Source organism: Pseudanabaena sp. UWO311 (genome assembly GCF_006937785.1).
In the GTDB taxonomy this organism is placed as follows: Bacteria; Cyanobacteriota; Cyanobacteriia; order Pseudanabaenales; family Pseudanabaenaceae; genus Pseudanabaena.
This window is the reverse complement of record NZ_SJEE01000005.1, coordinates 1-219,655: the sequence shown is the minus strand read 5'-3', so window position 1 is coordinate 219,655 and position 219,655 is coordinate 1. Positions and strand designations below refer to the sequence as shown.

The 219,655-nt window shown below is 42.2% G+C and carries 185 protein-coding genes, 3 tRNA genes, 1 pseudogene and 1 riboswitch; of the genes and pseudogenes, 99 read left to right on the top strand and 90 right to left on the bottom strand.

What is annotated here, in order from left to right:
- Positions 1-26 precede the first annotated feature (26 nt).
- From PseudUWO311_RS06810 to PseudUWO311_RS06790, 5 genes are all read right to left on the bottom strand, one after another.
- Entirely contained in the window at positions 27-3,344 is a 3,318-nt protein-coding gene (locus PseudUWO311_RS06810; RefSeq protein ID WP_142654439.1) for a response regulator, read from the bottom strand.
- Positions 3,345-3,347: 3 nt separating this feature from the next.
- Positions 3,348-3,770 (bottom strand): response regulator, encoded by a 423-nt coding sequence (locus PseudUWO311_RS06805; RefSeq protein WP_142654438.1) that lies wholly within the window; start codon positions 3,768-3,770, stop codon positions 3,348-3,350.
- On the bottom strand, positions 3,771-6,788 hold the full coding sequence (locus PseudUWO311_RS06800; protein ID WP_190303419.1) for a PAS domain-containing protein: 3,018 nt from the start codon (positions 6,786-6,788) through the stop codon (positions 3,771-3,773).
- A gap of 100 nt (positions 6,789-6,888) precedes the next feature.
- Entirely contained in the window at positions 6,889-10,011 is a 3,123-nt protein-coding gene (locus tag PseudUWO311_RS06795; RefSeq protein WP_142654436.1) for a response regulator, read from the bottom strand.
- 168 nt (positions 10,012-10,179) lie between these two features.
- Positions 10,180-10,253, bottom strand: a tRNA-Asp gene (locus PseudUWO311_RS06790).
- Positions 10,254-10,405: 152 nt separating this feature from the next.
- Here PseudUWO311_RS06790 and PseudUWO311_RS06785 point away from each other — a divergent pair.
- Together PseudUWO311_RS06785 and PseudUWO311_RS06780 are read left to right on the top strand one after the other, a co-directional pair.
- On the top strand, positions 10,406-10,687 hold the full coding sequence (locus PseudUWO311_RS06785) for a hypothetical protein (protein ID WP_142654435.1): 282 nt from the start codon (positions 10,406-10,408) through the stop codon (positions 10,685-10,687).
- 18 nt (positions 10,688-10,705) lie between these two features.
- Positions 10,706-11,344: a hypothetical protein gene (locus PseudUWO311_RS06780; protein WP_142654434.1), complete on the top strand. Its 639-nt coding sequence runs from the start codon at positions 10,706-10,708 to the stop codon at positions 11,342-11,344.
- A gap of 162 nt (positions 11,345-11,506) precedes the next feature.
- Here the strand turns inward: PseudUWO311_RS06780 and ccsB are convergent, their stop codons facing one another.
- Positions 11,507-12,562 carry a c-type cytochrome biogenesis protein CcsB gene (gene ccsB / locus PseudUWO311_RS06775; RefSeq protein ID WP_142654433.1) on the bottom strand — a complete coding sequence of 352 codons (1,056 nt, stop codon included), beginning with the start codon at positions 12,560-12,562 and terminating at the stop codon, positions 11,507-11,509.
- 217 nt (positions 12,563-12,779) lie between these two features.
- Between ccsB and PseudUWO311_RS06770 the strand changes: the two genes are divergently transcribed.
- The 4 genes from PseudUWO311_RS06770 to PseudUWO311_RS06755 all read left to right on the top strand — a co-directional run bounded on the left by PseudUWO311_RS06770 (position 12,780) and on the right by PseudUWO311_RS06755 (position 14,865).
- Positions 12,780-13,379, top strand: a complete 600-nt coding sequence (locus tag PseudUWO311_RS06770; protein WP_142654432.1) for a transglutaminase-like domain-containing protein — start codon at positions 12,780-12,782, stop codon at positions 13,377-13,379.
- On the top strand, positions 13,376-14,008 hold the full coding sequence (locus tag PseudUWO311_RS06765) for an alpha/beta hydrolase (protein ID WP_142654431.1): 633 nt from the start codon (positions 13,376-13,378) through the stop codon (positions 14,006-14,008). Before PseudUWO311_RS06770 ends, PseudUWO311_RS06765 begins: the two co-directional genes overlap by 4 nt.
- Positions 14,009-14,149: 141 nt before the next feature.
- The gene (gene psaM / locus PseudUWO311_RS06760; RefSeq protein ID WP_142654430.1) at positions 14,150-14,248 is read left to right on the top strand and encodes a photosystem I reaction center subunit XII; all 99 of its coding nucleotides are present in this window, start codon (positions 14,150-14,152) and stop codon (positions 14,246-14,248) included.
- Positions 14,249-14,283: 35 nt separating this feature from the next.
- Positions 14,284-14,865 (top strand): hypothetical protein, encoded by a 582-nt coding sequence (locus PseudUWO311_RS06755; protein ID WP_142654429.1) that lies wholly within the window; start codon positions 14,284-14,286, stop codon positions 14,863-14,865.
- A gap of 27 nt (positions 14,866-14,892) precedes the next feature.
- Here PseudUWO311_RS06755 and PseudUWO311_RS06750 read toward each other — a convergent pair whose 3' ends face one another.
- From PseudUWO311_RS06750 to PseudUWO311_RS06715, 8 genes are all read right to left on the bottom strand, one after another.
- Positions 14,893-15,657, bottom strand: a complete 765-nt coding sequence (locus PseudUWO311_RS06750; RefSeq protein ID WP_142654428.1) for a glycosyltransferase family 2 protein — start codon at positions 15,655-15,657, stop codon at positions 14,893-14,895.
- Between the two features lie 7 nt (positions 15,658-15,664).
- On the bottom strand, positions 15,665-16,228 hold the full coding sequence (locus tag PseudUWO311_RS06745) for a Uma2 family endonuclease (RefSeq protein ID WP_142654427.1): 564 nt from the start codon (positions 16,226-16,228) through the stop codon (positions 15,665-15,667).
- Between the two features lie 124 nt (positions 16,229-16,352).
- The gene (locus PseudUWO311_RS06740; RefSeq protein ID WP_142654426.1) at positions 16,353-17,252 is read right to left on the bottom strand and encodes a glycosyltransferase family 8 protein; all 900 of its coding nucleotides are present in this window, start codon (positions 17,250-17,252) and stop codon (positions 16,353-16,355) included.
- 22 nt (positions 17,253-17,274) lie between these two features.
- On the bottom strand, positions 17,275-18,468 hold the full coding sequence (locus PseudUWO311_RS06735; RefSeq protein ID WP_142654425.1) for a glycosyltransferase: 1,194 nt from the start codon (positions 18,466-18,468) through the stop codon (positions 17,275-17,277).
- Positions 18,465-18,968, bottom strand: a complete 504-nt coding sequence (locus tag PseudUWO311_RS06730) for a plastocyanin/azurin family copper-binding protein (RefSeq protein ID WP_142654424.1) — start codon at positions 18,966-18,968, stop codon at positions 18,465-18,467. The genes PseudUWO311_RS06735 and PseudUWO311_RS06730 overlap by 4 nt, the downstream gene beginning before the upstream one ends.
- 82 nt (positions 18,969-19,050) lie before the next feature.
- Positions 19,051-19,797 (bottom strand): 3-oxoacyl-[acyl-carrier-protein] reductase, encoded by a 747-nt coding sequence (fabG, locus tag PseudUWO311_RS06725; protein WP_142654423.1) that lies wholly within the window; start codon positions 19,795-19,797, stop codon positions 19,051-19,053.
- 127 nt (positions 19,798-19,924) lie between these two features.
- On the bottom strand, positions 19,925-21,487 hold the full coding sequence (locus tag PseudUWO311_RS06720) for a tetratricopeptide repeat protein (protein ID WP_142654422.1): 1,563 nt from the start codon (positions 21,485-21,487) through the stop codon (positions 19,925-19,927).
- 229 nt (positions 21,488-21,716) lie between these two features.
- The gene (locus PseudUWO311_RS06715) at positions 21,717-22,457 is read right to left on the bottom strand and encodes a C39 family peptidase (protein WP_190303418.1); all 741 of its coding nucleotides are present in this window, start codon (positions 22,455-22,457) and stop codon (positions 21,717-21,719) included.
- A 10-nt stretch (positions 22,458-22,467) separates the two neighbouring features.
- Between PseudUWO311_RS06715 and PseudUWO311_RS06710 the strand changes: the two genes are divergently transcribed.
- The 3 genes from PseudUWO311_RS06710 (at position 22,468) to PseudUWO311_RS06700 (ending at position 25,031) form a co-directional block, all read left to right on the top strand.
- The gene (locus PseudUWO311_RS06710) at positions 22,468-23,424 is read left to right on the top strand and encodes a branched-chain amino acid ABC transporter permease (RefSeq protein ID WP_142654420.1); all 957 of its coding nucleotides are present in this window, start codon (positions 22,468-22,470) and stop codon (positions 23,422-23,424) included.
- A gap of 298 nt (positions 23,425-23,722) precedes the next feature.
- Positions 23,723-23,944 carry a DUF4327 family protein gene (locus tag PseudUWO311_RS06705; RefSeq protein WP_142654419.1) on the top strand — a complete coding sequence of 74 codons (222 nt, stop codon included), beginning with the start codon at positions 23,723-23,725 and terminating at the stop codon, positions 23,942-23,944.
- A 148-nt stretch (positions 23,945-24,092) separates the two neighbouring features.
- Positions 24,093-25,031: a cyanophycinase gene (locus PseudUWO311_RS06700; RefSeq protein WP_190303417.1), complete on the top strand. Its 939-nt coding sequence runs from the start codon at positions 24,093-24,095 to the stop codon at positions 25,029-25,031.
- Positions 25,032-25,062: 31 nt separating this feature from the next.
- Here the strand turns inward: PseudUWO311_RS06700 and PseudUWO311_RS06695 are convergent, their stop codons facing one another.
- The 4 genes from PseudUWO311_RS06695 to PseudUWO311_RS06680 all read right to left on the bottom strand — a co-directional run bounded on the left by PseudUWO311_RS06695 (position 25,063) and on the right by PseudUWO311_RS06680 (position 28,907).
- Entirely contained in the window at positions 25,063-26,034 is a 972-nt protein-coding gene (locus PseudUWO311_RS06695; protein WP_223807472.1) for an SPFH domain-containing protein, read from the bottom strand.
- A gap of 190 nt (positions 26,035-26,224) precedes the next feature.
- Positions 26,225-27,586, bottom strand: coding sequence for a pentapeptide repeat-containing protein (locus PseudUWO311_RS06690; protein WP_142654418.1), 1,362 nt, complete (start codon positions 27,584-27,586; stop codon positions 26,225-26,227).
- Positions 27,587-27,619: 33 nt separating this feature from the next.
- Positions 27,620-28,372, bottom strand: coding sequence for a pentapeptide repeat-containing protein (locus PseudUWO311_RS06685; RefSeq protein ID WP_142654417.1), 753 nt, complete (start codon positions 28,370-28,372; stop codon positions 27,620-27,622).
- A 253-nt stretch (positions 28,373-28,625) separates the two neighbouring features.
- Positions 28,626-28,907, bottom strand: a complete 282-nt coding sequence (locus tag PseudUWO311_RS06680) for a hypothetical protein (protein WP_142654416.1) — start codon at positions 28,905-28,907, stop codon at positions 28,626-28,628.
- A gap of 78 nt (positions 28,908-28,985) precedes the next feature.
- On the opposite strand from PseudUWO311_RS06680, the gene PseudUWO311_RS06675 reads away from it, so the two are divergent.
- From PseudUWO311_RS06675 to PseudUWO311_RS06665, 3 genes are all read left to right on the top strand, one after another.
- Complete coding sequence (locus PseudUWO311_RS06675; protein WP_142654415.1) at positions 28,986-29,858, top strand: 6-carboxytetrahydropterin synthase; 873 nt, start codon at positions 28,986-28,988, stop codon at positions 29,856-29,858.
- Between the two features lie 66 nt (positions 29,859-29,924).
- Complete coding sequence (locus tag PseudUWO311_RS06670; RefSeq protein WP_142654414.1) at positions 29,925-30,215, top strand: hypothetical protein; 291 nt, start codon at positions 29,925-29,927, stop codon at positions 30,213-30,215.
- A 25-nt stretch (positions 30,216-30,240) separates the two neighbouring features.
- On the top strand, positions 30,241-31,437 hold the full coding sequence (locus tag PseudUWO311_RS06665; protein WP_142654413.1) for a WD40 repeat domain-containing protein: 1,197 nt from the start codon (positions 30,241-30,243) through the stop codon (positions 31,435-31,437).
- A gap of 37 nt (positions 31,438-31,474) precedes the next feature.
- On the opposite strand, the gene PseudUWO311_RS06660 is transcribed toward PseudUWO311_RS06665, so the two are convergent.
- Complete coding sequence (locus PseudUWO311_RS06660) at positions 31,475-32,485, bottom strand: tetratricopeptide repeat protein (protein ID WP_142654412.1); 1,011 nt, start codon at positions 32,483-32,485, stop codon at positions 31,475-31,477.
- A gap of 124 nt (positions 32,486-32,609) precedes the next feature.
- Between PseudUWO311_RS06660 and PseudUWO311_RS06655 the strand changes: the two genes are divergently transcribed.
- Both PseudUWO311_RS06655 and PseudUWO311_RS06650 read left to right on the top strand, forming a co-directional pair.
- Positions 32,610-33,209 carry an anthranilate synthase component II gene (locus PseudUWO311_RS06655; protein ID WP_142654411.1) on the top strand — a complete coding sequence of 200 codons (600 nt, stop codon included), beginning with the start codon at positions 32,610-32,612 and terminating at the stop codon, positions 33,207-33,209.
- Positions 33,210-33,272: 63 nt separating this feature from the next.
- Positions 33,273-34,055, top strand: coding sequence for an MBL fold metallo-hydrolase (locus PseudUWO311_RS06650; protein ID WP_142654410.1), 783 nt, complete (start codon positions 33,273-33,275; stop codon positions 34,053-34,055).
- Positions 34,056-34,089: 34 nt separating this feature from the next.
- Here the strand turns inward: PseudUWO311_RS06650 and PseudUWO311_RS24330 are convergent, their stop codons facing one another.
- From PseudUWO311_RS24330 to psaA, 5 genes and pseudogenes are all read right to left on the bottom strand, one after another.
- A complete protein-coding gene (locus tag PseudUWO311_RS24330; protein WP_142654409.1) occupies positions 34,090-35,190 on the bottom strand; it encodes a L,D-transpeptidase in 1,101 nt (366 codons plus the stop codon).
- A 149-nt stretch (positions 35,191-35,339) separates the two neighbouring features.
- Positions 35,340-35,768: a DUF5615 family PIN-like protein gene (locus PseudUWO311_RS06640; protein ID WP_142654408.1), complete on the bottom strand. Its 429-nt coding sequence runs from the start codon at positions 35,766-35,768 to the stop codon at positions 35,340-35,342.
- Positions 35,765-36,138, bottom strand: a pseudogene (locus tag PseudUWO311_RS24840) (DUF433 domain-containing protein). The gene PseudUWO311_RS06640 and the pseudogene PseudUWO311_RS24840 overlap by 4 nt, the downstream one beginning before the upstream one ends.
- 94 nt (positions 36,139-36,232) lie before the next feature.
- Positions 36,233-38,449, bottom strand: coding sequence for a photosystem I core protein PsaB (gene psaB / locus PseudUWO311_RS06630; RefSeq protein WP_142654407.1), 2,217 nt, complete (start codon positions 38,447-38,449; stop codon positions 36,233-36,235).
- A 25-nt stretch (positions 38,450-38,474) separates the two neighbouring features.
- The gene (psaA, locus tag PseudUWO311_RS06625; RefSeq protein WP_142654406.1) at positions 38,475-40,727 is read right to left on the bottom strand and encodes a photosystem I core protein PsaA; all 2,253 of its coding nucleotides are present in this window, start codon (positions 40,725-40,727) and stop codon (positions 38,475-38,477) included.
- A gap of 474 nt (positions 40,728-41,201) precedes the next feature.
- Between psaA and PseudUWO311_RS06620 the strand changes: the two genes are divergently transcribed.
- The 3 genes from PseudUWO311_RS06620 (at position 41,202) to PseudUWO311_RS06610 (ending at position 44,438) form a co-directional block, all read left to right on the top strand.
- A complete protein-coding gene (locus tag PseudUWO311_RS06620; protein WP_223807470.1) occupies positions 41,202-42,242 on the top strand; it encodes a transaldolase in 1,041 nt (346 codons plus the stop codon).
- A gap of 167 nt (positions 42,243-42,409) precedes the next feature.
- Positions 42,410-44,029 (top strand): AAA family ATPase, encoded by a 1,620-nt coding sequence (locus PseudUWO311_RS06615; protein WP_142654450.1) that lies wholly within the window; start codon positions 42,410-42,412, stop codon positions 44,027-44,029.
- Between the two features lie 34 nt (positions 44,030-44,063).
- Positions 44,064-44,438: a DUF1257 domain-containing protein gene (locus tag PseudUWO311_RS06610; RefSeq protein ID WP_142654405.1), complete on the top strand. Its 375-nt coding sequence runs from the start codon at positions 44,064-44,066 to the stop codon at positions 44,436-44,438.
- A gap of 39 nt (positions 44,439-44,477) precedes the next feature.
- Here PseudUWO311_RS06610 and PseudUWO311_RS06605 read toward each other — a convergent pair whose 3' ends face one another.
- Positions 44,478-44,660, bottom strand: a complete 183-nt coding sequence (locus tag PseudUWO311_RS06605; RefSeq protein ID WP_142654404.1) for a hypothetical protein — start codon at positions 44,658-44,660, stop codon at positions 44,478-44,480.
- A 303-nt stretch (positions 44,661-44,963) separates the two neighbouring features.
- On the opposite strand from PseudUWO311_RS06605, the gene PseudUWO311_RS06600 reads away from it, so the two are divergent.
- Positions 44,964-45,509, top strand: coding sequence for a CAP domain-containing protein (locus PseudUWO311_RS06600; protein WP_142654403.1), 546 nt, complete (start codon positions 44,964-44,966; stop codon positions 45,507-45,509).
- A 58-nt stretch (positions 45,510-45,567) separates the two neighbouring features.
- A complete protein-coding gene (locus PseudUWO311_RS06595; RefSeq protein ID WP_142654402.1) occupies positions 45,568-46,167 on the top strand; it encodes a pseudouridine synthase in 600 nt (199 codons plus the stop codon).
- On the opposite strand, the gene PseudUWO311_RS06590 is transcribed toward PseudUWO311_RS06595, so the two are convergent.
- The 3 genes from PseudUWO311_RS06590 to PseudUWO311_RS06580 all read right to left on the bottom strand — a co-directional run bounded on the left by PseudUWO311_RS06590 (position 46,126) and on the right by PseudUWO311_RS06580 (position 48,150).
- Positions 46,126-46,860, bottom strand: a complete 735-nt coding sequence (locus PseudUWO311_RS06590; RefSeq protein WP_142654401.1) for a lipoate--protein ligase family protein — start codon at positions 46,858-46,860, stop codon at positions 46,126-46,128. The two genes, PseudUWO311_RS06595 and PseudUWO311_RS06590, sit on opposite strands and share 42 nt — an antisense overlap.
- 58 nt (positions 46,861-46,918) lie before the next feature.
- Positions 46,919-47,383 (bottom strand): YbjN domain-containing protein, encoded by a 465-nt coding sequence (locus tag PseudUWO311_RS06585; protein ID WP_103667314.1) that lies wholly within the window; start codon positions 47,381-47,383, stop codon positions 46,919-46,921.
- Positions 47,384-47,541: 158 nt separating this feature from the next.
- A complete protein-coding gene (locus PseudUWO311_RS06580) occupies positions 47,542-48,150 on the bottom strand; it encodes a DUF2808 domain-containing protein (RefSeq protein WP_223807469.1) in 609 nt (202 codons plus the stop codon).
- Between the two features lie 251 nt (positions 48,151-48,401).
- Here PseudUWO311_RS06580 and guaA point away from each other — a divergent pair, with 251 nt between their 5' ends.
- From guaA to gshA, 3 genes are all read left to right on the top strand, one after another.
- Positions 48,402-49,952, top strand: coding sequence for a glutamine-hydrolyzing GMP synthase (gene guaA, locus PseudUWO311_RS06575; protein WP_142654449.1), 1,551 nt, complete (start codon positions 48,402-48,404; stop codon positions 49,950-49,952).
- Positions 49,953-50,203: 251 nt separating this feature from the next.
- Positions 50,204-51,373, top strand: a complete 1,170-nt coding sequence (locus PseudUWO311_RS06570) for a DUF3095 domain-containing protein (RefSeq protein ID WP_142654399.1) — start codon at positions 50,204-50,206, stop codon at positions 51,371-51,373.
- A gap of 155 nt (positions 51,374-51,528) precedes the next feature.
- Positions 51,529-52,674, top strand: coding sequence for a glutamate--cysteine ligase (gene gshA / locus PseudUWO311_RS06565; RefSeq protein ID WP_142654398.1), 1,146 nt, complete (start codon positions 51,529-51,531; stop codon positions 52,672-52,674).
- A gap of 291 nt (positions 52,675-52,965) precedes the next feature.
- Here the strand turns inward: gshA and PseudUWO311_RS06560 are convergent, their stop codons facing one another.
- From PseudUWO311_RS06560 to PseudUWO311_RS06540, 5 genes are all read right to left on the bottom strand, one after another.
- Positions 52,966-53,703 (bottom strand): methyltransferase domain-containing protein, encoded by a 738-nt coding sequence (locus PseudUWO311_RS06560; protein WP_142654397.1) that lies wholly within the window; start codon positions 53,701-53,703, stop codon positions 52,966-52,968.
- A gap of 80 nt (positions 53,704-53,783) precedes the next feature.
- Entirely contained in the window at positions 53,784-54,899 is a 1,116-nt protein-coding gene (locus tag PseudUWO311_RS06555; RefSeq protein WP_142654396.1) for a type III polyketide synthase, read from the bottom strand.
- Positions 54,900-55,425: 526 nt separating this feature from the next.
- Positions 55,426-57,132: an NAD+ synthase gene (locus PseudUWO311_RS06550; RefSeq protein ID WP_142654395.1), complete on the bottom strand. Its 1,707-nt coding sequence runs from the start codon at positions 57,130-57,132 to the stop codon at positions 55,426-55,428.
- 168 nt (positions 57,133-57,300) lie between these two features.
- Positions 57,301-57,921 carry a CPP1-like family protein gene (locus tag PseudUWO311_RS06545; protein ID WP_142654394.1) on the bottom strand — a complete coding sequence of 207 codons (621 nt, stop codon included), beginning with the start codon at positions 57,919-57,921 and terminating at the stop codon, positions 57,301-57,303.
- Positions 57,922-58,086: 165 nt separating this feature from the next.
- Positions 58,087-58,785, bottom strand: coding sequence for a Uma2 family endonuclease (locus PseudUWO311_RS06540; RefSeq protein WP_142654393.1), 699 nt, complete (start codon positions 58,783-58,785; stop codon positions 58,087-58,089).
- 264 nt (positions 58,786-59,049) lie between these two features.
- On the opposite strand from PseudUWO311_RS06540, the gene PseudUWO311_RS06535 reads away from it, so the two are divergent.
- A complete protein-coding gene (locus tag PseudUWO311_RS06535) occupies positions 59,050-60,042 on the top strand; it encodes a sodium-dependent bicarbonate transport family permease (RefSeq protein ID WP_142654392.1) in 993 nt (330 codons plus the stop codon).
- An 80-nt stretch (positions 60,043-60,122) separates the two neighbouring features.
- A complete protein-coding gene (locus PseudUWO311_RS06530; RefSeq protein ID WP_142654391.1) occupies positions 60,123-60,428 on the top strand; it encodes a P-II family nitrogen regulator in 306 nt (101 codons plus the stop codon).
- Between the two features lie 149 nt (positions 60,429-60,577).
- Here the strand turns inward: PseudUWO311_RS06530 and murJ are convergent, their stop codons facing one another.
- The 4 genes from murJ to PseudUWO311_RS06510 form a co-directional block, all read right to left on the bottom strand.
- On the bottom strand, positions 60,578-62,272 hold the full coding sequence (gene murJ, locus PseudUWO311_RS06525; protein WP_142654448.1) for a murein biosynthesis integral membrane protein MurJ: 1,695 nt from the start codon (positions 62,270-62,272) through the stop codon (positions 60,578-60,580).
- 314 nt (positions 62,273-62,586) lie between these two features.
- On the bottom strand, positions 62,587-62,886 hold the full coding sequence (locus tag PseudUWO311_RS06520) for a 2Fe-2S iron-sulfur cluster-binding protein (RefSeq protein WP_103668014.1): 300 nt from the start codon (positions 62,884-62,886) through the stop codon (positions 62,587-62,589).
- A 546-nt stretch (positions 62,887-63,432) separates the two neighbouring features.
- Positions 63,433-65,559, bottom strand: a complete 2,127-nt coding sequence (gene glyS, locus PseudUWO311_RS06515) for a glycine--tRNA ligase subunit beta (RefSeq protein ID WP_142654390.1) — start codon at positions 65,557-65,559, stop codon at positions 63,433-63,435.
- A gap of 332 nt (positions 65,560-65,891) precedes the next feature.
- Positions 65,892-67,250 (bottom strand): hypothetical protein, encoded by a 1,359-nt coding sequence (locus tag PseudUWO311_RS06510; protein WP_142654389.1) that lies wholly within the window; start codon positions 67,248-67,250, stop codon positions 65,892-65,894.
- Between the two features lie 624 nt (positions 67,251-67,874).
- Here PseudUWO311_RS06510 and PseudUWO311_RS06505 point away from each other — a divergent pair.
- The 4 genes from PseudUWO311_RS06505 to PseudUWO311_RS06490 all read left to right on the top strand — a co-directional run bounded on the left by PseudUWO311_RS06505 (position 67,875) and on the right by PseudUWO311_RS06490 (position 71,427).
- Positions 67,875-69,128 carry a M16 family metallopeptidase gene (locus tag PseudUWO311_RS06505; protein ID WP_142654388.1) on the top strand — a complete coding sequence of 418 codons (1,254 nt, stop codon included), beginning with the start codon at positions 67,875-67,877 and terminating at the stop codon, positions 69,126-69,128.
- Between the two features lie 108 nt (positions 69,129-69,236).
- Positions 69,237-69,695 (top strand): photosystem II protein PsbQ, encoded by a 459-nt coding sequence (gene psbQ, locus PseudUWO311_RS06500; RefSeq protein ID WP_142654387.1) that lies wholly within the window; start codon positions 69,237-69,239, stop codon positions 69,693-69,695.
- Between the two features lie 77 nt (positions 69,696-69,772).
- Positions 69,773-70,918, top strand: coding sequence for an IscS subfamily cysteine desulfurase (locus tag PseudUWO311_RS06495; protein WP_142654386.1), 1,146 nt, complete (start codon positions 69,773-69,775; stop codon positions 70,916-70,918).
- Positions 70,919-71,037: 119 nt separating this feature from the next.
- Positions 71,038-71,427, top strand: a complete 390-nt coding sequence (locus PseudUWO311_RS06490) for a nuclease A inhibitor family protein (RefSeq protein ID WP_142654385.1) — start codon at positions 71,038-71,040, stop codon at positions 71,425-71,427.
- 2 nt (positions 71,428-71,429) lie between these two features.
- Here the strand turns inward: PseudUWO311_RS06490 and PseudUWO311_RS06485 are convergent, their stop codons facing one another.
- From PseudUWO311_RS06485 to PseudUWO311_RS06475, 3 genes are all read right to left on the bottom strand, one after another.
- Positions 71,430-72,359, bottom strand: coding sequence for a DNA/RNA non-specific endonuclease (locus tag PseudUWO311_RS06485; protein WP_142654384.1), 930 nt, complete (start codon positions 72,357-72,359; stop codon positions 71,430-71,432).
- A 124-nt stretch (positions 72,360-72,483) separates the two neighbouring features.
- Complete coding sequence (locus PseudUWO311_RS06480; RefSeq protein WP_142654383.1) at positions 72,484-73,320, bottom strand: hypothetical protein; 837 nt, start codon at positions 73,318-73,320, stop codon at positions 72,484-72,486.
- A gap of 227 nt (positions 73,321-73,547) precedes the next feature.
- On the bottom strand, positions 73,548-74,510 hold the full coding sequence (locus PseudUWO311_RS06475; RefSeq protein WP_142654382.1) for a protochlorophyllide reductase: 963 nt from the start codon (positions 74,508-74,510) through the stop codon (positions 73,548-73,550).
- Between the two features lie 348 nt (positions 74,511-74,858).
- Here PseudUWO311_RS06475 and PseudUWO311_RS06470 point away from each other — a divergent pair, with 348 nt between their 5' ends.
- Together PseudUWO311_RS06470 and PseudUWO311_RS06465 are read left to right on the top strand one after the other, a co-directional pair.
- Positions 74,859-75,560: an ATP-dependent Clp protease proteolytic subunit gene (locus PseudUWO311_RS06470; RefSeq protein WP_103668004.1), complete on the top strand. Its 702-nt coding sequence runs from the start codon at positions 74,859-74,861 to the stop codon at positions 75,558-75,560.
- A gap of 92 nt (positions 75,561-75,652) precedes the next feature.
- The gene (locus PseudUWO311_RS06465) at positions 75,653-76,246 is read left to right on the top strand and encodes an ATP-dependent Clp protease proteolytic subunit (RefSeq protein WP_142654381.1); all 594 of its coding nucleotides are present in this window, start codon (positions 75,653-75,655) and stop codon (positions 76,244-76,246) included.
- A gap of 477 nt (positions 76,247-76,723) precedes the next feature.
- On the opposite strand, the gene PseudUWO311_RS06460 is transcribed toward PseudUWO311_RS06465, so the two are convergent.
- Positions 76,724-77,065, bottom strand: a complete 342-nt coding sequence (locus PseudUWO311_RS06460) for a hypothetical protein (protein ID WP_223807468.1) — start codon at positions 77,063-77,065, stop codon at positions 76,724-76,726.
- 114 nt (positions 77,066-77,179) lie between these two features.
- On the opposite strand from PseudUWO311_RS06460, the gene menC reads away from it, so the two are divergent.
- Positions 77,180-78,199, top strand: coding sequence for an o-succinylbenzoate synthase (menC, locus tag PseudUWO311_RS06455; RefSeq protein WP_190303416.1), 1,020 nt, complete (start codon positions 77,180-77,182; stop codon positions 78,197-78,199).
- A gap of 204 nt (positions 78,200-78,403) precedes the next feature.
- On the opposite strand, the gene PseudUWO311_RS06450 is transcribed toward menC, so the two are convergent.
- From PseudUWO311_RS06450 to PseudUWO311_RS06405, 10 genes are all read right to left on the bottom strand, one after another.
- The gene (locus tag PseudUWO311_RS06450; protein WP_142654378.1) at positions 78,404-78,775 is read right to left on the bottom strand and encodes a hypothetical protein; all 372 of its coding nucleotides are present in this window, start codon (positions 78,773-78,775) and stop codon (positions 78,404-78,406) included.
- Between the two features lie 87 nt (positions 78,776-78,862).
- Positions 78,863-79,156, bottom strand: coding sequence for a DUF3593 domain-containing protein (locus PseudUWO311_RS06445; protein ID WP_142654377.1), 294 nt, complete (start codon positions 79,154-79,156; stop codon positions 78,863-78,865).
- Positions 79,157-79,259: 103 nt separating this feature from the next.
- Entirely contained in the window at positions 79,260-79,568 is a 309-nt protein-coding gene (locus PseudUWO311_RS06440; protein ID WP_142654376.1) for a DUF2499 domain-containing protein, read from the bottom strand.
- Between the two features lie 42 nt (positions 79,569-79,610).
- The gene (locus PseudUWO311_RS06435; RefSeq protein WP_142654375.1) at positions 79,611-80,588 is read right to left on the bottom strand and encodes a carbohydrate kinase family protein; all 978 of its coding nucleotides are present in this window, start codon (positions 80,586-80,588) and stop codon (positions 79,611-79,613) included.
- 8 nt (positions 80,589-80,596) lie between these two features.
- Positions 80,597-83,188, bottom strand: coding sequence for a cyanophycin synthetase (gene cphA / locus PseudUWO311_RS06430; protein ID WP_142654374.1), 2,592 nt, complete (start codon positions 83,186-83,188; stop codon positions 80,597-80,599).
- A gap of 228 nt (positions 83,189-83,416) precedes the next feature.
- Positions 83,417-84,592 carry a GNAT family N-acetyltransferase gene (locus PseudUWO311_RS06425; RefSeq protein ID WP_142654373.1) on the bottom strand — a complete coding sequence of 392 codons (1,176 nt, stop codon included), beginning with the start codon at positions 84,590-84,592 and terminating at the stop codon, positions 83,417-83,419.
- Positions 84,593-84,769: 177 nt separating this feature from the next.
- Positions 84,770-85,606, bottom strand: a complete 837-nt coding sequence (locus tag PseudUWO311_RS06420; RefSeq protein ID WP_142654372.1) for a carbon-nitrogen hydrolase family protein — start codon at positions 85,604-85,606, stop codon at positions 84,770-84,772.
- Between the two features lie 137 nt (positions 85,607-85,743).
- Entirely contained in the window at positions 85,744-86,418 is a 675-nt protein-coding gene (phoU, locus tag PseudUWO311_RS06415) for a phosphate signaling complex protein PhoU (protein WP_142654371.1), read from the bottom strand.
- Between the two features lie 303 nt (positions 86,419-86,721).
- The gene (locus tag PseudUWO311_RS06410) at positions 86,722-87,195 is read right to left on the bottom strand and encodes a GNAT family N-acetyltransferase (protein WP_142654370.1); all 474 of its coding nucleotides are present in this window, start codon (positions 87,193-87,195) and stop codon (positions 86,722-86,724) included.
- A 121-nt stretch (positions 87,196-87,316) separates the two neighbouring features.
- A complete protein-coding gene (locus PseudUWO311_RS06405) occupies positions 87,317-88,180 on the bottom strand; it encodes an acyl-CoA desaturase (protein ID WP_142654369.1) in 864 nt (287 codons plus the stop codon).
- A 123-nt stretch (positions 88,181-88,303) separates the two neighbouring features.
- Here PseudUWO311_RS06405 and PseudUWO311_RS06400 point away from each other — a divergent pair, with 123 nt between their 5' ends.
- The gene (locus PseudUWO311_RS06400; RefSeq protein WP_223807467.1) at positions 88,304-89,542 is read left to right on the top strand and encodes a TetR family transcriptional regulator; all 1,239 of its coding nucleotides are present in this window, start codon (positions 88,304-88,306) and stop codon (positions 89,540-89,542) included.
- A 366-nt stretch (positions 89,543-89,908) separates the two neighbouring features.
- Entirely contained in the window at positions 89,909-92,074 is a 2,166-nt protein-coding gene (locus PseudUWO311_RS06395; protein WP_142654367.1) for an IMS domain-containing protein, read from the top strand.
- Between the two features lie 132 nt (positions 92,075-92,206).
- Here PseudUWO311_RS06395 and recA read toward each other — a convergent pair whose 3' ends face one another.
- Both recA and PseudUWO311_RS06385 read right to left on the bottom strand, forming a co-directional pair.
- Positions 92,207-93,346 carry a recombinase RecA gene (gene recA / locus PseudUWO311_RS06390; protein ID WP_142654366.1) on the bottom strand — a complete coding sequence of 380 codons (1,140 nt, stop codon included), beginning with the start codon at positions 93,344-93,346 and terminating at the stop codon, positions 92,207-92,209.
- A gap of 374 nt (positions 93,347-93,720) precedes the next feature.
- Positions 93,721-94,218, bottom strand: a complete 498-nt coding sequence (locus PseudUWO311_RS06385; protein WP_142654365.1) for a hypothetical protein — start codon at positions 94,216-94,218, stop codon at positions 93,721-93,723.
- Positions 94,219-94,711: 493 nt separating this feature from the next.
- Here PseudUWO311_RS06385 and PseudUWO311_RS06380 point away from each other — a divergent pair, with 493 nt between their 5' ends.
- From PseudUWO311_RS06380 to PseudUWO311_RS06355, 6 genes are all read left to right on the top strand, one after another.
- Positions 94,712-95,257 carry an NYN domain-containing protein gene (locus PseudUWO311_RS06380; protein ID WP_142654364.1) on the top strand — a complete coding sequence of 182 codons (546 nt, stop codon included), beginning with the start codon at positions 94,712-94,714 and terminating at the stop codon, positions 95,255-95,257.
- 24 nt (positions 95,258-95,281) lie between these two features.
- A complete protein-coding gene (locus PseudUWO311_RS06375) occupies positions 95,282-96,718 on the top strand; it encodes a mechanosensitive ion channel family protein (RefSeq protein ID WP_142654363.1) in 1,437 nt (478 codons plus the stop codon).
- Between the two features lie 550 nt (positions 96,719-97,268).
- Positions 97,269-99,047, top strand: a complete 1,779-nt coding sequence (locus tag PseudUWO311_RS06370) for a VWA domain-containing protein (RefSeq protein ID WP_142654362.1) — start codon at positions 97,269-97,271, stop codon at positions 99,045-99,047.
- A 16-nt stretch (positions 99,048-99,063) separates the two neighbouring features.
- On the top strand, positions 99,064-99,786 hold the full coding sequence (locus PseudUWO311_RS06365; RefSeq protein ID WP_142654361.1) for a hypothetical protein: 723 nt from the start codon (positions 99,064-99,066) through the stop codon (positions 99,784-99,786).
- Positions 99,787-99,848: 62 nt separating this feature from the next.
- The gene (locus PseudUWO311_RS06360) at positions 99,849-101,000 is read left to right on the top strand and encodes a substrate-binding domain-containing protein (protein WP_142654360.1); all 1,152 of its coding nucleotides are present in this window, start codon (positions 99,849-99,851) and stop codon (positions 100,998-101,000) included.
- Between the two features lie 475 nt (positions 101,001-101,475).
- Positions 101,476-101,685 (top strand): chlorophyll a/b-binding protein, encoded by a 210-nt coding sequence (locus PseudUWO311_RS06355; RefSeq protein ID WP_142654359.1) that lies wholly within the window; start codon positions 101,476-101,478, stop codon positions 101,683-101,685.
- Positions 101,686-101,947: 262 nt separating this feature from the next.
- Here PseudUWO311_RS06355 and PseudUWO311_RS06350 read toward each other — a convergent pair whose 3' ends face one another.
- Complete coding sequence (locus tag PseudUWO311_RS06350) at positions 101,948-102,400, bottom strand: MarR family winged helix-turn-helix transcriptional regulator (protein ID WP_103667177.1); 453 nt, start codon at positions 102,398-102,400, stop codon at positions 101,948-101,950.
- Between the two features lie 80 nt (positions 102,401-102,480).
- Between PseudUWO311_RS06350 and PseudUWO311_RS06345 the strand changes: the two genes are divergently transcribed.
- A complete protein-coding gene (locus PseudUWO311_RS06345) occupies positions 102,481-103,179 on the top strand; it encodes a glutathione S-transferase family protein (RefSeq protein WP_223807465.1) in 699 nt (232 codons plus the stop codon).
- A 73-nt stretch (positions 103,180-103,252) separates the two neighbouring features.
- Here PseudUWO311_RS06345 and PseudUWO311_RS06340 read toward each other — a convergent pair whose 3' ends face one another.
- On the bottom strand, positions 103,253-103,702 hold the full coding sequence (locus PseudUWO311_RS06340) for a hypothetical protein (RefSeq protein ID WP_142654358.1): 450 nt from the start codon (positions 103,700-103,702) through the stop codon (positions 103,253-103,255).
- A gap of 26 nt (positions 103,703-103,728) precedes the next feature.
- Positions 103,729-103,877: riboswitch (cobalamin riboswitch) on the bottom strand.
- Between the two features lie 472 nt (positions 103,878-104,349).
- Here PseudUWO311_RS06340 and PseudUWO311_RS06335 point away from each other — a divergent pair.
- The 5 genes from PseudUWO311_RS06335 (at position 104,350) to PseudUWO311_RS06315 (ending at position 112,529) form a co-directional block, all read left to right on the top strand.
- Positions 104,350-105,642 carry a P-loop NTPase fold protein gene (locus PseudUWO311_RS06335; RefSeq protein ID WP_142654357.1) on the top strand — a complete coding sequence of 431 codons (1,293 nt, stop codon included), beginning with the start codon at positions 104,350-104,352 and terminating at the stop codon, positions 105,640-105,642.
- A gap of 11 nt (positions 105,643-105,653) precedes the next feature.
- Positions 105,654-110,465, top strand: coding sequence for a WD40 repeat domain-containing protein (locus PseudUWO311_RS06330; protein WP_142654356.1), 4,812 nt, complete (start codon positions 105,654-105,656; stop codon positions 110,463-110,465).
- 403 nt (positions 110,466-110,868) lie between these two features.
- Complete coding sequence (locus PseudUWO311_RS06325; protein ID WP_142654355.1) at positions 110,869-111,096, top strand: type II toxin-antitoxin system HicB family antitoxin; 228 nt, start codon at positions 110,869-110,871, stop codon at positions 111,094-111,096.
- Positions 111,089-111,307, top strand: a complete 219-nt coding sequence (locus PseudUWO311_RS24835; RefSeq protein ID WP_142654354.1) for a type II toxin-antitoxin system HicA family toxin — start codon at positions 111,089-111,091, stop codon at positions 111,305-111,307. The genes PseudUWO311_RS06325 and PseudUWO311_RS24835 overlap by 8 nt, the downstream gene beginning before the upstream one ends.
- 112 nt (positions 111,308-111,419) lie before the next feature.
- Positions 111,420-112,529 carry an S-(hydroxymethyl)glutathione dehydrogenase/class III alcohol dehydrogenase gene (locus PseudUWO311_RS06315; RefSeq protein WP_142654353.1) on the top strand — a complete coding sequence of 370 codons (1,110 nt, stop codon included), beginning with the start codon at positions 111,420-111,422 and terminating at the stop codon, positions 112,527-112,529.
- Between the two features lie 42 nt (positions 112,530-112,571).
- Here the strand turns inward: PseudUWO311_RS06315 and PseudUWO311_RS06310 are convergent, their stop codons facing one another.
- The 4 genes from PseudUWO311_RS06310 to PseudUWO311_RS06295 all read right to left on the bottom strand — a co-directional run bounded on the left by PseudUWO311_RS06310 (position 112,572) and on the right by PseudUWO311_RS06295 (position 115,373).
- Positions 112,572-113,534 (bottom strand): glycosyltransferase family 2 protein, encoded by a 963-nt coding sequence (locus PseudUWO311_RS06310; RefSeq protein ID WP_142654352.1) that lies wholly within the window; start codon positions 113,532-113,534, stop codon positions 112,572-112,574.
- Complete coding sequence (locus tag PseudUWO311_RS06305) at positions 113,531-114,550, bottom strand: radical SAM protein (RefSeq protein WP_142654351.1); 1,020 nt, start codon at positions 114,548-114,550, stop codon at positions 113,531-113,533. Before PseudUWO311_RS06305 ends, PseudUWO311_RS06310 begins: the two co-directional genes overlap by 4 nt.
- A 203-nt stretch (positions 114,551-114,753) precedes the next feature.
- Positions 114,754-115,134 (bottom strand): DUF5615 family PIN-like protein, encoded by a 381-nt coding sequence (locus PseudUWO311_RS06300; protein WP_142654350.1) that lies wholly within the window; start codon positions 115,132-115,134, stop codon positions 114,754-114,756.
- Positions 115,131-115,373, bottom strand: a complete 243-nt coding sequence (locus tag PseudUWO311_RS06295) for a DUF433 domain-containing protein (RefSeq protein ID WP_142654349.1) — start codon at positions 115,371-115,373, stop codon at positions 115,131-115,133. The genes PseudUWO311_RS06300 and PseudUWO311_RS06295 overlap by 4 nt, the downstream gene beginning before the upstream one ends.
- A gap of 95 nt (positions 115,374-115,468) precedes the next feature.
- Between PseudUWO311_RS06295 and PseudUWO311_RS06290 the strand changes: the two genes are divergently transcribed.
- The 3 genes from PseudUWO311_RS06290 (at position 115,469) to ileS (ending at position 122,538) form a co-directional block, all read left to right on the top strand.
- Positions 115,469-117,862 (top strand): GUN4 domain-containing protein, encoded by a 2,394-nt coding sequence (locus PseudUWO311_RS06290; RefSeq protein WP_142654348.1) that lies wholly within the window; start codon positions 115,469-115,471, stop codon positions 117,860-117,862.
- 682 nt (positions 117,863-118,544) lie between these two features.
- Positions 118,545-119,024: a transposase gene (locus PseudUWO311_RS06285; protein ID WP_142654347.1), complete on the top strand. Its 480-nt coding sequence runs from the start codon at positions 118,545-118,547 to the stop codon at positions 119,022-119,024.
- A 622-nt stretch (positions 119,025-119,646) separates the two neighbouring features.
- A complete protein-coding gene (ileS, locus tag PseudUWO311_RS06280; protein ID WP_142654346.1) occupies positions 119,647-122,538 on the top strand; it encodes an isoleucine--tRNA ligase in 2,892 nt (963 codons plus the stop codon).
- On the opposite strand, the gene crcB (PseudUWO311_RS06275) is transcribed toward ileS, so the two are convergent.
- The 5 genes from crcB (PseudUWO311_RS06275) to PseudUWO311_RS06255 form a co-directional block, all read right to left on the bottom strand.
- Positions 122,535-122,942 (bottom strand): fluoride efflux transporter CrcB, encoded by a 408-nt coding sequence (gene crcB / locus PseudUWO311_RS06275; RefSeq protein ID WP_142654345.1) that lies wholly within the window; start codon positions 122,940-122,942, stop codon positions 122,535-122,537. The two genes, ileS and crcB (PseudUWO311_RS06275), sit on opposite strands and share 4 nt — an antisense overlap.
- Before the next feature lie 52 nt (positions 122,943-122,994).
- Complete coding sequence (gene crcB / locus PseudUWO311_RS06270) at positions 122,995-123,384, bottom strand: fluoride efflux transporter CrcB (RefSeq protein WP_142654344.1); 390 nt, start codon at positions 123,382-123,384, stop codon at positions 122,995-122,997.
- Positions 123,385-123,466: 82 nt separating this feature from the next.
- The gene (locus PseudUWO311_RS06265) at positions 123,467-125,599 is read right to left on the bottom strand and encodes an adenylate/guanylate cyclase domain-containing protein (protein WP_142654343.1); all 2,133 of its coding nucleotides are present in this window, start codon (positions 125,597-125,599) and stop codon (positions 123,467-123,469) included.
- 225 nt (positions 125,600-125,824) lie between these two features.
- Complete coding sequence (locus tag PseudUWO311_RS06260; protein ID WP_103667054.1) at positions 125,825-126,529, bottom strand: response regulator transcription factor; 705 nt, start codon at positions 126,527-126,529, stop codon at positions 125,825-125,827.
- A gap of 282 nt (positions 126,530-126,811) precedes the next feature.
- Complete coding sequence (locus tag PseudUWO311_RS06255; protein ID WP_223807464.1) at positions 126,812-127,267, bottom strand: ubiquinol-cytochrome c reductase iron-sulfur subunit; 456 nt, start codon at positions 127,265-127,267, stop codon at positions 126,812-126,814.
- A 255-nt stretch (positions 127,268-127,522) separates the two neighbouring features.
- Here PseudUWO311_RS06255 and PseudUWO311_RS06250 point away from each other — a divergent pair, with 255 nt between their 5' ends.
- The 3 genes from PseudUWO311_RS06250 (at position 127,523) to PseudUWO311_RS06240 (ending at position 130,959) form a co-directional block, all read left to right on the top strand.
- Positions 127,523-129,097: an ATP-binding protein gene (locus tag PseudUWO311_RS06250; RefSeq protein ID WP_142654342.1), complete on the top strand. Its 1,575-nt coding sequence runs from the start codon at positions 127,523-127,525 to the stop codon at positions 129,095-129,097.
- Between the two features lie 61 nt (positions 129,098-129,158).
- Complete coding sequence (locus tag PseudUWO311_RS06245) at positions 129,159-129,674, top strand: chemotaxis protein CheW (RefSeq protein ID WP_142654341.1); 516 nt, start codon at positions 129,159-129,161, stop codon at positions 129,672-129,674.
- 280 nt (positions 129,675-129,954) lie between these two features.
- Positions 129,955-130,959: a late competence development ComFB family protein gene (locus PseudUWO311_RS06240; protein ID WP_142654340.1), complete on the top strand. Its 1,005-nt coding sequence runs from the start codon at positions 129,955-129,957 to the stop codon at positions 130,957-130,959.
- 128 nt (positions 130,960-131,087) lie between these two features.
- Here PseudUWO311_RS06240 and PseudUWO311_RS06235 read toward each other — a convergent pair whose 3' ends face one another.
- Positions 131,088-131,459: a ferredoxin-thioredoxin reductase catalytic domain-containing protein gene (locus PseudUWO311_RS06235; RefSeq protein WP_094534602.1), complete on the bottom strand. Its 372-nt coding sequence runs from the start codon at positions 131,457-131,459 to the stop codon at positions 131,088-131,090.
- A gap of 217 nt (positions 131,460-131,676) precedes the next feature.
- Here PseudUWO311_RS06235 and PseudUWO311_RS06230 point away from each other — a divergent pair, with 217 nt between their 5' ends.
- The 3 genes from PseudUWO311_RS06230 (at position 131,677) to PseudUWO311_RS06220 (ending at position 134,256) form a co-directional block, all read left to right on the top strand.
- Positions 131,677-132,336, top strand: coding sequence for a hypothetical protein (locus tag PseudUWO311_RS06230; RefSeq protein ID WP_142654339.1), 660 nt, complete (start codon positions 131,677-131,679; stop codon positions 132,334-132,336).
- A gap of 171 nt (positions 132,337-132,507) precedes the next feature.
- Positions 132,508-133,506 carry a tryptophan--tRNA ligase gene (trpS, locus tag PseudUWO311_RS06225; RefSeq protein ID WP_142654338.1) on the top strand — a complete coding sequence of 333 codons (999 nt, stop codon included), beginning with the start codon at positions 132,508-132,510 and terminating at the stop codon, positions 133,504-133,506.
- 369 nt (positions 133,507-133,875) lie between these two features.
- Entirely contained in the window at positions 133,876-134,256 is a 381-nt protein-coding gene (locus PseudUWO311_RS06220; protein ID WP_142654337.1) for a VOC family protein, read from the top strand.
- A gap of 46 nt (positions 134,257-134,302) precedes the next feature.
- On the opposite strand, the gene trmB is transcribed toward PseudUWO311_RS06220, so the two are convergent.
- The gene (gene trmB / locus PseudUWO311_RS06215) at positions 134,303-135,013 is read right to left on the bottom strand and encodes a tRNA (guanosine(46)-N7)-methyltransferase TrmB (protein ID WP_142654336.1); all 711 of its coding nucleotides are present in this window, start codon (positions 135,011-135,013) and stop codon (positions 134,303-134,305) included.
- A gap of 205 nt (positions 135,014-135,218) precedes the next feature.
- Between trmB and PseudUWO311_RS06210 the strand changes: the two genes are divergently transcribed.
- Both PseudUWO311_RS06210 and PseudUWO311_RS06205 read left to right on the top strand, forming a co-directional pair.
- On the top strand, positions 135,219-136,202 hold the full coding sequence (locus PseudUWO311_RS06210; RefSeq protein WP_142654335.1) for a homoserine kinase: 984 nt from the start codon (positions 135,219-135,221) through the stop codon (positions 136,200-136,202).
- A 176-nt stretch (positions 136,203-136,378) separates the two neighbouring features.
- Positions 136,379-136,870: a pentapeptide repeat-containing protein gene (locus PseudUWO311_RS06205; RefSeq protein ID WP_142654334.1), complete on the top strand. Its 492-nt coding sequence runs from the start codon at positions 136,379-136,381 to the stop codon at positions 136,868-136,870.
- A gap of 31 nt (positions 136,871-136,901) precedes the next feature.
- On the opposite strand, the gene kaiC is transcribed toward PseudUWO311_RS06205, so the two are convergent.
- From kaiC to PseudUWO311_RS06190, 3 genes are all read right to left on the bottom strand, one after another.
- Positions 136,902-138,467: a circadian clock protein KaiC gene (kaiC, locus tag PseudUWO311_RS06200; RefSeq protein ID WP_142654333.1), complete on the bottom strand. Its 1,566-nt coding sequence runs from the start codon at positions 138,465-138,467 to the stop codon at positions 136,902-136,904.
- Positions 138,460-138,759: a circadian clock protein KaiB gene (kaiB, locus tag PseudUWO311_RS06195; protein WP_009626105.1), complete on the bottom strand. Its 300-nt coding sequence runs from the start codon at positions 138,757-138,759 to the stop codon at positions 138,460-138,462. Before kaiB ends, kaiC begins: the two co-directional genes overlap by 8 nt.
- 212 nt (positions 138,760-138,971) lie before the next feature.
- Positions 138,972-139,853: a circadian clock protein KaiA gene (locus PseudUWO311_RS06190; RefSeq protein ID WP_142654332.1), complete on the bottom strand. Its 882-nt coding sequence runs from the start codon at positions 139,851-139,853 to the stop codon at positions 138,972-138,974.
- A gap of 264 nt (positions 139,854-140,117) precedes the next feature.
- Here PseudUWO311_RS06190 and PseudUWO311_RS06185 point away from each other — a divergent pair, with 264 nt between their 5' ends.
- From PseudUWO311_RS06185 to pheA, 3 genes are all read left to right on the top strand, one after another.
- Positions 140,118-142,529: a hybrid sensor histidine kinase/response regulator gene (locus PseudUWO311_RS06185; protein WP_142654331.1), complete on the top strand. Its 2,412-nt coding sequence runs from the start codon at positions 140,118-140,120 to the stop codon at positions 142,527-142,529.
- A gap of 260 nt (positions 142,530-142,789) precedes the next feature.
- Positions 142,790-145,801, top strand: coding sequence for a transporter substrate-binding protein (locus PseudUWO311_RS06180; RefSeq protein ID WP_142654330.1), 3,012 nt, complete (start codon positions 142,790-142,792; stop codon positions 145,799-145,801).
- Positions 145,802-145,950: 149 nt separating this feature from the next.
- On the top strand, positions 145,951-146,787 hold the full coding sequence (gene pheA / locus PseudUWO311_RS06175) for a prephenate dehydratase (protein ID WP_142654329.1): 837 nt from the start codon (positions 145,951-145,953) through the stop codon (positions 146,785-146,787).
- A gap of 46 nt (positions 146,788-146,833) precedes the next feature.
- On the opposite strand, the gene PseudUWO311_RS06170 is transcribed toward pheA, so the two are convergent.
- A complete protein-coding gene (locus PseudUWO311_RS06170) occupies positions 146,834-147,595 on the bottom strand; it encodes a hypothetical protein (RefSeq protein ID WP_142654328.1) in 762 nt (253 codons plus the stop codon).
- Between the two features lie 565 nt (positions 147,596-148,160).
- A complete protein-coding gene (locus PseudUWO311_RS23935) occupies positions 148,161-149,933 on the bottom strand; it encodes a protein kinase domain-containing protein (protein ID WP_190303414.1) in 1,773 nt (590 codons plus the stop codon).
- Between the two features lie 305 nt (positions 149,934-150,238).
- Between PseudUWO311_RS23935 and PseudUWO311_RS06160 the strand changes: the two genes are divergently transcribed.
- Together PseudUWO311_RS06160 and smpB are read left to right on the top strand one after the other, a co-directional pair.
- Positions 150,239-150,589 carry a hypothetical protein gene (locus PseudUWO311_RS06160; protein WP_103667037.1) on the top strand — a complete coding sequence of 117 codons (351 nt, stop codon included), beginning with the start codon at positions 150,239-150,241 and terminating at the stop codon, positions 150,587-150,589.
- Positions 150,590-150,608: 19 nt separating this feature from the next.
- Positions 150,609-151,067, top strand: coding sequence for an SsrA-binding protein SmpB (smpB, locus tag PseudUWO311_RS06155; RefSeq protein WP_142654327.1), 459 nt, complete (start codon positions 150,609-150,611; stop codon positions 151,065-151,067).
- Between the two features lie 33 nt (positions 151,068-151,100).
- Here the strand turns inward: smpB and PseudUWO311_RS06150 are convergent, their stop codons facing one another.
- From PseudUWO311_RS06150 to PseudUWO311_RS06135, 4 genes are all read right to left on the bottom strand, one after another.
- On the bottom strand, positions 151,101-152,819 hold the full coding sequence (locus PseudUWO311_RS06150; protein WP_142654445.1) for an ABC transporter ATP-binding protein: 1,719 nt from the start codon (positions 152,817-152,819) through the stop codon (positions 151,101-151,103).
- A gap of 74 nt (positions 152,820-152,893) precedes the next feature.
- Positions 152,894-153,010 carry a photosystem II reaction center protein I gene (locus PseudUWO311_RS06145; protein ID WP_071590106.1) on the bottom strand — a complete coding sequence of 39 codons (117 nt, stop codon included), beginning with the start codon at positions 153,008-153,010 and terminating at the stop codon, positions 152,894-152,896.
- Between the two features lie 235 nt (positions 153,011-153,245).
- A complete protein-coding gene (locus PseudUWO311_RS06140) occupies positions 153,246-153,917 on the bottom strand; it encodes a GAF domain-containing protein (RefSeq protein WP_142654326.1) in 672 nt (223 codons plus the stop codon).
- 273 nt (positions 153,918-154,190) lie between these two features.
- On the bottom strand, positions 154,191-155,642 hold the full coding sequence (locus tag PseudUWO311_RS06135; RefSeq protein ID WP_142654325.1) for an ammonium transporter: 1,452 nt from the start codon (positions 155,640-155,642) through the stop codon (positions 154,191-154,193).
- Positions 155,643-156,354: 712 nt separating this feature from the next.
- Between PseudUWO311_RS06135 and PseudUWO311_RS06130 the strand changes: the two genes are divergently transcribed.
- Positions 156,355-157,131, top strand: coding sequence for an MBL fold metallo-hydrolase (locus PseudUWO311_RS06130; RefSeq protein ID WP_142654324.1), 777 nt, complete (start codon positions 156,355-156,357; stop codon positions 157,129-157,131).
- 75 nt (positions 157,132-157,206) lie between these two features.
- Here the strand turns inward: PseudUWO311_RS06130 and ftsH are convergent, their stop codons facing one another.
- A complete protein-coding gene (gene ftsH / locus PseudUWO311_RS06125; protein WP_142654323.1) occupies positions 157,207-159,096 on the bottom strand; it encodes an ATP-dependent zinc metalloprotease FtsH in 1,890 nt (629 codons plus the stop codon).
- Positions 159,097-159,409: 313 nt separating this feature from the next.
- Here ftsH and PseudUWO311_RS06120 point away from each other — a divergent pair, with 313 nt between their 5' ends.
- From PseudUWO311_RS06120 to psbM, 3 genes are all read left to right on the top strand, one after another.
- Positions 159,410-159,808, top strand: coding sequence for a hypothetical protein (locus PseudUWO311_RS06120; protein WP_142654322.1), 399 nt, complete (start codon positions 159,410-159,412; stop codon positions 159,806-159,808).
- Positions 159,809-159,982: 174 nt separating this feature from the next.
- The gene (locus PseudUWO311_RS06115) at positions 159,983-160,876 is read left to right on the top strand and encodes a S1 RNA-binding domain-containing protein (protein WP_142654321.1); all 894 of its coding nucleotides are present in this window, start codon (positions 159,983-159,985) and stop codon (positions 160,874-160,876) included.
- A 136-nt stretch (positions 160,877-161,012) separates the two neighbouring features.
- Positions 161,013-161,132 (top strand): photosystem II reaction center protein PsbM, encoded by a 120-nt coding sequence (psbM, locus tag PseudUWO311_RS06110; protein WP_009625880.1) that lies wholly within the window; start codon positions 161,013-161,015, stop codon positions 161,130-161,132.
- Between the two features lie 88 nt (positions 161,133-161,220).
- Here the strand turns inward: psbM and PseudUWO311_RS06105 are convergent, their stop codons facing one another.
- Together PseudUWO311_RS06105 and chlP are read right to left on the bottom strand one after the other, a co-directional pair.
- Positions 161,221-161,847, bottom strand: coding sequence for a hypothetical protein (locus tag PseudUWO311_RS06105; RefSeq protein WP_142654444.1), 627 nt, complete (start codon positions 161,845-161,847; stop codon positions 161,221-161,223).
- Positions 161,848-161,903: 56 nt separating this feature from the next.
- Positions 161,904-163,124, bottom strand: coding sequence for a geranylgeranyl reductase (gene chlP / locus PseudUWO311_RS06100; protein ID WP_142654320.1), 1,221 nt, complete (start codon positions 163,122-163,124; stop codon positions 161,904-161,906).
- A 452-nt stretch (positions 163,125-163,576) separates the two neighbouring features.
- On the opposite strand from chlP, the gene PseudUWO311_RS06095 reads away from it, so the two are divergent.
- Both PseudUWO311_RS06095 and acsF read left to right on the top strand, forming a co-directional pair.
- Positions 163,577-165,244 carry an alpha/beta hydrolase gene (locus PseudUWO311_RS06095; RefSeq protein ID WP_142654319.1) on the top strand — a complete coding sequence of 556 codons (1,668 nt, stop codon included), beginning with the start codon at positions 163,577-163,579 and terminating at the stop codon, positions 165,242-165,244.
- Between the two features lie 288 nt (positions 165,245-165,532).
- A complete protein-coding gene (gene acsF / locus PseudUWO311_RS06090) occupies positions 165,533-166,612 on the top strand; it encodes a magnesium-protoporphyrin IX monomethyl ester (oxidative) cyclase (RefSeq protein ID WP_142654318.1) in 1,080 nt (359 codons plus the stop codon).
- 115 nt (positions 166,613-166,727) lie between these two features.
- On the opposite strand, the gene PseudUWO311_RS06085 is transcribed toward acsF, so the two are convergent.
- A tRNA-Lys gene (locus PseudUWO311_RS06085) sits at positions 166,728-166,799 on the bottom strand.
- Between the two features lie 146 nt (positions 166,800-166,945).
- On the opposite strand from PseudUWO311_RS06085, the gene PseudUWO311_RS06080 reads away from it, so the two are divergent.
- Both PseudUWO311_RS06080 and rph read left to right on the top strand, forming a co-directional pair.
- Positions 166,946-168,406 carry a protein kinase domain-containing protein gene (locus PseudUWO311_RS06080; RefSeq protein ID WP_142654317.1) on the top strand — a complete coding sequence of 487 codons (1,461 nt, stop codon included), beginning with the start codon at positions 166,946-166,948 and terminating at the stop codon, positions 168,404-168,406.
- A gap of 235 nt (positions 168,407-168,641) precedes the next feature.
- A complete protein-coding gene (rph, locus tag PseudUWO311_RS06075; protein ID WP_142654316.1) occupies positions 168,642-169,358 on the top strand; it encodes a ribonuclease PH in 717 nt (238 codons plus the stop codon).
- A 27-nt stretch (positions 169,359-169,385) separates the two neighbouring features.
- Here rph and PseudUWO311_RS06070 read toward each other — a convergent pair whose 3' ends face one another.
- Positions 169,386-169,799: a c-type cytochrome gene (locus PseudUWO311_RS06070; protein ID WP_142654315.1), complete on the bottom strand. Its 414-nt coding sequence runs from the start codon at positions 169,797-169,799 to the stop codon at positions 169,386-169,388.
- A gap of 375 nt (positions 169,800-170,174) precedes the next feature.
- Between PseudUWO311_RS06070 and hemE the strand changes: the two genes are divergently transcribed.
- Positions 170,175-171,212 (top strand): uroporphyrinogen decarboxylase, encoded by a 1,038-nt coding sequence (gene hemE, locus PseudUWO311_RS06065; protein WP_142654314.1) that lies wholly within the window; start codon positions 170,175-170,177, stop codon positions 171,210-171,212.
- A gap of 64 nt (positions 171,213-171,276) precedes the next feature.
- Here hemE and PseudUWO311_RS06060 read toward each other — a convergent pair whose 3' ends face one another.
- The 3 genes from PseudUWO311_RS06060 to hslO all read right to left on the bottom strand — a co-directional run bounded on the left by PseudUWO311_RS06060 (position 171,277) and on the right by hslO (position 173,571).
- Positions 171,277-171,588: a hypothetical protein gene (locus PseudUWO311_RS06060; RefSeq protein ID WP_142654313.1), complete on the bottom strand. Its 312-nt coding sequence runs from the start codon at positions 171,586-171,588 to the stop codon at positions 171,277-171,279.
- A gap of 41 nt (positions 171,589-171,629) precedes the next feature.
- Positions 171,630-172,505 carry an S-methyl-5'-thioadenosine phosphorylase gene (locus tag PseudUWO311_RS06055; RefSeq protein ID WP_142654312.1) on the bottom strand — a complete coding sequence of 292 codons (876 nt, stop codon included), beginning with the start codon at positions 172,503-172,505 and terminating at the stop codon, positions 171,630-171,632.
- Between the two features lie 127 nt (positions 172,506-172,632).
- A complete protein-coding gene (hslO, locus tag PseudUWO311_RS06050; protein ID WP_142654311.1) occupies positions 172,633-173,571 on the bottom strand; it encodes an Hsp33 family molecular chaperone HslO in 939 nt (312 codons plus the stop codon).
- Positions 173,572-173,963: 392 nt separating this feature from the next.
- Between hslO and PseudUWO311_RS23930 the strand changes: the two genes are divergently transcribed.
- The 9 genes from PseudUWO311_RS23930 (at position 173,964) to PseudUWO311_RS06010 (ending at position 180,171) form a co-directional block, all read left to right on the top strand.
- Complete coding sequence (locus tag PseudUWO311_RS23930; protein ID WP_190303413.1) at positions 173,964-174,104, top strand: hypothetical protein; 141 nt, start codon at positions 173,964-173,966, stop codon at positions 174,102-174,104.
- Between the two features lie 3 nt (positions 174,105-174,107).
- Complete coding sequence (locus PseudUWO311_RS06045; protein ID WP_223807463.1) at positions 174,108-174,272, top strand: XisH family protein; 165 nt, start codon at positions 174,108-174,110, stop codon at positions 174,270-174,272.
- Between the two features lie 25 nt (positions 174,273-174,297).
- The gene (locus tag PseudUWO311_RS06040; RefSeq protein ID WP_142654443.1) at positions 174,298-174,633 is read left to right on the top strand and encodes a XisI protein; all 336 of its coding nucleotides are present in this window, start codon (positions 174,298-174,300) and stop codon (positions 174,631-174,633) included.
- Positions 174,634-174,668: 35 nt separating this feature from the next.
- The gene (locus PseudUWO311_RS06035) at positions 174,669-174,899 is read left to right on the top strand and encodes a DUF433 domain-containing protein (protein WP_142654310.1); all 231 of its coding nucleotides are present in this window, start codon (positions 174,669-174,671) and stop codon (positions 174,897-174,899) included.
- Positions 174,900-174,958: 59 nt separating this feature from the next.
- The gene (locus PseudUWO311_RS06030) at positions 174,959-175,180 is read left to right on the top strand and encodes an addiction module protein (protein ID WP_142654309.1); all 222 of its coding nucleotides are present in this window, start codon (positions 174,959-174,961) and stop codon (positions 175,178-175,180) included.
- A gap of 160 nt (positions 175,181-175,340) precedes the next feature.
- On the top strand, positions 175,341-175,571 hold the full coding sequence (locus PseudUWO311_RS06025; protein WP_142654308.1) for a hypothetical protein: 231 nt from the start codon (positions 175,341-175,343) through the stop codon (positions 175,569-175,571).
- The gene (locus PseudUWO311_RS06020; protein ID WP_126389052.1) at positions 175,568-175,852 is read left to right on the top strand and encodes a type II toxin-antitoxin system YafQ family toxin; all 285 of its coding nucleotides are present in this window, start codon (positions 175,568-175,570) and stop codon (positions 175,850-175,852) included. The genes PseudUWO311_RS06025 and PseudUWO311_RS06020 overlap by 4 nt, the downstream gene beginning before the upstream one ends.
- Before the next feature lie 72 nt (positions 175,853-175,924).
- Positions 175,925-179,215 (top strand): COR domain-containing protein, encoded by a 3,291-nt coding sequence (locus PseudUWO311_RS06015; RefSeq protein ID WP_142654307.1) that lies wholly within the window; start codon positions 175,925-175,927, stop codon positions 179,213-179,215.
- A gap of 101 nt (positions 179,216-179,316) precedes the next feature.
- Positions 179,317-180,171 carry an Rpn family recombination-promoting nuclease/putative transposase gene (locus PseudUWO311_RS06010; protein ID WP_142654306.1) on the top strand — a complete coding sequence of 285 codons (855 nt, stop codon included), beginning with the start codon at positions 179,317-179,319 and terminating at the stop codon, positions 180,169-180,171.
- Positions 180,172-180,192: 21 nt separating this feature from the next.
- Here the strand turns inward: PseudUWO311_RS06010 and glcD are convergent, their stop codons facing one another.
- From glcD to PseudUWO311_RS05995, 3 genes are all read right to left on the bottom strand, one after another.
- Positions 180,193-181,695: a glycolate oxidase subunit GlcD gene (gene glcD / locus PseudUWO311_RS06005; RefSeq protein ID WP_142654305.1), complete on the bottom strand. Its 1,503-nt coding sequence runs from the start codon at positions 181,693-181,695 to the stop codon at positions 180,193-180,195.
- Positions 181,696-181,768: 73 nt separating this feature from the next.
- A complete protein-coding gene (locus PseudUWO311_RS06000; protein WP_142654304.1) occupies positions 181,769-184,654 on the bottom strand; it encodes a tetratricopeptide repeat protein in 2,886 nt (961 codons plus the stop codon).
- Positions 184,655-184,751: 97 nt separating this feature from the next.
- On the bottom strand, positions 184,752-187,289 hold the full coding sequence (locus PseudUWO311_RS05995) for a CHAT domain-containing protein (RefSeq protein ID WP_142654303.1): 2,538 nt from the start codon (positions 187,287-187,289) through the stop codon (positions 184,752-184,754).
- A 400-nt stretch (positions 187,290-187,689) separates the two neighbouring features.
- Here PseudUWO311_RS05995 and PseudUWO311_RS05990 point away from each other — a divergent pair, with 400 nt between their 5' ends.
- Positions 187,690-188,901, top strand: a complete 1,212-nt coding sequence (locus tag PseudUWO311_RS05990) for an acyl-CoA dehydrogenase family protein (protein ID WP_142654302.1) — start codon at positions 187,690-187,692, stop codon at positions 188,899-188,901.
- Positions 188,902-188,967: 66 nt separating this feature from the next.
- Here PseudUWO311_RS05990 and PseudUWO311_RS05985 read toward each other — a convergent pair whose 3' ends face one another.
- Positions 188,968-191,322, bottom strand: a complete 2,355-nt coding sequence (locus tag PseudUWO311_RS05985) for a ComEC/Rec2 family competence protein (protein ID WP_142654301.1) — start codon at positions 191,320-191,322, stop codon at positions 188,968-188,970.
- A gap of 4 nt (positions 191,323-191,326) precedes the next feature.
- On the bottom strand, positions 191,327-191,602 hold the full coding sequence (locus tag PseudUWO311_RS05980; protein WP_142654300.1) for a hypothetical protein: 276 nt from the start codon (positions 191,600-191,602) through the stop codon (positions 191,327-191,329).
- 735 nt (positions 191,603-192,337) lie between these two features.
- Here PseudUWO311_RS05980 and PseudUWO311_RS05975 point away from each other — a divergent pair.
- The 4 genes from PseudUWO311_RS05975 to PseudUWO311_RS05960 all read left to right on the top strand — a co-directional run bounded on the left by PseudUWO311_RS05975 (position 192,338) and on the right by PseudUWO311_RS05960 (position 195,548).
- Complete coding sequence (locus tag PseudUWO311_RS05975) at positions 192,338-193,969, top strand: NF038122 family metalloprotease (protein ID WP_142654299.1); 1,632 nt, start codon at positions 192,338-192,340, stop codon at positions 193,967-193,969.
- Between the two features lie 143 nt (positions 193,970-194,112).
- Positions 194,113-194,412, top strand: coding sequence for a hypothetical protein (locus PseudUWO311_RS05970; RefSeq protein WP_142654298.1), 300 nt, complete (start codon positions 194,113-194,115; stop codon positions 194,410-194,412).
- 445 nt (positions 194,413-194,857) lie between these two features.
- Positions 194,858-195,118: a hypothetical protein gene (locus PseudUWO311_RS05965; protein WP_142654297.1), complete on the top strand. Its 261-nt coding sequence runs from the start codon at positions 194,858-194,860 to the stop codon at positions 195,116-195,118.
- Between the two features lie 202 nt (positions 195,119-195,320).
- Complete coding sequence (locus PseudUWO311_RS05960) at positions 195,321-195,548, top strand: hypothetical protein (RefSeq protein ID WP_142654296.1); 228 nt, start codon at positions 195,321-195,323, stop codon at positions 195,546-195,548.
- Between the two features lie 243 nt (positions 195,549-195,791).
- Here PseudUWO311_RS05960 and PseudUWO311_RS05955 read toward each other — a convergent pair whose 3' ends face one another.
- The gene (locus tag PseudUWO311_RS05955) at positions 195,792-197,489 is read right to left on the bottom strand and encodes a ShlB/FhaC/HecB family hemolysin secretion/activation protein (RefSeq protein WP_142654295.1); all 1,698 of its coding nucleotides are present in this window, start codon (positions 197,487-197,489) and stop codon (positions 195,792-195,794) included.
- Between the two features lie 205 nt (positions 197,490-197,694).
- Here PseudUWO311_RS05955 and PseudUWO311_RS05950 point away from each other — a divergent pair, with 205 nt between their 5' ends.
- The 12 genes from PseudUWO311_RS05950 to PseudUWO311_RS05895 all read left to right on the top strand — a co-directional run bounded on the left by PseudUWO311_RS05950 (position 197,695) and on the right by PseudUWO311_RS05895 (position 214,789).
- A complete protein-coding gene (locus PseudUWO311_RS05950; protein WP_190303412.1) occupies positions 197,695-200,256 on the top strand; it encodes a filamentous hemagglutinin N-terminal domain-containing protein in 2,562 nt (853 codons plus the stop codon).
- 25 nt (positions 200,257-200,281) lie between these two features.
- Complete coding sequence (locus PseudUWO311_RS05945; protein ID WP_142654293.1) at positions 200,282-202,738, top strand: filamentous hemagglutinin N-terminal domain-containing protein; 2,457 nt, start codon at positions 200,282-200,284, stop codon at positions 202,736-202,738.
- A gap of 14 nt (positions 202,739-202,752) precedes the next feature.
- Positions 202,753-205,395: a CHAT domain-containing protein gene (locus tag PseudUWO311_RS05940; protein WP_142654292.1), complete on the top strand. Its 2,643-nt coding sequence runs from the start codon at positions 202,753-202,755 to the stop codon at positions 205,393-205,395.
- Between the two features lie 1,109 nt (positions 205,396-206,504).
- Entirely contained in the window at positions 206,505-207,146 is a 642-nt protein-coding gene (locus PseudUWO311_RS05935) for a DUF928 domain-containing protein (protein ID WP_190303411.1), read from the top strand.
- Positions 207,106-208,842 (top strand): CHASE2 domain-containing protein, encoded by a 1,737-nt coding sequence (locus PseudUWO311_RS05930; protein ID WP_142654290.1) that lies wholly within the window; start codon positions 207,106-207,108, stop codon positions 208,840-208,842. The genes PseudUWO311_RS05935 and PseudUWO311_RS05930 overlap by 41 nt, the downstream gene beginning before the upstream one ends.
- Before the next feature lie 102 nt (positions 208,843-208,944).
- Complete coding sequence (locus PseudUWO311_RS05925; RefSeq protein ID WP_142654289.1) at positions 208,945-210,636, top strand: ABC1 kinase family protein; 1,692 nt, start codon at positions 208,945-208,947, stop codon at positions 210,634-210,636.
- Between the two features lie 322 nt (positions 210,637-210,958).
- Complete coding sequence (locus PseudUWO311_RS05920; protein ID WP_142654442.1) at positions 210,959-211,705, top strand: Stp1/IreP family PP2C-type Ser/Thr phosphatase; 747 nt, start codon at positions 210,959-210,961, stop codon at positions 211,703-211,705.
- A gap of 119 nt (positions 211,706-211,824) precedes the next feature.
- On the top strand, positions 211,825-212,343 hold the full coding sequence (locus PseudUWO311_RS05915) for a DUF4157 domain-containing protein (RefSeq protein WP_223807462.1): 519 nt from the start codon (positions 211,825-211,827) through the stop codon (positions 212,341-212,343).
- Positions 212,344-212,509: 166 nt separating this feature from the next.
- Entirely contained in the window at positions 212,510-213,136 is a 627-nt protein-coding gene (gene recR / locus PseudUWO311_RS05910; protein ID WP_317842991.1) for a recombination mediator RecR, read from the top strand.
- A 145-nt stretch (positions 213,137-213,281) separates the two neighbouring features.
- Positions 213,282-213,800, top strand: a complete 519-nt coding sequence (locus tag PseudUWO311_RS05905) for a YdcF family protein (protein ID WP_223807461.1) — start codon at positions 213,282-213,284, stop codon at positions 213,798-213,800.
- 218 nt (positions 213,801-214,018) lie between these two features.
- Positions 214,019-214,091 (top strand) — tRNA-Phe (locus PseudUWO311_RS05900).
- Between the two features lie 179 nt (positions 214,092-214,270).
- Positions 214,271-214,789, top strand: a complete 519-nt coding sequence (locus PseudUWO311_RS05895; protein ID WP_103670284.1) for an FKBP-type peptidyl-prolyl cis-trans isomerase — start codon at positions 214,271-214,273, stop codon at positions 214,787-214,789.
- Positions 214,790-214,842: 53 nt separating this feature from the next.
- Here the strand turns inward: PseudUWO311_RS05895 and PseudUWO311_RS05890 are convergent, their stop codons facing one another.
- Positions 214,843-215,697, bottom strand: coding sequence for a hypothetical protein (locus PseudUWO311_RS05890; protein ID WP_142654287.1), 855 nt, complete (start codon positions 215,695-215,697; stop codon positions 214,843-214,845).
- A 489-nt stretch (positions 215,698-216,186) separates the two neighbouring features.
- Here PseudUWO311_RS05890 and PseudUWO311_RS05885 point away from each other — a divergent pair, with 489 nt between their 5' ends.
- From PseudUWO311_RS05885 to PseudUWO311_RS05875, 3 genes are all read left to right on the top strand, one after another.
- A complete protein-coding gene (locus tag PseudUWO311_RS05885) occupies positions 216,187-217,281 on the top strand; it encodes a sensor histidine kinase (protein WP_142654286.1) in 1,095 nt (364 codons plus the stop codon).
- A 61-nt stretch (positions 217,282-217,342) separates the two neighbouring features.
- A complete protein-coding gene (locus PseudUWO311_RS05880; RefSeq protein ID WP_142654285.1) occupies positions 217,343-218,002 on the top strand; it encodes a response regulator transcription factor in 660 nt (219 codons plus the stop codon).
- Positions 218,003-218,019: 17 nt separating this feature from the next.
- Complete coding sequence (locus PseudUWO311_RS05875) at positions 218,020-219,240, top strand: PQQ-dependent sugar dehydrogenase (RefSeq protein WP_142654284.1); 1,221 nt, start codon at positions 218,020-218,022, stop codon at positions 219,238-219,240.
- Positions 219,241-219,655: the final 415 nt, after the last annotated feature.

Below are 219,655 nucleotides of genomic sequence, written 5' to 3'. Positions count from 1 at the left end.
GGGTTAGGGTGGGGTAATTTCCTTAGTTAAATTAAGACTTTCTGAATCATTGTAACTAGTTCTTTTAATTTTATGGGTTTAGTCAAATACTCATTTGCACCTGCGGCAAGACAACGATCTCGATCATCTGTCATCGCTAGAGCCGTTAGAGCGATAATCGGAACTTTGACTAGACTCGTAATTTGCCGAATTTTTTTAGTAGCTTCTAATCCATCCATTAATGGCATTTGCACATCCATCAAGATCAAATCAGGTTTAGCTGACAAGGCGATCGCGATCGCTTCCTCTCCATTTTTGGCTAACACAATACGATAGCCCTTTGCCGATAGATAACTAGAAATCGTCATGATATTAGCTTCATTATCTTCGGCGATCAAGATCAAGGGAAGTTGTGATTTGACTGTGGGTGAATCGTCTAGTTGCGAGGTTGTAGCTGTTTGATCTCTGTCGAGCATGTCAGAGGAGCCCGAAATATTGGAACTATAGGGTAGTTCTATGAAGAAACGACTACCTACACCCAATTCGCTGGTTAAGCCGACTTTACCCCCATGAAGCTCCACCATTTGCTTGACCAGAGAAAGCCCCAATCCTGTCCCTTCATATTGACGATTTAATGCACTGTCAATTTGGACAAAAGGCTTAAATAATTTTTGAATGTTCTCTGCGGCGATACCAATACCAGTATCAATCACCTCAATTTTCAAGTATTCCTTTACTTCTTCATTGGTTTCTTCTTGGAAAGAAGTGATCGACCGAAGACGGCTAACCTCTAGAGTGATACTTCCTTCCGCAGGAGTAAATTTGACGGCATTGCTAAGGAGATTAATTAAAGCCTGCCGAATCCGTCGTTCATCCACCATCAGATCTGGCAAATTCGTCTGAATTTTAGTGTGAATCTGGATACGTTTTTGCATCGCTTGTTGTCTAACAAATGTCAGACTAGATTGACAGAGATGATTGACTGAAGTGAGTGCACAGTCAAGTTCAATTTGTCCAGCGGCGATTTTGGAAAGATCAAGAATGTCATTGATTAGTTCCAATAGGTGAGAGCCACTAGACTCAATAGCTTGTAAGGCTTTTAGTTGCCGATCGCTAATTTTACCGAATACTTGCTCTTGTAAGCCTTCAGTCATGCCCAAAATTGCATTGAGAGGAGTGCGAAGTTCATGACTCATGTTAGCCAAAAATTCATCCTTAAGTCTTGTGGCACGGGCTAATTCTTGATTTGTTCGTTGCAGTTGTGCCTCGGCCTGTTTGCGATCGCTAATATCTCGAATAAAAAAGACTACTTCATCATTTCCACAGGGAGCAATCCGAATCTCCTCATAACGACATTGATTGCTAACCTCAATTTGCTGTTCATAAATTTGGACAGTCTGCGTAATGAGTGCTTGCTGAAGAGCTGTATATTTGCGTTCCGCGTAAATTGTCGAAGTAGGTATAGGAAAAGCATCATAAATATTTTTACCAATTAGTTGCTGAGGATCAACGAGGTATCTACCTTGAGATGAAACCATAAAGTCTAAATATTTTCCTTCGCGATCAACCCGAAATACGAGATCAGGCAAGGCCATGAGAGTAGCTCTAGCTCGTTCTTCACTTCGTCGTAGAGCTTCTTGCATAGCATAGCGATCGCTAATATCCATTATGATTCCCAGCAATCGGGTTACTTTCCCCAGAGAATTCCAGATCGGTTCTGTTTTGATAAAAATATAACCAATGGAGCCATCAGCACAAACAATTTCTGCATCAAGGGTAAAGGATTCTCGATATTTAATTGCTCTTTCATTCAATATTTTTAAGCGCTCTTGCTCATGGGGAGCCAAAAATTGCATAAATTGTTCATAGGTTAATGTAGAGCTATCGGAGTCTAGGGAAAGAATAGTGAAAATCTCCTCTGACCAAGTAACTTTCTGTGTAATTACATCCAATTCCCAACTACCAAGATGGGCTATTTGTTGAGCTTCTCGCAAGCGGGATTCACTATGTTGCAAAGCCTCGGTGCGCTGTTCTACCCGATCTTCCAATTCTCGATTTAACTGCTCTAGGTTTTGGGTGGCTTGTTCCCGTTCGATCGCAATTTTGACAATATTTGCAGCAAGACTGATCACCTCTAGCTCCCGTGAATGGGGAATATGAATATCGTGATGATAAACGGCAAAGGTGGCTAGCACCGAACCATCACTAGCGATCGCAGGAAAAGACCAGCATGATCGCAAATTATGAGCCAAGGCTAATTCCTTAAAATTCTGCCAAAGTGGATCGGTGGTAATATCTGTAACAATCACAGGTTCTTTGCGAAAAGCGGCTGTGCCACAGGAACCCACACCCTCGCCAATTACTAGCCCTTCGATGGCTTGATTATAAGCATCGGGCAAATTAGGCGCTGCGCCAAGATGCAATTTGCCAGCGCGATCGCAAAGTAAAATAGAACAGACTCCTCCTTCAATTTGTTCTTCTGTTGCACGAACTAACACATCTAGAATATTTGCCAAAGGTTCTCCTTTAGCAATTCGCTCCAAAATCAAATTTTGCATCTCTACTCGCAGTTCTGCTTGTTTGCGAGTAGAGATATCTAGATGCGTAACTGTCATCCGTAATGGGTTGTTCTTGGCATCCCACTCAACTACTTTACCCTTGCTCAACACCCAAATCCAAGCGCCAGATTTATGGAGCATTCGCAACTCACATTCGTAGTTTGGGGTTTCTTGGCGAAGGTATTGCTCTAAAGCTAAATTGACTTCCTGAGAATCATCTGGATAGGTATGCTGTTGCCAAGTTTCAAAACTAATCGGTGCTAGCTCATCCATGCTATAACCAATGATTTCAGTCCAACGATCATTGATCGTTACCGCACCTGTCTGAATATTCCAATCCCATAGACCAATACCAGAACCTTCAATGGCGAGTTGCAAACGTTCTTGGGCGCTATCTAGCTCTTGTTTTGAACGTTGACGCTCTACTCGGATCTGAGCTTCTCGAATTTCTCGGCGCACAGCTTCGGCTAAACGAGTTAATTTCCCCTTCATTAGGTAATCCTGAGCGCCAGCTTTCATCAGTTCTACCGCTGAAGTTTCGCCAATTACACCAGATACAACTATAAAAGGAAGATCAGGAAAGTCTTGCTTAACGATTTGCAGCGCTCTAGATGCATTGAATTTAGGTAAATGGTAATCAGAAATGATCACATCCCAAGTTTGGTTAGTTAGAGCATTTTGGAGATCTTCGGCTGTCTCTACCCTTTCCCAGACAACAGTGAATCCTGCACGCCGCAGTTCGCGCATTACTAACAGCGCATCGTCCTCTGAATCCTCTATGCTTAAGACCTTTAGAGTATCATTCATTGCTTACAAACCTCCTGGATTTGTTTCATTAATGACTGCCCAATACAGCCCTAGTTGTCGCACAGCTTCCATGAACTTTTCGATTTCTACAGGCTTTCGTACATAGCTATTCGCTCCCAAGTTATAACTATCGATGATGTCGCGCTCTTCGCTGGAGGATGTCAGCACAACCACAGGTAATAAATGTGTACGTGCATTAGCTCGAATCTGTCGTAATACTTCCAATCCATCAATCTTAGGTAGCTTGAGATCTAGTAAGACTACACTTGGTAATGGATTAGCATTTAATACCATTGACAATGCTTCCTCACCATTCCGAGCTACGAGAATTTCATTGACGACATTACCGCGACGCAAGGCGCGAATTGTTAATCTTTCATCGTCAGGGTTATCTTCAATCAGTATAATTGGTTGTAAAGTCATGATTTAAGATTCTCCTCCGATTGGCAAATTAGTCGCTGAACTGGCTATGGTATCGGGGATGGTGAAATAAATGGTCGCACCCTGCTCGATCGCTCCCTCTGCCCACACTCGCCCACCATGACGATGAATAGCTCTCTGCACAGTGGCGAGCCCGATACCAGTTCCCGCAAATTCATTGGTGTTATGAAGTCGTTGAAAAACTCCAAACAGCATGTCGGCATAGTTCATATCAAATCCGGCTCCATCATCGCGCACAAAATAGGTGATTTGAGCATTTTGGTTGCTATCGGGAGAGATTAAGCCAAATTCAATCCTCGCCGTCGCATGATTACTAGTAAATTTCCAAGCATTTTGCACTAAATTGCCGATCACCATCTGAATTAGAGTACTATCCGCTGAAACAAATACATTCGGAGCTATCACAAACTTAACTTGTCTCTCTGGCTCTGCTGCTTGCAGTTCATTTAACTGTTCGGCAACTAGCGTACTGAGATCGACTTTGCTATATCGCATCTCAGATCTAGACACACGGGATAGACGCAGTAGGTCGTCAATCAACATCCCCATGCGTTTAATGTTCCGACGAATGCGATCGAAGTAATCCTTACCTTCATCATCGAATTTGTCTCCATAATCTTCGATAAGGGCTTGGCTGAAGCCGTCAATCGCTCTTAAAGGCGATCGCAAATCATGGGAAACCGAGTATGCAAATGCTTCTAGCTCGCGGTTAGAGGCAGCTAACTGCGTGGTGGTGTGGATCAGCTTTGCTTCAGCTTGTTTGCGATCGCTAATATCCAAAGCAGTGCCGATGAGTTGAATGACGCGATTAGAATCATCGAAAATCGGTTCTCCCCTAGCTTGGATATATCTGATCGAGCCATCTTGATGGAAGAATCGGAATTCAATATCAAAGGGCTGTCCATTAGCAATAGAAGTTTGTACGGCTTGCTGATGATGGTCACGATCATCAGGATGTAATAATTCATGAAGTTCATCTAAATTGGGAGGGGCTATAGTCCTATCACGCCCAAAGATATGAAACAACTCATCAGACCAAATGACTTGTTCAGGATCGAGGATAAATTCCCAACTTCCTAGCCTACCAATTCGTTGAGCAGTCTTTAAATGAATATCACTTTTGCGTAAACGATTCTCAGCCTGTTTTTGTTTAGTAATGTCGATATGGCAACCGATCATTCGTAGGGGCTTTCCTTCTTGATCCCATTCGATCACTTTACCCGAACAGTTGACCCAGACCGTAGATCCGTCTTTGTGACGATACCTCACTTCATTGTAAAATGGAACTTTACCGTGGCTCTGGACATGCCGATCAAAGCAATCAAAAACCATTGGTAAGTCTTCATCAAAGATCAGATGTTGCCATGCCTCAGGGGAATTCGGCAACTCATCCTCCTCGTAGCCAAACATTTGCTTAAAGCCTTTACTGAGATATTCCTCGTTAGTTTGCAGATCCCAATCCCAATAGCCTGCGAGGACAATATCAAGAATATTTTCTAAGAATTTTAATTCTTGGCGAACTTGCTCAGCAAGCAATTGCTCTGCTGCGGCTTTTTTGCGATCGCTAATATCCGTATGCGTTCCCAACATCCGCAAGGGATTACCCGACTCATCCCAAGCTACAATTCTACCAAGAGAGAGAATCCATTTCCATTCGCCCGTTTGTGTAAGTTGGCGAAATTCCACTTTGTATTCTGGAGAAAGCCCCGCCACATAGTCTTGATACACTTTAGCAACATGCTCACGATCATCTGGATGCAGACGTTCTATCCATCTAGCATTATTTTCTTGAAAAGTGGCAGGATTATGACCTAGCATTGTGGCATATTCGAGACTGACGATCGCTTCCCCTGTTTGTAAATTAAGATCGTAAAGTCCTTGATTCGCAGCTCTAAGAGCTAGACGCAACCGTTCTTCGCTCTCATATAACTGCTGTTCATCTTGAGCGCGTTGTTGAGCATTGGCTATGGTTTGAGCCATTACCTGCAATAACCTAATGATTTCCTCATCCCAATTTATGCGCTCACTGAAGGATGCAAATCCCAACGATCCTGTGACAACTGATTTTTGAATTAGGGGAACCATTAATATGGACACTAAGTTGAACTGTTGCCAATTTGCTTGGTCTAGCATTGCTTCGCTGGGCAAATCGTCAACTCTAGATATATTGACAACTTCACGCTGTAGCAATTTGACGTTAGCCCAAGGGAATACGGATAAGGGTACATTCTGCACTTGTTCGATTTGTCGAGGGTATTTGAGCTTAGTCCATTCATGGGTCATACTCCCCGTGCCCTCTGGGAGAGTCGATTCATCCTCCTCTCTAACCTGAAACTTGATCAGATAGCTAGTGTCAGAGTTAGTCGCTTCGCCAATTAGTTGTAGGGAGCGATCAATCTCCACATCTAGATAGTCTGGACTAATATCGATGAATCGACTGGTAATTTCGGCAATGAGCTGATTTAAGTCTCGCTGCAATTTCAGTGCTTGTTCGGTAGCTTTCAGCGAAACAAATCTTTGTTCACTCTTTTTTAACTCTGCTTCGTAGGATTTTTTGAAAAGCTGAGATGAGGAATGTATCTCTTGCCATAGGCTTTCGATAGTGACAAGTCCCATTAGCCGATCGCTATCATCCAAGATCGGCAAATGGCGAATATGTTGCTGTTGCATCATCTCTATCAATGAGGATAAATCCCCACATTCAGTTTCCTGAATTGTGATCACGGGCGAAGTCATTACCGATTGCATGGTCAAAATTTCTAGCGATCGCTGCTGGGCAATAAGACGCACCACATCACTTTCTGTGAGAATACCAAGGACTTTTTCCCCTTCAACCACCAACACACAGCTTGCTCGAATCTTTGCGAACATACCACTATCACGACTCTCGCTCATCAGGACAATCGCTTCTATGGCTGAAGCTTCAGCTTTAACAACTAGTGGGTTATGGACTATTGCTGCCCCCAGATCACCCGCAGAGAAGACGTTTACATCAGTAGACATAAAAATTGCGCAATTAAAAAAACACGCAAAAGTCATAAATTACCTCTTATTTTACCCCCTTTACCCTTATTCAAACGAAAAAACAAAGAATTATTTTTTATTATTTACATAATTTCAAAAGGCTTTGAATCGTAGTTACTAGTTGCTTTAGTTTCAAAGGCTTACTTACATATTCATTGGCTCCTGCCGCAAGACAACGATCGCGATCGCCTGACATAGCTAATGCTGTCATCGCAATAATTGGGATATTAACCAAGTTAGGATCAAGACGAATTTGTCTAGTCGCCTCTATGCCATCCATCACAGGCATTTGAATATCCATCAAAATTATGTCAGGTTGATGAGCTTTGGCGATCGCGATCGCCTCCTGCCCATTCCTTGCTAACAAAACGCGATAGTGCTTAGCTTCTAGATAGCTCACAATAGTAATGATATTAGCTTCGTTGTCTTCTACTAACAAAATGATCGGAGATTGGCGATCATTCTCGTTAGTGATTGGAGCATCCAATAATAAAGTCGTCTCAGGTTGTTTGCTGACGACTATTTCAGAAGAACAATCATAGAGTAAATCGACTGTAAAACAGCTCCCTACACCTAATTCGCTAGTTAGTCCCACTCTCCCATGATGAAGTTCGACGATGCGCTTCACTAGGGCTAGCCCTAGCCCCGTTCCTTCATATTGCCGATTTAAAGCACTGTCAATTTGGATAAAGGGCTGAAATAATTTCTTGATATTTTCTGGTGAGATGCCGATACCCGTATCGATCACAGAAATTCTTAAGTATTGCAGTGAAGGGCGATCGCTCGTAGCTACATCAGGGGGCAACTGCGTAACTTCTAGATTAACTCGCCCTCCTTTTGGTGTGAACTTGACTGCATTGTTCAGCAGATTAATCAAAACTTGGCGAATACGTCGTTCATCAACAAACAGGCTAGGGAGATTTAGCGGAATTTTTACCTCAAGCTGAAGACCTTTTTGCGAGGCATGTTGTTTGATAAATGACAGGCTAGATTGGCAGAGATGACTAATTGATGTGGGGGTGCAATCTAATTCGAGTTGTCCCGCTTCAATTTTCGCCAAATCGAGGATATCATTGATCAACTCCAGCAGGTGGGAGCCACTGCGTTCAACAGTTCCCAAAGCCTTAAGCTGTCGCTCGTTAAGATCGCCAAAGACCTGCTCTTGCAAGCCCTCGGTCATACCCAGAATCGCATTAAGAGGCGTGCGAAGTTCATGGCTCATATTAGCAAGAAATTCATCCTTAAGTCTTGTAGCACGGATCAATTCTTCATTAGTTTGTTGGAGTTCTGCTGTACGTTCTCTGACTTTGCTCTCTAAAGACTGATTGAGTTTGTGTAGTTGTAGCTCGGCTTGCTTACGTGCAGTTTCTGCTTGTTTGCGATCGCTAATGTCACGAATCATAAACAGGGCTTCATCTTCGCCGCTTTTTACAACTCTAACTTCTTCATCTATCAACTGATCCGCTACTTGAACTTGTTGCTCGTAGACTTGAAGTTCACCCGTTTCTATAGCTTTCCGTAAATAGTAAAACTGACGTTCGACAATCGCTTTAGGTAACACATCCGCCATCGATTGACCAGCGCGATCGATCTTGGGAGTAGCGATCGCAAAATCACGATTTTGCGTGACAAATTCCCGATAAACCCCATCAGCCCCAACTCGAAGCATCAGATCGGGAATTGCTGAGAGCATTGCTTTGCTATGGGCTTCACTACTTGCCAGTGCTAATTCAGCCTGTTTGCGATCGCTAATGTCGCGAATCATGAACAGAACTTCATCTTCATTAATTTTGATCACTCTAACTTCTTCATAATAGAAGCGATCGCCCTCTTGAATTTTTTGCTCATAGAATTGCAATTCACCAGTTTGCAAGGCTCTTTGTAGATAGCTAATATGTCTTTTCGCAATATCTGCGGGTAACATTTCCAGCATCGATCTACCAGCAAGATTGACATTTTGCAACGCCATCGCAAAATCCTTGGGTTGGGTGATAAACTCCCGATAAACCAAGTCTCTACCAACACGAAACATTAATTCAGGAATCATCGATAAGATTGCCCTACTTTTGGCTTCACTGGCAGCTAGGGCTATTTCAGCTTGTTGGCGATCTCGCTGGGCAAAATGCTGTTCGCTAATATCTCGTACCAACAATAAAACCTCATCTTCACTATAAGGAACAATTCGCACCTCCTCGATTTGGTCTTTTCCATCAATACAAAGAGTTTGTTCGTAAATCTGGATAGAATTAGTTTGCAACGTCAGTTGAATATATTCCATCCGTTGTTGGACTAAATCAGGAGGAAGTGTCTCAGACAAATTGGTTCCCACGAGATCAGCCGCAACCCCCAAAACAGGAAAGCTAGGACTGGCAATAAATTCTGAATAAAAGCCTTCCCGATTTATGCGAATGATCATATCGGGAAGAGCACTAAGTATGGCGTGTTGATGGGTTTCACTCTTGAGTAATCTAGCTTCTGCTTGCTGACGCTCAACTAGTTGATCTTGCAATTTTTGGTTAGCTTGAGCTTGCTCAATGGAGATCGCATGGCTAATATACCGAATAAACAAAGCCGCGATCGCGACTGACAAGAGAAAACTAGTGATACTTATTTGCAGGCGAAGTACTTTAGCTTGACTAAGTTCATTGTCAGCTTCTTTTTCATGTTTATAGATAGTTTGGACAAAGGGCGCTAGGCGATCGGGAAACTCAATAAACCGTAGAAAATTTTTACTCTTAAAAAAATTAACTAGCTGGGATTCCACTTCTGCGAGAGTTTTCGGTGATGCGGTTAGTCGATCTAATCGCGCGAACAGGGCTTGAGATTCTTGCTTAAATTCTCTTAGAAAAACCTCATGTTCTTTTAGTAAGGGTTCTAGCCCTTCGATCTTGGATAACTTCCCTGAAGCAATATGAGTTTCCAAAAGGGTTAAGGTTGTTTGAATAGATTCAAGAAATTTGGCACTCTCGCGCCGAAAATCTTGTGGATCCTTTAAATAGGAAGATAATTGTTTGGCAGGACGATTATATAAAATATCCAATTGAAGAACATCTAACGATTGATGCTCTTGCGATAGAGTTTGGTTCTTTTGTAATATTTCTTGATGATAGTAATTTCCCAGTAGTAAACCAGTTGCAGTACCTAATGAGGTAATACATAGTGCGATCACATATCCATAAACTATTTTGTTGCTTAAAAACATTGGGTATAAAAGTTTATGATTAAAGCTGCTGGGTAATTTTAACCAACTGCTTAAGTTTAGCTGGTTTCATCAAATAGTCGTTAGCCCATTGAAAATATAAAAAAATGCAAAAAGATAAAGGTATTACGAAGCAATACCTTTATCTTTTTGCATTTTTTACTTTCAGAACGGGTTCGACGGGGCTCGAACCCGCAACTTCCGCCGTGACAGGGCGGTGCTCTAACCAATTGAACTACGAACCCAGATTTTCGAGCTTAAATTTAATTTAAAAGATTGCTAATTACAAGGTGACTTGCAGCTCGTTTTTTGCGTTTCTTTATTTAAGCGCTCCTCATTATGTAGATTTACAAGATGTTTGTCAATACTCTAAGCATATTTTTTTGAAAATTTTTTAATGACTGACCGAGAAAGGCGATCGCTATACTACCTTCCCAGCCAAGAATTGCTATCCATCAATTTTCATTATGAAAAGGTTTGCTGCGCCGACGGCGCAGCAAACCTTTTCCAACCAGGAATTAATGATGCGGGGCAAAGCCCCGCATCATTAATTCTTGGCTGGAAAGGTAGTACTACCTCAAAATGTCGCAAAAAAGCAGAAAAAGTCATTGCAATTATGACCGTCCGTGATATCCTGTCACCCATTATTTGCCAGCTGAATTTGTCCAATAGGATTTAATTGGTGTAGAGGACTCCCATGAATTGCTTTAAAAGCGAAAACATCAAAATTGCGATCGCCACAACGCTTTTGACGCAGATTGTCAGTATCGCCATACCAACAACAGTGCCATCCGTCATGCCATCAGCGATCGCCTTGCCAGGTCAAACACCCGATCAAGTCATTGATTGGATTAGAACCAATCCAGCATTGCGCCCAGAAGCTGGCGAGCGTCTGCTTGTGCGCAAAAGTGACACGCCATCAAGACGTTTTCAATTTCAAGCCAGTGTAGTGCTACCGGGGATTGCTGCTATCCAGAAGAGTGACGCAAATCTCATTAGAAGTGAGCAGATTAGAATTTTTGACATCATTAATGGGGTGACACGCACTCGGCTAGAAGAATCACTGCGCTCTATTTATGGGCCAGATATTATGCGCGACTATGCCACAGCCAAGCGGGTTTATGCCTATCCAACGGCAGCGATGTTGCAGCGATCGCAATCCAAGAATGCTTCACCAATTCTCAGAGCTTTACAAGGAGAATTACGTCAGGGCAAGAAGTACGGCTACTGGGTAGAGTTATTGCAAAATGGTAAAGGTAGCGCTAATTCTGGACAAATTACGGTGTTTGAGCTGGATAGTCTCCCAAAACTTGAGCAAGAGCTAAGCAACCGTTAAATCTCAAATCAAGGAGATTCCCAGCAAAAAATTCCTGTAGGGGCAGGTTTAGCCACAATTCAATGGTTTACCCATAGATTTATTGCAAAACCTGCCCCTACGAATTAGTATATTTTCTGTTTTTTCTTTAATAAAAAAGCCTCGCTTAGCGAGGCTTTTTTGTTAAAGAAACCAACCGTAACTGTGCAAACCTTTACCGAGAAGATTTACACCAAGATAGCAAGTCCAAACTACTAATAGCCCCACACTAGCCAAAATCGCAGGTTTGCGTCCTTGCCAGCCCTTGGTAATGCGAGTATGCAAATAAGCCGCAAAGACTAACCATGTAATCAAAGACCATGTTTCCTTCGGGTCCCAACTCCAGTAAGAACCCCATGCTTCGTTTGCCCATACTCCACCTGCAATGATCCCAATCGTCAGCAGAGGAAAACCTAAGCCGATCGCTCGATAACTGAGATTATCTAAAGTCTCACCGATAGTAAGACGACGCAAAGATAGAGGCTTAGTTTGGGTAGCGATCGCTTCAGCGGTCAGCGTCGAACTATTCGCTGATTGTAAATTCCCCGAATTCAAAATACCGCCCATGCTCTCAACTGCAAAAGCCGCAAATGTCTCAGAGCTAGGATTATTCGTATTATTCACATCAGCAATGCTGCGCAGATTTGTGCCAAAGGAACTACCCTGTAACACCACATCTTGCCCACGGGTAACAATCAAAAAGGCGATCGCTAAAATGCTACCTGTCATCAAAGCCGCGTAACTAAGCAGCATGACGCTAACATGCATCATCAACCAGTTTGACTTCAGTGCAGGAACAAGTGGCTCAGAAACTTGCATCCCCGATGGTAGAGCTAGGGCAGCAAAAGCGGTGATTCCCATTGCAAGGGGTGAAGTGAAAGCCCCAACTAGACGCTTTGCAGTATCATTGGCGCTTTTGTTGCCAATGCGATTAACCACGATATGCATGGTGGTAATCCCCCATGCTAAGAAAAACAACGATTCGTAAAGGTTGCTCAGTGGGAAATAGCCTGCATCAATCCAACGCGCTCCCAGCAATGTAGCAATACAAAGATTGGCGATCGCCATGCCTGCGTTACCAAGCGATCGTAAATATGGCAAGTTAGGGAATGCGACATGTACCCAGAAAACGAGCATGGTCGCAAAGAGGACAGCAAATGATGAGTTGTCCAGTAAGTTCTGAAGCGCGACGAGTTGCATTCAGGCAATTCTCCAGCAATTTTGAAAAGTTTGTATGATTTGAATTTTAAAAGTGCATATCCTATGCGTTTTCATTGTAAGCGATGTTGCTAAGCCTTACCATTTGTCACTTAGATAAACACCAAGAGAGAGTTGTGGCGCTTCGCGCCACAACTCTCTCTTGGTGTTTGATTTTGGTATAAACATTGATATCTCTATAGAGTTCAAGCTTTTTGATATGGAAGAGTATTTGCAAGTTACTGAAGTTATCGATTGGCAGCATCCCGAAATTATCAAATGTGCCCAACAAATTACATCAGGGCACAAGAATCAAGATGCGATCGCCAAAGCCTGCTTTGAATGGGTAAGAGATAATATCTGCCACAGTTTTGACTTTCAAATGAATCCTGTGACCTGTCGAGCCTCAGATGTTCTGCAACACAAAACAGGTTACTGCTACGCTAAAAGCCATTTACTCGCCGCCCTACTCCGCGCAAACCAGATTCCAGCAGGATTTTGTTATCAGCGATTGAGCATTGATGATCGAGGTGCACCCTACAGTCTGCATGGGTTCAATGCCATCTACTTGCCCGAAATTGGTTGGTATCGAGTTGATGCTAGAGGTAATAAAGAAGGAGTTAACGCTCAATTTACCCCGCCAATTGAAAAGTTAGCTTACAAAACTCAATTACCAGAAGAAGCAGATTTTCAACTAATTTTTGCTGCACCTCTACAGATAGTTATAGAGGCGTTACAAGCTCAAACTACATGGGATGATATGCTGCATAACTTGCCAGATATTTCACTAGATTCCGCCCAGAATCTTGGTTTATTATGACTTTAAATTACCGATCACTGCCTTCAAAATTACCCAATCCTGATGCTCAAGGTGTAATCGTCGCACTGCATGGCTGGGGCGCGAATTGTGATGATCTGATCTCGCTTGCACCCATGGTCGGACTCGCCAATTATCAATGGATTTGTCCTGAAGCTCCCTTTAACCATCCGATGCCCAATGGCAAGATGTGGTATGACCTGCAAAGCCTTGATATTGAAGGCTTAGCCAAAAGCTGTGAACTACTCAGCCAGTTTCTTGAAGATTTACCAGCAATGACAGGTTTACCTTTAGAGAAAACATTTTTGTTAGGGTTTTCACAGGGTGGGGCAATGACCTTGGACGTTGGTTTGGTATTTCCATTGGCAGGGTTGATAGCCCTGAGCGGCTACTTGCATATTACTGAAGAAGAATTGCAAGAACTTTCAGATCGAGCATTCCCGCCTATTTTGATCGCTCATGGTACAGAGGATACAGTGGTTCCCATTGGTGTAGCTCGCAATACAAGAGAGGTCTTTGAACGCTTGGGCGTAAACGTGGAATATGAGGAATATGAGATGTCCCATGAAATTCGTCCTGAAACTTGCGATCGCATCCAAGAATTTATCTTGCAACACCAAAATAAGCTTTGATAAAAGTCAGCCATCGCCTGACTTTTATCAAAGCTTATTTTTATAATTAGAATTGCTACTTTTTTTGCTAATTACTAGTCAATTTTTGAGCTGACAGTGTATTGTTAAGATCTAAATAAATACTATATAAGGAGATATTGTATGAATCTTTCAGACGGTCAAGTTTTTACCGCTTTGTTAGTCTCGCTTTTCCCCGCAGTAATGGCAGCCCTATTAGGTTCTGCTCTTTCCAATTCCTAGTCATCATATCTATTTTTACAGCCTAGAGGTTGCGAATGGTTGCCAAACGAGACTTATCTCCACGTTTTTCTCCACAAGTACAAAAACAGACCCCGCGATCGCAGAGTCAGTACGGGAGAAATGATGTCGTGAGTATGCATTCACGCAGCAGCCATTCTACCTCTGGCGAAAGCTTCGCATCCACTAATATTGCTAGCAGCTACAGTGAAGCAGTTGCTCAGAATGTCCATCGCAAAAAAGAACAGTATTACCGAGCAAAAGCAACTGAGTCAATTATAGTAATTGCCGTTAATGTTGCTCTTTCTATTGCTGCGATCGCGGCAATCACCAAATTACTCCCATATCAATCTTCACAAAAAGATCGTCTCGATGAGCTTACAACAGAGGTAAACTCGACCGAGCAACGGGTAAATGGGTTGCGCGAAAAATTGCCACAAGCTTTAAACTCTGGGAAGTCTCAGGAACTATTTTTGAGGAATCAGGGCTGGATCAAAAATAATCAAGTGACGATTAAGCTCCTTGATCCGTCTGAAGTTGCTTCACCAAATACTGATAGCGATGGCGTAATGCCGACCACAACCACCGCCCAAAAGTATAACAATCGACAAAATCCATAAATAAAAGGCGGTGCTTCGCACCGCCTTTTATTTATGGCGTTCTAGCTCAATTAGCCGAATTGCTAATAAAATTTCAGCTAATGTTCTTTGCCACGCATAATACCAACCCGCCCAACCATCCAAAATCCCACCTTTAAGAATCAGGCAGTAAAGCAAAATCACAATTGGCGCAATCACCTTCTGTTTGCGAAGGCGATCGCCAAAGCTTAATTCACTTTTTGGTGTAGCCAGTAATTTCTGAGCTTCAATTAATAAATAGCGATCTTGAGACTGTAACCAACGACTTAATGACTTGCGATCGTCATGACTTATGTATCCTGCTAAATACCCATAATCCCCAGTAACTTGGACTCGATGAGCATGTCCATCTTCAAGATAAATAGCTTTGTCTTTGCGGTAAAAAACTTTGCGGGGCGGTAATAGCGTTCCGCGTAGAGGTATACCAAATACACAATATTTGAACTTAACAAAGTACGCATCTTTAGTTAGATGATCTGGCAATGAATGTAACTCTTCAATCAACTCATTACTAAGAATATAATCGGCATCTAATGAAAGTACCCATCCAGTTTGAACTTGCGATAGTCCATAATTACATTGCTCAGCAAAATGGTCGAATTGACGCTGGAAAACTTCTACTTGTGGATAACTATTCAAAATTTCTAGAGTTGCATCATCACTAAAACTATCAATTACAACTATTCTTTTTGCCCAAGTTAACCGCTCTAATGTACGTCCAATATTTGGAACTTCGTTATAAGTGAGAATTAATGGAGTAATTTGTTCTAGCATCTAAAATCTAACTTTCCATTTTTAACCAGCTAAATAAAGCTTCAACTGTTAGCTCTAAAGGAATTATCTCTAAACTGGGTAAGCGATCGCTATTTACCATTAATACAGGTTGTTGATTAGGCTGAAATGTGAGGATGCTGCGATCGCTAGGATCGATAAACCAACCTAATTTGCTACCATTCAGAAGGCTATGTAAAATCTTGCCGATAACTTTGTTGGCATTTTGATCAGTTGAGAGAATTTCAATGATCCAATCTGGAGCACGATTAAAGTTGTCAGGAATTTCTCCATCCACGAGAAATGGAATATTTTGCCATTCAAACACTGCAATATCTGGAACAATTGAACGACCATCAAAAGTACATCTTAGCTCTGGGAAAGCATAGGCAAGTTTTGGTAATTCAGAAACTTGATTAATTTCTTGGTAAAGTTTGCCTTGCAATCTACTATGCCGTCCCTTTGGCATAATTTTTTGAGTAATACTATTGTTGATATATTCGCTAGCAGGTTCAGTCTCTGGTAATTGCAGAAATGCATCTAGGGTTAGAGTTTTGACAGGTGTTGCGATCATGATTATTCAACAATTAAAAATGATAATTGACGACAGACAAAGAATATTTCAGTAACCTAGTTGACTGTATCAAGATATTTTTTAGTATAAATATAATTGAATTAATAGCTGACATATATCTTACTCATTGGCGGAATCTATTCGTTGATATTTTATAGTACGACCTAGATAACCTAAGAGTTCTTTTCAGTTTGGCAAAAGAAAGATCAAGGTATGTTTTATAGTTTTTAAACTCAGTCTTACTAAGGATACTTTGAAATAAAGGATAGTTGCTATGGATAAATTCTCCTAAAAAGTCCCAAGGTTTAGGAGAGCCAACAAAATGAAAAACCCCATTTGTACTATCACTTTCGATAAATACTGAGCTTGGGTATAAAGCTACATTATAAGATTTATCCAGTTCATAGAAATTATTTTTATAGAATACATAGTTTAGTATTGTTTGGTCGGCAGCTAGGAGCATATTAGGATATTTATCAGCAAATTCTAAGCATTGCTTTGTAATATTTAGTTGTCTCCATTTTTCTAAATTAATCAACATTACTCCTGCATTAAAATATCTAGCGTCATTATCCAACCCAATAGATATAAAAAACTTGTTTTCTAGTGAGTAGCCTATGTTGCCAATACCTGAAACACCAATGACATATTCGTTTAAGTTTAGACAAAATAGAGAACTCAAGTCCTTTTTGACTACAAGATCGCTGTCAAGATAGATCACTTTATCTTCTGGTAGTAAGCTAGAAAGCATAAGACGTACAAATGTAAATTTGTTGCCATACAATCCCCTGTATTTACTAAAAATATGATCGTCAAAATCAATGACTTTTAGCTCATATTTGCCATCAAATGGTTGTAGAGTTTTTTGGATCTTAACTATATCTGCCGAATTATAACCCTTTTGCAAAAAATATATCCTAACTGAATGTTGCTGACTTTCCAATAAAGAATACAAGGTTACATGTAGTCCAACCTCAATATTTTTGTCAGCGCATAAAGCTACACATATCGTAGATAATTCCATTTAGGGTATCACTAAAAATTTTTTAAATATTTTGCAATGTAATTATATCGCGATAAATTGTAGCAAGTTGGGCACTGATAGATTGCCAACTATAGTTCTCAGCAATAATTTGCTGGGAGCGTGACCTGTTATGTAGTTTTTGATGAAAGTTTTGTAAAAAATTTTCCAATGTTACAACGATCGCATTAATCTCTAATTTAGTGACATAGCCGATCGCTTTTTCTTTTACCATAGGTGCGATCGCAACTCCATCAGTAATTAGCACTGGCGTACCAGCTGCAAGTGACTCCATCACCGCGATACCAAAGTTCTCGGAATGAGAAGTGAGCGTAAAAAGATCCGAGCCTTGGAGATAGAGATTTTTGATTTCGCCTTCTACAAAGCCGACTAGATGAGCGCGATCGCTTATGCCCTGAGCAACCAATAAATCTTGAAGCTGTTGCACATAATCAGATTCACCACTACCTGCGATTATCAAAGCAAAATTATATTCTTTTAATTTACCAAGAGACTCGATGAGATATTCCAACCCTTTTTTGGGATGGATACGTGACATAAATAGAAGAATAGGAAAGTGAGTGGGAATTTGCAGAAGTAATCGTAGATGAGATTGAGCATTGGGAATTAGAATCGGAATCTGCACTCCCAAAGGCAAAATAAAACTAGGAATATTTAACTTTAATAGATTGAATTCTTCTTGTTCTTGTTGAGTCGTGAAATGGAGCGATTGACTATGCAATAAATTGGAGCGTTCAATCACATTCAGATAGATCTGTTTGCGGAACTTACTTTGCTGTAACGACCATTTACATAGTAATCCATGAGGCATATTCAAGTAAGGTACTTTCCGAATACGAGCGATCACCATCGCGATCGTTGAAGCATAGGAAAAAATTGCATGTACATGGACTAGATCATATTCATTGATATGTTGCCATAGCCAAGTTGTCAGCGATCGCGAAAAGGCAAACTCACGTACAGCATTGATCTTTGGGGAAAATCTGGGAAAGAAACGAATCGGTATATTTCCATATTCTGCAAGCCGATCAGTAAGTTCGTATAGAGGCACATCTAGTAAGTCTTTACCATTGTCGTTAGTGGTCGCAATTTCTGCATCGATACCTTGCGATCTCAAAGCACCTACTATTTCAATTACAGCTTGGCTTGTCCCTCCGCGCAATGACGCTACCGAAGGAATGATATGAAGGACTTTCAATCTACTACACTAGGTTGAATTGTGATAAGACCACGCATTCCTGCTTCAGCATGTCCTGCGATCGCGCAATGTAATTCGTAAGTACCAGACTTAATCGGGATAAAAGTCCATGCAGCATTTGTATTCGGACGTAATTCTAATTCGCGAATATTGCCTTTAACTTCCACATTGCCTGCCACCACATTTTGCGTCCAGACCGCATCAGCAAAATCTTTACTGGTGAAATAATGCTTCATCCCACTGGTGTTGCTTAGTAATAACTTATAACGTTTACCAGATTCAAAGGTGAAGCGATCTGGAAAGAATTTTAGTTCATTAGCATTGTTGCTCAAACTGACCTTAACTTCGATCGCAGTTTGTTTTGTGAAATCGACTGACGCTAATTTGACTGTTTCATTGATAGGAGCAGCGATCGCCAAATTTGGACTAATCACCAAAAAGCAAATTGTAAATATCCAAATACTCAAAACTTGGCTAAAAATTTTGAAGGTGCGGCTCATATATACCTCTCTCAAAAAAACTAACAGAATTTAGGACTCGGCGATTTAATTTTTGTGGCGCGGCTTTGCCGCGCCACAAAAATTAAGCCATGACCATGCCGCCATCGACATTAAATACTTGTCCAGTAATGTAGGCTGCCGCAGGATCAGCCGCCAAAAATCTGACCATTCCTGCAATGTCTTCAGGCTGACCATAGCGCCCAAGCGGAATAAATTTGAGAATCTCTTCGGTATTCTTGAGATCTGCGGTCATATCTGTGGCAATAAATCCAGGTGCAACTGCATTTACAGTAATGCCACGACTCGCCATTTCCTTCGCAACAGTCTTAGTAAAGCCAATTACTCCAGCCTTAGCCGCGCTGTAGTTGCCTTGTCCGGGGTTGCCCATTTGGCCTGCAACAGAGGCAATATTAATAATGCGCCCTGATTTCTGTTTGAGCATGACTTTTGATACGGCACGGGTGGTTAGAAATACACCTGTCAGGTTGAGGTCGATTACTGCTTGCCAATCTTCTAGCTTCATTCGTAGCAACAGCGTATCGCGAGTAATGCCAGCATTGTTGACTAAAACATCTACACGTCCCCATGTGTCGATCGCTGATTTGAGCAAGCTCTCTACCTGCGCTTCGTGAGATACATCGGCATGGAAGGCGATCGCTTCGCCACCTTTACTTGTAATTTCAGCAACAACTTCTTCCGCCGCACTAGCAGAACTAGCATAGTTCACGACAACTTTTGCACCTTCATTTGCGAGTGCAACTGCGATCGCGCGTCCAATGCCCCTAGATGCACCTGTGACAATCGCCACCTGACCTTCTAAAAATCCCATGCTTATATTCAAAACTCCATAATCTATTTCATAATTCTGGTCGCGCACATCGCGACTAGAATCACAGTTTAACGATTTGAGTGTCACTTAACACATAAAAACAGGCTGTGCCAAGCACAGCCTGTTTTTATGTAATTCCCTGCAAGGCTTGGATTGCCTGTTGGGTGCGCTTAATCCATTCGGCATCACGATTTTCTTCGTATAACTTCAGGGCTTCTTGATAAGAGCGAATCGCATTACTTACTTCACCCTTCAGCGTATACAAAGCCCCTAATCCGAAATGTGCCTTAGCAAAAGTGGGATTTAAAGATAGTGCTTTGAAATAGGCAGTTTGAGCTTCACCGAGTCGTCCTCGATCGGCGTAGGCAAGCCCCAAACTGGTATAGTCCACCCATAAGTCTTCTTTACCGATCGCAATAGTTTTTTGGAAAGCATCGATCGCCTCATCACTATTGCCCTGAGCACGCAATAAATTGCCGAGATTGCTATAAGCCACCGCATTCTTGGTGTCAATCGCAACCGCCTGACGAAACGCAGTAATTGCCTCAGAGTTACGGTTTTGATCTGACAAAACCCGCCCAAGATTGTTGTAAGCCGCCGCATATCTAGGATTAATTGAGATCGATTTCTCATAGGCAGCGATCGCCCCTTCGAGATCGCCTTGCCGACGCAGAGCAAGCCCTAAACCATTGAAAGTACTAGCAACCCTCGGATTGATTTCTGTACTACGCTTAAAGGCTTCCGTTGCTTCAGGAATATTTCCTTCGCGCAACAGAGCGCTACCTAGAGCCGCATAGATATCGGCATTGCGAGGATCTTGTTCGGATGCTTTGCGGAAAGTCGCGATCGCCTTTTGCCGATCATCGAGTTGGTTGTATGCTAAGCCAAGATTGTAATAAACATTCGGGAAATTTGGATCAATCGCAGTTACCCGTTTATAAGCATCGATTGATCCTGCATAGTCACGATCTTCATACAGCGAAATTCCCAGTGCAAAATGGGCTACTGCATACTGCGGAGCAAGCTCGATCGCCTTGCGATAAGATGCGATCGCCTCTTGACGATTGCCTTGACGACGCAGAACAGTTCCTAGCCCGTTATGGGCAAGAGCATATTTAGGATCAAACTCAATCGCCTTGCGAAAAGAATCGATCGCTCCCTGAATATTATTTTTGCGTTCATACGCCAACCCCAAATTGTAATAAACAGGCGCAAGGTTAGTGTCTGCCTTGCTAAGTTGCACAAACTGGTTATAAGCATCAATTGCCCCATTAGCATCACCTTTTTGATAAAGGGCAATCCCCAACCCGTAATATGCAGGTGTATAGCTTTTATCGATTAAAATCGCTTGGCGGTGAGCTTCGATTGCACCTTGGATATCCCCCTTTTGGCGCAATGTTACACCCAATCCATAGTAAGCAGGCACTAACTCTGGACTCTCCGCGATCGCTTGGCGGTACAGAGCAAGGGCGCGATCAAGTTGATTTTGCTCTCTAAGAGAGTTAGCGCGTTCAACCAACTTGATTGGTGTATTGGCTAGTGGATCACTCTGAGAAATTTTTGGAGTAATCTCATTGGTCGCAGTCGATGAAGTTTGAGCTAAGGCGATCGGGTCAAGAGCAGGAGCGAGACTGCATATTAGCGGAAGAAATCCTACTAGCGCGATCTTCGTAATTGCGGTTTTGATCATAGTTAATATTGCTTTTAGCTTGTTTCTGCCATCAAAAGTTATGGGTTAGTAAAGCAGAAATGAGAATGAGCAGTAGGTTTATAAATTAGAAGAACAAATTAGAAGAGCTGAGTCTTGATCCATCACACCACACCAATGACTTTAGCAAGGAAACCCATCAAATTGTAGATCTCAATTATTTATCGTATTTGCTTGGTCACTTTAATATGATGAGTCGAACGGCGTAAATCTATTTGTCTACCCACACAATTGTTCTTGCTTCTACACCATTACTTTTGAGGACACTGGAGATCGCACCACTTACATCTCGATCCAAGCCTAAATTCCACATTGTCTGAAAATCTTGGTATGACAAAACATAAGTTTGGCTATTAGTGTCTGTATAAGTAATTTGTTGGCTTTGGGAATCGGCTCCTGTAACTACAATCCAGTGTAGATAAGGGATCGAGCCAATATAGGGGATTGATAAACCGCCAACGCGCACCAAGGCGATCGCAGGTTTACCTGATTGCACTAGCTTAATTAACTTATTAAAGTTAGTTTGTGGGGATCTCCTGACGCGATCGCCTTCCCATCGTTGCATCACCTGTTGCAAGGTCTGCGGCGGCGTACCAGTTCGCACCTCAACCCATTGATTATTTAAAGGATTACGGAATTTTTGTGGCAAAAATAGTTTTTTGTCAGTCGCGGCTCGAACTGTTGCATAGTTAACATCATGACCGTAATAACGTAATATCCGCGCCGCCGAATTAGGTCCACAACTCCAGCTATCATTCTGTGCGCCTGTATCGGGCAGTTGAATTGGTTCAGACGAGCCATTAGTAGCAACTAAATCCTGAGATTTATCTTGAGATTTTTTTGCTGCTGCATGGGGACGATTGAGCGTGGTAACTGCTGATATTGCTGGTGTGACTGTTACGGCTATGGCGATAGTTGCGATCGCAAGTGTAGAATTTTTTAAAAAACCCATAAAACCTCGCATGGACTTTTCGGTATTTTTACAGCAGTTTTTAAATGGCTTGTCGATTGGCAGTGTCTACGCCATCTTTGCCCTTGGCTACACATTAGTATTCTCGATTTTAGGAATCATTAACTTTGCTCACGGTGCTGTGTTTACGCTCGGAGCATATTTTACTTATGTCCTCTGTGGCGGTGCATTTGGATTTAATGGCATACTTGCCAACTTATCCTTACCTAAAGAACTGCATTTACCCTTTTTTGTTGCCATTTTCATCAGCAGTATTCTCGCTGGATGTGTAAGTATCCTGATCGAGCGGATTGCCTTCCGCCCACTACGCGATCGCAAAGCCGATCCATTGCTCACCTTAGTTTCTAGTTTGGGCGTAGCTGTAGTCATCGTCAATACGATTCAATATTTTGTTGGAGCCGAGAGTTATAACTTCCCCGCCAATATTTATGGCAACCTACCACCAGCAATAAATTTTGGCACAATCGACAAACCAATTAACATTCGCACCGTCCAAATAGTCATTTTTGGTGTGTCAGGTATCATTTTAGCAATTCTCACCTATGGGATTAACTTCACCAAGCTAGGCAAAGCGATGAAAGCCGTAGCTGAAGATGCTACCACCGCTAGTCTTTTGGGCATAAATACCGATTTTTTCATTCTGCTTACCTTTTTTGTGTCAGGCTTCTTGGGCGGACTAGCAGGAACTCTAGTTGGCTCCAGTGTCAGTATTTCTGGTCCCTATTTTGGCATCGGCTTTGGCTTAAAAGGGCTAGCGGTAATCGTCCTAGGTGGACTGGGCAATATTCCTGGAGCCGTCGTTGGGGGGATTATCTTAGGACTCGCGGAGTCTTTTGTACCATCCGATCAGTCAGCATACAAAGATGCCGTAGCTTTTGCTTTACTATTTATCGTCCTACTTGTCCGACCACAAGGACTCCTCGGCAAAACCTTCGTCCAGAAAGTGTAGAAAAAAAAGCGCCGCTTTTTTTTCTACGTAGCTAGGCATGACCAAATATAAAACCCCAAAATCTGTACCGCCCGCGTAGCGGGCGGTACAGATTTTGGCTCTGGGTTTTTAATTATGCTGAGGTAATTAACAAGAAATATTTTTTTCTTTTGAGTTTCATTTACTTTTATGTATTAACTAAAACTCCGTGAGAAGATAATTAGAGTATGTATTCTACGTCACAGACACAGATTATTTTTAGATAATATCAAAGCATCAAGCAAATTATTAAGCAAAAGCCTATACAGAGGGTTTGGTTATGTTGCACTCACTTTATTATTCCATCAGCGCTATTCAAGACGAAGCAAGACATTTACTCGAAAGCGGAAGACTCACACGAAGTCAACCCATTCATACTCTTTGTCGTTTCTTTCGCGATCGCGAATGGTGTCAAATCGAACGTGAACTAGAAAACAATCAATATCTATTGCGCGATCGTATTTGTGATTTAGTCAGTCGTGAATGTTGGCAGAGTGATTAAGTTATTACAAAATTGGAGAACAAATCTTCCACTTATTTTGTGGTGAATTGACGAAATACTAGTCTTTAACTGCACAAAAGTTATACAATCTGACAAGGTTTAGCCTTATTGCTAACCATGTAAGCATCAATGGAGGTTATACAAACCATTGGCGAGTCAGCAAGAGCAAAAACTGAGTCAAGGCATTAGCCTAATCAACCGCCTCAAAAAATTTGTTGACCAATCTGCTAATATGCTGAATTTAGATGAAGATGTGGCAATAGATAGGGGCATGACTCAAATTATTAAGTCGGCGGTAATGGTAATTGGTGGTGGAGAGGATAAAGTCCAAGACCGCAAAATTCTCAAAGCCTTTGTAGAAAGTTCTGGTGGCTCCCAAGCTCGCATTGCTATAATTCCATGCGCCTCAAGAGAACCTGATATTATCGGGAGAATTTATCATGATATTTTTACTGAACTCGGTGCAAGTGTAGTTGAAGTATTAGATATTCGTGAACGTCCTCATGATGACTATCCCGAAGCCGAGGCTCTAGTAGATCGGTTTACAGGCATTTTCATGACTGGTGGCGACCAGTTGCGTTTATGTGGCTTGATTGCTGATACTCCCTTTGCAATCACGATCGCCAAGCGCATAGATCAACATCGGATGGTTTTAGCTGGCACAAGTGCTGGTGCTGCGGCTATGGGCTATCACATGATTTCAGGAGGCAGTAGTGGCGAGTCACCTCACAAAGAACTCGTAAACATGAGTACTGGCTTAAATATACTGCCTGAAATTATTGTTGATCAGCATTTTCATAACCGTAATCGCATGGCTCGTCTAATGACTGCGATCGCTGCACATCCTGACAAAATTGGCATCGGTATCGATGAAGATACAGTGGCAATTTTTGAGCCAAACAATACTATGCGAGTTCTAGGACGTGGGACTGTCACCGTAGTCGATCCTGGTGAGGTTTCCTACAGCAATCAACTATGGGTTAGTGGTGCTGCACCTTTAACAATCCATAACTTGCGAGTACATATTCTTGCCGCAGGCTGTAAATATCACATGCTCAAGCGCATTCCCATTAGTCCATCGGTATAAATAAAAAAAGGCTCGCTTTGCGAGCCTTTTTTTATTTAGTCCAATCTCCAGCCTCTGGACTATCAACAATTGATTTAAGCCCTTCTAGAGTTGAAGGCAGCGATCGCGGATCCATAAACATCACTTTGCTACTGCCACTGGAGCCAATGGTCGTTCCCATCGCGATGTAGTTCTGAGCTAACAAAAATTGTAGAGCCTCGTTTGCTTGAGGATTACCTTTCATAGACTGCAATAACACTTGCATAGCCTGAGATGTCCCTTGAGCTTTTAACACCTGCTCTTGGCGCTCCGCTTCAGCACGTAAAATTCGTGACTGCTTCTGCCCCTCTGCTTCTAAAATGGCAGATTTTTGAGAAGCTTCAGCATTAAGTAACTGCGACTCAGCCAAGCCCTTCGCTTGATTAACGGCAGCTTCGCGCTCACCTTCTGAATTAAGAATTGCAGCCCTTTTTCTGCGCTCCGCTGTCATTTGCATTTCCATAGCTTCCTGCACAGCTTTTGCAGGTAAGATGTCCCGCAACTCGACCCTTGTTACCTTCACGCCCCAAGGATCGGTAGCATCATCTAAGTCCCGTAATAGAACTTCATTAATTTTGTTTCTTGCCGTGAAAGTTTCGTCAAGCTCTAAGCTACCTAATTCGGCACGAATCTGAGTCAAGACGATATTTGCCATCGCTTGACGCAAATTTTCTACACGATAAAAGGCTTTTTCCATGTCAACGACCCGCCAATAAATCACTGCATCGGCAGTAATTGCCACGTTATCGCGGGTAATACATTGCTGTGGTGGAATATCTAGTACCTGCTCCTTGATCGATCCCTTGTAGCTGACGGTATCAATAAAGGGCAAGATAAAATGGGGACCAGCAGGCAGTTTTCGTTTGTATTTACCAAACGAGGCAACCAGTGCTTCTTCGCCTTGGTTAACTATTTTAAATGACGAACTACCGATGCCAAAGAAGACACCTGCACCGATCACAAAGCTAAATAATAAGTCCACCATAATGTTTTTCCATTGTTGCTCGAAATCACGTTAATAATAGCGCGATCAATCTTAGATGTAGGTTAAGTAAAGGCAAAAGAAAGAAATCTGTGAATGTCCAGATCCCCACTTCCCAGATCCCCGACTTTTTCTTTGTTAGCAAAGATAACTTTTGCTTGTCACAAAAAAAGTCGGGGATCTTTAGGATTGTCTATACACCGAAAACTTTGCTCACGGTTTCGACAATTTTGGCGATCGTGGGAATGTTGTCGATGATGCGTTTTAAGGCTCTGATCACTTTGCTGGCAAGGGTTGATTTTTCTTCAGGCTTGTCGTGAAGGGCAATTTTGGCAAGATTTTCGACTTGTTCAAGAGCATCGGCTTTATCTTCATCGGCAAGATCTTTGTCGGCGCTAATGACTTCTTGCAGTTGAGTTAAGAGAGTTTTAATATCGCCACTGTCTGCTTTGTTCGGGATTTGGTTAATCGCATTGGTGACATTGCCTTTAATTTCGCCAAGGTTGATCACGTTACCAGAAATATCTCGACCTGCTTTGATTGTTACGGGATTTTGCTCTGCCACTGATTTAGCCTCATTTTGAAAGGTTGGACTAACGTTAATGTTAGATGATTTTGCTATTTGAAGAATTTCTTTGATATCGGTTATGCTTTGCTTCTGAAGGAGGAACATCGCATCCTTAGATTCTAATTGAGCTTGATATTTTGCCTCAATTTCCTTGAGTTTGGTTTCGTAACCAAGATCGAAATTATGCTCAAATTTACCTTTATCCGTATCCTCTGGAACGGCTACCGTTAATTCGACATCTTGACCTTTTTTCTTGATTTCTTGAATATCGTCAGGATTTAGATCTGGATATTCTTCTGTAAGTTTTTCCCATGCAGCGATGAAGGCTTCGCGGTTGATGCCGTTGCGAATCAGTAACTGCAAAACATTGAGAGTTTCGCTGTAGCGTTTGGTAAAGTCACCTTCTTCAAATTCTTTGTTAGGATCGTGGGGACGGCGTTCGCGGCTGCCTTTGGTGTTGGGATGCTCTAGCTCGAAGACAAAGCGACAATCGACATCATCGAGTTTAGTGGTGTGGTCATAGCTCCAACCTTCTAGACAAACGCCTGTCATTTGTGCGCCTGTGAAATCTGTGCCAATTGCTTGGGCTTCGGTGAGGTTTACCCATTCGAGATTTGCATTACGGAAACTGGCTTCACTGAGAATGGCGCGTTTGAAGTTGACATTTTCTAAATAAACACCGTCAAGATTTGCACCGCGCAGGTTTAAGCCTTCGTAGGATTTGCTTGGGTTGGGTTTGCCTGTTACCAATAGTTCACGTACTTCAGGGTTGGATAGAATTGATTGTCCAACTCTTGCGCGATCTAGTTTTTTGGATTGATTCCAAAGAGTGTGAGCTAGATCTGTATTTTTGGGAATATTCTGGTCGCGATAATTACGGAAGTCACTGCTTTTCAAATTTGCTTGCGTAAAATTAGCATTCCGTAAATCTGCACCACGAAAACTCGTCCCACCAATGCTGGCAAAGGCTACACTAAACTTTAGCAATATATTAAATTTGGGATCGCCTTTTAAAGCACGCTAAGCAACATAAATACTTAGTAGCATTGTAATCCCAACCCCACCTAAAGATACAGCCAAAGCCTTAAACAAATTAGAAGAAGTAACGATAGTAAAACTTAGAAATATAGACACAACCCCACCCATAGATATAGCCCCAACCAAAGCCACAGAGACGGCTCCAGCCAGTGACGCAGCTAAAGATACTGCCCCAACCAAAGATACTGCTTCAGACAAAGCCAAAGTCACAGCTACAATCACTGACAGAACCAAAGACCCTGCCCCAGCTAAAGCCCCAGTCAAAGTCATAAAAGATACAACATGACTCCCCTCTCTAGTCCAAAATACAGCCAAAGTTAAAGTTGCAGCCAAAGCTAAAGCCAATGCTATAGTCCCAAAAGCCATTAAGGTGAAACCTTGACGGACAATTGCAAAAAACGTCACAGCCAAAGCGAGTACGATTAATATTCCAGGAGCGATTGTGTAGGAATCAATAGAACTAGAAGTAAAGAAACCGAATATCCAGAAGCTAGAAAAGACTGCAAAAACACTTGATAAAAATGACATTACAAGTGACAGAACTAGCTGAAAAGCTAACCACTGCTGCTGCACTCCTGTCTCAGCTTTTGAGAAATTTGCCTCTCTCAAAATCGCATTTGTAAAATCTGTACCCCTTAGATCCGCGCCGCTAAAGTCTGCTCCTGAGAGATCTTGCCCCTTAAACGATCGCCCCCGCAAGTTTTGACCAGCAAAGTTTTTTGCCGTAGAGGTCATAGCAGCTATTCCCAAATTTTTAGATTGATTTTACGATAAATAGCTGTAGGGGCATAGCATTCCCGCAGAAATTTATAAATTCTCAGATTCCCAACCTATGGGAATGCTATGCCCTAAACCTCACAACGTAGGGACAATTTATCGGTGTAAGCGAAGAGGGTTTAGCATTTGCGGATCGAGATTTTCGTGGTGAGTTTGAAAATAGTGGCGCAAATGCTAAACCCCTACAGGTGGTATATGGTGATGAAATCATTTATGGTTCGATACCTAATGTAGCTAAGCGATCGCGCAATTTTTGAGCCTCTAATTCAGCAAGTCTAGCTCGTTCCTCCGCAGACTCAGCACGCTGAGTTTGTTCCTGCAAAGCCGCAAATAGCTCGCTAGGGATTAACAACTTTTCCCCATTGTCTTGTCGATAGAAATTTATCAGGGAATCTTCAACTTCGAGACGCAATCCTAAAACTTGACTCAATCCATCAGCGATCGCCTCATAAACCAGTGAATCTTCTTCCTTGCCGCAAATATACTGAGTCACGAAGCGATCGCTGAAAATGTTAACGTATTAAGAGAAATTTACAATTCACTAAGCCTTGTTTTTAATGGCTAATTCCTGATGGCTAAATGTGTAATTAATCGCCGTGCTGAGTTTTCAGCCAGTCATCGCTACTGGCTACCCGAAATTCCAGACGAGGAAAATCAAGCCAAATTCGGCTTATGTACAAACTTTCCACCTCATGGACATAACTATGTCTTGTACGTTGGGATGCAAGGAGAGATTGATAACACTGGCATGGTGCTAAATCTTTCTGACGTTAAGTACACCATTGCCCGTGAAGTTACGTCGCAATTAAATTTTTCCTATCTCAACCAAGTATGGGAGGAGTTCGATGCAACTCTTCCCACCACTGAAAATATTGCCCGTGTGATTTGGCAGCGTTTAGAACCATACCTGCCATTGGTCAATATTCGCTTATACGAACAACCTGAACTCTGGGCTGATTACAAAGGTAACGACATGCAAGCATATTTAACGATTAGTACTCACTTTTCTGCCGCCCATCGCCTCGCACTGGACACACTTTCTCTCGAAGAAAATACTGCAATCTATGGCAAATGTGCTCGTGTGCATGGGCATGGACATAATTACCATTTAGAAGTTTCTATTGCTGGCGAGATTGATCCACGAACTGGAATGATTGCCGATTTGAGCGATTTTCAAAAAGCTTTAGATCTACATATCCTTGATCCGATGGATCATACTTTCTTGAATAAAGATATTCCTTACTTTGCTGAAGTTGTCCCAACTGCCGAAAATATTGCAGTCTATATTCAAAAAGTTTTGACTCAGCCAATTCGTGACATCGGCGCAAAGTTGCACAGTATTAAGTTGATTGAAAGCCCAAATAACTCCTGCGAAGTTTATGGGGAATATCAACTTTCTGACATTGAGCATTCACTAGAAGAAGCCTTAGCCAAAGTTAGCTAGTAACAAAATCAAGATAGGCGGCTTTGCGCCGCCTATCCACAAAACAAAGTTACAGAAATATTTATCATGCCAGAACTAAATACTTCTACGGAACATGAGCCTGTAGAAGAGATTGTCATCGATCGCCTTGAGTTAGACAAGGTAATTGCGCGGCTGACTAACACCCTAGAAGATGGTGTAAAAAATGGGATTAAGCGTGGATTGCTCCATTTGCCAGCTAGCGATCGCCATTTGTTACTCGTAGCATCCGACATGGTGCAAAAATCCAAGAAATTTCCTAATTACAAGCTGACCTTTTATCACAAAGGCATGGGCGAAGGCACAAACACTTGTGCTGTTACCTTTACAGAATTATAAGTGACGCTTCCTTAACCATGAGCTGATGATTGCCAAGCTGAAGCCAACCGCGCAGGATGCAGTTCTCGGAGGTCAAGTACCACCGCCGCTTGGTGCTGTAGTGCTAGGTGGTTTGGAAGGGGTGAAACGCAGATTAAGCAGTCCCGAGATCGCACCCAGAATTGCTGCACTTACTGAAGCCCTCAACTATGGCGAAACAGGTTTGAACTTGGTTTTGCACGGTTTAGAAGATGAATCGCTCAAAGTACAGCGCACAGCTCTTTTATTACTTTGGCGCAGACCTGAATCTCATATCCGTAAAGTATTAGCCGAATATAGTCAATATCACCTATTTGATATCGTCGATACTTTGCAAGGTCATGCCGATGCGATCGCTTCTCTTGCATTGTCAGTCAATGGCAGGATTTTATATAGCGCTGGTGCAGACTTCAGCATCAAGGTCTGGGATTTAGGTAAAGACAGAACTCAACATAAGCAGATTGGTACGATTCGCGGTCATAACCATATTGTTACGTCCATTGCCCTCAGTGCTAATGGTCGCATCTTAGCTAGTGGTAGTCGCGATAAAACGATTAAACTCTGGGATGCGCGATCGGGCAAAGAACTGCTAACGCTCACAGGGCATATCGGCTACGTAAATTCGGTAGCAATTACACCCGATGGCAAAACTTTAGTTACAGGCAGCCAAGACACCACGATTAAGCTTTGGGATATCAAAACGGGTACAGAAATTCGCACTCTGCGCGGTCACACAAGCCTTGTAGATTCCGTTGCATTAAGTCCTGATGGCAAAGCAATCGCTAGTTGCAGTTGGGATACAACGATTCGGGTATGGGACTTAATTTCTGGCAAACAACTCTGGGAATTTATCGGACATTCGGCGCGAGTTCTATCCTTTGCTATTAGTCCAGATGGGCGCACCCTTGTAAGTGGTAGTCTCGATACCCGCATCAAGGTCTGGGATTTGCACACTGGCAAAGCTGTACGGACTTTAGAAGGACATTGGGGTTGGGTCAAGTCTCTAGTTATTAGTCGTGACGGCAAAACCTTAATTAGTGCTAGCTATAAGGAAATTCGCGTGTGGAACCTAGAAACAGGTGAACCAATTCAGATCCTCAATGGACATATCAATCTGATCAATGCGATCGCTCTCAGCCAAGATGGACAAACTTTAGTTAGTGGTGGCGAAGACTGCAATATCCACATCTGGGGCGTTCCCTAACCAAAAAGGTTGTGCAAAGCACGACCTTTTTGGTTTTTTAAATGCTGCGTAATCGCTTAATTTGGCGATCGCTTTGTTGAGCCCATTGAAGATTTTTTTGCTGATTAAAATAAGCTTGAGCTTGAATAAAAGATTGAATTGCATCTTGCTTTTGTCCAGCCCTTACCTGTGCAACTCCAAGTGTGTAATGAGCCTCAGCATAGTCTTTACGGAATTGCAAAGCATTACGCAGTTGCCCGATCGCCTTTTCCGTTTCACCTTGAATTAATAAAGCCGCTCCCAAATTGTAATAAGCCTCTGCATATTCGGGATTCAGTTGCAACGCTTTGGCATAGTAGGATATTGCCTTTGAGAGATCACCCTGAGTTTGAATTAATAAACCTAAGTTATAAATCGTTTCGGGAGCTTGAGGATTTAGCTTCAGAGCTTGATTGAGATTTGCGATCGCGTTATTTATATCCTTTTTGTCTTTAAAGGCCAGACCCAGATTGTAATAGGCGACTGAGAGCTTGGGATCGAGACGAACGGCTTTTTGTAAATTAGATATGGCTTGATTAGGATCTCCCGACTGCAACTGTGCTGCACCTAAATTGCTAAAAGCCATTGCAAACTTTGGATCGAGCCTGGTTGCCCGTTGAAAAGAATGAATGGCTTCTTTGAGCTTGCCCCCCTGTGCGTAAGCCAGACCGAGGTTGTAATGTGCAGCCGTGAGTTCAGGATTTTTCTTAATCGCGGCTTGAAAAATCACCACCGCCCCTTCCAAATTCCCTAGTCGCACATAGGCATTACCACGCTCTAAAAGCTGATCGGCAGTTTCATTGGGTGGCACAACAATCTGTTGCTGGATCTGCACTTTTTGCGGTGGCTTTTCACGCAGTTGCGCGATCGCCACATCTGCATAACTCACACCAACTAATAAGTAGATAGACCCAATTAAAAACCCAAAACCTGTTCTGCTCGCATAGCGGGCAGAACAGGTTTTGGTTCTGTTTTTTAATTGTGCCGAAGTACTTAAGACCGACGCGAAAACTCCCAAAACTGGTTTCATAATCTTTTCTGGTCTGAATTCTTGATAAAGAATGTTAAATTGATAAGGCTAAATTTAAGCAAAAAATTAGCGATCTCTATTAAGTCCAAAGCTTCAAAAAACAAGCAATACAAGCCCTGTAAACATGATTCTCGTTATCGACAATTACGACAGCTTTACCTATAACCTTGTACAGTACCTTGGAGAATTATTACCCGAATTCCCCACATTAGGAGAAATTATAGTTAAACGAAATGACGAAATAAGCATCGAAGAAGTTAAACAACTTCGACCTGCAGGAGTCGTAATTTCACCAGGACCTGGTCGTCCCGAAGAAGCGGGGGTATCGCTAGATATTATTCGAGAAATGGATGCAAATACTCCGATATTAGGTGTATGTCTCGGTCATCAGAGTATGGGTTTGATGTATGGTGGCAAAGTTGTCTCTGCACCTTACTTAATGCATGGCAAGACCTCACAAATTTATCACACTGGAGTCGGTATTTTGGCAGGACTAGCCAATCCGTTTACGGCAACTCGCTATCATAGTTTGGTTATTGATCGTCACAACTGTCCAGATGTACTTGAAGTTACAGCATGGACTGAAGATGACATAATCATGGGAGTCCGACATAAACAATATCCTCACGTTCAAGGCGTACAATTCCATCCTGAAAGCATCTTAACTGAGGCAGGCAAAGACTTGCTGCGAAACTTCCTAAAAGGATTAAGCGTCATAGTCTAATAATTTAAGTACCGTTGTAAAACATTCTCCACATAACCCAAAATAATCAATTAACTAAACAACATGCGCCGCAGACAAATTCTTCGACTCGCTCAAGGTGGACTAATATCAGCATTTACCGCAGGAATCATTGCTGATGCAGCTAATTCACAAACGAATTCAACCCTAAGACTTCAGTGGATGGGGCATCTGTCATTCTTGATCTCAGGAGATAGTGTCAGTTTTTTAACACATCCTTTTCGTCCTGCTGGTTGTACTGCCAAATTGACTTCTCCTACAGCAAAATCTGACTATATCCTGATTAGTTCTCGGCTGCTTGACGAAGGATATTTGGAGAACCTCCCCAAAGATACTCGAGTTTTGTCTGAGCCAGGTTCTTATAACCTGAAGGGGATTAATCTTCAAGGCATTACAATGGATCACGATCGCATTGGTGGTCGCAGATTTGGACGCAATGTGGCATGGCGATGGAAACAATCAGGTATTTTTGTCTTGCATTTAGGCGGAGCCGCAGCTCCTATCACCGCCTCTCAAAGAATTTTAATGGGTCGTCCCGATGTTTTGATTTTGCCGATTGGCGGTAATGCTCAAGGTACAGATCCGATGCAACTAAAAGCTTATTCTCCTGTTGAAGCTAGGGCGATCGTGCAAGAGCTTAATCCACGAATTGTCATCCCCACTTATTACCGTACTGACAAATCCAGTAATTCTTGCCAATTAGCATCGGTAGATGAGTTCCTCGCGCTCATGCCCCCTGATAGTGTGCGTAAACTTGAAGGCTCAACTCTAGAGCTGAATGCAGGTAGCTTGCCTCAAACCACTGTAGTGCGGGTTTTAAAAGCTTAAAAAATAAAAAAGGGGACGCAAAGCGCCCCCTTTTTTATGGTGATACTCTCACTATAGTTCCCACGGTCACTTGGCTAAATAATTCGCGAACATCTTCGTTGTACATACGGATACAGCCATGAGATGCAGCTGTGCCCACCGAAGCGCGGTTAGGTGTGCCATGAAAGCCAGACCAATCCTTCCCATTTGTCCAAAAGCCAATCCAGCGATCGCCTAAGGGATTTTCAGGATCTTTGCTAGGAATTACGTCACCCGTAAAAGGATTTTGCCAAGCAGGATACTCAATAGTCTCTAAAACACGGTGATTGCCGATTGGGGTGCTCCAGCCTTCCTTTCCAACAGCTACAGGATATGTTTTTAAGGGGATTTCACCATGAAAGGCAGTAACTTTGCGCTTGCTGATGCTAACTTCGAGACGAGTTATTTGCATCAGTTCACGATCCCACAGTTGCCGATTGGGATTAATTGTATAGAGTGAGCCAAGAGCTGGCAATTTCTTTTGATAAGCCAGAGCTTGATAAAGAAGTACTACAAGTTCACTTTTAGTAATCGCCGTAGTAGGTGCGAGAACACGAGGATCTGGATAATTAGTGACTAAGCCTTGTTGGGTAAGTATTGCGATCGCAGGAATAGCATAGTCAGGGACTTTCAAGGCATCACGATACATTGATAGCAAATATGTCTGAGGCGTTTTGTGAGCTTTGCTATTCAGACTAAGCTGACTGGAGATTGCCACTAATACTTCAGCTTTGGTGGCAAAGTCATTGAGTCTTGTGGTAATTCTTGGTGCATTGCGGTTAGCAAAGGCGATCTCTAGCAAGTTAGAAAGTTCAGCGCGGGTAATGGGGCGATCGGGCTGAAATTGGCTAATTGAATCAGGATTAACTAAAGCAGCATTCAAAGCTGGCTGAGACAATAAACCTTCAACAAACAAGCGCGACCAATGTTTTTGTAAATCTATGAATAAAAAACGATTAGGATTTGATTTATTGGCAGAATTTACCTTTACTTCCTGAGCATTTGCCTCAAAGATATGGTTTTGAGTACTCCAGCTTAGCGAAATAAAAGTATAAACATTTGCGGCGATCGCAACATTCACAAAAGAAGATAAAAGACTTTGCGATCGCATTCTCATAAATTTCAATTACTCTTGCGCCTAGGATGGATTGTATTAGACAAATTAGCTATGCAGTCTAGCATATACATCAAGATATTTGAGTGCTGCAAACCTTGTAAAGTATGAAGACAAAATGGTTATTTAATAGGCTCTATTTTTAGTAAGCTTTATCCTAAATAAAAATTCAAGATACTAACAATAATTAAGGAATAAAAAATACGACCAGCCCTTAAATAGTTATCTATATCAAGACTAATTTCTATCAAACTAGCCACACATTTTTCTCGATACACTTTCTCATCAAGTCGATCCACATTACTAATGGTCACAACTGGAAGACTGATATCTGTATTTCTTTCACGAACTGTCTGCTCTAAAGAAGTTTTTCCCTTCATATTTCTATTAGCAGTAATCAAAATCATTTGACTTTGTTGAGCAAAATCCCAGACAACTAGATCGCTACTATCACGAGGTAAACCCACATCCTCAAATTGCAGAAATTTAATTTGTATTAGCTCCAGCCAACCTTCAGAGGCAACAACATCCCAAAGGATTAAAGATTTACCTTTGAGATTGTAATCAATTAAAAACTTCATGCCTCAGTGGCTAGTCTAGCTTTCCAACTTTGCAGTTTTTCCCATGCTTTTTTATTTTCAGGTTTAGAATCGCGTTTAGTGACTTGAGCAAATCTCTCTTTATTAATTTCTTCCCAATAATGTCGATTTACCACAGATTCTTGCAAAATCTGTTGATATTCCGCCTCAACCTGCTCATGATGATTTTCAATATAGGCGATCGCTGCATTAAATTGTTGATCAGTAATATAAAAAAATAATTGCGAATTAACTTTACAGGATAACCAGCATGAATATAATCCATCAAATCATACAGAGTAATCCGAGTACCATTAATACTAAGTCCTCTTTCTGTACGGACAATATCTGACTTGTCTTGAATAGCTGTCATATTCGCCACTCTTATAAATATTAGATATTATAGCTTTTACAAAAAAATCCCCCACATTGCTGTGAGGGATTTTTTATTTAACTCGCAAGCTAGATTAACCGAAAGCCGTTGCTGTTGAGGCGATCAAGAAGGCTGCATACGTGAGTATGTATCCAATCGTGAAGTGAGCCAAGCCAACCAAACGAGCTTGAACGATGGAGAGAGCCACAGGCTTGTCTTTCCACTGAACCAAACTTGCAAGAGGTGTGCGTTGGTGCGCCCATACAAGGGTTTCGATCAATTCTTGCCAATAACCACGCCAAGAGATCAAGAACATGAATCCAGTTGCCCAAACTAGGTGTCCGAAGAGGAACATCCAAGCCCAAACAGAGATATTGTTCATGCCATAGGGGTTATAGCCATTGATCAACTGAGCAGAGTTGAGCCATAGGTAGTCACGGAGCCAGCCCATGATGGTGACCGAGGATTCGTTGAACTGAGCAACGTTACCTTGCCATACACCGAGGTGTTTCCAGTGCCAGTAGAAGGTTGTCCAACCAATGGTATTCAACATCCAGAACATAGCGAGGTAGAAGGAATCCCATGCCGAGATATCGCAAGTACCGCCACGACCAGGGCCGTCGCAAGGGAAGCTGTACCCGAAGTCTTTCTTGTCTGGCATAAGCTTAGATCCACGAGCATCCAACGCACCCTTAACCAAGATCAAGGTGGTGGTGTGTAGACCTAGAGCGATCGCATGGTGAACCAAGAAGTCGCCAGGACCAATTTGAAGGAACAACGAGTTGTCTCCAGCATTAATTCCAGCTAACCAACCAGGTAGCCAAGCAGCACCAGCATTTGAAGGAATGCTTGAAGCATTGGAAAGCAATACATCAAAACCATAGAGAGCCTTACCGTGAGCGGCTTGAATCCACTGTGCGAATACAGGCTCGATCAAGATTTGCTTTTCTGGAGTGCCAAACGCTTGCATTACATCGTTATGAACGTAGATACCAAGAGTGTGGAAGCCTAAGAAAAGAGATACCCAGCTAAGGTGAGAGATGATCGCTTCTTTGTGCTCAAGCATACGTGCAAGCACATTGTCTTTGTTAGCTTCAGGATCGTAGTCACGAACGAAGAAGATCGCACCGTGAGCAAATGCACCGACCATCAAGAAACCAGCAATATATTGGTGATGAGTATATAGAGCAGCTTGAGTGGTGAAGTCCTTAGCGATAAACGCATAGGAAGGCATCGAGTACATGTGCTGAGCGACTAATGATGTGATTACACCCAAAGAAGCAAGAGCCAAGCCTAGTTGGAAGTGCAAGGAGTTGTTGATTGTGTCATACAAGCCCTTGTGTCCAGCGCCTAACGCACCGCCGAAAGGAGTGCCTTTAGGAGGATTGTGAGCATTCAAGATTTCTTTGATACTGTGACCAATACCAAAATTAGTACGGTACATGTGACCAGCAATGATGAACAATACAGCGATCGCCAAGTGGTGATGCGCGATGTCAGTCATCCAAAGAGACTCAGTTTGAGGATGGAAACCACCAAGGAAAGTCAAGATTGCAGTACCAGCACCTTGAGATGAACCAAACACATGACCTGCAGTATCAGGATTCTGAGCATATACGCCCCAGTTGCCTGTGAAGAAAGGCGCAAGCCCTGCTGGATGAGGAGGAACGCTCAAGAAGTTGTCCCAACCGACATGAATACCGCGAGACTCAGGAATCGCAACGTGAACCATGTGACCAGTCCAAGCCAAAGAGCTAGCTCCGAACAAACCAGCCAAGTGGTGGTTTAGACGAGATTCAGCATTCTTGAACCAAGAAAGGCTAGGACGGAAACTAGGCTGTAAGTGCAACCAACCTGCAAAAAGCAGAATCGATGCAAATACTAGCATCCAGATAGCACCAGTAAATAGTTCAGCGTTGGTACGCATACCGATGGTGTACCACCAGTGGTAAACACCCGAATAAGCGATGTTTACGGGGCCAGCAGCATCAGTTTGAGTGAATGCTTCAACAGCCGCCTTACCGAAGTGAGGATCCCAAATCGCATGGGCGATCGGACGTGTGGTGAGAGGATTTTGAATCCATTGCTCGAAGTTACCCTGCCACGCTACGTGAAACAGGTTGCCAGATGTCCACAGGAAGATGATTGCCAAATGACCGAAGTGTGAAGCAAAAATCTTTTGGTAAAGACTTTCTTCAGTAACACCATCGTGACTTTCAAAATCGTTCGCTGTGGCGATCGCATACCAGATCCGACGGGTTGTTGGATCCTGTGCGAGAGCCTGGCTAAACTTAGGAAATTTCGTTGCCATAATTACTTCAATTTCTCCGTTAATATTAGCCAAGTGCACCGTAACGGGCTAGGAAGAATGCCCAAGTTGTGGCAATTCCACCTAATAGGTAGTGAGCTAGACCCACAGCACGACCTTGAGTGATGCTCAAAGCGCGAGGAGAAATAGCTGGAGCAACGTTGAGCTTGTTATGTGCCCAAACGATTGACTCAATTAGTTCTTGCCAGTAACCACGGCCACTGAACAGGAACATAAGGCTGAAAGCCCAGATGAAGTGAGCGCCCAAGAAGATCAAACCGTAAGCCGACAATGCCGAACCGTAGGATTGAATAACGTTGGAAGCTTGAGCCCACAAGAAGTCACGCAACCAACCGTTGATGGTCAATGCACTCTGTGCAAAGTTACCGCCAGCCATGTTAGTGATTGTGCCACTTGCGTCAACAGTACCGAAAATATCAGACTGCATTTTCCAAGAGAAGTGGAAGATTACAACTGAGATACAGTTGTACATCCAGAAAAGACCGAGGAATACGTGATCCCATGCCGAAACTTGACATGTGCCACCACGACCAGGACCGTCGCAAGGGAAGCGGAAACCAAGTTCAGCTTTGTCTGGAACCAAGCGAGAGCTGCGGGCATAAAGCACGCCTTTCAGCAAGATCAAGACAGTAACGTGAATGGTAAACGCATGGATGTGATGAACCAAGAAGTCAGCAGTACCAAGAGCCATGTGAGCCATTGCAACTTTGCCACCAACTACAAGAGTGTCGCCACCGAAGATGGGGCTAACGCCAGAAGTTGCGTAAGGAGCAGTTGAACCAGCAGCAGCAGCATGGATACCTTGAACCCAGTTAGCGAAGACAGGCTTCAACTGAATTGCGGTATCGGAGAACATATCTTGAGGACGACCCAATGCACGCATAGTGTCGTTGTGGATGTAAAGACCAAAGCTGTGGAAGCCAAGGAAGATACATACCCAGTTAAGGTGAGAGATGATTGCATCGCGTTGGCGCAACATGCGATCGAGCAAGTTGTTTACATTCTTAGCAGGATCGTAGTCACGAACCATGAAAATGCCAGCGTGAGCAGCAGCACCACAGATACAGAAGCCGCCAATCCACATGTGGTGTGTAAATAGCGAAACTTGGGTAGCGTAGCTAGTGGCAATGTAAGGATAAGCAGGCATCGCGTACATATGCTGAGCGACGATTATGCTCAATGAGCCCAACAAAGCCAAGTTAACTGCTAGTTGTGCATGCCAAGAAGAGGTCAAAATTTCGTATAGACCCTTGTGACCTTCGCCAGTTAAAGGTCCCTTGTGAGCTTCAAGGATTTCCTTCATGCTGTGACCGATACCAAAGTTGGTGCGGTACATGTGTCCAGCGATGATGAAAAGTGTCGCGATCGCAAGGTGATGGTGAGCTTGGTCAGTTAGCCACAAAGAACCAGTTTGAGGATTCAATCCACCTTTGAATGTCAAGAAATCTGCATAAACACCCCAATTCAATGTGAAGAAAGGTGTTAGACCCTGAGCAAAGCTAGGGAAGATTTTTGCCATTAGCTCAGGATGGAAAATAAACTCATGAGGTAAAGGAATCTGATCCGCTGGTACGCCCTTATCAAGGTAATAGTTGATAGGAATCGATACATGGATCTGATGTCCAGCCCAAGAGAGTGAACCCAAACCGAGTAAACCAGCCAAGTGGTGGTTCATCATCGATTCAGCATTCTTAAACCACTCAAGTTTAGGAGCTGCCTTGTGGTAGTGAAACCAACCAGCGAAGAACATTAAACCAGCCATCACCAAACCGCCAATTGCGGTGCAGAGGAGTTGATACTCCGTGGTGATACCAGATGCTCTCCAAAGGTGGAACAAACCAGAAGTGATTTGAATACCTTGGAAACCGCCGCCAACATCGCCGTTCAAGATATCTTGACCGACAACATTCCAGACCACTTGAGCGCTGGGTTTAATGTTGACTGGATCGGCAAGCCAACCAGTGTAGTTGGAGAATTTTGCGCCGTGGTAATACATACCACTGAGCCAGATAAAAATAATACCTAGATGCCCAAAGTGAGCAGAGAAGATCTTACGAGCAGTATCTTCTTCGGTTGTGAAACTGTCAAAGTCATGCACATTGGCATGAAGATCCCAAATCCATGTGGTTGTCTTTGGACCCTTCTTTAAGGTGCGATCAAAGTGACCAGGTTGTCCCCACTTCTCGAAAGAAGTAGGTACTACGTCACGATCAACCGATACCTTTACCTCTGTGTCTGGCTTTTGAGGAGTCATTGTCATGTAAATTTTCCTCTCTCAGACTGTTAAGACAAAGTAGATTAAACGATTAGGCTAGTTCTCTCATAGTGCTGAATCTATAAATGAGATAAGTACTGCTTTAATAAGAGAACCTAAGCCACGATGACGTAATTATAGATTTACGTTTGTGTCGCTCTAGAGTCTTTGTAACAATTGTTTAGAATGTCTCTATTTTGCTCAATCCTTTGCGCTGCAATAAATTGAGATGTACAGTTTTGCTTTGCAAAGTAAAAAGTCTTTGAGATTTTCTTAACAAAACTTTATTAAATGTTTGAATTTTATTTACAGCTATTGTCATGAAGCTTGAGTTAGATCAAAGCAAATAATCTTATTTGCTTTGTAAGGGTAAATGGGTTGCCAAGCAACCTTTTTACTCTTTGATCTTGTAATTACTCTAAAGGTTTCAAAAGTCTCAAAGCAGTTGAGGCTAAGATAGGCTAGCAAAGGTAGCCAGTAATGACTGGCGCTATGGAGGATATTATGCCTAGTGATTTGCCCAAAAGTTTTCTCGATCAGTTACGTGAAATGACAGTTGTGGTTGCCGATACAGGTGATATCCATGCAATTGAGATGGTAAAACCTCAAGATGCAACCACAAACCCTTCTTTGATTACGGCAGCTGCCCAAATGCCGCAATATCAAGAAATTGTCGATGAAACTCTCCTTGAAGCAAGAACTGAACTTGGCAAAGATGCTAAGCCTGCTCAAGTGGTTTCTTTGGCTTTCGATCGCTTGGCGATCGCATTTGGCATGAGAATTTTACAAACTATCCCAGGGCGAGTTTCGACAGAAGTGGATGCAAGGTTGTCTTATGACACGGCTGCAACTTTAGAAAAAGCACATTATTTGATTTCGCAATATGAAGCTCATGGTATTTCTCGCGATCGCATTTTGATCAAAATCGCGTCAACATGGGAGGGGATCAAAGCGGCGGAATCACTAGAGAAAGAAGGAATTCATTGCAATTTGACCTTATTGTTTGGGTTGCACCAAGCGATCGCCTGTGCCGAAGCGGGGGTAAAGTTAATTTCGCCTTTTGTGGGACGAATTCTTGATTGGTACAAAAAAGATACGGGTCGCGATGGCTATGCAGCCGCCGAAGATCCAGGTGTATTGTCCGTCTCAAAAATTTATAACTACTATAAAAAGTTTGGGTATAAAACTGAAATTATGGGTGCGAGTTTTCGCAATATGGGCGAGATTGTGGAACTTGCAGGCTGTGATTTATTAACAATTTCTCCTGCTTTGCTGGATGAGCTGCATCATACTCAAGGGGAACTAGTACGTAAACTCGATCCCGCGATCGCATCTCAGTCTGATGTGGTCAAGATCCCTATGGATAAAGCTACTTTTGAGGCGATGCACGTAAGCGATCGGATGGCATCTGAGAAACTTGACGAAGGCATCAAAGGATTCTCTAAAGCTCTAGTCACTTTAGAGGAGTTACTAGCTGAGAGACTAGCCAAACTTGAAGAACCTGTACTCGCGACAGTTTAAGTTTGTGGATTTTCAAAAATGGCAACGCCATTTTTGAAAATCCACAAACTTTATTGGGTTTGATTTTTAATTATCGAAAGTGTAGTCACACTTTCGATAATTGTTCTAAAAAATTAGGTAGGGTGGGCATTGCCCACCCTAATTTGTTAATTGCTATACTTGCCAATATGTCGCCACAATTGCCAATAGATCCCATATTTTCAAGCAAAAGTAGAGTTTATCAAGCTCTGATAGAGCAGTTTGATTTGTTGCTCCGCGCCAAATATCCGCTTATATATATAGTTACTGCCGAAGAAGAGCCAGTCGAAGATGTTTTGTCAGAGGTAGCTCTACAATCTAGCCCTAGCCGCAGGATATTGTTTTGGGATATAGCAAGAGGCTGGAGTGACAATAACGCCGATAAAGGATCGGTGATGGCGGCTTTGTCTCGGATAGCTCAACGGGATAAGGCAACTAAGGATGGTGATAACGTTTTGTACATACTGAGGGATCTACATCCAATCCTGAAATATCCCCATCACGATCGCCATATTCCAATTATTCGCGAACTTAAAAACTTAGCTAGGGATCTCAAACTTGATCGTCGGACGATTGCACTAACTAGTCATGTACTAGAGATTCCTCCCGAATTAACCGAAGAAATTACCGCGATAGATTTTCCTTTGCCTGCGATCGCAGAAATCGAATATTTAATCAAACAAAAGATTTCGTCTAATAAACTCAATTTGTCAAACTTGGCTTGGGAGCAACTGGTCAAAGCTTGTCAGGGTCTAAGTAGAACAAGGATTCAAAGGGTGTTAGCTAAAGCGATCGCTGAAAAAGAGCAAGTAAATGATTCAGATATAGATGCGGTATTAGCTGAAAAACAGCAAGCAATCAGGCAAACAGGCATCTTGGAATTCTTTACAGTTAATGAATCGCTAAAAAATGTTGGTGGGTTAGATAATCTTAAGCAATGGGTACGAATTCGTCGAGATGCCTTCACAGAAGAGGCGAAACGCTATGGTATCCCCACGCCAAAGGGTGTTTTATTGGTTGGTATTCAAGGTACTGGTAAGTCACTATCGGCGAAGACGATCGCAAATGAATGGCGATTACCATTATTGCGTCTTGATATTGGGCGACTATTTGGAAGTTTTGTGGGGGAGAGCGAGAGTCGGATGCGGCAAATGATTCAACTTGCTGAAGCAACTGCACCCTGCGTCTTGTGGATCGACGAGATCGATAAAGCTTTTGGTAATGCGAATATTTCAGTAGATGGAGACTCTGGAGCTAGTCGTCGCGTATTTGGAACATTAATCACATGGATGCAGGAAAAAACAGCCCCAGTTTTTATTGTTGCCACGGCTAATAATGTAAGGATTTTGCCAGCCGAACTGTTGCGAAAAGGTAGATTTGACGAGATATTCTTTTTGAATTTACCCACTGAGTCTGAACGCCAAGAAATTTTTAAGGTGCATTTACAAAAATTGCGCCCCAGCCGATTGCGTGAATTTGATCTGTTTTTATTAGCTCGACACACCAAAAATTTTAGCGGCGCTGAAATAGAGCAAGTCATCATTGACGGTATCCATCGAGCCTTTGGACGAGGTAGCAGTGGCAATCGTGAAGACTTCACTACCGAAGATATCATTAGTGCGATCGAGGAGACAGTGCCATTAGCCGCGATCGCCTCACAACAGATCGAATCTCTCAAACAATGGGCTGCTGAGTCTGGTGCTAGGACTGCATCAAATGATGAACAATTACTTCAAGAATTACGAAAGTTTGCAATTAACCTAGAATAGAGAAAATGGCAGACGCGCTCTATTCTCAAATTTTATGTCTCACTTCACCACGATCGCCATTGAAATCAAAAATGGTGACTTGCTAGAACAAGCGCTCCAATCGCTGGGCTATCCTGTCAAGCTAAACACTTTAGTGCGCGGATACCTTGGTGACACTACTACAGCCAATTATGTAATCCCTATGCCTAATGCCTATGACATTGGCTTTCGGAAAGCAGGCGATCGCTATGAACTCATTGCTGATATGTGGGGCGTAGCAATGAATGTCGAGGAATTTCTAGGAGAACTTAATCAGCAATATGCGGCTAGAACTGTTTTAGAGAGTGCCACTCAACAGGGATTTGTGATTGAGCAGCAAGAAGTATTAGAAGACGGGACTGTGAGAATTGTGATTGGGCGATGGGCATAATTTACAAAAAGCTTACTTCGCAAGCTTTTTGTAAGAATTTTAGTCGGAATTGCGGAATAAGGTTAAAACTGGTACACAGGCTCCAAAGCATGAGGCGATCGCCCCAATTCCTGAAAAGATATGAGGAGCTTGAACATACTTAACTATTTCGTCTGTAGCGAGAGGCAATGTTGCGAGCAGCACACACGACACACCTAAGCGAACTGCTAGTTGATGAATCATGTTTAATACTTGAATTCTACATTTTTGAATCTATGGATATCTCACACTAGGTTGACTAAAGGGGATCGTCATCTATAAATAGAGTGATATATCGATATTGAAACCTAGGATGAATGTCAATTTATATGAAGATAGAGAGCGCGATCTCATGCTCCCTTCCCTGTGAATGATTAGTGGGAAAGGAGTGGTTTTTAAAATCAATATTTTTTAGTCTGTAATTTAAGGGCTTTAATATGGGAACCCTTAGAGGAAGGTAAAGTCAATAATCATGTGTATTTATTCACAAGTTTCGTAACTAATTTTATGAAATCAACTTTTTTAGTCTGTTGTAGCCTTTTGACGTTTGGGGGGGTAATTGCGATCGCACCTAATCTGGATGCGACATCTTTAGCTAAGCAACAAAACCAGATTTCACCAATACGGTCTACTAATATAAGTCAAAGTACTAATCGGGGCAGTTTTGAAACTGAGTTGCTCAAGCTAACTAACTTAGAACGCCAAAAAGTAGGCTTATCACCTCTTAAGCTTTCGTCACAATTGACAAAAGCTGCTCAGTCCCATGCGAGAGATATGGCAAGAAATAACTACTTTAGTCATACGGGGCTTAACGGTTCCAGTATGGCAGATCGTGCTAAGGGGACTGGTTATAAATATTTCGCGTTAGGTGAAAATATTGCTGCAGGGAAAGCAACACCTGAAGGGACGATTCGGCAATGGATGAATAGTTCTGGGCATCGCGCTAATATTCTCAATAGTAGATTTACTGAAATTGGCTTTGGATATGAGAATGCGCCAAACTCTCGCTATCGACACTATTGGGTACAGGTGTTTGGTTCACCTCAACGCTAGGCTATAGCTATAGAATAAAAAAGCTCGCGAAGCGAGCTTTTTTATTATCAAAAAATCTATGAGCGATCGCCAATATATTCTTTTCAATAAGCCCTATGGTGTGCTCTGTCAGTTTACTGATGACAGTATATCTCCGCGCCCAACTTTAAAAGAATATATAGATATCCCTGAAGTTTATTCAGTAGGTCGCTTGGATTTTGATAGCGAAGGATTATTGCTGCTGACTAATGATGGACAGTTAAAGCATCGTTTAATCGATCCCCAGTTTGAACATTCACGAACTTATTGGGTACAGGTAGAGAAAATTCCTACAGAAGAGGCTTTGCAAAAGTTACGCAATGGGATCATGCTCAAAGGCTATCAGACTAAACCTGCGATCGCTAAGTTATTAGATACCGAGCCAGACTTACCAGAGCGTAAGCCTCCCATTCGCTTTCGAGCCAGCATTCCCACAGCTTGGTTAGAACTAAAATTAACAGAAGGGAAAAATCGTCAGGTTAGAAAAATGACAGCAGCAGTGGGATTCCCTACTTTGCGCTTAGTAAGGGTAGCGATTGCCCATTTAAGCCTAGCGAATCTGAATGTTGGTCAATGGCGAAATTTGACTCAAACAGAACTACAAGAACTCCGCCTGAAAGTAATCCCGGGCAGACTGTGATAGAACATCTATGAGTTTTGCTGTTATGTCTTTATGGTTATTCCATGCAAGTTCTTGGTACCCAACAATGGGAACTTCCGCTTGAAATAGCTCCGTTAGTAGCTTGTAGTTTGGAGCGATCGAGATTGATCCATGCTGCAATACTGAATTGTGACGATAAACTTGAGCGCTACCAACGAGTTTGCGTCCATCGGCAATTACTAAGTCCGCATTGGTTGCCGTAGAGAAGCAACTAGGATTATGAATATAGCCCCGACCTGCTTTTCCATAGCTTAGATTAACCCCCAATTCGGCAAAACCTTGGATTAGAAATCCGCTGATATATTCATAGATCTCACGATGCGAGCGCTTTCTGCCAAAGGTATTATCTTCAAACTCCCCAGCTTGATCCCCACCAATATCAGCGCTGGTGATCAATGCATAGGTAAGATCTCCTTGATGAAGTACAGCACGACCCCCACTCGGACGACGAATGATGTCGAGATTATGTTTTTGAGCGATCTCATTCCAGCGAATAGGATATTGCTTTTGATTAAAACCTAAGGAAATCGCAGATGGACTCCAGCGATAAAATCGTAAAATCGATGGCGATTGAGGATCTTGGCTATGGCGATCAAGCAAAGAATTATCAAGAGCCATTTGTAGCTTTCCCGATATTTCAGAATAAGGAAGAAGCTCCCATAGTTTGTTCATGAATTTATAAAAATTGTAAGAAAGCACCCAAACGGTGCTTTCTTACTAAAACACAGTTCTAAACGCCAAAATTTTCTTTTAATACTTCATCATTTTCATCGGCGATCGCTGCCACAATCGTGATGATCCGTGAGATTTCTGCAGGTGAAAGGTCTTCCACAGAGCGTGAACACAACACCAAAACTTGATCATTCTGGATCGCATACCGAGCTTCAAATGTATCAGCAGCATTTTTTTCCAAAAGCCAGCGTGTCATTTTTGCTTCGTCTTTAAATGGGGCGGCAAGCACCGTCGAAAAAACCGTGAAGGTATCGTTAGGCTCAGTTCCAGTAATGTTGACAACTACTTCTACAGTGCCATATTGAAATTTCCACGTATCCTCGGTTTGGTTTTCAAGAGCCGAATTTTCAGCATCCATACTGGCAATGACAGTTTGGATCGTTTGCACAATGTGATTAGTCGGTGGTGCAAAACTAGATTCTGCTTCTACAGGAGTTATTGGCGATTCTGTTGTGAAGGTCATAGTTAAATATCTAGTTACTATCTGCCAATAGTGTATAGCAAACGTCAATGTTTTTCATAAAACACCCAATTGGGTGTTTTATGAAAGCGCTTTGCGAATTAAATAATTTGTTAAAACTAGTTGGGCGGGCAAAGCCCGTCCAACTAGTTTTAGATTCCTTAGTAACGCAAATCGTAGAAACTTAATCTGCCATAACCAAGAAATTGTGAATTTGGGCGATCGCCTTGTGGAAATGCGGTCACTCCAAACAGATAAACGCCATCATAGCGAGGATTACGGACTGGGCGAAGTCCCACTACTAGCTTACTGTTAAGCTCATTGCTCGCAGGTATTGGGGGATCAAAGGTAATTGTGATTTTTGGGCGATCACTATCTTGACGTGGCAAAATTTCAGTTTTACTGGAGATGGTAACTCGATCTCCTGATGGAGATTGCAAATAAGCAATTGTTTCATTGCTATAAAAATCAACCTTATCAAAGCCTTCTGTCTGAGAAATTTCTAACTTTTGTAGAGGCTCACCCATATTTTGTGGTAGTGCGATCGCAAAGTAATATGTCGCATTCCAAGAATAGATGCGATTTATAGTAGTCTCAGCACCCAAAAATAATGGCAATTGCACAAAATAGGTTTTGCCATCGCGTAACTGTACTGCTTCTGCTGAAGAAGTTAGAAAATTGCTGGAAGTAAAATTTTGATTGCTAACTGCAAAAACTGGCAGCGCCAAAATTGGCAGCAATGCGATCGCAGTCATAACTTTTTTACGCATTTTTTTCACCATAAGTACGTACCGTTTTGCTAGCATTGTAGGAATAGCTACTTTTTTCGCCGCGATAGGCTTACTGAAAGCCTTACGATCGCATTAAATGCTATCTCATTAAGATAGAGGTATCTACTGTGGTTTCTTCTCCTCCAACATCGTCGAATGTCTTACTAAATCTTGAAGGTGCGCTTTCATCTAGTATAAATTCATCCAGCCCAGATCCTGAAAGTACCACAGATAATATAACTAGTCGTTCAATGATTGCTATTCTTGATTTCGGTTCTCAGTACTCAGAGCTAATTGCTCGACGTATACGTGAGACACAAGTTTATTCTGAAGTTCTAACTTATCATATCTCAGCCGAAGATTTACTGAAGCTTAATCCTAAGGGGATTATCTTGTCAGGTGGACCGAATTCTGTCTATGACGATGGCGCTCCGCTATGCGATCCTGAGATTTTTAATTTGGGCATACCTATTTTAGGTGTTTGCTATGGAATGCAACTGATGGCAAAGCAACTCGGCGGCAAGGTCGAACTTGCTGAGCATGGAGAATATGGTAAAGCTGAACTGCAAATTGATGATCCCACAGATCTGCTAACTAATGTAGATACGGGCATCACGATGTGGATGAGTCATGGTGATTCTGTCATTGAATTACCTAAAGGATTTGAAATTTTAGCTCATACAGCAAATACTCCCTGTGCCGCGATCGCTGATCACCAAAAAAATCTTTACGGTGTTCAGTTCCATCCTGAGGTCGTACATTCCACAGGTGGGATGGCGATGATTCGCAATTTTGTCTATCACATTTGCAAATGCGAGCCAAGTTGGACAACTGATGCTTTTATCGAAAATTCAATTCGTGAAATTCGCGCTCAGGTTGGCGATAAGCGCGTTTTACTCGCACTATCAGGTGGTGTAGATTCTTCAACACTTGCCTTTCTATTGCATAGGGCGATCGGTGATCAACTCACCTGTATGTTTATCGATCAAGGCTTCATGCGTAAGCTAGAGCCAGAGCGTCTAGTCAAACTTTTTGAAGAACAGTTCCACATTAATGTTGTGTATGTTAATGCTCGTGAAAGATTTCTTGAAAGAGTTAAGGGTATTACCGAGCCTGAGCAGAAACGGAAGTTAATCGGCAGTGAATTCATCAATGTCTTTGAAGAAGAATCACAGCGATTAGGACCGTTTGATTTCCTTGCCCAAGGCACTCTTTATCCAGACGTAATTGAATCGGCTGACACTAACGCTGATCCTGTCACTGGTAAACGTGTTGCTGTCAAAATCAAGAGTCATCACAATGTGGGTGGCTTACCTGATAATCTTCGCTTTACTTTAGTGGAACCACTTCGCAAGTTGTTCAAAGATGAAGTACGGAAGGTTGGTACAGCGCTTGGACTTCCCGAAGAGATTGTGAAGCGTCAGCCATTTCCCGGACCTGGTTTAGCCATTAGGATTATTGGAGATATTACCAGCGATCGCCTGAATACTTTACGCGATGCTGATTTAATTGTACGCCAAGAGATCAATCGTGCAGGTCAATACAATAACCTCTGGCAAGCCTTTGCGGTGCTATTGCCTACCGTTCGTAGCGTGGGAGTGATGGGCGATAAGCGCACCTATTCCCATCCTATCGTGTTGCGTCTAGTTACTAGTGAGGATGGTATGACTGCGGATTGGGCAAGAGTTCCCTACGATCTATTGGAAACGATTTCCAATCGGATTGTCAATGAAGTGGAAGGTGTCAATCGCGTGGTTTTAGATATTACATCTAAGCCACCTGGCACTATTGAATGGGAATGAACCCTGATCAAAACTCAGTTATAGAGAGGTGCGGTGCTTTGCGCTGCACCTCTCTATAACTGAGTTTTAGCGACAGCTATAACAAATTTTGTACAGGAAGCCATAGCATTTTAGAGATGAGCAAAGTTCAATAGACAAGTATGACAGCCAACTGGCGGTTATACTTGTCTATTTTTTATTGATAAAATAGAGATAATTTGCTCGTATTCAGGTTTATAGGCATGAATATTTAAGAATATCAACGAATAACCATGAATACTGAAAATTTTTATGCCGATCTACCTTTTCTTCAGAATTTTGCTGATATTACCCATAGTGAGAATTTTTACGCAGTTCCCAGTGACTGGGCAGCGATTATTACCGATATTGCTGAATCAACAAAAGCGATCGAGGATGGCAGGTACAAAGATATTAATCTCTTAGGTGCTTGTTCAATTATTGTGATTTTGAATATAGTTGGAGAATTAGAGATTCCCTTTGTATTTGGTGGTGATGGAGCATCTATTCTCATCCCCCCCCCATTTATCCCAGAAGTAGAGCAAGCATTGTTAGATGTGCAAAAATTAGCAGCAGATGAATTTAATCTTTTACTACGCATAGGTATTGTCCCGTTATCGGCAATTACATCAAACTATGAAATTAAGGTTGCAAAACTCCGTATCTCCGAAAACTATGACCAAGCGATCCTCAGGGGCGGCGGCATCAGCTATGCGACACGTTTGGTCAAGGATCAAGCAACAACGGATTTGTACAGTCCTAGACACAAAAACTCTTATCCGATCGCGGATTTCTCTGGTTTAGAATGCCGTTGGCAGGATATTCCCACACGCCATGAAGAGATTCTCAGTTTGATCATATTTGTGACCGCACCAAGTCAAAGCCAAGTTGATAATCTCTACCGAGAGGTAATTAACCAAATTGATCGCATTTATGGAAAAGGCACAGAATGCCATCCTGTAGTATCAGCAAATTTACAACTTGCCTTTGGGGAAAAGAACTTATCATCTGAAACCCGAGTCTTTACGGCTTCTAAGAATTGGTTGAAACGAATTTTATACCTATGGAAAATACGCTTGATTAATTTGTTTGGTAATGTTCTGATGTCTTTAAACATCAAAACTGGGCAATTTAATTGGGGTGATTATAAACAAATAGTTTCAGAGTCCACCGACTTCAAAAAATTTGATGATGTCCTGCGAATGGTTATTTCTGGAACAACTCAACAGCGCAAGAAAATAATTGATTATTTAGAAAAGAAATTTCAAGAAGGTCGTTTAGTATATGGCTTTCATGTATCCGATCGCGCTCTGATGACTTGCTTAGTCTTTGAGCGCGATGGTCGTCAAGTCCATTTTGTAGATGGCGCTGATGGTGGTTACGCATTGGCCGCAAAAAAGATGAAAGAACGCATGAAGAGTTAGAAAAGCAGGGCTCACCCTATTCAAAACAGAGAAAAGGGACGCAAAACGTCCCTTTTCTCTGTTTAGGATTTTGGTTTGTATGTCCTAAGGCATCTTTAAAGCGATCGCATTGCAAGGTAGGCTAGTGATAGTGACTATAGCAAAAGGAAACTCCCGTGCTTTTATCAAAAGGCTTTGAAGTGGAAATCTACACCTCTACACAGACGGGGGATGTGGTGGGCTTTAGCGATCGCATTGTGGCTAATCTGAATGGGTTTGTGCGTGAACCAGATAGCCGCAACGTTGAATACATTACGCCACCTTTTCATAAGTATGAGCCGTTGTTAATGGCATTGGTGGAGCCACGTCAGAAATTACGCAGCTATTTGCGATCGCTTGGTGATTACACTTTGATGCCGGGGAGTACACTTGCTTTGGGTGGGGTTGATCATTTCTATCGCTCTGATCCACAAAATCCTTATCACACCTACATCGAACAGACCTATGGTACTAATGTAGTCACAGCAAGTATTCATATTAATGTCGGTATCCCTGACTTAGAGTCACTAATTGCTGCCTGTCGCTTGATCCGTCTGGAAGCACCTCTCTATCTTGCTCTTAGTGCCGCTTCTCCATTCCTTGATGGCAAAGCTACTGGATTTCATTCTTCGCGCTGGCAGATGTTTCCTAAAACACCGAAGCTAGTTCCATTATTTAGCAGCCATCGTCATTTTGTGGAATGGACAGAACAGCAATTACAGTTAGGCACGATGCAAAATGTGCGTCATCTCTGGTCGTCGGTGCGCCCGAATGGCGATAATCGCCCTTACAATCTTAATCGTTTAGAGTTACGAATCTCTGATTTAGTTATCGATCCAGTCGCATTACTTGCGATCACTGCTCTTTTAGAAATGCGTCTCAATCAATTTCTCGAAGCTGGGATAGGGTCAACTCTTGATCCACTTGCGCCCAATGCGACCAAGTTCACACCCGATGAACTGGCTACGATCGCTGATCAAAATGAAGTTGCCGCTGCAATCAATAGTCTCGATGCAGTTTTGACCCATTGGCAAACTGGCGAACAAATTACAGCAAGGGAATGGATTGCTAATCTCTATGAAGAGTTGCGATCGCGTGCTAAGGATAATGGAGTCTGGTGTTTCCTATCGCCATTACAAAAGATTCTCGAACAAGGTAATGAAGCTCAACGTTGGTTGGCGGCTTATCACAATGGCATTAGTCCGAGACAAATCATGACCGATGCGATCGCATCTGCGGAACAAATGGATAAGGAACTAGCGGAGGCTTTGTTGTTATCTTAAGGATTGAGAGCGCTTTGTTCTCTCAATCCTTAAGGTTCTAATTTAAAGTTAATTCGGTTATATAGAAGAACATTGGATAGCTAAAACGTGATTGACGTATTGACATCTTTTTGGTCCCTATGAAATGGACGTTTTATTACCCATCACTCATTAATACCAATTCACAAAAGTGTGGCAACACTTCTGTGAATTAAAAAACAAACCCAGTAGGGGTTTTAAAAACACAACATGGCTTAGCCATGTTATGTTTTGGTATAACTGTCCAATGTCCGCAAACAAGATTTACTGAAGTTAAACTTTTATTGTGTTCATGACCCAGCGAAAGGCGTAGCGCCATTTGAGCGCGAAATTAATCAATCCTGCGGATTCGGCGATGCTTTTTAATTCAGAGGATTTGAATCCGCGCAAAACCGAAAGCGGGGCATCATTGCGAACCATCTGCACAGCAGGTAGTAGCCTTGTTAGCGCATAGATTCCATAATAGGCAAAAGGATGACGATGTAAATCATTAATTAGAATGCCATGCTTCGAGATCCGCTGCATTGATCGCACAATTTGTGCTGCATTCTCATGGGCAAAATGATGTAAAAACATTGCGGCGATCGCCACATCAAACTCCTGATCAGCATAGGGTAGAGCCAAAGCATCCGCAACTTCCACTTTGATTTTTGCTTGTAGATCTGTTGGCAATCGCTTTTTTAAAGCTTCACGGGCATAATCCACCGTGACAGGATTAGCATCGATCGCCACAATCTCTACATTAATTACAGGAGATTGAGCCGCCGCCCAACGCACAATATATTCAGGAAAATCGCCAATACCAGTACCAATATCAAGAATGCGTGTTGTTTGATTTGATTGCGATCGGGCTTTGAGAAAGGGCGCGAGGATTTCCATCGTAGTTGCATATCCGCCCAGTAGTTGATTGATCGGGCGCAGTTGCTCTAATGCGTCAGTAAGTCGCTCATCCTGAATTGAAAAATCATCCATCAATTCATCTTGATTAGTACGGATTTGGAATGAAGGCATATATGTTCCTAATTGTGTGAATTATTGCCCTACAATGTAACGCCCGCTGCGCGGGCGTTACATTGTAGGGCTTTATACGCTTAGACTTTTTGAAATAGACAGCCTTCAATCGATAATCCAGGGCCAAAGGCTAAGGCAATCCCATTTTGAAAGGGAGCAGACACTCCTGATTGATGCTTATCTAAAATCTGTTTGAGGATAAATAAAATTGTCGGCGAACTCATATTTCCATAACGGCGCAAGACCTCAAAGGAATCAGCCACCATGAGATCGCTAAGTTCACAAGCTGATTGAATATTTTCAATAATCTTTCTTCCCCCTGGATGAATTGCCCAAAAATCCAGATCATTGGTCGTGAGATGATGTTGCTTTAAGAAAGCTTGTAAATAATCAGGTAGATGCGATACTACTACTTCAGGAACCTTTGGTGATAAGCCCATCAAAAAACCAGTATCACCGATTGTCCAATTCATTAGTTCTTCAGTGTTTTCAATTAGCAAACTATATCCATCGGTGTAAGCGAGCTTTCCTTCCGCTTGAGCAAATGGACTTGAAGTCAAAATCGCGGCAGCAGCTCCATCGGAAAAAATGGCATTGATAATTGTATTCTCTAAGGTGTCAGCGACTTGAAAATGCAATGAACATAGCTCAACGCAGACTAAGAGAACTTTAGCTTGGCGATCGCTCTGACAGATGGCATGAGCAGTTCTGAGTCCATTAAAAGCTGCATGGCAGCCCATAAAGCCAATCATTGTACGCGAAACAGTATAGGAAAGTCCCAAATGCTTGATGAGGTGAATATCAATGCCAGGGGCAGAAAAGCCAGTACAACTGACGACGATTAAATGGGTGATGTCTTGAGTATTAAGATTTTCGGCTTCAGCGATCGCTTGTTGTGCTGCTTGCAGAGTGATTTTCGGTGCATAGGTTTCATATTTTTGATTGCGGCTAAATGTAGTTGGTGTGGGCTTGAGTTCCCAATTATGAGGATATAATTCAAAATTTTGGAGATCGCCACCATAGTCTGAAATACAGCTAAAGCGATAATCGATTCCTGAATTTGCATAAATCGATGGAATTCTTTTTCTAATGGAAGCGGATAAACTTTCTGTCTTTAACATAAAGTCAGCAGCTTCTGCCTGTGTTAGTTTATAAGGTGGATTCGCGGTAGCGATCGCTTCTAAAACTGTATACATTTAGTTAAGCCCAATATAACGAATATCAAATTAAACTTTTCACTTTTGCCGTAGGCAAAGCGATGTAATTTGCTTTACAAATACTTTTATAGAAACAATCTGAAAGATTAAGAACCCATTCCTTATAGCTGTTTACAATCAAACAAAGCTCAATAAAATTTTTAATACCAAAACACAAAATGGTATAGCCATTTTGAGGATTGAAACCCTGTAAGGGTTTTAATTCTCAAAAGTATGACAACACTTCTGTGAATTGGTATAACAGTGTCGCGAAGTAACATTGTTAAAAATTTACTGGATTGAGCTTAATCGTAAAGAGCTGGAAGGAATAAATATACAAATCAATCGTTAGGTGCAATAGCCTTAGCCTTACATTGTATATCTTTCTCAATATTCCTGTCTGAGACTCCTTACTCCCACAGATAGAGATGTCAACAAGTTCTTTGAAATCGATAGCAAATATCAATTCAAAATAATTTTTGAGAATTACGTTCGTAGGATGTGCTGCTCAAAAAAGCTCAAAAGTCTATAATGAGGTGACTTTACTGGCGATAGGCATCCTCCAACCAGAGCCAAAAGCGCGATTAGTTATTTTCAATCCTGGGGCAGCTTGACGGCGTTTAAACTCTGCGATTTTGACCAGACGCACTACGCGATCGACGATCGCTGACTCATGCCCTGTGGCAATAATTTCCGCAGCAGCGAGATGTTGATTAATCAGCTTGTGCAAAATATCATCAAGGATGTCATAGGGAGGAAGGGAATCTTGATCTAGTTGATCAGGCTTGAGTTCAGCACTGGGCGGCTTGGTAATAATATTCACAGGAATTACTTCAGAGATTCCTTGTTTAATCGATAAATTAGAATTAGTACGGTTTAGCCATTCACAAATAGAGAATACTCTTGTTTTGGGGACATCTGCGATCGCCGCAAGCCCACCATTCATATCACCATAAAGTGTGCAGTACCCCACTGAAACCTCTGATTTGTTACCTGTAGAAAGGAGTAAATGACCAAACTTGTTAGAGATTGCCATCAGCAGACTACCGCGAATTCTCGACTGCAAATTCTCTTCAGTCACATCACTAGTTTGCCCCGCAAATAGATTGGCAAGACTAGCGTCAAAGGCTTCCATCATTGGCTGAATTGGAATTGTTTGCGTAGAGATTCCTAAGTTATGAGCCAAGGCGATCGCATCGGTAATTGAATGTGTAGAACTGTAGGGAGAAGGCATCAGTACCCCTAACACATTCTCTTTGCCAATTGCCTCTGCTGCGATCGCGGCTACTAGAGCCGAGTCGATGCCGCCACTCAAACCAATCACCACCTGACGAAATCGACATTTCTGGACGTAGTCACGCACACCAAGCACCAGAGCCGCAAAAATTTCTGCGTCATCACTTTCATATCTGGATGAATCAAGGCTTACCTCATCTAGATTAATTACCAGCAAGTCCTCTTCAAAGCTCTTCCCACGGGTAATTATTTTGCCATGGCGATCAAATGCCATACTCCGCCCATCAAAAATTAGATCATCATTTGCCCCGACCTGATTAGCATAAAGCAATGGCAAGTTATGCATGATCGCACTATGACTTAGCATCGATTCGCGTAACTTCTGCTTACCAACCGCATAGGGTGAAGCCGATAAATTAAGCAGCAAATCTAATTCATGATTCGTGGCTAGTTCAGCAACAGGATCATCAGCATAGTTACGCTTTCCCCAAAATTTTTCATCATTCCAAATATCTTCACAAATGGTTACACCTATATTTAGAGAGGCTCCCCCTTTCAGATTGAGTGTAAAAACATTGCTCCCATTTCCCACCGCAAAATAACGATCTTCATCAAATACATCATAGGTTGGCAACAACCGTTTATGAAAAACTTGCTGAACCCTGCCATCTTGCAATAGGGCTGCACTATTAAATAGAGGTTTTCCTCCCGATTGATTAGCCTGAGGGTTTACTGATACTGTTCCCACTAGCACTGCAACATCGGGGGGAAGTTTACTAGCAAGCTCAGCGATCGCAGTTTCCATATCGCGCACAAATTGATGATTCATCAACAAGTCACGAGGTGGGTAGCCACAAATTGACAGCTCAGGTGTCAGCACTAGCTGCACCCCTTGCTTAGCTAATTTCTGGACAGCAGTTAGGATGCGATCGCAGTTACCGAGCAAGTCACCAATTACGGGATTAAGTTGTGCGATCCCAAAAAATGTAGGTGACATAAGTGTTTTATTTTTTTGAAGTTATTAGTGATTGGTCGTTAGCTTTTAGCTTGTCCAAATATATTTTAAAAGCCCTGCTTTGCAAGGCTTTTAAAATATATTTGAGTTTACCAAAGATTGCAAAGCAATCTAAACAGCTAACAGCTAATCACTAGCGGCTTATCGCTTTTATCTTAAGAAACAAGCATGAAGCCACATCACCAACAAAATAATTACTGTCTGGATCGGACTAGGGAAAAATCCACTTCCTACTAAACGGGATACTATTAAAACTTGATTAGTTAAAGTTGCTAACAATACTCCGACAGTAATTCCTGATAGGGATATCAGCAAAGCACGTCCAAATCGATTTTCTTTGCGGGTTAGCAAAATAACACTGGCAATCAACCCAAACGATAGCCATGTAGTCGTGACTGCGGGTATGAAAAAGCTGACTGCACTAAGTCCCGCAAAAATTCCTAGAGAAATATAAATATCTTTTTGGCTAGGGCTGTCCCATAATCTCGACAGCCAAGATGGGGCGCGACGCTGTGTATTATTCTGGAGAGAAGCGGGGATCGCCGCTGATAGCCGTTCAGGATATCGAATGCGATCGGGGACAGCGATCTTGCCTTCTTTTCGGGCGCGTAGACGATCCATGAGGATGGCATCGTAAGCAACCTCGATAATTTCTTGTTGAGACTCATCCCCCTCACTTTCGCGCAATAGGCGATCGCGTGCATCGCGCACTTCTTCAAAGGAGGCTTCGTCGTTGACTCCTAATTTTTCGTAGGGAGTTGGTTCGCTCATTTTTCCAACTATGAATGTTTAAAGGAAGGTAAGCAACTAAATTAGAAAATAGTATGCAGTTTAATGTCTAAAGATAGTATAGCGCCTCATTTAAAATACTCATCGAATTTTATAAACCCGAAAAGAGAGTTGAGGCTCGAAACGCCTCAACTCTCTTTTCGGGTTTTAGAGTGCAAAGCGCTGTAATAGCCATGACCCAACTTCAGATTGAGATTTTTCGCGACTGAGTTTTAGTGCAGCTTCGAGATCAGCGATCTCTAGTCCACCTAATAATTTAGATGAGGTAATTTGACGACTGCCCCCATTTTCTAACATTTCTAAGGCGATAATTTTCACCTCTTGGACATCAATCACCCAATATTCACTAGTACCTAACTGCTCATACAGCAAGCGCTTCTTCCCTAAATCATCATTGATTGTGGAACTAGATATTTCAATCACCAAATTTGGTGCAGGAGATTCATCGAGACTGACGATGGAACTACTGCGAGGTGCGCGGGCTGAAACTTCACCAATGTAGTACGAGATGTCTGGCTGACAGCCTTTACATCCTGTTTTGACATAGCTGCAATTGGTCAAACCTCTCGCAGGAATATTTTTTAATGTGCAGTATAAACTAATCGCAAAGATGATCAGAGTATTGTCATCAGCATGTTCTGAACCCACAGGCATAGTTTCAATCCTCATTTGCTTAATTTGATTAGTGTCGTAATAGCAACGAGATTCTGCATACAGAGGATTTTCGAGAACCTGCACAAACTCGTCCCACGTTGCACTAACCCACTGATCAGTGATGAGTTGCTGGGATCGTGAATCTGCTAAGTTTTCCTTTTGTTTGATAGGGGGAGGAGCGATCGCTGTCATTATCAAATATTCTCCCAAAACAAATACTTTACTTAATGATATCAAACCCAAAATACTAAAGGAGTTGGAAAGCAATGCTTTCCAGCAATTCAAATTATGAAAACAATTTTGTTAATGAGAATTGCTGACTGTCTTTAGTCTTTCGGATTAAAGGTGTGTTTCTCATAACGCATTTCCGATAGCGATCGCCATACAATTCTGTAGACTGACATGATGTACGAATTGTTTTAAGAAAATCCTTTTATTTTTAATGGATCTGTCCAAATGGATTTAGACCTAATTGTTTCTAATGTTCTTAACCCGCCAATCCTGTTCTTTTTTCTGGGCATGTTAGCGGTGTTGATTAAATCAGATTTAGAAATTCCACCGCCAATTCCAAAATTGTTTTCGCTGTATCTGTTGTTAGCGATCGGCTTTAAGGGCGGTGTTGAGCTAGTTAAAAGCGGTATCAACCAAGAAGTGATTTTGACTATGGCAGCAGCAATCCTAATGGCTTGCATCGTACCAGTCTATTCATTTTTTATTCTCAAGATCAAACTTGATTCTTACAATGCGGCGGCGATCGCCGCAACCTATGGCTCGATCAGTGCGGTTACCTTCATTACAGCTAGTTCATTTTTGGGGCAGTTAAACATTGCTTTTGATGGCTATATGGTAGCGGCTTTAGCGCTAATGGAATCTCCTGCGATTATTGTGGGACTGATTCTTGTGAGCTTATTTACAGCCGAGGAAAAAGCCAAAAAAGGTGAAACTAGCGAATTTGCATGGTCAGAAGTACTCCGTGAAGCTTTTCTGAATAGCTCTGTATTTTTGCTCGTTGGTAGTTTGATCATTGGCTGCTTGACTGGCGAAAGAGGCTGGCATGTGCTGTCACCTTTTACGCAAGATATGTTTTACGGTGTGTTGACCTTCTTTTTGATGGATATGGGCTTAGTCGCCGCCAAACGAATTAAGGATTTGCAAAAAACAGGTGTTTTCTTAATAGCCTTTGCGATTTTGATGCCAATTTTGAATTCAGGTGTGGGCATTGCGATCGCTAAGTTAATTTCCATGTCACAGGGCGACGCGCTATTATTTGCCGTCCTATGTGCCAGTGCTTCGTATATTGCTGTGCCGGCCGCCATGCGTCTGACTGTACCCGAAGCCAATCCTAGCCTCTATGTGTCAACTGCTTTAGCCGTCACCTTCCCCTTCAATATTATTGTCGGGATTCCTCTGTATATGTACGTAATTAATATGTTTTGGGTCACAACTTAGACGATATGGGCGCAGCAAAACGCCTGCATTCGTTTGGGTTTAGGCAAGAAATTTAGTAGGAACTTATTAGAAATAAAATTATGCAAGCTGTTAAAAGAATAGAAATTGTATCTGATTCTGTTGAGTCGCACAAAATTATCAAGGTTTTAGAAAAAGTTGGGGTTTTAAACTATACCGTGATTCGGAATGTCGTCGGTAAGGGAGTTAGTGGCACGAATTCGGGCGATCTAGATATGAGTATGTTGGAAAATGACTATGTGATTGCTTTCTTTTTGGAAGAAAAAACGAAGACTTTAGTTGAAAAGCTGAAGCCAGTTACCAAAAAGTTTGGCGGAGTTTGTTATATCTCTGACGCAATGGCTATTAATGCGGCAAGTGCTACCTAATACCAAATCACAAAATGGCATAGCTATTTTGTTGATTAAAAACCTTACTGGGTTTGGTTTTTAATCAACGAAAGTGTGACAACACTTTCGTGAATCGGTATAACCCAAATAAAGAAAGACGGAAAGAAGCTCAGCCTTTCTTTATTTGCCTAACGTGAAAACCGACGCTTGATTTGATTGGTGAGAGCTTTGATTTCAGGGATTTTCATTTGGACTGCGATCGCACCAAAAATAGTAAACCCGATCGCACTGGCGAGCGCTAAACCACCCAACTCTGCACCAAATTTTTCTACAGTGCCGAAGCTATCAAAATTCTTGCTCAGCAAATGATAAATGCCCCAACTTGCGCCACCTGCGATCACACTGGCGATGACTAAACCCAAGAGGGTTTTGCTCCAGCTTTTTAGGGGCATCCCATTCAGACGGCGATCGAGGAAATACATCATCGCAATCATGGAGAGTACATTCACTGATACTGTCGCCAAAACAATTCCTGCTGCGCCAAATCTTTGGACTAATAAATAATCAAATAGTCCATTCAGGAAAATATTGACAATGCTAATTTTAAATGGTGTATCACCATCGCCAAGGGCATAAAACACACGCACCAACACATCGCGCCCTAAGTACACAAACATGCCTACCGCATAAGCCATTAAAACTACAGCAGTGAGCTGCGAAGCCTCAGCATCGAAAGCATAGCGCTCATAAACCACCTGAGAAATCGGCAAAGCCAGTGCTACCATCACTGCACTAATTGGCAACATCGTAAGAGCCGTGAGCATTAATCCTTGACGAATACGTTGTTTCAGTTCGTCCCAATTTTCGGGATCAGTTAGCTTTGAGAGAACTGGAAACAGCGGTACAAGGATCACATTCGACAAAATCCCCAGAGGCGTTTGCACTAATAACCCCGCATAGCCCATTGCCGACACCGCCGCCGCCGCATCAGGGATGAAAGAAGCAAAAAATAAATCTGTCCAGACGTTAATTTGTAGCATCCCCGATGAAAAAGTGGCGGGGATCATAATTTTTAAGACTTCTTTGACTTCAGGACGCTGAAAGTCAAACCTTAGCTTAAATCCACCCATGCCAGCTTTGAGCTGAACAGGTAATTGCACCAGCCATTGCAGAACTGCTCCTGCTAGAGTTGACCAAGCGAGCACCGCACCGCCTAGCACCGCATTTTCTGGTAGTAAAATCTTGCTGCCCATTGCCACAAACAAGCCGCCGATGCCAATGAGTACTGTCAAGCTAGAAAATATAGGGCTGACAGAAGGCAACCAGTATGCGTCAGCAGCATTTAAAGCCCCAAATCCGATCCCCACTAGTCCTGCCAAAACTGCCATTGGAGCCATGATCTGAAACTGTTGGATCGCAATGTCTTTAGTAATCTTTAGGTTTTGAATAGTTTCAGGGGTAATTCCTTTTGCGAGTAAATCTGCTTCTGGGATAAATAATCCAGGGGCGACCAAATGCATCAATGGTTCAGCAAAAATTACTAGCGCAACACTCACCAGTAATAGAATCCCTGTAACGATGGTGGTGATGCTATCGATGATTGCGGCAACTTCTTTGCGATCGCGCTTGGCTAAAACACTAACGATCGCGCTATGAAATGGCCCATTAATGCCGCCAAGTAAGATTAGCAAGAAGCCTGGAATCACGTAGGCGAAGTTGTAAGCTCCGTAGGCAGTACCGTTTCCAAAAGCTGCCGCGATCGCCACTTGACGCAGTAATCCAAATATTTTGCTCAACAAAGTTGCGATCGCCACAATCGTAGCGATATTCAGTAGCGATCGCTTAGCAGACTTTGCAGTGGATTGTAATTCCTGCGTTTCCATGTCGATTTCTTCTTCGTTGCCAGACAAAATTGGTGATGCCTCTTTGCTGTTTAGACTTTTTAGACTTTGAGAAATGTATCATCAAAATACCACTCAGATTAAAGCTTGCATCAAAAACCAGCAATTCTAAATTATGAAACCAGTTTTGGGTTTCCCAGCGCCGCAGGCGCTGGGAAACCCAAAACTGGTTTTTCGAGCCGCAGTCTGGTCTTTTGAAAACCAGTGTTTAAAATGACAATTAACGAAAAAACTCCGAGCGTTGCACTTAAAGTACTAGCGATCGGAGCTTTTAAAAAATTTATGAAAAGAAGCGATTAGTAGAGAGCTTCTTCTTGGTGGGTCAAGATTTCACAATCAGACTGAGCATAGGTTACGCAAAGGAGAGCGTATCCAGCTTCGATTTGCTCGTCATCCAAGAAGGACTGATCGCCTTGATCAATCTCACCCTTAACGATTTTGCCAGCACAAGAAGAGCAAGCACCAGCGCGGCAGGAGTAAGGAAGATCGATTCCTTGAGCTTCAGCAACATCAAGAATGTACTCATCAGAAGGAACTTCGATAGTCTTATCAAGCCCTTCAGCTTCATTAATCAGTCTTACTTTGAAGGTAGCCATGTATGTAATAAACCTCTTAAAGATTGCAGCCAAAAAAATAAACGAGAGCCTGAACTTATACCTAATTAAAGGTGGTCAACCAAGTTACGTTTATCTCAATCACCCACAAGGGTATCAACACGCATCATATCGTTCTTGGCAACCAAGCGAACAATTAGCTTTTTATTTCTACCATTGGTTATAGGTGATAGTTATCGATCGCTTTCAAGGTTGTCGTAATATCTATAACTGTTTTCCCAAAAGAGTTGTAGGTATTTTAGTGGGTTGAAAAAATGATGAGTTTTCGTTTATATTTTGATTTATTTAATAAGTTTTTCTAATCTAATCTACAGGCGTAATCATATAACCATTTTTGATATGAAAATTCAATCAATCATTCCCCCTTGAAACACAGGAGAAGGGATCTATCGCTATAAGTGTAGCCTTAGCCAATTTTATAAAGACAAATCAAAACCCAAATATTGAGAGGCGGCGCTTTGCGCCGCCTCTCAATATTTGGGTTTTATGTCCTAAAAAAGAATAGCCACAGCTATACCTGTCTAGAATTTATTTAAGAATGGCGCTAAAGTCTGCGAGTTTGCGGCTGTAGTTGCGGATAATGCCTAGCAAGTTAAGTCGATTTTGCCGTACTAATGTATCTTCTGCCATGACTAATACATCATCAAAGAATTTGGCTAAGACAGGCGCGATCTCCATAATCCCTGCCATCAACTGCTCATCACTAGGCTGACTTGGCAAAGCAGCGATCGCCTGATATAAATCCCTTTCTGCTGGTTCGGTCAAAGTTTCAGGATTAATAATTGCTGTCACATCAACTGTCATGCTATCCAAGTCTCCCTGAACTGCAAGTCGAGAAGCCCTGACGATTGGCTCATAGATAGCGCTGAGTGTTGCCCCATCGCGAGATTTTTGGAGGAAGTGAGCGCGTTCCTTGATGCGAGTGAGATTGCTCAAGCCTTGCAAGGTATAGGCGAGATCCTCATTACCTGATATTGCATTAACAAGATCATATTCAATCCCTTGATCTGCCAAAATTGTCTCGTAACGCTGTTTAAACCATTTGTAGAGATTCTCCAGAACGGCTTCCGCAGGTGTCGCCAGCAAATTCTTTGCGGCGTAAATTGCGATCGCGGCTTGTAATAACTTCGGCAAATCGAGGGCAAAATCACTTTCCCATACAATCTGGACAACGCCAGTAGCGGCGCGGCGCAATGCAAATGGGTCAGACGAACCTGTAGGAATAATCCCCAAGCCGAAAATACCAACGAGGGTATCAATGCGATCGCTGATCGCCACAATCTTACCCGCCAAAGAAGTTGGCAATGAGTCACTAGCGCCGCGTGGTTGATAATGCTCCCGAATACCCGTCGCCACAGCAACAGGTTCTTTGCTAGAAAGGGCGTAGTAATAACCCATTTGACCTTGCAGCTCAGGAAATTCCTTGACCATCTGCGTGACGAGATCGGCTTTGGCGAGTTGGGCTGTGCGATCGATGATCGCCTTGTCTGCTTCAGTGGTTTCTAAATTCGCGATTGACGCAATCACCACTTTAGCGATCGCCCGAATTCTTTCTACTTTTTCAGCGACCGAGCCAAGCTGGGCTTGAAAGGTAACTTTTTCTAAAAGTGGCAAGAAAGTCTCTAAATGTACCGCGCGATCGCTATCGTAGAAAAACTTGCCATCGGAGAGACGCGCCCTAATTACCCGACCATTTCCAGCCGAAATCAAACGCGATTTATCAGGGTCACCATTGGAAATGGTGATAAAGCGCGGTAATAATTGTTCAGGATTTTTGAGTGAATGTACAGGGAAATAGCGCTGATGGCTAACCATTTCGGTCTTGATTACGGGTTGAGGCAGTTCTAAATATTCCCGTTCAAATTCACCAATTAACGCTGTGGGAAATTCCACTAAATAAGTAACTTCTTCGAGTAAATCTTCAGGAATTTCAGCTTTTCCGCCAAATAATTCCACAATGCTATTCATCTGCGTGAGAATATGTGCTTTACGCTCTTTTCCATCTACTAATACAAAGGCTTCGCGTAAAGTCGCCACATAATCGATCGCTGTGTCAATAATTACCGATCGCGGATGCAGGACACGATGCCCTTGGCTAATGCGATCGCTTTGGACATTTTCTAAGGCGATCGGCAAAAGCTTGGAGTTAAATAATGACACTAACCAACGAATCGGACGAGGAAATTTCAGATCGCCATTACCCCAACGCATCAAGCGCTTACCTTCGAGTCCCGTAATCCAAGTCGGGGCAAGTTCTTGCAAAATATCCTTAGTCTGGCGACCGATAATCTGCTGATGAGCAAAGACAAATGCGCCCTTATCAGTTTCTTTAATAAAAATATTTTGGAGATCTATGCCCTTAGACTTGGCAAAACCTAATAAAGCCTTGGTGGGTTCGCCTTGTGGATCGCCATTAACAAAAGCTGAACCGATCGCTGGCCCCTTGATTTCTAGACTGCGATCGCTTTGTTGATTTGGTAAGCCTTCGATTAATACGGCAAGACGACGAGGCGTACCATAGACACTGACCTTACTCGTAGTTAATTGGTGTTCATCTAAATTTTTTGGGATGCGCTCTTGCCATTGGCGCAAAGCATCAACAATAAAGCTAGCAGGTAGCTCTTCAGTACCAACTTCTAACAGAAAACTTGCCATAACCACGAGTTGAGGGACTGTTTTCAGTTTAACGCTTTGATGCGAAAGTAACTCAAGCAAAATTAATTACAAACCGAAACCCATAAAGTTTCGCCTCTGCGGGGCGCAACTTTACGGGTTTCGGTAACTTTTTTAGTACAAGTACTTAGGAAACTCAAAGGAAAAAATGATCCATATAAAACCCCAGAATATAGCGGCGGGCTACGCCCGCCGCTATATTTTGGGGTTTTATATGGATCATTTTTTCTTTGGAGTTCCCTAAATCCAAGAGTTTTGTTGAGAGTGTTGCCTCGCAACACTCTCAACAAAACTCTTGGATTGTATGACATTGACTACTGAGAAAGAGCAGCTTTGCGAGAGTCAAACAACTGCAAAACCGCACTCTTAATCATTGACATTACATAAGGATCACAACTTGCAATTAACTCCTCTGAGGTTAAATTTCCCTTGAAAAATTCCTTGGAAAGTTCTAACATGCGTTGCATTTCTGTAAAACCGATCGATTTCACCATAAAAGTTGCTACAGGTGAATTTTTGACATCGTAACTAGAGTCAACAGTGCGCCCCTTGTCTAAAAGCTCTAATACCTCTGCTTCAACTGGACTCGAAGGCTGTTGCGGTGTGATGATTTCTGGTAAAAACTGTTCTAATCCCACTACAGGTCTGTCTTCTAACGGTAATTCACCCATCATTGTCGAAAGCGATATATCACGTCCGATCCGAAATGATAGAGCTTCCAAAATTGCGATTGACGTGAGTTTTGTTCCTAAATATAATCTTGCTACTTCTAAATTTTGCTTGGTTTGTGCAAGTAATTTGTAATAGTCTTTCTCATTTGGTTCATTGCGATAGCGTCGAAAAACAATTTCAGGTGAGAGGAAGTTCATAAATCCTTCCATTTTTTGGATGGAAACTCGATAGCCATGCACACTGTAGGAGTTGACATTCTTAAGATCATGATTGGTCTCTGGAATTAAGTTCCAAGTATTGTTCAGAAACCTAGATGAATTGGTACTCGCAAAATTTTCGACATCGCGATTAGATAAACGGACTGCCCTTTTGACAATTTCAGCAATTTCTTGATCCTCCCACCCAAAATGAAATATCTCATTAGCATTAACTAAACGCCCAAATAGCAAATCAGAGCAAGTCAACCCAGAATCTAATTGTGGACGAAACGGAATTGTGGCTTCGATACATGCAGCTATTTCAGTCAATGTCGATAAAGGCAGCATATTTTCTAGGGCTTTGACGGCGATGAGTGCACTTAGAAACTCATTTTGCCCAGACATTGGTAGTAGAGGCTGTCCATGCTCAAAGCCAAACAGCATCGTTACCATTCTAAAAATCATATCTTCTTGAAGTTCGGGAGGGTCAAGAATGACTAATTGCTCACGATCTTGCTTGATATATGGTGAAATATAGCGACTAATATTGACGCTGATGCCCTGATCTACCTGTACATAAACTAGGTCATGAAATATTGCTGATATTACCTCGATCGCATCTCCCCCTTCGCCAACCTCAAAAATATGATTTGGTGTATGAAACGATCGCCAGGGGCCAGTCATGGTCTGAATGATCAAATTGGAGATTTTAGTCAATTGCTCAATGTCAACTTGACCATGTAAGTCTGCGATCGCTTGTGTTAAGCAATCTAGACATTTTTGTTTATCCTTTGCAGTACTCATCCAATCCTCTCCGCAATTAACGTCATTCTTATTTACAGCGTTTTTTCGAGCATCTCAACCACAAAATGCTGGTGATTATCTAGACAATTACCTAATAATTTGCTCCTAAATTTTTCGATATTTTTTTAAGCGCAAGGCACGGTAGGTTTTGTATTGCATGAAACTTAAACCGACTTGTATTGATGACTGATTGGATTTGTGTGATTTTGTTCAGATTTTTTAATTAATTTATAAAGACAGTTAGCCCTAAGCCATTCCCATCTTTAAACATATTAGTACGACGCTTTGAAGATGACAGAAAATCTAGCATAATCTGTCGGTTACTAAACGTAAGTAGCTGATTTTCCGACCCATTACTCATAGTTCATTAAGTTGGAGATTATGTATATCGTCAGTTTGGCTGGAAATCGCTGAATTCTGCTAGCTGATCCCAAATCTGCTAGTGGGGGTGTCGCTTGCAGATTTGAGATCAGTTAGTTATACCAATTAACAAAAGTGTCATCACACTTTTGTTAATTGGTATAAGCTAGGGATATTAAAGATATCGCGAGTCACTATCTTTAATATTTGTTTCTTGTAACGTTTGTTGTTTGTAAATTCGGGAATCAAAATTTGTCATTAGCAATGTCACAACGAATCAGCGATCGCTTGGTCTTATCCAATGGCATTGTGGTTTTAGTAACCGAAAATCCTACGGCTGATATCATCGCAGCACGGTGCTTCTTTGCGGGCGGTGAGCGCGTCCAACGCTCGACCAAATCAGGACTAACCCATCTAGCAGCCTCACTGATGACACGCGGCACTGAAAGATCTTCCTCCCTAGAAATTGCAGAACAGGTGGAGTCGATTGGCGCATCATTGGGAACAGAGTGCTCAAGCGACTATTTTTTACTCTCATTAAAAACTATTTCATCAGATTTTCATGACATGCTACTGCTGGGTTCAGAGATTTTGCGATCGCCTAGCTATCCCGACAGCGAGCTTGATCTCGAAAGAAGGTTGACAATTCAATCAATCCGATCTCAACAGGAGCGCCCATTTACGATCGCCTATGATCACTTGCAACAGCTAATGTATGGGGATCATCCCTATGGATTCCCAAGCCTTGGTACAGAAGCAACTGTCAGTAACCTCACTCGTAATGACTTGGTTGATTTTCACCAAACTTATTTGCGCCCCGATCAAATGGTGGTTAGCATTGCAGGTAAGATTTCGCCAGATCAAGCTCTCTCTCTTGTGGGTGAAGCCTTTGGTGATTGGAAAAAGCCACATCAACCTACTGTTATATCGACACCCACACCCAATTTCCAGTCTCGATTAGTTACCCATGAACAGGATACACAACAGGCGATCGTCATAATTGGTTATCCTGCGCCATCAGTTAGCTCTCCCGACTATGCCGCGCTAAAAATTATCTCGACCTATTTAGGCAATGGATTATCGAGCCGCTTGTTTGTGGAATTACGCGAAAAACGGGGGCTTGCTTACGAAGTCTCTGCATTTTATCCCACGAGATTAGAAGCTTCGCAATTTGTCGCTTATATGGGAACGGCTCCGCAAAACACAGGGGTTGCCCTTGAAGGGTTACGTCATGAGTGTGAGCGGCTTGCCACTGTTGCGATCTCAAATGAAGAGTTAGCAATATGCAAGAGTAAGTTACTGGGACAATATGCCCTTGGTAAGCAAACTAATGGTCAAATTGCTCAAGTGTATGGATGGTATGAGGTGATGGGCTTAGGCTTAGAGTTTGATCGCCAATTTGTCGAGGCTATTGAAGGAGTGACCGTCGCTGATGTGCAGAATGTAGCGCAAAAATATTTTGTAACACCTGCTATTTCGGTAGCAGGCTCGGCAGATGCTTTGAAACAAGTAAAATAATAATCTTGGTGTGGTGCTTTGCGCCTTCTATAAAATGTGTTATGGACGCTTTGCGCTCACAACACATTTATTGGATCTGTAATTATTGATAAAGGAGTATTTTTTTCCGTGTTGAATCTCAAAAATTATTGGAAAGGTTTTAAAAAAGTTGCGATCGCCTTTTGCTTAATGCTGGCGCTAGTCGGCACTCTGTTTGCACCTGTCTTAACTCAGCCTGCGATGGCTCAAAGTGAATCTCAATCGGCGGCGCTTGCAGCTTCTGCTGCAAAGCTACAGGTGCTTAGTGAGCGATTCAATCGCCTCGAAAAATTTGTATATGCTCAAAAATGGAATGATGTGATTACTTACATTCACGGGCCATTTGGCGAAATTCGACGCGAGCTAAGATTGATTGCTGGGCAGTTGAGCAAAACTCAAAAAGAAGCTGCTAATGATTTATCTAATAACCTATTCAAAAATTTTGTGATCCTTGATAATGCAGCCAAAGATAAGGATGCGATCGCGGCGGAGAATGCATTTAAAAAGTCTCTCCAAGATTTTGAAAGTATCGTTGATTTAGTCAGCTAATTAGACAAGGAACACAAAGTATCTCTTCTATGAAATTAAAGAGGGTGCGAAGCGCCCTCTTTAATCGTTAAAGCACTATGCAAAGACCAATTTATCTTGATTGTCATGCCACAACTCCCGTCGATGAGAGGGTTTTAGAGGCGATGCTGCCATATTTTCGGGAATCTTTTGGCAATGCGGCAAGTGTTGGGCATTTCTATGGCTGGGAAGCAGAAGCAGCGGTCAAGTTAGCGCGTGAGGCGATCGCTAATGCTATCAATGCAACACCCGATGAGATCATTTTTACTAGCGGTGCAACCGAAGCAAATAATCTGGCTCTTAAGGGAATAGCTGAAGCGTATCACCAAAAAGGGCGGCATATCATCACTGTACAAACGGAACATAGCGCAGTGCTTGATCCCTGTACTTATTTGCAATCTCTTGGGTTTGAGATTACCTACTTACCTGTCAAAACGGATGGCTTAATTGATTTGCAGAAACTGAAAGATGCCATTCGTACCGATACAATTTTAGTCTCGGTGATGGTAGCGAATAACGAGATTGGGGTGATACAACCGATCGCAGAAATTGGACAGATTTGTCATGATCGTCAAGTCTTATTCCATAGCGATGCGGCTCAAGCGATCGGCAAAATTCCTATTGATGTGAACGCGATGCAGGTCGATTTGATGTCACTCACTGCTCATAAAATTTATGGGGCTAAGGGAATTGGTGCTTTGTATGTACGTCGTCGCCGACCAAGAGTAAATCTTGCACCCCAGTTACATGGCGGCGGACATGAGCGAGGAATGCGCTCTGGTACTCTCTATACGCCGCAGATTGTCGGCTTTGCAAAGGCTCTAGAGCTTTCTGTCGCTTCTCAAGCTGAGGAGCAACAGAAAGCTCTAGACCTACGTGAACATTTATGGCAGAGATTAAGCGAACTTGATCGCATTATTCTCAATGGACATCCGACCCAGAGGCTCGTGGGTAATCTCAATGTTAGCTTTATGGGAGTGAATGGAGCCGCTTTAATGCTGGCTTTGCAGCCAGTTGTCGCTGTTTCTTCTGGTTCTGCTTGTACTTCTGCAAAGACTGCACCATCTCATGTGCTTACCTGTTTGGGACATTCCAAGGAGTTAGCTTATGCTTCCATTCGATTTGGCATTGGCAGATTTAACACTTTTGATGAGATCGAAACTGTCGCTAATCATGTAATTGCTTCAGTGCGATCCATACGATAATAAACCTCACAGCAGGAAATATCCCGCCGCGCGGGATATTTCCTGCTGTGAGGTTTCATTTAACACCACCAGATCCAAAAATAGCAGTATGGTCATAGCATACGCAATTAACCACACCGATGACTGCTACAGAAATCAGCGATCGCCTTACTAAACTCTCCGAAGGTTTACTATTCCCTAGTGAGTCCGAATATCCTCTAGAACCTTTCACTTGGAAATCTGCAACCCTCAATCGTAAAACCATCCTGACCCAATCGGGTAAACCTGCGAAAACGCCGATCAAAGAGATCTCCTTAGAAGAGCTCTTTGCGCCCGTAGTTACAGATCAAGATTGGTTTGAAGATGCAGATCGGGAAATTGCTCAACGGTTTCGCGACTTGCAAACTGCGATCGCTACCTTAGAAAATGTCCAAGTGTTTCGCCTTGGCAAAGTCAAGATCGACGTTTATATTATTGGTGCGATCGGGAATGATTTGGTCGGGCTGAAAACTACAGTTGTTGAAACCTAAACCTAACAGCCTTTCTTTGACTCAATCTGCTCTTGGATATCGGGAGGAATATTGGAAAAGAAATCATAGCCTGTCAACTTTTCCACATCATCAACTGACACGCAAAAATCTTGCCACTTATTATTGCGTCCTTGCTTGTTTGGCATAAGCACTGCGATCGTGCGAGTGTCGGCAGTTACTCCTTCTAAACCTTTGGTAGGTTCGTCAAGAACTAAGATCACCTTCCACATGGTTTCAGGCACAGTGATTTTGCCCTTCAATTGAGAAGCTTTACCATTATTGCCTTCGCCACCAATGCCAAAGCCACCAGCGATGATATAAAGCTCTTTGCCTTGATTAGCCAAGATTCGACTGTAGCTTTCTAACTTTTCCCATCCTCCTTGGTTGTTATCGGGTGCTTGCGGTACGATGTTCGTCATCAAGAAAGTGGAAGAGTTAACCTCCACCGATTGACCACGATCTTCAGAATTAACGAGATGGCCGCGATCGAATCCTGACCCGCCATAGTTAGTAGTTACTACCCGATACCATCCCTTAGGTAAAGCTGGATCAGGACGAAAATTGTTTTGACGCTTTGCATCACCCATCCATGATTTATTTAATTGCCATGAAGCCCAGTTTGCTATGTTACGACTTTTGCTATAGCTCAGCACATACTCAGGCTTGAGCATCAAATAGTTATCGGCATTCGCAACATCAGGTGTAGCTTTGCTAGGGTTTCCCGCTTTTAAATTGGGGTTGCTATAGTCATTGTCGAGTGTGTGTGATGGCTTTGTCTTCGAGGGAGCTTTAGTCGGCGTGACTTTCTTGATGACATTGTTGTCGAGAGGCTGCGCTGACTGAGCGTAAGCTGAGTCTATAGCTATTGTGGCAGTCTGGCTAAAACCGATAGCCAGCAAAGCTGTTAGTAATAAGGCTAGTGGCGATCGCATATTGTTATTAGGCGGAATTTGCCAATAGCATAGCGCTTGTAATACTAATTCTCAAAATGACGTTGCCATACTGTCATAAATAACAAAAAGAAAATTGCGGCGCTTTGCGCCGCAATTTTCTTCCCTAAAGTCTTGGGGGGACTGGATCGGTAATCTCTGATGGTCTGTTCTGATTCATGTTGTGAAGTGTTACAGGATCTGGTGCACGTAATCCGATTAAGCGATATTTTTTAGTGTAAGTGGGAGCAATCTCTGGGGCTTCTACCCACTCATTAGTCGCTACAAAATCTTGAGAGGAAGTGCCACTTAAACCAGTTCCCACGGCATTACTGCGATTTTCACTGGCTCTCGATTTAGACGCTTCATCTTTGGATGGGGCTGAATTAGAAGGTGCTGAAGCTGATGGAGGAAATTCTTGAGTTCTAGGTGTTTCAAGCGCGATCGCATCTCGGCGTTTGATTGGTTTAAATGTAACTTCAATTAAGCCTAGATCGGGATTATTGATGCCACCATCTCGATCTAGCCCTGGATTACCTTCTTCTAAAACGATAAATTGCTTAGCGATCGCGCGAGGTCGCTCCAAGATGACAGAGCGATCGCAGATCAACCCATCAATAATGGAAACACCATCGATTTTTATGCTAACGGCGCTCGTATAGCTAGGTGAGTTAATTTCAATCTTATAGGTTTCTCGAATACCAACATTGATGTAGCCCCTAGGGTCGGGTCGTCGGATATTCCCATTCTGGTTAATAGCGATCGATACAGTCGAGTTTTGAGGGATATAATTTCTGGATGGTACGGAGGATATGGGCTGTGTAGTGTTATTTCCGATCTTCTCATCGCTTAAACGATTGGGAATCGCCGATGACTCAGTCGAACGAGGATAACTAGCAATAACAATCCCGCCAACCAATACAGAACAAATTGCCAAAATCCGCAGGTTTGATGGGGTAAGCATATGAGAAGCCTCAAATTTCTTTACCCTCAATTTACATCAAGTAATCTTGCAATTCTTCGTGGTTACAAATTTAGTAACGAAATATAAAACCCAAAAGATAAGTGGCGGCGCGAAGCGCCGCCACTTATCTTTTGGGTTTTATATCCTAAGCAAAACTTACATTTCTATAGCAAACCCAATGCGATATCACCGCGCATCCCAAATTATTCGCTAGGAAGGGCAGTTGTCTACACGAGTCTAACAAGCTTTGCGCTTAAGTCCCACATGCGTTCTGCTCTTGCATCATCGCGAGCTTGAGGAGATACTGTCTGCACAAAAGACTTACCATCTTTTTTCTGACGATTGCCCCAGCTCCAATAGGCTCCTGACTGCTTATATTCAGGATCTGCAAGAACAGCAGCAACTCTTTCACCCGATAGCTCCTGCGTGACATATCCCTTAGTAATATTCTTTTGAAATAATGGGAATAGCTTCTGGAAGAGAGGATAGTGATTGCGGAAGAGCGGCGTATCAGCAACACAACCAGGATAGAGGGAAGTGAAAGTGATGCCAGTGGATTCATGATAGCGGCGGTGCAACTCTCTCATCGTCAAGATATTGCAAACTTTGCTCTCTTTGTAGGCACGGACAGGTTCAAATTTCTTCCCATTTGCCATGGAGATCGGCGGCTTGAACCCTTTCTCAAAACCTTCGAGATTGCCGAGGTCTGGCTGCGGGGGGATCTTGCCACCCAATTCATCGGGATTATGGGTGACTGTTCCCAAAATGACCATACGGCGATCGGGATGGGTAGACTTTTTCATGTCCTCTAGTAGCAGATTACACAGGAGAAAATGACTGAGGTGATTGGTGGTCATTGTCAACTCAAATCCTTCAGGCGATCGCAATGGTTCTTTGAGCAAAGGCATATAGATCGCAGCGTTGCACAACAAGGCATCAAGGGGCATTCCTGTAGCTCGGAATTTAGCCACAAATTCGCGCACACTAACTAGGGAGCCAAGATCAACTTGGATGATTGTGTAGCTACTTTTCGGAATACCAACAGATTCGGCAGCTTTTTCTGTTTTGGAGATATTGCGGCAAGCCATGACGATATGCCAGCCTTTATCAGCCATTGACTTGGCTGACCATAGTCCAACACCTGAAGAAGCGCCTGTAATAATAACTGTAGGTTTGTGATACTGTGACATTTTTAAGAATTACTCGATAGACTTTGATTAGAATTTTACAGTGCTTTGGGATTAAGCAACAAATGGAGGGCAAAGCATTGCACTGAGGGTCTTTCACGAAAAATTGATCGCGTAACCCATGATTCTTGCCTCATAGATTCATTAGGTTTTGATATAGCTAAAGCCAATCATGTTAAACCCAAGATAGAGTTGCGTCACTTTGTGCAGCAACTCTATCTTGGGTAGCCTCAGCCATCTAGTCCCTCAGCCTTAGACGGCAAACCCTACCTCAATCTCGGCTAACATCGCCCATAGCAGGGGGATCGCTGTGATAAGCTAGCAGAGTTAGTGTCATTAACACGAATAAACATGGATCGACCTTCTCGCTCTGTTCCCCAAGCCGCACAAGCCGCCTATTCAGGGGATTCGTCATACGGACGCACACCGCCGCCTGACTTACCTTCGCTACTACTAAAAGAGCGGATTATTTACTTTGGGTTGCCTCTTGTATCTCCCGACGAATACAAACAGCAGCTTGGTGTCGATGTTACAGAATTGCTCATCGCCCAACTTTTATATTTGCAATACGAAGATCCTGAAAAACCGATTTTCCTATATATCAACTCCACGGGGACATCTTGGTATACAGGCGATGCGATCGGTTTTGAGACCGAAGCTTTTGCTATTTGCGACACACTCAACTATATCAAGCCACCTGTCCATACCATCTGTCTCGGACAAGCCATGGGAACCGCCGCGATGATTCTCGCCAGCGGAACCAAAGGTTTTCGAGCTAGCTTACCAAATGCCACGATAGTCTTACACCAAGCCCGCCGCCAAACCAGAGGGCAAGCCTCTGATTTGCAGATTCAGGCGAAAGAAGTATTGACGAACCGTGCTGCGATGCTCGAAATCTTGTCGCGTACCACAGGCAAGTCCACCGAAGCCATCACCAAAGATATGGATCGGATGTTGTATATGACTCCAGTGCAAGCCAAAGAATATGGGCTGATTGATCGTGTTCTTGAAAGCACAAAAGACCTGCCCAAAGCAGTTCCAGCACTCGTTTAGTTAGGAATTACGAATTACGAATTTGTAACTCGTAATTCGTAATTCGTAATTTGTAATTCCTAATTCCTAATTCCTAATTCTTAATTAAACCTATGCCTATTGGTATTCCTAGAGTTCCCTATCGCTATCCTGGTGATTCCTACACGCAGTGGATTAATATCTACGAGCGTTTGTCGATGGAGCGTATCATCTTTTTGAGTGGTGAAGTAACAGACGGTATGGCAAATGCAATCATTGCTCGCCTGCTTTACTTTGACTCTGAGGATCAAACCAAAGATATTTACATTTATATCAATTCTCCTGGCGGATCGGTTTCAGCAGGCTTGGCGATCTTTGATACGATGCAACATATCAAGGCAGATGTGACCACAATTTGCGTTGGGTTAGCAGCGTCGATGGGTTCATTCCTATTGATGGCTGGTGCTAAAGGTAAGCGTTATGCTTTACCCAATGCTAGAATCATGATTCACCAGCCTTCAGGTGGAACCAGAGGTCAAGCCTCAGATATTGAGATTGAGGCGCGGGAGATTATTCGCATTCGTCAAAAGTTGAATGAAGAATATGCCAAGCGAACAGGACAGCCTCTAGAGAAGATTGAGCGCGATATGAATCGTGACTACTATATGTCTTCACAAGAGGCTCTAGCCTATGGCTTAATAGATCGCGTTCTTGATTCCCCACAGTAATTCCACAACCCCCAAACCCAAAAAAGCGACACTTTGTGCCGCTTTTTTGGGTTTGGGGGTTATATCTACAGAGATGTGCATTCAAAAGAACCACAATAAATTTTTGGAACAAAAACTACTTTAAGTAGAACTTAATATTGCTGTAGCTATAAATTCTTAGAATGATGATGCATTTTAAGAATTTATACAAAAAAGAGTTGCTGCGTAAAGCGCAGCAACTCTTTTTTGTTTTATGTCTTAGCTTATGTGGCGACAGCTATATACCAATTCTTGAAATTGTAATTATCCTTTCAAGAATTAAAAACCAACCAGAGGAAGGTTTCTAACTCTCAAAATGACATTGCCATTTTGAGAGTTGGTATTACGTGGAACTCAGATGATGAATCTATTACTTACTGCTAGCGACGCAGAGCAATCTCCCCGTGGTTATCCTAGATTTTATCATCATAAGAATTCCTTCTACGTAACATCTGTAGATTAATTGAAGACAATTGGATCATCTAGATTTTTGCAGAAATCGATATAAGATGGCTCACTTTCACTACCATCAGCAAATCGAGCTTTAATCCATTGCTTACATGATTGATTGTCAGTGGAACTGTCCCAAACTATCTTAGTATTTTCGCCTGGAGTTATACCTGAACCAATATCAAAAAATCCCCAAGTTTTATTTGGCTCACCAACCAATAGCTTTTTGATTGTAGAGTTACTGCTATTTTTGACATAGAAGTACCACTGATCAGCAGAAGCGGAAGCAACGTTTGCCACCAAGCTGAAAGCTAGTAGGCTTGCAGAAACCAAAAAACTTTTCTTAATCATGATCTTGATCTGTCTAAAATCAATTTGTAAATATGACTATAAACTATAAAATCTTATTTGCAACATAGATTGCTATTCATATAACTTTTGTATAACTTTTGCTCTGGCTTAGCTGTGGCTTTTATCGTTCAATCTCTTCAATATCAACCTTATCGACTTGCTTTTCGCGAACCATTTCAAACAGCATTAGGTAAACTTTCCCATCGAGAAGGATTTATTGTTGAGATTTGCGATCGCAAATCAGATGATGGTTTTCAGCATATTGGTTTAGGAGAATCTGCGCCGCTTAGTGGGTTTGGGATGGAATCTCTTGCTGAAACTGAAAGAACTTTAAGAGAGGCTCAGCGATCGCTAATTAATGTAGAGATTCATAATCTTAATGATATTGAGAACTTCCTTTCAAAATATGATCGTACCCCTGCTGCGAAACATGGAATTGAATTAGGATTGCTCAATTTATTATCACAAGTTCAAGGTATATCTATTTCTCAATTACTAGCTAATTCCTTCTCTGGAATAGTTCGTGATCAAGTTTCTATTAATGCAGTAATTGGAGTGATCGCACCAGAGATAGCGGCAACAAAAGCGAGAGAATATATTGTTCAAGGTTATCGTTGCCTGAAAATTAAATTGGGAACTGAGGATTTTGGAATGGATTTGCAACGAATAGAAGCAGTGCGATCGCAGGTTGACGCTCATATCCAAATTCGGATTGATGCAAATCAAGGATGGTCAGTGTCTGAAGCGATCACTAATTTAAAAAAACTTGAATTTTTGCAAATCGAATATGTCGAGCAGCCTGTTGCTGCTTCTGATTTGTTAGGTATGGCAGAAGTCAGGCGAGCGCAATCAATTCCAGTTGCTGCTGATGAGTCAGTAAATAACCTCTCACAATTGCAGCAAGTGATTAATACTCAAGCCGCCGATATTATTATTCTTAAACCAATGGTGCTTGGCGGTCTCATCACCGCACATCATGCAGCTGCGATCGCTTTTAAAGCTGGTTTAGACGTAGTTGTGACAACGACAATCGACGGCGCGATCGCTCGTCAAGGAGCTTTTGATCTAGCTGCTGCCTTACCAATTAAGCGAGCATGTGGATTAGCCACTGGTCATTTGCTCATAGAAAGTTAAAGAGAGCGAATTGCGCTCTCTTTAACTTTCTATGAGCAATAAAACCAAAAACACAAGTGGCGGCGCTTCGCGCCGCCACTTGTGTTTTTGGTTTTGATTTGTTCTAGCTATTTTCTTATTGCTATATGAGCAAATGCCAGACTCTTGGAAGATTTGGATTGAGTTAAACCGAAAATTAAAGACGGAGCTTTGCGCCGTCTTTAATTATTTTTCGCGCCGAGATGTGCCAGACTCTTGGAAGATCTGGATCGCGTTAAGTGGATCGCTAATAAAAGTACCAGACCGATTCACTTTCTGGGGAGAAGCGTTGTAATTACCAGGGATGACTGGCTGAATCTCCTCAACGTCGAGATTAATATTTTGAATTTTGAGATCTGAGCGCGGAGAATCTCTTTCTATTGAAAATTGATCAGTATTTGTAGGAGAGATCGGCTGACCTTGAGCAGGACGCAGGCGATCGGCATCGCCTCTTTGTGGTTGCGTTGATTGAGAAAGTACTGGACTAACCATAGTGCTAGCGATCGCTAGCACTGCGATCGTCAAAACCTCAGAAATGCGTTGATAATGTCTGTTCATAAATTCCTCGCATTGGCAGTCAGCGATATTAACTACAATAATCGCTCATTATATTCACAAAGATTAGATACGCTCAAATTGTCAACTCTAATCTTTAGGTTTAATTGCATTTTTAAGCGCTTTTTTAAAACCTAATACCAACAAAATATTAGTGATGGTCAAGAATGACTCGGCGCTGCCATGCAACCAATCAACATTGGCTAAAGCTTTGCCGTAATGGACTTGTGCATAAATTCCTGCGGGAATTGTAATCGCCACAAATACTAATGTCCCATAAAATCCCCAAAGTCCCAGTTTGGGAAATTGGCGAGATCTGGTGGCAAACCAGAGAAAGGCAAGATAGGGAAATAGAGATAAACCGAATAAGGCTTCTTTGGGCATAGTTTTTCATAGCTGTTAGCTATTGGCTATTAGCTATTAGCTCTTTAAATTTACAATTTGTAAAAAAAGCTAACAGCTAAAGGCTAACAGCTAATAGCTCAAATTACGATTGAGGTTTTGTGTTGGCAATTTTCCAGATAAAGTAGGCTGCGATCGCAAGAGTGGTATTGCCAATTAAAGTTAGTGCGGCTTGCACCGTAACTAACCATTCTAAAGAATCAGCATTATCAAAAAAGTGCCAAGTCACGGCGCACATCGCACTGACTAAAGCAGGAAACATTGCCCATGCTAAGTTACGCCAACCGCAATCAGGATTTTGCTTGTCGTATTGCCAAATGAGCCAAATTGCTAAAGTCCACTCAATTACGCTAGAAATATGAATTACCCATGTGGGCAAAGATAAAGAGTGCATAGCAAATGATTGTGGCGCTTCGCGCCACCAAAATATATGGTTTTAATGTTTTGTCTCTCGCATGGCGAGAAACTCGCGAATTTGCCGATCGCTTGGTTGAGCAGCGATCGCACCCATATTTAGTGTAGCTAAAGCACCTGCGGCGCAGGCATAAGCGATCGCTTCATCGGCAAACTTAGGATCGAGCAAATGGGTAAGCGGACGGTGATAAATCTTATGAATAAAGGCTGCTAGAAAAGCATCCCCCGCACCAGTTGTATCAATCGAATGAACAGGGAAAACAGCATGTTTTGCCTGACGTTCGCCCAAATAGTAGCGACAATCTTTATCCCCATTGGTGAGTAAAATTCCTTCGAGATGGCTATAGGCTTGAGATATTGCGGCAGGACTAGTGAGACGAAATAATAACTTAGCCTCATCCTCAGTCATCTTCAGAAAATCGGTGTATTTCAGCAAGACGGGTAATAGTTTGGCAACCTGCTCAGGATTTTTCCAGAACATCGCCCGCCAATTGACATCAACTACCACCTTTACAAAGTTTTCTTCCGCCAGCTTTAGAGCACGACCGATCGCTCTAGATGTTTGCGGACTAGATAAGCCCAATGTGCCCAACACCAAAAACTTGGCATCAGCAAATAAATGCTCAGGCAAATGTTCGGCAGACATTAAGGTGTCTGCATATACAGTTTGAGCATCGCCATTAAAGCGAGCAAAACTGCGATCGCCTTGGGCATCGCGGGTGACATATACCTCGCGAGTAGTGGATTCAGGATGCACTTGCACGCCTGAAGTTTCAACACCTGCTGCCCCCAACTGTTTGAGCAGATCGGTTCCTGCGGCATCTTGGCCAACGCAGCTAATTAAACTTACTGGCGTTCCCAGTTTGGCTAGCCCACAGGCGACATTGGCAGGCGCTCCACCAAAATAAGGCTTCCAAGAGCTAACTAGCTCATAGGGAGCACCAATATCTTCAGCTATTTGATCGATTAAAACTTCGCCAAGACAAATTACACGCGGCATAGCGGACTTTACGACGACATTTTGGACTTTCGCGATTCAATAATAGCAATAGCTGAATCCACTTTATCGGGGAATACCACAACTAAACTACTTTGAGGGGCGCTATCCAAGGCGGCTGTGATGGCTTCCGATTCGTCAAGAATTGTAATACAAGGAATATTAGGATTAATTTCTTGAACTCCCTGACGCAATAAATCGGCGACGACACGAGGGGCACGACCACGAAGATCCTTATCTTCTTTAATAAAGATCTGCCCAAACATATTTGCCGCTAGTTGCCCTAATTCGATGATATCCTCATCGCGTCGATCTCCAGGTGCTCCAATCACACCGATCGCTTCACCTTCCCATTTCTGGATAAAATCTGCGATCGCTTTAAATCCCGCAGGGTTGTGAGCATAATCGACTAACGCATGATATTTGCCTAAATTAAATAAATTCATGCGTCCGGGGGTTTGCTCAGTCGAAGCCACAAATGTGGAAAGCCCTTGACGAATCTCTTCAATCTGTACGTCTTGACAGAATGCGGCTAGACTTGCTGCCAGAGAATTTTGAATATTGAAGGCAGCACGACCACCTAGTGTTAAGGGTACGTTGACAGCTTCTTCGATTCGCAGCTTCCAATCACTTTTTAAGATAGTTAGATAGCCTTGTTCATATACTGCGGCAAGTCCACCTTGCTCGATATGAGATTTGATTAAAGGACTATCGGGATCCATACTGAAGTAAGCAACCTTTGCATCCACTTCTTTTGCCATGGCAACAACCAATGGGTCATCAGCATTCAGTACAGCATAGCCGCTCGGCAATGTTGTTTTGACAACTACGCTCTTAAGCCTTGCCAAGTCTTCAATTGTGTCAATGTCACCAATGCCAAGGTGATCGGCGGCAACGTTCATAACTACACCCACATCGCTACCATCAAAACCTAATCCCGATCGCAAAATGCCGCCTCTAGCTGTTTCAAGAATCGCAACTTCAACGGTGGGATCGCGCAGGATTACCTGAGCACTGTATGGACCAGTGGTATCACCCTTTTCAACCAAACATTCACCAATGTAAATACCATCAGTGGTGGTATACCCGACTCGTTTGCCAGTTTGCTTGAAGATATGAGCTATTAGGCGTGTAGTAGTAGTTTTACCATTTGTCCCTGTGATCGCTACTATCGGCACTCGCGTAGGTGATCCAGAGGGAAACAGCATATTTATGACTGGCGCGGCAACATTACGCGGTGTGCCAATACTTGGAGCTGTATGCATTCTGAATCCAGGAGCTGCATTGACTTCCACGATCGCACCATCAGTTTGGCGCACAGGCAAACTGATATCTTCAGTGACCATATCGATGCCCGCAATATCCAGACCGATAATTCTTGCCACGCGCTCAGCTAGCCAAATATTTTCAGGGTGAATCTCGTCTGTACGATCAACTGATACGCCACCTGTACTTAAGTTTGCCGTAGCTTTGAGATAGCAAATCTGCCCCGTTGGAGGTACGGATTCTAGCGTAAAGCCCTGTCTAGCGAGGATATCCATGCTCGTGCGATCAATCTCGATGCGGGTCAAGACGTTATCATGCCCATCGCCACGGCGGGGATCTTGGTTCGTAATTTCAATCAATTGCGAAATTGTGGAAACACCATCCCCTGTAACATTTGCTGGGACTCGCTCAGCAACAGCTACAAATTTGCCATTGATCACCAATATGCGATGATCCCGTCCAGTATGAAATCTTTCGATAATTACTTCTTCAGATACTTCTTGCGCCATATCAAAGGCATCAATCGACTCTTTGATATTACGTATATCAATGGTGATCCCGCGACCATGATTGCCATTTAACGGTTTAATTACAATCGGAAAGCCCCCTACTTCGGCGATCGCATCTTCTAGATATTTAGGCGATCGGATCGTTGTTCCCCTTGGCACTGGAACACCTGAAGCCCGCAAAATACTCTTTGTCCCTTCCTTGTCACAGGCTAACTCAACCGCTAAGATCCCCGTCTTATTCGATAAAGTTGCCTGAATTCGACTCTGATGTACTCCATATCCAAGCTGAATCATGGCTCGGCTACCAAGTTCTAACCAAGGAATATTTTGGGCTTTAGCTTCGGCAACAATGGACTCAGTACTTGGACCTAATTGACCATCAAGACGAATATCTCTTAAATCCTTGAGATCCTCTTGCAACTCGGTAGTTGCGTAGGTTCCCGTTTCTAAAATGTTGGTACAAATCCTTACGGCAGCTCGTGCCGCATAACGTCCAGCACCTTCGGTTTGATACTCAAATACGACTTGATAGACATTTTTTTCAACAGTTTGTCTAATTGTCCCAAAATCCACCTTCATGCCAACATAGCCTTGAAGTGCGATCGCAATATCTTTAACAATTTCTGCCAAGAAATCAGAGTCACTGATATCAGGTCGCTGAGCGATGTCTTTCCCCGCTAGACTTGGTAAAACTTTGCATAAATTTTGATAAAAGCTAATTCGTTGTACTTGAAAATCCTCTAAATCTAATCGCACAACTACAAGCTGATGTCGTTGGATACTCCAATAATTTGGACCACGTAATGTCTGGATTTTGAGAATTTTCATAGTCAAGCGTTTTAAAGGTGCATCCAATGCCTAAATGTCCAGTGTCTAATCCTAGCGATCTTGTGGATCTTCATTTTGTATAAATTGAACCAAAATCAGATTGATTAATCACAATTTATACAGCATATTAGGTGATTTTCACAGAATAACTAACCAAGTATTAGAGTGGGCATTGCCCACCTTAAGGAATGTAGGGGAGGTCTTGCCCACCTAACTTACCAAGCTTAGTTAAAGTGACTCATCAGTGTGCTGATGTTGTTGTGGCAAAGTTTCAATTCGCCCAGGAATAGGCTTTTGGGTGGGTTGTAACCCTGACAACATGCGCGAAAGCTGCAAGCCATCAAGTACAGGCTTCGTCTCACGAATTTTGTGCCAAACCGATCGCGCCATCAGCAAAGAATGTCCTTGTCTTTGAGCATGAATTCCTTCTAAATAATCTTCGCGTTCAGGCTGATAATCGGCTGAAGATAGTTGCAAGCTGACATTTTCAGCTTGCTTCTCAGGAGATTGCTTAATCACTATTTGAGCAATTTGCGAAGTGAGTTCAGGATAAAGCCATGTGTAAGCAGGATGAACCGTGAGCTGACAATGATGAATCAATTTTTCATCGGGCTGGTTAACGGTCGGGCGTTGCAACAGCAGATAAAAGTAACCGATCGCTGCTTTACGTTGAGGCTCATAGACATAGCCCGATACATCTTGCAAATGATTGATTAGCAAAGAACTGTGATTGACAAGTTTGTCGATAGTCTTCGCCCGAAAATCATCGATATTGAGATCGTAAACTTGGCGAATGTGTGGGGGCATCGCAGCTGTATCGAGCTGATAAAGCAGGCTAGCATCAGCATTGCTGACAGGCATCAAATTTGGCAGATCAGGAGAATGCTGAGCAAGTTCGTGCAGACTAGCGGTATCAATTTCCCAATCGGTAAACTGAGCCAGTGGCTGAAATCCATTTTGTCGATAGAGCGCGATCGTATCTTTTTGGTTAATGTCAACCTGTAATACCCATGTCCGCGCTTCTAGGCAAGATTCTAGACAATAGCGAATGAGTTGCGTGCCCACATTATGCTGACCATTTTGAGCTTCTGGCAAAACCACGACGCGATCAATCTGCCAAGTACTACTGTTGTTATTGAAGGGAGAAACCCGAATAAAGCCTTGGATGATGCCATTACATTCAGAGACATAGGCTCGCACATAGGGCTTGAGCAGGGTTTGCACAGGTGCAGGCAACCAACTGGCTAGCTGGTGCAAGCTGATTTTTTGGCGGCTGCGACAACCACTGAGATCACTGACCGCAATTTGTTCTAGATCATTGGGAGAGGCAAATCGCTGGATGATCTCTAAATCGCGGTGTTGTAGTGGACGGATTGTATTACCAAGTACTGGGAAAGGTTGCATAGCTACTCATGCCAGAAAGGGATTTGATCAAAGCTGTAAAAATCAGCACAAATCGTTGATTATGATTTTAATACATATTTTTTGAATATCGTTCTTTAGTCCATCGGCAAAATTAGAAAAACTAAAAACTGTACCGCCCGCGCAGCGGGCGGTACAGTTTTTAGTTTTTTCTTGTTCTTAAGAACAGGAAAAAGTCCGATGTTGCAGGGATGGCATCTGGCGACGAATTTGGTCGATGCGCGAAGGTTGAATTTCGGCGATCGCTACACCAATGCGATCGCCTGCATCAGCGAGGACAATGCCCCAAGGATCGACAATCATCGCATGACCGTGGGACTGGCGGCGCGGCGTATGCATTCCCACTTGAGCAGGTGCGATCACATAGCTAGTATTCTCAATTGCTCTAGCTTGCAATAAAACTTGCCAATGATCTTTGCCAGTAAAAGCCGTAAAAGCAGCAGGAACAAACAATACATTTGCACCATGCTGGGACAGATGACGATAAAGTTCTGGAAATCTTACGTCATAGCAAACTGATAGCCCTAAGTTGCCATATTTCTCGGACATATATACAGGTGGAGACTCAGTGCCTGCTAGCACCGTAGCCGACTCTTGATAAGTATTGCCATCAGGGAGGTTCACATCAAATAGATGCATCTTTCGATAACGCGCTAATTCTTCACCTTCACGCCCAATCAACAAGGCGGTGTTGTACATTTTGCCGCGATTACCATTATTGCTTTCAGCAACAGGCACAGGAAAACCACCACCAAGTAACAAGATTTGATAGCGTTGAGCGATCGTAATTAAAAACTTTTCGCTCTTTTCTGCTATTTCTGTAGAAAGTCTTGTCTTTTCGTTCTCATCTCCTAAAAACGAAAAGTTTTCAGGTAGACAAACTAATTCTGCACCTCGATTCACTGCCAGTTGGATCAAATCTTCTGCTTGAGCAAGATTTTTATCTACATCAGAGACACTGGTCATTTGTACGGCAGCCGCCAAATATGACTTCATTTCAATCCTTAAAACTTTCCCACATAAATTCAGATGTGCTGTAAAGCACTTAACTTAGATTACCGCGCTATAGCGCTTGTGCTCCTATTTTTTATTTTATAAAGAGAGTCGGGGCAAAGCCCCGACTCTCTTTTCCTTTAGCCAAGCTTGCCAGTGACAATATAAGCAACTCGCTGCCCCACATTAGCGGCATGATCTGCCATGCGCTCTAAATGGTGAATTGCTAATACCATCAGCATTATAGGTTCCATTGGCTCTCCACCAAATAGCTTTTGAGCCGCTAATAAGTTATAGATTTGCTTGTAGTCGTCGTCAACAGCATCATCCTTCGTCTTAATTTGCAAACCAATATTTTCATCAAGGTTAGCTAAGGCTTCTAAACTCATGGCAAGCATGGCTCGACAGCGATTGGACATTACTTGCAATTCGCCGAGATAGGGAGATGGAGGATAAGTAAAAAGTTTAATGGCAATATCACCAAGGTTTTCAGCGTAGTCTCCAATCCGTTCAATGTCGCGGATCAGTTGCATCAAGGCACTTAGTAATCTAATATCGCGAGCAACTGGCGACTGTAAGGTGATCAATTCAATGCAATCGATTTCAATTTGGCGATAGATTTGATCAATTTGTTTGTCTTGAGGATCAATACGAGTTGCAGCTTCAAGATCGCGCTCAAATAAAGCTGCATGAGCTAAGAGGAATGAATTTTCGACAAGTGCTCCCATTCGTAAAGAATCTTGTTCTAGGCGATGCAGTTGGCGTTCAAATTCGCTCCTTGTTCGTTTTTGACTTAGATATGAAGTTTCGTTCATTGGCTCCCACCAAATTTAAATGGGATGAAAAACTATTCTAAAAATGGTTTATGACAACGGACACCTTTTGGTTACACTCCCATAAACCATTTGAGGTCTTTATCTTTAGATATCTTTACATAACTTCTAGAGATCGACAGTGTTTGTAAATACTATAAAAAAAATAAGAGGTAATTCATAGATATACATAACTAATTACAAACCAAAACCCGCAAAGTTTCTCCCCGCAGGGTAAAAGCTTTAAGGGTTTGGGTAATTTATTTTGTACAAGTACTGAGTATGAAGTGCTAACTCTTAATACTTTTATTTAAAAACATTTGTTGGAACTAATTCAGAAGTTGTAAGATGCCGATCGTGATCGCCATCCCCGTTAAATAAAACCAACGTGGTTGAAGAATTTTGCTCAAAGCCAATCTGCTCGTAAAATTTTTGCTGATGAGTGGTCATCAAATAAACACGCTCAACATTGCAAACATTGGGATGCGCTAACACTGTTTGGACTAACTTCCGACCTAAGCCAGCACCCCGATAGTCGGGATCGATCACCACATCCCAAATTGTCGCCCGATAAATGCCATCACTAGTAGCGCGAGCATGTCCGATTAGGCGACCGCCATCCCACACTGTTACGACTGGCTTGGAGTTCGCAATCGCGAACTCCAAGCCTGCCAAGGTACGTTCCTTTGCCCAAAATGCCCCTAGTCGAAATAATCCTTGTAACTGTTCTAAATCGACTTCTTCATGGCGATCGCTAAAGCGAATGTGGCGATGATCCATCTGCTTATTTTCCCGCATTGATTAACCCATTTTGTATTAGGTTTACATACTACTGATCCCGTCAATGTATCTATTTTTGCTAGATTTCTAAAAAGAAAGGGCGCTAAGCGCCCTTTCTTTTTTATTTAGCTTGCCAAGGCTCAGGTAAGTAGACTTTCTTCGCCAAGCCGACTGCTTGCAGCAAATTGATTACACCCCAAGTTGGATCGATTTCCCACCATTTCAAGCCAGAACGCGCCGACTTAGGAAATGCATGGTGATTGTTGTGCCATCCTTCGCCGTAGGTCAAAATCGCAGCCCACCAAAGGTTGGTGGAATGATCGGAGGTTTCCGTAAAGTTTTTGTAACCCCATTTGTGACAAGCCGAGTTAATCAACCAAGTGCTATGCCAAAGAAACACTGAGCGTACTGCCACACCGTACACCAAAAATGATGCACCTAGTCCAGAGAAAACATATTCTCCAACGACATAGAGCAGTGCGGCGAGTGGAACTTGCAACAACAAGAAGTAAACATCTAAAAACTTGTAGTAAGAATCGTTAGCCAGATCAGGGGCAAATTTACTGTAATTGGAACGCTGAAAATGCTCAGGCTTGGAGTACATGATCCACATCATGTGGCTCCACCAAAAACCTTTGTTTGCCGAGTAGGGATCTTTTTGATTATCTTCTGTAAAACCGTGATGTTGACGATGTCCGCCCACCCAAAATACTGGACCACCTTGTAGTGCAAATGCGCCGATAGTAGCGATGATGTATTCCAGCCACTGAGGCACTTGAAAGCTCCGATGGCTAAGTAAGCGATGATATCCTAAGGTGATGCCGATGCTGCCAAATAACCAATGCAAGAAGACTGTAAGGATTACAGCTTGCCATGAGAAGTAAAAAGGCGCAGCTAGGGCAGCGAGATGAAAAACACTGAAGAAGGCAACATTTGTCCAGTTCAGGTTTTGTTCTTTTGAGATGGCTTCAGTAGTGGCGGTCATGAAATAATAACTTAAGGGGTGGTGAGGAGATGCAAGTATCACTTACAGTTATATTAAGTTTAACTGCTTTTTAAGTAATAATGCAAGTATCACTTGCAAATCATCTCAATGGTACATGCTCTCATGTCTGTATCTCGAATTCCTACTCGTCAACGCATAGTCAATACAGCCCTAGAGTTGTTTGCTAGCAAAGGAATCACCGAGACAACTACGCGCCAAATCGCGGACTTCGCTCAGGTCAATGAAGTAACTCTATTTCGGCATTTTGGAAATAAACATGGGTTATTGCTAGCGGTATTGCAAGAATGTCTGCAAAAATATTTGGTGTTGGCGCAAGTGGGAGAGTCGCTCATGGTGTCGGATATCTCTAGTCAGAGTGATTTGCGGAGATTTCTCAAATATTACATTCAGAGTTCGTTGCGGGCTCTTGAAAGTGTGCCTGAATTGGTGCGATCGCTAGTTGGCGAGGCAGGACAATATCCTCTCGAAAGCCGACAAGCATTGGCGCAAGGTATTAACCAAGTTAATCAAACGATCGCAACTGCTATCAATGATGTATTGGTCAATTCGCGCTTGCAATATTCTTTGCCCCCGCTCAAGCTTGCTAACTTATTGAATACTTGTATTTTGGGCTACGCGGTGATCACTTTAACCAGCGATGTGCAGGCAATTTGGCGTGATCGCGACGAGTTTGTCAGTACGCTTGTCGATATGTTTATTCAAGAAGTTAACCCGCTCGCCCAAGCGCAACCAATTAACGATATCTCTGCGGAGACTGTACGCGAAATCCTGTTACAAGCTAAAAAATGTGGGGCAAAGGACTATGCGATCGCTTATTTGCTGTTTGGGGCAGGGCTGACGGCACTCGATATTACTCGTTTGCGATTAAAAGACTATCAGCACCAAGCTAACCACGGAATTTTACTAACTAGGGATGCTACTGGTAATGAGAGATCAGTACCACTCAATCAAAAAATTCTCGGTCATCGCTATGGCTCGGCAACTAATAATCCTCTTAGTGCTTACCTTAAGACTCGCAAGAATGAGTTAAAGGATCTAAAAGATCTGAAAAATATTGAGGATGTTGCGTCTTTGGTTCTTAGTAGCGACGGTAAACCACTTTCCCTAGAAGAGATCGAGCAACTTTGGGAGCGTTGGACACAGCCCTATCGAAATTTGAATGGCTCACCTTTAACAATTGATCAAGCAAGACATACTTGGTGTCTTGAAATGTTATCGCGGGGCATTGATGTCGATAGTTTTTGCATCATTAGCGGTATCAAGCCTAAAGAATTGCTAGCTTATCAGACCCGTCTTAATCAAAAGTTAGCGATTGATAAAGCGATCGCTCTTGACTCTTAAAAATAAATTACCAAAACCCTTAAGGTTGCGCCCAACAGGGGCGCAACCTTAAGGGTTTTGGTTTGAAATTAATTATGTCCATCTACTGATAAAGTGCAGCTATTGATGAAACCAATTTTGTGGTTTGCAGTGCCTACGTCGCTGCAAACCACAAAATCGGTTTTGGTGACTTTTTTGCTATTTCCACCAAGTAGATTAACTTAGTGTATAATTCGGGCGTTTAATGTACTTAAAAGATTAAGTACATTACATCAAATGTTCTTAGTGCATTAGATACGGAGCATCTTTGATTTGAGAGGCAAACAGGTTGGCATTATCGGAGTTCAGATCGGCATTTCCAATTGAAGTTTTGGGTAGAGAAGCAAAGTGAGAGTTCCTCTAGACTGTTACCGTATTCTAGGTTTAACACACCTATCTGGGCTAGACAAAGTCCATCAAGCCCATCGAGATCGCCTGCTCTCTATGCCAAGGCGAGAATATTCTGATGCAGCGATCGCCTCGCGTAAGCGCATCATTGATAAAGCTTATGAAACTCTGACCGACCGCGATCGCCTTAGCGCTTCAAGTGAAGGTGATGCATTGGAGGTAGATAGCGATCGCCCAGTTTTGACATTGCCACCTCAAATTGAAGCTGACGAAAAAGACTTTGCAGGGCTATTACTGATTTTGTATGAACTCGGCGAATCCGAGAAAGTCTTATCTCTTGCTAAACCTTATTACGATCCTGAAGAAGCCGAATATCAGTCGGCAAGAATTTCGCCTCACGATCCTGATTTACTTCTCTCTGTATCGCTTTCCTATCTAGATCTTGGACGTGAGTATTGGAAACAGGGACAATATGAATCTGCCGCTTCATCTTTAGAATCGGCCCAAGAAATTTTATTGCGAGAAGGATTATTTCTCAGTATTCGCAGTGAAATTCAAGCCGATCTATTTCGCCTCCGCCCCTATCGAATCCTTGAATTGTTAGCATCTCCTGATAATCATACGGAAGCGCATCGCAAAGGCATGTCACTTTTGCAAGAGATGCTAGAGGCGCGGCGCGGTATTGATGGCTCTGGCAATGATTATTCCAGTCTCGGTATTGACGACTTTTTGCGATTTATTCAGCAATTACGTAGCTATATGACTGCGATCGAGCAGCAAACCTTGTTTGAAGAAGAAGCCCGTCGTCCGTCTTCTGTGGCAACCTATCTCGCAGTATATGCGTTGATTGCGCGTGGATTCTCACAGCGTCAGCCCGCACTAATCCGTCGCGCAAAAGGCTTACTAGTTAAACTCAGTGCTAAACAAGATATTTATTTAGAAAAAGCTGTATGTGCTTTGTTACTGGGGCAAACGGAAGAAGCAAGTGCTGCGATCGATCAGAGTGGCGAAGACGATCAAATCGCATATATCCGACAAAACTCTGAAGGTGCGCCCGATCTTTTGCCAGGACTATGTCTCTACAGCGAACGCTGGCTGCAAGAAGAGGTCTATCCACATTTCCGCGATCTAATGAGTCAAATCGTATCGCTTAAGGATTATTTTGCGGATGAGCAGGTGCAAGCATATCTAGAAGAATTACCTAATACTGGTGCAATGTCATCAGAATGGACTTCGCCAGTGGGAGGCGATCGATTGTCAGCAATGTCTTCGCTCGATGAGTCACCACCTGCAAATCGAGATTTTGATCTTAATCCTGCAAAGAGTGCCGTTGCTGAGCCAAAACTATCTACTTACGCCCCTGAGACACCTAATCGCTTTCAGCGCTCTGCGACTCCAGTAATTGAGCGACCTGCTGCCTATGCTAATGGTAGTCGCAATATAGCGCGAGATCTTCCTAACACTCGTCGCGCCAGCAATGTGCCACCTGCTAGAAATTCGACAAGAGCTGCTAATGAATCCGTCAGGGAGATTAAGCGTCCATCGCAAGTTCATACTTCAAGTCACGCATCATTACCAAAACGCAAGTTTAATGTTGGTCGTTTAGCAACCGTAATTGTTTTAGCGATCGCTGTGCTTGCTGGCTCTATTTGGTTAGTTGTTTGGGCTGTTCGTGCTTTAACTGGTGCTCCCCAACCACAGCCTATAACCTTAGAAAAGCCAATCACAAATATAGTCCAAGCCCTTAAGGAAAATAATGCAGCCCCAGTTGCTCAACCAGGACCTTTGGACAAAGAAACTGCTACCAAAGTAATCGAGACATGGCAAGCTACTAAATCAAAAGCTCTTGGCAAGGGATATGAAGACAATCTTTTAGAAGAAATTTTGATTGATCCTGCTCTTAGTGATTGGAAAGGACGCGCTAAAGAACTCAAATCGAGTAACTCATATTTGCAGTACCAAACAAAATCAAGTGCAGTTGATTTTGTTACGCCTGATGGCGATAGTAAAGCTAAAGTAGTTGCCAAGATTTCCGAGTCACGCAATTACTTTAATAATGGCGAACTTGACCGTGGAGCATCAAAAGATGATGCCAGCTATACAGTTGAGTATGATTTGGTAAAAAAAGATAATCGATGGCTAATTAGGGAAATGTTGGTTTTCTAAATTAAAAAGTGGCGCTATGTATCATTTTTGATCTATCCCAACCACAAAAGTGGTGACACTTTTGTGGTTAAAAACCAAACCTCGTAAGGGTTTTGAGATTACAAAATGGCAGAGCCATTTTGTAATCTAGTATTAGAAGTCTTCTACTATTAGTTCATCATCTTCAGGTTCAATTTCTTCGGGGACTACTTTTGTCGCCGAAACCTCAACACCTGCGGATAATTTTTCGCGTACTTGGCGTTCGACATCTTGAGCAAATTCTGGCTTGTCTTCCATGTATTTGATCGTATTATCTCGGCCTTGTCCGATGTTGTCGCCTTGATAGCTATACCAAGCACCCTTACGCACGATGATGCTCATTTCTTCGGCGAGATCGACTAGGCAACCAACCGTAGAAATTCCTTTCCCAAAAATAATGTCAAACTCGGCGATCCGAAAAGGTGGCGCAACTTTATTTTTAGCAACTTTGACCTTGGCGCGAATCCCATATTCTTCAGTGCCCTTTTTGAGGGTTTGGATGCGACGAATATCTAGACGTACAGAAGCATAGAACTTCAGGGCAGTTCCGCCTGTGGTTACTTCAGGGCTGCCATAGGAAACGCCGATTTTTTGCCGCAACTGATTCAAGAAAATGACGATGCAGTTGGATCTGCCGACATTGGCCGTGATCTTACGAAGGGCTTGACTCATTAGTCTTGCTTGCAACCCAACGTGGGATGCGCCCATTTCACCTTCGATTTCAGCACGAGGCACGAGGGCTGCCACAGAGTCGATCGCAATGATATCTACTGCCATCGATCGCACGAGGTTATCGACAATTTCCAGTGCCATTTCGCCTGAGTCAGGCTGGGAAATCAGTAGGTTATTAATATCAACACCTACAGCAGCTGCATAAGTTGGATCTAGGGCATGTTCAGCATCAACAAAGGCGGCAATGCCACCACGTTTCTGGACTTCGGCGATCGCATGAAGTACTAGAGTGGTTTTACCTGAGCTTTCTGGCCCGTACACTTCGATGACTCGACCTTTGGGGAGTCCACCACCTAGGGCAAGGTCGAGAGGTAATGCGCCGCTAGGGATGGTCTCAACACGCATATTGGTAGCATCGCCAAGACGCATGATTGCGCCTTTCCCATGATCCTTCTCGATTTTTTGCATGATTGCATCGAGCGCTTTCTTTTTCTCAGGGCTGATGTTTGTCTTTGCAGCTTGAGCGATCGCAGCAGTCTTATCAACTTGACTATTTGCCGTTGCAGAAGAATTTTTCGCCATTGCCGTTCGAGGTTTAGTTCGTTTAGTAAGTCTGCCTCATTATGACACTAAGCTTCTGCATTTGAGGTGTTAAATTTGTGCTGAAATTTAAGTGACTACCTTGATTTTGCTAGCATTTAGATATTTGTACTAAAAATCTTCAATAAAAAGACGTAACATTTGTATGATCTCTTGTTCATCAAATTAAGTTTAGTTCCAATCCTGATCTTGAACCCAGATATTTGCCCTGACATGAATATGAGTTCGGTGAATTTTCTATAATTTGAAAAGCTATTTTTTAAGGTTATGCAGAATGAAATTTAAATATCTTTAAATATCAATTCTGTCTTCTCCAAATTCTAAACACTAGAAGTCCACTCTATAGCTTATTTATACTAATCTTCTCCAAAGACTTTGGTATAGCCTACATAACCTATTAGGAGAACTATTGCCAAAATTATTAAAAATGAGTTAAAAGGCAAGTATGAGAAGAAATATAAATGAATCCTGCTAGAAATCCATGATAAAAATATGAATACCATTGACATTAACATCAAGCCTTGGATGAATTTAAAGGCTGGAATCCGACTAAGTGGCATCCGTTTTTTCGCAAGAATAATCGAGCAGATTACGTGATAAGGGGCAGATAAAAGCAACAAAATATCCGCTTCCTTGCCTAATTTTCCCCAGACTCCAGTATTGCTGGCATAGGCTATGTAACCAGCGAACACAATAGCTACAAATGCAGATATGCTCAAATTTACACTTAATACATAGGGTTCCTCTTTAGTCCCAGGAACAAATATGCAAATGTAGTAAGCTAGCCAAGGAGATAAAAATACTAATAAAAGAATAGGTATTTTATAGAGTGTTAGAAGGCTTTCTATGGTCATAAAATGCTCCCTGATTTAAAAATTCCTCTAACTTCTTATTGAGCAATCTCAGCAAAAAAAACTTTATACTACTTAGTCCGGCAAGATCAGCATAATTATGGATCTATTAGGCTAATAGCAACGAGATTAACTTTAAAATCACCTCATAGTTTAAAAGAATATCAAATTTGATAGTGATATAGCAATCCTAAATAATTTGAGAGAGTGCGACTCAAAGAGTTGCAATTTCTCAAACTATTTAATCTCATAAATGATTGAGGATATTCCCAACCAAGAATTAGTGATGCGGCGCTTCGCGCCGCCACTCATCTTTTGGGTTCTTGCATTGCTATACACCTAAAGTTAATGTGAGTTCGCTATCGCCATTTGAGTCATGATGACATTAAAGTTAGAGAGATTAAAACCATGTGGTATTTGATCGGTGACAAATGCAACATTTGTAAAGTCTAATGTCAGAATTGAAATAAGTAATTCTAACTAGCGGTCTAATACTATGTCTTCGGAACATCCACCAGTTATGTTGGTGGACGGCTATAACGTAATTGGGTTTTGGAAGCACTTGCAGGAAATTCGAGATCTGCAAGGGTTTGATATTGCCCGATCGCATTTAACCGAGACGATGGTGAACTTTAGTGCTTATCACGGCTATAAAACGACTTTAGTATTCGATGCTTATGTGCAGGCGACACCAGCTAAAGCCGAAAAAATAACCAAAAATCTAAGATTATATTTTACCGATCACAACGAAACGGCGGATACTTATATCGAGCGTCAATGTGGCAAGTATCGCCGTGATCCTCTAAGACATTTAAAACGCATTATTGTGGTGACATCCGATCGTGCTCAGCAGTTAACCGCAGTTGGGTTTGGGGCGGAGTGGCTATCAGCACCAGCGCTAGAACAGGAAGTGGAAGCTACGATGCGATCGGTTCAAAGTCGTCAAAAGAATCAAAAAGCGAATACGAATAATTTATTGGGAAATCGCATTGATAGTCAGACCAAAGCTCAATTAGCTAAGTGGCGCAATAGTTTGAATTAAGCTTCCCTATTTGGAAATCACAATATGCTGCAACCTAGTGCCAATCATTTATTTATTTCAGCGATCGCTTTAATTGTCGGATTAGCTCTATCAGTAATTATCCTTGGCGAAGTTATTTATCGCCTACAACATCGCCGCCGTCCTCTCGCAGCCACCTTACAAGTAGTGCGAAACTTGGTACTGCCAATGCTCGCGTTCATGCTGTTTATTCAGTATGTGTTGCAACGTCCTGCTGATGATGACATTGTTAAAAGTGTCCAAACTCTATTTTGGATTTGTGTACTGCACGCAGCCTTGTCGTTACTGAACGCGATCATTTTTGAGCAAGCAAAAGCTGATACTTGGCGGGCGCGAGTTCCTAAACTCTTAATTGATTTATTTCGTTTGTTTTTGGTACTTTTAGGAGTAGCGATCGTCCTTGCTAAGGTCTGGAATGCCGATCTCGCAGGATTGGTTACAGCTCTTGGAGTTAGCTCGATTGTGATTGGTTTAGCGCTCCAAGATACTCTCGGTAGTGTCATGTCAGGAATTGCGCTGATATTTGAGCGTCCTTTCTCAGTGGGCGATTGGTTGCAAGTCGGTGAATTGACGGGACAGGTGATAGACATCAATTGGCGAGCCGTGCGTTTGCAAACCTTTGAGCGCGAAATGGTGATTATTCCTCATAAACTTATAGGCAATGAAATTATTCGCAACTTTAGCCGCCCAATCCCTATTCATGCAGAACGGATTCGCCATGGATTCTCCTATAATGATCCGCCCAATTTAGCCAAACATGTTCTGTTGACTACGGCTCTAGAGACTGAAGGCATTTTAAAAGACCCAGAGCCAGAGATTTATACAATTTCCTACGATGACTTTGCGATTACCTACGAAGTAAAATTTTTTATCGATGACTACAGCAATATTGAAAGTATTCGCGATCGCTTTATGAGTCGTATCTGGTATGCCGCCCAACGCAATAGCCTAACAATTCCTTTTCCCATTCGGACTCTTTATCATTTTAATGGGCCGACGTTACAGGCGAAGGGCAATTCCAAAAAATTTACCGAGAGCCTGCAATCTGTTCCAGCCTTTGTGCCATTACAAAATCCTGACTCTGTAGCCGATGGGATTGATCTACAACATTATGGCGCGGGTGAGAAAGTAATCTGGCAAGGAGTCAGTAACAATGCGCTATATATTGTGATCGCTGGTACGGCGATCATGTCTGTTAGCGATCGCGAGCATATCGAACATGAGCTTTTAACAATCAAGACTGGCGAGTTTTTTGGTGAGATGACGCTTTTTTCTGGTGAGCATAGTCCGATATCAGTAACAGCGATCGAGGATTTAGAGGTGATGACTCTATCTGCAAATGCTGTTAATCAAATGATCGATCGCCAGCCTAGTTTTGCCCGTGAAATAAGCCAGATCTTAGAAACTCGCCGTCGTGTGGTAAATACAATTCAAAAATCGTGAACCCCAAAATTTATTGGTGGTGTATAACACCTCTTTGCATAGGCAAGGCAAAGCTTTAAATTGTCACGAAAAAGAAAGATAAAATGGCGTTACCATTTTATAGCCTTAGCCACTTTTATCAAGACAAATCAAAACCCAAATAGTGAGAGGCGGCGCGAAGCGCCGCCTCTCACTATTTGGGTTTTATGTCCTAACAAAAATGGCGACATCTGTATCTTTGAAAAACCTTACTGAATCTTTCTTATAACACTTTATATAGCAATGAAAGTTTTGCTTAGGACATAAAACCCAAAATCAAAGTGGCGGCGCTTCGCGCCGCCACTTTGATTTTGGGTTTTGATTTGTCCTAGCTATCTCTTTCATTGCTATATAAAGTGTCATAAAACATTTGTTAATAGTTATAAGCCACAACTATGTATAGTGAGATACATTTACAAACTTGGTTGAGTCGCTTAAAATTTTGATATTCAAATATCAGCTTTGATCGCTACATTTAGCTTTTCGTTTTGAGTTTGCTAACGTATCTATATTTTCTAGGTCAAACATATATATGCAAATAAAAAACTTTTCTAGTTTATTCCTAATTCCAAACTTCTCAAAGTTAAGTATTTCAATCTCAAATAGAAACATAGTTGTTGCAGCTCTATCTTCATCGGCATTACTATTAAGCTCGTGCGGTGAATTGAATAAGCTAACTAATCAATCGACAGGTACAAACACGGGGATTCCGATCAAGCTTTTATTTGGTAGCGCTCTTGGAGATTTTTGTCAGCAAGCGGCAGTTAAGTTTAATCAACAGAAGCCCAAACTCGATAATGGTCAGGAATTTTACATTGCCTGTGACGTTAAAGGCAGTGGTGATGTGGTGGCGGATGTGGTCGCCCAGTCACAACAGTTTAAGTCGGGGAAATTAGCCGCAGGTGCGCCTGAGTTACCTGCAATCATTTCGGTAGATGGGGAAATCTATCAGAATCAACTGATTTTTCAAATCAATCAAATTTTTCCAGGACAAAATTACATTCCTGCGATCGCTGATTCTCCCTTGATTGCCAGCAGTCCAATGGTGTTTATGACATCGCCAGAGGTGGCTCAGGGACTGAGTAAGCTGGATGCGCCATTCAAAACCTTTGTAAATGCCAATACGCTGAAGGATATCTCATCCACCGCAGGCGTGATTCCTTTTACCTATGTGCATACTGCGCCCACCCGTTCCAATTCAGGGCTGCAAAGCTTAGTTGCTCAATATGCGGAAGTTTCTGGCAAACGTCCTGAACAGTTGACGGCGGCTGATGTACAGACCTATCAAAGTCAAGTCAAACAGATTCAAAGCAAAGTTACTCGTTACGGAGTTTCTACAAACTCCCTCGCCAAGTCGATGGTTACAAATGGACAGTTTTGGGCAGCGATCGGTTCAGTGTATGAGTCTTCCGTAATTACTGCTAACTCCAGTTTGCAGGCAGGACAACCCCGCTATCAGGCGGTCTATCCTAAATCAACTTTCTCATCGAATATGCGGGCGATCGTGCCAAGTGCGCCTTGGATGGATGGCAACAAAAAAGCCGCCGCCCAGAAAGTCGTCACTTACTTGCAATCCAATGAGGCGCAACAAATTCTCACGGAGTTAGGCTTGCGCCCTGGTACTCCAGGGGTGGCTTTAGGAAAGAAGTTCACTGCGGATTTTGGGGTCGATCCGCAGGCTAAGTATGATTCCTATCGTCCGCCGCAGCCGCAAGTTGTGGAAGCGATGATCAAAAGTTGGCAGGAACAAGCGAAAAAGCCATCTTTGGTTGTGGTGGTAATTGATACTTCGGGATCGATGAAGGGGGCAAGAATTGCGGCGATGCAAAGTACATTGCAAGCCTATGTCAATAGCTTGACCACTAAAGATACGATCGCGATGATGGACTTTAATACGGTAATTAATCCGCCCGTTCTCATTGAAGGTACACCAGAGGGTAAAGCTAAGGGGCTGCAATATGTCGCTTCGCTCAAGGCCTCAGGTCAGACTAGGCTTTACGATGCGACTTTGGCGGGACGGAATTGGTTGCAGCAAAACCTGCGGAAGGATGGCATTAATGCGGTGCTAGTGCTTACCGATGGTGCAGATTCGGGTTCATCAATCCAAATCACACAATTGCTTGCAGAATTGAAGAAGAGTGGCTTTGAAACCGAGCAACGGATTTCTGTCTTTACGATTGGTTATGGTGATGAGAAGGAGTTTAACCCTAAAGCCTTGCAGGATATTGCCCAGCAAAATGCAGGTTATTACACCAAGGGAGAACCTGAAACGATCGCCAGACTTCTAGCCGACATCCAAGTGGAATTTTAATGGATTATCCTCAAGTATGAAACTAGCCAATCCTCTGTATTATCCTCTTGCCGTTGCTGCTGGCGGTGTTGTGTTGGTTCTCACTGTGCGCTTTGCTAATTTTCCGATCGCTTTAGCAATGCCAATTTCGGCAGCGATCGCCACTTCGGGTGCGATCTTTCTCAAGCGCAATGAACCTGAATCTCTAGGAATTGGCGATCCTGAACTGGAATTAGAGATTGTGACGGTTAAGCAGCAGGCGATCGCGCTGACCCAACAGGCGCAGGTACTAAGGGTCGAATCGGGCAAACTGCTCGCCGAAGCCGATCAGATGGATTTATTAGTTGCCGTGCAGTATGCCTGTGATCGAGCTTCCGAATTTCCTAGCAAAATTGATTTGCTTGTTCAAAAGTTAAAGGCAGGGAATGCGCTGTTATCAGTTCAGGATTTGGAACAGCAGTTAATGCAGGTCAAGCAAAAGCTACGGAACAGCACAGGTATTGCAGCAACGCAATTACAGACCCTTGCCGCAGGTTTACAGCGCAACATCGATCTTGTGCGGGGCGGGGAAAGTGCTAGGCAAGCGCAGGTGGCGAGTTTAGCTACTTTAATTGTGGATGCGTCTGGAGTATTGCAAGCCTTACAGAATAAATTGCGGGTGGTTAACCTGACAGATTTGCAGCAAACTGCCGAACTGCGATCTCTGACCGATGAGTTAAGTTGTTTTCAAGAAAACGCAGAATTGTTACTAGCCAAGTAATACGTTAGGGGCGGCGCGAAGCGCTGACCCTAACAAATAAAATTCAAATAAGGAAATTCAATATGTCAACTACTTTGAGCCAGAAGAACCTTCAATTTATTCCCCTCAGTCCTGCCCAAAAGCAAAAGAATCTATTCATTTCCTTGGGAATTAGTATTTTTTCTGTAGCTCTGGCGATCGCGCCGATTCCTGGACTCAGCCAAAAGATCGTTATTGTCACAGGTACAGAATTACAAGAACCATTGCAAGCATTACAGGAAAAATTTAAACAGACCCATCCTAATATTCAATTAGAACTAAAATTTCAAGGTTCTCAAGATATTGTCAATCGCTATATCGACAATAAAAATGACTTTACGCCGACAGTTCTCATTCCTGCCAATGCCGAAAGCTTAAAAGAACTGCAAACGCGCTGGCAATCACAAAATGGTGGCGATGCTTTTTATGAACAGCCTAAAGCGATCGCCAAAACCATGCTCGTGAGCATCTCATGGGCAGAGCGCGGCAAAGTGCTATTTCCCAATGGGCGTTTTGATTGGAATCGTCTGGAACGGGCGATGCAGGCAGGCAATTGGCAGGTGATCGGCGGCAATCCTAGCTGGGGCAGTTTTGACTTTGTGACCACCGATCCCACGCGATCCAACAGTGGACAGCTTACTCTGGCACTATGGGCGCAGTCCAAACTTGGCACAAGCCCCACTGCCACCAATCTCAATAGTCCTAACATCTCGACTCTATTTGGGTTGGTGAAGCGATCGGTTTATCAGCCGCCATCATCAACCGACACTTTGCTGAAGGAATTTATTACTAGGGGTGAAAACGATGCGGATGTCGGCATTGTTTATGAAAGTGTAGTGTTATATCGCTGGCAGCAATCCGCCACTACCCAAGGCAAACCCTACCAAATCTATTACTTCAGTCCCACAATTGAAACCGTTTCAACGGCAGCGATCGCCAAGCGTAACATTGATAATAGCCAAGCCGAAGCAGCACGTAAATTCATCGATTTTCTAGCTCAACCCGAACAACAGGCAGTATTTGTCCAATACGGATTTCGCCCTGTTGCTAACAATCTTGATTTAAAAACAGTTCCCAACAGTCCCTGGAATCAAAATATCCCAGGCGCAGAAGTCAAGCCCAATGTTGATGCGATCGCCTCTCCTAATAATGAAATTCTGTCAGAAATCAAACGCTTATGGGAACGAGCTAATTAAAACAGTAAATCTCATATCATTATTATAGATACTCCCTTCCCACCAAAGAAATAGACATATAAAACCAAGAAATAGCTAGGCGGGGCGAAGCCCCGCCTAGCTATTTCTTGACTGGGAAGGGAGTAGCGATTATAAATAGCGATTTTAAAATAATCGATCGCCAGCTTAGTTTTGCCCGTGAAATAAGCCAGATCTTAGAAACTCGCCGTCGTGTAGTAAATACAATTCAAAAATCTTGAATCCAAGAATCTATTGGCGGTGCAAAGCACCGCCAATAGATTCTTGGATTTTGACTTGACTACTTGCTTCCAAGCCAAGAATAAATGTTTCAGGGCAAAGCCCTGCAACATTTATTCTTGGCATACCTCTTTGTATAGGCAAAGTTGAGCTTCTAAGCATACCTTTAGCTAGATTCACACTTTGAAATATTTTGTTATATTTCTTTACATAAGGAATTCACACATAGGACAAAGCAATGAGCAACAGTTATAGAGTCGATGAGCGCGGTGTTCTCAACAATTTCGCAGTTGAGCCTAAGATGTATGTTGAAGAAACCCAAAAAGCTGGTTTTACACCTTACGCAGAATTGTTGAATGGAAGATTGGCGATGATTGGTTTTGTATCTTTGTTAATCCTTGAATTTTCTACGGGGCATGGGTTGATTTGGTGGCTTGCTAACGTATAAGCAATGACCGTTCCTAATCAAAATGTTTGAGATAAAGTAAAAACGATTATTCGACCCTACCTTTTGGTAGGGTTTTTTATTGCAAAAACCAAAAGAGAGTTGCGGCGCAAAGCGCCTCGACTCTCTTTTGGTTTTGAATTTATTACGAGTGAGTTTAGCCACACTTTCTGGAATTGGGATAAGTAGGTAAGCAAAATTAAATTAAAAACCTGAACATCTGTACCGCACGCGTAGCGTGCGGTACAGATGTTCAGGTTTTTAATTATGCTAATTTACTTAATAACCGATCGCAGATTTGCTGTAAGGTTCTCGCTTCATCATCTGAGATGTGGCTAGCAAAATACTCGGAAATCCCCTCCGCATAAACTATCCACATTTTTTGTTGCATTGCTAAACCTGATTCCGTTAAGACAGCATAAGTCCCCCGTCGATCATTGGGACAGGACTTGCGATAGAGAAAGCCTGCATTTTCAAGGCGATCAACAAGGCGGGTCAGATTGCTGCGACTTAATAGAACTTTTTCAGCTAACTCACTCAATCGCAAGGAGTAATCAGGAGCTTCTTTGAGTGTGAGCATTACGTCATACCATTCCAACGGCGGCAGCTCGGCTTGAGTGATTTTTTCGGCAATGCGATCAAGCAACTTGCTATGGACGGTCAAAAGCGATCGCCAAGCTAAATTTCGTAAAGGATCTAAGGCTAAATTAGTTGACATGTTAACAGTATGAGAAAAAATCATTGCAATTGCAATTAAATATGCTAAATTAATATTAGTTGCAATTGCAATTAATGCAAATGCAACTATATTCAAATATTAATAACACTCTTGCCATGTTGCCTAAACTCAAACTGATTAGCCATATTCTTTGTCCTTATGTACAGCGATCGCTAATCACTGTCATCGAAAAGCAAATACCTTGCGATCGTGAATATATTGACCTTGGCAATAAACCAGACTGGTTTCTTAAAATTTCGCCACTCGGCAAAGTTCCTCTTCTACTCGTTGATGGCGAAGTCCTATTTGAATCTGCTGTAATTTGTGAATATCTTGATGAAATCACCCCAGATTCTCTACATCCACTAGATCCTTTAACAAAAGCGAAACATCGCTCTTGGATTGAGTTTGGATCAAATCTACTTGCAAAAATTGCGGGATTCTATGCGGCTAAAGACCAAGAGACATTTGAAGCAAAGCGTTTGGATCTAATCGCAAATCTAGAAATTCTCGAAGCTCAATTAGATGCATCTCCATTTTTTGCTGGTGAAAAATTTTCATTGATCGATGCAGTCTATGCGCCCATCTTCCGTTACTTTGTCGCCTTTGATCGCTATCAAAATTTTGGCTTTAGTGATCGGACTCCCAAGATTAATGATTGGCGCGAAGCCTTGTTGGAAAGACCATCTGTGCAACAAGCAGTTTCTGAAAACTATTACGATTTATTAGATGAGTTTCTCAAAAAGAGAAATAGTTTTTTAAGCGCGTTGATGAATTAGTAAGGTGGGCAATACTCACCCTACTAATTCATTAACTCGCTTTTGCAAGGGCTGGGCTAAGGTGGGGTAAGTATTATCGAATGTATGTTTCCAAGGAAGGTTGAAACTCTTCCCAACGGCGGCTGACTTGCTCGTAACAGTCGGGCGGAAAGATTTTTAGATTTTGGAATAGATTTATTTCGAGATGCTGTTCCATTTTCATGAGCAGAACAAGTTCTTGGGCTGGGGCGTAGTTACCAACTGCATGTACAAGAACTGTGATCAAATCTTGGTCTAGGGAAAAAGCTTGAATCGATTTGACCAACTCTTGTTCGGCAATAAATTGCGCTTTAAATGGAGTAACCTCTAAACCCGTGTTGCTAGGGGCGATCGCACTGCGATCAATATCACAAACTACGACTCCGCGACCATGCTGCAAAAAGCCTTGCCATGCCGAATAGCCGATCATCATTAGGTTTGCGTGAATAAAGCTTTTTTGCCAATAGCCAAAATTGCCTTGCCAGTCGCTATCTTTTAACTTCATCTATTACCTCGTAGATGTAGATTTATGGATTTGAAATGAGCTTCGGTGGGCGTTCTGACTCTTTCTGCTTTTCAACAGAAAATCACAGTTGCGGGACAGCGTTGGATTTGCACCAATCTTTCCCCATTACTTTCAGTGACTGCTCCTCACTAAAACCGAAAGCTGAAGTCAAAGTATAACATTAGGACTTACATAGCCCTGCACTCAAGTGCGGGCTAAAAGCTCAAACCCGTTGAAACGGGTTAATTTAAACTATTCTGTAGTCCACTTCAGTGGACTTGAGCTTTGAGCCAAGAACTTGAGTTCTTGGTTTATTTGCGTAAGTCCTAACATCTATGGGGATTGGCGATTTTTCATAGGCTGGTTTAGACAAAAACACAAAATGGCTTTGTCATTTTGTACTTTTATAGCTATAGCCACCTGTATCAGGACAAATCAAAACCCAAATAGTGTGAGGCAGCGCGAAGCGCCGCCTCACACTATTTGGGTTTTATGTCCTAACAAGAATGGCGACAGCTATAAAACCCTTACTGGGTTTGGTTTTTAATTCACAAAAGTGTTAGCACACTTTCGTGAATTGGTATTGCATCCGCTATATTAGGATAGGCAGCACTTGATATGGCTCATCCTCATCCTAAAATCCGACTATGGATCTTGAACTTTCGCGATTTTATAAGGCTTGCAACCCGACGCATCCTCTTGATTCTAGTAATGAAGAGGATCGCAGCTATTATGTTGACCTCTCGACGGTGCGTGGGGAAAAGTTAATTGAGAGTTTATCTCGCAAGATTGTGCGGATTTCACCCGATGAGTCAACCTGTCAGTTATTTACTGGACATATCGGCTGCGGCAAATCGACGGAGCTTTTGCGGCTGAAGCATGAACTGACCGAGAAAAAATTTCATGTTGCGTATTTTGAATGTGATCGCCAGTTAGAACTGAGCGATGTTGATGCGAGTGATATTTTGTTAGCGATCGCAGGACAACTCAGTAATGGTTTAGAAAAGGAAGGGATTAATATCATCCCAGAATATTTCAAGAAATTATTTGGCGAGCTGAAGGATATTTTGCAAACCAAGCTCGATCTGAGCGCAAATTTTAAGCTGTCAGTAGGGATTGCCGAGATTACGGCTCAAGCAAAGAATAGCCCGTCCTTGCGTCGGCAAATGCGCGAAAGATTGGAATCACGAACCAATAGCATTATTAATTCGATTAATAAGGAGTTACTCGCTCCTGCGAAGGAAAAACTGAAAGCTAAGGGGCTGAATGGTTTAGTGGTGATTGTAGATAACCTCGATCGCATTGAAAATCGCATCGATCTGAAGGAGCAGTCAAGGGCTGGATATTTGTTTGTCGAACGAGGCGATCAATTGCGGGGGCTGGATTGCCATGTAGTTTACACAGTTCCATTGTTGCTGACTTTTTCTAATGATGCTGCGATCGTGACGAGTCGGTTTGGAACTGATATTAAGACTTTGCCGATGGTTCCTGCAAGGTTGCAGGATGGCAGTGAGTGCGAGGCAGGAATGGCGCTACTCAGACAAATTGTGATGGCGAGGGCATTCCCAAAAGTTAATTCCGTCCAACGGATTAATAGTGAATTTGTGAACAAAGTATTTGATTCTCCTAAAACTCTCGATCGCCTATGTCAAGCTAGTGGTGGTCACGTTCGTAATTTATTTCGATTACTGTATGGTTGTTTGGAGCAGGACGATCCACCGATTACGGCTAAGTTGGTCGAGAGCATCATCGCTAAGGAACGGAATAATAAAATCAAAACAATTACTGAAGATGAATGGGAACTAATTGCAAAAGTAAAACAGGATAAGAAGGTAAGAGGTGAGTCGGAGTATCAGACGCTGATCAAGAGCCAGTTTGTGTTTGAGTATGAATATCAAGGTGATAGTTGGTTTGATGTAAATCCAATTTTGGATGATTAGAGGAAAGTTTGATGAGCGATCGCACCGATATAATTGCAGAGAATAATCGCGATGCATTACGTCGATTGACGAGAATTGTGACGCGATCGCAGGGATTTTCATTGTCGATCGCTTTATGTAACTATCGCGTATTGCAGGAGCGCGTATTGCATGACTTGCGATCGCAATTAGCAGAAAATAATTTGCCAGAAGCTGCGATCGCCATACTTGAACTGAAACCTGACGCTAAGACTTTACTTGCACCAATTCAGGAATTGATGGGCGAGGTGCATCAATTGCCAACTGAGCAGAAGCCCAAGGTGTTAATGGTGTTGGGATTGGATGCAGTTACGGAAATCGAAGCGGTTTTGAAATCGGCAAATCGAGTACGAGAGGAATTTGCCAATTGTTTAGAATTTCCGATGGTGCTGTGGCTGAACGATCGCACTCAGGATATTCTGACTCGTGAAGCAAGCGATCTGGCTAATTGGACTACGGCGGGGGCGATCGCCTTTCAGCTTGAGGCGATGGAGCTAAGGTTGCTGGTGCAAGATTCCATAGAAGCGATATTTGATCGCTATTTACAATCTCAAGGTTTGGGGGATTGGAATGCGAGTTTACAACAGTTTGAACTAATTACGGCGATCGCAGAATTAGAGGGTCAAGCAATTGAGGTTAGCGATGAGTTAAGGGCAGGTTTAGACTTTGCATTTGGCTGTATGGCGATGAATGAGGGAGGGATCGAAAAGGCAAAAGCCTTATTTGAGAGAAGTTTAGCTTTTTGGCGACACTTAGGGAATCAGCTTAAACAGGCGACATGTCTATTGCAATTGGGAATGTGCGATCGCAGTTTGGCGATGCGTGAGCGCTACCAAAAGCAGCCTTTTTATGCAACTTCTCAGCAGTATTTAGCGGAAAGTATAGATATTTTTCGGAACCTGCAACGGGGGGAATTGATGGCTTTGTATATCAATTTCTTGACTGCGACATGGGAGGAGTTATTAGCCCTCAGCCCCAGTGGGGCTGAGGGATTAGAATCTCTCGTCAATGAAGCATTATCTCTCCATCAAATCTATCCCAATCTCCTGCGCGAATCCCACGATCGCGGGATTCTTGCGTCAGTGAAGTTGATGCAACAGGACTATCGGGCGGCAAAGGAATCGGCGGAATCGGCACTAGCGTTATATGCCCAAGGGGAAGTACTGCAATTGTCTAACCTTGCGCCTTCGCGGCGCTATGGCTATGCCAAATATGAGCTTTGGTTGGCACAAGCTTTGGAGGGATTGGGCGAGCGCCAAGGTGCGATCGCGAGATTAGAGGGTGTGCGCGATCGCTGGCTCCGTGAGCAACATCCCTATGACGCGCAGATCTATGTGTCGGTTTTGGAGGAGTTGCGATCGCTTTACACTGCGTCGGGGCTGTATTTGGAAGCTTTTGAAACTAAGCAACATCAGCGATCGGTGGAGCAACAGTATGGGCTAAGGGCTTTCATCGGTGCGGGGACTTTGAATCCAAAGCGGGAAAGAACTAATTTCGATATGTATGCGAATGTTGCGGAACAGTCCGACAAGATCGCACAAGAGATTGAGGCTTCGGGGCGGATGCTGGATGTGGAGAAGTTGGTCGATCGCATTGGTCAGGCGCGATATCCTTTGACGGTGATTCATGGCGATTCAGGGGCAGGGAAAAGTTCGATCCTTAGTGGTGGATTGGTTCCTGCGTTACGCACAAAGGGAACAATTGATGGGCGCAAGGTGTTAGTTTTTGCGATTAAAAATTACAAAGATTGGAGTGCAGAAGTTAAACACAAGTTACAAAAATATTTTGGCGATCGCCGTCCCGATCTCGACCCAATTCATCATTTTAAACGTAATATTGATGAGAATTATTTGACGGTATTGATATTCGATCAGTTTGAGGATTTCTTTTTTAAGAAAGAAGATTTTCGCGATCGCTTGCCATTTTACAAGTTCCTGAAGGCTTGTTTGCATACGGATTTTGTGCGGGTGGTGTTGTCGCTGCGGGAGGACTATCTGCATTATTTGTTGGAATGCGATCGGGCTGTGGATTTGGAAAAAGTGGAGAATGATATTCTCGGTAAGCAGGTGCGGTACTATTTGGGGGATTTTACGCAGGATCAGGCGCGACAGGTGATTGAGGCGTTGACTAGGCGATCGCAGTTACGTTTGGAGCCTGAGTTGATCGATCGCCTCGTGACGGATTTGAGTGGTGAGCAGTTGCGAATTTTGCCGATTGAGTTGCAGGTGGTGGGGGCGCAGTTGGAGTCGGAGGTTCCGCCGATCGCGAATCTGCGCGAGTATCTGGCATTGACGGGTGATATGCATCGTAAGCCGAGTGAGGTTTTGGTGGAGCGGTGGTTGGAGAATGTGGTGCGGGATTGTGGGGGGGGGAATAAGGAGTTGGCGGAGAGGGTGTTGTATGCGTTGACGGGGAATGAGGAGAAGCGTCCGCAAAAGACGCAAGCGGAGTTGGCGTTGGAGTTGTTGGGTGAGGTTTCTGGTAATGGTTTGGGGTTTCGATCCCCCCTACCCCCCTTGCAAAGGGGGGCTTTGGATACTTTAGGAAGTATAGATAACTCAGTCCCCCTTTCTAAGGGGGAAGCCGAAGGCAGGGGGATCGAACCTCTCAACGAAGCTGAAAATCTCTCGCTGGTGCTAGCTGTTCTCGTTGGTTCTGGGCTTGCTTTTCGGGTGAGTAGTTCGCCTGATGATCGCTTTCAGTTGATTCATGATTATTTGGTTAGCTTTATTCGCAAGAAGTATCGTGTTGAGATGATTATGATGGAGAAGTTTCTGGAAGAACGGAAGCGGCGGGAGTTGGCGGAACGAGAGAAGGATATCTATGCAGTGGCAAATCGCAAGGCGAAACAACGGATTTGGATCGCTTCGATTTTTTTGGGAATTGCTTCTGTGGCGGCTATAGTGATTGGCATTTATGCTGTTAAAACCTTTCAAGATTCACAGGAAGCTTTAGCAATTACTCAAATTGAAAAGCAAAGTGCTGAAGCAGAAAGACTTTTTAAAACCCAAGAATTTCAAGCATTGCTGCCTGCGGTGAGATCTGCAAAACTACTCAAAACACTTATTAAAGATTCGCAACAAATCGATCAATATCCTTCTGTGAGTCCTCTTAGTGTGTTGCAATTGATTTTGAGAGATGGACGAGAGCGATTGCAATTTCGAGCAAATAGCGTGGTATTTGCTCCCAATAGTAAAAGACTTGCAACTTGTGGCGGTGGAATCGTGAGGATTTGGGATTTAGATGGCAAAGAAATTACGAAATTACAAATACATCCACAGGATCTTTTGAGTGTGGTATTTTCTCCCAATGGCAAAAGACTTGCAACCCGCGGAAGTGACGGAATAATGCGGATTTGGGATTTAGATGGCAAAGAAATTGCGAAATTGCAAGAACAACCAGCTTATGGAAGTATGGTGTTTTCGCCCGACAGCAAAAGGCTTGCTGCTAATAGTGGTAAAGGAACTGCACTGATTTGGGATTTAGATGGCAAAGAGATTGTAAAACTAAAAGGACAATGGGATTTTGGGAGTGTGGCATTTTCTTTTGATGGCAAAAGACTTGCCACTAGTGACAGTGACGGAACAGTGCGAATTTGGGATTTAGAGGGCAAAGAAATTTCAAAACTGAAGGGACATCAAGTAGCTATTTCGAGCGTGGCATTTTCACCTGAAGGTAAAAGAATCGCCGCTAAAGGCAATGATGGAACACTGCAAATTTGGGATTTGGACAGCAAAGAGCAAGTAAAACTCAAGGGATATCAAGGGGCTGTTTTGAGTATGACATTTTCACCTAAAGGCGAGAGAATTGTAACTAGTAGCAGTGATGGGACAGCGCGAATTTGGGATTTAGATGGCAAAGAAATTTTACAACTGAAGGGACATCAAGGGTCGGTTTTGAGTGTCATATTTTCACCTGAAGGCAATAGACTCGCTACTAGTAGTAGTGACAGGACAGCACGAATTTGGGATTTAGATGGTAAAGAAATTGCAAAACTGAAGGGACATCAAGGATCTGTTTTAAGTATCATATTTTCACCTGAAGGCAATAGACTTGCTACTAGTAGCAGTGATGGGACAGCGCGAATTTGGGATTTAGATGGTAAAGAAATTGCAAAACTGAAGAGGTATCAAGGATACTTTTTGAACATGGTATTTTCTCCTGACAACCAAAAGATCTCGACCATCGGTAGTGACGGAATCACGAGGGTTTGGGATTTAGAAGGCAAAGAGCAAACACAACTGCGAATACAGCAAGAATCTATTTCAAAAGAGATAGTTTCTCCCGAGAATAAAAGAATTACAACCCGTGGTAGTAATGGAATCAGGATAGTTTGGGATTTAGAAGGTAAAGAGCAAACACAACTGCAAATACAGCAAAAATCTATTTCAAAAGAGATGGTTTCTCCCGAAAACAAAAGAATTACGACCCTTGGTAGTGACGGAACAGTACGAATTTTCGATTTAGAGGGAAATGAGATAGCGAAATTGCAAGCGCATCAAGGTGATGTTTTGAGTATGGTACTTTCTCCTGAAGGCAAAAGAATAGCAACTAGTGGCGGTGATGGAACTAATCGGATTTGGGATTTACAGGGTAGACAAATTGCTGAATATCAAGGTTATGGAATTATGCGAGAAGACTTCCAATTTATTGCCACAATTCCTATAGATAATCCTTCTATCGTCAAACTATGGCGCATCCAAACCCTAGACGAAATGCTAGATAGTGCCTGTGCGCGATTACGCCCCTATCTCATTACTAATCCCGATGTTTCTGAGAGCGATAGAAAACTTTGTGACAAGTAAAAAGGGAAAAGGAAAAAATTAGATTTCGGTTAAATTGTGAGGGGGCGAGATCTCCGACTTTTTCTGTGTAATTACAGATCACCTTTCTCCATCATCCAAAAAGTCGGAGATCTGTATCCTTCTCAGGCAAACTTAATCCGCAAATACTACGATCTCCGCTTTCAGCGATCGCTTGTCCCTGCGTTATCCTCCCCACCTTCAGCGATAAATCATCCCCACATTGCAAGGTTAATGGCAAAGCATTCCCAAAATAAAGCGCTCTTACAAATTGATAGATTACGGCGGGAATGCTTTGCCCCTACAGTTCTTTCTATTTGAAATTCCGTCACACACAAAATCGAAGATCTACGTCTTGTTAGACATCAGGATATAATAGCAATAAAATTAGATTAGGACTTTAATAATGAAACAACTCAAACAACTAACCTGCATTATTGAGCGAGAAGACAACGGCTATGTATCCCTTTGCCCACAGATAGATATCGCCAGCCAAGGCGACTCAGTAGAAGAAGCCAGAAAAAACCTGATCGAAGCGATCGAGCTATTCTTTGAAATGGCAAGCCCCCAAGAAATTCTAACAAGGATGTATTCAGAAATTTATGTGACGCAGATCGAGGTTGCCATTGGGTAAATTACGAGTCCTCTCTGCAAAACAAGTATGTCAAATCCTATCTGAGCATGGATTCACACAAGTTAGGCAACGAGGTAGTCATATCATCATGCAAAAGAAGATTGATGATTCTACAATTACAGTCCCAGTCCCTAACTATGCAGAGGTAAAAATTGGCACACTTCAATCGATCATTAGACAATCAGGATTATCAAGATCCATCTTTGAGTGAGTGTACAAACTAAAAGTCGCAGGTCTAGGCATTGGCGATCGCAGCTAAAAGGCGATCGCGATATAATTTCAAATACATCGTCAGCCATAAACTCAGGGACACAACAAGATTCATGGACGTAAAAGCCGCAGTCGCCTTCGCCGCAGGACACCCCCTCAAAATTGAGACAGTCCAACTAGATCACCCCAGAGCAGGAGAAGTCCTCGTCGAGATCAAAGCCACAGGAGTCTGTCACACCGACGCATTCACCCTCTCAGGCGATGACCCCGAAGGACTATTTCCCGCCATCCTCGGACATGAAGGCGCAGGTGTCGTCGTCGAAGTCGGCGCAGGTGTCACATCTCTCAAAGCAGGCGATCGCGTCATTCCTCTCTACACCCCCGAATGTCGCAACTGCTCCTACTGCCTCAGTGGTAAAACCAACCTCTGTCAAGCAATTCGCGTCACCCAAGGTCAAGGTTTAATGCCCGATGGAACCAGTCGCTTCTCCATTAATGGCGAAAAAATTCATCATTATATGGGAACCTCCACCTTTGCGAACTATACCGTTCTCCCTGAAATCGCCCTAGCCAAAATCCGCGATGATGCACCTTTCGAGAAGGTCTGCTACATCGGCTGCGGAGTCACCACTGGCATCGGCGCAGTCATTAACACCGCCAAAGTCGAAGTTGGTTCCAATGTCGTTATATTTGGGCTAGGAGGCATTGGCTTAAACGTGATCCAAGCATGTCGGATGGTCGGAGCAAACATGATCGTCGGCGTAGACATTAATCCCAAAAAACGCGCCCTCGCTGAAAAAATGGGCATGACCCATTTCGTGAATCCTTTAGAAGTAGAAGGCGATCTTGTTCCCTATCTTGTCGATCTCACTAAAGGTGGCGCAGACTACACCTTTGAATGCATCGGCAGAACCCAAACTATGCGCCAAGCTCTCGAATGCTGTCATAAAGGTTGGGGAGTGAGCGTAATTGTCGGTGTCGCAGGTGCAGGACAAGAAATTAGCACTCGTCCATTTCAATTAGTTACAGGTCGTGTCTGGAAAGGCACAGCCTTTGGTGGCGCAAAGGGACGTACAGATGTTCCTAAAATTGTCGATTGGTATATGGAAGGCAAAATCGATATCGATAGCTTGATTACAAATGTAATGCCGATTGAGGAAATCAATGAAGCATTTGCGATGATGCACAGAGGCGACGCAATTCGGACAGTGTTGACTTTCTAGTCCAAAAAAGAAGTTTTAAAAAATGCCGCTTCGCGGCATTTTTTAAAACTTCTTTTGATTAGTAGCAAGCTGAGGATTATAAGTGCCAGCAATAACCGCCAAGCCTTTATATAGATAAACACAAAGGATCATCGGGAAATACCACCAATATTTTAGAGACTGCCTTAACCAAGGCAAGATCGTAATTATGCTTGCCGCGATCGCAAAAACTGGTAGGAGCAAGACGAATAGAATAATTAACAGAAATCGAGCCAACTTATGATGCTGAAACTGAGGGAATCTTAGAATAAATGTATGCAGTCCCCAACGATACTGATGTGCCAGAAAATCAGCAAAACTTTGGCGATCGTAATGACTGATTTCTGGTTGAGGCGAGAACTTCAGCTTATATCCATTACGTCTGAGTCGTTGCACAAACTGTACATCTTCACCTGTTCTTAAATGAGCATCAAACAGCGGTATCTCTTGGCTTAACGCTTTCAGTTTTAAGCTCATATTTGTGGTCGGGATATGATAGAGCCCGTCAACATCTCGCAAAGGTGCATTAGGAATAGAAGTAAACCAAGACATCAAGTTATCTAAGTCTGCCCAAATTCCAGCACCGACTCCACGAACTGCGCCCCCAAATACGGCAACTTCAGGATATTGGGTATGAAGAGAACAATGAGTTTCCACAAAGCCTGTTGTCACCGAACAATCACTGTCAAGTAAGATGACAATCTCAACCCCCTGTTCGTCACACCATTGAATCGCTGTATTTCGCGCAGCACCAGCACCTAGATTCTCTATATGTTGGAGCAAATGTAAACGGCGATCGCTAAGAAAGTCAGTAAGATTGCGATCGTCTTTGCCTGAGACTTGAGAACCATCATCGACAACAACAATCAATGTTGTTACAGGAGCACTTGACAATACCGAAGTCAAACATCTAGCCAAAATATGACTGTTGTCTTTGTAAGGAATGACAATACAACATTTGGCATCAAACTGATTGGAAGCATTCATACAGTCGAACCCACAGCTAAATGGGGGAAATTAGCAGGATTGAAAAAGATACTATCGAACATAGCGCAGTTATGGGTACAGTGGCATTTTTTGGCTTTGATATCCTCTAGCTGCTGTTGCCATGCTGGGCTACTAGTAATCTCCTTCAGGGTCTGAGTCTGTAGACTCCCCACAGGATCTAGCATCTCGCAGGGAGATACTCTGCCATCTCCCCACACAACTTGATGCGCAAGTCCTGCTAAGCAGGGAATCACCTGTGTTTGTCGCTCAATTGTTTGTAATGAAGTCTTCCATAAATATCGATGATAGTTGCGAAGAATTCTTGCAGCGACTTTGTTTCTGCCGTAGTCGTAGGTTTCTAAAATCTCAAAAATTGCTGGCGCTAGTCTATGTAATTCTGCCATAGTTGGCAATCCTAGGGATGGATTCATCGGATCACCACGCAATAGAATAATCGAATGGAAATCTGGCTCATATTGGCGCACCACCTTCATGAGGTCAATGATTTCATGGGCATTCTCGGCATTTAAAACAGAATTAATCTTGACCGAGATTCCTCCTAGTGCCTTGATAGCTTCCAAAGTTTTCCATATCTGCTGCCAACTTCCTTTCTGGTGACGAATGCGATCGTGGGTTTCTTCTAGTCCATCGACGCTCAACGAAATCGTAATTTCGGCTTTGGTAAGTTGCTTTAGTTTCTGAAGCTGATCTACCATGCGATCGCATAGCGAACCATTAGACGGAATTTGCACAACCTTGAAGTCAAAAGCGGCAATTATTTCGGCAAGATCAAGTCTTAAGAAAGGCTCACCACCTGCAATATCTAACCAAAAAAGTTTTCCTACTTGCTTTGCTAAGTCTTGATACTGAGCAAGTGCCATATCTCGTTTGGGAGAGAAATCAATAAAGCAATGATCGCAACGAAAATTACAATTGTTGGTGACATGCAAAATCAAGTGCTGTAAGTTTTGCTTTGTCAAATACTCCGCCAAACTAGAGGCAAAATCAATAATCATAGTTTTTCTGATTTATTTATTACTCATGTTACATGGAACTCAGTTGAGAGATCGCGCTGTAAATATGGCGATATGCGATCGCTAATGATTGGAGAAACTTAGTTTACGGAAAATAACGATAAACTTCCTTCCGATCTATTTTATCGGTTTATCATGCGTGAAATGCGATCGCAGAAAACACCATGACTCAAAAAAGTTTGGGTTCAATCATCGGCAATGACAGATTTTCTGATTCTAAATTTGTTTTTGTCTACGATTACAGTTGCACCAACTATTTCTGAAATATTAACAAGATCAATAAATTGTTCTACTACTTGGCGAATTTCCATCGCAATTGCTTCAAATGGAAATCGTAAGATAATCAAGCCACAATGGGAATTTGGTGGATAGTTTTTGATGTTTGCCCAACCAAGATCTCGGCTTATGATGATTCGCTGTTGTTCTTGAGCAAATATAAATAATTCAGGATCTTTTGTGCCGCTCAACCCAGAAGTCTTCACATGAATGGTGTCATAACCTCTGCTATTGAGTAACTTCTCTAAGCTCAATGGGCAATCCTCATCAACCAGAAATCTTACCTTCAACTAGCTTGCTCCATTGGATAGATTGTTTCCTGATTTAGGAGTTCGGCAAAATATGCCAATGATGCAAGGATTTGTTGCTGTGTAACTGCATATTCTTGGATAACTTCTTCATAGGTCATTCCTCCTGCAAGGGAGCCAATGATAATTGCTACGGGGATTCTTGTTCCTTTGAGTACTGGTTTACCGTGCTGAATTTCGGCATTGATGGTAATTGCCTTATTTAAGGTGTTGGGTTTCATTTTTTACTCCTTAATATCTAGCGATCGCATTTTAACGATCATACCAATTTATTTTATCGGTTTATAATGCGTGAAATGCGATCGCCCCAAACACCATGAGTCAAGAGCCAGAAAAGCAACCTAATTCTAGTCCTGAAAAGAGATTTGTCCAGCGATCGCTTGCTGCCGTTGCCCGATGGTCGCCTTTAGGAGGATCGAGCTTTGCATTTGCGTCTTTTTTACTCAAACAAGAATGGGTAACGGCTTTAGCTTTATTTCCAGTTACGGCGGTATCGGGGGTATGGGCTGCCTATAGCAAAAATTTTACAGAGCGATTAAGTGAGATTTATGGTGAGCGTGGGAAAAAAGATGCTGAAGGTTTTGTTGAAAACATAGATCAAGCTAACCAATTTTTGACCGAAAAGTTAAATTGGCAAGCGCTTGGTTTTACAGAGAAATATCTTAAATGCCAGATGTGGGACTGTCATGAAGATTATGCGGTGGGGGTGAGGGAAGATGAAAATTTGCCTGTGAATAATCCTTTGTTGCGTGAGGTGTTTGTGCCTTTGGAATTATCTTCTGATTCTATTGTGGCGGGTTATGAGTTTAGAAATCGCGGTGAAGATTGTCCGCAGATGCAGATTTGGGAATTGCTGGAACGGGTAAAGCAGGATAATCGGTTGCGTCAGATAGCGATTAGGGCTTGGGGTGGCTATGGCAAATCAACTTTGTTAAAGCATCTTACTTACATCTACAGCACTGGTGAATATAACAAGGGGGACTTTCGTAAATATAAGGTTCCTAAGTTTGTGCCATTTCTGCTCTATCTAGCAGGATTCTGGAAAGAGATCACCAAAGAGAATCCGCCAGATTTACTTGAATTGTTGACCACTTTTCACATTGGGCGGTTATCCAAGATTAAAGAATTAGAAACGGTTCCACCAAATTGGGCGCTAAATTTGCTGCGGCGCGGTGATGCTTTGGTTATGTTTGATGGTTTTGATGAAGTTCCACCTATGCAGAGAGCAAAGGTGAGTGAGTGGCTGAGTGCGGAGATGCAGAAATATCGTGAGGCGGTTTTTATTGTGACTTCCCGCCCGACTGCTTTTCGAGAGGACTATGTAGCACGGAAACCAACGGCGAGTTTTTGGATTCAGGATTTTAATCAGGAACAGCGTAAGCAGTTTGTGGAGCAGTGGTATTTTTGCCAAGAGCGCTATGCGAGGGGTGGACGGAATACTCCTGATGTGGAGGCGAAGGCGAAGGAGAGAGCAGCGTCTCTATTAGTTCAGATTCAGGCGCGTCCAGAGTTGAATGATATTGCGGGGAATGTTTTGCTACTGAATATGATGGCGCGATTTCATCGGGACAATAAGATGGGGGCGGAGTTGCCACAGCGTAAGGTAGAGCTATATCAAGAGATTTGTGAGTTGCAGTTGGGGCGGCGACCAAGTGCTAGGGGAATTGCTTTAGTTTTAAATTCCATTAGTCAGCGTCAGGAAGTATTGCAATTTGTAGCATTGGAAATGATGTTCGGGGCGGCAGAAATGTTTATGGATGACAAATTAGCTATAGATAGCGAGGATCGTGAAGGATTTAAGCAAATTCCACAATATGATTTATTGGAATACATCAGAATAGCTTTAGCCAATATTGACCCTGATGTAGATGCTCGGGAGTTTTTATCCCAAATGGAACAGGTGAGCGAACTGTTAGTAAAGAGAGATGGAAATATCTATCAGTTTTCTCACTTGAGCTTTCAGGAATTTCTAGCGGCGGCAGAAATTGTACGTTTAAAAGAAGAAGGAGAAAGGTTAATTTTTAAATGTTTGGGTGTCAGTGCATGGAAGGATTTGATCTTGTTTTATTCTGCACTGGTTAATCCTACTAAACTAATCCAAGAAGCTCTCAATCAAAATCATAACGATCTCGCCTATCTCATCTATAAACAGTCTGAGAAGCGCTTAAATTTATCAATTGCCGAACAGAAAGCATTAGAAGGCGTTAAGCAATCTGTCACCAATTCGCGCTACCAGCAATTAGAAGAGCATCTCAAAAATAAGCAATGGTATGAGGCGGATCAGGAAACATATTGCTTGGTGATTACGGCGGTAGGTAAAGAGGATGGGGAATGGTTTAGTGAGGAAGATTTAAAAGATTTCCCCTGTGATGAGTTATTGGCAATTGATAATCTATGGGTAAAGCATAGTAATGGACTTTATGGCTTTAGTGTCCAGAAGCAAATTTATGAGGAATGTGGTGGTAAGCTTGATTTTAGTTATCCAAGTTCTGAGACATGGGATAAATTTTGCGATTGCACAGCATGGAAAAGCGATGGTAAGTGGGTGTCCCGTCCTCAACCATTTTTTAAGAATAATTTTATGTGTGTGAAGGGACATCTCCCAACATGGTTTCCTACGGGTGGGGGAGAGTGGGATGGGGATAGTACCTCTTTTCTTGCATCAAGATTTGTGAAATGTAAACCCGACAAGCTTTCACACTTCTATTAAGATTTATGAACTGACAATTACCTACGACATAATGTGATTTCCCGAGATCCGTTACCTGTCACCAGCCTTCTCACCATCACCACTACCATTTTCCGAAAATTTCTGGCAAACCACCTTGGGATCGTAACAATTTGCCATTACAAATTTTTCGGATGATTTAACAATTAAAGAAATTAAATGTAGGGGCAGAGCATTCCCGCAGAAATTTATGATTTTGCAGATCCTTTTACTTCGGGAATGCTCTGCCCTAAACCTCGTACATTCACCAAAAATCTCCAAACCGCAGTCATGAATTATGTTTAAAAGCAAAGAGGGTAGAGCATTTGCGAATGAAGATTGTAGTAGAGAGTTGTGAGATAGTGACGCAAATGCTCTACCCCTACCGATATTTTCCTGTTGTAGAGACGTAGGGGCAGAGCATTCCCGCAGAAATTTGTGTTTTCTCAGATCCATTTAAATCGGGAATGCTCTACCCAAAACCTCTAACATTCACCAAAAATTTCAACCTGCCCAAAATCTCCAACATTCATCGACAATCCCCAAACCGCAGGAATAAATTATCGTTTACAGCGCAAAGGGTAGAGCATTTGCGTATAGAGATTTCGGTGATAATTTACAAATATTGGCGCAAATGCTCTACCCCTACATTTGCCATATTTTCCATATTTGCCAGATCTGATTTATGTCTTACAACCCTGAAATTCATCATCGACAATCTATCCGTTTACAAGGGTATGACTATACAAACGAAGGAATCTATTTTGTAACCATCTGTTGCTATCAAAGACAGCATTTATTTGGAGAGATAGATAACGGAAAAATGGAAATAAATTTGATTGGTCAAATTGTATCGGCACTATGGCAAAAAATTCCTCAGCATTTTCCGAACGTAGAGCTTGATGGATTTACTCTGATGCCCGATCATCTACATGGAATTATCATAATTTCTGAATCAAAGGAAAAAGCCTCATTAGCCAACATCATTCAAAATTTCAAATCCATTTCTTCTCGCAAAATCAACCGTATTAACAAAAACTACGGCATATCAATTTGGCAGCGAAACTATTACGAAAGGATTGTAAGGTCTGAACAGGAATTAACAAATCTGCGAGAATACATTAAAAATAATCCAGCTAATTGGACAGATTGTAATACCGAATAAATCGAAATAATGTTTTTATCCCCATCATTCCCATCATTCTCGTAGGGGCAGAGCATTCCCGTCACAATTTATAAATTCTCAGATCCATCTAAATCGGGAATGCTCTGCCCAAAACCTCGCACATTAACCGATCGCCCTCAAACCGCAGGAATAAATTATCTGTAAAAGCAAAGAGGGTAGAGCATTTGCGAATAAAGATTGTAGTGGCGAGTTGCGAGATGGTGGCGCAAATGCTCTACCCCTACATTTGTTTTTTCCCATTTTAAACGTAGGGGCAGAGCATTACCGCTAGAATTTATAAATTCTGCGATCGCCTGAATACGGTAATGCTCTGCCCTTAACCTTCGCAATTCACCCAAAATCTCAACCCGCCCTAAATCTTCAACATTAACCGATCGCTCTCAAACCGTAGAAATAAATTATCGTTTACAGCAAAGAGGGTAGAGCATTTGTGAACGAAGATTGTAATGACGAGTTGCGAGATGGTAGCGCTAATGCTCTACCCCTATAAATTTTTTCTTTTTTCTTTTTACCTTTTCCTTGTTGTTGCCAACTCTTTCACAAACTAGTTTGTAGTATTATGAAGTGTAAACCTTTGCAAAATCTGACATAGTCTAGAACGATGACATCTGCTCCTAAAGCCAACTCTGAGAAACCTGCGCCAAAAAGCCTCGAACAGTCTGAATACAAAGACACCGTTAACCTACCGCAAACAGACTTTTCGATGCGGGCAAATGCAATTATCAAAGAGCCAGAGATTCAAAAGTTTTGGCAGGAACAAAGCATTTACGAAAACTTAAGCCAGAACAACCAAGGCGATATTTTTACGCTCCACGATGGCCCCCCATATGCCAATGGGACACTGCATATGGGTCATGCTTTGGGCAAATCCTTAAAAGATATAATTAATCGCTACCAACTGTTGCGTGGACGTAAAGCTCGCTATGTATTAGGTTGGGACTGTCATGGCTTACCAATCGAACTTAAGGTATTACAAAATATCAAGGCAGAAGAACGAGCTAATTTAACCCCTCTGCAATTGCGAAAACGGGCTAAAGAATTTGCCATGCAAACAATTGGCGAACAAGCGGCAATGTTTAAGCGTTTGGGAGTTTGGGGTGATTATGAAAACGCTTATTACACTTTGAAGCCTGAATATGAAGCCGCGCAAATCAGTGTATTTGGGAAGATGGCACTGAAAGGCTATATCTATCGTGGACTGCGACCTGTATATTGGTCGCCGAGTTCACATACAGCTCTCGCCGAAGCCGAATTAGAATATCCCGAAAACCATATTTCGCGCAGTATCTATGTCGCTTTCCCTGTTACCAAATCTAGCGAGAAGCTGAAGGCGATCGCAAATCTACCAAACCTCCATGCTGTGATTTGGACAACAACACCTTGGACAATTCCCGCTAACTTGGGAATCAGTGCCAATCCATCCCTGGATTACAGCATTGTCTCGGCTGGCGAGAAAAACTACATCGTCGCGACTGAACTAGTAGAGAAACTAGCGGTAACCTTTGAGCAAGCTTTAGAAGTTAAATACACTTTCAAAGGTGATGTTCTTGAAGGTGCGATCGCAAAACATCCGATCGCTGATCGCCCTAGCCCGATTGTCTTAGGCGAACATGTCACCGCCGAGTCAGGTACAGGCTTAGTGCATACCGCGCCAAATCATGGTCATGATGACTTTATTGTTGGTAAAAAATATAATTTGGGAATGATTTCCCTAGTAGACGATCGCGGTATTTTTAATGCTGATGCTGGCGAAGACTTGGTTGGTTTGAGTGTTCTGAAGGAAGGCAACACCAAGGTTGTGGAAATCTTGACTGCTAATGGAACTCTCATTAAAGAAGAAGCCTATAACCACAAATATCCCTACGACTGGCGCACCAAGAAGCCTGTGATCGTCAGAGCCACCGAGCAATGGTTCGCATCTGTCGATGGTTTCCGTGGAGATGCTTTGCGATCGATCAAAGAGGTAAAATGGATTCCTGCGATCGGCGAAAATCGGATTACCTCAATGGTACAAGAGCGATCGGATTGGTGCATTTCTCGTCAACGCACTTGGGGCGTGCCGATTCCTGTATTTTATGACGAAGAAACCAACGAACCTTTGTTGACAGAAGAAACAGTTGCCCATATTCAAGCCCTGATTGGCGAATATGGCTCCGATGTTTGGTGGGAAAGAGAAGTTGAAGAACTACTTCCTGAAGCCTATCGCAACAATGGACATAAGTATCGTAAAGGCACAGATACAATGGATGTCTGGTTTGACTCTGGCTCATCTTGGGCTGGGGTGCTAGGTGGCGAGAATCATGACTCTAAACTCGTTCCCTATGCTGTCAATTATCCTGCGGATATGTATCTGGAAGGCTCTGATCAACATCGTGGCTGGTTCCAATCTTCATTGCTGACAAGTGTGGCAACTAACGGCTATGCGCCTTACAAGACAGTGCTAACGCATGGCTTTGCCCTAGATGAGAAGGGACAGAAAATGAGCAAATCCCTCGGTAATATTGTCGATCCCACAGTTGTGATTAATGGTGGTAAGGATCAGAAAAAAGAGCCACCCTATGGTGCGGATGTAATCCGTCTTTGGGCGGCAAGTGTTGACTATACAGGCGATGTCCAGATTGGGAAGACGATCTTGGCGCAGATGTCAGATATGTCCCGCAAAATTCGGAATACAGCGAGATTCTTATTAAGTAATCTCTTTGATTTCGACCCTGCTCAGGATACCGTGACCTACGACCAATTACCCGAAAGCGATCGCTATATCCTGCATCGTCTCGCTGAAGTCACCAAAGATGTCACCGAAGCCTACGACAACTTCCAATTCTCGCGCTTCTTTCAAACCATCCAAAACTTCTGTACGGTGGATTTATCTAACTTCTATTTAGACATCGCCAAAGATCGCCTCTATATTAGTTCCCCCAATGCACCCCGCCGTCGCAGTTGCCAAACCGTGCTGATGTATTGCCTCGAAGCAATTACTAAAGCGATCGCCCCAGTTCTCTCCCACACCGCCGAAGATATCTGGCAACATCTGCCCTATCCCGTATCCCAAAAGTCGGTCTTTCAAGCAGGTTGGTTTACAGCTCATGATGAATGGTACAAGCCCGAACTAGCTGGCAAGTGGGAATATCTCCGCGAAGTCCGTTCTGAAGTAAATAAAGTGTTGGAACTAGCCCGCAACGGCAAAGCGATCGGCGCTCCTCTGGAAGCGAAGGTCTTACTAGTCGTATCCGATGATAGTCAACGCAGTTATTTAGCATCCTGCGGCGATGAGTTGCGCTATCTATTCATCGTCTCGCAAGCAGAGATAGTTGATAACCTACCTACCGATTTACAATTCACAGGTGCATCGACAGGCTTACAAATTGCTGTACTCAATGCCGATGGTGAAAAATGTCCCCGTTGCTGGAACTACTCCACTCATATCGGTGAGTCTGCTGAGCATCCGCATATTTGCGATCGCTGTGTCGGTGCATTAGCGGGTACTTTCTAAGATTGTCGATCGCAGGCTCTTGCCAATAAAACACCAATTTGAATGCCAATTATGCCTGCGATCGCACTGCCAACAAAATAAACTAGTAACGTTGTGATATCACCTTTCTCTAAGAAATCGCTAGATTCCAATCCGTAGGTAGAGAAAGTGGTATATGCACCACAAAAACCTGTTGTTGTCATCAGTCGGAGTTCGGGTGAAATGAGGCGAATATTCTCGGTTGCGAGGGTCAGAATATAGGCAATGATCAAACATCCTGTGACGTTAATAAAGAATGTCCCGTAAAATCCAAAATCTTTGCCAAACATAGATTTTGCTAGGTCAGTAATATAAAAACGGCTCAAAGCCCCAAAAATAGCGCCGATCGCTATAGCTAGTGGAAAACGTCCTTTTAAAAAATCCATTGTTTCTTGTCCTAGAAATTGGGAATTACGAATTACGAATTGAACGTTTGGCTTACTTTACAAAGAGCTTGGCGATCGCTGCACCTAAAAATACTGCGACTACACCTAGAATCGCACTCCCAGCCCAATAAAAAATAGTCGCAATCTTTTGGTTACTCCGCCACATAGTGAGCGTGTCAAATCCGTAGGTGGAGAAAGTGGTATAGGAGCCTAAAAATCCAGTTCTAATCAATAAATCTAATTCTGTGGGATAGCCAGTGATTCCTTTGGAAATTGTGAAAAAGAATCCCATCGCTAAGCAACCAGTTACGTTAATCCCAAAAGTTGCATAGGGAAATTTTGTCCCATATTTTGCTTTTGACCATTCTGTAAGATAAAAACGAGATAGAGCACCAGGTACTGCACCTGATGCGATCGCGAATGCATTAGTTATGTCTGACATGAGTTGTTAACAATGATCTATATAAAACCCAATAATATGTCGGCGGATCTAGCCTGCCTATATATTATTGGGATCAATGTTCTTAACTTGGTTTAATTTTGATCGTGCTTTTGAGCTGCCATGCTTCTAATACGACTTCACCATCTTCGATTTTGGTGGCTAGTGGCGCAAACTCGTAAAGGTCACATAGACGATTGTAAATTTCGCGAGAAACTAAAATTGCACCTTCAGGACAAGCAGACTTTAAGGCACTAGCAATATTAATCGTGTCGCCCCAAACATCGTAGATAAATTTGTTTCTGCCGACGATGCCTGCGACGATATCGCCTGAGTTAATCCCTAAGCTGATATTCAATTTGAAGCCGCGCTCTTGGCTAAATCTCCTTACGATCGCTTGCATTTCTATCGCAAAATCAATCGCTCGTTTATCATGGTCGAGATAGGGAACCGACAGACCACAGACCGCCATATAGCTGTCACCAATGGTTTTGATTTTTTCCATGCCAAAGCGATCGGCGGTTTCATCAAAACTCGTGACCAGATCGTTGAGAATGCTGACAATTTCATAGGCTGTCAGAGAATCTGACAACTTCGAGAATCCCGTCAAATCAGAAAATAGCACCGTCACATTAGAAGCACTTTCAGCAATATTCTTTTCACCTTGCTTCAGACGTTTAGCGATCGCCGCAGGAAAGATGCTTAGCAATAATTGCTCATTCTCACGATTTTTTTCTTCAACTAAATCTGTCTGATCGCGCAAACTAGACACCATCAAATTAAAAGATTGCGCTAGTTCGCCAAATTCATCTTCAGTTTCTAAAACTGCGATCGCATCCAATTGACCCGCCGCCACTTTCCGAGCGCTAGCAATTAATTGATTAATCGGCTTCACAAACAAAGAAGCCATCACCATCGCCAATAAAATTACTAACAACATTAGTAAAGTTGCCGAAATTACTAACTGTCTCTCAAAGTCATAAATCGGAGCATAGGCTTCCGCTAGATCTATTTCCGAGAGAATTGCCCATTTCAATCCTTCTATTTGTAAAAGTGAGTAAGAACTCAAGACAGGAATATCACGATAATCACGGATAATTTTAATGTCTTGCTTACCCATCATCGCTTCCTCAACAGCAGTAGTCTTGACAGCTTGAGCCAAAACCGAGGTCTTGTATTGGCGAATCCGTTTAATTGTTTCGTTATTTACGCCTAAAGCAACTAGAGTTTTTAAGTATTCTTCAGGTGTTTCAATCAAAAACCGCGAAACCGATCGCATTAAGTAATCTTGACCAACTAGATAAGTTTCACCACTTTTGCCTAAGCCATCAGCTTCCCATTTGCGATTACCAGTCATCACATTATTAATCTCATCAACTGGTACTTGAATCGCGAGAACGCCGATAAATTTATCTTGATTATAAATAGGAGCGGCAATAAAAGCGGCTGGAGCACCATAGGAAGGAGCATAAGACTCCAGATCGATGATCCTTGCATAATCTTTTTCTTTGGAACGTCGCACTGAGGCAAATAGACGGGCAAGATTACTTTCGTTATAAGCTCCAATGGTAAGACTAGAAGCAAAATCAGTCTCTTTATAAACTGTATAAACTATTCTGCCATCAGGATCAATTAGGAACAAATCATAGTAACCAAATTTCTCAATAATATTCCGAAAGATCGGATGATAGCGACCATGGAGGCGACTATATTCACTACTATCATTGGCTTTATCTAAAAGATGCTTTTTGCCAATGGGATTAGAATTATTGGCGATGTAATGATATTGCAGATAATTACTAGCGATCGCTTCTGGTAAAAATGAATTCAGAACAGGAGAACCTTGCTCTGTTTGCGCTAATTTGGGCAGAAATTCATTCTGATAATAAGCATTAATTTTGGGCAAAGCATCGGCTGGTAATGGCACATTTTCAAGCTGTCGGTAAGCGTTCGTAAATTCGGAGAGCGCTGTTCCTACTGAAGGATCGATACTCAGCGTTTGAATATGATTACTAATTGTTTTGAAATAGGATTCGATTTGATAAGCCTTGGAAGCCCGCACACTGGTTAATTGATTAAACACGCGATCGGTCAAATTGGACTTCCCACTTTGGTATCCAAGATATGCAGTCACAAGGATCGAGCTACTGCTCACAGTTAGCAGCATCACAATCAATTTCGACTTAATACTCAGCCAATTAAATTTAAACCATTGCATATAAAAAATTTATAAGCTCAGAGATGAACAGTATCTAGTACTTTTCATCCCTAAGTTCAATATTAAGAGCAATGTATTTTAGGTTAGAAATTTCTAGGAAAATGTTAGTAGATAACTCATAAGTGAAGAATGCTTAATTATTTGTAGGATGCGTTAGTGAAACGTAACGCATCAAGTGGGATTAATTATTTTTAGAATGCGTTAGCGAGTCGAGATGCCTTTTACCTAAGAATAAGCCTCAATCAAGCCATGTTGTAACGCATAGCGCACCAATTCGGTGCGGCTGCTAGTACCAGTTTTACTAAATAGCCGACTGACATATTTCTCAACATTCCGAATAGTTGTACCAAGACGCTTAGCGATTTCTTTATTCATCAAGCCTTCAACTACAAGCTCTAAAACACTCTGTTCACGAGGTGTAAACTCAATCTTGATTGGTGGTGGGGTAACTTTAACCTTGATCGCCGCTTTCTCTTTTAGCAGTTCCTTGATTTCGGCAAGTTGACCAGCCAAATCAGTTATTTCAGAAGTATTACTATTAGCTGTAACTGCTTGGATCGCTCGACGGGCAATCAAATTTTCCGCGATCGCTACTAGTTCATCAGGATCAAAAGGTTTCGACAAATAGGCATCACAACCCGCGTTATAACCTTCGATGCGATCCTTGGTCATGCCCTTTGCTGTCAAAAACACCACAGGCAAATTTAAAAATCTTACGTCTTCACGCATTTGCTTCAGAAATTCATACCCACTCACCTGCGGCATCATGATGTCCGAGATCACCAGATCGGGTGTGGTTTGCTCTAGTAGTTGCCATGCGTCTCGCGCATTGTTAGCAACTTGCACTGCAAAGCCACTATCTTCGAGATAGGCTTGCACCGCCTCTCTCAGACCTGGTTCATCATCGACAAGCAGGATATGTCCTGACATAGTTATCCTTATAGTTATGCTGTTATTTTGGGATCGCAATATCTACCAATATATAGCAATCCCAAATCATTTATGCCGTTGCCGTAAAACGCCAAAAAACTATTAGTAGCGTGGAGCGCTACCAATCACTTAATAATACTTAGAGAAATCAAAAAATCCAAAGTTGCAACCGAATTCGCAACAACTTTGGATTTTATTTTCTATAGATCTATTACGGCGCTTTGACACAAGACAAAAAATAAAAACTAGTTAAAAGTTCTGCTTTGCGAGACTTTTAACTAGTTATGCACTAACCAATACTTGTCCATTCTCAATTTTGGCAGCAAAGCGTTGTAAGGGTTTATCAGCTGGTCCTTGGCGTACAGCACCGTCAGCGGCAAACTTAGCATCATGACAAGGACATACAAATTCTGTGCTTGCCGAATTCCACGCTACTGTGCAGCCTTTATGAGTGCATGTAGCATTAACAGCCAAGACCTTGGTTGCATCACTAGGATTGCGCACCACAGCAATTGTTTTGTCTGAGGAAACCAAAACCTTGTCTTTGTCCAGTTGAGCAACAGTACCGATCGCTTTGAAATTACCACTAGGTGCAGCTGCGACACTTTCAGGAGAAGATTTAGAAGAAGACGCAGTAGGGGTAGTAGCTTCACTACACCCAATTAACGACGAAGGCAGAAGACTTGCCAACCAGCCTAAACCAAACCAAGAAAGTAACTTACGGCGATTCAGATTCATATGTGTTCTCTGTGCGTTAGCTAAATTTAGTGCAAACATTAACTCAGTCTAGATAACCAGTATAGCGATCGCAATTCAAGATTTGCCATTTATACCAATGTCCAAAAGTGTGGTCACACTTTTGGACATGAAAGAACAATCCCAGTAAGGGTTTGCAAAGCACGAAATGGATTAGACATTTCGTGCTTTGGTATTAGATAATGTTTTGTGATGGGGCGTAAGTATATACTTGTGTCTGCCTAAGTTTGTAAGAGCATGAGCGATCTTTTTACTATTGTCTTAATCTTCCTTGGTGGTTTCGTGATGTTTCTCTCGATTAAAGAAACACGGAAGGTTTTGACTTTGATTCAAGACAATAAATATCGCCAAAGCTGGAACATATTGCGATCGCTGATGGTTTTCTTTCTCTTTGGGTACTTGGGGATATTAGTACTGGTCTATTTGAGAATCCAATGGCTCATCCTAATTCTCACAGGAGTTATCTTCTTCTTTGGGGCTTTGTTTGTCTATATGGTGGTCAAAGTTGGCTTCCTTACCATTCAGGACTTGATCAAGACTAATATTTTAAGCATAGAACTTCAACAACAAAAAGAAACATCGGAAGCGATCGCTCGAACTAAATCTGAGTTTTTAGCCACAATGAGTCATGAACTGCGCACCCCCATGAATGGGGTGATTGGAATGACTAATTTGTTATTAGATACGCATCTAGAGCCTGAGCAACGTGAATATGTCGAAACAATCAATACCAGTGGTGCAGCACTATTAATGCTGATTAATGACATTTTAGATTTTTCCAAGATTGAATCAGGAAAAGTTGAATTGGAAGCACATCCTTTTGAAATAAGAGAATGTATTGAGACTGCCCTCAGTTTAGTTGCATTCATGGCTAAGGAAACACCCTTAAGAGTCCACTACTCAATTGATCCGCAGGTTTCTCCCATAATTGCAGGAGATATTCACTATTTACAGCAGATTTTAGTCAATCTGGTGGGGAATGCGATTAAATTTACTTCTGTGGGAGAAGTTTTTATAGACATCAGAAAGCATCAAGATACTCAACTTATTTTTGCGGTAAAAGACACTGGTATCGGTATTCCATCTGACAAATTAGATAAATTATTCAAACCATTTTCGCAAATTGATTCTTCCATAACTCGTAAGTTTGGAGGTACTGGTTTAGGGCTAGCTATTTGTCAAAAGCTGATTAGCTCAATGGGCGGAGATATCTGGGTTGAGAGCATTTTGGATCGAGGTACGACCTTTTTATTTACGATTCCCTATCATCCCGTGGAAATAAAAAAATCTCTTACTGTAGAAATCGGCGATCATTTAGTCGATCATTCATTAGATGTGGCTTTAGAGCACCCAATAGATGGTACTCAGAACAAAGTATTGTCTAGTAACATCCCTAAACTAGCTGCACAAATTCCCCTCAAAATTTTGCTAGCCGAAGATAATCCTGTCAATCAGAAATTAGCAAAGCGTCTTTTTGAGAAGATGGGTTATAGCATCGATATTGCTACAAACGGAATCGAAGTATTAGAATCGCTCCAAAAACAATCCTATGATTTGATTTTCATGGATGTGCAAATGCCTGAAATGGACGGCTTAGAGGCAACTCGACAAATTCGAGCTATGGAGCAAAATGGTCAAATTGAATTGTCTAATCTCGCTAAATCTATACAAATTATTGCAATTACGGCTAACGCGACGCATGACGATCGCGAAAATTGCTTTGCATCGGGAATGAATGATTTTATTGCCAAGCCATTTAAAGTCGAGCAAATTCAGACTGCGATCGAGAAATGGGGACGCAAGCAGCCATAATGCTGTATACAAACGATTGCCCTGATCGCTATACATGGTTAATGTTTACTAAAGTTGACATATGTCCATACAAACACTTCCGCTGAGTGTCGATATCCAAGAAGGAAAGATGAGAGTACAGCAAGAGTTAGGGCTTGATACTTGTCTAAAGTTTTCGATTGATCCGCAAACCGTCGGCTTACTTGAAAGTGAATTTACTCAAGAAGTTTTGACGATCAGAGCTTCGCACATTATGCCCGTGCCTAATAAACCATCTTGTATTTTAGGTATATTAAGCCGTCGTCGTCGCGTTTATTGGGCGATCGATTTAGCGATGCTATTGGGTTTGCAACCTCTAGATCAAAATATTAGACTCTATGAAGTGATTCTGATATCAGTGCAACAAATCTCACTGGCGTTGATCGTGCCTAAAGTTTTGGGGGTTGTTCATATTCCAAATGATACGTTTGACCAAAATATTAGCGCTGTACCAGCAACATTGAGACCATATCTTAAAGGGTTTATTAACGATAAGGGAGAATTTTCTTATTTGTTAAAAGCTGAAAATATTGTGCAATCGACAATTCTACATTCATAAGTATCTGGGCATAAAATTCCCAAACCCGTAAGGGTGAGCCCCATCGGGGCTCACCCTTACGGGTTTGGGTTTGCAATTAATTATGCTGATAACTTTTGTGCTTTTGTTTAAGTCTTGAAATGGCGTTATTATGTTGAGGATTAGAATTGACTTCGGTAACAAGTACAGCAAAGTTTATCAAAACCTAATCTTATATAACAGATAGTAATCCTAGACAGATGAAGAGATTGCGACTAAGACGCACTCTCTCTGGAAAATAGATATTCATTCAGTCAATCTCATGGAATCCTGCCGCAATGTCCTGCTTGAATTTGTTTATAGAGAGGCTAATGCTCAAATTCAGAGCTTAGGCAGTGGGATTAGAAGTAAATATAATATTGACGAGGTAATTGCCTATGCCTTAAATAGGCTGCCACCTATGTTTGCATCGACAGATATAGATTTGCAGATCAAGAGACAGGAATGTATTGCTATTCAAGCCAATATTACAAAGGTAACTCGTCAAGCATTGTTAGCAGTGCGACGCGATCCATTACGTTTGCCTGAACCACTCGATGCTATTGAAGTAGCCAATGCCCCATATGCTTTGCTGGATGTCCAAGACAGACTAGGTTGGACAAATCTCATGTGGTGTGACTTGCCCAAGGCTTTAGAGGACAATTTAGAAAATGCGATCGCTAAATATAATTCTGGAAATTTATCGCCGCGTGTTGGTAAATATGGCTCTTTTGGGCAAAGACAGCTGAATTCGCAGATGTATCTTAGTAAAGCTCAGTCTAAGCAAAAATGCAGCGTTGCTCCTGAATCCAAGCAGAAAGAATATGACGTTTATATGATGGAATCCCATCATTTGGTGCATTCTTTAGAACGACTAGTGATTAGAATGGCGCAAAACCGAGCACAGAGTTTTCCCCCATCGGATTTGAGGTTCATTCGGCTAGAAGATGTCCTAGCCAGAACGTTAAATCGTCTACCACCTTTGTATGCCACATCAGCAAAGGGACTTGCTCATTTACGTCATTACGCGCAAATGAATATTGGTTCAGAAGTTGCCATCATTGTGCATGAGTCCATGTTAGAAGCTCGCAATGCCAGTTATCAAAAAATTGATTCCCTGATGTTTTCTAAAATTCGTCATGAGAGAGCACAAGCTTTAGCTAAAGTCAGTAATCTACTGTTTGATCAGCAAGTGACATGGCAAAATTTGAGTGAATCTGTATCAAAAGCCTTAGAGCTCGCTAAATCTGGAAAGGTCTGTTGGGTGCGATCAAGCAATAAAAAATAGAGGTGATGCTTTGCATCACCTCTATTTTTTAGGATTTACACCAATTGAGCAAAGTGTGGTGACACTTCTGTGAATTGGTATAAGGGTATTAAAAGAACAAAATAGCGCAGCCATTTTGTTCTTTTAGGTTAGGCATCATAGACAATTTCAACTACTTCGAGTTCTTGTTTCGTGCCAACAAAAGGATTGTCTTCAGTCAGAAATAACATACAGTGACATTCTTTGCGTTCGCGCATTGGCACACAAGGACAGTTCCAATAGGTATCTTTGACTTCAGCTTCCTTATCTTCATAATAGCGACAGGGACATAGAGGAGAGCCTAACTCTTCTTTATGCTTAGCCAAGCCCTCAATAACGGCATTAGTTACGCTAGGATCGACACAAAAGAATGTGCCTGTATTCTTTGCATATTTTTCGGAAAATTTCCGCATTGCCTCAAAACTTTTAGAGGAAGCTTTATTTTTCCCGCGATCGGACTCTGACTCAGGGTTAAGGGACATGATCTAACAAAATACCAAGAAACTATTAGTTACTACCTATAGCATGAAACCGCTACACCGCCTTATCTTAAAAACCTAAGAGATAGAGGTAATTCAAAGCATCACCTCTATCTCTTAGGTTTAGTTTGTTGGGCTTTTGCCACAACAAACAAGAATTTTTGCTAAGGTAGAGGCAGAAAAATTAAGCCATCTTCAGTAATGCTGTATAGGTGCATGTATGGCAATTAGAGTCAACTTTTGTATATCTATTGGTATGGCGATCGCTACCAGCCTCTTCAGTGCGATCGCTATTACTCCTGCGGCGCGATCAAATGATGCTGGCAATCAAAAATTAGGCACAGTAAGAGCATTGCCCAGTCTCCAGACAAGAGCGCATCCACCATTACAGCCTGATACTTTACATTTGGGCATGTTAGAACCGCAGTTTTTTAAATATGCTCAGGACAATAACTGGGCTGCGATCGCGACGATTCATCGCGATGAATATACGATGCACCAGTTGCAACCAGGTGGCGAGGGCTTGTATGCATTGCCCGATCGCAATCTGGTCTATGTCAGAGGTTTCACTGCAAATATTTATTTTGAAAGCGATCGCTTAGTGGGGATTAGATTAACTCCTGATAACCGCGATCGCGCTCTGACAGCACCAGAGCTACTTATGCTTGTTCGAGCTTGGTTTCCTGATGATGTCCTAAGTGTGATCTATCAAGTCGCGCCATCCGATCCGCGCAAGAGTATAGTCGAAACGCTAATTGGTACAATACCAAAAGCTTTTGAGCAGGATTTAGGAAAAGTTAGCTTGCCTTTTTGTCGAGTGATCGTTTTCCCTTCGCCTGTTCCTGTAAACACATTATCGACCTGTAACCTAAATATATAGAATGAGCGCGAAGCGCTCATTCTATGGTGTTATACATTATCAACCTGTAATCTAAATTTATAGAATGAGCGCTTCGCGCCCATTCTATGGTGTTATACATTATCAACCTGTAGTCTAAATTTAAATATAAAGAGAAGCGCAAAGCGCTATCTCTATGATCTTAAAAATCCCATGCAAAAACGAGTTCTATCTGGCGTACAACCGACTGGCAATCTGCACATTGGCAATTATTTGGGGGCAATTCGCAACTGGGTAGAGACTCAGGCTGATTACGAAAATTTCTTTTGTGTGGTTGATCTTCATGCGATCACGGTTCCCCATGATCCGAAGACTCTAGCTAGCAATACCCGCGACATTGCCGCCCTATATATCGCCTGTGGCATTGATCCCAGTATTTCCACCATTTTTGTACAGTCCCATGTTTCGGCACATGCTGAGTTAACTTGGCTGCTCAACTGCATCACACCGCTGAACTGGTTGGAGCGAATGATCCAATTTAAAGAAAAAGCGATCAAGCAAGGCGAAAATGTGGGTGTGGGTCTGCTGGACTATCCCGTACTAATGGCAGCAGATATTTTGCTGTATAAAGCCGATTTAGTCCCTGTTGGTGAAGATCAGAAGCAGCATTTAGAACTTACACGAGATATTGCGGGAAGATTTAACGATCAGTTTGCCCCAGTTTTGAAAGTGCCTAATCCCTTAATTCGCAAGGAAGGGGCGCGGGTGATGAGCCTCACCGATGGCACAAAAAAAATGTCTAAGTCCGATCCTTCGGAAATGAGTCGCATTCATGTGCTGGATAAGCCCGATGAGATTGCTAAAAAAATCAAGAAATGTAAAACCGATGCGGTGCGCGAGTTAGCTTTTGATGATAGCGATCGCCCTGAAGCAAATAATCTCCTCGGCTTATACGCGATTTTTGCGAATAAAACTAAGGAACAGGTGCAAGCTGAGGCTGCGACATGGCGCGGTTGGGGTGATTTTAAGACTGTGTTGACTGATGCAGCGATCGCGCATCTTGAGCCAATTCAAACTAAGTATGATGAAGTAGTAAAAGAGTCTGGCTATCTTGATCGCGTATTAAAAGAAGGTCGTGAAAAAGCATCTGAAACTGCTTTTAAAACCCTAAATGCTGTTAAAGATGCAATGGGTTATTTACCACCAATTTAAATATAGATATTGCTATAGATTGAAATGTAACAAGAAAACTTACCCTTCAATTTTAGGGCTTGCCAGTAGCTGAAAGTATAGACTTTTGGCGGTTGGTAAGCCCTAGCAAGTTTTTTTTATTGTCAGAATATAGCAAAAAAAGAGTTAGCTAGTAGAAACCAAAATCCCAGAAGTGAGTTGCGGCGCGAAGCGCCGCAACTCACTTCTGGTTTTATGTCCTAAGCAAACCTTGCTTTATTACTATAGCAATTGCTAGATTCTCAAAAGATATCTGTACGTTTTTCAAAAGTTAAGATGTATTGAGGGAACTTGTCCCTCAATATGCCTTGAAGTAACCTGTAGAAGTCCTATCGCTCAGAAAGAATTTGTATGCAGAATGCAATTAACTGGTTTGAGATCCCTGCGACTGACTTTGATCGTGCAGTCGCCTTTTACAGCACCGTGCTGGCAGTGGATATTCAAAAAGCAGAATTTATGGGAGAGCCACAGGGTTTCTTTCCTATGGATCGAGAAAGTGTTGGTGGTGCGATCGTCAAAAGCGATCGCTTAACGCCTTCAGCGACAGGTACTTTGATCTACCTGAATCTGGGTACTGTTGAGAACCTAGAGCAAGCACTCGAACGGGTAGAATCCAATGGCGGCAAGGTTTGTATGCCAAAAACCGATATTGGTGACCCAGGTTTTATCGGACTGATTCTCGATACAGAAGGGAATTCCATTGGGTTTCATGCACTGAAGCCCAATGAATAATCAAAAAAGGCGGTGCTTCGCACCGCCTTTTTTTATGAGAAACAGTCTATTTTCGTTTGAAATAGGCGCGATAAACTGGCAGACCTTGAGAGATTACTGAACTTTCGCGCTCGGTGGGAATATGTTTAGGGAAAATCGAATCATCGGCAAAATTTCCAGCCCCAGCAAGATTAATAAAATTCTCATTTGCATCGAAATGTTGGCGCATATCCTCGGCTACTTCTAACACATCGGATTGCAAAAATACATCAGCATTAGGCACAAGTAACTCCGCTAAAGTTGCGACTAATTCAGGTTGGACGGCGCGGCGTTTTTGTTGGCGACGTTTAAACCAAGGATCGGGAAATTGGACTGTGACTTCATGCAGCGAGCCTTTAGTTAATAGCCCTGCTAGCGACACATTGGCATTGCAAAAAATGTAATGCAGATTTTTTAAACCTAATTCGTCGCGCACTTCATTACAGCGATCGACTAGCGGCTCCCGAATTTCTAAACCCAAAAAATTCCAATTAGGCTTGAGTTGTGCCATTTGCAAAATATAGCGTCCCCTAGCCGAGCCAATATCCAAACTGAGTGGATTCGAGCAATCTGCATAAACTTCTGCCCAGACTGGTGGCGCGATCGCAACGCTGTATTTTTTGGCTAATGGGTTAACGTGTTCACGTACACGCGCCCGACGCGACACATTTTCATTGCTAATGTTGACAATGATTTCGGTTGCGGATGGATTGGGTTGGGGTGTAGAGGAGTTTTGCATAGTATTTAAGAATACCTCAGATGGAAACTGTGGTGCTTTGCGCTTCAGCTTCTATCTGGTCAAAGCAAACGATAAAAAACGACTTTTGGTTTTTGGTAAACACTTTTGATCCCTGCTCTGCGCTATATCTGGATACAGCTAAAAATTTACCAATTGATTGATCGCTATGCCTGTCGCGGATAGGAATCTAGAGCATGTCTCCAGTATGTCAGATTACCTTTTTCCCATCACCTATTCCACCCTTGCACCTCAAGCATTGGTGGATCGCGTGCTGTGCCGCTATGGCATTGGTGAAATTACCAGTTGTGTATTCTGGATGCGGGGATTGAGCGACATCTATCTAGTAGAAGCAGGCGATCGCCGTTATGTCCTGAGGGTTTCCCACGCTCATTGGCGCTCTAAAGCAGAAATCGAATTTGAATTAGAATTATTAGCTTTTTTGCACAAAAATTATATTCCTGTCGCATATCCCCTCACAACTAATGATGGACGACTAGCGATTGAAATTCCAGCGCTTGAAGGTAAACGCTATGCTGCTTTATTCACTTATGCCGCAGGTAAAGTTGCTGTGGGAGATCTGAATAAAGCACAAGCGCAAAAATTAGGAGAGACCTTAGCAAGGCTCCATGGCACTGCCCAAAACTTTAACTGTCATATCGATCGCCCTCATTTGACGATCAACTATTTACTAGATGACTCACTTCACGATCTTTCACCATTTTTGCTGGGATCTGCACGTTCATATATGACCGATGCGATCGCCCATATCAAAGAGCAAATCCATCATTTACCCAAAGAATTTCCTGTTTGGAGCATCTGTTGGGGTGATCCGCACAGTGGTAATGTGCATTTTACAGAAACCAACGAGATCACCCTATTTGATTTTGATCAATGCGGTTATGGCTGGCGAGCATTTGACATTGCCAAGTTTTTGCAAGTAACTTTGCAGGCGGGCATCAGTCCTAGTGTGCGCAAAGCTTTTTTGCAGGGCTATCAGTCATCTCAGCCCCTTGAAGATATTGAGTTAAACTGCATGAAACCCTTAATCCAAGCCGCGCAGATCTGGTCATGGGCGATCAGTGTCAAATCCGCGATCGTGCACAATCACAGCAAACTTGATGCTAGTTACTTCCATCAACGTCTTGAGCATTTTAAGATGTTGCGATCGCCTGACTGGAAACCTTTTTAATTTATAGCAAGGCTCAAATTACAACGCTTTGTGCACAAAAACAAAAGAGAATGACGGCGCTTTGCGCCGTCATTCTCTTTTGTTTTTGTGCAGGAACAGTTAACAAGGCTGACTATAATTGAGATTTAATAGTTATTAACAAAAGAAAAACTATCTTAAACTATTCTCAGTAAATCATGAAATATTGGCGATTTATCACTGGCATCATCCTAGCGACAATCTTATTTTTAAACCCATTGCCAGTACATGCCGCTAGCTCCTCTAGTGTCACTGGTTCAATCCTCAATAAAGCAGAAGGTGAAGATTTCTCTGGAAAAAACTTAATTCGGGCTGAGTTTACTAGCGTTACCTTAAAGAATGCAAATTTTACAAATGCTGATTTACGAGGTGCACTTTTCAATGGCGTTTTATTAGATGGAGCCAATCTACATGGAAGCGATTTTAGTTCGGGAATAGCCTATGTCACGAGATTTAAGAATGTTGATTTGAGTGACGCAATCTTAGCCGATACAAACATGCTGCGATCGACATTTGATAATGTTGATGTCACAGGTGCTGATTTCAGCAATGCGCTGTTAGATGTTCAACAATTAAAGAAGCTTTGTATTAATGCATCTGGTATCAACTCTAAAACAGGTGTTGATACTCGCGAATCTCTAGGCTGTTAATAAAAAAAGGAGCGTATTGCGCTCCTTTTTTTTATTCTAAAGGTTCAACTGATACGCCTCGAATGATCCGCGACAGTTCCGATTTTTCATCCACCGATACTCGTGTTGGTGAACCACTTAAAATCCGCTCAAATCCTTGGAATGAATCCTTGATTTGTGCGCCTTCATCGGTAATGACATATTCGCGAATACGGCTGTCATGGCGCGATCCCCGCATCTTAAACACATTCACTGCACGCGACATTTGTCCACGAATTTCTACATATTGCAACAGAATAATCGTGTCTGTAATCGTCGAAATATGTGACTCTGTAATTGAATGCGAACCCATGAACTGATCGGTTGTATTTGTAAATAAGCCCGTAATTTCTTCTTGCTTAACATAGCCAGTTAAGCCAATCACGAATTGACGGAAAGTGTTATTGCTTACACCTCTAGCCAATGCCGAAAGAGAATCGATCGCAATACGCGATGGCTTAAATGTTTCGATTTCAGACTTAATTACCTGCAAATGATCCTCCAATCCTGAGGACTCAGGGTAAACACAAATAATTTTTAGTAAGCCAGAACTCTCCCATTTGTCGAAATCGGTTCCCCAAGATGAAGCATTGCGCGTAAGCTGTTGGCGAGACTCCTCATAGGCAAACAAAATAGCCCTTTCGCCATTTTCGCAACCATTTTCAATGAACTTACTGACCATCAGGGTTTTACCAGTACCAGTTGCCCCAGTAGTAAGAATGATCGAATCTTTGAAATAGCCACCACCGCACATTTCATCAAGTGTAGTGATACCTGAAGAGACTCTGGTATTCGATGACTTTTGGGTGAGGCGCATTGCGCCCAGAGGGAATATGTTAATACCTTTGCTGGTCATCGTAAATGGGAATTCGCCCTTCATGTGGGTTGTCCCTCGCAGCTTAAGAATTTCGGCAGTACGATGGCGACGTTCTCCATCGAGGACATTTCTTAAAATAATTACATTATCGGAAACAAATTCTTCTACCCCAAACCTTGCGACAGGACCATACTCTAACTCGCGCTCAGTGGTCATGACAGTGGTTACCCCCAGAGACTTAAGGCGAGCCACGATCCGAAATATTTCCCGACGAACTAAGCCTAGAGAGTCATATTGCTGAAAGATCGCCGTCATCGAATCAATGGAGATCCGTTTTGCTTTGTACTTGATAATTGCATATTGGATGCGCTCGATCAGGGCTGACAGGTCAAAATCTCCGACTACTTCTTGACCTTCAGGATCAGGAGAAGCATCAAGGATAAATAAGCGTCCTTCATCGATCAGTTTTTGGAGATCCCAATTAAAGCTATGGGCGTTTTTAATAATGTCAGATGGAGATTCTTCAAAAGTAACGAATACACCATGCTCATCTAAGCCCGTAATGCCGTTATAGAGAAACTGCATTGACAAAAGAGTCTTTCCAGTACCAGATGTACCACTAACTAGAGTAGATCGTCCCTTTGGTAAGCCGCCGTGAGTGATGTCATCTAACCCTTCAATCATGGTGCGTAATTTTTGTACACCTAGCTCTTGTCTTTTAGTATCGTTGTTATCATTTTTTTCAATTGATGGGCTAGTCATTGCCAATTAACTCCTCATATAGTAAATCTAGTCCGATTAAGACTTTTTCACGATCAGACAGATCGCCAATAATTTTCCTAACTGGCGGAGGTAAAACTTTTGCTAGGGTTGGAGTAGCAAGGATTTTATCTTCTTCAGCTAGTTGCGGATTTTTAAGCACATCAATGACTTTCAATGTATAAACTCCTTGAAATTCTTTCTCAAGGATATCGTTGAGCATTTTCAGTGCTCTCACCGAATTTGGCGTGTTGCCTGCGACGTAGAGTTTTAGGACGTAGGTTTTACGAATCATTTCATTAATCTTGGTTGCATCGACTATTTGTAACGTATCTCTTAAACTTCTAGAAAATAAATCTTTGCATTTGGGCTGCCATAGATGAGCATAAACAGTGTAGACAAAATCAAAATATATGTATATACGTGAGTTTTAAGCTTTGTGATGGGTGTCTCAGGAAAAACATTTACTTTAGCTTTATAAGTATTTCAATAGTATTGAAGATGAGTTTAAGATCTAGGAATAGATCGTCGGTATAGCTCACATAGGTGGGCGATCATGTCAATTAGCGTAATTCGATAGTCTAGTAAAATTTCATCGTTTCGACCTTCTAGCCTCAATTGTTTAGCAAATTCGTCCATCAGTTCCATATGAATTTCTAGAACCTGTGACACGGAGAGATCGGCAAAAAATGAGAGGTTAACAAATTCATCAATTTTTTGATTTAAACCTTCATTCTTTTCTAAGAAGTATTCTAGGATGATCGACCTATATATGTTTTTTAATCGATCAAGATACTCTTTCCTATCTTCTTGAGATAGGTTGCGCAGAAATAATCGTGAATCGCGTTTGTAATACACCCCCAAATACCCCAATCTCTCATTGAGTTTATCAGCTAGCCTTTGTTGTTGCACACTTAAAGATTCAGAAGCATCACTGTCAGGAATATTGACATAGACTTGATGTCTGACTTGGGGCGAAATCTTAATAAAAGTGGCGATCGCCTGATCAATAATCGTTGGCAGTTCTTGAAGCTGTGCAAGATTAATACTAATACTGGCTCGATAAAAATCTTTTGATTCGCTCTGTTCATAGGGAGTTTCGCTGTGTTCATAAAGATCTTCTAGAACTAGTATCGTAGGCATAAAAATGTTTAACATCCCAAGATGATCGATGACAGCCTCGACATCTCGAATCACATTTTTAAATATAACTAGACAATCTTGGGCATTTTGCGTTTTTTTTAATAAACTTACAAGTGCTTCTAATTCGCAAACAACCGTAATTGTGTATCGATCCTCTGGCAGAAACTTTGCAAGACTAGCTTTAGTTTGGCTGACATTAGATTTATCCACCAAACAGCATACTTGTAGATTAGAAATAACAGGCACGGGCTATTGGTGATTAAAATGACTGGATTTTATCTTAAGCTTTATTTTCGCACTTAAATGGCGAAATCATGTGAGATTGATGATCATACTATGTATATAAATTTATAGACTGTTAGTGATAAATGACACTTACAGTACTTTTCAAGCAAACAAGCTTCAATAAATTCTTTAAAAGGGTTACATCACAACACGTGCAAAGAATTTATTGGCTTTGGTTTTAGCGAAAATTACTGTATTAACCATAACCCGTAAGCGTTTTAGCATATGGACTCCCTCATCTTAAATCAGTCTTTAGAGATATATGGACAGTCGCTAGTAGCAATTTGCCGACTGCCCACTCATACTGTTGAGGCGTTGACCCTTCTTCAAAAAGGATGGTCAAATGTTGTGGTGTTAGATCAAAACGATTTGCCACAGGGTTTATTTAATGCAAGATGTCTGTTAAATTGGCAATCTCAGGCTGATAATTGCGCGTTTGTTGCGCCATCGATCGCATTGGAAGATATTGATCTTGAGCCTTTGCCTGCGATCGAGAGCGCGATGACGATTGCGGATTTTTTGCAAAGAATTTCGCAATATCGGCACTCAGCGGAAATATGGGCTTTAGTTGATAGCAACGACAAATTTACGGCGCTTTTGGAGACATCACAATTATTGCGATCTCTGGTACAAGCCGAGCAAAACCAAACCCCATCCGTAGCCTCGTTATTATTGCCACTAATCTATCAGTTGCCTCTGCCCGTGATGGTTAGTGATCGCGACGGAACAATCGTGGGTATGAATTCTGCATGGCGTAATAGCTTACACGCAATACCCAGTAATGTGGCAGCAGATTTGTTGCCAATAGCTGAGCCTGTAAGCAATACATCTGCTAATAGCCATGAAAATTCTCCACAATTATTGCAACCAAATCTACCAGTCACGCATCAGTTTTGTACTACTGACGGTGCTTCTTTCACTTGGCAGGTTACTAGTGTTGCTTTGCAAGGTAGCCTCAAAGGACTAGATTTAGCGATCGCCTTCGATATCACAGCCCAAAAAAATTTGGCTCAAGAGCTAGCGGGACTAAGCCGTGTCAAAGATGAGTTTTTGACCTGTATCAATCATGAGTTAAAAACGCCTTTAACCTCAGTGATTGGAATTGCTAGTTTATTGAATAACAACACTTTTGGAGAACTTAATGAACGCCAAAGTCGCTATGTGAAGATGATTCATCAAAGCGGTCGGCAATTAGTTTCGATTATCGATAATATTTTTGACCTCGCTAAAGCCGAGTCGGGGCAACTAGAACTGTATGCTGAGACTGTCTCTGTAAAAGATATTTGCCAAAAAAGTATCCAACAGGTTAAAAAGCTCGTTCAACAAGATTCCACAATTTTCCGAAACTATCAATTTGAGGAAGGTTGGGAACTGGATATTCATTTAGATATCGATCCCACAGTACAAACAATCTATGCAGATGAAACTAGATTGCAGCAAATGCTCCTCAACTTACTGTCAAATGCTTTTAAGTTTAGTTTTTTTCCGTCAGAACTAGTTGATGATGTACCATCTATCCCTCCCCAAATAGGCGTTAAAGTACGATGGTGGGAAGGTTGGCTCGCCATCACTGTCTGGGATCAGGGGATTGGCATTCCTGAAGAGAAGCAAAGCTTAGTATTTCAAAAATTTCAACAGGTCGAGAATGTCCTGACTCGACGTTTTGAAGGCACTGGAGCAAGCTTGCTATTAACCAGACACCTAGCCCGTTTGCATGGTGGCGATATTACCTTTGTTTCACAGGTAGATGTGGGTAGTCAGTTTACAATTTTGTTGCCCCCTGAGACTAGCCGTAATCATATTCAATTAGAGCAAATTGAACAGCAAATTGATATCAGCCATGGTCGCTTAATTCTGATTGTGGAAACTTCTACGGAGGCTGTGGATTGGCTAAGAAATACTTTGGCAGATTTCAATTATCAAGTGGTAATTGCGCGATCGGGAACTGAAGCCCTAGAAAAAGCAAGACGCTTGCAACCTTGTTTGATTTTGCTAAGCCCAAATGTGCCGATGTTATCGGGTTGGGATGTTTTAGCTTTACTCAAAGGTGATTCAGTAACTCAGCATATTCGTGTAGTGATGATGAAACATGCTGATGAGCCCAAAATCAATTCACATCTGGCAGATGGAATTTTGATCAAACCGATCAAATCAGAAGAACTTAGTGCATTTCTGCCTAACTATGTGGTGGCTCCAAAATCTCTCAAGTTCCTATACTTAAGCCAAAATCTGGAAGACTCTATAATTAGATTAATCCAAGATCTTGGTCATTGTCTGCTAGAGGCTGAAGACCTACCTCAAGGGGATGCATTATCCAAAATTTGGCAGCCAGATTTACTTTTACTAAATGGTGATAATCAGTTTTTGTTGAAGTACTTAGAAGATATTAGTCAATTAGAGTTGTTATCCAGCTTACCAATCTTGATCATTACTAAATCAGCGATCGCGGAAATTAATTGGTTGCAAAAGCGATTTACAAATCTAAATTTGCATGATTGTCAAAGCTTAGATTTAGACAATATAGATACAGCTAGAGCCGAGATTTTGTTGGCTTTGCATCAGTCAATCACTAGTGCTATAAGTTATATCGTGCCGCTCTCTTTTGCGAATATAGCAAGCACAAGCCGTGATCGCTAATTTTTGCAATAGATTATGGTTACACCTAAGTTTTGAGCCATTTCGCGGAACAAAGTTGCCGATAGATTAAGCTAAATTTAAGAGGTATTATGTTATTTATCTATAAGCAATTTATTTCATAATTGCTTAGCCAAGGAATGATAGAGCGATCGCTAACTTGTATATATAAAAACTAAAATAGTAAGCTTAAAGGCGGCGCTTTGCGTCGCTTTTAAGTAGGTAAGTAAATATATCAATTTTAAGGTAGGGAGTATCGACCAATGAATCGAGAGGCTAAGTCCTTGAATATTGAAAATAACAAGAGGACTGAAGTCATCCGTATCGGTGTGATGCATTTTCCGAGCACCATTCTTGGAACCGGCGATGCGCTGGTTAAAGATGCTACCTTGATGGCGATCGCAGAGATTAATCAATCGGGAGGCATATTAGGAAAAATTGTCGAACCAATCGTTGTAGATATCGCTTCTAATGACTACAACATTACGGTGCAAGCTCGATATCTGATATCAGAATTGAATATTAGCAACTTATTTGGCGGAGGATCATCTTCATCTCGCAAAAGTATTATTCCCATCCTAGAAAAGCATCAGGCTCAACTTTGGTATCCCTATTATTACGAAGGTCTAGAATCTTCTAAGAATGTATTTTATACGGGTGCTTGTCCCAATCAGGTCGTACAACCAGCAGTTAATTGGTTGTTACAAAACAAAGGGAATGGCATTTACTTAATCGGAACCGATGGAATTTATTCACGTACGGTTAACAAAATTATTCGCGCTCAAATTAAGCAGCAAAATGGCTTGTTATTGCATGAAGATTATATATCTCATGAAATGTGTGAATATCAAGATAGTATTGCCAAAATTAAGCATATTGACCCTGAAGTTGTCATTAGTACATTGAATCCAGAAAAATCTGTAGCTTTTTTACAGCAATATGCCGAGGCTGGAATTAAAGCTCAAGATATTCCTGTTTTATCAATGCGATTAACGGATGTGGAACTGCGACAACTTAGCCAAGACATCGATGATCCGTCTGCGATCGCGGGACATCTTACTTGTGCCAATTATTTTCAAAGCTTAGAAACATTCCAAAATCAAGATTTTTTGCGTAAAGCCGCTATTTGGTTTGGAGTAGATCGCGATCGGCTAGCCGTTAATGCCGTAATGCAATCAGCCTATACTCAAGTATTTCTGTGGAAACAAGCAGTTGAAGCTGCCCAAACTTTTGATGTATTACCAGTTCGTCAAGCTGTCTACGATCAAATCTGTTTAGCTCCTGCGGGCAAAATGAAGATTACACCCAACCATCACATTGATACAGCCTGTCGGGTTGCTGAAATTGGAGTGACAGGAAAATTTGAAATATTATACACAGTCGATCCGATTAAGCCATTGCCTTGGTTGGGAGCAGAGGAGTTAAATCCGAACCAATCAACTGTAGTGATTGAGATGCTTACGGAAATTGCTCAAAGTATTCAGCGAGGATGGAAATTTGAAAAAGAAGCTCAAGATCTGGAATTTACAATTACACGTTTATTAGGTCGTGGTCAGGGCAAAGGTCGTAACCAACTTGCTCCTGAAATTACCCGCGCTGCGATGTCTAAAATGTTTAAAGCGAATCAGCGCTTACTCAAATCGCAATCCGATCTATTAAATGTTGAAGGCGAGTTGCGGGATGCCAATGAATTATTGGAACGGCGCATTGAACAGCGCACTCTCCAATTACAAAAAACGATCAAACAGTTACAAAACGAGGCGGCAGATCGTCAGCAAGCAGAAATACTGTTGCGAGAAAGTCAGCAGAGATTTTCTGCGATCGCGGACAATGTGCCAGGAGTTGTCTATCGCGCAGTTTTGCATCCCGATGGTAGAGTCTCGATGCCTTATATCAGCCCTCGCACTCTAGAAATCTTTGGCATATCTGTTGAAGAGTTTACTGAGCATTTGGAATGGGTATTTGATATGGCTCATCCTGAAGACCGCGCAGCACTAAATGAAATGGTCAGACTATCAGCAGAAGCACTGATGACTTTTGAGCATGAATATCGAGTCTCTAGTTTCTTTAAGAAAGTTAAATGGGTGAGAATTATTTCTCAACCTCATCACAATCAGCATGGGGATACGGTCTGGGATGGTGTGATTATTGATATAAGTCATCAAAAACAAATTGAAGAATCCCTTCGCCAAGCCGAAGAGAAGTATCGCAGTATTTTTGAACATGCGATTGAGGGCATTTTTCAAGCCCAAACTGATGGATGCTATATCAATGCTAATCCTGCCCTTGCGTATATATATGGCTATGAAACGCCTACACAGCTACTAACTGAAGTTAAGACTGAGCCATCTCGGCTATTTACAGAACCAAAACGTTATCAAGAATTTCTGCGTCAAATTGAATTGGAAGGTTCTGTGGCAAGTTTTGAAGCTCAAGTTTATAAGAGCGATCGCAGTATCATTTGGATTTTGATTAATGCTAGAGCTAATTATGATGAACAAGGAAACTTTATCTCCTATGAAGGACTTGTTCAAGATATTACAGAGCGAAAGAAAGCGGAACAAGCGCTCAAAGCTGAGCAAGAAAAGTCTGAAAATTTATTGCTCAATATCTTGCCAAAAGAGATTGTTAATCAACTGAAGAGCGGGAATAATGCGATCGCGTCAAGATCGGATAATGTTTCCATATTGTTTGCGGATATAGTGGATTTCACAGCTCTCTCAACACAAGTTTCACCAAATGACTTAGTGACTATGCTTAATGGCATCTTCTCCTCTTTTGATATACTTGCCGATCAGTTGGGATTAGAAAAGATCAAAACAATCGGTGATGCCTATATGGTAGTCGGAGGCTTGCCCACCGCTCGCTCCGATCATGCTGAAGCGATTGCTGAAATGGCTCTAGCTATGCAAAAAGTAATTTCCAATTTTAAGCGCGGCGATGATACTACCTTCCGTTTGCGAATTGGCATTAATACGGGACCAGTTGTGGCTGGAGTCATTGGCATCCGTAAGTTTATTTATGATCTCTGGGGTGATGCTGTGAATGTCGCTAGTCGGATGGAATCTCATGGTTTAGCGGGAGGTATTCAGGTCACACAGACAACCTATGAGTTACTCAAAGACAAGTACAGTTTCTGGCATCGCGGCAAAATATTTGTCAAGGGTAGGGGTGAAATGGATACCTATATGTTGCTTGATAGTAAGGCTCAACTCAGACCAGATATATTGGACTTAAGCAAAGAGGGGACGCAAAGCGTCTCTTCTTCGGTATAAAGATCTCGATATTGAGCGAATCAAAATTTTTGTTAAAAGTGATGCTTTGCATCACTTTTAACAAAAATTTTGATTCTGGTTTCGGCGCAAAGCGCTGTAAATTACGATAGCCCTAAAGATTTCAGAATTAAATTTTATCTGAGCCAGCCATGACAACGATCGCTTACCTTGGTCCCGCAGGTACATATTCGGAAATAGCAGCTTTGCAATATTTACAGCTTAGCCATCCAGACTTAGAGCCTGATCCTGCACGGATGTGTCCTTATCCCACCATTCCCCAAGCAATTAATGCTGCTGAGCATGGCAATGTTGATATTGCGGTTGTCCCTGTGGAGAACTCGATTCAAGGGGGAGTAACTATGACCCTCGATAGCCTCTGGCAATCAGAATCTTTGCAAATCCAACAAGCGATCGTCTTGCCGATCGCCCATGCGCTAATTACCCGCGCTCAAGATCTTGCCGATATAAAAGTTGTCTATTCTCATCCCCAAAGCTTAGCCCAGTGCCAACAATGGCTTGAACTCCATCTACCAAATGTTCAACAAATAGCCACTGACTCCAACACCGATAGATTACATAGTGTCGCAGAAGATATGACCGTGGCTGCGATCGCCTCACAACGAGCCGCCGAAATATACAACCTGCCAGTTCTGAAATTTCCGATTAATGATCAGCCTGATAATTGCACCCGTTTTTTGGTCTTAGGGCGCACTGCACCTACTACTAAAGGCACACATTCATCGCTTGCCTTTAGTCTCAAGCGCAATATGCCAGGAGCTTTAGTTAAACCTTTATTAGTTTTTGCCGATCGCAATATTAACTTAAGTCGGATTGAGTCACGCCCCACCAAGCGATCGCTTGGTGAATATATTTTCTTCCTCGACATCGAAGCCCCCATCGATGATCCTAACTTCAGTGAAGCCTTAAAAGATCTCCAAGAGGTTACCGAAAATCTTAAAATTCTTGGTAGCTATGCCATTACCTAGAGCGCAAAGCGCTGTAAACAAAAAGAGGGCGCTTAGCGCCCTCTTTTTATATTTTCGATTGAGCCAAACGCTTATTTCGCATTAATACATTTTTGCCTTCATTAGTTTGCTCAATTACTAATAGAGGTGTTGGTTTAGCAGATTGATCCCAACTGATCACCGCTAGCCTTCCCTGAATCGTAGGCTGCCAATTCCGATTTTCATCTGAAGCAACCACAAAACTTTCTAGGCCAGCCATCAATTCCTTGAGAATACTTTGTGAGCCATTCGCAGGGATTTTTGCTAGTTTGACATGTATCCGAAAAAGTGTGCGAATTTGTGAATTATCGTGGTTTTCAGGTTGGTAAGCCACATCAAAAACCACATCAACTTTTCGGGCATTACCACTGTCTTCTTCGCTGGGCATCAATGCAGGCGCAACTTTTTGACGCAGATTTAATTTTATCTGCGCCAAGATAATTTCACTGAAATTTGGCTCTTCCATTCTCATACTAAGATAGTCAAGATTGAAATCGCGAGAATGAATCAAATCGGGATTGCGCTCATTCTCATCAATAGTATGTAGCGCTAGTTTAAGCTTTTTGCCAAGTTCGTTAGTTTTTAATCTTTCAATCTTCAATAGTTGTCGGGTTTTTCGTAATTGCCAGTACTGATAGGCGATCGCGCCGAGCCCTCCCCATAGCAAGACCAAAAGTAAACTCACGCCAACTGTATTTTGCAGAGGCAGAGTTGATTGTTCGATCGCGCCAAGAAAACCTTCGCGATCGCTGGTTTTCACGGACATCAAAGGTTTTGATGCGTACAACATAGCCAAGCCCCAATCATTTAAGTCGAAATATCAGAAAGCTAACTTTCTTTTCATTACCCTGTTATTACTATTCCCTCAAAACTACAGAAAATTAATTAAAAAAAAGATGAAAAATAGCGCTTTACGCTACTTTTCATCTTTGATATATCAATAAAAGGTTTGCTTAGGACATAAAACCCCAAATAAAAGTGGCGGCGCTTCGCGCCGCCGCTTTTATTTGGGGTTTTGATTTGTCCTAGAGATCTCTTTTATACCAATTCACGAAAGTGTGACAACACTTTTGTAAATTAAAAACTAAACCTAGTAAGGGTTTTAAAATCAAGAAATGGCAAAGCCATTTCTTGATTTGGTATTACTGCTATGTACCAATTCACAAAATTGTGATGACATTTCTGTAAGTTAAAAACTAAACCCAGTGAGAGTTTTGGTATTTGAGTGCAACGCACTCAAATACCAAAAAATCATTTAAAAGTGTATCCTTGCAACACTTTTAAATGATTTTTTGGTTTGTTTAATCAGAAATTGCAGCAAAAGAGAATAGGATGCAAAGCGTCCTAATTCTCTTTTAATTAACTTTTGTCAGATTTGCAATTTTCCACTTGCCACCTTCAAAAATTAGCGTACAAATATATCTACCCCTTGATGGCTGAGACTGCGTGCGATCTATTTTGCCATTGACATACAGTGTCGGACTCTCAAAAATCTCCACAGTTATATTTGCTTGATTATCTTGAATACCAAATGATCCTGCGCGGCTGACCGTAAATTCGCCATAGCTATAAAAAGCATTATTGCTCTGCAACCAATCGATCGACCCCTTGCGCTTTTCATAAGCCTCACCTGTTGTTAGTTCTGCAAGCAATTGACGATCAAAAGGTGGGGCAAACATCTGGTTTTTACTAGCCACCAAATTATTCACGATCGCAACAGCATCAGCCTCAGACAAAGGCTCAATCGGCACTTTAGGAGAAACTTTAGGCGTAGGAGCCGTTGCTTTGTTTGTAGGAGAAGGCGTGGGACTAGCCGTAGCCGTAGGTTCAATAGATGCTTGTGGACTAGCTACAGATGTTGGGCTAGGACTTGGGGGAACAGCCGCATTGTTAGAAGAATTAGGAGAGGTTTTCTCAGCAATTGGTTGAGGATTTGGCTTTTGAGTTGCAAGCACCACACCGATCGCGATCGCTGTTGCAAAGGCTCCACCCCAAACTGTAATCCATAACCCTTTCTTACTGCGATTACTACTATCGTTACTATTGGATTGTGGTGCATAGGCTTGTAAAGTTTGCGGAGATAGCTGCTCAGGTGCAGGATGGCGATTTACAGCAACAGTAGGGATTGGAGGAGTTGGGGCTGGTAATGGCTGGATCGGTTGATAAACTTCTGTTGGAGGAATTGTCGGCGGAATATTGGACAACAATTCCGTACCCAAATCGCTATTGTTATTTACGCTGTTATTAACACTGACAATGGTGGACTGAAGCCCATTTGCTGTGTTAATCGGTTGATTTGGTAATTGGCGATCGCCTAATTTTGCCAAAAGCTGACGAATCTCAGCCGCAGATTCATAGCGATCTTTGTAGTGATAGCGAGTCATCTTGGCCAGCACATCGACTAATCCCGACTTGTTGGGGACAAGATGCTGCCAAATTAATTCCCCTGTTTGATAATCTTCTTGCAATTCACGAGGTGGTAAACCCGTCAGGGCTTGAATACAAATTACCCCGATCGCATATAAATCACTGTTTGGTCGCGGTTTGCCTTGAGCTTGCTCACTGGGCATATATCCCAAAGTACCGATCGCCACCGTCGCCGCCGTTTGCCCCTCTTGATTAAGCTGCGTTTGCACCTGCTTAATCGCGCCAAAATCGATCAGCACCAACTTGCCATCCGATCGACGACGAATAATATTATCTGGCTTGATATCACGATGAATTACGCCGTGGCTATGGGTATATTCGACAATGCTTAACAAGTCATCTAAGATCTGGAAAACTTGTGTGTCACTGAGTCGATAGCCGCGCACTAGTTCTAACTCTAGTGATCTCCCCTCGACAAATTCCTCTACTAAATAAAACTCACTCGCCTCCTCAAAATAGGCTAGTAAACGCGGAATGCGATCGTGATTGCCTAACTGAGCAAGAGTTTGTGCCTCACTAGTAAATAATCGACTTGCAACTTTTAGATATTCGCGATCGCTGCTAGCAGGCTTGAGATGTTTGACTACACAAAGAGGCTCATTCGGTATCCGCGTATCGTGGGCTAGATAAGTATGACCAAATCCACCCTCACCCAGCTTGCTAGCTATGCGGTAGCGTCCATCAAGTAATTGACCAATCATGCTTGACTCCATCTCTGCAATAAATATAGCAACCGCCAAGGCGGTTAAGACATAAAAAACCAAAAATTAGAGGACGAGCTTTGCTCGTCCTCTAATTTTTGGTTTTTAGAAGGTTCGCAAATTTCATGCTTCACGATTTAACGACACCTTGGTTTATGATGGATAAGCTGTAATGCCTAATAACTGAAATTAAAGTGTTAATGTCAAAAAAATGACATAGCGCATGATAGGTATATAGCTTTTTAGAGATAGTTTGTAGACAAGGACTAGTAAACTGCTAGCCGAACCAGTTGTTTTGATGATTTATGGCTAGATATACTCAACATTTCTTAGTTGAAATCGCTCCCGAGAACCTACACTCAACGATTATTAAAACGTTGGAATCTTGTAGTTTGGTAATTACCTATGAAACCGACGACTATGTAATTGCGCAAGAAATAGAGACTAATGCCTCATTTGCTAAAATGGTAACGGTAGAAGTCCTGATACACCGTTCTGAGATTGAAGGTAATCAAGCAAAACTGACTAGCGTCACCAAAAATGCCGAGTTGCCTCTGCGGCTTAATAATCACTGTCACAGTATCTCTGATCTCGTTTCTAAAGCATTCTGTGATAGTCCAGAATGGAAGCTATTAGAAGTTACATCAGGATATTAGACAGTATCAATGGGAATAAATGGCAAATTATTATCGTGTCCTCGCCGAGAATCGGCAAGCTAGATTTAATTACGAAATTCTCGAAACCCATGAAGCGGGTATCGAGTTACTTGGTACTGAAGTAAAAGCAGTCAAGGGGGGGCAAGCAAATCTAAGAGACGCTTATGGGATTGTGCGTAAAGGGCAGATCATGCTGCTAAATATGTATATCCCCCCGCACCGTACTACCAGTGTGTATTTTAATCATGAGCCTACGCGCACTCGCCGCCTACTATTACATAAGGATGAAATCCGCAAGTTAATAGCTGGAGTGCAGCAAAAGGGATTAACCCTAGTACCGCTGAAGGTTTATCAAAAAGAAGGCTGGATTAAAGTGGATCTTGCTGTTGTGCGTAACAAAAAATTGCATGACAAACGCGAAGACATGAAAAAGCGCGACGATAAACGAGAAATCGAACGAGTCATGAAAAATCATTAAAAGCAAAAACGGCGCTTTGCGCCGTTTTTGCTTTTAATGGGTTGCCATCATTTCTAGCTCGTAGAGACTAGCGTATAAACCTTGTTTGGCAATTAGTTGCTCATGAGAGCCAGCTTCAACCACTTCGCCTTGCTTGAGTACGAGAATGCGATCGACATTGCGAATCGTGGATAAACGGTGGGCGATGATGATTGTGGTGCGATTAATCAAAAGTCGATCTAAGGCTTGTTGAATCAAGAATTCCGTACTCACATCAAGACTAGCCGTAGCTTCGTCTAGAATCAAAATCCTAGGATCGCGAATGGCAGCTCTGGCAAAGGCTAATAATTGCTTTTGTCCACCAGACAGATTTGTACCGCGCTCTCGGACTTGTGTAGCATAGGCTTCGGGTAGATCTTGAATGAAGCGATCTACATTCATCAGTTCGGCAGCTTTAACCACTTGCTCGATCGCATAGTCTTCGCCCAATGTAATGTTTTCTTTGATATCGCCAGAAAACAAAAAGGCATCTTGCAAAATTACACCCACACAACGCCGTAATTCCGCTTGGGTAATTTCGCGAATATCGATGCCATCAATTAAAATTCTGCCTTTAGTTGGTTCGTAAAGACGCGATAACAGCCGAATAATTGAGCTTTTACCAGCACCCGTGGGGCCAACGAGGGCGATTTTTTCACCTGCTTTGAGGGTGAAGGTAACATCCTTAAGGACATACTCATCAGGCTTGTAGCCAAACCACACATGGTCAAAGCAAATTTCGCCAGTGCCATCAAGGGGAAGAGTTTTGGGATATTCAGGATCGCGAATTTCGATCGGTTCTTGCAAAATAGCGTTGATACGTTCAACCGCCGTAAATCCTGCTTGAATTGTGGTGAATTTCTCGGCTAGTTGACGAATTGGGTCAAAAAGGCGTTGAGAGAATAAGACAAAAGCAGAAAGCTCACCAAAGGTGAGATTCTTTTGGACAATTTGTCCACCGCCTAACCACAAAACACCAGCGATCGCCACTAGAGCGATCCATTCCAGCGTTGCGGATACAGCCGAGTCATGAAAAACTGTGCGGTTTACCTCAGCTACATATTGCTGATTGACTTTGAGGTGTTGAGCGGAGTTAAATTTTTCGCGGCGAAATAGCTGAACGATACTCGCGCCAATAATATTTTCTTGGAGAATTGAGTTGAGTTCCGACAAGCGATCGCGAGCTCTGAAATTGGCTTTGCGATACTCGTACTGAAAATAAACAATTAAGCCCGTAACTGGGATAACCATTGCTAAAAGCAGCAGCGCTAAATCCCATCGCAGTAAAAACATAAATATCGCGATTGTGCCGATCGCAGCAAAATCGCTAAGGACACCCACTGCCCCAGTAGCAAATACATCACCTAACGCTTCGACATCACTAGTTAAGCGTGTAATTAATTTGCCAACAGGTGTGCGATCAAAAAAGCTAGTTGATAAGGAAGTAACGTGACGGAACAAATCAGTGCGAATATCCGCCGTAATTTTTTGTCCGACCTCTTGTACCAAGTAGCCCTGCCAAGACTGAAACGCAAGACGGACTGCGATCGTCAAGAGAATGACTAAGCAGATCCACCGCAAACCCAACAAATCGCCACTTTTAATTGGCCCATCGATGCCTTGCTGTACCAGAATTGGCTGGACAGCACTAGCGATCGATAAGGGCACAAGTAAAAGCAGCGATATGACAAGCTGTTTAGAATTTTGTTTTGCGTAAGGCAATAAGCTCAACATCAATCGCCAGTCATTACTTTTGACCAGCTTTGAAGGTTGAGATTTGGCAGAGCTAGCGTTGGAAGTGTTGATCACTATTCGAGATCCCTGTTACCTGGGTTGCGAGATGGATCGCTATTGAGGAAGCCAAATACGAACAAGCTGATAAAGAATATGACAGTGATGTAGACCACTATTTTTAAAGTGAGCATAAATAAATAATCTCCGTATAAATATCTAAGAATTTATCCTATGTTCAATCTTATAGGAAAAGATGGGAATTCCTTATACTTCCCTAAGATTAGCTATTTGCTGTTGAGTATAAATACTTAAACTTTGGGGTTAGGAAAAATCAAAACCCAGGAATTGATTAGCGGCGCTTCGCGCCGTCAATCAATTCCTGAGTTTTATTTCCTAAGCTTTGCTTAGTCTTAACCTTAAAATCTTTTATGATTGCAAAACTTGTCCCAAAAGTTGCGATCGCTCGATATATAGGGATACTTGACAGGCGATCGCCTTTAATAGTTTTTCATCTAAAGCTGAATAAGCAAGGGTAATTTCTTGAACATTCTCGGCTGTAATTGAAATATCTTTAACTTTACGATTTATTAACTGAAAAACCCCGATCGTACTCTTTTGCCAATCAAACATGGGAACTGCCAAAACTGAGCGGGTGTGATATTCAATATCACAATCAAACGTCTTATGGTGTTGATATATCGCATCATCTGGTAAATCATGGGCATCGGACAAATTTAGCGTCTCGCCCGTCATCGCCACATAGCCGACGATACTATCTTGATTTAGTGGCACTGCAAAGTTGACTAGCGATCGCTCAGGCTGCGAATCATTTTGAGCTACTTCAAAGCAGACTGTATGCACTGGGGCAGAGCGATCAATTAGATAAATACTACCTGCGTCACTTGATGTCACTTTGCGGGTTGTCGCTAATGCTGACTCTAAAAAAGCTCGTAAGTCATTAGTGCTAGATAGAGACACTGATAAAGCCAACAGATCATCGAGCAAGCATTTGTAATAATGCAACTGCTCTAAGCCCTGAGGATTGGAGGGGGAAATATCTTCAGATGTTTCTGGTTGCCAGCCTAAATCAGGAGTCATGGATGTTGCCAATATCTTTGAATAGTGTCCTGCTCAGCACAAATAATACCAATTCTCAATATGGCTTTGCCATTTTGAGAATCCAAAAAACTTACTAGGTTAAATTTTTAATTCTTGAAAAAGAATAGTCACATTTTCGAGAATTGTTATAAAACGGAGTTTTAGGAATTTAGGCTTAGCCGCGCAAGCTAACCGAATAATACTAGCAAAATCAACTCAGAAAAACACTAAAACCAGAAATTGACGGCGGCGCGAAGCGCCGCCGTCAATTTTTTAATCTTCGTCATCATCAAATTGCAGATCGTCGATGGGATAGACATCTGGCCAAGCCGATGCACCATGCTCATAAACATCAATACCAATGCGATCAGCTTCAGGATTGACTCGTAACAGTCCAACAGCATTGAGTGCGCCAAACATTAAAAATGAGAATATAACAACAAATATGATAATCGCTACTTCACCACCGAGTTGTACTCCGAGCAAATCAAAACCACCACCTAGGAATAGACCAGCTTTTTTATTCATCGTTAATGCTGGGTGTCCAAATAAACCGACACAGATTACCCCCATCATGCCGCACGTTCCATGCACTGCAAATGCACCAACAGGATCGTCAATTTCAAACCATTCAATAATATCTACAGCAACAAGTACAAGGATACCCGCCACCGCTCCTATTAAAGCCGCTGCCCAAGGCATCACATAAGCACAACCTGCTGTAATCGCAACTAATCCTGCTAGCGAGCCATTCAGCCCACAGAATAAGTGCCACTGACGAAAGCGAAAGTAAATATAGAGAAATGCAGTCATTGCGCCAGTCGAAGCAGCTAGAGTTGTATTGACGACAATCAATCCAGCTAGTCCGGGATTGCTCAGCGTCAGTGTTGAACCAGCATTAAAGCCATACCAACCAAACCATAAAATCATTGTGCCAATCGTGGCATAGCCGAGGTTATGAGCTGGTGGGATTTGTCCCCATACGCGATCGGGGCGAGGACCGAGAATATATGCGCCGACCAAAGCTGTCCATCCGCCGACTGAGTGGACGACAGCACTCCCCGCAAAATCATGAAAGCTGAGCTTATTTAGCCAACCACCATTGTTCCATACCCAATGAACGACGATAGGATACATGACTGCTCCCATAATAAAGGCATAGATTAAATCGCCTTTAAAATCGGTACGCTCAGCCATCGATCCTGTGGTGATCGTACTAGCTGTGGCGGAAAAGGCAAACTGAAAGAAGAAAAGGGTGAAGGTACTGACTGATGCAGTGGAGCCTCCTGAACCCAAAGCATATTCAATTGCCCCATTATTGAGAGTAAAAGCGTTATTTAAAAAGAACCCGTCAGTTCCAAAAAAACCATTGTTAGTTGTGCCATAGGCGATCGCAAAGCCCGTAGCCCACCATGCTAAAAGGGTAATTGCCGCATCAACAAAGTTTTCGGCAAGTGTATTTACTACCCCTGTCTGTCTGACTAGCCCTGCCTCCAGCATGGCAAATCCACACTGCATAAAGAATACTAAAAACCCTGTGATTAGTACCCAACTCGTATCAACTGATAGCTTTAGTTCGTTGGTGCTTTTAGTTAGAGACTCCAATGTGCCTGTCTCGATCGCATGGGCGATCATCGGCGTAAATCCAGCAAATATCGCTGCCCCAATTGCGATCGCCAAAAAACGCGCCAAATAATTCTTTCTTTTTGTTGTGACTTTTGCCATGATTAGATCCACACACCGCTATTTGGATTGTTGAGCATTTTAAAGTTTGTCCTGAAGATTTTAGATTGGCAGCTAAGTACCTCGGCATAATGAATAACCAATAGCCAAAATCTGTATCACCTGCACAGCGGGCGGTAAGGATTTTGGGGTTTTATATTTAATTGTGCCTAGCTACTTACAACATCAACGAGATTAATCATTGCAGGATGATGATTTGCTCGGTTGATGCTTTTTATAAGGTTTTATTCCCCTAAAATCTTTTAACTAGTCGCTTATACCCTTAATAAAATTGTTAGGGATTACTAGAAAAATAACAGCAAAGTTAATTTTGCAAATAGACGTATGTTTAGCCCTGCTTTCTTATACGTTTAAAGGATGATCTGTGAAAGTGTCGATAAGTACAAGTCAAACTTGTGGGATTAAAACAACATTCTGAAGCTCCGTCGATATGTGTGATCGATATCACAGTAAGAATGTTTAACGATCGCAGTTTTGTTGTGAGCTGAGTCACTACTAAAAACCGAAAAAAGAATCATACTCTATTCACTAGCGACGTATCTACATAATTTCTCCCCGCAAGAATGCCTCCTGCGGGTTTTTTATGTCAAAAGATAGAAACTGCGCTTTGCTAAGTCTCTATCTTTTGGATCGTAAACAATTCGTTACAATATTGTGTAGAAACTTAATCTAATGCAAAAACAACGCAAAAAATATGTACCTAACATGGCTAGACAGTAACTCTTGGCTAATCGAGATTGCAGGCAAACGCATTTTGCTTGATCCTTGGCTGGTTGATGCGCTGATGTTTGGTAATGCTGCGTGGTTTTTCAAATCTGAGCGAAATACCCCAAGAGAAACCCCCCCAAATATTGATTTGATTTTATTGTCACAGGGCTTACCTGATCACGCTCATCCCGCAACACTTAAGCAACTTGATCACCAAATTCCTGTAGTGGGTTCACCCAGTGCCGCAAAGCTGGTTAAACAAATGGACTATCAACAAGTTACATCTCTTGCCCATGGTGAAGTATTCAGCATTCCCAATCTCCTAGAAATTAGAGCTGTGATGGGTTCGCCCACGGGACCAAATACTTTTGAGAATGGGTATATTTTGAAAGATCTCCTGGAAGGAACTTCTATTTATTACGAACCTCACGGCTATCATGCTGCCGCAATTCAGGAATTTGCGCCTGTTGATGTAGTTATTACACCCACGATTGATTTGAAGTTGCCACTGGTTGGTACTGTAATCAAGGGGCAGCAAGGCGCTGTGCAGGTAGCAAAGTGGCTCAAGCCTCAAGTGATGTTGCCAACTGCCGCAGGTGGTGATTTGACCTATAGCGGTTTCTTGCTAAACATCCTCAAGGCAGAAGGAACGATGGATTCTTTGCGATCGCTATTTACAGAAAATAATATTTCCACACAGGTGATCGAGCCTAAACCTTGGGAACGCTTTGAAGTCAAGCTCCAGAAATTAGCCGTCACATAAAAAAGGGAGCGCTAAGCGCTCCCTTTAAATCTCTTTAAAAAAGAATGAGCGCCCAGCGCTCATTCTTTTTTTGTTTTAGAACTTGACTGAAGCAGTCTTCTTTTCAGGTATTTTCGTGTATTCTGCAACTATTTTGCGAAACTCTTCGCCGTCTAAAGTCTCTACATCCAGCAAAATATCAACTAGGCGATCGCACAAGTCACGATTTTCTTCGATTAAGCGCTTGGCTGTATCGTAACAAGACTGCGCAATCTGACGAATTTGTCGATCAATGCGATCGCCTAGTTTGACCGAATAATCATTTTGAGGCATCATATTACGTCCTAAAAAGACTTCGCCACTTTCACTTTCGAGAGCGCCTAATCCTAAATCTGACATCCCAAACTGAGTAACCATCAATCGCGTTAACCTTGCAACTTGCTGGAAATCGCCCGATGCCCCTGTGGTAATTTCGGCATCGCCAAAGACTACTTCTTCAGCAGCTCTACCACCGAGCATCATCGTAATTGTGTCTAAAATCTGTGATCGCGATTCTAAACCATATTCTTCATCGGGGACACCTTTAGCAAATCCACCGATACCACCAGAGCGTGGCACAATGGTTATTTTGTCGAGCAAAGATGCATTCTTAAGTAAAGTCATAACTAAGGCATGACCAACTTCGTGATAGGCAACCAGACGTTTTTTGGAGCTATCAAGCATTGGCTTCATGGTTAAACCAATGGTAATGCGATCAATTGCATCGGCAATTTCTAGTTCACCAATCGCCTCTTTGTAACGACGAGCTGCCAATATGGCGGCTTCGTTTAACAAGTTTGCCAAATCAGCACCAGCAAATCCGGGTGTTAAACGGGCAACAGATTCTAGTGAGACATTTTCTTCAAGTTTTTTATTGCGGGCATGAACTTTGAGGATTTCTTGACGACCTTTATAGTCGGGATAGTCAACTGTAATTTGGCGATCAAAACGACCTGGTCTTAGCAAAGCGCTATCCAACACATCAGGACGATTAGTTGCAGCAACCACAATCACTCCCGAATTACCTTGAAATCCGTCCATTTCCGTGAGCATCTGGTTGAGGGTTTGCTCACGCTCATCATTGCCGCCGCCGATGCCCGATCCACGTTGCCGACCGACTGCATCAATTTCATCAATGAAAATAATACAAGGAGCATTATCTTTGGCTTTTTGGAATAAATCACGGACGCGGGAAGCACCCACACCCACAAACATTTCTACAAATTCTGAGCCAGACAGCGAGAAGAATGGAACTCCCGCCTCCCCTGCGATCGCCTTAGCTAATAAAGTCTTACCTGTCCCTGGAGGCCCAATCAGCAAAACGCCTTTAGGTATTTTTGCGCCCACTGCGGTAAAGCGATCGGGTTGTTTAAGAAATGTGACGACTTCCTGTAATTCTTCCTTTGCCGTATCAATCCCAGCCACATCTTCAAACATGATTCCTGTTTTTGCTTCGGGCGAGAATCTTGCTTTAGTCTTGCCAAAGCTGAGGGTCTGTCCAGGTCCTCCAGGAGCATTGCTGAGGCGGCGTAACACCATTAGCAATATAAAAATCAGTAGCATGGGCACAAAAAATGTACTCACCAATTGCCAAATTAAGGTTGGCTGCTGAGGAGCTTTCACCGCTGTATCGACACCATTTTCGCGTAAGGTCTTCATTAACTCGGTATTGCCATCACGGGCAATTAAGTCAACCCTGACCTTTCGCCCATCTTTTAAAACCGCTTCCGCCGCTAGACCATTGCTTTCTAAATCGATTTTTTGAACTCGATTTTCTTTCACATTTGCAAGCAGTTCGGTGTAGCTGATGGTCACAACGCTTTCCGTATCTGTTTGTGCGGATACTGGTAAGGTGGTCGCTACACTTTGCAATATGGCTAAACTTACGACCGTTGTTTTGACTCGTCGCCAAAAGTTTGCCAAAAAGATTTTTTTTCCAGAAGACATCACTGCCTGTCGCTCCTTATTGCCCCGTCGATGCGGTAATCGGTTGACTTAACTATGTAACTAGTCTAATGCATTAGCTCAATACCTGTTATACGGATATATCAATGCAAGAGATAGCTTTGACAAATCAAAACCCAAATAAATAAAGGTGGCGCAAAGCGCCACCTTTATTTATTTGGGTTTTATGACCTAAGTAAAAACAGCATTGCACTAAAACCCAGAAGAATAGTTGCGCCGCAACTATTCTTCTGGGTTTTAGTGCAAGATTAACTGGCAACTGCTAGATGAAAACTTTATTCAGAAAAGAAAAACAATGAATTGGATTGCTGACAAGATTAAGTGGATTATGCTTGTGTCTGGGTTGCTGACCTGTACATTGTTTTATGCAGCGATCGCACCGCAAGCTGCGCTGAATTCTTTCTTTGGTGCTGCTCTTGAAGGTCAGCTTTCTGAAATCATTGTCCGTAACTGGGGTGCTCTAATAACTCTTGTGGGAGCGATGCAAATATATGGGGCATTTAACGACTTAAACCGTTCGTTAATTGTGGTTATTTCAATTATTAGTAAGCTGACTTTCGTTAGTTTAGTACTGATTTACGGTAGACAATATCTTGGTCAAGCAGGAACTGCGGTGATAATTGATTTGGTAATAGTCATACTGTTTGTGATTTATATAATTAGCGATCGCCAAAAAATCATCAATAAAATATAGTAACCAATAAAATCAAAAGATTAGAGCCGCGCGAAGCGCGGCTCTAATCTTTTGGTTTTATTGTTAAGAAGCGTAGCAATTTTAGAGAAAGATAGATTTACTTCATATTCTTTATAGCGCTATGAGACAATTACAATAAAATACACGCAAGCAACGCTACGCATATTCATATCCATGAACGCCACAACAAATATTCAGCCATTTTCTGCCGACGATTTTGCCAACGCCCTCGCCGAACATAACTACGAATTTGCCGTTGGGCAAACGGTGAGGGGAAAGGTTGTGTCAGTTGAAAGTAGTGGCATTTATGTCGATATTGGCGCAAAGTCTTTAGGTTTTCTCCCCATCGAAGAAGCAACTCTTAGTGGTGCTTCGCGCTCTAATAGTGATGCGTTCCCGATCGGAAATGAGTACGAATTTCTGATCATTAGTAGTCAAAATGCTGATGGTGAGGTAAAGCTATCGGTTCGCCGTTTGTTATTCAAGCAAGCTTGGCAGACCCTACGTGATTACCAAGCAGAGTCAAAAGTCTTTGAATGTCGGGTAATTGGCACAAATAGCGGCGGTGTAATCGTAGACTCTGTTGGTCTAAGGGGATTTGTACCGCGATCTCATCTTTCTGACACTTCAGATCTCGCGAAACTGATTGGTAAAATTCTGCCTGTGATGGTTTTAGATGCTGATGAGACTCGCAAAAAGCTGGTGCTATCTAACCGTCAAGCCGCCAAACTTGCGGCGATGAACCAAATTGCTAAGGGACAACTCGTGACTGGTAAAGTAACTAACATTCGTCCTTTTGGTGCATTTGTTGAGTTCTCTGGAGTTTCAGGACTGTTACATGTCAAGGAAATGAGCCAAAAGCCTGTCAGCGATCCTACTCGCATATTTCAAATCAATGACATGATCAAGGCTGTAGTTGTGGATATCGATGAATCACGCGATCGCATTGCTCTGTCTACCAAGATCCTTGAGCTTCATGCTGGTGAAATGCTTGATAACTCAGCGCAAGTATTTGCTGAAGCCGAAGAGCGTCTCGAAAAAAATATCAGCAAGCTCTGGGAAGCCTAATCTCTCAAAAAGAAGGTGACGCTCTGCGTCACCTTCTTTTTGGGTTTTTTAAATTTTTCGTAAGACTAATCAATTTTGAACTTAGAATATTAGCAGTCATCAAAATATTTAAAAATCAGCAATCAAAGTCAAATTTATGGAAACTAATTTTCTTGGTCTTCTAGCTACTGTCCTAGCCGTATTTGTACCTACCGTCTTCTTGTTGACACTGTATATCCAAACATCTAGCCGTGAAGAAGGTCAAAGCAGCAAATAATTATACAAAGCACGGCTAAATAGCTGTGCTTTGTTAAGCCACAAAAAACTCATAGAGATGCTTTGCGTCTTTATGAGTTTTTTGTGCTTCATGCAGCCATTTCTTGGTACATAGAGAGCTGAATCTCGCTTTGCTGAAAAAGATAGTTAACCATAGCAAACAAACTTTTTAACTCAAAAATAGTCGATGGGGCAGGATGATGAGTAAACCTGTTGCCTTCTAACTTGCCAAACTCCCAATTTATGCCATTAGAGACAATCCCAAATATGGCGATCGCAGATTCCTCATTTAAACGCTGTGCTGCCACCATCTCGGCTAAACACTGCCCCCATCCCCAGTCGAAATTGTCCTGTTTTGCCTCTACGATTAGCAAATAGGGCTTGTCAAAGACAATTTTACCAAGAGGCGATCGTCTCGCCAGAACGTACTCAGGATAACCTGATAGCACATCGTCGCAGGTTAGCATCTGATGACTCCAGAGTGTGAACTTGCTGCTATAGGCTTTCCAAACTTCTTTGAGGATTGGATAAATTAAGTTTTCACAAATTGCAAATTCGGAATTATTAAATACTCCTTCACGCATCACATATTCTAGGTCTTGCTGAAAGTATTCAGACACAGGAAATACTGCTTGGGAGACAAAGTTTGCTTCGTTATAGATCACCTGCAATTCTTTGACAGTTGCTCCCAGACTTTTGAAGTTGCTAAATGGCATATGGGTAATATCTAATAACGAGACAAAAAAGGAGCGCATTACGCGCTCCTTTTTGATTAAGGTGCTAGAGCATTGCCTCTCAGCAAACTACCGATTGTCTTGGCAGTAATCTTCAGTTGTGTGAAAGGATTGGCTGGCACAACGGTTTTGTAGAGGTAGCTATCAAAGGTGAGTTTTTGTACATCCTTATCAGCACACATCTCCACAAAGGCTTCGCGGGTGGCGTTGGTGGCGTAAAACACGTTCTGGAGAATGTCGAGAACCTTGTAGGTTAAGCCATACTGTTTATCCCAACGCTTGAGGTAAACCTTAAGGTCAGATTCAGTAGGAATACGTTTGCCCCCTTCAGCAAACTCCACGATCGCTTCAGCACACATACGTCCAGACTTAGCTGCAAAGTAAATACCTTCGCCGCTAGACTTGGTGACGTAGCCTGCTGCATCACCAACTAGGGCAATCCGACCAACAACACGGCGAGGTCTTGGATGCTCAGGAATTGGGTGTGCTTCGACTTTAATTACTTCACCGCCTTCGATTCTGGGTAAAGCACGGGCGCGGATGCCTGCTTGGAGCTTCTTGATCAGGCGTTGGTTCTTGTGCATTGTGCCAGTACCAACCGCAACGTGATCGTATTTGGGGAATACCCATGCGTAGAAGTCGGGCGAAACATCATCACCGACATACATCTCGGCTAAATCTTTGTAATACTCCATCTTGTCTGGAGAAATGCGAATACGCTCTTGGAAGGCGATCGCATAGTTATAGTCGCCAGCATCCATTGCTTTAGCGACAACTGAGTTAGCACCATCAGCTCCAACAATCAGATCGACTTCAAGAGTACGCATAATCCCTTCGTTGCCACCTTCAGCAAAATCTGAATAGCTGAGAACGTAAGGCTTCTTGCCATTTTCGGTAATCTTAATATCAAGAATGCGCCCATTGATCAGCTTTGCACCAAGTTTGGCAGCGCGTTCGCGTAAAAATGCATCTAAAACTTCGCGGCGACACATACCGATATATTCATCGGGATTATCCAATTTGATGTCTACCTCCACATTGCTTGGAGAGATCATCTTCATATTGCGAACACGGCGATCGATGATTTCGTCAGGCAGATCAAATTCTTGAACCATACATAGAGGAATTGCTCCACCGCAGGGTTTGGCGTTGTCCAGTTTACGCTCAAATATGTAGGTCTCAATTCCTGCTTTGGCAAGTGTTTCAGCAGCACATGAACCCGCAGGCCCGCCGCCTACAACAGCAACTCGTAATGTCAAAATACGCTCCTAAAGCTTTATTTAATCGAGGTTTAACTACTTTGGATGTTAGCATTGCCACCAGAGCGATTGGGGCAAAATTGATGAATATTAACATTTGTATTGTTTTATGTATCGGAAAGGGGTAAGAGGATTACTGAGTATCCTTCTTAGCTACTTATGCCCAGACAAAAAATGCTAAGCCGTTTTTTGTTTTTAAGACCTTTACAGGGCTTGGTTTTTAGCTCGCAAACTTGTGACAACACTTCTGTGGATTGGTACTACATCATTTGTTGAAAACGAACCAATAGATTTGGGGAAAAGTGTTGATTTACAACACTTTTCCCCAAATCTATTGGTTTGGATTTGAGCGTAAAACACTGTGATTGAATAGCTAGATCATTACCTCTATTTTCAGGGTTTTGTGAATGTTGTGCTAGTTTCTAGGAGATATCTCACAGATAAACCTACATATGAAATATCTCACAGACAAGATCACAAATATTTCACGCCGATTGGCTCCTAGATCTGTGACTCTAATGATTTTGCTGAGTACGATCGCAGGAGGGGCGATCGCTAATTCTAGCGAAGCCGCCGAAACCGTCAATTTCCGATTTAATATTTTTGAAGTTTCTGTATCTGTTGATGACCTAGAGAATTTTTCGAAAACTGGCGAGTTACGTGGTGCGCTGGACATGGCATCGCGTTATATTTCTGCGCCAGACATGGCAAACTTTCGGCGTATCCTCACAGAGCGAGCCGATGTTCCTATCTCTCTATTGTCGAGATTCTTATACACATCACAAGGAGAAAGAGCGTTAGATATCTTAGGTGAGTTTATTAAAACTGGCCCAAATCTATCGGGTAATCGCGCTATCCGAGCGGCGGCAGTTTTGGCAACAGCCGACAAGCAGAACGGTTTATCTTTGCTCGGTTTCCTACGAAAATTCCCCACATCAGATATTTATTTCGATATTCAAGAAGGGCTGCAAACAGTTGGGGAATTAAGCGACTTGTTGCAAAACACCCAAAAAGTTGTGCAAATGGTCAATGCTGAAGCCACTAAGCAAGCAGGATCGGTAACGCCAGCACCTTCACCGATTCAGTTAGCTGATTTGCGGGATCAAGGTAAAAGTCAATGGGAGCGGTATAGTCTCAAAGCGCCAGCTCTAGATAATAGATATGAAATTCCCTTTTATTTATTTGTCCCTAAACTGACCAATAAGTCTGCACCCACACCTGCGATCGTCCTCTATCCTGGACTACTCTCTAATCGTGAACCATTTCTCTATCTTGCTGAACATCTCGCCTCCTATGGTTTTGCTGTGGTGCTGACTATTTCACCAAATAGTAGTGATGAGCAGTTAGATAAACTGATTATTGGCGTAGCTAGTGAGATTGCGCCGCCAGAAAGCTTTGTTGAACGTCCACAGGATATAACGGCGGTACTAAATTATCTAGAGAAATCTCCACAGGCAACTAATATCAATTGGCAAAACGTGGGCATGGTTGGACATTCTTTTGGTGGCTATGCGGCTCTCGCTTTAGTCAGTGATGCCCAAATCCAATTTGCTGATTTGGCGGAAGCTTGTCAAGGCAAATATAAGTGGAATGCTTCGCTGTTATTGCAATGCGTGGCACTAGGGTTGCCAAACCAAACCTACAAATTAGGAGATTCACGCATCAAAGCGGCGATCGCAGTTAACCCCGTGACTAGTCATGTTTTGGGTAAAGCTGCTTTGAGTAAAATCACTGTCCCGATCGCGATCGTTGGTAGTTCAGATGATACTTTTGCCCCTGTGGTTTCCGAGCAAATTGTGCCTTTTACATGGTTAACCTCGCCAAATCGATATTTAGTATTGCTAAACAAAGCTGGGCATACTGCGGTTACGGCAATCACATCAAGCGATCGCCTCAGTCCTGAAGTCAGTAATGTTTTGGCTGGTTCAAGTGCGATCGAGTCGCAGGACTATCTCAAGTTGTTGAGTGTTGCCTTTTTCAAAACCCATCTAGTTCAAGAAATTAGTTTTGCGGATTACCTCACACCTACATATTTTGCCAATATCTCCACACCGTCGGCTCAGGTGAGTTTATTGCGATCTCTCACCATCGAAACAATTGACGCAGCAATCAAAAATTAGCAAGCTTACAGCGCAAAGCGCTGTAAGTAGCTAGGCATAATTTACAAGCCCAAAGCCCGTAAAGTTGCGCCCCGCAGGGGCGCAACTTTACGGGCTTTGGGAATTTATTTTGCACAAACACAGATTTCCTTAATAGTTCTTAACAAGCAAACCTTATTTTCTAGATATAACTACCCATAAATTAGAGACTAGTCGTAAAATAGGCAGTCAGATAGGTATTTAAACTGCAATTTATCAACAAAATCCTTTAGCAGCCCCAAATTAAGTAAAAGAGAACAGCACAAGACTATGGTAGCTACTCCTTCTAAACCCGATGTAAGCCAGTCAAACCAACAAAAGGTTAATGGGACTGGCCGACGTGATAGTATCTTGACCCCACGCTTCTACACTACAGACTTTGAAGCAATGGCGAAGATGCAAATCTTCGATCTCACTCCAGATTACGAAGCGATCCTCGAAGAATTCAAATTTGACTACAATCGTCGTCACTTTGTCCGTACTGCTGATTTCAATCAGTCATGGGATCATATTGATCCAAAAGTGAGAGAGCATTTTCGTGTATTCCTAGAAGGATCTTGCACCTCAGAATTTTCTGGCTTTCTCCTTTACAAAGAAATTGCTGTCAAAATCAAAGACAAGAACCCACTCATGGCTGAAATCTTCAGCTTAATGAGTCGTGACGAAGCCCGTCATGCAGGTTTCTTAAACAAGGCTATGCCAGATTTCGATCTGCAACTAGATCTTTCGACATTATCCAAAACCAAGAAATATACCTACTTCGCACCGAAGTTTATTTTCTACGCCACCTATCTATCCGAAAAGATTGGATACTGGCGCTATATCAAGATTCACCAACATTTCCTTGCTCATCCTGAATATCGGATTTATCCAATCTTCAATTTCTTTGAAAATTGGTGTCAAGACGAGAGCCGTCATGGTGATTTCTGTAGTTTACTGCTTCGTAGCGACAAGAAAAATATTAACGGGCTTAGAGCTAAGCTCTGGAGCAAGTTCTTCTTGCTATCAGTATTTGCGACGATGTATCTCAATGATATCTGTGTTCGTAATGAGTTCTATGAATCCATCGGCATGGATACGAGAAAATATGTTGATGAAGTATTGCGTGAAACCAATCGCGATGCTGCGAAGGCTTTCCCTGTAATCATCAACATGGAAAATCCTAAGTTCTGGAATTGTCTCAAGAAATGCGAAGAGAACAATGCCAAACTAGTAAAGATCGACGAATCTAATTCTCCTGAATGGATGAAAAAGATTCAGAAGTTGCCTCATCTTGTAAATAATGGTGTCCAGTTCCTGACGATGTATTTGCAACCTTCTATTCCTGCTCCTAAGGGTGTGGTTCTCTAATCACAAAAAAGAAAAGCGAGTGCTTTGCACTCGCTTTTCTTTTTTTGTAATCTAATCTAATCAAATAAAATAAAATAGAGCAGTAGTGTTTCGCGCTACTGCTCTATTTTAATAATGGGTGACCTGGGATTCGAACCCAGGACCAGCGGATTAAGAGTCCGATGCGCTACCACTGCGCCAGTCACCCTAAATTTACTCGTCTGCTCAAAGAGCGATTTATATACTAGCAAATGTTTGCATAAATTCATAACAAAATTTGCAACAATAAAACTTTAGCTAGTGAGTCTTTGCGATAATAACTGTAGACTTTTAGCAATAACCCGCAGAGCAAATGTGATAAACACCATACTTAGAGGGCATTATAAAATTATTAGTCACCTTGGTGGTGGTGGCTTTGGGCAAACATATCTGGCTGAAGATATTGATTTGCCAACCCATCCGACCTGTGTGGTCAAGCAACTCAAGCCTGTCTCGAATGAACCTTTTATACTAGAAACCGCCAAGCGTCTCTTCGATCAAGAAGCCGAGATGCTCTACTCATTGGGTTCGCACGATCGCATTCCGCGTTTACTTGCCCACTTTCAGGAAGGCGAAGAATTTTATCTAGTCCAAGAATTTGCTGACGGCACAGATCTCACGCAGGAGATTGGTAATGGCAAGCGATCTCCCGAATTCGTCGTGATCGACTTGATCAAAGAAGTATTAGAAATACTCGTATATGTACACGAGCGCAACGTTGTCCATCGCGATATCAAGCCTGCCAATTTAATTCGTCGTAACAGCGATCGCAAAATTGTCTTGATCGATTTTGGTGCAGTCAAAGAAATTGGCAGCCTAGCAATTGACCCTCAAGGCAATACAAATCTGACGATTGCGATCGGTTCTCCTGGGTATATGCCAATCGAGCAGCTCAATGGCAAGCCGCGCTTTAGTAGTGACATTTATGCTGTAGGGATGATGGCGATCCAAGCAATCACTGGAGCAGAGCCACGCTTGTTTGATGAGCATCCTGATACTGCCGAATTAGTTTGGCGCTATCGCATTCAGGGCGCTTACTCATCACAATTTCTGGATATTCTTGACAAAATGGTACGCTACGACTTTCGCCAGCGTTATCAGACTGCCTCAGAAGTACTAGCAGCGATCGCCTCTTTGCCTAAAGTTACGGAACATGATTTACCAACAGTTGTTAGTAATAGCATCAATCTCACCAATAATGCAGAAACTCTCATTACGTCACCGCAAGTTGTAACGAAGTTTCCAGAGCCACAACAAAATTATCCGACTTCTTCTCAGCCCATTCCTTTTACAGCAGCAAATCGCCAGTCACCAAAGCTCTGGATTTGGATTACAGGTGGAGTAGCTTTGTTGCTGTTAATTGTTATGGCAATCCTTAGCAAGACCGCAAAGAATGCACCCGAAGTTCCCATTAGTCCTGTAGTGAGTAACTTGCCGACTCCAACTGCGATCGCTCCATTAGCATCTCCAAAAGTTACTCCTTCCCCGACCGCAGCCCCAACTCCCTTATCTGTTGAAGAACTACTTGCCCAAGCGCTGATTCTCAATCGCAATAATAAACCACAAGAAGCCTTAGTAAAAGTAGAAGAGGCGATAAAATTAGATCCAAACAGTGCCGACGCGTGGGGAGCGAAAGGATTATTACTAAGAAGTATGGGACGAGAGAAAGAAGCGATCGCCGCTTTTTCCAAGGCAATTGAACTCAATCCTAATGAACGTCCAATTTTGCCTATACAGCGCGAACTTCCCTCTAAAAAGGGCGACAAGAAAAAATAACAAAAAATGTAGTGCTAAGGATAGGCGGCGCGAAGCGCCGCCTATCCTTAGCACTACATTTTTAGGCGAAGCTTTGATCCGCTTATTATTTTTGGGTTTGAGCGCAAAGCGCTGTAATTCAATGCTTGGCTTCGCCATTCTCTTTTGTTTCTTATGACTGGCGACATCTAAAAACTCTAGAATCAACTGCTTGCTATATGATTGGATCGATTTTACAAACAGCCAGACTGTGATTATGAGCGATTTACCGATTATCCAACGTCCTGATGGGAGAGCTTGGGATCAACTGCGTCCTGTGCATTTGCAGAGAAATTTTACGAAAGCACCTGCGGGTTCAGTGTTGGCAAAATTTGGTGATACCCAATTGATCTGTACTGTTTCCATCGAGGAAGGTGTACCCAAATTTCTAGCTGGTAGTAATCAAGGTTGGCTAACGGCGGAATATCGGATGATGCCTGCGTCAACGATTCCGCGTCAACAGCGTGAATTGATGAAGCTATCGGGACGTACTCAAGAAATCCAAAGATTGATTGGTCGAAGTCTCAGAGCCGCGTTAGATATGACCGCGATCGCAAATTACACGTTTACCGTTGATATTGATGTGCTGCAAGCTGATGGTGGCACGCGCACGGGTGGAATTACAGGTGGGTTTGTTGCTTTAAAATTAGCTTGCGATCGCCTACTTTCTGAAGGCAAAATCACCAGATCTCCGATTAAGAAAGCAGTGACAGCGGTATCGGTTGGTTTGTTAGATGGTGTGCCAATCTTGGATCTAGATTACAAGGAAGATGTGGCAGTAAGTGTTGATCTCAATGTGGTCATGGATAGCACTGGCAAATTGATCGAGGTGCAAGGTACTGCTGAATCAGAAACATTTTCGCGATCGCAGCTTAATCAAATGCTAGATGTTGCTGAAAAGGGGATCGATGAATTACTAAAAATCCAACTATAAAAAAAGCGGTGCGAAGCACCGCTTTTTTTATAGTTGTTTGAGATAACTCAACAAATCTGCCATGTCTTGAGGGCTAGGTTGAAACTGTGGCATTGGAGGAGTTTCGCCGCTTACGACCTGTTGGACTAGACGTACATCCGACTTGCGATCGGATACATGATGTAGACTAGGACCCACTTTGCCATTAGCCCATTGCCCATGACAAGCCACACAGTTCATCACAAAAATCGAGCGTCCCTGCACAGGATCTCCCGATAGGTTTAAAACTGATTGAGTATATTGATCGATTGGTGGACGTAATATCAAGAAGACAATTGCGAGCACGACGATAACAAAAGTGACAGCGATCGCTAACACAGTTTGTAGAGACGAATTTGTCTCAGGCGATCGCAATGCTTGGTCTGAGGTAGTATCTGCAACTACATCAGTGTCCTTTGTCAAATTTGCCCCTTCGTTAATCACTGTTTTTAAACCTAGCCATTATTTAGCCAAAACTTTTACTTAGTAAGGTTTAATCAAGAGTCATTTTTTTTGCAGTGCGACGAAGCCGCGCTACCCAAAAACCGATTCTTGATTTTATAGCTTAAGTATTAATAACATATCTTAAAGAAAGTATAAGTAGTCAAATCGCAATCAGAAGTTAAATAAAGTCTAAATTTGGACATGAACCGATGGCTATCTCTAGGATTTGGCAATGACGAATAACCATCGGGGCGACAAGTGCCCCACTTGTCTTTATTGGTGTCTGGTACGTCACGTTCTATAATTCAAAGGCACAATCATAAAAAAGTTTAAAAACACAGGAAAGAGTTGATTATGGGAGGAAATGATCGCTTGCTAAGGGCAGCAAGAGGTGAAGTACTGGATCGTCCACCAGTATGGATGATGCGCCAAGCAGGAAGATACATGAAGGTGTATCGTGATTTGCGCGACAAATATCCAACGTTTAGAGAGCGATCGGAAATCCCTGAACTCGCCGCTGAAATTTCTTTGCAACCATTTCGCGCTTTTCAACCTGATGGCGTGATTATGTTCTCCGATATCCTCACTCCGCTTACAGGTATCGGCATTAACTTTGACATCATCGAAAGCCGTGGTCCAATTATCGAGTCGCCAATTCGGACTCAAGCTCAAGTAGATGCTCTCACCGAATTTGATCCCGACACCGCCGTTCCCTTTATTCGCAAGATTTTAAGTGCGATCAAAGAAGAAGTTAAAGATCAAGCGACTATTCTTGGTTTTGTGGGTGCACCTTGGACATTAGCCGCCTATTCAGTTGAAGGCAAAGGTTCTAAGGATTATTCTGTAATCAAAGCTTTGGCATATAAAGAACCTGCGATCATCCATAGCTTTTTGACTAAAATTGCCGAAATGGTCGGCACTTATGTGATCCACCAGATCGAGTGTGGTACTCAAGTTGTCCAAATGTTCGACTCTTGGGCAGGACATCTTTGCCCAACTGATTATAAAACTTTTGCACTGCCTTACCAAAAAATGGTTGTCGATAAGGTTAAGGCAAAGTATCCTGATACCCCATTGATCCTCTACATTAGCGGTAGTGCAGGTGTCCTAGACCTAATGTCTAAGTCTGGCGTGGATATTGTCAGTGTTGACTGGACAGTTGATATGGCTGACGCGCGCGATCGCATTGGTCGTCACATTCCTGTACAAGGTAACCTTGATCCTTGCGTTCTATTTGCTGAGCAAAGCTATATTCGAGAACGGATCATGGAAGTTATTGCCAAGGCTGGTAATAAGGGACATATCATGAACCTCGGACATGGCATTTTGCCCACCACTCCTGAAGATAATGCCCGTTTCTTCTTTGATACAGTCAAAGGACTTGGCTCCTAAAAAAGTATCTCTAACAAAAAAGCCTCGCTTTGCGAGGCTTTTTTGTTACTGGCTGTTGGCAACTCTAAAACTCATCCTTAAAGATATGTTGCAAAATCCTACGGTTTTCAACTTGTAAGCCTTTAACTTCAGACTGCATCTCTCTAACATCAGACTGCATCTGTCTAATGTCAGCTTGTGTACTTGCCATTGTTTCGCCTAGCTGCATCATGAACCTTGTCAGGTCAGAGATCGCCTCAGTATTAGCTTTTTGCTGTGTAGCCACTTGATCGACTGTGCGATCAATTCGTTCATACTGCCTTGCAAGGGTAAACATGATGTCTTTGACTGTATCTAAATCGTTGGCGACACCATCAAGAGTTAAGGGTTGTGTCATTTTGATTTGGCTCCTTAATATTTAGGTATTAGGTGGTGAGATTAAAGATACTTTTGCAGAATCACTTTTAAGCGATCGCGACTTGCGTCAGACACCTTACTCAAATCTGTCAAGATTGAAGTTTTCAAAGCATGATGGGCTTCAGATTTTGGAGGATTAGCTGCGATTTTTGCTACAGCATTTTGAATTACGGTTTGAGCATTGACTGCATTTTTATGTAAATTTTGGATGATCATTTCCACAGTTACACTCTCATGATCATCATGCCAGCAGTCATAATCAGTAACCAATGCGATCGTAGCATAGGAAATTTCTGCCTCGCGGGCAAGCTTTGCCTCTGTGACATTAGTCATGCCAATGACCTTAGCGCCCCAACTACGATGAAGTAGCGATTCTGCCTTAGTCGAGAAAGCTGGCCCCTCCATACAAAGATAAATACCGCCTTTATGGACTTTGTTTCGCCCCAAATCTACTGCTTCAGCCGATGAAGCTAATACTGCGAGAAGAGATTTGCAAATTGGTTCGGCGAAGGCAACATGGGCAACAACTCCTTCACCAAAGAATGTCGATATACGGCTAGTGGTGCGATCGATAAATTGATCGGGTAAGACAATATCTAAAGGCTTGGCATATTCTTGTAAGGAGCCAACTGCTGAGGCAGAAATGATATATTCCACGCCTAGACTTTTAAGGGCGTAGATATTGGCGCGATAGGGGACTTCTGTGGGGAGCAAATGGTGCGATCGCCCATGTCTAGCAAGGAATAGCACAGGGGTTCCAGACAATTTGCCATAGATAAATGCATCTGAAGTTTTGCCAAAGGGAGTATCAATATTAATTTCTTGAATATCAGTCAGGGCAGACATTTTGTAGAGTCCACTGCCGCCAATAATGCCAATTTGTGCGTTAACTGTCATAGTTTTTTAAGGATTATGGGAATTGATAAATTAATGTAGACCGTGGGGTGCGTTAGCGATAGCGTAACGCACCATCCAAAAGTTTATGGTGCGTTACGCTGCGCTAATGCACCCTACAAGAAGAGTGCTAGGCTTTTGCCTCAACCTGCAAATCTGCAAGTAAATTATTTAGCTGTTCAGTGGTGGCGTGATAAATCTCACCACAGAAATGGCAAGTTGCTTCCGCACCTTTGTCCTCGGCAATCATCGATCGCAAATCTTCTTCACCAAACATTTTCATTGCTGCTAACACGCGATCGATGGAGCAAGGACAACTAAATGTGACATCTTTACTCATGGGTAAAATATCGAGATGCATATCGGCAAATATCTCGGTCATCACCTCTGCGATCGCTTTGCCTTGGAGTAGCAACTCCATGAATTTTTGCATATCACTTTTTGCCTCTAGTTGGCTCAGTAACTCTTCTTGAGAGAGGTTGGCGGTCTTTGCAGCCCGAAGCGTGGCTTTAGGCATAATCTGCAATAAAATTCCCGCAGCAACCTTTACAGGAGCCTCGTCACGATCTTGATCAATTATTTCTGTAAGCATGAGCTTAGAATAAGTTTGCTCTGATGACGCTAAGTACCATGCAACATCGTTGGCGATATCACCTGCAATTAACTCGACGGTGCTACTGTAGGGTTCGCCATAGCCAACATCGCGCATAACCTTGAAAAAGCCTGTATGTCCAACTCCTTGGCTAACGTTTTGTTGACCATCATCAAGCGGAGGCAATTCAAATTTGGGGTTAGTGACAAAACCGCGTACTGTCCCATCAAATCCTGCATCGGCATAGACTAAGCCCAGCCCACCATCACCTGCCACTCTGACATTTACTCTGGCTTGAGATTGCTTCATATTTGAGGCGAGCAGTAAACTTGCCCCCATGACACGACCAAGTGCTGCTGTGGCGATCGCTGATAACTGATGGCGGCGATGAGCCTCATTGAGGGATTGGGTAATATTCACGCCAATGACACGGACTCGTCCGTCGGCGGTGAGGGCGCGAATTAAGCGATCGTTCATGAAATTTTTCTAACGGTTGAGTATTCAATAGAGCATTACAGGCATTACCTGATCTAGATCTCCATGTTATATCAAAGCTCAAAATGGCTATGCCATTTTGAGCTTTTAAAAATCTTACTGCGTTTGATTTTTAATTCCCGAAAGTGCGGCGATACTTTCGGGAATTAATATTAACTTGGGTTCAGCCGACGATAAATACTTCTCTTTTGACTTCGCATGAGAGAACTGGAGTGATTTCTTTCTATCTAATTCGCTTGAAGAGTTTCAGGAGATTCCGCTATCGAGAAATCAGTATATCTCTTTTACTTTCTACTTTTTCCTTGGTCATGCGATCGCCTATCTAAAAAATCTTGTAAGATATCAATAACTCAATATGCAGGAGGATTCAGAGAATGACTGCTTTAGAGAAAGTTCTAAATAAAATGCAGAAATTACCAACAGATCAGCAGCAACAATTACTCCGCTTTGTGGAATTTCTGGCATTTGAGTTGGGCGATCGCCAAGTTAACCAAGAATCTGAGAATTTAAAATAAATCATGTCTGCACGCGATATTTTTCATGATGCTGTCAAAATAGCTTTAGAAAGAGAGAATTGGCAGATAACTCACGATCCTCTGGCTCTGGAGTTTGGGTTAGGCTCTTTGTATGTGGATTTGGGGGCTGAGCGAATAATTGCTACAGAGCGTAAAAATGAAAAATGATGCCAGAGCAGCAGGAGATTATAAAATGGCAAAACTAGATGAGTATCGCCAAAAGATTCAAGATTTGCTGACGGAATTGGCAAGTTATGGTTCGGCAAATGGTGAGGTTGAGTCGCAGTTGATTTTTGATGCAGTACGAGATCATTATCAACTAGTCCATGTCGGTTGGCGCAATCATCATCGTATCTATGGTTGTGTCGTACATTTAGATATCAAGGATGGGAAGATTTGGGTGCAACATAATGGAACGGAATTTGATATTTCTCTTAGGCTTGCAGAGATGGGGATTCCTAAGCAGAATATTGTTAATGGTTTTCATTCAATTTATATGCGCCAGTTTACAGATTTTGCAGTTGGATAAAATATACTAGTCTTCTTTCGTAACCAGCAAAAACTATGAAACATTTAGCGCGAATTACATTGGATTCTCAAGTGATGGGTGGTAAGCCTTGTATTCGTGGAATGCGGGTGACTGTGGGTACATTGGTTGGACTATTGGCAGTTGGACATTCGGTTGAAGAAATTTTAAAGGCTTATCCTTATTTAGAGAAAGAGGATATTACGGCGGCGTTGTCCTATGCGGCTTGGCGGTCTGAGGAGGTTGAGGTCGCTTTGGTATCGGCATGAAGATTTTGAAAGTTGTAGGATATTATTGGGTAATGTCACCTTATTAAAAAAATAAATTTATGGATGGCGCTATTTTAATTCAACAAGCTTTGCAGCTTGACTTTACAGAAAGAATTCATTTGATTGATGTTTTGTGGCACAGCCTTGATTCGTCAGATCGTGAAGAAATCGATTTGGCTTGGTTGCGTGAGTCTCAAAGTCGCCTAACTGCTTATCAATCTGGTCAGATAGAGGCAATTGATGGACAAAAGGTTTTTGCTGAGATTGAGGCATTACTTTAAATCATGGATGTCAAGTTTTTATCTCCAGCTAGAGACGAATTGAAACTAGCGATCGCGTTTTATGAGAAAAGTTCTGTGGGATTGGGTTCTCGTTTCTTGAATGAGGTGAAAGCGTCTATTTCGCGAATTGTCAAAAATCCGCAAGCATGTAGGGTGAATTATGATTACGTTTGAAAGTGCGCTTGATGCGGTTAGTCAGTTGTCAATCGATCAGCAGGAAATGTTAATTGATATTCTCAGAAAACGTAATGCTGAGGTGAGAAGGCGGCAAATTCTAGAGGAATGTCGTGAGGGTTTGACTGAGTATCGCTCTGGAGATTTAAAGGCTCAGACTGCGGAGGAAGCGATCGCCGATCTGCGTAGTTATTTGGATAGTTCTGAGGATGCATGAGAAAGCTGATTTTGACTTCTAAATTTAAGAGGTCGCTGAAAAAGTTTGTGCAGCGTAATGTGGGTTTACAGAGACAGGTGGAGAGGACGATGTTACAAATGACGGAAGATGTGTTTGCGCCTAGTTTGATGTCGCATCGGCTAAAGGGTGAGTATGATGGTTTACGGGCTTGTTCTTGTGGATATGATTGTCGGATTATTTTCTCTATTGAGAAGAATGAACAAACGAATGAAGAAGAGATTGTTTTGTTAAATGTTGGTTCCCATGATGAAGTGTATTAAGTTCGCACAAGACAATAAGCAATCCATCACCGCTAATTAATTTTTTTCCTTTTTACTTTCTACTTTTTCCTTATGAATGATGCAGAGTTATTGGCAATAATCGCACAAGCAGAACGAGAGGGCTGGACGGAACTCGATCTGTCGGGGAATGGTCTGGAAAGCTTACCCAGCGCAATTGGACGGTTGCAAAGTCTGGAAAAGTTGATTTTAGGTAAGTGGGTTATGGGGGAAGGAGGTATAGGAAATCGTTTAGAAGGAGGTATAGGAAATCGTTTAACTGCTATTCCTCAAGAGATTTTTCAACTAACCAATCTCAAAGAACTATCCATTTCATGTAACCAAATTACGCAGATACCAGACGCGATCGCAAACTTAGCGAATCTGACTACGCTTTCCCTCTATAACAACCAAATTACGGCGATACCAGACGCGATAGCCAACTTAGCAAATCTGGCTACGCTTTCCCTCTATAACAACCAAATTACGGCGATACCAGACGCAATCGGGCAATTATCAAATCTGACTACGCTTAACCTCGAAAGCAACCAAATTACGGCGATACCAGACGCGATAGCCAACTTAGCAAATCTGGCTACGCTTGACCTCTCTGACAACCAAATCACGGCGATACCAGACGCGATCACGCAACTCTCTAACCTTCAATCACTTTTTCTTCGTAAGAATCAAATAAATGTTATACCTGATGAAATTACTCAACTCATCAATCTTCAATTATTTAACCTTGGAGATAATGCAATCAGGGACATACCAGATACAATCTCTTCCCTCTCTAATCTCCAGTTCCTTTATCTATGGGGAAATCAAATTAGCGTTATACCTGATGTAATCTCTAAACTCTCTAGACTTCGTGAGCTTACTCTTGGTAGTAATCAAATCAGCGTTATACCTGATGCAATATCTCAACTCTCTAGTCTCCAAAGGCTTTCTCTCTTTGACAATCAAATCAGTATAATTCCTGAAGTAATTATCCAACTCTCTAACCTTCAAGAGCTATCTCTCTTTGACAATCAAATCCGTGTAATTCCTGATACTTTATATCAGTTAACTAAACTTAAAAAACTCAATCTACAGAATAATCCTTTACCTATTCCGCCAGAGATTCTTTATGATTATAAAAATCCTAAAGCGATTTTTGATTTTTGGTTGGAGCGAGAAAGACAGCCATTAAACGAAGCGAAAGTGATATTAGTTGGACAGGGAACCGTAGGCAAAACCTCACTGGTCAAGCGCTTACTCGACAATCAATTTAATGCAGACGAACGCAAAACCGATGGCATTAATATTCGGAATTGGCAGATTACAGCCAAAAATGAACAGGTGAAACTGCGGGTTTGGGACTTTGGCGGACAGGAAATCATGCACGCCACCCATCAGTTCTTTCTCACCGAGCGCAGCCTCTATCTATTGGTGATCAACACCCGCGAAGACGAACTTGCCAATCGCATCGAATATTGGCTGAAACTAGTTGAAAGTCTCGGAAATCAAGCCCCCGTGATCATTGTCGGTAATAAAATCGATGACCATCCCCTCGACCTCGATCGCCACGGCTTGCAAACCAAATATCCCAACATCAAAGGCTTTATTGGCACATCCTGCGCCACAGGGTTAGGAATTGGCGAACTCAAACAAAAAATCACCGCAATCATCGCCAACGAAATGCCCCATGTCTTCGATCCCATACCCGTCAAATGGCTAAACCTCAAGGACAAACTCGAACGGGACGATCGCGACTACATCACCTATCAGGAATACGATCAAAAATGCATCGAAACAGGCATCACTAGAGAATCATCGCGCCATACCCTCGTCCGCCTCCTGCACGAACTAGGCATCGTTCTCAACTTTGCCGATGACAAACGCCTCAAAGATACCAACGTTCTCAATCCCGAATGGGTCACAGTCGGCGCATACAGAGTGATTAATGATAACCTGCTGATGACTGAACATAAGGGCGTATTGCATTGGCAGGACTCAGCGCGAATCTTTCAACCAACATCTCGCAAAGATCGGGACGATTATCCCACCGAAGAATCGCGTCAATTCATACTTAGGATGATGGAAAAGTTCGAGCTATGCTTCCCAATGGAAGACCATAACCATCAAGACTATCCAGACTATCTAATTCCTGATCTCTTACCCAAAAACGAACCAGACACAGGCGAATGGAAAGAATGCCTCAATTTTGAATATCACTACGATAAAGTCTTACCGAATAGCGTCATCTCGCGTTTCATCGTCAAAAGTCACGACCTCATCGCCCGCACTAACTATCGAACCTACTGGCGCACAGGCGTAATCCTTGCCAACAAAGAAGGAAATAAAGCCTATGTCAAAGCCGATCTCGAAGATGCAAAAATCTTTATTCACATTTCTGGTAACTCCCCGACTCGCCGCAGTTTCCTCTCGATCATTCGTCACACCTTTGACCAAATCCACGATCGCCCGAAACTAACGCCCGATGAGCGAGTCTGTCTGCCCGATAAACCGAAAGAAAGTGTTAGCTACGATCATTTACTCAAGCTAGAAAAAAGAGGGAAAACAGATTATTCTAATAGCGATCGCGATTACAATATCCGTGAATTACTTGATGGTATCGAAGATAGGCGATCGCGCCAAGAGAAAGCTGAAAACCGAGGTGACACATATCATTTCTACGCAGAAACAGGACAGGTAATAACTGGCAATGTAAACCCCGCAGGCAACAATATTGGAACTCAAAACAATAATCTCAGTCAAAACCCTGCACCTGAAGCATCACCACCAAATAAAACCAACAGCGCAACTAAATCCATGAAAACGATTCTTCTTCTAGCCGCCAATCCCAAAAACACTAATCCTTTGCGACTACAAGAAGAAGAACGCGACATCAAAGAACGTCTACGCCTCGCAGGTTATGGAACAGAACCAATCAAAAGCACTGTCGCCGTTCGCCCTAGAGATATTCAGCAATCAATCCTAGACTTCGATCCGCAAATCATCCATTTCTCAGGACATGGCGGCGACGAAGCAGGACTAGTATTTGAAGATATTGACGGTAATCCTAAACTGATTAGCGGTGAAGCCTTATCCGATCTATTTGCACTATTTAGCGATCGCCTTGAATGCGTGGTTCTCAATGCCTGCTACAGCGAAACACAGGCACATGCCATATCTCAACACATCAACTACGTCATCGGTATGGATCGAAAAATTGGAGATGGAGCTGCGATCGAATTTGCCGTTGGTTTCTACACCGCTCTTGGAGCCAATAAACCCTACGATTTCGCCTTCAAACTCGGTTGTAACGCTATCCGCCTAGCAGGCATCGACGAAGCCCACACACCCAAATTGTTGAAAAAGTAGGGCGTTTTCATGAGATGAAACGCACCAGATAAATCCACTTGAAAATTTGAACTACGGCTTGAGTCGTTCTCAATTACCCATGAGAATGATAAAATTCCGCAATGATCGACAACATCTGTAAATTCTTAGCCGAAAACTTCCCCACAGACTTCGCCAGTTGGCTGCTAGGGGAAGCGATCGCCTTCACCAAACTCGAACCATCCGAACTCTCAGTAGAACCAATTCGGGCTGATTCAGTTATATTTCTAAAATCATTAAAAATCATCCTCCATATTGAATTTCAGACTGACCCAAACAAAAATATCCCCTTCCGCATGACCGATTATCTGCTGCGGCTGCATCGTCAGTTTCCAAACATGGAAATCTATCAAGTCGTGATTTACCTCACACCCAGCGCATCGCCACTTGTTTACGAAACCAAATTTAACCTTAGCGGACTAAGCCATCAATTTAACGTGATCAGACTTTGGGAGCAGCCCACGGAAATATTTCAGCAATACCAAGGACTATTACCCTTTGCCACCCTCTCACAAACAAACAACCCCGAAGAAACCTTAAGACAAGTTGCCAAGCAAATTGAGCAAATTACCGATAAACAAATACAAAGCAACGTAGCCGCATCCACCGCTATAATATCGGGTATAGCCCTGAATAAAGAAATCATCCAAAGACTTTTAAGGAGCGAAATCATGAAAGAGTCAGTAATTTATCAAGAAATCTTGCTTGAAGGCAAGATTGAGGGTATAGCCGAAGGCGAGGCTAGAGGCGAGGCTAAAGGTGAAGCTAAAGCATCTAACAAAATTGCCCAAAACATGTTGCGTTCCAATATTTCCCTAGAATTAGTCGCCCAATTTACAGGGCTAACCCTCAAACAAGTCCAAAAGCTCCAAAAACTTTCAGCAAAAAAAGCTCAACCACCAAAGGCAGCTAAAACAAAGCGATCGCCAAAAGCCTAATTATCAAAATGTAAAACCGCTCTAAAAACGCTCTACTAACTTAAACTTAGCGTCGCTATGAGTAGGCTTAGCCCCTTCACCACAAGTGCGCGGAGTCGGCAAAATCTTAGTTGGATTCGCAATCCCTTGCGGATCGAAAACATCACGCACCCATCGCATCGTCTCCAAATCTGATTCGCTAAACATCTCAGGCATATAGCACTTCTTATCAGCGCCAATGCCATGCTCACCTGAAATGCTGCCACCAACATGCACACAGAGCTTAAGGATTTCGCCGCCCAATTCCTCTACAACTTCCAAAGCACCAGCCTCAGCATTGTTATATAGAATCAACGGATGTAGATTACCATCACCAGCATGAAATACATTGGCAACATGATAGCCATATTTTTCGCTAAGCTTCTCAATCTCCTGTAACACATAGGTCAGCTTAGTACGCGGAATCACCCCATCCTGCACATAGTAATCAGGGCTAAGGCGACCCATGGCAGCAAAAGCTGCCTTTCTTCCTTTCCATAGCCTGAGACGTTGCTCTGGATCAGTTGCTGTGGTCACATTCCGCGCCCCATTTTTATAACAAATTTCTTCAACTCGTTTGGCACTTTCTGCAACTTCTATTTCTAACCCATCTATTTCAATTAGTAGAATCGAAGCCGCATCACGAGGATAGCAATTCGTTGCCACAGTATCTTCGACAGCGTTGATGCTCATGTTATCCATGATTTCCATTCCCCCAGGGATGATGCCTGCACTGATCACATCAGAAACAGTCGATCCTGCCGCTTCTACGGTCGTGAAATCAGCTAAGAGTACATGAATGGATTCCGCAGATTTAAGAATCTTCAGTGTAACTTCAGTGGCAATACCAAGAGTCCCCTCAGAGCCAACAAAAATTCCTGTAAGGTCATACCCTGGGTTTTCTGGAATTTTGCCGCCGATATCTTTGATGGAGCCATCGGGGAGAACGATCTTTGCACCAAGAACGTGATTGGTAGTAACTCCATATTTCAGGCAATGGACACCCCCTGAGTTTTCCGCAACATTGCCACCAATAGAGCAGATGATCTGACTCGAAGGATCGGGCGCGTAGTAAAATCCTGCACCGCTGACAGCTTGGGTGACCCAGTTATTGATTACTCCAGGCTGCACAACTACGCGCTGATTATCAAAATCAACTTCCAAAATCTTTTTCATGCGCGATGTCACGATCAGCACTGAGTCAGGCAATGGCAAAGCGCCGCCCGATAAACCTGTTCCCGAACCACGCGCCACAAAGGCGACCTTATAGCGATTGCATACTTTCACCACAGCCGAAACCTCTTCGGTGGTAAGAGGCAGTACGACGATCGCAGGTTGTTGCTTGTAGCTAGTGAGCCCATCGCATTCGTAGGTGATTAATTCTTCGCGGGTACGCACTACAAAACGATCGCCAACAATGGCGATAAAATCATTTGCGATCGCTTGCCAATCAAAGGGCTTTGTTGCGGCTGATGCGGTGTTGTGAATGGGGGCGATCGCGGTCATGCTGTATTTACAAGGTAATAAATATATTGATTTTATCGCAATTGTCGTTTAGCCATGCGATTGTCTTACAGTATCAAAGCCCATTACCGATCGCAAAGAAAGCTGACCAATAATTAGGATGGTTATATTTTGGAGATTTGATCAGAGCAACTTGCGCCCTATGTAAAGCTTCAGTGGAAGTGACATCGCCTTTTTTGAGTTCGCGATAAAAAGCTTCCATTAGGGCTTGAGTACCTTCATCATTGACAGACCAGAGAGAAGCGATCGCATTTTTTGCACCTGCTTTTTGAACTTGATAACCAAAACCTAATATTTCTACACCATCGCCAAGCTTGCCAACTCCAGTCTGACAAGCACTCAGGATAATCAAATCGATATTTGGTATCTGCCAATCAGCGATCTCACCAAGACGGATTTTGTCGCCATTGCCGAAGATGATGAAGGAGTTGTCAGGAGAGCCAGTATTAAACTCAGCATGGGTAGCAAGATGGAGAATGTTGTGGTTTTTGAATTTGGACTCGATCGCTTTACGACTAAAACCATCTTCGGTGAGAGTTACTGAATTTGGGAAAGATTTTGCGATCACTTGAACTTCCGTAAGTGTTGCAGGCAATGCACTTTGTCCAAACTTTTTCGTACCTGTGCTACCTCCAAAGGCTCCCGCGAGTATATTTGGTTGAATTTTTGGTTTTGGAGAAAAGTCGGAGAGACTGTAGGCGATCAGGTTACTAACTTTATATTTTTCAGCAAGCCATTGTTTGCCATCATAGAGCGCGGTAAGAGGAACATAACGCAAGATACCATCAGGAGCATAAAGAATAGTTTCGGCTTTGGCTGCAATCAGTTCACTTTCAATCGGTTTAATCAAAACATCATAGAGAGCTTTAGAAGCATCTTTGACATCCTCAGAGCCAGCATCAAGTAGTCCTGCTCTATATTCAGTGATCAATGATTCGAGCTTAGTTTTGGAGATCTTGACAGTGCGACTGATGGGAAGAGTGTTGGGAGAGAAGAAAATTATTTCTAGTTGATCACCTAAAATCAATGGATAGAGTAATATTGTTCCCTGAGGAATTTGCTTGAGGTAGTCAGGGACTTTGTTGATTTCTGCTTTGGGAAGTTGTTGGATCTGACCCGCAAGGTTCCGATTAAGTTCAGAACCTTTTTCATTACTAATCGAGACTAGCTGAGAGCTAATTGCTTTCTCTGGTTCTAAAATCCTCACACCTTGCGTAGTTCTATCGCTACCTTTGACGTTTTTGAGATAGTCTTCGAGTTCTTGGACTTTGAGGAGATCAAGGACTTGGAGAGCTTCCATGACTCGCCCCTGATTGAGCAATAAGCCAGCCAGCTTTTTGTAGCTGCTAGAAATAGTTCCTAAATAGGATCTTTGATCTTCCTTATTCAGCTTACGAATATCCTTGCGGATCGCTTCGCGCACATTGATTGACTGTTTGTAATAAAGAATTGCAAGTTCAGTTTGCTTTGATTCAGAAAATACTAATCCAATGCTTCCGAGAGCATGACCTTCGAGACTGCGATCGCCAATCTCTTTGGAGATTATTAATGCTTGCTGAAAAGAATTCATCGCTTCTTGACTACGCTTGAGAGCATTGTAGGCATACCCTAGAGTATGCTGCCCATACATTTCACCACTGCGATCTTTGATTTCCCTTGCGATCGCTAAATATTCCAGGTTGTACTCAATCGCTTTGTCATATTTGCCGAGTTCGTAGTAAGGAGCTCCTAAATTTCCTAGTGCTGCTCCTTCACTGAGTCTGTCTTTGATTTCTCTAGCGATCGCTAAACTTTGGAGTTGGTACTCAATTGCTTTGCCGTAGTTTCCAAGGTTGCGGTAAGCAATACCCAGATTTGCAAGCGATGCTCCCTCACCACGCCGATCTTTGATTTCTCGCTTGATTTCTAAGCTTTGGATTTGGTAATCAATTGCTTTGTCATACCTGCCAAGAGAAACGTAAGTGATCCCCAAATTTCCGAGTACCTCTCCTTCACCCTGTCGATCTTTAATTTCTCGCGCGATCGCTAAATATTGCATTTGGTACTCAATGGCTTGGTCATATTTACCAAGATTTTTGTAGGTAACACCTAGATTTCCCAGGGCTACTCCCTCACCGCGCCGATCTTTGATTTCTCTGGTAATCGCTAAGTATTGCTGATAGTACTCAATTGCTTGGTCATATTTGCCTAATGCATTGCTAGCAGCACCCAGATTACCCAATGCCTGTGCCTCACTTAGACGATTTTTGACTTCCCTTGCGATCGCTAAGGTTTGCTGTTGATAGTCAATTGTCTTGTCATATTTGCCGAGCGCATAGTACGCTGCTCCCAAATTCCCCAGCGCTTTTCCTTCTCCAAGGCGATCTTTGATTGCTCTAGTAATCTCTAAAGCTAGCAACTGGTTCTCAATCGCCTTGTCATATTGACCAAGATTTTGGTAAACGATACCCAAATTTCCTAGAGTTGCACCCTCGATCTGTCGATCTTTAAGTTCTCTGGCGATCGCTAAGCATTGCACAAAGTACTCAGCAGCTTTTTCTGATTTACCCAACGAAAGGTACGCATTTCCCAGATTGCCAAAGGAATTTGCCATACCTTGACGATCTCCCATCACTTTGGCAAGTTCGACGCTTTGCAATTGGTACTCGATCGCTTTTTCGTATTTCCCAAGTGCAAGGTAGGCGAGACCCAGATTTCCTAAAGCTGCTTGCTCTCTCGGACGAGATTGGATTTCCCGATAGATGGTCAATGCTTGCTGCCATGACTGAAAAGCCGCATCAAACTGGCTAAGTTGAAATTGCTGATTGCCTTGACTAAATAGAAGATCTCCTTCATTTTGGCGTGCTTGGGTTGGTTGCGCTTGGACACTTTCACTCATCATTATTTGCACTTGTCCACAAGCCAAAAAAGTCAACATCGCAATTCCAATAGCCTTATTCATCTTGAAAATCCTCACATTTACATCAGAAAATTGAGATCAATACCAGACAACATAAAGCTATATTCCGAAAAATAAGTGATCGTTACAAAAAATGTAACTACAGTCCATTCCCGATCGCAAAAAATGCCGACCAATAATAGGGATGGTTAAAATTCTTTGATTGAATTAGAGAAACTTGCGCTCGACGTAATGCTTCCGCAATAGGGACATCTCCCTTTTGTAACTCACTATAAAAATTTGTCATCAGTGCTTGTGTACCATTGTCATCGACTTTCCACAAAGAAGCGATCGCTACTCTTGCCCCTGCTGCTTGCATCTGATATCCCAAACCGAGAATCTCTACGCCACTGCCTAGCTTAGCCCCTAGCCCTGATTGACAAGCACTCAAAACCACCAGATCGACATTATTTAATTTCCAGTCGCGAATATCACTAATTGTTGCCTTATCGCCATTGCCAAATAGAATAAATGATTCTTCAGGCTTACCGACCGAGAGATGACCATGAGTAGCTAAATGCAGAATTGAATAAGAGTTTGCTTTGGATTCAGTAATGTTTTTGGTGAAATCAGATTCGAGTAAGCTTGTGGTATCCGCAAAGCGATCAGAGATTTTTTGGACTTCTACTAAAGTTGCAGGCAATCCATTAAATCCTGCTCGCTGAACATCACTCTTACCACCAAAAGCTCCAGCTAAAATCCGTGGCTTTGCGATCGGTTTTGGATTAAATTTGGTAAGTGATTGAGCCGTAATACTGTTAGTACGATATTTTTCAGCCAGCCATTTTTTGCCATCATAAAGAGCAGACAAAGGAATATAGCGCAGTTTTGAATCAGGGGCATAGATGATCGTATCAATTTTGAGTTGTTCTAACTCGCTCTCAAAGGGTTTGATTAACCATGTATAGAATTTTTGTGCAGGCTCTTTCACATCATCGGAGCTTGCATCTCGCAATCCAGTTATAAAGTCAATAATTTCTTTATTCAGTTCTTCTCGCTTTAGTTTAATAGTGTGGCGGATTGGCGGAGTTTTTGCAGTAATCAAGATTAATTCAAGACGATCTGCAAGAACAAGAGGATAGAGCATCACTGCGTTAGGACTCTGGGTAAGAATATCTTTGCGCAGAGCTTGGAGATTTACAGGATCGATGGTTTGTTTTTCATTACGGCGCAGTTCTTCAATCAGTTTTTGAACTTCAGGATTATTCAAAAAAGCATTAAATTGCTTCTTTTGATTTTGTTCTGATTGGACGAGTTGGCTAAGACGTTGTTTTTCTGAAGCCGATAACTTGTTGTCGCGATCTTTTTGTTGGAGGTTATTGAGTTCGATCGCTAAAGCAATGATAGTCTGTTCAGGAGTTTGGAGGCTTAAGCCTTTTTCAGTTTCATCATTACCGCGCACTGTGCGAAGATAATCGCTGAGTTCTTGGACTTTGAGCAGATCTAAAACCTGCTGAGCTTCAAAAATTCGATCTTGTTTGAGAAGTAAGTCAGCAAGTTGACGATAGCTACCTTCGACAGTGGCTAGATAGGACTTTTGCACTTCCTTCGGTAATTGGCGAATGTCTTTACGAATTGATTCATGAATGTTGACAGCCTGCTTATAAAAGAGAATTGCCAGTTCAGTTTGCTTAAGATTGCTAAAGGCAAGACCCAAATGTTCAAGCGAATATCCTTCGCTGTAGCGATCGCCAATTTGTTTAGATATAGACAAAGATTGCTGCAAGAAATCTATGGATTCTGCATATTTTTCGAGGCTACCATGGGCATAGCCCAAACCGTTGAGAGCATATACTACCCCATTGAGATCGCCTATTTTTTTGAAGATTTCTAAAGACTGTTCGTAGAAACCTATGGCTTTTTGATATTGCTCTAAACTGCTGTAAGTGCTGCCTAGAGTGTAGAACGAATTTCCCTGCCCCTTAAGATCACCGATTTGTTTTCTGATTACCAGAGATTGCTCATTCAATTCAATTGATTTTGCATACTGCTCTAAACTGTCATAAACATATCCCAATCCATTCAGCGAATATGCTTCTCCAACGCGATCGCCAATTTGCCTTCTGATCACTAGAGACTGCTCGTAGAAACCAAGTGCTTTTTGGTACAGCCCTACGCTTTCATGGACATCAGCAAGTCCATTGAGCGCATCTGCTTCTCCAACGCGATAGCCAATCTGCTTAAAGATAGTCAGGGATTGTTGGTGGAAGTCTATTGATTTCTGATATTGTCCAAGATTATCGTAAGCTTCTCCCAATCCATTTAAAGAAGTTGCTTCAATAGTGCGATCGCTAGTTTCTTTGGCAATTCCTAAAGCTTGCTGGTAAGAACTAATTGCTTTTTGATATTGTCCAAAACTATTATGGTTTCTACCTAGACCGATCAATGCAAAGGCTACCCCCTCTCGATCATTTATAACTTGATAGATATCTAATGCTTTTTGAAATGACTGAGAAGCTTCGCGATATTGACTTTTGTCAATTTGCTGATGTCCTAATTCGATGAGCTTTTCTGCTTCTGTCTCAGTGTTTTTGGTTGTCTGTGCTACCCCAATCATATTTTGGGAATCTGGTGGCATCATCAGACCAAAGATTGCTAATGTCATAACCAAAACTAGAGAGGAAGTCTTTGTAGCCATAACCTTACTTTAGACAATTTGGATGTTGCATCATAATTGTACATTTATGCGAATAGGCATTGGTCAGCTAATCGGAGATAAGTGTTGAAACGCCCATTGCATGACGGCAAAAAAAACACAAATACGTTGATCACGCCTTAACTGTCCAGTGCCAAAACTTTACTAAGTAATGCTTTCATTTATTCCCGATTAAGTTTATTGATGCAATTTCATTTAACTTATAGAATAATCTAAGTCAATTTATTCTTAAATATTGAAATAAAATCATATTTGCGTTAAAATTCCAGCAATATCAATTTAATCTGCAAATACGATACTTGTCGATATCTCCGTCAATCAGACTGAGTAAGACCAAAATTCCATTGCAACACCCTCTATCTAATTTATTGGAATATAAAAATTGGACTTTGAAGATTTGACAAGTAAGCAAAAATACTTGATTGAAACAATCAGACAATTGGGTATTAAGAATTTTGCTCCTCGCGCACATTTGTATGATGAGCAAGCCTCTTTTCCTCACGAAAATTATCAAGATTTAAGAGAGCATGGATTTTTGGCTTTATGTATTCCCCAAGAGTACGGAGGAATTGGTGCTGATTTTGCTACTTATTGCTTAATATCGTCTGAAATAGCTCGTTATTGTGGTGCTACAGCTCTTACGTATAACATGCACATTTGCTCAACTTTATGGTTAGTGTTGAGCAAAGAACTCCCAATGACAGAAGCACAAAGAGAAGAATGTGAGCTTTATCAAGTAAAGCATTTCTCAAGAATAGTGAGAGAAAAAGCCATCTATTCTCAACCTATTTCTGAGGCAGGTGCAGGAGTCTCTATGGGTAAGTCCTATCAAACAAGTGCCAAAAAAGTTGATGGTGGATGGATCGTTAACGGAACAAAAATCTTTGCATCTCTTTCTGGTGTTGCTAATTACTATGGGGTTGTTTGTACTGAGCAAAAGAATATGGCATCTGTCGAAGATGCTATTTATTTAGCTATTCCTGCTGATGCTAAAGGTGTGGAAGTAACAGGTAAATGGGATCCTCTTGGAATGCGAGGTACTGTTTCTCGAACCTTGATTTTTAAGGATGTATTCGTCAATGACGATGCTCAGCTATTACCAAATAATATTTACTTCAAACTTACTCAGTACTATCCATATATATTTTTTACATTAGCTTCTACTTATATGGGGATTGCCCAAGCAGCTTATGATTTCACGGTTAAATATCTCCGTGGAGAAGTAGAAGGAATACCTCCAATTAAACGTAGAAAAGACAAAATAAAACAATTTGTTGTTGCAGAAATGTTTATTAAGTTAGAGCAAACTAAAGCTTTATTTCACACAGTAATTAACGAGACTCAATTTAATCCAAGTAAAGATAAAAGATTAAGGATATATGCTGCCAACTACACAATCATGGAAAACTCTAATGAGTTATGTCGCTTAGCTATTCGAGTTTGTGGTGGGCAGTCTCTTTTGAAGACCTTACCGCTAGAAAGACTTTATCGAGATAGTTGTTGTGGAGCAATTATGAGACCATGGCCATCAGATCGTTGCTTGGATAAATTAGGCTTTGAAACTTTATATGAATATGGCGAAATTGACGATTAGATTTAATCTGATTGCAAATTGATCGGTATACCCAAAAAACTCGCGCAGCGAGTTTTTTGCGTTAATTTAGATAGGCGATCGCGTGTCTTGTTGATCGCGGAGGGTATGAAAGTCTTTGTCAGGTGTCCACTGAATTGCACCGTCGCGACCTGTATAAAATACTCTGATTTTAGCTTCATAAAGTTGGTTGACCATGGCTTCCACAACGCTAGTTGCAGAAGCGATCGCAACTTTAGGATTGATCGCTTGCAAAACCGCAGGTTCTATTTGCCCACCTGTCCACCAGAGTATATTCGCAGATAGTTTAGGAAGTAGATCTTTTTTGGTAGAGATAGCTTGTTGAGATTTAGGATCGGCATTAGGCAGTAACAACCAAGTAAGTTCACCAGTTTTGATCTTTAAAACATCAGGGGATTGATTGAGTAGTTGAATATCTACTTGATTATTAATCGTCAAGGTTTCGCCAACCTTGAGCGAAGCTAGAGGAGTTTTTGCATTAGCGAGAGCTTGTTGGAGATTTTGATAAGGTTTTGGAGTGACACCGAGACTGATATCCCGAAACTGAGAGATCTCTACTGGGCCAGATATCAGAGTATTCCAACCGTCGCTGACATCAGGCTGCGTATCTGTGGATATTGCCCAATCAATGCGATTAACTCCGAGCTTTTGTAAAAATGGTTGCAATGTAAAACTGGTAAATTGTTGATCGCCGCTATTGATTAGTACCGTTTGATTTTGATTTTTGATCAGCATGATTGGGACATCATTAAAGGCTGGCAATGTTACTTGAAAGACATTTGCTTGAGCGATCGCATTGGGGACAAACAAAACTACGCAAGCTAAAACAAAGGCGATCATCCAACGCTGCATTTTGCCAAACCAAGGCACTAACCAAATCGCCATAAACAAACCATAGGCAATTAGCATTTGCCAGAGATTAATTGCGCCGACGCTAGTACTAGCATTAGGCAAAGTATTAACCCATTGCGCGAGGTCAATCGTCCAATGCAGCAAGGGATAGAGTAGCCAAGCGATCGCTGCGCCAATTGGCACAAAAATAATTCCTAAAAGCCCGCTAACAATGCCGCCATAGGTTGATATCGAAACTAATGGCGTAGTAAAAATATTAGCAACTAAGCTATAGGGGGAAAGCTTCCCAAATACCAATAGCTGTAAGGGCAATGTCCAGATGTAAGCTGCGATCGGTACAGATAGTAATTCAGCGATCGTTGGTGGTAGCCATTCTAAGCGTTCGGAAATTGATCTCGAAGTGGTGAGTAGACCGAACGTAGCAAGAAAACTGAACTGAAATCCTAAGTCCCAAATCCAGAGTGGTTGATATAGTAATAACAAAACGGCGGTAACGATTAGACCAATAATGGGGCGGCTACGGCGTTGCACCACTAAACCAATCAAACTACCAAAACCCATAACTACGGCTCGTAAAATCGATGGGCTCGCACCTGTCAGCAGCAAATATCCGCCTAAACAAAGGCTCCCAATCACAAATTGCAGCTTTAGTGATTTATGCCGACTCAAGGCGATCGCAGCACCTAATACCAATGTCACCTGAAACCCTGAAGCGGCAAGTACTGCCGCCAATCCCGCCTGAATAAAAGCATCCTTTAGATCGCTTGGCAAATCTACCGCCCGACTACCCAAAACCAACGAGCTAAGCAATGAACCCTCTGGTACGCCAGCTCCCATCACATGGGTGCGAACGATCCGACTCACAAACCACCATTCACCAAAGCTAGGCGCATCACCTTTTTCTATTAGCGATCGCCCACTCATGCCCGCAAATACACCCTGACGCGCTAAATAGGATTTAAAATCAAAGGCTCCAAAATTATCGGCGCGATTTGGCAAATACAATCGTCCTGAAAGCTCAACTGCTTGTCCTGAGCGTAAACCTGTCACCTCAATCAATGGCACGGTTACATATAATTTGCCTGAAGCCGCGACAAATTTATTAGATTCATCGGGCTTAGCTTCAGTATTGCTGGGATTGCTCGGATTAGTCGTAGGCGGTTGAGTAAGATCTTTCAGATTTAATTTTCCAGAGGTATTGATCTCTTTTACCTCTAATAAGAACTTAGCCCGATCGCTGCGAGTCAAGCTAGGTGCTTCAATTACCTGTCCCCGCACGATCGCATTGGACAACGGTGCATATTTAGAAATATCTTCAACTTGTGGCTGAGGCGTGCGAATTTTGACATAAAAGCAAGCAAAAACAGCAATTAACGTTGCTAGTAGATAAACCCAACGTTTTGGACCTAAACGCCAAACGGCAGGAACCGCTAATGACAAGCTAAAACCACTGCCCAAAACCACATAAAAGCCTGTCCAGTCTGGCAAAAAACTGGCATAGGCTCCTGCAATAAAGAATAAAGCTATAACTAAAACAAATTGCGATTTCATTTTCTCAGATTAGATCATCGCCATAGATGTTCCGAATGGCGCGATCGCTAAATTCTGATGGTGGGCGATCGTTGCTCCAAGCCCACCATACCGATTGGCACTCACAGTGATAAAACTCTTGCCACTTACGTTGATGATTTTCAGTATAAACAGGCGATCGGCGATTAACCCACACAGCATTAGCCTTGCTTGGGGGCTGTCCACATTTAGGACAGCAAAACCCAGTGGCATGTGTAGCCTTTTCGACCCATTCTGGGGGTATTGGATTAAAAGCATCCATAAAAATGATTAGGTAACGCGACTTTGCGATCAATGCGATCAATATTTCTAGAGATTCTGCTGAACTTATGTTGCTTTAAGTTAACGCAAGATTACCAATAAATGTCTTACATTGCTATAGCTCCAAAATTCTGGGCTATGGCGATGTAAGTTTTGCTTACCCAAAAGATAAAGTGGGGCACAAAGTACCACCACTTTATCTTTTGGGCTTTGATTTGTTCTAGCTACCTTATTCACTGCTAAGGCATGAAAAATAAATAAATTGTGCAGTTAATAATATCCAAATTGTTTCGACGGGCGAAGCCCGTCGAAACAATTTGGATATTATTAAATTTCTGATCCTAAGTAGTTGTGTAAAATAAATTACCAAAACCCTTAAAGTTATGCACCACAGCAGCGCAATTTTAAGGGTTTTGCTTCGCAATTAATTATGCCTAGCTACTTACATAGCAATGATATTTTTACTTAAGGCAAACCCACAAAGAGGGTTGAGATGTTTGTGCAGCAACCATCTCAACCCTCTTTGTGGGTTCAGGAATATTTATAACTTTCTAATAACTTTCTAATAACTTTTTGGTAGTGACAACAGATCTATGTCCGCGTTATCGTATTAATGAAATTAACTCAGTTAGCTATTAATTCAGTTAATTTATATATTTTTTTGTGTGTCCATTGTTTTCAAGAGATTGATGTTGGGGGGGGGATCCAACTTACGAATTTTTGGGGCAGGAAAGTAATGCAATTTAATTTTAGTTACGCACAAGGCGTATCCCAGATTCAGATGGCTGCATTTGAGATGGCTGGCAAAATATGGTCTTCATATTTGACCGACAATGTGACCATCAATATTGCTGTTGATGTCCAAAAAGACTTTGCTGGCAATACCATCGCTGGGGCTATTGCTCGTTCTAACGATTATTGGTTTAGTACCTATGCTAATGCCCTTAAAAATGATGCTGATCCCACCACTACCGATCAATCAGTAGTTCGCACACAGACTTTTAATCGCAGTACATTTGAAGCGAGATATGACGCTATTGTTTCTAATCAACTTGTCAATTCACAACAGATGGGATGGCAACTGAGTATCAACAGTGCTAACGCCAAATCAGTGGGGTCAGTAGGAAGAGGAATAGATACTAAAGCCAGTAATGTCCTTGACGGTTACATTGTCATGCGCGATCTGACTGGGACGAATACGAGTTGGAGTTATAACTTCAACCGTCAGAACACAGTTCCTGCTAAGTCAGTAGATTTTATTGGTGTAGCCGTTCATGAAATTGGTCATGTTTTAGGCTTTCAGAGCAGTATCGATCGCCCATGGGTTGGTGCTGGTGATTTAAGTAGTTTAGAATATAATTTCGGGCTAAATGAGCGTGTTAATGAAGCATCGCCTCTAGACCTTTTCCGCTATTCCAATAAAAGTAGGGTTGGAAGCAAAACAAACATAGATTTAAGTGTTGGTGGCAATCAATACTTTGGACTTGGGACTAATGGTGCGACCTTTGTTGGTAGCTTTGATAATGGCGTGGATAAGACCAGAGGTGGCAATGGCTTTCAAGCAAGTCATTGGCAGTCTGGTGGAATCATGGACGCAGAAATTCAGCGTGGTCAGACCGCCGCAATTACAGGTTTAGATTTGATTGCTTTTGATGCGATCGGTTGGGACATTGCCACAGGTGGTATCAATAAAACCATTAATTTTGCCCAGCTAGAAATAGAAGCTAAGCAGATTGCTGGTCAAAAGACCACGCAAGATATCAACAGTGCCATGGCTTTGATGTTTGACAACTCTGACATCTATATGCCTCAAGCGATCGCTAATCCATTACTTGAAGCCCGCAGAGGTAGTTGGTGGCAAGAGCTTTATGCTCGTACTGGTGGCTGGTGGCAAGAATATTTTGCCCGCACAGGTGGCTGGTGGCAAGGAATTAAAGGTGCTTTCGGAGAAGAAGCGATTTTCGACTCCGTTGAGGGTGCTGATATCGAGTTATTGCAGCTTTTTGATAGCTATGCTACTACTGACTGGTCAAATAGCGATGATATCGATGCTCTAACGGGTAAAGCTGAAGGTGCAATGTTGGTTGGCGAAGATTCCATTGAGTTGGATGTATCTGCTGCTTCTCAGTTTATCAATTTTGGATCTGCTCAGTCTTTTCTAAATTTCCAGAATAATGGATTCTCAATCTTGGATCAACAACAAACCAGCCAAGGGCTTGAGTTTGGTGCTGAGCTAACCAAGTCGAACGTTGTTCTTGGTAGCAATAAATCTCAAACATCTTCTATTTCTGATAGTTCGCAATTATTAGGTGACTCACTAACTCCTTGGTGGTTAGGCGATGCATCTTCTTTGTGGGCTGTGCGTTAGATTGGTTCTTAACTTTAGCAGACTAAAAGAATCCCTCTAATCAACACGTTTCAACGGGTTTAAGCTTTCAGCCTGCAATTTATTGCAGGGCTACTGCGTAAGTCCTAAAACTGTAACACTACTTAAAAAATTAGATAAATATAATGAATTACGACAAAGCAGAAGCTAGCCCAAACACAAATATTGATATTTCTAAACAGGTTATGGATCGCTCTATTAGCGAGGGATTACCTCATTCACAGCATGAAAGTTATCAGCCGATTATACAATCACCATCGCATCAAGCATTAATGTATGAATCAAAGTACTTGATAGCTGAAGCTAAAAAACTAATGAGTAACCGTAAAGCCACATACTCTCCTCAGGGATTGATTAATGACTCAAAATGTTTGATTGCTCATGCTGAAAAAATACTAAATAATTGCGAAGCAATGCATAGATGAGAAGCTTTATTGCCAACAGAAAAAATCTTGTAATTTTCCAGTAAAAATCAATAATCTTTATTTTAAGCTGTGTAAGATTAGGATTTCCCATGAGCTATTCTTGACGACAAAAAAGTAGATTTAGACAATTAAAATTAGTATAGTTCTGATTGTTTAGAAGCATTTCGGGCTATTTTATTTTAATATTCTGATTTGGCGATTATTAATAACTTTCTTATAACTTTTTAGTATAGACATTAACTATTTGAACAGAATATAGTAATTCTCTAGTCAATTTATACAATAAGTTTCTGAGTTCTACTACTTTCTATATTTATTAGAGAAATAGAGATTGAAGTGGGGTTTTCTAGATATGTGTCGGGACGGGGGGAGAATCAAAATAATTACTAAATTGATTCTAAATTAGGTTTCTTGCTATCAAATCATAAAAGTCTTGGGGTTCATTATGAAAATTTCTTCTGTATTTTGTATTTCCGCGATCTCTGCATCTACTCTTATCACTTTCAGTACAGCGGCATTTGCAATCTCTCAGCCTCAAAATAGCTCTGCAAATTCGCTGTTACAGCCTCTTCAAATATCTAATCTTTCTACTCAAAAGCTTGCTGGTGAAATTGAAGTAGGTCAAGGTGAAGAGGAAGATGAAGAGTCGGACGAAACGAGTGGCAGAAGATGCCCTCCTCGTGACCCTATCTGTGGATGGTGGTAGGCTATACATCCCCCCATCTAATTATCCCAGACAATTAGTTTCTACATCCTAATTGTTTGCAAAGATATCAAAAAATTAGGGATTAGGATTGATTTCTCCAGCCATTTTGTGATCCAGCTAGTGGGGAAGACTCAAAATCATTTTTAATTTGATTCCAAACTAGGTTTATTGAAATTAAATCGTAAAATTATAGAATTTAATTATGAAATTTTCTTCTGCTTTTTCGGCTTCTGCGATCGCTGCATCTACTCTAATTACCTTTAGTACTGTTGCTTTTGCAGTTTCCCAGCCTAAAAATATTTCTGCTAATTTAGAATTACAGCCCGCTCAAATGTCCGAAACTTCTACACAAACGATTGCTGGTAGAACCTGTCGCAAAGACGATATTTTGTGTGGATGGTGGTTGGTTATTGATGACTGGTTCTCGTAGGATAATTTTCCCTCAAATCCCCTGCTTTTTGTGACTAGCGGAACTAATCTATGATTGCAAATAAAAAGTCGGGAATCTTAACTGCTGTATCTTCAGTATTTCTAAGCTTAGCTATTTACAGTGCTTTGCGCTCAAATTCAAAACAAGAAAAAGGTTGAAAGTTTTGCAAAGCAAAACTTTTAACCTTTTTCTTTACGGTTCGTATGATCGGTAATTGCTGTAAGAAACCTTTCTAAACTGAAATTAAAATAGTTTATATGACAGTGAAAAATAGATGTTATTGTCTTGACGATTATTCCTTATGGAAATCAGGGGTAATCCGTAATCTAATTTAGCTGTAAGCCGATCGCCCATCTGCCAACGCAGCCCTAATCCTGTTCCTAGTATCCAGTTGCTAGTAGAAGCAGAACCATCATTATTCCATACACTTCCTAAATCAATAAAAGGGACAAGTTGCAACAGTCCTTGCAATTCTGGAACACGCGCAATCGGAAATCTTGCTTCTAAGGAAACATTCATTCCACTATCACCAACTAGAACATCTTGTCGATAACCTCGACCAGTTTGGGAACCTCCTAGACTAAATTTTTCTGCGGCTGGCAAAGGGCGATCGGCAAACTGGAGTCCGCCACTCACAATTAGCAAGGTGTCTTCGGCTAAAGCTCGAATGTATTGCAATTGCCCACGCCAAGCGACAAAACTGCTATCTGGTGATTTGAGATTAACCGTAGAATTTAGAAAACCACCTAGCCCCAGACTAATCTGCGATCGCAAGGCAATCACATCCTCGTTACTACGTTGTGTATAGTCTTGAAAAAAACGTAAAGCTGAGAGCTTAGTTTTACCGAAATCGTCTGAACCTGCGGAGAGGGGAATTGGCAACTTGAGCAAGGTTGTAAAGCTGTCGCTATGAGATGCGGTCAAACCGAGCGCAAATTCTTGGGCAGGAGTTTGGATGAGTGGTTGGCGAAAAGTTAATTCGTAATTTGTAGAGTTGGAATAAATATCCAGAATTTTGAATTCGGATTCGACCACATTGCTGTTGGTATTGCTAAAAAGAAAGCTCAAAGTCCCGTTATAGGCATTAACTGGCAATGTATAGCCGAGATTATACTGATTTCGACCATCGGTATTGCCATAGGTGGCGATAATGCGATCGCCTAAGCCCAGTAAATTGCGATCGCTTATTTCAACTTGTCGCGATAACTGCCCAACACTGGGAGACGCATAATTATCAATGCTTGCTCTGACATTAAAGGAATTTGCCTCATCAACCTTAACCGCTAAGATACTTGTTCCTAGTTGTGAGCCAGTTTTGAGTTCTGAAGAAACAAACGTGAATAAAGGATCGAGCTGCAATAATTGCAAAGCATTGAGCAAGCGATCGCGGTTTAGAGGAGCGCCCGTCGCTATCTCTAGGCGAGAGCGAATATAGTTAGGGTTAACGCGATTTGTCCCTGTGATCTGAATTTCTTCGAGCTTACCTTCAACGACTTGAATTGTGATACTGCCATTATTCGTCTCTTGTGGAGGGATAAAAGCACCTGATGTGATATATCCGCTACGAATATATAAATCAGCGATCGCCGCCCTTGCTTGCAATAATTCCGCAAAACTAATGGGACGATTAGTAAAAGATTTGACAGCAGCAGCTAATTCCTCTGCCGAGAAAACAGTACTACCAATTACCCGAAACTCCTGCACAACAAAAGTAGTGGTTGAGTCGGGTATTTCTCGATTTGGTTCAATTTGAGGATTTCTTGGTGTTAATAGTTGTTCAACAGGAGGAAGTAGTCGTGGAGATTCTTCTGGTCTGAAGGGCACAGATGGAACTAGATTTGACGGTATAGTAGATTGAGCTAGAATAGAATCATCTTCTAACAAACAACCAAATATAGCGATCAGACCGCAAAAAAAAATGTGTCTCCACAGTAACTGCATCTAGATATATCTCCTCACATATAAGTTTTGCCAGTGATTACAAAACTAATTTTCCAGCAATACAGCGATCCTTAGGGGATGTTTCTTCAAAACAAACTATAGCCGCTATAAAACATATAGCAATAATATTAAAAGCTAATGGTTTAATTCGTTGCAGTAAATTAAATTTAAATTGATATAGAAGTACCAGAATAATAAATTGCTTGTGTTACGTAATAAAGGTTTTATTAATATGATGATTCTGCGACAAAACTTTCTTGAGAATATAGCGATCTTGCGCTTTGCCTTGGCAAATTTTTCTGTAATATGCATCCCTGAACTTGCATTTGCACAAATTACGCCCGACACTACGTTACCAACTAATTCTATTGTTGGTGGAGGACCAACTTTCACAATTACGGGAGGGACAACAGCAAATACTAATTTGTTTCATAGTTTTAGCCAGTTTTCCTTAATTAATGGTGAGAGAGCAGATTTCGCTAATTCCCCCGCTATCCAAAATATTCTAGTTCGGGTAACTGGCGGTAATATCTCTAGCATTGATGGAGTAATTAGTGCCATTGGCAATGCCAACTTGTTTTTGATTAATCCTAGTGGAATTGTTTTTGGGCAAAATGCGAGGTTGCTAATAGGAGGCTCATTTTTAGCGACTACAGCTAATAGCGTTAGATTTCTAGATGGGAGTGAATTTAGAGCCAATGCAAATACGCAAACAACCTCACCGCTATTGTTAGTGAGTACTCCAGTTGGATTGCAGTTCAACGGTACAACTAATGGTGCAATAGTTGCACAGGGTAATGGGAACGGCTTAGAGTTCATCCCTTTTGAGATTTTTAGTCCTAACAATCCATCTTTAAATGTGGGCGGTGGTGTAATTGGTAGTCGGACTTTAGCGCTGGTCGGTGGTGATGTAACTTTGCAAGGGGCGAACTTGACCGCAGATAGTGGACGTATCGAACTTGGTAGCGTTGCGGGTAATGGATTTGTGGCGATCGCGCAAACAGCTAATAATTTGATCTTAAATTACGATCAGGTTCCTAATCTTGGCAATATTCGACTAGAGCAAGCTGCCTCAGCAGATACTAGTGGGGATAACGGTGGAGGTAGTATTCAGGTGCAAGGCAAACAAGTAAGTCTGAGTGATGGCTCAGTTCTGCGATCTTCATCCTTGTTAAATGGCAATGGAGGAGAGATATTTGTCCGAGCTACTGAATTTCTCTCAGCAAGGGGAGAATCCAACACTCCATTTCCTAGTGGCATATTTACAGATACTTCATCAGTTTCTTCAGGAAAAGGCAGTAACATCACGATCGCCACAAACAGATTAGAATTAACAGAAGGAGCTCAAATTTCTGCTAGTACATATGGTTCTGGAAATGCGGGCGAGATCACAGTTAATGCTAGTGAAATTTTATTAAAGGGTAGGTCTAATTCAGATTTTTATGGAAGTGGAATATTTTCGCAAGTTCTAGATATACCAGTGACAGGTAATAGCGGGAAAATAACTGTTACTACGGACAACCTGCAAATCTTGAATGGGGCGAGTCTCACAACTAGTACTTTTGGAAGTGGTAGTGCTGGTGATCTAACGGTTACCGCGAAAAATATCATCCTGTTCGGTACAAATGACTCCCCAACAAGTATTACCTCCGCAGCTGATTTCGGCTCAACGGGCAATGGAGGATTACTAACAATCAAATCAGACAATCTGTCGATTAACAATGGCGCACAGATTTCTGTTTCTACTAGAAGTAGTGGCAATGCGGGTAACCTAGTGGTAACCGCGAAATCAGTTGATATTGCTGGACAAGTTGAGAACGGGCGCAGTGGTTTATTTGCTAATGCAATTTTTGATACAGGAAATGGAGGCGATATTGTCGTTAATAGCGATCGAGTGACTGTACGTGATGGTGGCATTATTAGTGCAAGTAACTTTCGTAGCAATAGTACAACCTTCCCTGGTAGTGGTTCGGTGGGGAACATTACCATTAATTCGCCATCCATACTGCTGAATGGTGGACGGATAAATATTGATTCGTTGAGTGGCTCTCGCGGCAACATTAACTTAAACTCAACACTGACCGTTTTGCGGAATGCTAGCAGCATCTCCACCAATGCATTAGGTAATGCGACAGGTGGAAACATTAGGATTAACACCGACTTTTTGGTGGCGGTTCCCTTAGAAAATAGCGATATCACTGCTAACTCTTTGAATAGCTTCGGTGGACAAGTGATTATCACGGCTAAAGGCGTAATTGGTTTTCAATTGTTGAATCGCTTAACTCCCTTCAGTGACATTACTGCAACCTCGGCTTTAGGTACACAATTTAATGGACTTGTGGAAATTCGATCGCCCGACAACGATCTCAGCCGAGGTTTAGTCAAACTTCCTGATAACTTAACCGATACCAACAAACAAATTGTGGCGGCTTGCGATCGCTTTCGTGGCAATGAGCTAATCTCTACTGGACGTGGCGGTGCTCCCACAGATGCAACCCAAACAATCTCCAGCCAAGCAGTTTGGAAAGATTTACGCTTGTCGGAAGTACCCTCGACGCAATCAAATCCCACATCTCAAACTGAGACTAATCTAGTCACCACTCAGTCCACTCGTCCAGTCGCCATCCAACCCATTCCCCAAATCGAAGCCCAAGGTTGGGAAAAAGATGGCAATGGGAACCTAAAACTATTAGCTTCTGCAACATCGCCTTCAGCTCCAGTGTGGCGACTCCCAGTCATTTGCCCAGTAAGTAATGTGATAAATTAATTGGTTAGTTACGGCTGAAGATAGCATGAAGATTTTACGGCAGAATAGTCTTAGAAATGCGATCGCAGCTTTTATGTTGGCGAATATGTCTGCCTTATGTATTCCCCAGCATACTTTTGCCCAAATCACCCCAGATGCCACATTACCCAGCCCTTCAGTTGTTGTTGACACCAATCCATTGTTCACAATTACAGGAGGGACTACAGCAAACACCAACTTATTTCATAGCTTTAGTCAGTTCTCTTTACTTACAGGCTCTGAAGCTTTTTTCGATAATCTTCCTGCCATCCAAAATATCCTAGTTCGTGTAACGGGGAATTCAATCTCTAGTATTGATGGCTTAATTAGAGCCAATGACACTGCCAACTTGTTTTTGATTAATCCCAATGGGATTATTTTTGGACAAAATGCTAGTTTGATCATAGGCGGATCGTTCTTGGCGACTACAGCAAATAGTGTGCAATTTCTAGATGGAAGTGAATTTAGAGCCAATGCCAATACACAAACCACTTCACCTCTATTGCTAGTCAGTGCTCCAGTTGGCTTACAGTTTAATGGGCTAACTAATGGCGCGATCGCAGCACAAGGTAGCCCATTAAGCGTACTGACTGGTAAGACTTTGGCGCTGGTTGGAGGGGATATAACGCTGCAAGGAGCATACTTATACGCCGAAAGTGGACGCATCGAACTCGGTAGCATTGCTGGTAATGGATATGTGGCGATCGCGCAAACGGGTAATGGCTTGAGTTTAAATTATGATAATGCGCCTAGTCTTGGCAATATCCGACTAGATCAAGAATCCGTAGCGAATACAAGTGGGCTTAACGGTGGGGGCAATATTCAGGTACAGGGAAGACAAGTAACCCTTGAAGGCGGTTCGGAACTGCAATCTTCTACTTTTGGCAATGGCAATGGCGGTGATGTATTTGTTCGCGCTACAGAACTCTTCGCAATAAACAGAGACTCTAATACGCTAACAAGCAGTATAGGTACGGATTCAAATTCTTCAGGAAAGGGTGGAAATATTATTATTACCACCGACAAGCTACTAATTAATGAAAATGTAGTGCTGTCATCTGCGTCCACTAGTAGTGGCAATGCAGGTAGCATCGACATCACCGCGAAAAACATCGACTTGATTATTAATAAGCAAAATATTAACAATCCATTCTTTCCTATATTTATTGGCGTACTTGCATATGATACGGGTAATGGCGGTAACTTAAAAATTACCACAGATAATCTACGAATGACTGGCGGTTCGGTTTTGGCGGCTAGTACGGTTGGGATTGGCAATGCGGGTACGATTGATATCACCGCAAAAAGCATCTTTCTCGATGGGAGTAATTCGCGCTTTCCGTCAGCCATTTTCAGCGAATCAGTGGGAACTGGTAATGGAGGAAATGTAAGAATTACAGCAGATAGTATTTTACTGAAGAATGGAGGACAGATTTTAGTTGATACTCAAGACAATGGTAATGCGGGAAACTTATCGATCAATTCCAAACTAATCGATATCTCTGGACAGAATGACAATAATCGGAGTGGTTTATTTGCCAATGCCACTTTTGGTGCAGGAAATGGAGGTAATATTCAAGTTAATAGCGATCGCTTGATCGTGCGCGATGGGGGGATTATCAGTGCAAGCAACTTTAATACTTCACTTACAGTCCCAGACCCTAGCAATGTTGGCAGTGGCTCAGTAGGTAACATCACGATTAACTCGCCATCAATTCTACTTGATCAGGGAAGCATAAATGTTGATTCGTTGAGTGGCAGTCGCGGCAATATCAACCTGAATTCAAACCTCATCCTTTTACGCAATGGTAGTACGATTTCCGCTAATGCCTTTGGAACTGCGACAGGTGGCAATATTACGATTAATACAGCCCTTCTGGTAGCAATTCCTACAGAAAACAGCGATATTACCGCTACTTCGATCAATAATTTTGGTGGTCGGGTGATTATCGCAGATCGAGGCGTGGTGATCGGTTTTCAGTTTGTTGATCAACTAACCCCACTCAGCGACATCACCGCATCTTCATCTTTAGGATCACAATTTAATGGGCTTGTCTCAGGTCGCACCTCTGATAAATTAATCGCTGACAATGACCTAGCCGATCGCAATAAACCACAAATCGTGGCGGCTTGCGATCGCTTTCGAGACAATGAATTTATTGTGACTGGGCGCGGTGGCGTTCCATCTGATGCCACACAAGTGATTTCCAGTCAGGCGATTTGGCGAGATTTGCGATTGTCAGAAATACCCTCGACGCAATCAAATTCCACATCTCAAACTGAGACGAATCTAGTCACCACTCAGTCCACTCGTCCAGTCGCCATCCAACCCATTCCCAAAATCGAAGCCCAAGGCTGGGAAAAAGATCGTAACGGGAACTTAAAACTGTTAGCCTATGCAACATCGCCTTCAGCTCCAGTGTGGCGACTCCCAGTCATTTGCTCAGCGAATTCACCCAAATAGATAGGCATAAAAATATGAAATTTGCGCTCGCTACCGCTCGAAAGTTCTGGCAAATAATTAGTAAAAAGAAACTGACATTTTTGTTAATGTTAGCGATCGCTACTTATTGCTCAATCACGATCCTTCAACCTGCGATCGCGACCTATAGCAAAAATGAAATTAAGCTGAATATATCATCGCAATTATCTCAGTCCGCGCAGCCTTCATTACTAGAGCAGGGAAGTCGCCTCTACGAACAAGGTAATCTTACCGAAGCAGTGGCAACATGGCAAAAAGCTTTACTTACTTACCGCAATCGTCAAAGTTCAGAAACTGACAAATTAAGCGCTCAGCTAAATGAAGCACTATGCCTAAATTATCTCTCAATGGCTTATCAAGAACTTGGCGAATGGCAACAAGCACAAACTACCATCGCTCAGAGTTCAGCCTTACTCGATCAACAACTATTGAATAGTAAAGAAGGGAAGTCGATCGCAGCAAGAATCAGCAATACGCAGGGCAGCCTTCAACTTGCCATGGGTAATCCGCAAACTGCTCTAGAAAGTTGGAAAACAGCTGAAGAAAGATACACTCAACTTGGTGATGACATTGGCATATTAGGTAGCCAAACCAACCAAGCTCAAGCATTGCAGGCTTTAGGACTATTTCGTCTAGCTAGCGAACAATTAGAAGCGATCGAATTGCGCCTTCAAAAACAGCCAGACTCGATGCTCAAATCTGTATCTTTACATAGCTTAGGCACAACACTACAGACCCTTGGAGATCTCACAAAGTCTCAGAAGATTCTCGAACAAAGCTTATCGATTGCTCAAAAACTTAACAATCCTGCTGAGAGCAGCGCTACGCTGATCAGCATCGGCAATAACTTTAGATTTATTAAAGATGTAGATGTCGCATTACAAAAATATGAGCAAGCCGCAGCAATCTCGCCAGTAAACATTCTGCGATTGGAAGCACAAGCTTTAAATCTGAGTCTGCTTATCGAAAGCGATCGCCTTCCACAAGTTCAAGCTCTATGGCAACAGATCGAACCAGAACTCACAAAACTGCAACCGAGCCGTCGCAGCATTTATCTGATTGTCAATCTGAGCGAAAGCTTAATGAAAATAAAAGCTCTGAATGCACGACCTATTTCGACATCCGAGATGGCGAATTTATTAACCATGGCTTTAAAACAAGCCCAAACCATCCAAGACCGCAGGGCTGAGTCCTTTGCCATTGGCGCATTAGGTGGACTTTATGAACAAAATCAACAACTTGACGAGGCATATCAGTTAGCCCAACGCGCACTTGCGTTAGCTCAATCAGCAAATGCCGATGATTTACTCTATCGTTGGCAATGGCTATCAGGTCGAATCTTAAACCAACAGGGCAAAACTGACCTTGCGATCCCATTTTATAATCAGGCTATTAAAAATATCCAAAACCTTCGTCGAGAATTAATCGCTACATCACCAGAAGTTCAGTTTGCCTTTCGCGATCGTATTGAACCCATTTATCGAGAACTCGTATCTCTATTGCTAAAAAGTGATCAACCATCTCAAGAAAATCTCATTCAAGCAAGGCTCACACTGGAGTCATTACAAGTCGTAGAACTAGAAAATTTCTTCCGAGCTGCTTGTCTAAATATTCAACCTCAGCAAATAGATGCGATCGACTCCAATTCCGCAGTGATCTATTCAGCAATCTTGAGAGATCGCCTAGCGATTATCCTTTCCTTACCCAAAGAGCCTCTGCAATATTACTCTGCAAACATATCGCAGACAGAATTAGAAGAAAATGCCGATAAATTTCTTCAAGCGCTTCATCCAGCTTTCTCTGAGCGTATTCGCTTGAAAGTCTCACAAAAGCTGTATGACTTGATCCTCCGTCCCATAGAAAAATCTCTCACTGAAAAGCAAATCAAAAACTTGGTATTCGTTTTAGATGGTTCATTGCGCAATCTGCCTATGGCTGCTCTACATGATGGCAAGCAATATGTTGTCGAGAAATATAGTGTCGCTCTGACCCCAGGACTTCAGATATTGGGTGCAAAGGCTCTTGATCGTAGCCAACTTAGAGTTTGGTTGGGTGCTTTATCAGAATCTCGACAAGGTTTTGCAGCGTTAGATGGTGTAAAGTTTGAAGCTTCCCAAATTGCCAAGACAATCCCAACTGATTTAGAGCTAAATAATGATTTTACCAAATTAAACCTACGAAAAGGTCTAACAGAGAAAGCTACACCTATAGTCCATCTAGCAACTCATGGGCAATTTAGCTCCGATCCAGAATCAACATTTATTCTGGCTTGGGACGATCGCATCACCGTACCCGACTTCTATAAGTTTTTACGCGATCGTACCGACAATCGCAGTCAGCCTCTAGAACTACTCGTTCTCAGTGCTTGTAAAACCGCTGAAGGAGATGTTAAAGCTATATTGGGACTTGCTGGCATTGCCTTGCGATCGGGAGCAAGAAGCACGATTGGCAGCCTATGGGCTGTCAATGATGAATCAACAAGTAAACTAATGTCAAACTTTTATGATATTTTAATTAAAGAGCCAACTATTTCTAAAGCAGAAGCATTACAAAAATCTCAAATTTCAATACTTAAGGATTCACAATATAAGCACCCATACTATTGGGCAGCTTTTGTCCTAGTAGGTAGTTGGCTTTAGGTTCTTATACATAACTACTTGGGTTAGGCACTATCACCAAAATACTAATTGCGGCGCTTTGCGCCGCAATTAGTATTTTGGATTTTAAGTCCTAAGTAACACTTTTATACCAATTTATATAAGGTGTGGTGAAACTTCTGTGAATAAAAAATAAACCCTGTACGGGTTTTAAAAACACTAAATGGCTACGCCATTTAGTGTTTTGGCATTATTGCTATAAGAAAAATTTTTTCTCTAAATGAGTAGGAAGAATTCATAAAACTCTCTTACTCACAAATCATTAGGGATTGCTATATAAATGTTATCACTCATGTTAAAGAGATTGTTCAACAAAGGTGAACCTAAGGGAGTCAAAAGAAACGGAATTTTTGAATAGCATATGTTGCAAACCCTAGCCCCAATTTTTTATTTGGCGTTCGACAGCAATATTTGAGTCGTGCTGTACGTGACTTAAATATTGCCAAAAAGGTAAGAATCGCTTTGCGATTCTTACCTTTTTGGCTTTCGGCAGACTTACATCATGTTAGGCATCAAACCTAAGATTAGAATTGCAAAGTGATGAGCAGTTGTTCAATTCTTGGATTTGATGCCCCAGTAAACTTAACAAATTATATAGTTTACTTTTTTAGAATCACTAAGTTCTACAAAGAACCATCTAAAATAAATATCTTTTTAGGGAGAAAATTTTCTTAAACAGATAAAAGGCTTAGAATTTTTATTAATTATATATCTTTTATATAACTTTTGAATATAGTCAAATAATAATCTATCGATTATTATTAATTTAAGTAATTGTATGTAAAGCTAGTTCTGCATTAACCAAAATTGATAAATAAAATCAGTAATAAAGATAAAGATAAAATCAGTATTCTTGTCTTTTACTATTAAATATAGCAATCCCAAATGAACTATAGGAAGATAAAGTCTGTAATAAGAAATGTCATTCTTATTTTCCTTTAGATCAACTTAAAATTTCCATACAAATTAATCAATATTTTCTACTATATGAGGGTACAAAAATGTACTTAAATTTATCTGCGATCTCCAAAATTTGCCTTTCGACTTTAACGCTTATTTTACTCCCTTTATCATTTACGTTTGATAACATAATGGCGCAAACAATTAATTTCAGACCACCTAGTGGTGCAGCGCCAAAGACTACAACTGGAGCAGCTACTCGTGACAGTAGTTGTCTAATCGACTCTTCACGGACTGATCAGAAGTTTTCACAAACATTACCAATACTCCCCAAATCAAACTATGGGTTAACCTTCTCTGAGCGTCCAGCATTTCCTATATTTAAAACTAAAACCTCAGCTAAGCAAGTATTTTTGAGTCTTGAAAGTGAAGATGGAGAAAATGTTTATCAAAATTTCTTGCCATTAACAACAGAGGTTGGATTCATCACTATTAACTTTCCACAAGATGCACCAAATCTAGTTATCAATAAGAAATATAAATGGACAATGGCATTTATCTGCGGAAAAATGCTCAAGCCTGACAGTCCAAGCATTTCAGGCTGGATTCAACAAGTACCCAAATCACAATCTCTATCTGCCAAGCTAAAATCAGCATCACCAGTTGATCGTATAGCAGTATATGGCGAGAATGGCATTTGGTATGACATGATCAATGAACTCAATCAATTGAAAAAGCAAAATCCTAGCAATCAAACCCTTTCTAGTGCTTGGGACAAGTTGATAAAAGATCATGTCGTTCAACAAACTAAATCCGCTACGCAGAATAAATAAAAGCCTGATTGGAGCCATAGATAAAGTACAATCCAGCATATTTACGGCTCCAATTTTAATTGTTACTCTAGTTCTTGCCGTGCAGTTATTGGGTGGCTTTCAATTACTTGAGCTAAGGTTTTTAGACAAGCTCTTCGAGTTGCGACCTGCTGAAAGTCTAGATCCCAAAATTGTTATTGTCACTTTTGATGATAAGGATATCGCTAAGGTTGGGAACTGGCCTTTTTCGGATGAAATAGTTGCACGGCTAATTACTAAAGTCAGGTCTGACAAGCCACGCGTAATTGGTTTAGATGTATATCGCAACCTCCCAGTAGAGCCAGGTTTTGAAGAATTAAAAAAAGTTTTTACCTCTACCCCTAATCTGATCGTTGCTGAAAAGCTTGTGGAGCCAAGTGTTCTACCTCCACCGTATCTAGATTATAAGAAGCAAGTTGGCTTTGTTGATACAGTAGTTGATCAAGAAGGAACTGTAAGACGAGGGTTATTATCTATCCAGAAGCCAAATGGAGAGCTAGTTTATGGGTTTTCAACTAAAATTGCCTTGCAATATTTGGAATCAAGTAATATATTTCCAAAACTCTCAGTAGGAAATGATCTAGCGGTCACTTTAGGTAAGACCACATTTTCTCCATTAGATGCATATCAGGCTGGATATGCATCTGCTGATAACGGTGGATACCAGATTTTGCTTAATTATCGATGTCTGCAAGGGTGTTTTCAAGAAGTATCTTTGAAGAACGTTCTTGATGGGGAATATCCCAAAGATCTATTGAGAGATAGGGTTGTTTTAATTGGCTCTACCGCAGAAAGCCTTCGTGATTTCTTCTATGCACCATATGGCAAGATCCCAGGTGTGCACATTCATGCCAACTTGATCTCACAAATTATTAATGGAGCCATAGATAACCGTCCATTTCTACAAACCTATCCAAAATGGCTTGAAGGAATATACATTCTTGTATGCTCTTCTATAGGTGTAATAGGCATTTCAAGCTTTTTGAGAGGAGGTAATCTTGGAAAAAACCAATTTATAGTAGGTATACTATCTTTCCTTTTAATATCAATGTTGATATTGATATTAATTAGCTATATTTCTTTTTTGGCTAGTTTCTGGTTACCTATCTTTCCTGCGATCTCCTCATTTTTATTAAGTAGTGTTATTGCTATTATTCAACTTGGCGAAAAATTTCGCTATGCATCAAATATTGATGAGCTAACGCAAATTGCTAATCGGCGTTACTTTGATCGCTTTCTCATGAAAAAATTTCAAGCCAAGCAAGATCTTTGCGTTCTAATTTGTGACGTTGACCACTTTAAGCTTTATAACGATAGCTATGGACATCAATCTGGAGATACATGCTTAAAACAGGTAGCCCAAGCTATTAACAAATCAGTACGTAGTGGTGAACTTGCTGGTCGATATGGCGGCGAAGAATTTGCAGTGATTCTTCCCCAAACTAGTTATGAAGCAGCTTTGGCTGTTGCCGAAAGGATCGTTAAGAATGTGCGTAGCCTAAATATTCCTCATAAAAGCTCAAAGACCAGTAATGTTGTGACATTAAGCTGTGGAGTTGCGTGCATGACGGCAGAGGATAGTTCTAGTTTGGATTTGTTGATTAAAGCCGATCGCGCTTTATACCAAGCAAAAGAACAAGGACGAAATCAAGCAGTAGGCTATAACATGCAGCAATAAATTTCTGAAATTGCTCTGTCAATATTCAAAGTTTGAATATCCGCGCTAAGATGTAAAGGTTTATTACAATTTCTTAATTTTTTTTACTGTCGTTAGTGAGCCGTGCCAGCTTTACCTTCTGAACCAAATTATCGCTGGAGTCGTGATAACTACTCTGAACTCGCCCGTAGCATCGACATTTGGCGAACAGTCCTGACATTTTCGTGGATGGTTTGGATCGATGGTAAAAAGTGGAGCTATGTCGGCGGCAAGAATGAAGCCAAAGTCAAAAAGCGTACGCGCAAACGTGCTGTTTGGCTACGTGAGTCCATGCTTCAGCTAGGACCAACCTTTATCAAGGTCGGTCAGTTACTCTCTACCCGCGCTGATATTTTACCTGCGGAGTCAGTAGAGGAGCTATCAAAATTACAAGATAAAGTTCCCGCTTTCACAGCCACAAAAGCACAACAAATCATTGAGTCAGATTTAGGTAAGCCGATCGCTGAAATGTTTGGTTACTTCGATCCTGTGCCCCTTGCGGCGGCGAGTCTCGGACAAGTGCATAAGGCTCAATTGCATACGGGCGAAGAAATCGTTATTAAAGTACAGCGTCCTGGATTATTAAAATTATTTGCGATCGATTTAGGCATTCTCAAGCGCATTGCTCAATACTTTCAAAATCATCCTAAACATGGGCGGGGACGCGATTGGGTGGGCATTTATGAAGAATGCAGCAAAATTCTTTACGAAGAAGCAGATTATTTAAATGAAGGCAAGAACGCGGATACATTTCGCCGAAACTTCAAGAGCGATCGCCGTATTATGGTTCCGCGTGTGTATTGGCGCTATGCTTCACGGCGGGTGCTGACGCTAGAGTATATGCCAGGAATCAAGGTTAGCAATTATGAAGCACTCGAAGCTGCTGGCATTGATCGCACAAGTATTGCCCGAATTGGTGCAGAAGCCTATCTTGAACAACTACTCAACCATGGATTTTTTCACGCCGATCCCCATCCTGGAAACTTAGCGGTGACTGGTAAAGGCGAATTGATTTTCTATGACTTCGGGATGATGGGGCAGATCCAATCGATTACCCGCGAAAAATTATTAAAGACTTTCTTCGGGATCGCCCAAAAAGACGCGGAAGCAGTGATTAATTCTTTAGTCGAGCTAGGTGCTTTAGAAGTTACGGGTGATACTGGCCCAATTAGGCGGTCTGTGCAATATATGCTCGATAACTTCATGGGGCAGCCGATGGAGAAACAGTCGGTAGCGGCGATTAGTGATGATTTGTACGATATTGCTTATGACCAACCATTTCGATTTCCCGCCACATTTACCTTTGTACTTAGAGCAATTTCTACGCTTGAAGGTTTAGGTAAAGGACTCGATCCTAACTTTAACTTTATGGAAGTAGCCAAACCCTACGCAACAAATCTTATGGAAAATGGTAGTTCTAAAGAATCAGGAAATTTGTCTACAGCTTTCTTTGGTGAATTAGGTAGACAAGCTGCACAGGTTAGTAATACAGCGATCGCCTTACCCCGTCGCATCGATGACACCCTCGCGAAGCTTGATCGTGGAGATATTCGGGTCAGAGTCAAATCTCAAGAAACCGATCGCCTATTACGACGTTTAAGTAATGTCGGTATAGGCGGAATTTATGCCCTATTGGGTGCTACTTGTTTATTGTGTGCCACGCTTTTATTTGTGAATGGCTCACAGATCCCCGCTGTAATTGCCGCGATCGTAGCGGGGCTGTTTATCTTAGTTTTATTACGATTGTTATCAAAAATCGATCGTCCCGAAAGATAATTAATCTCTTGTTTTTCTATATCTACGACATCTTCTTAGAGCATCAAAGCCCAAAAGATGAGAGGCGGTGCGAAGCACCGCCTCTCATCTTTTGGGCTTTGATATGTCTTAATACAAATGACTATGAAAACAATTTCAAGACTTTTAGCGCCTGCGGCGCTAAAAGTCTTGAAATTGTTTTCATAATGAGCATCTGCGAAAGCATAGAAAAACTAAAATATGGATTGCATGGATATTTCTGTAGTTTTTGCCTGTGAGCGGTAAACTAAAGATTGCTGTAGCAAAACTGGTCAATTCAATACGTCGAGCCGAACCACCTAACATGAAGCGTCTATTTGCGGGAGCAACCGATACAGGCTGCGTCAGATCAGCCAACCAAGATTCTTACCATATCGACCCTGAGGGACGATTTTTTGTAGTTGCTGATGGAATGGGAGGACACGCAGGAGGTGAGGTAGCAAGTAAGATTGCTGTCGATTCCATTCGCGCATGTTTAGAAGCGATGTGGGATGTCGAAACAGACACCCAAAAACTAATGCAAGATGCTATTAGTAAAGCAAATCAAGCAATTATTAACGATCAAGCTGCTAATCCTGTGCGATCGGATATGGGCACAACTATTGTTGTACTACTATTCCGCAATGATCAGCCTTGGTACTCTCATATTGGCGATTCACGGTTATATCGATTACGAGGTGCCAAGCTTGATCAAATCAGTGAAGACCATACATGGATTGCGAGAGCAATTCAAACAGGTGTCGTCAATCCTGAAGAAGCTAAGAGCCATCCTTGGCGGCATATGTTGTTGCAATGTCTGGGACGTGAAGATGTTAAAGCAACTATAGCTCGTGAAATAGAATGGCAACCTGGCGATCGCTTTTTGATCTGTAGCGATGGTTTGACTGAAGAACTCAGTGATGATCGAATTGCGCACCATCTCAAGGGCATTCGCAACTGTCAGCAAGCAGCTCAAACTCTGATCGAGTCAGCTAAGTTACGCGGCGGTCGCGATAACATTACGATCGTGATTATCTCTAACGAATTAAATCAAAACTCGCAAGAAGACTAAATAAGAACGCGCTTGCGCGTTCTTATTTAGTCTTAAAAGCTCTATAAAGAACTATGAATAGCTTTCGGAGAATAGTTTTTTTACTTTTGCTGACTCTTGCGTTAGTCGCAACCATAGGCATGTCAGACGTAAGTTTTTTTGCGGACTCTGAGACAAAAACGAGCCTAGCCGATGAGGCTTGGGGACAGGCAGGTTCGATCGCATATCAAGCAGCTTCTAGAACAATGCGTTCTAAGAATGGCGAAGGCGTACCTTTAAACAATGTTCAGAAGCGTTATCTTAGGCGATATTTTATTGACTACATTGATCGCGTGCAGATCATTTACAACTCCCAAATGATGGATCGTTGGATATTGGGTAATGTTGCCGTTCATTTTGGTCAAGTCGAAACGATCGCCCAAACTTACTGCGATCGCATTTATCTTCGAGATGATTACAAGCCCGAAGACCCCCGACAACTATCAATTTTGGCTCACGAAATGGTGCATGTGCGCCAATGCTTTCAAAATGGGGGGCTAGATCAATTTGGCTATCAATATTTTGTGGAATATAAACGGGCAAAGCAAAAGTACGAAAATAATCTCATGGAAAGAGAAGCTTACGATTTACAAAATCGTTTTGCTAAAGCTAATTTATAAAAGTAAAGGGCAGCGCGAAGCGCTGCCCTTTACTTTTATGTAAATGAGCATAATTAATTACAAACTCAAACCCGTAAGGTTTCGCCCCGCAGGGGCGAAACCTTACGGGTTTGGATAATTATTCGGCACAGGTACTTATAGTTTTAGGCATGAAGTAACGTTAAAATTGTTAACGTTACTTCATGCCTTCGCTGTTTTGTATACTCGACCCTTAGCTAATCTCATCGAACAATTGCAGCGCCTGCCAGGTGTTGGGGCGAAAACTGCTCAACGCTTATCGCTTCATATTCTCAAACGCCCCACAGAAGAGGTTGAAGCTCTTGCTCAAGCATTAATTCAGGCAAAGCAACAGGTCGGTAGTTGCACCATATGCGGTCATCTTTCGGCAGAACCAATTTGCGAAATTTGTGCGACTCCTAGCCGTGATAATGCATTAATTTGTGTAGTCGCTGATTCCCGCGATCTAATTGCTCTTGAAAGAACTCGCGAATATCGTGGAAAATATCATGTGCTGGGGGGGCTTATTTCGCCTATGGACGGGATTAGCCCTGATCAACTGAATATCCAAAGTTTAGTGCGGCGCGTCAGCGGCAACAAAGTCTCTGAGGTGATTATGGCGATCGCGCCCAGCGTCGAAGGTGAAACTACGACTTTATATGTGGGCGGATTATTAAGACCCTTTACAAAAGTTACGCGAATTGCCTTTGGCATTCCGATGGGTGGTGATTTAGAATATGCAGATGAGGTAACTCTTGCTAAAGCGATCGAGGGCCGACGCGAATTAGATTTTTAGATTATTAAGATACTTACCAAAAGGGTGAATATCTTAATAATCTACGGAAATATCTTGTTGCATATTGTTCCATCAAGCAGATAATATTTTGCTGATTCGCAACACATTAATAACGATGATTCACCAATTCCCTAGCAAAAGTTCTATGACAGCTTTAACTGGGTTAATTGGCTCTGGATGCATGATTTTTGGAGTGCCATGCTTACCACCAATTAGCTCCAGTCCTGCACCCAGAGAACCGCAGGCAATCTTAGTGTTGGGTGGCTCTCCCACCCGTGAAAAATTTGCTGCTCAGTTTGCTTTACAGCATCCGCAGCTCCCGATTTTTGTGTCGTCTGGTAGCCCTGAGGAATACGCTGAATATGTATTTGATCAGGCAGGGGTAAAGCGCAATCGCATTCACTTAGATTATCGTGCAGTCGATACGGTCACTAATTTTACGGTCATGGTGACCGAGCTTCAGCAGCGCAAAATTACGGACGTATATGTACTGACTTCGGAGTTTCACATGCCCCGCGCTCTTGTAATTGGCAAGATTATTTTAGGCAGTCGCGGCATTGAGATGCACCCTGTCTCAATTCCTTCTAGTATTAAATCCGAGAATCCTGCTAAATCTCTGCGCGATGGTTTTCGATCAGTTGTTTGGCTAGTAACTGGATCGTAGTGATGCTAATAAAAAAGAGATGCGGCTCGATGCGCTGCATCTCTGATGATATAAAACCCTGAAAGCTGTACCGCCTGCGCAGCAGGCGGTACAGCTTTCAGGGTTTTATATTTAATTGTGCTTAGCTACTTATTACAAACTTCTAAAAAAATTTTAAATTCTATTGCTCGAAAATCCCCTTCGGTGTTATCTTAGTAAAGCGCTAAAAAACGCACAGCGCCGGGATAGCTCAGTTGGTAGAGCAGTGGACTGAAAATCCACGTGTCACGAGTTCAAATCTCGTTCCTGGCATCACTAAAAAAAGAAGTCACAAAGTGACTTCTTTTTTTGTTGGTTATTTGTGAGTAATTGTGTTGCGGGTGCGAAGCACCCGCAACACAATTACATTGAATGCCTTCTTTTTTTTATTGCAAAATCGCTGTAAGATTCCAAAAGCTAAGTCATCACGTAATTGATTGGAGAATATAACCTTGAAAGGAATTTTGATTAGCTTTGGCATTATGGCAGTTGCTGTCCTAGTCATTGTAGTTGCTCAAATTACAGGCGGACAGCCAGCAGTTGCTAGCACTGGTGCACCATCTACAGGTGTACCAAATCAAACAGAAGTAAAAATAGCAGCAGCACCTTTAATTAGTATGAGTGATTCTGAAATCAAAGAAACTGGCACTGGTCTCAAATATAAAGTGATCACTGCGGGTACAGGTGCAACTCCTAAGAAGGGCGATACCGTAATCGTGCATTACACTGGTACGCTCGAAGATGGTACTAAGTTCGATAGTTCTCGCGATCGCAATAGTCCTTTTTCGTTCAAGCTTGGCGTTGGTCAAGTGATCAAGGGCTGGGATGAAGGTTTATCGATTATGCGTGTTGGCGATCGCTACACCTTGATTATTCCCCCCGATCTCGGTTATGGCGCTCGTGGTGCAGGTGGAGTGATTCCTCCTAATGCGACATTGATGTTTGATGTCGAGCTACTACGTATTTCTTAGAAATAAGGTAAAAAAAGCACCGCCAAAAGGCGGTGCTTTTTTTTGCTAAAGCTTTAGAGTTTTGACTGGTATTGCCAGATTCCATCAAACGTTGTCAAAGCAATAATTTGATCAGGATTTAGCTTTTGATCTTGCTCAAGAGAAATCTGACCAACTACTTTAACTATTCTGCCATCATAGGCTTTGACTTCTTCAGGCGATCGCAACGACTGCTTAAGGTACGTTGGGTAAATCGGAATTTCTATTCCATCTTCTAGCACAATATTTGCAGTTGTATAGGTTCCTTTAAAATCTATGCTGGACGTGATTGTAGGTGCTGGACTACTGTGCGACACATAGCGTCCGATCACTTGAACACGGCGATTGTTAAACCGAGTCAAATCCGATTTTGTTTTAACAATATCCAACTCTTCTTTCAGTACTTGAAAAGAAGTATTAAAGCGATGACCAGTCGTCGCTACGGCGGGTACGAACTTGAATGCTTCTTGAGGAATTCCTGTAAATCCTCCTGTTTCATAGCCCACATATTTAAATGATCGCCCTAAAACAGGCTTGGCAACTTGCGCTGTCATAAACAGATTAAATTCGATGGTTACGGGCTGAGCAAGAGGGCGATCGTTCACGGCTTCGATGCTTAACACATCTCTTGAGCTAGCTTTTGCACCCAATTCTCCTTGGCGAACGACCCCTGCGATCGTGATGATTTTACCGAGGGGCTGCCCCAACTGTCCGAGTAAAGGCTTCTTTTCAAGATCAGTGACAGTAAGATGATTTGATACTTTAGTCATTAAATTTGTAGGAGCTATATTACCTTCTTGGCAAGGCTGTGGTGCAGCGAGCGTTAGAATTTCTTGTCCTTCAAACCAGAATATAGTCAAGCTGAGGAGAATCAGGTGTAATTTTTTCATCGCTATTCTATTTCAATACTTCGGACAGTTTAGAAAACAGAAAAAAAGCCATTCATCGTTTAAGGTGCAGTTATTGAAGGGCTCCAGCAAATGAATAGCATAAATCTCATATTACACAACCTGCTAAGCAAATCACAACAAAAATTTCTTGTCACGCTGTTTTCTCCCAAAGGACAAAATGGCATAGCCATTTTGTCCTTTTAAAACACTTACAAGGTTTGGGTTTTAATCCACAAAAGTGTGACAACACTTCTATGGATTAGTATTCGACAATAGGTTGTGTGCGGGAAAGTAAACTTAACGAACCGAGTCGGTATAGTCAAATTCATGCGCGACTTATCGAAAAAGATAATAGCGATCGCTAAATCATCATCGAAGAAGATAACTTTGAGGAAGGATTAGTTAATACACTCATCGAAGCTTGAATCAAAAAAGAAGATATAAAAGTGCGATCTCGATCACCTTTCAAACTTATCGGAATCTTTTATCATGGCTAAACAAACATTAGAACCATCTTCGCGATCGCAGTTACTTTGGATAATTGTGGGCTTATTTGGGTTAGTGATTATTTTGGAATTTTCTACACCTCCTGAATATGTCATGGGTTATCTCTACATCAGCCCAATCCTCATCGCCAATTCGCAATTGGGTCGCCGTAGCACTTTTCAACTTACCTTAGTAGCCGTAATTCTCACCCTATTAAATATATGGATTCCCAAACAAGGAGAAGTGCAAATCTCGATGATTGTGAATCGGCTGGTCACGATTTTTGCCTTAATCGTAACTAGTTTCTTAAGCTATCGCGATCGGCAAACACAACAAATTTTGGTACAGCAACAGGCACAACTTCAATCCCAAGAAAAAATCATGAATGTCCGCGAAGACTTTGCTTCCACTTTGACCCATGATTTGCGAACTCCGTTACTTGGTGCGATCGAAACACTTCAAGCTTTTGACCGTGAACAGTTTGGGACTATTCATGCTAAACAAAAAACTGTAGTTGCAACGATGATCCGTAGTCATCAGAATAGTTTGCGATTAGTGGAAACTCTGCTTGATGTCTATCGCAATGAAACAGAAGGTTTGCAATTGCAATTAGAGCCAATTAATCTAGCCATCTTAGCGGAAGATGTAGCAACCTCGCTTTTGAGACTATCTACAAGTCGCAGCGTTTATCTGAATCTGCATTATGGAGAGTCGGACTTTCGCAAATTCCTGTGGGTGAATGGCGATGCTTTCCAATTGCGGCGAGTTTTTACAAATTTACTAACCAATGCGATTAATCATTCTCCACGAGGAGCAAAAGTAGAAGTTGTGCTAGAAATCCAATCTTCATATCAGGTTGTGCAAGTACTCGATGTTGGTTCAGGTATTAAGATTGATGAAAAGCCATACTTATTTGATCGGTTTTATCAAGGACAAAGCGATCGCTTAGCTACTGGTTCTGGGCTAGGTTTATATCTAACTCGCCAAATTATCGAAGCTCATGGCGGTACAATTTGGGCAGAAAATCGTATTCCCCATGGCGCAATATTCGGCTTTCGTTTACCCACTTTGCCCTATTCATCGCATGACATAACCTAAACGGCAGGATAGGTGGCACAGAACGCCACCTATCCTGCCATACCGAAGTTTATTGGAAAAAATGACCTTAGATCACCTTAAAATCCTATTAGTTGAAGACGACGAACTATTTCGTCTCGGTTTACAAGTGCGTTTGCAACAGGAAACCAAAATCGCAGTTTTAGCAGAGGCTAACGATGGAGAAACGGCGATCGATCTTGCCAAACAGCAACCCTTTGATCTTGTCCTGCTTGATATCGGTTTGCCAGGGCTTGGGGGGCTAGAAACCTGTCGCCAACTCAAGCTCAATCATCCGAACTTACCGATTTTAGTACTCACTTCACGCAATGAGCGATCGCTCATCTCGCGTTTAGTTACCACAGGCGCACAGGGCTATTGCCTCAAAGGGGTTGCCGCCGAAACCTTAATTCTTGCTATGCGATCGGTGATCGCAGGAGCATCTTGGTGGGATGCCACTGCTACTGCTGAAATCCATAATATTTTTCAAAATCAATCTTCTGAAATAACGTCTGAGAATTTATCTGGGTCAAAAGTTGATACTTTGACGCGACGCGAAAAAGAAATTCTCCTTTTGATGTCTGAGCAGAAAACTAATCAAGAGATTGCCGATCTGCTTTACATCTCATCAGGGACAGTGCGGGTACATATTCATACAATTTTGCATAAATTAGAAGTAAGCGATCGCAAACAAGCGATCGCCATTCACAATAATCATTTATAAATTATCAACCAAAAGCGATGAAGAATTTACACCGTCTGCTCACCCTTTTAATTGGCGCGATTGCGCTGATCGTAGGAAGTTGTACTGTCCCAGAAACAAACAATCTATCAATTGTTGCGCAACCTACAACATCGGCGATTCCGAAGCGGATGCGTACCGCCTCGACTAACAAAGAACTTACTCCAAACAGTTTCAAGCAAGTTACGGTAGCCAAAGATTTAGAAAGACCTTGGGGAATGGCATGGTTGCCCGATGGCGCGATTCTAATTACCGAGCGAGTTGGTCGAGTCAAAATCCTCCGCAATGGATCATTAGAGCAAATTGCGATCGCTGAAATTCCCAATTTATTTGTATCTGGACAAGCAGGTTTGATGGATATCTCGCTCCATCCACGCTTTGCTCAAAATAATTTGGTTTATCTCACCTACTCCAATGGCAATTCCCAATCTAATCACACCAGTATTTTGAGAGCAAAATTTGATGGTAAAGCTCTGTTGGAACCACAAGTAATTTTTGAGGTGAAACCTTCAAAAACAGGGAGTCAACACTTCGGTTCGCGTATTGTTTGGCTGCCCGATGACACAATGCTGATTGCGATCGGCGATGGCGGCAATCCTCCATTACAACTGGATGGTGAGTTGATTCGCAATCAAGCCCAAAAGCTGAATAGTCAGCTTGGTAAAGTCCTACGACTTAAAGATGACGGCTCTATTCCTTCTGATAATCCCTTTGTGAAAACAGCTAGTGCTAATCCTGCAATTTGGAGTTATGGACATCGCAATATTCAAGGATTATTTGCCGATCCCATCTCCAAGCAAGTATGGTCAACCGAGCATGGTTCAAGAGGTGGTGATGAACTAAACCTCATCGAAGCAGGGAAAAACTATGGCTGGCCAGTTGTCACCTTTAGCCAAGAATATACAGAAGGTAAAATTTCCAAGGAAGTATCTCGTCCCAATATGGTCGATCCTAAATTGGTATGGACTCCTGCGATCGCACCATCGGGTCTGATGCTATATCGTGGCAATATCTTTCCAAATTGGCAAGGCAATTTGTTTGCTGGTGGATTAGTCTCTAAATCAGTCATTCGCATCCAAATCGAAGGTGATAAAACAACAGTTCAAGAAACTATTCCTGTCGGTCAGAGAGTAAGAGATGTGCGTCAAGACAAAGATGGATTTATCTATATTCTGACCGATGAACAATCAGGTCAACTTATTCGCCTTGAACCAATGTAATTATTAGCTAATGGAATAAAACAGAAATCATACAAAGATGAGATTTTACAGCACTTTCACCTACAATGCACATCTCATTTTGGAATGGATTAGAATTTGCAAAACAAGAAAATCATGTAGAGATAGATTTTCTTGTTTTAAACGCATACCTTGAAAGGCTCTCTCCATAACTTTTTTTGTTTTTTGAGCCATTTCATATATGAGACGACACAACATACTATCAGTCATGCAGATCAGTCCATGAAAGTACATAGACATGGATAGGAGTAAAGAATAAAACATGAATTACTTAGGAATGAAAAATAAATAACTTATGCATTTCAGTTATTTTGAGGAATAGCTCTATAATTCCATTTAGGAAGATATTCATCAAAAATGATAGGTAGATTTTCCTTGAAACCATCAGCGACTTCTC

What these genes read in the sequence shown, in the direction of transcription:
- PseudUWO311_RS06810 (WP_142654439.1), bottom strand. Translation starts at nt 3,344, where the DNA reads ATGAATGATACTCTAAAGGTCTTAAGCATAGAGGATTCAGAGGACGAT.
- PseudUWO311_RS06800 (WP_190303419.1), bottom strand. Translation starts at nt 6,788, where the DNA reads ATGTCTACTGATGTAAACGTCTTCTCTGCGGGTGATCTGGGGGCAGCA.
- PseudUWO311_RS06795 (WP_142654436.1), bottom strand. Translation starts at nt 10,011, where the DNA reads ATGTTTTTAAGCAACAAAATAGTTTATGGATATGTGATCGCACTATGT.
- PseudUWO311_RS06785 (WP_142654435.1), top strand. Translation starts at nt 10,406, where the DNA reads ATGACTGACCGAGAAAGGCGATCGCTATACTACCTTCCCAGCCAAGAA.
- PseudUWO311_RS06780 (WP_142654434.1), top strand. Translation starts at nt 10,706, where the DNA reads ATGAATTGCTTTAAAAGCGAAAACATCAAAATTGCGATCGCCACAACG.
- ccsB (WP_142654433.1), bottom strand. Translation starts at nt 12,562, where the DNA reads ATGCAACTCGTCGCGCTTCAGAACTTACTGGACAACTCATCATTTGCT.
- PseudUWO311_RS06770 (WP_142654432.1), top strand. Translation starts at nt 12,780, where the DNA reads ATGGAAGAGTATTTGCAAGTTACTGAAGTTATCGATTGGCAGCATCCC.
- PseudUWO311_RS06765 (WP_142654431.1), top strand. Translation starts at nt 13,376, where the DNA reads ATGACTTTAAATTACCGATCACTGCCTTCAAAATTACCCAATCCTGAT.
- psaM (WP_142654430.1), top strand. Translation starts at nt 14,150, where the DNA reads ATGAATCTTTCAGACGGTCAAGTTTTTACCGCTTTGTTAGTCTCGCTT.
- PseudUWO311_RS06755 (WP_142654429.1), top strand. Translation starts at nt 14,284, where the DNA reads ATGGTTGCCAAACGAGACTTATCTCCACGTTTTTCTCCACAAGTACAA.
- PseudUWO311_RS06750 (WP_142654428.1), bottom strand. Translation starts at nt 15,657, where the DNA reads ATGCTAGAACAAATTACTCCATTAATTCTCACTTATAACGAAGTTCCA.
- PseudUWO311_RS06745 (WP_142654427.1), bottom strand. Translation starts at nt 16,228, where the DNA reads ATGATCGCAACACCTGTCAAAACTCTAACCCTAGATGCATTTCTGCAA.
- PseudUWO311_RS06740 (WP_142654426.1), bottom strand. Translation starts at nt 17,252, where the DNA reads ATGGAATTATCTACGATATGTGTAGCTTTATGCGCTGACAAAAATATT.
- PseudUWO311_RS06730 (WP_142654424.1), bottom strand. Translation starts at nt 18,968, where the DNA reads ATGAGCCGCACCTTCAAAATTTTTAGCCAAGTTTTGAGTATTTGGATA.
- fabG (WP_142654423.1), bottom strand. Translation starts at nt 19,797, where the DNA reads ATGGGATTTTTAGAAGGTCAGGTGGCGATTGTCACAGGTGCATCTAGG.
- PseudUWO311_RS06720 (WP_142654422.1), bottom strand. Translation starts at nt 21,487, where the DNA reads ATGATCAAAACCGCAATTACGAAGATCGCGCTAGTAGGATTTCTTCCG.
- PseudUWO311_RS06715 (WP_190303418.1), bottom strand. Translation starts at nt 22,457, where the DNA reads ATGGGTTTTTTAAAAAATTCTACACTTGCGATCGCAACTATCGCCATA.
- PseudUWO311_RS06710 (WP_142654420.1), top strand. Translation starts at nt 22,468, where the DNA reads ATGGACTTTTCGGTATTTTTACAGCAGTTTTTAAATGGCTTGTCGATT.
- PseudUWO311_RS06705 (WP_142654419.1), top strand. Translation starts at nt 23,723, where the DNA reads ATGTTGCACTCACTTTATTATTCCATCAGCGCTATTCAAGACGAAGCA.
- PseudUWO311_RS06695 (WP_223807472.1), bottom strand. Translation starts at nt 26,034, where the DNA reads ATGGTGGACTTATTATTTAGCTTTGTGATCGGTGCAGGTGTCTTCTTT.
- PseudUWO311_RS06685 (WP_142654417.1), bottom strand. Translation starts at nt 28,372, where the DNA reads ATGACCTCTACGGCAAAAAACTTTGCTGGTCAAAACTTGCGGGGGCGA.
- PseudUWO311_RS06675 (WP_142654415.1), top strand. Translation starts at nt 28,986, where the DNA reads ATGGCTAAATGTGTAATTAATCGCCGTGCTGAGTTTTCAGCCAGTCAT.
- PseudUWO311_RS06670 (WP_142654414.1), top strand. Translation starts at nt 29,925, where the DNA reads ATGCCAGAACTAAATACTTCTACGGAACATGAGCCTGTAGAAGAGATT.
- PseudUWO311_RS06665 (WP_142654413.1), top strand. Translation starts at nt 30,241, where the DNA reads ATGATTGCCAAGCTGAAGCCAACCGCGCAGGATGCAGTTCTCGGAGGT.
- PseudUWO311_RS06660 (WP_142654412.1), bottom strand. Translation starts at nt 32,485, where the DNA reads ATGAAACCAGTTTTGGGAGTTTTCGCGTCGGTCTTAAGTACTTCGGCA.
- PseudUWO311_RS06655 (WP_142654411.1), top strand. Translation starts at nt 32,610, where the DNA reads ATGATTCTCGTTATCGACAATTACGACAGCTTTACCTATAACCTTGTA.
- PseudUWO311_RS06650 (WP_142654410.1), top strand. Translation starts at nt 33,273, where the DNA reads ATGCGCCGCAGACAAATTCTTCGACTCGCTCAAGGTGGACTAATATCA.
- PseudUWO311_RS24330 (WP_142654409.1), bottom strand. Translation starts at nt 35,190, where the DNA reads ATGAGAATGCGATCGCAAAGTCTTTTATCTTCTTTTGTGAATGTTGCG.
- PseudUWO311_RS06640 (WP_142654408.1), bottom strand. Translation starts at nt 35,768, where the DNA reads ATGAAGTTTTTAATTGATTACAATCTCAAAGGTAAATCTTTAATCCTT.
- psaB (WP_142654407.1), bottom strand. Translation starts at nt 38,449, where the DNA reads ATGGCAACGAAATTTCCTAAGTTTAGCCAGGCTCTCGCACAGGATCCA.
- psaA (WP_142654406.1), bottom strand. Translation starts at nt 40,727, where the DNA reads ATGACAATGACTCCTCAAAAGCCAGACACAGAGGTAAAGGTATCGGTT.
- PseudUWO311_RS06620 (WP_223807470.1), top strand. Translation starts at nt 41,202, where the DNA reads ATGACTGGCGCTATGGAGGATATTATGCCTAGTGATTTGCCCAAAAGT.
- PseudUWO311_RS06615 (WP_142654450.1), top strand. Translation starts at nt 42,410, where the DNA reads ATGTCGCCACAATTGCCAATAGATCCCATATTTTCAAGCAAAAGTAGA.
- PseudUWO311_RS06610 (WP_142654405.1), top strand. Translation starts at nt 44,064, where the DNA reads ATGTCTCACTTCACCACGATCGCCATTGAAATCAAAAATGGTGACTTG.
- PseudUWO311_RS06605 (WP_142654404.1), bottom strand. Translation starts at nt 44,660, where the DNA reads ATGATTCATCAACTAGCAGTTCGCTTAGGTGTGTCGTGTGTGCTGCTC.
- PseudUWO311_RS06600 (WP_142654403.1), top strand. Translation starts at nt 44,964, where the DNA reads ATGAAATCAACTTTTTTAGTCTGTTGTAGCCTTTTGACGTTTGGGGGG.
- PseudUWO311_RS06595 (WP_142654402.1), top strand. Translation starts at nt 45,568, where the DNA reads ATGAGCGATCGCCAATATATTCTTTTCAATAAGCCCTATGGTGTGCTC.
- PseudUWO311_RS06590 (WP_142654401.1), bottom strand. Translation starts at nt 46,860, where the DNA reads ATGAACAAACTATGGGAGCTTCTTCCTTATTCTGAAATATCGGGAAAG.
- PseudUWO311_RS06585 (WP_103667314.1), bottom strand. Translation starts at nt 47,383, where the DNA reads ATGACCTTCACAACAGAATCGCCAATAACTCCTGTAGAAGCAGAATCT.
- PseudUWO311_RS06580 (WP_223807469.1), bottom strand. Translation starts at nt 48,150, where the DNA reads ATGCGTAAAAAAGTTATGACTGCGATCGCATTGCTGCCAATTTTGGCG.
- guaA (WP_142654449.1), top strand. Translation starts at nt 48,402, where the DNA reads ATGATTGCTATTCTTGATTTCGGTTCTCAGTACTCAGAGCTAATTGCT.
- PseudUWO311_RS06570 (WP_142654399.1), top strand. Translation starts at nt 50,204, where the DNA reads ATGAATACTGAAAATTTTTATGCCGATCTACCTTTTCTTCAGAATTTT.
- PseudUWO311_RS06560 (WP_142654397.1), bottom strand. Translation starts at nt 53,703, where the DNA reads ATGCCTTCATTCCAAATCCGTACTAATCAAGATGAATTGATGGATGAT.
- PseudUWO311_RS06555 (WP_142654396.1), bottom strand. Translation starts at nt 54,899, where the DNA reads ATGTATACAGTTTTAGAAGCGATCGCTACCGCGAATCCACCTTATAAA.
- PseudUWO311_RS06550 (WP_142654395.1), bottom strand. Translation starts at nt 57,132, where the DNA reads ATGTCACCTACATTTTTTGGGATCGCACAACTTAATCCCGTAATTGGT.
- PseudUWO311_RS06545 (WP_142654394.1), bottom strand. Translation starts at nt 57,921, where the DNA reads ATGAGCGAACCAACTCCCTACGAAAAATTAGGAGTCAACGACGAAGCC.
- PseudUWO311_RS06540 (WP_142654393.1), bottom strand. Translation starts at nt 58,785, where the DNA reads ATGACAGCGATCGCTCCTCCCCCTATCAAACAAAAGGAAAACTTAGCA.
- PseudUWO311_RS06535 (WP_142654392.1), top strand. Translation starts at nt 59,050, where the DNA reads ATGGATTTAGACCTAATTGTTTCTAATGTTCTTAACCCGCCAATCCTG.
- PseudUWO311_RS06530 (WP_142654391.1), top strand. Translation starts at nt 60,123, where the DNA reads ATGCAAGCTGTTAAAAGAATAGAAATTGTATCTGATTCTGTTGAGTCG.
- murJ (WP_142654448.1), bottom strand. Translation starts at nt 62,272, where the DNA reads ATGGAAACGCAGGAATTACAATCCACTGCAAAGTCTGCTAAGCGATCG.
- PseudUWO311_RS06520 (WP_103668014.1), bottom strand. Translation starts at nt 62,886, where the DNA reads ATGGCTACCTTCAAAGTAAGACTGATTAATGAAGCTGAAGGGCTTGAT.
- glyS (WP_142654390.1), bottom strand. Translation starts at nt 65,559, where the DNA reads ATGGCAAGTTTTCTGTTAGAAGTTGGTACTGAAGAGCTACCTGCTAGC.
- PseudUWO311_RS06510 (WP_142654389.1), bottom strand. Translation starts at nt 67,250, where the DNA reads ATGAGTACTGCAAAGGATAAACAAAAATGTCTAGATTGCTTAACACAA.
- PseudUWO311_RS06505 (WP_142654388.1), top strand. Translation starts at nt 67,875, where the DNA reads ATGTCACAACGAATCAGCGATCGCTTGGTCTTATCCAATGGCATTGTG.
- PseudUWO311_RS06495 (WP_142654386.1), top strand. Translation starts at nt 69,773, where the DNA reads ATGCAAAGACCAATTTATCTTGATTGTCATGCCACAACTCCCGTCGAT.
- PseudUWO311_RS06490 (WP_142654385.1), top strand. Translation starts at nt 71,038, where the DNA reads ATGACTGCTACAGAAATCAGCGATCGCCTTACTAAACTCTCCGAAGGT.
- PseudUWO311_RS06485 (WP_142654384.1), bottom strand. Translation starts at nt 72,359, where the DNA reads ATGCGATCGCCACTAGCCTTATTACTAACAGCTTTGCTGGCTATCGGT.
- PseudUWO311_RS06480 (WP_142654383.1), bottom strand. Translation starts at nt 73,320, where the DNA reads ATGCTTACCCCATCAAACCTGCGGATTTTGGCAATTTGTTCTGTATTG.
- PseudUWO311_RS06475 (WP_142654382.1), bottom strand. Translation starts at nt 74,510, where the DNA reads ATGTCACAGTATCACAAACCTACAGTTATTATTACAGGCGCTTCTTCA.
- PseudUWO311_RS06470 (WP_103668004.1), top strand. Translation starts at nt 74,859, where the DNA reads ATGGATCGACCTTCTCGCTCTGTTCCCCAAGCCGCACAAGCCGCCTAT.
- PseudUWO311_RS06465 (WP_142654381.1), top strand. Translation starts at nt 75,653, where the DNA reads ATGCCTATTGGTATTCCTAGAGTTCCCTATCGCTATCCTGGTGATTCC.
- PseudUWO311_RS06460 (WP_223807468.1), bottom strand. Translation starts at nt 77,065, where the DNA reads ATGATTAAGAAAAGTTTTTTGGTTTCTGCAAGCCTACTAGCTTTCAGC.
- PseudUWO311_RS06450 (WP_142654378.1), bottom strand. Translation starts at nt 78,775, where the DNA reads ATGAACAGACATTATCAACGCATTTCTGAGGTTTTGACGATCGCAGTG.
- PseudUWO311_RS06445 (WP_142654377.1), bottom strand. Translation starts at nt 79,156, where the DNA reads ATGCCCAAAGAAGCCTTATTCGGTTTATCTCTATTTCCCTATCTTGCC.
- PseudUWO311_RS06440 (WP_142654376.1), bottom strand. Translation starts at nt 79,568, where the DNA reads ATGCACTCTTTATCTTTGCCCACATGGGTAATTCATATTTCTAGCGTA.
- PseudUWO311_RS06435 (WP_142654375.1), bottom strand. Translation starts at nt 80,588, where the DNA reads ATGCCGCGTGTAATTTGTCTTGGCGAAGTTTTAATCGATCAAATAGCT.
- cphA (WP_142654374.1), bottom strand. Translation starts at nt 83,188, where the DNA reads ATGAAAATTCTCAAAATCCAGACATTACGTGGTCCAAATTATTGGAGT.
- PseudUWO311_RS06425 (WP_142654373.1), bottom strand. Translation starts at nt 84,592, where the DNA reads ATGCAACCTTTCCCAGTACTTGGTAATACAATCCGTCCACTACAACAC.
- PseudUWO311_RS06420 (WP_142654372.1), bottom strand. Translation starts at nt 85,606, where the DNA reads ATGAAGTCATATTTGGCGGCTGCCGTACAAATGACCAGTGTCTCTGAT.
- phoU (WP_142654371.1), bottom strand. Translation starts at nt 86,418, where the DNA reads ATGAACGAAACTTCATATCTAAGTCAAAAACGAACAAGGAGCGAATTT.
- PseudUWO311_RS06410 (WP_142654370.1), bottom strand. Translation starts at nt 87,195, where the DNA reads ATGGATCATCGCCACATTCGCTTTAGCGATCGCCATGAAGAAGTCGAT.
- PseudUWO311_RS06405 (WP_142654369.1), bottom strand. Translation starts at nt 88,180, where the DNA reads ATGACCGCCACTACTGAAGCCATCTCAAAAGAACAAAACCTGAACTGG.
- PseudUWO311_RS06400 (WP_223807467.1), top strand. Translation starts at nt 88,304, where the DNA reads ATGTCTGTATCTCGAATTCCTACTCGTCAACGCATAGTCAATACAGCC.
- recA (WP_142654366.1), bottom strand. Translation starts at nt 93,346, where the DNA reads ATGGCGAAAAATTCTTCTGCAACGGCAAATAGTCAAGTTGATAAGACT.
- PseudUWO311_RS06385 (WP_142654365.1), bottom strand. Translation starts at nt 94,218, where the DNA reads ATGACCATAGAAAGCCTTCTAACACTCTATAAAATACCTATTCTTTTA.
- PseudUWO311_RS06380 (WP_142654364.1), top strand. Translation starts at nt 94,712, where the DNA reads ATGTCTTCGGAACATCCACCAGTTATGTTGGTGGACGGCTATAACGTA.
- PseudUWO311_RS06375 (WP_142654363.1), top strand. Translation starts at nt 95,282, where the DNA reads ATGCTGCAACCTAGTGCCAATCATTTATTTATTTCAGCGATCGCTTTA.
- PseudUWO311_RS06370 (WP_142654362.1), top strand. Translation starts at nt 97,269, where the DNA reads ATGCAAATAAAAAACTTTTCTAGTTTATTCCTAATTCCAAACTTCTCA.
- PseudUWO311_RS06365 (WP_142654361.1), top strand. Translation starts at nt 99,064, where the DNA reads ATGAAACTAGCCAATCCTCTGTATTATCCTCTTGCCGTTGCTGCTGGC.
- PseudUWO311_RS06360 (WP_142654360.1), top strand. Translation starts at nt 99,849, where the DNA reads ATGTCAACTACTTTGAGCCAGAAGAACCTTCAATTTATTCCCCTCAGT.
- PseudUWO311_RS06355 (WP_142654359.1), top strand. Translation starts at nt 101,476, where the DNA reads ATGAGCAACAGTTATAGAGTCGATGAGCGCGGTGTTCTCAACAATTTC.
- PseudUWO311_RS06350 (WP_103667177.1), bottom strand. Translation starts at nt 102,400, where the DNA reads ATGTCAACTAATTTAGCCTTAGATCCTTTACGAAATTTAGCTTGGCGA.
- PseudUWO311_RS06345 (WP_223807465.1), top strand. Translation starts at nt 102,481, where the DNA reads ATGCAACTATATTCAAATATTAATAACACTCTTGCCATGTTGCCTAAA.
- PseudUWO311_RS06340 (WP_142654358.1), bottom strand. Translation starts at nt 103,702, where the DNA reads ATGAAGTTAAAAGATAGCGACTGGCAAGGCAATTTTGGCTATTGGCAA.
- PseudUWO311_RS06335 (WP_142654357.1), top strand. Translation starts at nt 104,350, where the DNA reads ATGGATCTTGAACTTTCGCGATTTTATAAGGCTTGCAACCCGACGCAT.
- PseudUWO311_RS06330 (WP_142654356.1), top strand. Translation starts at nt 105,654, where the DNA reads ATGAGCGATCGCACCGATATAATTGCAGAGAATAATCGCGATGCATTA.
- PseudUWO311_RS06325 (WP_142654355.1), top strand. Translation starts at nt 110,869, where the DNA reads ATGAAACAACTCAAACAACTAACCTGCATTATTGAGCGAGAAGACAAC.
- PseudUWO311_RS06315 (WP_142654353.1), top strand. Translation starts at nt 111,420, where the DNA reads ATGGACGTAAAAGCCGCAGTCGCCTTCGCCGCAGGACACCCCCTCAAA.
- PseudUWO311_RS06310 (WP_142654352.1), bottom strand. Translation starts at nt 113,534, where the DNA reads ATGAATGCTTCCAATCAGTTTGATGCCAAATGTTGTATTGTCATTCCT.
- PseudUWO311_RS06305 (WP_142654351.1), bottom strand. Translation starts at nt 114,550, where the DNA reads ATGATTATTGATTTTGCCTCTAGTTTGGCGGAGTATTTGACAAAGCAA.
- PseudUWO311_RS06295 (WP_142654349.1), bottom strand. Translation starts at nt 115,373, where the DNA reads ATGAAACCCAACACCTTAAATAAGGCAATTACCATCAATGCCGAAATT.
- PseudUWO311_RS06290 (WP_142654348.1), top strand. Translation starts at nt 115,469, where the DNA reads ATGAGTCAAGAGCCAGAAAAGCAACCTAATTCTAGTCCTGAAAAGAGA.
- PseudUWO311_RS06285 (WP_142654347.1), top strand. Translation starts at nt 118,545, where the DNA reads ATGTCTTACAACCCTGAAATTCATCATCGACAATCTATCCGTTTACAA.
- ileS (WP_142654346.1), top strand. Translation starts at nt 119,647, where the DNA reads ATGACATCTGCTCCTAAAGCCAACTCTGAGAAACCTGCGCCAAAAAGC.
- crcB (WP_142654345.1), bottom strand. Translation starts at nt 122,942, where the DNA reads ATGGATTTTTTAAAAGGACGTTTTCCACTAGCTATAGCGATCGGCGCT.
- crcB (WP_142654344.1), bottom strand. Translation starts at nt 123,384, where the DNA reads ATGTCAGACATAACTAATGCATTCGCGATCGCATCAGGTGCAGTACCT.
- PseudUWO311_RS06265 (WP_142654343.1), bottom strand. Translation starts at nt 125,599, where the DNA reads ATGCAATGGTTTAAATTTAATTGGCTGAGTATTAAGTCGAAATTGATT.
- PseudUWO311_RS06260 (WP_103667054.1), bottom strand. Translation starts at nt 126,529, where the DNA reads ATGTCAGGACATATCCTGCTTGTCGATGATGAACCAGGTCTGAGAGAG.
- PseudUWO311_RS06255 (WP_223807464.1), bottom strand. Translation starts at nt 127,267, where the DNA reads ATGAATCTGAATCGCCGTAAGTTACTTTCTTGGTTTGGTTTAGGCTGG.
- PseudUWO311_RS06250 (WP_142654342.1), top strand. Translation starts at nt 127,523, where the DNA reads ATGAGCGATCTTTTTACTATTGTCTTAATCTTCCTTGGTGGTTTCGTG.
- PseudUWO311_RS06245 (WP_142654341.1), top strand. Translation starts at nt 129,159, where the DNA reads ATGTCCATACAAACACTTCCGCTGAGTGTCGATATCCAAGAAGGAAAG.
- PseudUWO311_RS06240 (WP_142654340.1), top strand. Translation starts at nt 129,955, where the DNA reads ATGGAATCCTGCCGCAATGTCCTGCTTGAATTTGTTTATAGAGAGGCT.
- PseudUWO311_RS06235 (WP_094534602.1), bottom strand. Translation starts at nt 131,459, where the DNA reads ATGTCCCTTAACCCTGAGTCAGAGTCCGATCGCGGGAAAAATAAAGCT.
- PseudUWO311_RS06230 (WP_142654339.1), top strand. Translation starts at nt 131,677, where the DNA reads ATGGCAATTAGAGTCAACTTTTGTATATCTATTGGTATGGCGATCGCT.
- trpS (WP_142654338.1), top strand. Translation starts at nt 132,508, where the DNA reads ATGCAAAAACGAGTTCTATCTGGCGTACAACCGACTGGCAATCTGCAC.
- PseudUWO311_RS06220 (WP_142654337.1), top strand. Translation starts at nt 133,876, where the DNA reads ATGCAGAATGCAATTAACTGGTTTGAGATCCCTGCGACTGACTTTGAT.
- trmB (WP_142654336.1), bottom strand. Translation starts at nt 135,013, where the DNA reads ATGCAAAACTCCTCTACACCCCAACCCAATCCATCCGCAACCGAAATC.
- PseudUWO311_RS06210 (WP_142654335.1), top strand. Translation starts at nt 135,219, where the DNA reads ATGTCAGATTACCTTTTTCCCATCACCTATTCCACCCTTGCACCTCAA.
- PseudUWO311_RS06205 (WP_142654334.1), top strand. Translation starts at nt 136,379, where the DNA reads ATGAAATATTGGCGATTTATCACTGGCATCATCCTAGCGACAATCTTA.
- kaiC (WP_142654333.1), bottom strand. Translation starts at nt 138,467, where the DNA reads ATGACTAGCCCATCAATTGAAAAAAATGATAACAACGATACTAAAAGA.
- kaiB (WP_009626105.1), bottom strand. Translation starts at nt 138,759, where the DNA reads ATGATTCGTAAAACCTACGTCCTAAAACTCTACGTCGCAGGCAACACG.
- PseudUWO311_RS06185 (WP_142654331.1), top strand. Translation starts at nt 140,118, where the DNA reads ATGGACTCCCTCATCTTAAATCAGTCTTTAGAGATATATGGACAGTCG.
- PseudUWO311_RS06180 (WP_142654330.1), top strand. Translation starts at nt 142,790, where the DNA reads ATGAATCGAGAGGCTAAGTCCTTGAATATTGAAAATAACAAGAGGACT.
- pheA (WP_142654329.1), top strand. Translation starts at nt 145,951, where the DNA reads ATGACAACGATCGCTTACCTTGGTCCCGCAGGTACATATTCGGAAATA.
- PseudUWO311_RS06170 (WP_142654328.1), bottom strand. Translation starts at nt 147,595, where the DNA reads ATGTTGTACGCATCAAAACCTTTGATGTCCGTGAAAACCAGCGATCGC.
- PseudUWO311_RS23935 (WP_190303414.1), bottom strand. Translation starts at nt 149,933, where the DNA reads ATGATTGGTCAATTACTTGATGGACGCTACCGCATAGCTAGCAAGCTG.
- PseudUWO311_RS06160 (WP_103667037.1), top strand. Translation starts at nt 150,239, where the DNA reads ATGGCTAGATATACTCAACATTTCTTAGTTGAAATCGCTCCCGAGAAC.
- smpB (WP_142654327.1), top strand. Translation starts at nt 150,609, where the DNA reads ATGGCAAATTATTATCGTGTCCTCGCCGAGAATCGGCAAGCTAGATTT.
- PseudUWO311_RS06150 (WP_142654445.1), bottom strand. Translation starts at nt 152,819, where the DNA reads ATGTTGAGCTTATTGCCTTACGCAAAACAAAATTCTAAACAGCTTGTC.
- PseudUWO311_RS06145 (WP_071590106.1), bottom strand. Translation starts at nt 153,010, where the DNA reads ATGCTCACTTTAAAAATAGTGGTCTACATCACTGTCATATTCTTTATC.
- PseudUWO311_RS06140 (WP_142654326.1), bottom strand. Translation starts at nt 153,917, where the DNA reads ATGACTCCTGATTTAGGCTGGCAACCAGAAACATCTGAAGATATTTCC.
- PseudUWO311_RS06135 (WP_142654325.1), bottom strand. Translation starts at nt 155,642, where the DNA reads ATGGCAAAAGTCACAACAAAAAGAAAGAATTATTTGGCGCGTTTTTTG.
- PseudUWO311_RS06130 (WP_142654324.1), top strand. Translation starts at nt 156,355, where the DNA reads ATGTACCTAACATGGCTAGACAGTAACTCTTGGCTAATCGAGATTGCA.
- ftsH (WP_142654323.1), bottom strand. Translation starts at nt 159,096, where the DNA reads ATGTCTTCTGGAAAAAAAATCTTTTTGGCAAACTTTTGGCGACGAGTC.
- PseudUWO311_RS06120 (WP_142654322.1), top strand. Translation starts at nt 159,410, where the DNA reads ATGAATTGGATTGCTGACAAGATTAAGTGGATTATGCTTGTGTCTGGG.
- PseudUWO311_RS06115 (WP_142654321.1), top strand. Translation starts at nt 159,983, where the DNA reads ATGAACGCCACAACAAATATTCAGCCATTTTCTGCCGACGATTTTGCC.
- psbM (WP_009625880.1), top strand. Translation starts at nt 161,013, where the DNA reads ATGGAAACTAATTTTCTTGGTCTTCTAGCTACTGTCCTAGCCGTATTT.
- PseudUWO311_RS06105 (WP_142654444.1), bottom strand. Translation starts at nt 161,847, where the DNA reads ATGCCATTTAGCAACTTCAAAAGTCTGGGAGCAACTGTCAAAGAATTG.
- PseudUWO311_RS06095 (WP_142654319.1), top strand. Translation starts at nt 163,577, where the DNA reads ATGAAATATCTCACAGACAAGATCACAAATATTTCACGCCGATTGGCT.
- acsF (WP_142654318.1), top strand. Translation starts at nt 165,533, where the DNA reads ATGGTAGCTACTCCTTCTAAACCCGATGTAAGCCAGTCAAACCAACAA.
- rph (WP_142654316.1), top strand. Translation starts at nt 168,642, where the DNA reads ATGAGCGATTTACCGATTATCCAACGTCCTGATGGGAGAGCTTGGGAT.
- hemE (WP_142654314.1), top strand. Translation starts at nt 170,175, where the DNA reads ATGGGAGGAAATGATCGCTTGCTAAGGGCAGCAAGAGGTGAAGTACTG.
- PseudUWO311_RS06060 (WP_142654313.1), bottom strand. Translation starts at nt 171,588, where the DNA reads ATGACACAACCCTTAACTCTTGATGGTGTCGCCAACGATTTAGATACA.
- PseudUWO311_RS06055 (WP_142654312.1), bottom strand. Translation starts at nt 172,505, where the DNA reads ATGACAGTTAACGCACAAATTGGCATTATTGGCGGCAGTGGACTCTAC.
- hslO (WP_142654311.1), bottom strand. Translation starts at nt 173,571, where the DNA reads ATGAACGATCGCTTAATTCGCGCCCTCACCGCCGACGGACGAGTCCGT.
- PseudUWO311_RS23930 (WP_190303413.1), top strand. Translation starts at nt 173,964, where the DNA reads ATGACTGCTTTAGAGAAAGTTCTAAATAAAATGCAGAAATTACCAACA.
- PseudUWO311_RS06045 (WP_223807463.1), top strand. Translation starts at nt 174,108, where the DNA reads ATGTCTGCACGCGATATTTTTCATGATGCTGTCAAAATAGCTTTAGAA.
- PseudUWO311_RS06040 (WP_142654443.1), top strand. Translation starts at nt 174,298, where the DNA reads ATGGCAAAACTAGATGAGTATCGCCAAAAGATTCAAGATTTGCTGACG.
- PseudUWO311_RS06035 (WP_142654310.1), top strand. Translation starts at nt 174,669, where the DNA reads ATGAAACATTTAGCGCGAATTACATTGGATTCTCAAGTGATGGGTGGT.
- PseudUWO311_RS06030 (WP_142654309.1), top strand. Translation starts at nt 174,959, where the DNA reads ATGGATGGCGCTATTTTAATTCAACAAGCTTTGCAGCTTGACTTTACA.
- PseudUWO311_RS06025 (WP_142654308.1), top strand. Translation starts at nt 175,341, where the DNA reads ATGATTACGTTTGAAAGTGCGCTTGATGCGGTTAGTCAGTTGTCAATC.
- PseudUWO311_RS06020 (WP_126389052.1), top strand. Translation starts at nt 175,568, where the DNA reads ATGAGAAAGCTGATTTTGACTTCTAAATTTAAGAGGTCGCTGAAAAAG.
- PseudUWO311_RS06015 (WP_142654307.1), top strand. Translation starts at nt 175,925, where the DNA reads ATGAATGATGCAGAGTTATTGGCAATAATCGCACAAGCAGAACGAGAG.
- PseudUWO311_RS06010 (WP_142654306.1), top strand. Translation starts at nt 179,317, where the DNA reads ATGATCGACAACATCTGTAAATTCTTAGCCGAAAACTTCCCCACAGAC.
- glcD (WP_142654305.1), bottom strand. Translation starts at nt 181,695, where the DNA reads ATGACCGCGATCGCCCCCATTCACAACACCGCATCAGCCGCAACAAAG.
- PseudUWO311_RS06000 (WP_142654304.1), bottom strand. Translation starts at nt 184,654, where the DNA reads ATGAATAAGGCTATTGGAATTGCGATGTTGACTTTTTTGGCTTGTGGA.
- PseudUWO311_RS05995 (WP_142654303.1), bottom strand. Translation starts at nt 187,289, where the DNA reads ATGGCTACAAAGACTTCCTCTCTAGTTTTGGTTATGACATTAGCAATC.
- PseudUWO311_RS05985 (WP_142654301.1), bottom strand. Translation starts at nt 191,322, where the DNA reads ATGAAATCGCAATTTGTTTTAGTTATAGCTTTATTCTTTATTGCAGGA.
- PseudUWO311_RS05980 (WP_142654300.1), bottom strand. Translation starts at nt 191,602, where the DNA reads ATGGATGCTTTTAATCCAATACCCCCAGAATGGGTCGAAAAGGCTACA.
- PseudUWO311_RS05975 (WP_142654299.1), top strand. Translation starts at nt 192,338, where the DNA reads ATGCAATTTAATTTTAGTTACGCACAAGGCGTATCCCAGATTCAGATG.
- PseudUWO311_RS05970 (WP_142654298.1), top strand. Translation starts at nt 194,113, where the DNA reads ATGAATTACGACAAAGCAGAAGCTAGCCCAAACACAAATATTGATATT.
- PseudUWO311_RS05965 (WP_142654297.1), top strand. Translation starts at nt 194,858, where the DNA reads ATGAAAATTTCTTCTGTATTTTGTATTTCCGCGATCTCTGCATCTACT.
- PseudUWO311_RS05960 (WP_142654296.1), top strand. Translation starts at nt 195,321, where the DNA reads ATGAAATTTTCTTCTGCTTTTTCGGCTTCTGCGATCGCTGCATCTACT.
- PseudUWO311_RS05955 (WP_142654295.1), bottom strand. Translation starts at nt 197,489, where the DNA reads ATGCAGTTACTGTGGAGACACATTTTTTTTTGCGGTCTGATCGCTATA.
- PseudUWO311_RS05945 (WP_142654293.1), top strand. Translation starts at nt 200,282, where the DNA reads ATGAAGATTTTACGGCAGAATAGTCTTAGAAATGCGATCGCAGCTTTT.
- PseudUWO311_RS05940 (WP_142654292.1), top strand. Translation starts at nt 202,753, where the DNA reads ATGAAATTTGCGCTCGCTACCGCTCGAAAGTTCTGGCAAATAATTAGT.
- PseudUWO311_RS05935 (WP_190303411.1), top strand. Translation starts at nt 206,505, where the DNA reads ATGGCGCAAACAATTAATTTCAGACCACCTAGTGGTGCAGCGCCAAAG.
- PseudUWO311_RS05930 (WP_142654290.1), top strand. Translation starts at nt 207,106, where the DNA reads ATGTCGTTCAACAAACTAAATCCGCTACGCAGAATAAATAAAAGCCTG.
- PseudUWO311_RS05920 (WP_142654442.1), top strand. Translation starts at nt 210,959, where the DNA reads ATGAAGCGTCTATTTGCGGGAGCAACCGATACAGGCTGCGTCAGATCA.
- PseudUWO311_RS05915 (WP_223807462.1), top strand. Translation starts at nt 211,825, where the DNA reads ATGTCAGACGTAAGTTTTTTTGCGGACTCTGAGACAAAAACGAGCCTA.
- PseudUWO311_RS05905 (WP_223807461.1), top strand. Translation starts at nt 213,282, where the DNA reads ATGACAGCTTTAACTGGGTTAATTGGCTCTGGATGCATGATTTTTGGA.
- PseudUWO311_RS05890 (WP_142654287.1), bottom strand. Translation starts at nt 215,697, where the DNA reads ATGAAAAAATTACACCTGATTCTCCTCAGCTTGACTATATTCTGGTTT.
- PseudUWO311_RS05885 (WP_142654286.1), top strand. Translation starts at nt 216,187, where the DNA reads ATGGCTAAACAAACATTAGAACCATCTTCGCGATCGCAGTTACTTTGG.
- PseudUWO311_RS05880 (WP_142654285.1), top strand. Translation starts at nt 217,343, where the DNA reads ATGACCTTAGATCACCTTAAAATCCTATTAGTTGAAGACGACGAACTA.
- PseudUWO311_RS05875 (WP_142654284.1), top strand. Translation starts at nt 218,020, where the DNA reads ATGAAGAATTTACACCGTCTGCTCACCCTTTTAATTGGCGCGATTGCG.